This window comes from Paraburkholderia atlantica (assembly GCF_009362785.1).
Classification (GTDB): Bacteria; Pseudomonadota; Gammaproteobacteria; order Burkholderiales; family Burkholderiaceae; genus Paraburkholderia; species Paraburkholderia atlantica.
The window spans coordinates 229,051-439,711 of sequence record NZ_WHNQ01000003.1; the positions used below are offsets into that span (position 1 = coordinate 229,051).

Sequence of the window (210,661 nt, forward strand, 5' to 3'; positions counted from 1 at the left end):
GCCGTCAGCGGCAGGGGAGGAATGCCGAGCGCGGCGCGTGCGGCCACGTGAGCGCGAAAGTTTTCAAGCATGGGGGACCTGCTGGTATTTGCGTTTCAGGGAAAGGCTTTTTAGGCACTCCAAGCTGTGCCGGGCACTGCTTTGATCGCGATTTTAATTGCAATACCCCTCCACGGTCAAATGTCTTATGTCTTATATAAGAGTCGGTCTGCGGAAACCGGCGATGCGTGATGCGCTTCGGGCGCTGGGCGCACGCTTCCCCGCCATCGCAAAAGCACCGACTGTGTAAGCCGTTTCAATCATTCGCCGTCGCTCGAATGCTTTGCTTACTGCCCGCTTAACGCCTACAACAGAGGATGTCCGGCGATGTTCTTCCCGGCCGGATTCAACCGGCAGCGGAGGTGCAAATGAGCTATCAACTGATGGGCAGCATCCTCGAAGTGTGTGAATGCAAGGTGCTGTGTCCTTGCTGGATCGGAGAAGACCCCGATAACGGCTCGTGCCGCAGTGCGATGGCTTACCACTACGAGCGAGGCACGATCGACGGCGTCGATGTATCGGGCCTGACGATCGCCTTCGCGGCGTTCATTCCCGGCAATGTGCTCAAAGGCGGCTGGCGCGTCGCGATGTTCGTTGACGAGCGCGCGAGCGACGCTCAGTTCGACGCTCTGGTGAGCGTGCACCGTGGCGAGCGCGGCGGCCCCCTCGCGGATCTCGTGCAGTTGATCGGCGAAGTCGTGTCCGTGGAACGCGTGCCGATCGAATATACGGTCGTCGATGGCAAGGGCAGGATGAAAGTCGGCGAAGCTATCGATGCCGAGTTGGAGCCCTATCGCGGCCCGACCGGCGAGCCGACCAAACTGGTCGAAAGCATCTTTTCGACGATACCGGGCTCCCCTGCTTTCGTCGGCAAGGCGAACTCTTTCCGCCTGCGGCACGAAAAGCTCGATCTCGACCTCGCGTTGAGCGGACATAACGCCATTCAGGGATCGTTCAATTTCGCGTCGTGAAGATGCTCGCACGCTCGCGGCTGTTCGCGCCGCTCTTCGTCGCATTGACGAGCAGCGCGTGGCTGGCACTATGGGTGTGGGACGCGGGACCCTATGCGCGTTATCTGCGTCACGCGAGCTGGGCCGAACTGCCGCTCGTCGGCACGATATGCCGCGAGGTGCCGGGCGCGAGCCTCACGATCGCGGCGCTGCTGCACAGCGTCGCATGGCTGCTGATGATCGCGGCGATGATGCTGCCGAGCGCCTTCCCGCTGTTCGATACCTTCCGGCGGATGACCGTCGCGCGCGACAACCGGCGCACGCTGATGGCGCTTCTGATCGTCGGTTATGCGACGACATGGGCGCTGTTCGGCGTGGTCGCGCACGGTTTCGATGCGGCGCTCCATCTGGTCGCCGACAAAGTTCCGAGCTTGCTTGTGAACGGCTGGCTGATCGGTGCCGCGATCGTCGCGCTCGCGGGCCTCTATCAGTTCAGCAGCCTCAAACATCGATGTCTCGACAAATGCCGCTCGCCGCTGATGTTCATCGCCGAGCATTGGCGGGGCAAAAGCGCGCGCCGCGAGAGCTTCGTGCTCGGCATCAGTCACGGCGCGTTCTGCATCGGCTGCTGTTGGGCGCTGATGCTGCTGATGTTCGCGATCGGCACAGGCAGCGTCGGGTGGATGCTGGCGCTGGGCGCGATCATGTCGGCCGAGAAGAATTTCCGTTGGGGCAGGTCGATCGGCAAGCCGCTCGGCGTCGCGTTGCTTGCGTGGTCCGCGTGGATCGTCGTACAGCACGCCCGCATCGTCTGAGCCGTGCGCGGCAGCCTGCGCGCACCTGCCCCGTTACCCCCTTTCGCTTCCAAAGAACGCCGTGAGTTCTTCGGCGACCGCGCGCGGTTGTTCTTCTGGAATGAAATGCCCGCAGTGACTAATGGTGCGGCCTTGGACGTCGGCGAAAAAGGCTCGCAGCGGGGTCGCCATATCGGCGATGGACCCTTGATCGGAACCGAGCGTCAGCAGTGGCAAATCGAGCATGCCTCGTTGCTTCAATTCCGCGTTCTGCCGGGCGGACACGTGCGCGGCGCGGTAATACGCGAGGCCGGCGCGCAAGCCGCCGTCTTTCTTCAGAATCCGCAGGTATTCATCGATATCGGCGTCAGTGAACGTGTCGGGATTGGCCGTCTTTCGCCGCAAAAACCAGTCGAGGTATTCGCGTTCCTTGCCGGCTAGCAGCACTTCCGGCAGATCCGGTAGGACGTGAAACGCAAAATGCCAGGTACGCCATGCACGCTCGGGCGCGATCGGCAACGCATCGGGCAACGTCACGCCGGGGATCCCCGCATCCAGCAGCGCGACGCGACGGACCTCGTCGGCGAACATCACCGCGTAAGGAAAAGCCACCCACGCTCCAATGTCGTGTCCGGCGAGAAAGTACCGGCTCACTCCGAGTTGCTGGAGCAAACCGTGGACATGGCTCGCAAGGGTCTGTGTGTCGTAGCCGTCCATCGGACGATCCGAATCACCTTGTCCGGGAAGGTCCGGCGCGACGATTCGATAGGTCTTCGCAAGCAGCGCCATCACGTTGCGCCACGCGAACCAGCTCTGCGGAAAGCCCGCGAGCAACACGATCACGTCGCCCTGTGGGTTTCCCCCGGTGACGTAGTGCAGTCTTAATCCGTCTACGGTCGCGAACTTGTGCTCGAATCCTTCCAGCCCCCGAACGGGCCTTGATGCTGGCAGCGTGCTTACGATTTCGGAACTCACAGATGGCATGGGCGAGTTAAGTGCTTTCACGAACGAGACTCCTTAGGGTTGAGTGATTACATCGTTGAACCGCTGTTTCTCATCGGCGGGTCAGGTTGGGAAATGCTCATTTCCTAATTTGGCGAGCAGCACACGAAGGCGATGCGCTGTTATGTCGTGCTGTGCTTAGTCCAGCAGACGCATGGCCTGCTCCGCCGCCGCCATTATGTGTGCCCGGGGCCGCCCGACTTTGCCGACGACCCTCAAACCTTGCGTCAAACTCAGCAGGGCGCGGCCGGTAGCGTCCGCATCCACGGCGGACGCGATCGAACCGTCTGTCTGGCCCAGCCGGATCAGACGGCACAACAGACGCTCCGTTCGCTGCAAAGAAGCGGCGACATGACCGGCGACCTCATCATCAAAAGCGAGCAGATCGATTGCGCTTCCGACTACGAGACAGCCCCGCTTGCCCTCGTCGCCAACTGCGGACTCGGCATAAAACCGCAGAACGGCCCGCACCTTGTCGCGGCCGGTTTGCTCCGCGTCGAGCAGGCTTTGCAACTGGCCATTCCGTAGATGGATGTAGCGCTCCAGTGCGGCAAGGAACACCGCTCGCTTATCGGTGAACGCCTTGTAGATACTGCCGGCCGTGAGGCCCATCGCGGAACCGAGATCGCCAAGAGATGTCCCTTGATAGCCGCGTTCGCGAAAAATCTGGATTGCGCCGTCCAGCGCGACGTCCATGTCGAATTCGCGAGGACGGCCTGGAGCTCGAGGCTGTCTGGCAGGATGGTGGCGTGTGGTCATGGCGCGATTATAGGAAATGATCATTTCCTAATCAAGATGTCCCGGTGTGTACGGTTGTGAGAATCGCGAACTTTGGGTGCGTCGAGCCGAGCAAACCCTAGGGCAAGGCGCTGCCTACGGGCGAGTTTTGTACGGCATTCTTACTGCATGGCACGAGGTGAGACCTTATCGACCGCAGGCCGCAATGACTCCCATTGGCGGTCACTCCCCGGGCGACGCGCTTCGCGCTTCCGATACGCGTTGGCTGTCCCACACGCCTAGCTCAATCGCACGCTGCAGCATTCCGACTGTAATTGGCTCTTTATTTTTGTAGTCTTTCACGCCTCTGAGTTTTAGAAGATACCGGGTAAGAATCGAAAAGGGCCAAACGCTGAATCCTTCCATATTAAAATATCTAAGAAATTCGAAATCGCCGGGTTGAACGTTAAATGTTATTGCGAACGTGTTGATGAGCTTGCTCGCATCGTCGCCCGTGACGCCAAAATCGTCTTCTAAAGAACTGGATGGCCTTATTGCTATTTTTGGCGGAATTCCGATTTTCCCCCGCGAGAATTCCTCCAGCTCAGCCGAAACTTCCGGTGGTGGCATCATTTATACGATCCTCGTTTTTTACCAGTTTATTGTAGTGCATGACAGATGAGGCGGAGATCCTTATAACGTCATAAGCTGCTAATGTAATACCTAGCTGCGGAATCCAGCGCCCTACGAATGCACCTTGATTCTTCGGTTGCGATGCAAATGAAAAGTGTTTCGTTATCGACGGCCCTTCCGCCATAGATATATGTATTGATCTTCTTTGTTGAATCATTGCTTATGAGCTGCTCATACTCGTTCACCTGTTTGGTGCTCCGCTTGCGTTACGTGCATCGCCTGGTGGCGCGTTGCATCACATCGATTAATGTCGTTACCGCGCCATGAGAGTGATCGTTTTTACTCTGTGCGGCATATGATTCCCCTACTCTTTCGAAGGATTGGGGTAACGTGCTCCGGCGTCATTTCCAAAAATATTTTTGGGCCCGACTTCTGGGAGTTTCTTGAGTCTTGTCGACCAGAAATGCGGGCCGTTAGCCTGGCGGTTTCAACATGTCGGTCCATAGTTGCGCATACCGTTTTCCCCATTTACTTTGGGAACACTCGCTATTTGTCGTTGTGAGCTTGTATCGGGTCGACGTGCATCACCGTTTTAAGCACGACGAAAGTTGTGCAAAGAGGTGGCTAAGACGGTGGACAAGTTTTGCACGAATGCCTGCTTGCGCTGCTAACCCACCCCGTCTCCAGGAAACGTTGGGTGCGGAGCGGCCACGTGGGACGATCGGCTGCGACGCAGCCCAGCGAATCCGGTGTAGTCTGAAGGTATCGTGCTCATTTCGGAGGCGGCATGGAACGGGAGCTAAAGCTGCGCGTTGCGAACGAAGATCTCGGCAAGTTGCGTAACGCGTCGATACTTGCGCAATCGGAAGCCACAGCAGGAACGCCTCGCCTGCTGACGAGCACCTATTTCGATACGCCCGAGTTTTCGTTTCACTGGTGCGGGGCTTCGCTGCGCGTGCGCAGCATCGGCAAGGAGAAGATCCAGACGCTGAAGCTCGAAGGATCGGCCAAGGCGGGGCTGTTCGACAGGGACGAGTTCGAGATGCCCGTGAATAGCGACACCCCCGATCTGAAGCTGCTGTGCGACCCGATCCCCGACGACAGCGACTGCGGCAAGCTGATTCGCGACGAGACCGTTGCCGCCCAACTGAAGCCAGTGTTCGTCACGCGGATCAACCGCTCGGCGTTTGAGCTGCGCCAGCCGTCCGGAGACGAACTCGAGCTTGCGCTCGACGAAGGAACCATCGAGGCGGAGTCGGGTTCGGTGCAAATCGCCGCCGTGGAACTGGAATTGAAACAGGGCGATCCGGACATGCTGTACCGCGTCGCGCTGGAAATGCTCGAAACCGTGCCGCTGCGTATCGATCATCGCAGCAAGGCCGATATCGGGTATGCACTGCTGGTAGCCGAGCACAGCGAGGCAGTGAAAGCGCAACCGGTGCGACTGGACAAGCGCGATTCGATCGAGGATGCATTCTGCGTCATCGTGCGCAACTGTCTGGACCAGGTCCACGCGAACGAACTGGGCGTCGTGTCGGGCCATGATCCATCGAGCGTCCATCAGATGCGCGTGGGGCTTCGCCGCTTGCGTTCGGCACTCGATCTGTTTGCGAAGGTCATCCCCGCCGCGCCCGGTTTCGACGAGGAGTTGCGCTGGATTGCCTCGGAACTCGGCGCAGCGCGCGACTGGGAAGTGCTTGCGGGATCGACGCTCGAACATGCCGGCGCCAACGGCAATACGGACGAGATCCGCCCGGTCAGAGAAGCGTGCGAGCAGATTGCGGTCAACAACCGGCAGCGCGCGGCTGCCGCCGTCGAATCGGTTCGCTATACACGGCTCGCGCTCCAGTTGGCGCTCTGGTTGAGCCGCAAGGGTTGGCGAGATGAGATGTCCGACGAACAGCGCAACGCGATCGGCAGCCCAGTGAAGCCATTCGCCGCCGATGTTCTGCGCCGTCGGCACAAGAAGCTGATCAAACGGGGCAAGGATTTGGCCGATCTCGACGATCACAGCCGTCACCGCGCCCGCATCGCGGCGAAGAAGGTTCGATACGCCACCGAGTTCTTCGCGTCGCTATGCCCGCGGCGGGTCGTGCGCCACTATGTCGAGGCGCTCACCGCGCTTCAGGATGATCTCGGCTGGCGCAACGATGCCGTCGTCGCCGATCAGTTGCTGAAGTCGCTGCTGACGAAGGCGCCCGAGGCGGCCTCGGGCGCGGCCTTCGCACGTGGCTTCCTCGCGTCACGCGTCGCTGCCGATCATCAGACATTGAAGAAGCTGTGGAAGCGCTTCAAGCTGCTTTCGTCACCGCACTGATTGTCCGAACAAGCGGGACCATACCGCGCGCACGCGGCGCGCGCGATCCTCGAACAGATACGATGCAGCGAGCGCAAACAGGCCAGACATGACCCCCGTCGCGATGTGTTCGAGCGCATGAAAGCGGTAATGGCTCAAGTGAGAGTAAGCATCGCCGATCGCGGTCAGGCAACCGACGAGCAGTGCGTTGCTATAGCGGTTGCCGTACCACTTCGCCGCCGGCGTGAAGGTGAGCAGCAGCGCCAGAACACCGGTGAGCAGACCGGTCTTGAATGCGATCGCCCAGTGCGTGAGGCTCATGACGTTGCCCCAGCTCCCCGGCATACAGGTCATGCACGCGCTGGTTGGCTGCCAGAAACGCTGGACAAGCAGTTTGAAGCGGCGTTTCCATGCGCTTCCCATGATGTACTCCACGATGTCCGGTGCGAAATCACGCGGAAATGGTACATCGCGAGCGCGCCGTAGCGTACCTGAGCGCGGTGGCGCACGAGGGAACTTCGCTATGACGACCGATCTCGATTTCTCGCTCGCGTGGCGCCGGTAATCACCGCGATACCTAGCAGTATCACGGCCACGATGGCGATGATGTGCTGCGCGACGTGCAGCGCCATCAATCCCCACGCGACGCCGCCAATGAAAATGATCCATCCGACCAGATAGATGAGCAGGGTCATCGTTGTTCTCCATGATCCACGGGCCTATCTCCAAGCACATTGCGCGCCTGATGCCATCTCCATTGTGTCTGGCATAGTCTGTGCGCCCGACACCACCGTTTGCGCAGTCCTCCAGGCAGCGCCCTCAGCTATTACCGATCGCGATGGGCGCTCCCCCCACCCCGCTCCAACGCGCCGCCGTCCGGCGGTCGCACCGGCTTCGTATGCGGCCGCGTATCTGCGGCAACACCTCGTGGCTTGAGCTTGTCGACGATCCGGTGATTCACCGCAAACGCCGAACCCGTCCGCCGCCTTCCCGAAGATCGCGCCTACTGGCCCGGTTGCCAGCGCAGGATGGGATGCGTCGCGCCGGCAGGCATGACCCACGCGCCGGTTGGACTGAAATCCCACGATGCGTCGAAGCTCGCCGGGTTGCCCATTTGAGTGGTCGTGAGGCCATTCGACGTGGGCAGTTGTGCGCCGCTCCCGGCGCTGACGGTTTGATTCGTTGTCTGTGCATCCCAGTAGACGTTGGTTGCGATCGTCGCGGTGGCGGCCGAGTTATCGGCTGCGATGCCGCCGAAACTGATCGGAGTACCCGGAGGCGCGCAGCAAAAGCCTCGAACCAGCCCCGTCGCAAACGACTGCTCGATCACGCCGGAGTTGGCATATACGAGGCCGCCCGCGCTCAAGTCGCCAAGCGCCTCGCCCGTCGCATAGGATTGCGACACCGTACCGGAGTTAGCGCCAACAAGGCCCCCCGGAAAGATACGGACGCCCCCTTCGACATTTCCGGTCGCGAAAGACTGAACGATCCGTCCAGAGTTGATGCCGACGAGCCCACCCGCGATGCCGGCATCGCCCACAGAAACGCTGCTCCACGAACGCTCGATGAGCCCGTCGTTAGTGCCCACTAAACCGCCGACCGGAGCGCCGCCATAGTGCGGGGAGCCCCGCCCGCCGGTCGTGTACGCATAGGTGATCAATCCCAGGTTACGGCCGGCCAGTACGCCGTACGTGTAAGTAAGGGACCCATTGTCGATGACGTCGTCATTGAGCGCGAACAGTGCGCTGTTGGTCATACCGACGTTGCGCACCACGCCAGCGGTGCCGATCACGCCGAACAGGCCGAGCGACAACGTCCGCGACGGCGAGTACGTGTCATTCTCACCGAACCGGTCGATTACATGCCCCATGCCGTCGAACTGGCCGGAGAACGGTGTCGCCGCATTGCCCAGCGGAATGAAGTCGACCCCGCCCGACGAAGATGACGTGAGATTCGTCGCACTCGCGTCGATATCCTTGCCGAGCGCGTAATTGCCGGAAAGGTCGAGCGACACGTTCTGCAGATCGGTCAGCGAATTGACGAGCTTGTAGGCAGTCACTTGCGTCACGAGACCGCTGTAGGGCGCTGCCGTCCATGCGCTGTTCGCGACGATCGTCCCGGGGCTGTAGCTGCCGTTCATGTCGTAGAACGCACTCACCAAACCGGTACTGCCGGACCAGTCGATCTTGCCCTGGTTGGCCACGCTGCCGCTGTTGTCGATGCCCGCCCCATCGGCACGCAAGCTCAGGTTGCCGCTGCCGCTGTTCGACAGTGTCGCTCCTGACGCAATCGTCACGTTGTGAGCAGCCACGAGCGATAACGACGCCGGGCCTTTCCAGCGAAGATTCGACGCCACGTTCATATCGCCGGTTGCGCCATTCGTGCCGGTCGCGGTCGCATCGACGGATGTGCCGGCGTTCAGGCTGCGCATGAAAGCGTGGGCCGTGGCGCGATCGATGGTGAAGGCTGGCGTCGAGACGTTCCAGCGCCCCGCTTGAACCGCTGCGTCGTGCGCAAAGCTGAGCGTGTTGGCGAGCGTATCGACGGTGCCGCCGCTGCCATCGACATTCGTTGCGGCAATAGTCCCTCGTTGCGTCACGTGTCCCGTGTCGGCTACGAGCCAGACGTGGCCGTCGCGCATCGCCGTGCCCGTCGCGCGGACCCGCGAGCCACCACCTGCAAGCGCGTAGATATTTCCGTCGGCCGCTTCGAGATTGATCTGCGCGGCTTGCGTGGCACCGCGATCGATCACGGTGCCTTTGCTGCCTATCTGCACGAAAACCTGCCTGCTGCCGGACGAATCGAGCAACGCCACCTGCTGCCCCGTGACGAATTCCGCGGTGCCGTTCGGCGCGCTGACCGAGCCCGCATTGATCACGACATCGCGTGCGATCAGGAAAACATCGCCTCCGCTGGAACTGATCTTGCCGAGATTGAGCACGTTGCCGTTCGATGTACCCGCGAGCGTGAGCGTCCCGCCATTGATGAACGCGGTATTCGGCAGATCGAGTGTCGAAGCGACGAATCGTCCGCCAGTCGCGACAATCCCGCTGCGACCCACGACGATGCCTTGCGGGTTGATCAGATAAACACTGCCGGTTGCCTTCAGGCTGCCGAGAATCGCGGAAGGCGCGCCGGCCGTCACGCGATTGAGCGTTGCGCCCGAACCGTTGTCGAAGGTGACCGTGTTGCACTTGCCGATCGAGAAGCTGTTCCAGTCGATCACGCCGCGAGTCGAGTTGGGTTGCGTGACGGTGATCGCGTTGCCCTGACCGGCGATGGTTCCCGTGCCGGCCACATAGTGGCCGCCTTGCGGAAGCACGCCGCCGGCAGACACCACATGCGGCAATGACAATCCAGCAAGAAAGACAGCGATGAGGGATGAGATGTGTTGAGACGGATGTCGGCGATAGCGCGCACGCAGTGTCGGACGACTCAATGACAGAGGTGTCATATGTCCCCCTTCCGCGGAGGGTGAACGCCATCGGCCCGCAATCCGACCGGAGTCGCGTGAACCCTGGCTAGTCCGCACGCTGAATACTAGTCAGCTTGTTCGCGTAATGCCAATGAATCTCACCCGCCCCTTCGGGCGGCAGCACTGACCTCGCCCGACGGCAAGGAACGCACTGCACTCGCATGCATAAGCCAGATCAGTGTTCTATTCTTTCTCTGCAGCCCCGTCAGGTGGGAAGCATTGAGCGGGCAGCAAAACGCGCGACGCCTATGGACCTCTGACATGCCTCTATCCAGTCCAGCCCGGAATGGGTCGACCAGACCGCCCGCCCCTCGCCTGACGACGCTCAGCCACATACAGATCGCGTCGCTGTGGTTTGCGCTGTTTACCCAATGGATGACCGTCGTGCCGGTGCTGGTGCCGTCACAGGTCGCCGAGATGCTCGGACCCGATGCCGCGTTGAAGGAAGGGGTGGCCGGCTCCGTCATTGCGTCCGGCGCATTCGTTGCAATGATCGTGGCGCCACTGGCCGGCGCGCTGTCAGATCGCTCCTCCGCAAAACATGGACGTCGCCGATCGTTTCTCGTCACCGGCGTGTTCGGCACTGCGATTGCACTGGTATGGCTTGCTTCATTCACCAGAGGGGCGAGCCTCTGGCTGTATGCACTCGCGTTTCTGAATCTGCAGTTCTGGTGGAACTGGGCGGCGGGTCCGTATGCCGGGCTGGTGCCCGATGTCGTGCCAAAACGGGAAACCAACCGCGCGAGCGCGTGGCTCAACGTGATGTCCGTGCTCGGCACCATCAGTGGCAACGTGGTGCTCGTCGTGCTCTATTCGCCGGGCCGCCTGTATCCGACGGTGGCCACGTTCATTGCGATCATGCTGCTCTGCCTTTGGCTGACGATTCGCGGCTCGCGCGAGCCGACGCCTGTCAGATCCCATGAACGGTTCGAGTTCCGCGCGTTCATGCGCTCGTTCTATCTCGATCCGCGCCTGCACCAAAACTTTTACTGGGTGCTGGTAACCCGTCTGTTCGGCAACATGGGCATCTGGTCGATCTTCACCTTCATGCTGTACTACCTGCAGGACGTAATCGGCATTCGTCATCCGACCGGTGTGATGAACGGGCTTCTTGGTGTCGGCGTGGTGCTGGCGATCCCGGCGAGCCTGCTGGGCGCACGGCTCGCCGACCACCACGGCGCCGTCCCGGTCGTCCGCCTGACAAGCTGGATCATGGCCGGAGCCGCAATCGGCTTCGTCCTGCTGGCGTTGCATCCGAACCTGTTGCTGGTGATCGCAGTCGGACTCGTTTTTTGCGCCGCTTACGGGACCTATCAAGCCGTCGACTGGGCGCTCGCGCTGCAAGTGTTGCCGGACGATGCATCCAGCGGCAAGGACATGGGCATCTGGCAAGTGTCGATGGTGCTGCCGCAGATCCTCGGCCCTGCCGCGACCGGGTGGATGCTGTCGTGGGTCAAGGCGCTTGCCGGTGCGGGAGCCGCCTACGTCGTCGCGTTCGTCGTCGCAGCGGGGTGGTTCGTGCTCGCGGCGTGGTTCGTCTCGCACATCAGGCTTGCTTCGCAGCAACACGTATCCACCGGGCTCGCCGGGCGATCGTCATAGGGCGACCGCTCCCCCTGTTGCAGGTTAATCCGGCCGTAACGGAGGCAGAAATGGCTCTCGCAGACGTCGATGTCACGGAACAAAAACGCTTGAACGACGCGCATGCGGCACAGGTGCCGTGGAAGAAGTGGGGGCCGTACCTGAGCGAGCGGCAATGGGGAACCGTCCGCGAGGACTACAGCGAGGATGGCGACGCCTGGAACTATTTCACTCACGATCAGGCGCGCTCGCGCGCCTACAGGTGGGGAGAGGACGGGCTCGGCGGACTATGCGACGACCAGCAGCGACTCTGCTTCGCGCTCGCACTCTGGAACGGGCGCGACCCGATTCTGAAGGAACGCCTTTTCGGGCTCACCAATAGCGAGGGCAACCATGGCGAGGACGTGAAGGAATATTACTTCTATGTCGACAGCACGCCGACGCACTCGTACATGAAGTATCTGTACAAGTACCCGCAGCGGGAATATCCGTACCTCGATTTGATCGAGACGAACCGGAAGCGGTCGCGAGAGGAACTCGAGTACGAACTGCTCGATACCGGCGTATTCGATGACGACCGGTATTTCGATGTGTTCGTCGAATACGCGAAGCGCGATCCACAAGATATCTTCGTGCGCATTTCCGTGCACAACCGCGGGCGGGACGCGGCACAGCTTCGAATCCTGCCAACGCTATGGTTTCGCAATGCATGGTCGGAGAACCACGACGATCCCAGGCCGTCGCTGTGCGAAGAGGCTCCGGGCGTCATTCGAGCGAGCCATCATGAACTGGGCAACTACTGGCTCTATTGCGAAGGCGCGACCGAACTGCTGTTCACGGAAAACGAAAGCAATGCACGGCGTCTTTGGAATCGACCCAATGCTTCGCCCTATGTGAAGGATGCATTCCACGCGTACGTGATCAGCGGGCAACGCGAGGCGGTGAATCCCGCCAGAACGGGAACCAAGGCGGCGGCTCATTACGAATGCGACGTACCCGGCGGCGACAGCGTGACGATCCGGCTGCGCCTGAGCGCAGCGAGCCGCGACAACGCGTTCGACGGTTTCGAGAACACCTTCAACGAACGCATTGCCGATGCGGACGAGTTCTACGAGCGCATCGCACCGAAATCGCTGACCGAAGACCAGCGCCGGGTGCACCGTCAGGCGCTGGCGGGCATGTTGTGGGGCAAGCAGTACTACTACTTCGATCTCGAACTGTGGCTGCGCGAGCATGGCAGTCATCCGTTGCTCGACGGCGAGCGGCTCGATGTGCGGAACACCGGGTGGTTCCACATGCTGAACGCGGACGTGATCTCGATGCCGGACAAATGGGAGTATCCGTGGTACGCGGCCTGGGATCTGGCGTTCCACACGATCTCTCTGGCGCTCGTCGACTTCGATTTCGCGCAGGAGCAATTGCTGCTGATGTTGCGCACCCTGTATGTCCATCCGAGCGGCCAGATCCCGGCCTACGAGTGGAACTTCAGCGACGTCAATCCTCCCGTGCATGCCGCCGCCACGCTTTGGCTCTACCGGTACGGCAAAGAGCTGGGACGGGCCGACCCGCGCTTTCTCGAGCGCTCGTTTCAGGGGCTGATGCTCAATTTCAACTGGTGGGTGAATCGCAAGGACCCGTCGGGACGCAACGTGTTCGCCGGCGGCTTTCTGGGTCTGGATAACATCGGGGTGTTCGATCGCAGCGCGCAATTGCCGACCGGTGGATCGCTGGAACAGGCGGACGGAACCGCGTGGATGGCGTTTTATTGCCAGTGCATGCTGGAGATGGCGATCATCCTGACGGAATACGATCCGATGTACGAGGAGATCGCCTTCAGGTTCGTCCAGCACTTCATGTGGATCGCCTACGCGATGGATCGGCGCGGCGAACATCCGGACGACATGTGGGACGAGCATGACGGCTTCTTCTATGATCTGCTGCGGCTTCCCGACGGCCAGACCATGCGGCTGAAGATCAGGTCGATGGTGGGGCTACTGCCGCTGTGCGCGACCACGGTGTTCGAAGCCGATTCGGTGACGCGCTATCCGAAACTGATGGAACTGATCGCCCAATTCCGCAAACGCTACCCGGAGCTGCTCGCCCACGTGGCGCCGACAGATACGGGCTTCATCGGCCATCGGGAGCGCAGGCTCCTGTCGATCCTGAACAGGCGCAAGCTCGAACGCGTGCTCGGATACCTGCTCGACGAAAACGAGTTCCTCGGACCGCATGGCATCCGTTCGCTCTCTCGCTATCACCTCGAGCATCCGTATGTGCTGAACGTCGGCGGGACCGATTACAAAGTGGAGTACCTGCCGGCCGAATCGAATACGGGCATGTTCGGCGGGAATTCCAACTGGCGAGGTCCGGTATGGATGCCGGTGAACATGCTCGTAGTCAGGGCCCTGATGAATCTCTACAGCTTTTTCGGCGACGAGTTCAAGGTGCAATGCCCGACCGGGTCCGGGCAGTACATGACGCTGTTCGAGGTGACACAGGAAATCGTCCGGCGACTGACGGGTACGTTCTTGCGCGATGCTGATGGCAGACGTCCCGTCTACGGCGGGACCAGCAAGTTTCAGGACGATCCGCACTGGCGCGACCTGATCCTGTTCTACGAGTATTTCCACGGCGACAATGGTGCGGGACTCGGGGCCAGTCATCAGACAGGCTGGACGGGCCTCGTCGCACCTCTGTTGGACATGTTCGGGCGGATCGATGCTCGAACCGTACTCGAAAGCGACCGCTGGCGCGTGATGGCCGGCACTGCCGCGCAACAGTCGGGCAGCAGCGACAACGCTCTCAACGCGCGCCGTCCGTGACCATCGATCCGGCTGTCTTGAGGCCCGTGACTATGCTCAGGAGGCTCAAAAGCGTCACCAAAGCTGCCAGCATCGCCGCCCGATGCAGCCCTTCGGCAAGATGGCCGAACTCCGGCCGCACCAGCGAACCGAACAACCCCACGCCGAGCACGCCGCCAATCTGACGCGCGGTGTTTAAGACGCCCGATGCAATACCCATGTATGACGGTTCCACGTGCGCCAGCACCGCGGTGTTGATCGACGGCACCGCGAGCGCGACACCGACGCCAACACTGAGCAGCGGCAACGCGACTGCTAGCGCGCTGTTATCCACCCGCACGAACGCAAGCGCAACATAGCCGAGCGCCGCCACTGCCTGGCCGACAAGCATCGGCAGGCGATAACCGAAACGCGCGGTCAGCGAGCCCGACGCGACGTTTGCGACTGCGACCACCGCCGTCATCGGCAGGAACGCGAGGCCGGTTTCGAGCGGCGTGTCGTGACGCGCGTTCTGGAAAAACAGACTCATCGCGAACATCAGTCCGTAGTAGCCAAAATTCAGCGACAGCCCCGTTAGAGCGCTGACACTCACCGCGGCATGACGGAACAGCGCGAGCGGTAAAAGCGGTTGCGCCTGCCGCGCCTCGACGATGACGAACAGCCCGCCCGCAGCGGCCGCGACGGCAAGTCCCGTCAACACGGTCATGCTGGTCCAGCCCAGCCTGCCGCTTTCGACAACCGCATACGTCAGTCCGACCAACGCAACGACGGCAAGCGTCTGGCCGGCCAGGTCGACGCGACGCGCCGCGTGCCCCTTCGTCTTCGGCGCATGAGCGATGGTCAGCCAGATGCCGACGACGCCGATCGGCACGTTGATCAGAAAAATGGCCGGCCAGCCGAAGCGGTCGACGAGCACGCCGCCGACCAGCGGACCCGCCCCCAGCGCGAGCGCCGCCGTGCCAGCCCAGACACTGACCGCCCTGGCTCGCGCATGCGGCTCCGGAAACGCCGCGCCGAGCAGCGCCAGCGACGACGGCACGCACAGCGCCGCGCCGATGCCCTGCACCACTCGCGCCCCGACCAGCAGCGCCGCGCCATCCGACAGCCCGCACCCCACCGATGCGCAGGTAAACACCACGAACCCGGCGAGAAAAATGCGCCGCGCGCCGAACCGGTCGGCCAATGCGCCAGCGGACAGCAGCAGACTCGCGAACGCCAGCGTGTACGCGTTGACGACCCATTCCAGCGCCGTCGAATCGAGGCCGAGGCTATCGCGCATTCGTGCGAGCGCGACGTTCACCACCGTGACGTCGAGACAGATGATGACGAAGCCGAGGCTCGTCGCGAGCAGGGCAAGACGTGGTGACCGAGCCGGTGAGCTGAGCTGTTTGCGCATGATGTCCGTGCATGAAGTCGGGCGATGCGGAACCGGGATGGGCCGCAAGCCTCGTGTACGCGGACTGTATTCCCACAGCGAAGATTGATAAACGCGCGGCAAATGGTAACAGAACCAATTATTATTGCGGAATGGACCTCCTCAAAGCGATGACAGTGTTCGTGCGCGTAGTCGAAAGCGGCAGCCTGACGGCGGCGGCGGTGGCATGCGATCTGTCGCCGACGATGGTCGGCAACCACCTTCAGGCGCTGGAAACGCGGCTGGGCGCGACACTCATTCATCGCACCACGCGCAAGCAGCAGATCAGCGCGTTTGGGCAGGCCTACTATGAACGATGCATCGAGATCCTCGGGCTGGTCGACGATTCGGAACGACTCGCGCTCGATCATCTCGCAACGCCACGCGGACGCCTGCGGGTGACCGCGCCCGTCGTATTCAGCAACGAATGCCTGATGCCGGTGATCGCGGATTACTGCGAGCGCTACCCAGAGGTGAAGCTCGATATCGTCGCCACCGACGCGCTGTCGGACCTGCTCGACGACGGCTTCGAGGCGGCGGTTCGGATCGGCGCGCTGGGCAATCCGGATCTCGTCGCGCGACGTCTGCAGCCGTACCGTCTGGTGTTGTGCGCGTCACGCGCGTATCTGGCGACGCACGGCACGCCGTCATCGCCCGACGCGCTGCGCTCACACCAGTGCCTGACGTACGCGTATCCGCCGCGCTCGGAATGGCACGCGGCGCAGGCCGAATGGAGCTTGCAGGGTCCGGACGGCCGCGTGAGCGTACCGGTCGACGGCAGGCTGAGGATCGACAATTCGGAAGCGCTGCGACGGGCGGTGTTGCGCGGCCTTGGCATCGCGATGCTGCCCGAGGTCCTGGTGGCCGCGGACCTGCGAGCGAAGCGGCTGGTCGAAGTGCTGCCGGCATTTGCCGCGCCCGAGCGGCCGCTGAACCTGCTGTATCTGCGTGAGCGGCAGACGTCGCCGAAGCTTCGGAGCTTTATTGAATTTGTGGTCGAGCGCTTCGGCGCTGACGCGGCATCGCCCAACGGCGCTTGACCAACCCACTCTCAATGCGAATTCTGTTGCCGCCTGCGTAGGTTGTCCCGCACACGACGAGCGACCAGAACCGTCAGGTAGTCCGTGATTCGTGCGCCTTCGCTGTATTCAATCCACGTCTGCGCGTACATCTGCGTGACCGTTTCCTCAGGCGTGTTGGTAACGGCGGCAATCTGCTTGATGACTTCCTCGACGTTGCGCGTGACCATTGCTTGCTCCCAGCGTGCAGTGATGAAAGACAGTCACGCGCACGTTACCCGCCTCACTGCAGCCGTAACTTGATCTGAGTCAATTGATTTTGCCCATGACCGATCAAGAGGTGTTTGAGGCGGGTCGCAACGATGCCTTCACTGAAACACCGGTTTTCCCGACGCATCCTTGACCTTGGTCTTCCACTGCTCGCGGATTTCCGACACGACCGAATCCGGCAGCGAGATGTAGTCGAGATCGCTGGCAGCCTGCCCGCCGTTCTTGAACGCCCAGTCGAAGAACTTCAGCGTTGCCGCGCCCTGCGCCGGCTTGTCTTGCGTCGCGTGCAGCAGCACGAAGGTCGCGCCGACGACGGGCCATGCGTCCTTGCCGGGCTCGTTGGTCAGGATCTGGTAGAACGACGTCTTCCAGTCCGCGCCGGAGGCGGCCGCCTTGAAGGTTTCGGTCTTCGGTGCAACCACGGCACCGGCCGAGTTCTTCAGGCTGGTGTAGACCATGTTGTTTTGCTTCGCATACGCCCACTCTACATAGCCGATCGCGCCCGGCAGGCGTTGCACGAAGGCGGCAACGCCGTCATTGCCCTTGCCGCCCGTACCGGTCGGCCAGTTCACCGTCGTGCCTTCGCCGACCTTCGACTTCCACTCCGGGTTCACCTTCGACAAGAAATTCGTCCAGATGAAGCTCGTGCCCGAACCGTCGGCGCGACGCACCACGGCGATGTCCGTATCCGGCAGTTTCATGCCCGAATTCAGCGCGGCGATCGCCGGATCGTTCCATTTCTTGATCTTGTTCAGATAGATGTCGCCCAGCACCGCGCCCGACAAAACCAGCTGGCCCGGCTTCACGCCCGGCAGGTTGACGACCGGCACGACGCCGCCGACCACCGTCGGGAATTGAAACAGGCCAGTCTTCGCCAGTTCGTCGTCCTTCATCGGCGCGTCGGAACCCGCGAAGTCGACGGTCTTCGCGAGGATCTGCTTGATGCCGCCCGCTGAACCGATGCCCTGGTAGTTGACCTTGCCGCCCCCCGCCTTGTGGTAGGCGTCAGCCCACTTGTTATAGATCGGGGCTGCAAACGTGCTGCCCGCACCGGTGATGTCGACGGTTTGCGCTTGCGCGGCCGCAAGGGGTAGAGCAACGGCAAGAACGGCAATTCCTCGTTTGAACAGCATGGTTTGCCTCCACGAGATTGACTGACCGGATCAATGGTTGCAGCAAGCTTCGCTCCGCGACGCAATTCCTCAGCTACGCATCGCGCGGTGTTCTTGCGATGATGCATTTCAAACCGCTTCAGCACGTCCGTGTCTGTATTGAGCTTTTCCCGAAGGTTTCGCCCCTTGATCGGCTTCACGCACCCGGCACGGCTACTCATCGCTCGAACCTTCAAACTTAAGCACTTCAAGTTACATTCCGTTGACAGCCGCCGCGCTGCGTTCAGCGCGGCCGGAGCGCGGCACCGTTCCTGAAGCATTGTCCAGATGATCACGTTCGCGCATCTCGCCGAGTTTCGGGACATGATTTGTCGCAATCCTGTTCCAGGATTACCCCGACGCACCCGGCGTGCGTAAATATTTTTAAGTAAACCCTAAATGCGGCACCTTTGCGGTCGATAAACCGGAAACGATAAGTGTGCGGAGCCTCATCCGCAGCCGATGCGATCCGATCCGGCGGTCGAAGCCGTCGCCTAACGGGCAACACCGACAACAACGCCGCCGCTCAGGCCATGCGATGAATCAGCCTGAACCCGATCTGCGAACCTGGATAAAAACATGAATGAATCCCGCGATCGCGACGAGACTTCGGCCTTCGCCAAAAACTACGACAACGCGTTCGTGAGCCGCATTCGCTATCACATTGAATTCGCGCTGCCGGACTTCGAAGGACGCAAACGCCTCTGGCAACGCATGCTGGTGTCGCGTTCCGCTCGGCGAGCGCGCCGTGCGCTACTCGGCACCATCGGCGACGACGCGGCGAAGCGCATTGTCGTGGCGGGTTACGGAGAATCACGGCCACTTCCGGGTGTTGATGCTGCCGACCCAAAAAATCCGCGCGTCGAGGTGCAGTTCCTGGTCGATCAATAAGGCGCCGCACAACACTGAAACGCAGCGTGCCGACGCGTCGAGTCTGGCGCATCGGCACGCGGAACGCCCGGCAGTACCGTCCGCGACCATGGCACGAGGTAGATGCCGCGCTTGAAATGACGCAACAGACAGAGGTCTAGCTTGGCAGGCCGGTTAGCGAGCGGACGCTGAGCGGCGATGATCAGTCAGTCGACGCCCTTACCGGAATCGCCGACAATCTCGGCATTGCAACGGGAGTGACGGATGTGCAATACAACTACAATCGCGAAATCCCGCCGCACGTCCAGATTCTTAACGCACTCATCGCACAAGATATTTCGAGATGAAACTGATTCGGCAAATAACATCGGCTTATAAGTCGGGCGGTGCCCGAAACTTGCTAAGACGTGCCTTTAGTTACATTGATACACGCGCTCGCCTGAAGCTCTTCAGTGCAGCGCCACCGTTCCTCGGAAAACTAAAGAATGATTCAGCCGTAAAGATCCTTGCCAGGCAAGCAGGGGACGAACAATCAATCGAAATGTTGATGTGGCTTGTTCCAAATCTCAATTCGCTGAACCCGGATGATCGGTTGACCATTGCAGTTCCAAACTACTGGAAAAAGGTATTTGGAATGGTTCGTCCGTTGTTGTTGAACGGCAGGCTGGAACTGTGTCCTGTCGGAGAATATTCTCCGCAGGTGAGCTTGATGGTAGTCAACCGCGCGATGTTGAATCAACTTCCGCCACAGTACGCAGAGACGATAGCGCAGATGCAAGTTCCGTTTGCGAATAGCGCGTATATCGTTATTGCCGACAGGAGTCTCCGCCTCAGCACCGTGCCCAATCCCGAGTCAGCGAGGCAGCTCGCGGAGCAAGTGGCGAACAACAAGGCGCCGGGCGACGTAGTCATCGTCAGCAAGTACGGTTTTCAGTTTGCGGTACGAACCGGCACAATGGATGAGGGTATTGTCGATGAGGTGAGGTCCGAATATCTCGACCAACTGTCGGGAATCGACTTCCAAGGCACTACCGTACTCGATCTCGGTGGCCATATCGGTTCGTTTTCTGTCCAGATCAGTGCGCTGCTGAAACAGCCCATGCAGATAATCATTGTCGAGCCGGCACCTCGCAATGCTCAGTTGATTCGGAACAACATCGAGCTCAACCAGCTCCAATCTTCGATTGAGCTCAGGGAGATGGCGGTTTCCTCGGAGTCTGGCGTGGGGACGCTGTTTATTAGCTCCGACAACACCGGCGGAAATAAGCTGAACATGGTTGAGCATTCCTCCGCGGAGACAGTCGAGGTCCCCGTAACGGATTTTCCGACGCTACTGGGGGGCTTTTCGTCGGAAGTCCTGGATCTGTTGAAGATTGATGTCGAAGGCTCGGAGCATGCCATATTGTTTCCGCACGGCCGATTGTTGTCGCAGAGAGTTCGCGTGATCGTTGGCGAGGCAGGCGGGTCTGATAGGGGTAACGGTTTGGCATTTTTGCGGTTCCTCGAGCAAAATGGCTTTACTGTGAGTCATAAAGGCAACGAATCGCAGTTGGTTTTCCTGGCGGTTAATAAACATCTCAACTAGTGGTTGCCCCTGCGCACAGGCGTGATGGCGCTCTACTCCATCACGCTGCTCAGCAGTTGAACTGGCTTATATTTATCCAGCTACAAGGCAATGGCAATCGCCGTCGGATTCAACCGATTGATGCTTCTTAAGGCTATCCTCAGGTTCGAGAGGACAATAATATGCAAACTCCAGTGCGCCGAAGAACCATCTACCACACGATATGCAAAGGACTTACCCCTACAAAGGTTTCGAAATAACCGTTGAACTTGAGCCGGTGTGGGAGCCCTCAGGTCGTGCCGTGCCGTCACCTCCGAGGGGCTTCGTCGCAATCGTGTCTATTGGCGCGAAGGGATTGCCAACTTCGCTGGTATCTCCTACCCGCCTGATGAAAGACACCCAAAAACCGTTCGAAACGGAAGCGGCTGCACTCATGGCGGGGTGTAGCGCGGGTCAGCGGGTAATAGACGATACGCTCCTGCGACCCGTTACGTTCTGACATGACTAGAGAAGCGCTTCACACGTTCTTGACCGAATATTTCGATCTGGTCCTCGACCCCGCCGAACGGGGCAGTGCCCGTTCGTACTTTCTCGGGAAGGTGATGTGGCACCCATCGGCGACTACGCGAATCCTTCATGTCCAATACGGCGCCAACCATCAGGTCAGTCATATCAAGCTCTGTGTGTCGTCGGACAACAATAACAGCGTGTTTGTGCCGTTGCCAATGAACTGGTCAGAACTTGGCCAAGCCGTAGCCGATGAGATTTTGCTGCATACGCGGCAAAAGCCGGGGTACGGAATCGCCGACTGACCGCTTAGCGGAAACCGCCGGAAGCGGCTCGGTCAAAAAACTGGGCCGAATCATAGAGAACGATATGGACAATCGCTGTCCCGACGCGATCGCACACCACTGCGCGGATTCGGACAGGATTTGTCGCAACGGCGCGTCACACTCTCGATATCGCAATTGCCGGGAGTGCCCGATATCTATGACAAAGCCGACGAACACGATTCACGCAAACATCACACCGATTCAGCGCGCGGCTCACGATAGCGGGCAGTCACGATGCGTAGCATTGCGGCTTTGGGGATTCGATGAGTCGGAGGCTCGGTCGTGGATCAGCGAACTCGATCTCAACGGCACGATCGTCTGGAAAATCTCCCGGCTCAGGGGGGACACTGACGCGGACATCGTCGTGCATCTGGTGAAGCCCGCGCGCCGCGCGAACGATGCCTTTTGCTGGCACAGCATCCAAGCTAACCGCGCCGTGTTGGCATCGTATGCCGCCGGCCGCACTGAATTGGTCCTGTTCGCGGGAACCTGGGACCAGTTGCCGACCCGGCGCTCGGGTCATTGGGCGCTCACTGGCAGGCTGTCGCCTCTGGCAGCGCTTGCCCGGCTCGGACAGTTGATTGCCGCGTCATCGACTCAGCGCGGGACGATACAGGGCCCCGTGAGTCGCGAGTTGCTGCGCACGATCGCGCAGCAACTCGATATCGATTAGGCCCCTGCTGGAGGCCCTACGATAGTCGCCGGATCAGTTGCGCCTCGGCGCGTTCGGACATCACGACGATCAGCTTCATCGTCGCGCGAGTCGCGCCGACGAACAGCCGCCGGAACACCATGTCGTCGAACTGTTCGAGATCGACCTCAGTCCGTATCACACATGGCGCGCTTTGCCCTTTGAAGCGATAGATGGTTTCCGCCGTGATGTCGCCATCGCGATAGCGTGGCGACCCTTGCTCGTCATACGTACCGGTGAAACTGCGCAACCGATGACGGCCGAGTTGGTCGAGCATCGGCAACAACGACTTGTCGCGGCCGCTGAATGTCAGCAGCGCGATGTCGGATGGCGAAAAGCCAGCCTCCATCGCTTCGTCGAGTGCTTCGCGAGTGGCGTGCGTCGCGCTGCTGCCCGCGTAGGTGATCGTCCGGAGATCCGATCGTTTGAACGGTCCAGCCGCCTCAATGTTCATCGGTTCATCCAGGAGCATGTCGATAAACTGCACGACTTCATGCGAACACCGAGCGTTTCGATCTCGCGCTTCGCCGCGCCCCTCACGATGGTGTCACTCCGGCCAGCCGGAAAAATCTGCGCCATATCTCGCCACCTCCCGCAGCCGCTATTTGCTATAGATCTTTGCAAGCGCCGCCGCTTCCGCAACGAGTTCGGCACGCAGGCTCGCAGGTCCGAGAACCTCGACGTTCGGACCAAACGAGCGCAGCCACCAGCGCAGTCGCTGGCTCAGCATCACGGTGCCCTGCACATGCAACGCATCGTCCTTGCGATCGCTCTTCTGGTCCTTCGACATTGGCGCTTCAAGCAAATGGTCTCCCGCGCCGCCAGAGAACTTCAGCTTGAGCAACACTTCGTTCTCGACCATAAAGTCAAAGTTGCGCTGCTGTCGAACATACGTTTCGAGCTTGAACGACTCAGGATAGACAAACGACTCGAGCATCGCCTTCGCATCCCAAAGGCGATCGAGGCGATACATAGTCGGATTCGCCTTACCTTCCGTACCCGCTACCAGATAGACGAGGCCCCCCACTTCGACGAGACCGAACGGCAGCACGACTTTCGCCTGGTCGTTGTCCGCTTTGTGACGCGGACGATAGACGATCTCCAGCTTACGTTCCTCAAATAGCGCCCTCGAGACTTCAGCGAACTTGTCGGGCTTGATCACCGGATAGTGCAGCGCGAACCCGCCGCTCTCGACTGCCACTTTGCTGGCCCAGCGCGAATACTTGCGCTCAGTTTCGCTGTTGGTCCTCATCAGTCGCGTCTCCGCAATCTCGAACAGCGGTGTCAGCGACTCAGCCACCAGTTCCGGGATCTGCCGCGAAGAGAAGCGTCTGAGCGTTTGCAGCGCCAACGCCTCGTCGAAATTGATCATCGAGCCAGCCTTGGCTGCGAGGCCGCTCGCGCCAGCTTTCCTGCGCCATATCGAAGCCGTGCCCCGCTGGTCCATCTCGACGAGGCCCTCTTGTTCGAGCTTGACAAGATGCCGGTGAATCGTCTTCGTCGAGGGCATGTTCTGCACGGTACCCGACAACCGCTTATAGATGTCTGGCGTGCTCAAATACGTGCCTTGTGTAGCGGCGTCGGGAAGGACGCGCATGATGTCGCGGTCGATGTCGGACATTGAACGTTAGAGTCGCGTGAATGGATGATCCCGGGCTTATCGGCACTTTTTGCTGCCTTCTTTAGCCGGCGCTTTGACACGCGCCTCAGGCGAGCGCTGTGGCGATTTCCGACAGCACCGTGCAGCGCAGCGCCTGGTCAGAAGACTTCGGCCGGGATATCCGGCAAACCCTATTTGCCGATGCGCGAGTCGAGAGCCTGGTCGAGGGCAACCAGTGTCTCGAGCGCGCCGCCTTGAATGCCGATGCCGTTCGCCGGATCGATTTGCGGCTCACGCGGATTGATGCGAATCACTCGCGGCCGGTGACGCTCGCTGAAGCGACGGATGGTCGGCAACGCCGTGCCTGCACCGAGTTCCACCGTGACCATCCGGCCGACGGTCCCGATCCAACGCCGCAAGCGCTCCTCCTGTAAGTCGGTGCGACGCGACAGCCAGGCGGCATCGTAGAACATCAGCACATTGGGCCGTGCGAGTCCACCGCACTCCGGGCAGCGTGGCAGCGGCCCGAGCAGACGGCACGCCTTGTCGTCGACCTGCGGCTCGAAATCCGTTGCGGGCCAGATGCGCGAGCAGCATGGCAACGCGCACTGCATATGATGCAGGGAGCCATGGCACTCGGCTATCGTCTGTTCAGCGAACCCTGCGCGCTGAAATTGACCATCGACGTTACTGGTGCGGACAAACGCGCCGTTAGGCATGCGTTGCCCCCAGCGCCGCAAAATCGCGAACCCCTCGTGAGGCACGACCTCGCGATACAGTTTCAGGCGATGCCCGTAAAATCCCCACGCAAGCGCCGGGTCCTGCGAAAACGAAGCTGGATTGGCGATCGATTCGAAACCGATCCTCGCTGCGCCCAGCGCCGGATACGCGCTCCACAGACCTTCATTGCCGCGAAAATCAGGCAAGCCTGAATCGACACCGATGCCCGCCCCTGCCGTGACGAGCAAGCCGTCGGCTTCGCGCAGCCACACGACGGCCTGTTCCATAGCGAGTTGTTGTTCTTTCATACCGTACGACTCTCGTGGCTCTGTCTGTGGCTGTTGTGTTGCCTGCTCATGCTGCGCCAGACGCTGCATTCTGCGCGTCGCGCCGGACCTTTTCAATGTACTTGCCGAGCGCGACCGTCGAAAGGACGCCGGTGGCGAAGACGATTGCAAACGCCGCAAGGCTTTCGAGGGGGGAATTGTTGTTCAGCACGTTGAGTCCTCTCTCAGGTATGGACAGGGTGTACGTATTTCCAACGCCGCGATGCTCGCGTGGATTCACAAAGACAGTTTGCATCACGATTTGGACAAACGATGTCCCGAGGGCCTACACCTATTCAATCGCAACCCAAAAGGCGTTAGAGACGCGTAATGTCCCGATGGCGATCAAGGATCTCTTCTCCACGATTGCCGACCGGAATCAGATGCCAGCTCCAAGCAAGCAGAAAAAGACGCCCGCAGGACACAACACCACGAGGAGCGCCAGCCCGTACACGATCAAGAATCTCGACGCGGCCATCGCGCATCTTGAACACGCCATCCGCATAGACTGCACACAGTCCGTCTTCGGCAGGAATTATTGGCACGCGCGTGTGCGTCAGGCCAGCCTCACACCCACCATCACGCCCGCGCAGTTGCGCAGACTGGAGCTGCTGCTCGTTGCAACCTCGGTCGTGTGACCCACCGATTCAGCGGCCCGTGCTGACAATCACCGGCGTGCGCGCACAGGTCGTGCGAGGCGCTTACAGGGCGAGATCGCTTCGGCCCGAGAGGATACGCGCGACTGGCAGCCACAAGGTGAGCTTCGACAACGTGCGCGTGCCGCTCGACCACGCGGTCGATTTGCAAGCGCCGCAGCAAGCCACGGGCTCGACCCGCCGATAGACACTGACACCTGGATGAACGTGCCGCTGCCGTCGATTTACGACGGGTCGCGCGGGCCGCGTGCAAAGGTTACTGCGTATTTGTTGGCAGTGGAATGCCGGTGAGACTGTCCTTGATCGCAGCCAACACAGTGGTCATCACCGACTCACTGCCGCTCACAGCCCCTCCCAGCGCCTGCTGCACAGTGACGATCTTGTTTGCCTCATATCGACGGCCACTGCCCACTGCCTCTTCGAAGGCGTTGGCCCGCTGGTTCGCCTCATCCGGATCGGCGCTGACAAGCAATACGGCATGCGCGAGCACCAGATGGCCCTGCCCATCGCACGTCCGCATCGCGGCTGGCGCCCGTCGCCAATACTGCGCCGTGCCAGCAATCTTGCGGGCGTCCGTGCTAGCTCCCCAAGCCAAATTGAAGCGACCGTCGCAAAATGAACCATCCACTGCCTGGTGATGCGTCGTGACACCGATCACGCGCAGCGCGCTCCCAATAACTTCGCATAAGTGCAGATAGACCGCATCGCTCATTTTGCTCGGCTGCTGCGCGACGAAATAAGCCAGACTCAAATTTAGAATCCCGGGGCCCTGCGGTACGAGCCCGCCGCCCGACATGCGTAGCCAGACGGGGCATTCGCCGCGAAGGAAAGCGGAGCGTGCAGATTCGAACTCGGGGTAACGCAGATAGCTGCGCGGTACCACCAAAGACTTCGGCGCTTCCCACAATTGAGCAACGGTGCGGCCACGGGCTGCCAGGTCCAGCAGTGCGTGCTCTGCCTGTAGGGGGTCGAGGACGGTCGGATCGGGTTTGATGAATTCGAATGTCATGATCGAAACACGAAACAGAGCAACTCACAGGAACCGTTGCAAGACTGAATGTCCAAAGCCTCGTCGTTTGCAACGAGGAATGTGACATCAGTTTCAAAGTCAGTCAACGTTCACGTAGAACGGGCGCGATGCTTCGGTGCAATCCATTTGAATCAGAAAGCCGATTTGAATCATCTGACCATGTTCCGACTTTGAACGTCAGCAACAGTGACTTCTTCTCACGACGGGGAGAATCAAAATCGGCATTGACAGGTCGCGGTTGCCGTGTTCATATTTGTGCACTACATTCTGTTTTTCGCATCGAGTGCGTCGTTCCGGCATCCACGCAGTCGCACGCACAATGTCCACAGCCTGAACCCAATGTCTTCCACGAAACCACAACCTGAGCTCGGCCCGCTTCGCTATCGCCCGTTTCGAGCAATATGGATGGCAATGTTGGCGGCGAGCCTTGGCGCCTGGGTGCAGAACGTGGGGGCAGCATGGTTAATGACTTCGCTCACGACGTCCCCGGTGATGATTGCACTGACCCAGGCCGCGACCACGATACCGGCATTTCTGCTCGGGATGCCGGCGGGAGTGCTCGCCGATTCCATGGATAAACGCCGCCTGTTGCTAGCCGCGCATTGCTGGATGCTGGTCTCATCGATCCTCTTTTGTATTCTGCTGATGCTGGATGCAATCAATCCGGTCAGACTGCTGATCTTTACGCTTCTGCTCGGTTCAGGCAGTGCCGTATCAGTCCCGGCCTGGCAATCGTCAACCGCAGAAGCGGTGCCTCGGTCGGCGTTGCTCTCCGCGATCGCTCTCAATGGAGTCGCTTTCAATGGCGCGCGCGCAGTGGGCCCCGCGTTAGCAGGCGCAGTCCTCGCTGGGATAGGACTGTATGCAGTGTTCGCACTAACGACCGGGCTATTTGCCGTCGCGGTGACCATCTTTTTGCTTTGGTACAAGCCGAAAACAGAAGTCGTTTCAAAGCAGGAGCGTCTGGTAAGCGCGATGTGTGTGGGCGTGCGCTATGTGCTCAGTTGCGTCGTTTTGCGCGGACATCTGGTTCGCACCCTCACCTTTGTAGTTTGCGCAAGCGCGTTGTGGGCGCTATTGCCGATCGTAGCGAAAAATAATCCAGCTTTAGGCGACGGCGGGTACGGTACGATGCTCGCGAGCCTGGGAGCAGGCGCCGTGGTTGGTGGAATTGCACTCGGTCGGGTACGCCGCTATCTGGCGCTCAATACTCTGGTCTGGGGTGCGTCTGTGTTGTTCGGCATTGCAACGTTGATCGCCGCCTACGTGCAGTACATCGCACCGGTATGTCTGTCTCTGCTCGTCGGGGGCGCCGCGTGGATCACATTCAACTCCACCGTCTCCTCGGCCTTCCAGGCGAAGCTTCCCGCTTGGGTGCGAGCGCGGGCGTTAGCAGTTTTTTTGCTCACGTTTCAAGGCTCCATGGCATTGGGCGCATTGATATGGGGTGTTTGTGCAGATCAATTCGGTGTCGCGAAGACGCTAACTGCCGCGGCCTTGTTGATGCTCGCCGGTCCGCTACTCTTGCGGCGACACCCAGTACGCATGGAGGCTGAGTTGATGCCTCCTTCGACAATGATTGAATCCCAAGGTGGTAGTTGAAACGGCAGCAAAAATAGTAGCGACGGCTCCGCCCTGAGCCGCCGCATTTAGTTCAACCGTGCTGGAGTCTACGTTCCCCGAACATCGCCTTCAGTACTTATAGACACCCCACCCGGCTTTCCGCCCCAGCCGTCCCGCCGCAACCAACTCTCGCAATAGCGGGCATGCACGATACTTCGAATCGCCGAAGTCCTTCCGATAAACATCCATGACAGAAAGGCAAACATCCAGCCCCACCAGGTCAGCGAGCGCGAGTGGGCCGATCGGGTGATTCGCACCAAGCTTCATTCCGGCATCGATTTCTTCCGCGGTTGCGACACCTTCCGCTAACACGAAAAACGCCTCGTTGATCATTGGCACGAGGATACGGTTCACTACGAAGCCTGGCGAGTTGGTCACGCCTATCGGAGACTTGCCGAGCCGCTCAGTCAACTCGCGCACCGCATTGACAGTGGACTCGGTCGTTTGCAGGCCACGAATGACCTCCACGAGCGCCATCACAGGCACCGGATTGAAGAAATGCATGCCAATGAAACGTGTCGGATCATTAAGCACTGCACCCAGTGCGGTGATCGAAATCGACGACGTATTTGACGCAATGATTGCATCGGCACGCGCCACAGACTCAATTTGCTTCAGAATGCGGATCTTCAGATCAACATTCTCGGTTGCCGCTTCAATGATGATGTCTGCGGTCGAGAGGCGCTGATAGTCAGTGGAAGTTCCGATCCGGGTTAGCGCGGAATCACGCGACGCCGCGTCCAGCTTTCCCTTGTCGACGAGACGCCCGAGATTCGCTGTCAATGTTGACAGTCCCTTCGAGAGCGCCGTCTCATTGACATCAATCATGACCACGTTGAGACCCGCCACGGCGGCGACCTGAGCGATGCCATTGCCCATCGTTCCGGCACCGACTACCGCTAGCGATTTGAAAATCATATTGTTCTCTCCTTGCAAGATCGGGATCTTCTGAGCCGTTTGCAGATACCCATGCCGATGAAGCGCGCAATGACATCTCGGGGTTGCGCATTTCGGAACGGGCATAGATTCAAGTGTTACAGCACGAAACTTCAAACCCAGTTCTGCGTTGAAACACGATCGCGTGACCCGTTATCCTGTTCATTTTCATCGACGTATACCTGCTTCGGAGGTCAGCCCGTCGCGAGCCGGGAACAATGGGGGGCTCTCTATCAACCACGACGACAAGGCCTTTCGCACGATCTTTCCGGCAAGCAGTTTTTCGGCGCCTGCAGGAGGCGGAATGATCAAGCTGCGACGGAAGTACCCTGTCAGGCAAGCGTGAATGAAAGTTGCCTCGAACGCGCAGTCGAGATCGTCTGAAGCACCTGGGGGCTTAGCGACGCGTGCCAAGGTCGCCTCGATCGAGTACTGTGCAAGGAGCGCCGACTCCCTGAACATCGATGCCGACACAGTGCAATCGGCATCAATTTCCGCAGTGGACAGCGCGATCGAATACAGTCGGCGCTTCGTCCCTATCCGTAGCACATCGACCAACCGCCGCTCGAGCTCGACACGCAACGCATCGATGGTTCCGGTCGCGGCTTCCGCGCCCGACACAGTGAAGGCGTCCAGCGGAAGTTCGGAGCGTTCGAACAGTGCGCTTACGAGCGACCACTTGTTCGCGAAGTGACAGTAGATGGCACCACGAGTCATACCGCTCGCACGAGCAATGTCCTCGAGGGTCGTCGACGCGACGCCATGTGCGAAAAAAAGGCATTCCGCGCTATCGAGTAGCTTCTCGCGAGTAGCAAGTCCTTGCAATTTACGCTTCATTGCGCAGCGCGGCTTTTGGACATCGAGTCAATGAACATTACGTCACGGGGGCTCGACGCAAGGTGCTGACCTCCGTCGACAACCAAAGTGGTCCCCGTGACGCCATGGGCATTCGCAAGATACGCAGCCGCTTCAACGATATCCTCCGGTCGCGAACCCCGCAGAAGAGGCGTCATCTTATGAACAGTGTCGAATTGCGCCTGTGTTTGATCGCCCGACACTAACGTCAATCCCGGAGCCAGCCCCACGACTCTGATTTTCGGAGCAAGAGCCTGTGCGAGCGCGACGGTCGCGTTGGCCAGCGCGGCCTTGGTCGCCGTGTACGAAATGTAGTCGGGGTTCATGTTGAACAGCTTCTGGTCAAGCACGTTCACGACTACACCGCGCTTCGCTTCGTCCGATACCGCGCTGTCCGGCACCACTTCGAACAGTCCTTGTGCCAGCGCCAGCGGTGCGGCGACGTTGATCGCCATCAGTTCGAGCAACCGCGCATAACCAAATGTTTGCGCGGTATCTTCGTCGAACCGTGACGCACAGTTAAGAACGCAGTCGAGTCGACCGAAGGCCTCCACGCACGCTGGCACCAGTTGCTTGACCTGTTCCTCGATTGCCAGGTCAGCGCATAGGGCGACCGATCTGCGCCCCTGCGACTTGATGTGGTCGACAACCTCTCGGGCTTCCTGTGTCGACTCGTGATAGTGCACCGCGACATCCCATCCTCGCGCAGCGAAACCGAGCGCAAGCGCCCGACCGATCCGCCTCGCGGCGCCTGTTACGAGTACAGCGCGGCGGCAGGGCCCGCCGTGATCCGAGTCTGATTCGATCATGTCAAACGGCCGGATTGGGAAGGCGCGTGACTAGCCTTCGGGTTGGCACCCTGCCCTGCTGGTCCAGAAGCGCGGCGGCAAGGCTATGCATCGAAAACTCAAATTTCCAGGTTATCGATCAGTCGCGTATTGCCAATGCGCGCAGCGGCAACGACCACCAGCTTGCTATCGTCGACCTCCTGCGCTGTTGGCGATCGCAAATTGGCCTGCTTGCGCACCGAGATGTAATCCGGCTGCCAGCCCCGGTCGACCAACGTCGAGAACGCGCGTCGTTCGATACTCTGAAGATCTTTCTCTCCGCTCGAGACCTTGTCGCGGATCTGGTTCAGGAGCCGATACAACTGTGGTGCCTCTACCCGCTCCTCGGGCGTCAGGAAGCGATTGCGAGAGGACAACGCAAGACCGTCGCAATCACGGACGGTTTCGCCCGCTACGACGTCGGTCGGCATCGCGAACTGCTTGCACATCTCCCGCACGATCATCAATTGCTGGTAATCCTTTTTTCCGAATACGGCCACACGCGGCTGAGCGCACAGCATCAGCTTCATCACCACGGTGCACACGCCCTGGAAAAACCCCGGCCGGAATTCACCCTCCAGCATGTCGCCCATGCCGCCAGGCGGCTGCACTCGATACTCCTGCGGCTGTGGGTATAGATCCTCTTCCGTAGGAGCAAAGACGACATAGACGTTCTCTTTCTGGAGCTTCTCGATGTCCGCTTCCAGCGTTCGCGGATAACGCGCGAAATCTTCCGCCGGCCCGAACTGCAGCGGATTGACGAAGATGCTCGTGACGACCGGATCCCCATGCTGCCGGGCGAGCCGGATAAGCGACAAATGCCCTTCGTGCAAATTGCCCATAGTCGGCACGAATGCGGTACGGTTTTGCCCACGCAACTGCGCGCGGAGCTCGTCGATTGACCGAATCAGTTTCATTCTGAGACTTACCTCTGAGACCTGGCTGACATCTACTCACATGTTTGGATAATTCGGACCACCGCCGCCTTCCGGTGTCACCCATACGATGTTCTGGGTCGGGTCCTTGATGTCGCAAGTCTTGCAGTGCACGCAATTCTGCGCGTTGATCTGCAGGCGGTCCTCGTCCTGATCGTCCTTCACGTACTCGTAGACGCCTGCTGGACAGAAGCGGGATTCTGGGCCTGCATAGGTTCGCAGGTTGACGTTCACCGGCACACTCGCGTCCCTGAGCGTGAGGTGCGCCGGCTGATTTTCTTCATGATTGGTATTCGAAATGAAAACAGACGACAGACGATCGAACGTGAGTTTGCCGTCAGGCTTTGGATACTCGATCGGCTTGCACTGCGACGCGGGCTTGAGCATTTCGTGATCGCGATGCCGGTGATGCAGCGTCCAAGGCACATTGCCGCCCAGCACTTTCTGCTCGATGCCCACCATCAGCGTGCCGAGGTACAGGCCTTTGCTCATCCATTGCTTGAAATTGCGCGCCTTGTATAGCTCCGTGTAGAGCCACGACTGCTTGAACGCTTCCGGATAGGCCGCGAGTTCGTCGTGCTGGCGGCTAGCTTGCAACGCATCGAAGGCGGCATCCGCGGCCAGCATGCCGGTCTTGATCGCCGCGTGACTGCCTTTGATGCGCGAGGCATTCAGGAAGCCGGCATCGTCACCCACGAGCGCACCGCCCGGAAATACGAGCTTCGGCAGAGACATCAGGCCGCCGGCCGTGATTGCGCGCGCACCATACGACACGCGCTTGCCGCCCTCCAGGAACTTGCGGATTTCCGGGTGCGTCTTGTAGCGCTGAAACTCCTCGAATGGCGAAAGGTAGGGGTTCTGATACGCGAGACCGACGACAAAACCCACCATCACCTGGTTATTGTCGGTGTGGTACAAAAATGAGCCGCCATAAGTGTCCGACTCAAGCGGCCAGCCAGCCGTATGGACCACCACACCCGGCTGATGCTTCGAGGGGTCGATCTCCCACAGCTCCTTGATGCCGATGCCATAGACCTGTGGGTCGGCGTTCTTGCCGAGATTGAAATTCTCATTGAGCTGACGGCCAAGGTGACCGCGGCAGCCTTCGCAGAACAGCGTGTACTTCGCGTGCAACTCCATCCCGAGCTGGAAGTTCTCGGTGGGCTCGCCGTCTTTGCCAATGCCCATGTTGCCGGTGGCGACGCCCTTGACTGAGCGGTCCTCGTTGTAGAGGACCTCAGCGGCCGGAAAGCCCGGAAAGATCTCCACGCCCAGCGCCTCGGCCTGCTGCCCCAGCCAGCGCGTGACGTTCGCGAGACTGATCACGAAGTTGCCGTGGTTCTTGAAGTTGTCCGGCAATGCCCAGTTCGGGACCGACTTCGCACCGGTTTCCGAAAGGAAAAGGAACCTGTCTTCGGTCACGGAGACGTTCAGCGGCGCGCCCTGTTCCTTCCAGTCGGGTATCAGTTCATCGAGCGCACGCGGGTCCATGACCGCGCCGGAGAGGATATGGGCTCCGATCTCCGAGCCTTTCTCCAGCACACAGACGCCAATCTCGGCGTTCTTTTCGGCTGCCAACTGCTTCAGGCGGATCGCCGCGGAGAGGCCTGCCGGACCGCCGCCGACGATGACCACGTCGTATTCCATCGACTCGCGCGGCCCGTAGCCTTGCTGATTGTGTTCCGCCATCCCCACTGCCTCCTTGACGCCTCGAAACGTCCCGATACCTGTTGGACTGTCGCCCCGCGAGGGCGATGTCAACACGGAAATCGCGTTCTGCGTCTCCCGTAGTCGACAGCAAGGAGTATATATAAATGAATGGCGTATAACAATATGAACGCAAGGCGAGCGAGGCGCAAGGCCCCGCGTCGTCTCAGAGGGGCGATCCCCTCGACACGTCAAGGAATCCCGCGGTCTTCAACCTCTCGAAGATTGTCTCTACAGCCACCTCGGCAGAACTGGTCGTGGTATTGATGTGGATTTCAGGGCTCTCCGGCGCCTCGTAGGGCGAATCGATGCCGGTGAAGTTCTTCAACTCGCCGCGGCGCGCTTTCTTGTAGAGTCCTTTCGGATCGCGTTCCTCGGCCACTTCCAGTGGCGTGTCGATGAAGACCTCGATGAATTCACCCTCCTCCATCAGCTCGCGCGCCAGCGCGCGCTCTGCACGAAACGGCGAAATGAATGCGGTAATGACGATCACGCCGGCGTCGGCCATCAATTTCGCCACCTCGGCAATGCGCCGGATATTTTCGACACGGTCTTCGGCCGTGAAGCCGAGATCCTTGTTCAATCCGTGCCGAACATTGTCCCCATCGAGCAGATAGGTTCGCTTGCCCATCGCATGCAAGCGCTTTTCGAGCAGATTCGCAATTGTCGATTTGCCCGCGCCGGACAGTCCTGTCAGCCAGACAACGCCGCTTTGGTGCCCATTGAGCGTCCGCCGCGCATGTTTGTCCACTTCCAGCGCCTGCCAGCGGATATTGTTCGCACGGCGCAGTGCGAAGCGCAGCATACCCGCACCGACCGTGCTGTTGGTCATACGGTCGATGACGATGAAACCGCCAGTCTCGTGGTTTTGCTCGTATGGATCGAAAGCGATCGCACGGTCAAACTCCAGTTCGGCGACGCCGATTTCGTTCAACGCGAGAGTCTCCCCGGCCACGTGATCGAGCGTATCCACGTTGAGCTTGTATTTCAGCGGCAATATCGTTGCCGTGACGGTCCGGGTGCCAATCTTCAGCAGGTAGCTGCGTCCGCGGAGCATGGGTTGATCGCTCATCCATACGAGCGTTGCTTCGAACTGGTCGGCAACCTGCGCTGGCGAATCGGCCGCTGAAATCAGATCCCCACGAGAGACATCCACTTCGTCGGCGAGCAGCAGCGTCACCGACTGTTCCGCGAAGGCCTCGTCGAGATCGCCATCGGCGGTCACGATTCTTGCGACAGTGGTTTCCCGGCCTGATGGCTGTACTTGTACACGCTGCCCGACACGGGCGACACCGGACGCTATAGTGCCTGCAAATCCGCGGAAATCGAGGTTCGGGCGGTTGACCCACTGCACCGGGAAACGCATTGGCAGGGCCTGCAAACGGGATTCGTCGATCTCGACGGTCTCTAAGTGATGCATCAAGGATGGGCCGTCGTACCATGGCGTCCTTGTGCTCCTTTCAACAATGTTGTCGCCGGTTACGCCTGAAATCGGAATTGCAGTCACATCAGATATACCGATCTTATGTGCGAATTCGCAATAGTCACGTGAAATCTCGTCGAACCGTTCACGGGAATACTCGACCAGGTCCATCTTATTCACCGCAAGAACCACGTTACGAATGCCGATCAACGACACCAGATAGCTATGCCGTCGCGTTTGCTGCAACATGCCTTTGCGTGCATCGACCAGGATGATGGCCAGATCCGCCGTGGACGCTCCCGTTATCATGTTGCGGGTATATTGCTCATGCCCGGGCGTATCGGCCACGATGAACTTACGGCGGTCGGTCGAGAAAAACCGGTAGGCCACGTCGATCGTGATGCCCTGCTCGCGCTCGGCGGCAAGACCGTCGAGCAGCAGCGCGTAGTCTATTTCTCCGCCACGCGTGCCGACCTTCTTCGAATCGGCTTCGAGCGCGGCAAGCTGATCCTCGAATAGCATCCTGGATTCATAGAGCAAACGGCCAATCAATGTGCTTTTGCCGTCGTCCACGCTCCCGCATGTGATGAAACGCAGAAGGCTCTTCTTTTCGTGCTGCTTCAGGTACCGTTCGATATCGGTCCCGATCAGGTCAGAGACGTGTGCCATCAAAAGTACCCCTCCTGTTTCTTGCGCTCCATCGATGCGGCGCCGTCGTGATCGATCACGCGGCCCTGGCGCTCGGAGGTCGTCGTCAAGAGCATCTCCTGAATGATTTGCGGCAATGTCGTGGCGTTCGACTCGACCGCCCCGGTCAGCGGATAGCAACCCAGTGTGCGGAAGCGCACCATTCTCTCCTCTGCCTTCTCTTGCGGCTTCAGACGCATGCGGTCATCGTCCACCATCACCAGCGTGCCGTCCCGATTCACTACGGGTCGCCTCGCCGCGAAATATAACGGCACGATGGGGATATTTTCGAGGTAGATGTACTGCCAGATGTCCAGCTCGGTCCAGTTTGAGATGGGAAACACGCGGATCGACTCGCCGTGGTTCTTTCGCGCGTTATAAAGACGCCACAGTTCGGGTCGTTGACTCTTCGGGTCCCATTGATGGGTCGCCGTACGGAATGAAAAAATTCGCTCCTTCGCACGCGATTTCTCTTCGTCCCTGCGAGCCCCCCCGAAAGCGGCATCGAAGCCGTACTTATCGAGTGCCTGCTTCAGGCCCTGCGTCTTCCACATGTCGGTGTGAACCTGCGAACCATGATCGAACGGATTGATTTCAAGTTCCTTCGCTTCCGGATTCTGGTACACAATTAGCTCCATCCCCGCGTCGCGAGCCATCCGGTCGCGCATCGCGTACATGTCCCGAAACTTCCAGGTGGTATCGACATGCAGAAGCGGAAACGGGGGTCGCGCCGGGTAAAACGCTTTTTTTGCCAGATGGAGCATGCAGGCGCTGTCTTTACCGATTGAGTAAAGCATCACTGGGCGCTGTGCCTCCGCGACGACTTCTCGCATGATATGAATGCTCTCGGCTTCAAGCCGCCGCAGGTGAGTCAATGTGGGCATGGCCAATCCTTTTACAAAGGCGATTCACTGTGCGTCCGCGATAGCGGCCAACATCAATTCGGCGATCTCGCGTCGACATATGAGTAGATCGGGCATCGAGACGTCCAACCCGTTATAAATGCATGGGCTACCATCGATGCGGCTGGCATGAAGACCAGCCGCAAGCGCGACGCCTACCGGAGCGCACGAATCCCATTCATATTGACCGCCGGCATGTAGATATGCGTGCGCCCTGCCCTGCAACACTGCCATTGCCTTTGCGCCTGCCGAGCCCATCGGCACGAGCTCGGCATTCAAGCGCTGCGCAACCCGCAGTGCCAGTTCCGGGGCGCGGGACCGGCTCACGAGAATTTTTAGTCGCCCATTGGGCGCTGGCGGCAACTCAGGCGGCGATAATGTTCCGAACGTGACGCCACGAGCCGGAAGCGCGACAGCACAAGCACGAGGCTCGCCGTTAACCGTCAGTGCGACATGAACCGCCCAGTCGTCGCGCCGCTCGAGGCATTCGCCAAACTCGCGCGTGCCATCGAGCGGGTCGATGATCCATACACGATCGAGGGCTAGCCGCTGTGGGTCCGGTGCAGACTCTTCCGAGAGGAAGCCGTCTGCCGGCCGGGTGTGAGCGAGAATGCGCGTTATCAGCTCGTTTGCCGTGGCGTCGCCCACCGCTCCCAGCGGTTTGCCCGCAAGGACTGCCGACGCACGTATCGCGTTCAACGCGGCTCCGGCCGCCGTAGCAATGTGCACGGCTAGACGGTGATCGTCATCAACCGAAAGCACGGTGCTAACCGCGTTCATTGAACCGCTCCATTGCGAGGCAGCTGTTCCATCGCAGCGAGACCCGCTGGTGTGTACCAGATGTGCTCGATATAGTGACCCAGCGTTGCCCGGTGATCCGTGTAGAAGTACCGGGCGGCCCCGGGCGACTGGCCGTCGATCACGATGGGCACGCCCGCGGCAGCCATTTCCTTACGCTGCGTTTCGAACGCCGCTTCGCTATCGATCAACTGCGCAATGTGGTGATGGCGAATCGCGAACCCATCCCGAGGCAGGGCATCACGATACACGCGGTCGTCGCCGGCTAACGGCTCGATCAGTTCGAGCTGAACCGATCCGACGAATGCAAGCGCGATGTTCAGCGTGCAGCGACGTCCGGCGATCGACTCAATTTCGATGCCCGGCAGGCGCGCCCACGCCGGCACATTCTGCTGCCTGCAAAAGTGGTCAATTGCCTCGTCCACGTCCGTGGTGACATACGCAATCTGCAGAAAGCCGGAAAACGGCGAAAGCGAGAGCGTTTTCATCATTGCAGCCCATAGGTGGTCATGTAGCGGGAGAATCGCTCCCGGATCGCCGCGGGTGCAAGGCCGAATTCGGTTTCAGTGTATTTATGCACGCCATGAGCGCGCTCAGGGCTCTGCTTAACGCGTCGGCGCATTGCTTCCATCGTTTCCTCGGTCAGTTGGAAGCCGAAGTGACCGTAAATCCGCCGCATCGTGCCAAGCGGATCGGCGTGAAGGTCGGCCTGGTTGATATCGAGGAACTGCTTCTTTGGCAAGGACGCCCGCGCCGCCATTGCTGCTTCGCTGGCGCGCGCCCAATTATCGAGTTCGCGCCTGCCGATCTCGTGCCTGTCGACCTGTTCGCCCTCTGAAATACCACGCGCCATCGACAGCACGCTCGCGAGCGACGGCAGCGCCTCCACGGGATCTCGATGTGTCTGCACCACGCATGCGTCGGGAAAGACCTCGAATAGAGCGGGTAGCTGCATCAGGTGTCCGGGATTCTTCAGGAGCCACGTCTTTTCGCGGTCGCGGGCGCCGATCAGACTAATCGTCTTTGCAAAGTAGCGGTAGGCAGGCAATTCGCTCTGCTCGCGCCACCAGCGATCGTATTGAGGCACGCGGAAGGACGAGCCCCATAGATTGCTGCAAAAACCCTGTTTGAGTATTTCGAGGCATTCATCGACCTCGTCGGCGACGATGTTATGTGCAGCGCGCATGTCGGGCGCCGAGCTGAAAAAGGCCTCGAGTCCGGCCGCGGTCGCCTGAAACTGAACATGATCGGTCCAGGTGTCGCGCGGCGGCCGTGGCTGTGGAAAGACGGTCAGCCACTTTTCCAAACCCTGAAATTGCGGGTCGACCGAAAGCAGCTTGTGCAATGCGGTCGTGCCGGTCCGAGGTATGCCGGTGATGACGAGAGGACGCCGCGGGGTCTGCGACAAGACCTCGGCATGCTTGCGCAGGCCCTCCACTAGCGTCAGGCGCGAAACTAAAGCACCGACAACTGCATTCCATGCAAATTCCCGGCCCCCTGGCGCGAAGCGCGGGCCATCTTCGTCGAATGCGTTCAGAAGTTGCGTCAAGCCCGGCATGTACTCGGCGCTGGAGCCAAAATCGCTCAAGCCAGCGGCGGCACTCGCGATTGCATGAAGCTCGTCCTCCGCACCCGAAAATCGTTTTGATGGCGACATCTATCGTCTCCCGAAGATCCTTTATGGTGTTTACCAACGCCGCCTCAGCTGCGCACCTATGCGTCTGTCGCGCAAGATCCTCTCGCGCTCGGTTGCGTCTACGAAGCGAGTCCCTGCCGGCAGATGATTTCGTAACTCCGACAGCAGCACACGCTTGAGCGTCGGTACCGGCTCCGAGCTGCATCCATACCATCTGCCGATCGCGGTCCCCCGATTGACCCCGCCTGTATCCAGCCAGTTCACGACACCGGGATCCCGGTGCGCAATCACTGCGCGGAAATAGCCGTCTTCGTCGACGTGCGCCTGATGGCCATTGAGGCTGCTTTGGTGATCGATATAATCAAGCGCGTTGAACAGAGCGTCATTCAATTGCACGTTCCAGTACCGGCGCGTCTGCGGCAGCGCGGTTTCGAGAATGAGCGCTTCGTCGTCACCGAAATCGAAAATCGCTTGCCAGTACGCCTGTTTCGCGAGGCCTCCCCCGAAAGCGAAAAACTCGAACTCGTTCACGTTGATCCGCGTGCGCAGTTGCTGCATATGCGTGAGCCAGCGGCGTGACAGGCGCTCCGCATAGTCCATCAACTCGCCGGTACGCCTCGCGATCTCCTCGTGGCCCATTGGCGGTTTCGTCCGGGGAGCGTCGAGGCACTCGATAGCGATTCGTGCGTCACGCTCCGCTCCCCACGCGTAAGAGCGCTGGCGCAGCATTGCGAAATCAGCCTCAGGGTGCAACTCGATCCAGTTGCCTTCATAGCCGGCAGGACGCCGTGCACTCAACAGGATTTCAAAGCGACCGTCCTCGCCAATCTCGAGGTCGTCCAAGTCGAACTGACCGAGCGGAGGGTGGATTTTGTCGGTGGTACCCATGATGCCGCGGCCGATGTCGAGCGTCAGCAAATGCACGCTGCCGCGTTCTCCGACTAGCCGGTAGCGCAGGTCACCTCGCAACGGTGCGACGAAATAGGTGTCGTCGGGATTCGGCTGCAGCATGAAGACCGAGTTAAGAAACGGCAACCAGTCTGGATGAAGGGGATCGGATTGGAAGTAGATGAAGTAGCCAAGCGAGAGATTCATCTGAAACTGCCGATACAGCTCCGCGCGCGTTTGAGGATCGCCGGGTGTCTCAGTCAATTCGAGCAGACTCTCCGCGTTTGCCAATTGGGACAGATAGTCGCTCCAGGTTTTCAGCTGAGCCATGGATTCACCATTACCTTGCATTGCGTCGACCGGTCACGCAGTGCTTCGAACGTATCGGGTAACGCGTCAAGCGAGACGCGATCGGTAATCATCGCGCGCGGTTCGACGGCGCCCGCGTCGAACACGTTCGCGACATGAGTGAACTCTTGCATGCTGTAGGTGACAGCGAACTGAATTCGCACTTCCTTCCATACCGCTACTGCCGGAATGAATTGATCCGGCACCGTGCAGAAGCCCAGCACTACGACGTCGCCCTGCGGCTTAACGCACTGAATCGCCTTCGCAATCAGATCTTTCTGCCCTGCGCATTCAAACACGACGTCTGGTGGGCCCTTGAGAGCATCGGCAGCCAGCGTCGTCAGATCCTGCCCCTCCTGCGGAACCACAAACTCGTCTGCCCCCATGTGTCGCGCAAGAGCTTCGCGGCGCCGCGACGAAGCGGTCGTAACAATGCGTCCGGCACCGAGGCGGCGAGCCCAGAAAGTCGCGGCCAGCCCAACGGGACCCGCTCCGATCACGAGCACTTTTGCGCCCGGCGTGAGTTTTGCCAGCGCAACACCATGCAAGCCGACGGCCATCGGTTCAATCAGTGCGCCGTCCTCCATGCTCAGCGTCTTCGGGAGCCGGGTCGTTACGCGCTCGGCAACGACTGCATATTGAGCGAAGCCGGCGGCGGCACCCTTGAATTCCGCGCAGAAGTTCGGCTTCCCGGAGAGACAAGTCGCGCAATGTCCGCATCCAACAAACGGCAGCGCGGTTACAGCATCGCCAACTTTCAGCTTCTCAACGCCCTTTCCCACGGCAACCACTTCGCCGGCAAATTCGTGGCCTAGTGTCGAATTTTCCGGCAGCGTGAAATGCGGTGCGTGTCCATCCGTCATGTGTAGATCGGATCCGCAGATACCGCAGCGGTGAATTTTCAGCACAACCTCTCCGGATGCCGGAGTGGGATCGGCAACACTTCTAACTTCTAGCGGCAAACCTACTTTCGTGAAATATGCGGCCCTCATCGCTTGAGTCTCCGTTTGGCGTCAATGTGCTGCTCGTCAGCGAACATCTAAAATATACTTTACTGGGAAAGTATATTGAGTTATCCAGGTGTTTGTACCGAGACGGCACGGAAAGCGAACGCGCCAACGTGTGCCCTGAGCTTTCGCTCACGAACATAGCGTTATGCGGGACTTGCCGTATGCCACCGGATGCGTCGGGGGCAACGAGAAACGGGAGAGAAAGGCCTGCAGAGTGCGCAGGCCCAGGATAGGGTTCTGTGTCTTGCGCGCTGATTGCGAGCAATGATGGCGATGAGTCAGGTATTGCGGTCGAAGTGGTGATCACCGAAAGCTATGTCAACCGCGCTCGGCACTCCGATGTGCGGCCTCCGCGTCTGCAAAGAGTTGTAGTTCCCGCAGCAAGGTCGACAGTGCCGCTCTTCGCTCAGCCGCCATATGACTGGATGCCACCCAGTCGGTGCCGTATGCCTGCTGATGGAGAATATTCCTCAATACTTTGCGCGCCTGAGACTTCATTCGCACGAGAATTCCACGACCATCCGCCGGATCCGGCATGCGTTCCACCAAGCCCATCTGCTCAAGCCTGCCGACACACTTCGTGATGCCGCCGAGCGTCATCGCCAGAGGCTTCTGAAGTTGCGTCGGAGACTGCGTGTAAGGCGGCCCGGAAACCAGAAGCGCGTCCAATAGCAACAGTTCGGCTGCCAGCAGGCCCTGACTCGCGGCGGCTTCCTTCAGCGCCCGGTCGATGTGAGCAGATAGTCGTAGAAGTCGTTGCCCGATCAGATAGACGTTCGGGTCTTCCGCTGGCCACTCGCGCGCCCAAGCGGCAGCCTGTTCGTCCAACGCATCGCTAACCTCGGCGCTCGCGGGCTTCTGCAACGCCTCGCATTCCGCCTGGAATTGCGCTTCAGCCTGAGAGCGTTTCGAATAGAGCACCTCGCCGTCGTCATCGGAACCGACGTCGACCCAGCCGGCCTCGTCAAGCGCGTTCAGGTGCCCTATCACGCTCGCACGCGATATTTTCAGCTCGCCCGCCAATGCGGCTGCGCTTTGAGGACCCGCGTTCAGCAGAGTCAGCAGTTGTCGTCGGGAAGCATCCGCCAACGCGGCGAATAGCGAATCTGCGGTCTTGCGAGCACCCATGCGATTATCGATTGGTTCGGACCCTCGCTTGTCGGACCGCAAATACGCGTTGCCGAGCAAACAGGCGATCGGCATGGACCGCGACACAGTGGTCCATGCCAGCGCCCTACAGGTGCCGTTTCCTGTCACGCGGGTCAATTCAGCCACGCTAAGTTACCAGAAAACACGCCCCGTAAGCTCCGTGCAAATAGACGCTTCGCGTGGCGAGGCGCGCACCGGCCAGATCGACGGCTATTGTTGAACCAGGTCGTATGCCGCAAGTGCGGCGACCTCCGTCACGCCACCGTCTACGGGCAGGCATGTGCCGGTAATGAATCGCGATTCATCGCTGCACAGAAACAACGCGGCGGCCGCGACGTCCCATGCATCCCCTTCCAACGGAAGCGGCGCTATTTTGCGGCGGCGTTCGCGAGCCTTGTCGTTAAGCATGCTCTCGACCATCGGCGTAAAAATATGACCCGGAGCAATGGCGTTGGCGCGAACACGATCGCGGCCGTACATCACCGCGAGTTCGCGTGTAAAGCCGACCATGCCAGCTTTCGATGAGCCATATGCGGCTGACCCGTGGCTGCGGATGCCCGCGACCGAACTGATGTTGACGATTGCCCCGCCCCCACGCGCCACGATCTTCGGCACCGCACTTCGGCTCATCAAGAAGGCACTTTTCAGATTCACGTCGATCACGCGATCCCAGGACGCCTCGTCGACGTCCTGCAACCGCCCCGGCGCGCCCGAGATACCGACGTTGTTGACGAGAATGTCGAGGCCACCGTACCTCTCAACGGTCTCTTCGACAATGCGCGCACAAACGGTACCGTCGGTGACATTGCCGGTCGATACGAACGCGCTACCACCCGCTTCGGTGATCAGCGCGAGCGTTTCCGCCGCCCGCTCGTATTGCTGATCGACGAGACAGACGGACGCGCCCTCAGCAGCGAAAAGACAGGCAATTGCCTTGCCCGTGCCAAATCCCTGACCGAGCGATCCCGCGCCGGTCACGATCGCGATCTTGCCGTTTAAACGTTGATGAAAGACTTTCGGTGCGGGCATGCTGTAATCAGTTGATGTATATCGATCGTCGTCTGGAGGGTTCGACCGAGCCGGTACTCGCTACCGCTCGATCCGTCACTCGCCAGAACGCCACTGATGCTCGAGCTTAGTCTCGTCAGGCCAATAATGCAACACATAGTTGCATTATTGGCCTTCGATCAGATTAGTCAACCCACTTCGCCATGATCCACCAATGCCGCACCAAAGCGCGCCGCATACGCGGTGTTGACTGCCTCCGTCTGGAAGCGCGTTTCGTTGATCGCAAAAATGAAGTATCCGTATGCGAGATCGCGTCGATAGTCGCCCCACGCTTCGTCGAAATCTGGCGCCTGAACCCCGTTGATCGCCAGCTGGGAAAGATAGTGCTCTAGCAGCGACCGCTCCCACGAGCGCCGGTCCTCGATGTCGAGCGCACATCCTATGTGGTAGGCGACCTCGAGGCTCCAAGGCGCCCGGCTGACCTGAGCATCGAAAAAGCCCGGCGCTCCATCGGCTTCGACGTAGAGATTTCCGAGGTGCGTATCGCCGTGGATCAGACACACCGGTTTGCGCTTATGTTCGCGCGCAATGCGCCCGAGCGCTGCCACCATCCAGTCCCGATCGTGCAGATGCCGGCTTACTGCGGCCCCTCTCGGCAGCGATACGTAGTGCGCCCACACATCCGGCTCGAGGTAGCGGTTCTGATATTCCAACGACCAATCCGAGAAGCGCTCTCCGACCCAATCGAGCCGCCCGCCCGTGTCGAACTCCCGGCTATTCCATGTTTGCGCGTGATAGCGCGCCATTGCACTCAGACGCAAAGCCACCTGTTCATAGCCCTGCGGTTGCTGAGCACGGCAGAACTGAACGTTACGCTCGAGCAGATCTTCCATCACTACGACGGCCTGCCAGGCGTCAGGATCGGCGCCCGCATAAAAGCATTTCGGCGCGTTCATGTTTATGAACGGCAGTACGTCGCGGTAGAAGCGCATTTCGTTGCGATACATCTCCTTCATCGACGGACTGTGTTCCTCGAAACCGCCCTTCACGATCATGCGCGACGGTAGCGCCATCGCATGTCCTGCGTCGTTGTACTCCAGAGCCACGCGGATCTTGGTCGACGTGCCCGGCAGTACATCCACGTGTTGGCACGAGAGCACTTCGACGCCGCTGAAGCGGAATCCCAGCGCAGAAGTAAGCCACTCTGCCGTCACTTCCTCGACAGTGACAGGCAACCTCATGTCACTTACCACACCAGATTCAGACAAGATTCCTCCCGAATATTGCGGATGAAAGACGCGTGCGCATCGTCGCGCAGACAGCCTTTCAGTCGCAACATGGGGAAAACCACACCCCACTATGCGTTGCATATTTTGAATGTCGTGCATATAGTTGCTTGCAAACGCAAAAATTTTTTTAGCAGGTAACCGATGACGCTACTCGAATCCCCCGCACTTCACAGAGGCCCGGCTAGCACCGAGCTCGCACATACGCTTGCTCCGAACGAATACCGCACTGAAGAAAGCGTCGCGTTCAAGATGAACATGGTTCATCTTCTGCTTGGCGCGGAAATCGACCGGAAGCTCGCGGCGAGCAAGCTTTCTGCGATTCAGTGGGGAATTTTGAAAGCGCTGTTCGACGAGCGTGCCCGTACACCGACAGCCCTGTGCCGAATACTTCTCGCCGACGGCAGCATCATGACCCGCAAGCTTGATTCGCTCGAAAAAAGAGGATTGGTTGAACGGATTCGCAGTACTTCCGATAGACGTTCAGTCGAGCTCGCACTGACAGAGGATGGCCGTCAGTTATTGCGCGAAACGCTGCCGCTCATCGTCGAAACAAGCAATCGCCAACTTCACGGTTTCACGGTCGATGAAGTTGAAGCCGCCCGCAATCTGCTCGATCGGATGATCGCCAACTTGAGCTGAGCTGCGAGATCCTCCGATTCGATCCACGTCGGCGCTCAGGTCGACGCGTACCCGCTACTGAAAAGGAGTTGTTCATGGAGCATACCGAAACAACAGTAAGGCAAAGCGTGGACCCGGCGCAGGATGCCAGCCTCGCACCGCTGCTGGTTCCTCACGTATACCGCGGGCGCACCGTCACCGGAAGCGCGATCAGACACGTGTCGCGCGATCTGGGGCAAGGCTTTTGCACACCCAGAATCGAATTGGACGATCTGGTATGGCCACGCGCCGAGTCCGGCCCTGCCTTCGATATTCCTGGCGCGAAGATCATCGATTTTCTTGTCGAGCTAGGGCCGCGTTTGCACCTGGACGTCAATCCACTGATGCAGGCCGCGCTCGAATCGATGATCAAGGTAAGTCCGCTCGGGCGACGGATCCTCGAAAACTGCTATCGCGACATTCCCAACCTTTTCTTGCGTGAAGTGATCGAGGACGAACTGCGCGTGAGTCTTGGCGACGCGCGCCTCGTGGACGGCTGGGTGGAACGTACTCTGCGCGGGCGTCCGAGTCGTCTGCGCGCGTTCCCACCGCGCCTCGTACATATCCTCGCAGGCAACTCGCCGATGGTCGCAGCCATGACGGTCATGCGCGCAGCGCTGACGAAGGGCGTTCACCTGCTGAAGCTGCCTTCGAACGATCTTTTCACGGCCACTGCAATCCTGCGCACGATGGCCGAAATCGACCCGGATCATCCGGTCACCCAGTCGTTTTCGGCCGCGTACTGGCGCGGTGGCGACGAGAACGTCGAGTCTATTCTTTATCGTCCGCAGTACTTCGACAAAATCGTCGTGTGGGGCGGCGAAAGCGCGGTTCGCCATGTGATGCGCTATGCCGGCCCTGGGCTCGAACTGGTCGCGTTCGATCCGAAGGTATCGATCTCGCTGATCGGCCGTGAGGCCTTTGCGTCCGACGAAATACTGCGCGAGGTCGCGCGTGCGGGCGCAGCCGATGTGCTGTCGTTCAACCAGGACGCGTGCAATGCAAGCCGGTATCAATTCATCGAAGGCGACGAAGATGACGCCGACCGCTACTGCGAGCAACTGGCGCTCGCACTCGGCGAAGACTATCGGTACGGCGACGGCCAGGGCCCGCTCGTGCCCTCCGACATTCGCGAGGCCGTGGACGTGCTGCGCGAAATGGAACCGATCTATCGCGTGTTCGGTGGCTATGACGGCAAGGGACTCGTCATTCGTTCCGACGAGATGGTGGACTTCCACCCCATTTGCAAGACCGTCAACGTTGTTCCTGTGAAAAGCCTGCGCGATGGCGCGCGGCACGCGACAGTCGCCACGCAGACGGTGGGGATCTATCCGCCCCACCGGGTCACGGAGGTACGCGACGCGCTCGCCTGCGCCGGGGTCCAGCGCATGGTGGCACTGGGCGAATCGATCTCCGATGGAGTCGGCGGCTATCCGCACGACGGCATGTTCCCGATCCATCGATTCATGAAATGGGTATCGGAAGAATCCGGCCCGAATCAGCAGGAGATTCGATGATGCAAGCCCTTTCAACGCTACTGCCGCTCACGGACGTCGCCGATCCTTTCAGGAATGCGCCAGAAAACCTCCATGCGATGCAACTTCAGGCCGTGGGCGAGCGCTTCGCACAGCGACGGCAGCAGATCCGCATCCTCGACAAGCGGGCCGGCGAGGCCGGCGTCACGGAGGTAAAAAGCATGAGCGATGCCGTGCCATTGCTCTTTGCCGACGCCGTTTATAAAAGCTATCCGGATTCGTTCATCGAGCAGGGCAAATGGCGTCATCTCACTGCGTGGCTGCAAACGCTCACGACGCGCAGGATCGACGGACTCGAATATGACGCGATTCGCGATCTCGATGACTGGATCAACGAGTTGCGCCGCAACGGACACTACGTGATGAGTTCGAGCGGGACCTCGGGCAAGCAGTCCTTCATTTACCAAAGCGAGGCCGACCGTGAACTTGGATGGCGGCTGCTCGCCCAGGGTATTCGGTGGGCCGCGAGCGGTATGCGCGATCCGTCGCGGCGTTATCCGGTGTTCCTGTTGACGCCTTCTTCAGGCTCTTATACGGGCACGGAACGGATGGCGAAGTTCGCTGAATCGATTGCCGTGCCCGGCGACCTCCACTACATGTCCGATGTGCCGCAGAGTGCCGCTCACACGACGCGCATGGCACGCATGCGACGCGCGATCGCGGACGGTACCGCGCTGCCAAGTGAAATCGAGGCGTTCCAGAACGAAAGCCGGGAACGTAGCGAGCGAGTACAGGCCGATTTCCGGCTGTTCATCGATCAATTGCTCGACCGGCGCCGTGAGCCGATGTTCATCATGGGCATGCTGGGCATGCTGTACCAGATCGTGGCCACCGGTCGCGAACGCGGCATTGCCGACGGTGACTTTCATCCCGATACGATCATCAGTATCGGAGGTGGCAAAAAGGGCGCGAACTTGCCCGAAGACTTCCAGCAGCAATGCGAGCGCTTCTTCAATTTCAACTCGACCAATTTCAACGACGGCTACGGAATGGGCGAAGTGTCCGGCTTTTGCCCGTGGTTCCACGAAGCGAAGGCCTGGGCCGTACCGCCGTGGCTGGTCCCGCTGGTGCTCGACTCAAAAGGCGAAGAACTTCTGAATCCGCCCGATGGAAAAGGCGTTGTCGAAGGACGGCTCGCGATGATCGACCTGCTGGCGGATGGCCGCTGGGGCGGGGTCATCAGCGGCGACAAGGTCACTGTCGAGTTTGGTCACGGCATCGACGGCGTGCGCACGCCCATCATTCGCGACGTCGTTCGCTACAAGGACCTGCCCGGCGGTGACGACAAGCTGTCTTGCGCCGGAACGATCGACGCCTATGTCCGCGGAGAGGTCGCGGACATGACTGAGGCTCGCACTGCTGGATGAATGCATCTCCCGAGAAATCTACGGAACCTACTCAACGATGACACAACAAACGACAAGTCCAGCCGTGTGGTTTATCACCGGTGTTTCGTCCGGGTTCGGCCGCTCCCTTGCCGAGGCGGTCCTCGCACGCGGCGACAAAGTGGTCGGCACGGTACGCAATGACGCGCAAATCGCCCCCTTTGAAAATCTTGCGCCCGGCCGCGCTCACGGCGTGCTGCTCGACGTCACCGATGCGGCGGCGGTACTATGCGCCGTTGGGCAGGCACTCGAGCGCACAGGCGCTATCGACATACTCGTCAACAATGCCGGCTATGGCCTGTTTGGCGCACTCGAAGAGGTTTCCGACGCGGAGGCGCGGCAACTATTCGATACCAACGTCTTCGGCACGGTCAATGTGATACGCGCAGTGCTACCCCACTTTCGCGCGCGTAAGCGCGGCCATATCGTGAATTTTTCATCGGTCGCCGGCGTGATCGGCATCGCTGGCTGCAGCTTCTATTGCGCGTCGAAGCACGCGATCGAAGGGCTTTCAGAATCGTTGGCTCAGGAACTCCACCCGTTTGGCATCGGTGTGACCCTCGTCGAGCCGGGCGGCTTCCGCACGAACTTCGCCGGTGGCTCGTTGAAGTGGAGTGAGAACGAATTGCCCGACTACTCGGAGACCGTGGGGCAGATGCGCCGCTACATGAGCAGCTACCACGGCACCCAGGCAGGCGACCCCGCGAAGGCCGCGGAGGCCATCGTCCGCGCGGTGTCGGCGGACGCGCCGCCGCTACGCCTGCCGCTCGGTCCCGACGCCGTCGAGGTCGTCCGCAAAAAGCTCGCATCAGTGCAGGACAACCTCGAAACATGGCTTGAAGTCTCGAGCTCCACCAACTTCGATCAATAAAATCGCAGCAATTTCTTGCAGAGGAGACAACATGTCCGCTCTGGACCCGTTCTACGCAATGCTTCGTGGCGAAGGCGATCCTTTCCGCAATCACCCCGAGAATCTCCGTGAGCTTCAGCTCGCCGCCATGAAAGAGCGCTTCGCCGAGCGCCGCGAGCAGATCAAGCTGCTGCGCCGCAGAGCAGACGATGTCGGCATCGAAGACGTCAACCGTCACGCAGACATGGTGCCGCTTCTGTTCGCGCATCAAATCTACAAGAGCTATCCTGAGCAGTTCATCGACAACGGCCGCTGGAAGCATCTGTCCGTCTGGCTGCAAACACTATCGAGCAAACGCGTCGGTGACGTCGAGGTCAACGGCGTCAATAACGTCGACGCGTGGATGGATCGCTTGCGCGAGGCAGGTCATCACGTGTTCAGCTCGAGCGGCACGTCCGGCAAGTGCAGCTTCGTCAGCCAGACGCGAGCCGATCTCGACAATGTCACCGAGTCCTGCGTGAAGCTTGGCGTGTACGGCAACGCATTGATCCAAAGAGACTTCGGCAAACGCCCGGTATTCCTGATGATGCCGCCGGGCGGGGCGCATCGGCACATTGAGCCGGTACTGAACGCAGCCAAGCGGCTCGGCGCCGAAAGCACCCTGATGTTCGATGACCCGGTGCTCGCATCTGCAACGATCTCGATGGGCCGCATGCGTCGTGCAATGGCCGATGGCTCAGCCAAGCCCAGTGAAGTCGCGGCATTTCAGGAGCAGGCGGCGGCACGCCAGCGACACACAGGCGCGATGATCGACCGGTTTCTCGACAAGCTTACGGCGCGCCGGGAAGTCCCCGTGCTCGTGCAAGGCAACTGGTCGTTGCACTGGACGCTGGTGGAGCGCGCCCGCCAGCGCGGGATAGCGGATGGCATCTGCCACCCCGACACGGTGATCACGGCCGGAGGCGGATTGAAAGGCACCGCCGCGCCCGCCGACTACCGCGAACAGGTCATCCGCTTCTACGGTATCCGGCCGGAGAACGTTCAGAACAGCTATGGCATGACCGAAATGATCGGCACCGGTCCCTGGTCGGACGTTGCGCAGGGCTACGCTATCTGCCCGTGGATCGTTCCGTTCGTTCTCGACAAATCGGGCGAGCACCTGCTGAATCCTTCCGATGGTCAGGGTGTCGTCGAAGGGCGGTTCGCGTTCTTCGATCTGCTGGCCGAAGGATACTGGGGCGGTTTCATTACCGGCGACAAGGTCACGGTCGACTTTTCACCGACCGGCAACACCGACGGACTGCACGGTCCGCTAGTCAGGCAGGTCGGCCGGTATGCCGATCTCGAAGAAGGCGAAGACAAGCTTTCGTGCGCAGGTACGATGGAGTCGTATGTACGCGGCATGATCAACGTTTGAACCTCGGGCACTGCTCTTGAAACCGAGGGGCGCCGTCGGTGGCGCCCCCTGAGACACGTGAGTATACTGGCGAGCTGTGTCCGTCAAAAAACACTCACCGATGTTCAAACCTATGGCAGTTCTTGCTCCCGACGGAGCTTCGCGGCTCGCTGCGGCGGGCAAACAGCGAACGGCCGGCCGGCCCACCCACGACGATGCGCTCCAGATGCGTGAGAGCCTCCTCGATGCCGCCAAGTCGGTCTTCATGAGAGAAGGTTTCGGCGCCGCCAGAGTCGAAGAAATCGCGTCGATCGCGGGCGTCAGCAAGACGACGATCTACCGTCAATTCGGAACGAAGGAAGAGTTGTTTCGCGCCATCGTCTGGCGCGGGATGGCTGATTTGCGCGGCAAGATTTCACAGCATGTCGAGCCGGGCCGCGATTTTTCGACGAACCTGGCATCGCTTATCGACGCGCTCGTCGAGCACATGGCGACACCCGACAGCATGCACACTTCCCGACTGGTGATCGGCGAAGCGATGCGCTTTCCCGACATCGCGAAACAATTTCTGCAGTACACAGCTACGATGCTGGAGCCCCTCGCCAGCGCACTCGAATCCGCGGCGGCCAGCGGCATTATCGAGATCGATGACCCTGCGAATTCGGCGCGCGATGTCCTGACGTTGGTCACCGGCGCGCCCGAAGTCCACCTTGCGATACAAACCACGCGTGCAGAACGCAGACGCCGGGCCGAACGCATTCATCGGTTCGTATTGACGGCGTGGAAATATCGGGCGACTCTGGACAAGGTTCGGGGCAGGTCAATGCCGTAACGTGGGGCGCTACATTCCGTAGTTCCTCGAAGTACTAGTTGTCAAACGCCCCCATCACCTGAAACTGCCCCGACGCCTGGGCGATGCACTTTGCGTTCGCCCAGATTTGGCAATCCGAGAAAATCACTCGCCTTCCCGACCGCAAAACGTCGACACGAGCTTCAACCCAATCGCCGGGCTCAGCGTTGCCCATGAAGTTGACAGTCAAGCTCGTCGTCAACACCTTCACCGCCGGCTCACGCGAATGCTTGCTCGCCCATGTAATCGCCGTGTCAGCGAGCATGCAAACCGCGCCGCCGTGCATCATCTGACCGAGGTTGCGATGCGCCTCGCGGACATACATCCCTATGACCTGTCCGCGCTCGGTCTTACGAAAGTACGTTGGTCCGAACATCTGATGGAAGGGCCCAAACGACGGCATCAACGAAAATCCCTCTGGAATGGGCCCTTCGTCATCTGCTTGCCTGCAGAAGACGGCCAGTTCGTCCGTTTGCTCCAATGCAATTCTCCTCTTCGACGCCGGATGTAACACAGCGGCAGATTTTCTTTCGCTCTCGACAAAAAGATAGCGTATCATTATCCGCACGAAAGTCAATTATATGAACGCCCATGGATATCGGATCGCTCTTTACGCCCCTGACCGTACGGGGCGTCACGCTTGCCAACCGTATCGTCATGTCACCCATGACCCGCGGCTTTTCACCCAATGGACTGCCTGGCAGTGACGTCGCGTCCTACTACAAGCGCCGTGCCCAAGGCGAGACAGGTCTCATCATCACGGAAGGCGTTGGTGTCGATCATCCGGCAGCACTTGGCGAGGCGGGACTAGGCGAAAATTCGATCCCGGTGCTGGTCGACGAAGAATCCGTTACAGCCTGGCGCCGCGTGACGGACGAAGTTCATGCAAGTGGCGGCATCATCTTTCCTCAGTTGTGGCACATGGGTCCGATGAAGGAAGCGAATACGGGCCCCTTCCCGGCTGCGGAGCCGCTGCGCCCGTCCGGATTGTGGGGACCGGCGGGACGAACGACATCGCTGAATGCGGGCTACATGGAGCGGGTCATGACGCCAACTCGCCCGATGACCGACACCGAGATCGCGGACGTTATTGCGGCCTATGGTCGAAGCGCCCGCTATGCGAAGGCCGCGGGCTTCGATGGAATCGCGATTCACGGAGGTCACGGCTACCTGATCGACGCGTTTCTGTGGGCCGAAACCAATCAACGCACGGATCAATGGGGTAAAGATCTCGCAGCGCGCAGCCGCTTCGCCGCCGAAGTCGTTCGCACGATCCGCGAAGCGATCGGCGCCACGATGCCGATCACGTTCCGTTTCTCGCAGTGGAAACAGCAGGATTTCCGCGCGCGTCTCGCCAACGATCCGCACGAGCTCGAACAGATCCTCGCCCCGCTCGCGGACGCAGGCGTCGACATCTTCGAGGCGAGCACCCGGTACTTCAATCGGGCGGAATTCCCCGACTCAAAAATGAATCTCGCCGGTTGGGTGAAGAAGGTAACCGGCAGGCTTTCGATGGCTGTTGGTGGAATCGGCATTAACAAGGGTTACTACGATTCGATGGCCGGGGCCGAGACCTCGGCGCAGCCCGATCTCACCCCTCTGCTCGATCGCTTTTCGCGCGGCGAATTCGATCTTGTTGGCGTAGGACGCTCGCTTCTGCATGATCCGAACTGGGCACGGCGCGCGCGGCTTGGCGAGCCGTTCCTCGGATTCAGCAACGATTCCCTCGCACGACTAACCTGAAGTGCATCTTTCGCTCTGCCCCGAACTAGCGAGAAGCATCGATGAAGAGACTGGATGGAAAGATCGCGCTCGTGATGGGCGCATCACGAGCGGGCAACATGGGCCAGGCCATTACGCGTCGCTTTGTCGATGAAGGCGCGACAGTGGTGATCGCGGGAAGGAGCGCCGAGGGCCTGCAGTCGTTCGCTCGCGAAATCGGCGCACCAGTGAGCGCGAAGCTCTGCGATGTCGCCTCGAAATCTGCGGTCTCGCAATTCGTCGAGGATGTGGTCCATGCGCACGGCCGACTCGACATTGCAGTCAACGCCGCGGCAACCGGCCACTACGGAGCATTCGAAGAAACGAGCGAAGCCGAGATCGACGAGATGCTGTCGATCATATTCAAGGGCGGCTTCTTTTTCATGCAGAGCGCGGTCGGCGCCATGAAACACTCGGGCGGCGGTTCGATCATCAATATTTCTTCGGCTGTGGCCACGATCATGTTCGAGAACCACGCTGCCTATATGGGCGCCAAGGCGGGGCTCGAACACATCACGCGCTCGGTAGCCAATGAATTCGGCCGCTTCGGCATACGCGCGAACTGTATCGCGCCCGGCTTGACCGAGACGCCGATGCTGGGCGGTTTCGTTAGCCCGGGCATGACCGACGCCTTCATCAAGGAAATGCCGCTAGGCAGGCTCAATACCGTCGAGGACATCGCCAACGCCGCGGTGTTCGTCGCGTCGGACGAATGCTTCATGACGGGGCAGACCCTCCATGTCACCGGCGGACTCACGCTTCGGCGCAATCCCACGGCGGCCGAGATCGCCGCCTCCGTGCAAGCAGCGACACGATGAGGACATTCTCTGTGAGCGGGGGAAACTGACAATGGATCTGCAGCTCGAGGGCAAGCGCGCACTCGTTACAGGCAGCAACTCCGGAATTGGCGAAGGCATCGCAAAAGTCCTGGCTCGTGAGGGCGCCGTCGTGGTCGTGCACGGCCGCAATGAAGGACGTTGTCGGAACGTGGCGGACGCACTCGCGGCTGCCGGGTGCACGGTTTCTTACGTCGTGGGTGACTTATCCGATGAGGCGGCTTGCAACGGCGTCGCGGATCAGATCATCGAGCGGCTCGGCGGAATTGACATCCTGGTGAACAACGCCGGCGGCCGTGCCAGTTCGCATCGCGTGGACGGCAAAGGTGGTGCAATGAATCCAGCCTGGCTCGAGACGCCTTGGTCCGATTGGACCTGGACCTTCGAGCAGAATGTCGGCGCGGCCGTCAGGCTGATCCAGAAGCTGGTTCCAGGAATGAAGGAGCGTGGCTTCGGGCGCATCATCAATATCGGAAGCGCGGCCGCCACACAGGTGGAGCCCGATCTAGCCGAATACCAGGCCATCAAGGCAGCGATGGTCAACATGAGCGCATCGCTTGCCAAGACACTCGCCGCGACAGGGATCACGGTCAACACCGTGACGCCCGGCATCATCATGTCGCCGGCGGTCAAAAGTACGTTTACCGATCTCGCACTCAAGCAGGGTTGGGGAGTCGATGACTGGGCAGAGGTGGAGCGCCGCTTTACTTCCCAGATCTTCGTCAATTCGGCTGGCAAGTTCGGCGAGCCGGAGGATATCGGCCGCATGGTCGCCCTGCTGGCCAGTCCGCTATCCGGTTACATGACCGGTGCCAACTATCGCGTCGATGGCGGCCAAATCAGATCGATCAACTGAGTTTCAAGACCGGATGGAGCGATTGCAATGGAAACGACGTTCGAAACGATCCGGCGAAAAAGGCCGTCGCCAGCAGCGGACTAGTCAACGGTATGCTTGAACGGCATTTGGTGTGGCCTGTTTGATCATCCAGCGAGACAGGAAACGCTCGGGACATGTCGCCTGGCTGCCCGCTGGACCCTGGCTTGCGGTTTTTATGTGCGCCCGGTCACCGGAATCAACGCCCCGGTTACCCCCGACGCGGCACCCGACGCGAGAAAGAGAATCACGTTGGCGATCTCTTCAGCCCGCACCCAACGGGAAAAATCGGCGTCCGGCATATCCTTGCGGTTTTGCGGCGTATCGATGATGCCCGGCAAGATAGCGTTGACGGTAATGGAGCTGCCCTTGAGTTCTTCGGCCAGCGCCTCGGTCAAACGCATCACCCCCGACTTCGAGGCCGTATACGCTCCCATGCCCGCGCCCGCCTTCAGCGCAGCGCCCGCTCCGATATTGATGATGCGTCCGCCCTCCGCGCTGCCGGCAAGATGGTCGAGCGCCGCTTTCGACGCGGTCGCCGCGGTGCGCACGTTCATCTGGTACATCAAATCCCACGTGTCGAGACTGCCGTCCGCCAACGTCTCCCAGCGAAACCCCCCCGCTATATTGACGATCGCATCGAGCTTGCCAAGCTGCTCGACGATCTCCGAGATCGCCGAGCGCGCTGCATCGAGATCAGTTAGCTCGACGCCGCCTCGCCACCACGAAGCGTGCAGTTGCTCCGCGCTCGCGTTCTCCGGCGCAGGCGCCTTGTCGATCAGCGCAACCTTCCAGCCGTTCTCGGCAAACACACGACCAACCGTGCGCCCAAGCGCGCCGAATCCACCCGTTACCGCCACTACCCGTTGCATGTCAGATCTCCCTGCCCGCGCCCGCCGCCACCTACATCGCTAGCGCCGGACGCAGTAAAAAGCTCAACGTCCCTTGAACACCGGCTCGCGTTTCTCGCGAAACGCGTTGACCGCCTCTTGATGGTCTTCCGTCAGATTCGACAACGCCTCGTATGCAATCGACGCGTCGAGAATGGAATGCGCAAGTTGCTTCAGGCCGATGTTGATCGACGCCTTGGTCCACTGGATGGCGCGCGAAGCGCCGTTGGCGAGACGCTTCGCCATGGCGTCGACAACGGCATCCAGCTCGTCGGCCGGCACGGCATGATTGATGAGACCCAGTCGTGCTGCCTCTTCCGCGGTGACGAGATCGCCCGTCAACAGGTATTCCTTCGCCTTCGCATAGCCCACGAGCTGCGGCCAGATCACCGCGCCGCCATCGCCCGCCACGAAGCCGACTTTCACGTGCGGATCACCGATCTTGGCGTGATTGGCCGCATAGCTCAGATCCGAGAATAGCGCGATCGTCGCGCCGAGGCCAATTGCATGACCGTTGATCTTTGCGATGACCGGCTTCGGACAATCTAGCATCGAGAAAACAATTTTCTTCGCGCGCTGCATGCCTTCGAGAAACAGCGTCGGGTTGTCGATGACCTGCTGCATATGCTCGATATCGCCACCCGCGCTAAAAGCCCGCCCTGCGCCCGTCAGCACCACGACCCGGGTTTCATCATCCTCGGCGACATCGAGAAAAAGCCGCGACATCTCGATGTCCATTTGCTCGTCGAACGCGTTCAACGTTTCAGGGCGGTTGAGCGTGACGGTCAGGACGCCGCCATCGCGTTCGAGCAATAACGCCTTATAGTCCGAAATATTCATGGCTAACCTATTCACAATGAAGAAATCCGGCGGGACGGCAGGACAATCTGCCGCCGTCGACGGACGCTGCATTCGCGTTGCCGCGCGAATGCACGACGCCGTTCAGCGCACCTCCGGCGTCCAGCGCAAAACCGATTACACGTGCAGCGGAATGAACCGGCGACCGTTGTCGTACATGATCTTGCGCGTGTCCTCTTCGGACAGCGCATTGCAGGCTTCCGACGCAAAGTCCTTCGGTTCCGGCACCCCTTCCGCGTGCGGATAGTCGGAACCCATCAACAGGAAGTCCGACGAACCCGTTTGAGCGATGATCTGGGCGATGTCGTCCTCAGGATACGCGACCACGAAGACATTTTCCTTGAAGATCTGGCTCGGGCGCTTCTTCAGCTGACCGCACGGCCAGTAACCATTCTTCGCCATCCCCCGGCACTTGTCCATTTTGACGAGCATCGACGGCACCCATTCCGCGCCGTTTTCCGCGCTGCACAGCTTGACGCGCGGGAAACGTTCGAAGAAGTTATAGAAGATGAACGACGACAGCGTCTCCATCACGGGACGCTCGCCGTAGCCGTGCATCCAGACGAAGGCGGTCTGACGCTGGCGCGACTGCTGCACCGGCTCGCCCCAAACGGCCATGTGATCCTTCATGTAGATCGCTTCCGACACGTGGAAAGTCACGCGCACGCCAGCCTCGTTCAGAATCGACCAGAACGGATCGAAATACGGGTCCGCCGGCGCACGGCCATTGAACGGCCCCATCGGCATCAGAACCACGCGCACGCCGTTCGCAACCAGCCACCTGGCCTCTGCCACGGCCGCATCGAGATCATCCAGCGTGACGACCGGCGTCGTGTAGATGCGATCCTTGTAGTTGAAGCCCCAGTCTTCCAGCATCCAGCGGTTGTACGCGTGCAGAACCGCGTTGGCCGCGACCGGCTCGTTGAGATACGAAATGCACGCGACCATTTCGCCGATGTACATCGTGCAGGCCTCGACGCCGAATTGGTCCATCTTCTGCAGACGCGCGTCGCGGTTGAACATGTCCGGGGTCGGCGGCACGCGCATATCGACGTTATCTTTGCCTTCCTTCATCGCGCGCAGCCATTCATGCAGCTTGCCCGGCGGCGGCACGTGCCCCTCGGCCGAGGTGTAGCCCTCGCTGATTTCCACCTTGCGGTCGCCGACATACATACAGCGGTTGCCGTCTGCCGTCACGCGGCTGGTAAATGACCAGTCCTTCTTGAACTGCTCCGGCAAGTAGCGGCTGAATGCGTCTTCGACTTCATAGAAGTGCGTGTCCGCGTCGTAGATCTTCCCTTGATACGCCTGCATGTTCTATCTCCTGATTGTGGGGAGCGCTGCTGAACGAGCGCCCTCGAGAGAAGTATCGGGTCAAGCCATCGACTGAAAAACTCTCATATCGAACTCAGAAGCGTCGATATCGTATTGATATCGGGCAGCGTCCTCGCCACCCTTTGTGGTCTGTATCGATCATCCGGCACAAACATGAATGCGAACGGCGTTCGTATATCAGTATAATCGAACGATACATTCAACCGGAGACGTTTATGCAAGCCGAAGTACTCTCCCAGCAGGCACATCGAGCACAGCGCGTAGCCGAACCACCGCGCGGATTCACGATGGCGATCCTGCTTGCCGCAGTAGCAGCATCGTCTGGCATTACCGTCATCTATACCGTGCTGGTCACGCTCTACAAGGCCTTTCCCGAGTCGAACTCAGTGAGCTGGACCGTGACCGCATACTGGCTCGGCTCGGCGGTTTTTGCAGCGGTCAGCGGGCGACTCGGTGACCTGTTGGGCTACCGCCGAATCCTGCTGGCGGTGATGTCGGTCGCTGCGGCCGGCGCAGTCGTCGCTGCATGCGCGACCGATGTCGGCATCCTCGTCGCGGGTTGTGTGATGCAATCGATCGCGGCAGGCATTACGCCACTCTCCATCGGGTTGGTTCGCGAGAACTTGCCGCCGGCCAGGGTGCCAGCCGCGGTCGGATTGATCAGTGCGGCGGGAATGGTATCGGCGGGGCTGATTTATATCTGCGCGGGCGTGGTGGTGGATCACTATTCGTGGCAGGGCGGCTTCTGGTTCAAAGTCGCGCTTTGTGTCGTCGCCGTCGCCGCCGTACGCGTGTGGGCTCCGCCGTCTCCACCGAATCCCGGCGTGCGGATCGACTACATTCGAGGTCTCGCGTTTGCTCCGGCACTTTGTGCCATCCTCTTCGCCGTGCAGGAAATCCGCGTGTGGGGGCTCGGCGATGTGCGGCTATGGGCTTTGATCGTTGGCGGGATGATCGTGCTCGGACTCTGGGCGCGCCATCAACTCCGAGCCCGTCATCCGCTCATCAATGTACGTCTGCTGAAAATGCGCGAAGTCGTATTGGCGAATGCATGCATGGCATTCCTCGCGGCAGGCGCCATGCAGTTGGGACAAGTTTTCTCGCTGCTCGCCCAGCAACCTGCCGGCACGCGCGCCGGATTCGGGCTGAGCGCAACGGCGGCTGGACTACTAATGTTCAGCATCAACATCGTCGCGCTGGTCGCAAGCCCGTGGAGCGGCCGCGTTGCGGCCCGCTACAAGGCCCGCCCCGCTGCCATGATCGGCATGCTCATACTGGCCTTGGCCTGGACCTCACTGATCGTGCTTCATCGCAGCCTGCTGCTGTTCGTGCCAGGCGCGGTGCTGTGCTCGTTCGGCCTCGCCTTCACGAGCACGGCGCTGTACAACCAGATCGTGGAAACGACGCCTGCACATCAGACAGGCGAGGCAACGGGCATGCTCTACGTGTTCTTCTCGTGTTTCTTCGCGGTAGGCGCCCAGGCGGTCTTTTCACTGCTGCGCAGCGCGACGGCCGGACACAGCGGTGCATCGTTTCCCGCCGATAGCGGCTATGTTTCGGTATTCGTCTACATCGCATGCAGTTCGATTGCCGGACTTCTGATCGCTTCCCTGCTGCCGAAGCGTCGTACCCACTGATTGTCGTTTCGATCGATGCGTTGCACTTACGTGCAACGCATCTTCAACTGCGCCACGGCCGCGGTACAGTGAAGCACGCGCTTCGCTGTGCCGTCGTCGGCTTGCCGGTCACTCCTCTTCTGCTTGCCCCAACGCGGACGCCCGCTGCGCGACTCTGATCATGTTCTCTTCGAGTCGACTACGTTCGCGATCGAAGCGCTCGAGCGGCGCACCGATTGCCATTGCCGCGATCACATTGCCATTCGGCCCGAAGATCGGCGACGACACACCGGCGGAATCCGGCAGCAGTTCGCCGCGACTCACCGACAGACCGCTTTGCAGGATCTGGTCGAGTTCGTCACGCAGCGCCTTCTTCGTTGCTATCGTTTGCGGCGTGCGACGCTCGAACTTGACCGTCTTCATGTAATCGGTAACGAAAGCGTCCGGTGCATGGGCCAGCAGTACGCGCCCCGCAGCCGTGCAATAGAGCGGGCGGCGTAGACCGATGTGCATTGAATAGCGCACGGATTGCTCGCTTTCGATCACGTCGACATAGGTGATCTCTTTATGCTCGGCGTCAAGCACACCGATATACACGGTTTCATTGGTGCTCTTCGAGAGATCCACCAGGAACGGGCGCAGCATCTTCGAGAAGTTCCAGGCGGCCATCACACCTGCCGACAACCGGAAGATCGACGGCCCCAAACGATAGCGGCCTGCGTCGTGCATCAAAAACCCTTCCGCCACCAGAGGTCTCAGCAGATTGAGCAGGCTGCTCTTTGGCGACTCGAGGGCGACGTTCAGTTCTGCCAGCGACATACCGTCCGGAGACTTCGCCAGCACATCGAAAATTCCGAGGAGTCGGGTCAGCGAGCGCGGCCCGCTGACGTCCCGGTCCGCCGGCGCTGAGGTCTCTTTCAACATGATTTTCCCCATGAATTGACTGTATCGATTATACGGGAACTATTCACATAGTTTTACAACGATCGCAATGTGGCACAGTTTTGCGTCATCCGAATTCGGGAATACGCCAGGACGTCGCCACATGCCGATTGCGCTATATTTGAACGACGTTCAGAAAATTGGAATGCCGGGCATCGCTTTCCGGAACATCCTTGCGGTGCGCTTGCGCGTCGAACAACAGCATTCATCATCACTTCTGGTTCACACATGCACGCGAAAAAACTGACAGAAAAGGTCGCCATCGTGACCGGAGGCGGACAAGGCCTCGGACTCGGCATTGCTCGCGCGCTTGCCGCGGAGGGAGCGAGTCTGGTCCTGACTGGTCGAACGGAGGCCAAACTCACGCAGGCTGCCGAAGAATTGACCGCTCTTGGTTCGCAGGCGCTCGTGGTGCCCGGTGATACGCGCAATCGTGCCGACGCCGTTCGGACGGTCGAGCTTGCCGTCGAGCGATTCGGACGTGTAGACGCGCTTATCAACAATGCACAGAGCAGCAGCCCGGGTGTACCGCTTGAGTCTGTCACCGACGATGACTGGAGCAACACGCTCGAGTCGGGCTTGTACGGTACGCTGTATTTCATGCAAGCCGCATTGCCGCAGATGAAGTCACGGGGCCGCGGCGCCATCATCAACTTCGGTTCGCGCACCGGCATCGAAGGTCTCAAGGGGTTCGGCGCGTACGCCGCAACCAAGGAGGGCATTCGTGGTCTCTCGCGTGTGGCGGCGCGCGAATGGGGCGCCTATGGCATTACCGTCAACGTCATTTGCCCGGCAGCGCTCACGCCTGCTGCGGAAGCCTACCTCGAAGCCAATCCGCAGGAACGCACGCGCTATCTCTCTGAAATTGCAGTTGGGCGCTTCGGCGATCCCCAGCGCGATATTGGACGAACAGTTGCATTTCTGTGTAGTGACGACGCTAATTTCATAACAGGGCAGACTATCAGTGTGGACGGCGGGCAGTCAATGCTTTAGTGCGTCTTTTTGAACGCAGTGCAATATATGAAACGACCAGTTGCATTTTCAATAGATCAAGAAATGATCTAATTAAACAAATTGTTGCATTATCGCGAACTTCGATCCGAGCAATCATCTCGCGCCCGGCGCGTACCACGAAGATCGAAGAGTGATCAGGGATTTCTCCTCTCACACACTTCGCGAGAGCGTGTGGAGTTTGGCCTTGGCTGCGGGACACGAAGCCAAGGCGTTTTTTTCACCGTTGCTTCTGGATATATTCGTCGACGCAGGCGTTAGCACGTGCAGACACCAAGGCTCACCTTAGCCTGCAAAACAATCAACGGCTGGGTGGGGGGAAGACGTCGCGTTGGATGCGCATTGCGAGAGAGAGCGACGCGCGAAGAGACCGCGCTGCCGCCCCTCGAGGGCAACGCAGGGCCAGGGGCCCCGCATTGCACTAGAAGTAGAGGCCGATCGCGGAGAGTGCGGTTCCGATCCGTCTGTTAGGAAGGTTCTTAAAACCATTCTGACGTGAAGGACGGCAAGTGCACGTCCATCCAGTCGAATTCGCTGCGGCAGTTCCCCCAAGCCCACGGCGGTGACTTCCCGCCTCGTCCGGCAGCGTCCGAACCTTGATGCGGTCGCGAGATGTCCCGCCCGTCCCTGCCCGAGTCGATTTTTCCTACTGCTGACTGGTCTGTACTTACGATACGACTGCTGCCTCTGCCGGTCGTCATGATTCGCCCCTTAGCTGCAATTTTTTACCATCTCTTCGATTACCTTCTTCGCATCGCCGAACACCATCATTGTCTTGTCCATGTAGAAGAGTTCGTTGTCGAGGCCCGCATAACCGGCGGCCATCGAGCGCTTGTTCACGATGATGGTGCGCGCCTTGTATGCCTCGATGATCGGCATGCCCGCGATCGGCGACTTCGGATCGTTCTTCGCCGCCGGATTCACCACATCGTTCGCGCCGAGCACCAGCACTACGTCGGTCTGGCCGAATTCGTTGTTGATGTCCTCCATTTCGAACACGAGGTCGTAGGGCACCTCGGCTTCCGCGAGCAGCACGTTCATGTGACCGGGCATGCGGCCAGCCACTGGATGAATCGCATAGCGCACGTCCACGCCCTTTTCGACGAGCTTGTCAGTCAGTTCCTTCAGCGCATGCTGCGCGCGCGCCACCGCGAGACCGTAGCCCGGCACGATCACGACACTCTCGGCGTTACCTAGCATGAACGCCGCATCATCGGCGGAGCCCGCCTTCACCGGACGCTGCTCCTGCGCGCCACCCGCTGCCGCTGCGCCCGCCTCGCCGCCGAAGCCGCCCAGCAGCACGCTGAAGAACGAGCGGTTCATCGCGTGGCACATGATGTACGACAGAATCGCGCCGGAAGAGCCCACCAGCGAACCCGCGATGATCAGCATCGCGTTGTTCAGCGAAAAGCCGATACCCGCCGCCGCCCAGCCCGAGTAGGAGTTCAGCATCGACACGACAACCGGCATGTCCGCGCCGCCGATCGGGATGATGATCAGCACGCCGAGCACGAACGCGATGATCGTCATGATGATGAACGGCAGCCACGACTGCGTGAGGAAGAACAGCACGCCGAAGCCGAGCATCGCGAGCGCGAGCATCAGGTTGATCAGATGCTGGCCAGAGTAGACCACGGGCGCGCCCTGAAACAACCGGAACTTGTACTTGCCCGACAGCTTGCCGAAAGCGATCACCGACCCGCTGAACGTGATCGCCCCCACGAAAGTGCCGATGAAAAGTTCGATACGGTTGCCGTATGGCAGGAAGCCCGGATACGGCGCATCTTCTGCAACCAGCCCAAACGCGGCCGGATCGGAAACTACCGCGTACGCAATGCAGACAGCAGCAAGACCAATCAGCGAATGCATTGCCGCGACCAGCTCGGGCATCTTCGTCATTTCGACGCGCGCGGCGACATAGGCGCCGAGACCCCCGCCCACCACGAGCGCCGCGAACAGCAACGCAAGCCCAAGCCCGAGGTTCGAGCCGAACTGCGCGGACTCCTTCACGATCAGCGCAAGGGTGGTGAGAATGGCGATGGTCATGCCGACCATGCCGAACATGTTGCCGGCGCGCGCGCTCCTCGGGTTGGAAAGCCCCTTGAGCGCCTGAATGAAACAGACCGATGCCACCAGGTAAAGCAGCGTAACGACGTTCATGCTCATTTACGCACCCTCCTTGCCGGTGAGCTTCTTCGGCTCTTTCTTGCGAAACATCTCCAGCATGCGCCGCGTGACGAGAAACCCGCCGAACACGTTGACGGCCGCGAGCAGCACGGCGAACGTGCCGAAAAACTTGCCCGCGCCGCCCACGGTCAGTCCCGTGGCGAGCATTGCGCCGACGATGACGATCGCCGAAATCGCATTGGTCACCGCCATGAGCGGCGTATGCAGTGCAGGCGTGACGTTCCAGACCACGTGATAGCCGACGTAGACGGCTAGCACGAAGATGATCAGATTGATGACCGTGTGATTGATGACTTCCATTCCTGTTCTCCTTCTCGTCATGCCTTGCGCGTGACCTGGCCGTCACGGGCCAGCAGCGTAGCCGCGACGATGTCGTCGGCGAGATCGATGTTGAGAGTGCCCTCTTTCGTGACGATCAGCTTCAGGAAGTCGAGCAGATTGCGCGCATAGAGCGCGGAGGCATCGGCGGCGACCATCGAGGCGAGGTTCGTGTAGCCGCAGATCTGCACGCCATGGTGTGTCACGACTTGGTCGGCCTCCGTGAGAGGGCAATTGCCGCCGCGCCGGCCCGTGGCCTGCTCGGCGACCGGACCGCGTCCCGCCGCGAGGTCGATCACGACGGAGCCCGGCTTCATCGCCTGCACGGTTTCCGAAGGCAGCAGCGTCGGCGCGTCGCGGCCCGGAATCAACGCGGTCGAGATGACGATGTCGGCCTGTTTCGCGCGCTCGTGCACCAGCGCCGACTGGCGAGCGAGCCACGAAGCTGGCATGGGGCGAGCGTAGCCGCCCACGCCTTGGGCCGCCTCGCGTTCCTCATCGGTTTCGTACGGCACGTCGAGAAATTTTGCGCCGAGCGACTCGATCTGCTCCTTGACCGCGGGGCGCACATCGGAAGCTTCGATCACCGCGCCCAGGCGCCGCGCCGTGGCAATGGCCTGCAGGCCCGCCACACCCGCACCCAGAATCAGCACGCGCGCCGCCTTCACGGTGCCCGCGGCGGTCATCAGCATTGGCATGAAGCGCGGATAAAGGTTCGCGGCCAAAAGCACCGCCTTGTATCCCGCGATATTGGCCTGCGACGACAGCACATCGAGGCTCTGTGCACGCGTCGTCCGCGGTGCGGCTTCGAGCGCGAATGCAGTGACGCCAGCTGCGGCGAGTTTGGCCGCATTGTCGGCGTTGAAGGGATCCAGCATGCCGACGAGTACCGAACCGCGCTTCATGAACGGCAATTCGCTCTGCGTTGGCGACTGAACCTTGAGCACGAGGTCGGCGTCGAAGGCGGCGGCTGCATCGGCGAGTTGCGCGCCCACGGCGATGTACGCCTCGTCGGGATAGCTCGCACCGACGCCCGCCCCGGCCTGGATCGTCACCGTGTGCCCCTGGGCGACGTATTTCTTGACTGTTTCAGGCGTCGCGGCCACACGGCTTTCGCTCGCCCGCGTTTCCGCGGGTATTCCAATGCGCATCAAAGTGCTCCTAATTGCATAAGCGTGATACGAACGGCTGCGGGAGGCAGCAACCATTCAACCTTCGGTCGCAATACTCTCCTCAAGGAACTGACGGGCAATCCATAAAAAAGCGCACCCTGGGAGAATGCGCTTCGCAGGCTTTTCCGCGTTCTATAGAACTTTCTTTTCGCGCAGAGCATCGATATCGGACTGCGACATACCGAGCACGTCACGCAGCACATCGTCCGTATGTTGGCCGAGCGTCGGCGGCGCGCCATACGAATCGATAGGCGTGCCGGACATCTTGACCGGATTGGCCACCATACGAACTGCCTTATCTGTGAGCGGGTGCGCGACTTCCACGCACATCGCGCGTGCCTGCACATGCGGATCTGCGAACACCTGTTCCAGATTGTTGATCGGTCCGGCCGGCACGCCGGCGGCGTCGAGTGCCGCGAGCAGTTCATCGCTCTGCCATTCGACGATCAGCGGCTCGAACACTTCGCCAAGCGCACGACGATTCTTCACGCGCAGAGCGATCTCGCTGAATCGCGGATCAGTAGCAAGCTCGGGGTGCCCGAGAACATTGCACATCCGTGCGTATTGCTCGTTGTTGCCCGCTACGATCATGATGTCGCGATCGGCGCAACGGAACATGCGGGACGGCATGCCACCATTGCCCTCGGTACCGCGCCGGATCGGAATCTGGCCAGAAACGAGGTACTGGCTTGCATAGTGCGATGTGGCAGCAATCATCGCGTCCAGCAATGCGAGGTCGATGTACTGCCCTTCGCCAGTACCGCCGTGCGCAGCGTCGCGATGATAGAGCGCCGCGATGATCGCCGAAGCGGCGTACTGACCACAGAGGATGTCCGCAAGACTGGGCCCGGTTTTCATAGGACCGCCGCCCGGCACGTCGTCACCGTTTCCGGTAACGCTCATCAGGCCGCCCATCGCCTGGAAAATCGAGTCATAGCCCGGCCGTGGGCTATACGGCCCGGTTTGGCCGAACCCGGTGATCGAACAGTAGATCAGGCGCGGATTGACCACCTTGAGGCTTTCGTAGTCGAGCCCGTAACGCTTGAGGTCGCCCACCTTGTAGTTCTCGAGCAACACGTCGCATTGTGCTGCCAGCGAGCGGATCAGCGCCTGGCCTTCGGGCGTGGAGATATCGCACGTGATCGACTTCTTGCCGCGGTTCGCGCTGATAAAAAACGTCGACTCGCGCGTGACGTTGCCCTCCCGATCCAGCAGGAACGGTGGGCCGAATTGCCGCGAATCGTCGCCCTTTCCCGGACGCTCGACCTTGATGACCTCGGCGCCGAGATCCGCCAGCATTTGAGCCCCCCACGGCCCCGCGAGAATACGACTCAGGTCGAGTACGCGCACACCCGCCAACGCGCCTTTTGTCATAACAAACTGTCCCCTTGAATTCACACCGGCTGCGCCGGAAGCCATGCATCAGCGGCCGACGAACTTCGCCGCACGTTTTTCGATGAAGGACTGAACACCTTCCCTGGCATCTTCAGTGTTGTAGAGAAACTGCTGGGTCGACTGAATAGTCGCGTAAGCATCCTGCCAGCCTTGTCCCAGCGAAACGCGCGCGTTCTGCATCGTGGCCTGCACGGCTAGCGGTGCCTGCGCCGCAATTCGCTCTGCGATCGCGAGCGCCCGGTCGAACTCCTGCCCCGCGGGCACGACATCCTGTACGAAGTTCATGTGCCGCGCCTCTTCCGCGGTGAATTCGTCGCCAGTAAGTAGTACCTTCATCGCGTTGCCCCAGCCGGCACGCTGGACCATGCGGAACGTCGCACCACAACCTGCCATGATCCCCCGCTTGACTTCAAGCTGGGAGAGACGGCAGTTATCGGCCGCCACAGCCACTTCCGATGCGAGCATCAATTCGACCGCGACCGTGAAACAGATTCCCTTGAGGGCAATGACGACCGGCTTGGTGCGCAGCGGCGCACGCAGATTGAACGGATCGACCTCGCCTTCAGGAAGCAGGGGTTTCCCTTCCCGGCGCAGCGGCGCGATCTTCGGCATATCGAGCCCTGCCGTAAAGTGATCCCCTTCGGCGTAGACCAGCCCGCAAAAGATATCGCTGCTCTTTTCGAGCTGCGTGTAAGCCATGGCCAGTTCCCTGAACATCTTCGGGGTAAATCCGTTGCGCTTTTCCGGCCGGTCGATCCCCATCAAAAGCAGGTTCCCGCGCTGCTCAACGCGAATCTGTCCGTCCTCGTGACGAGTGGTCATCCAGTGTCTCCTCGCGGTGTTTTTCCGTTAGTGAATCTGACCTCGCGCTCAATTGACAAAGCCGGGCCTCACATTCAGAATCATAAACGTCGTTCAAATAATTGGCAACGTGCGGTACGCTTCGACGCAACCCGGAACGGCGCGCCGCAGCCCACGAACCACGGGCGAGCAGGCCCGGATGCGGGCTTGAGCGTTGCCCCTCATTCCCTCAAGGAAGAACCATGGCCTACGAGACGATCATCGTCGAAACGCACGGAAAAGCCGGCTTGATCAGGCTGAACCGTCCGCAAGCCTACAACGCGCTGAACAACCAGCTGATGGACGAGCTGACGGCAGCACTCGACGACTTTGAAGCCGATCCCGCCATCGGCGCGATCGTGCTGACTGGCAGCGAAAAGGCGTTCGCCGCCGGAGCCGACATCAAGATGATGAACGAATGGACGTACATGGACGTCTACAAGAATCAGTTCATCACGTCGAACTGGGAACGCACCTCGCGTTGCCGCAAGCCGGTCATCGCCGCAGTCGCGGGTCTTGCGTTGGGCGGAGGCTGCGAACTGGCCATGATGTGCGACTTCATTCTCGCCGCCGACAACGCCCGCTTCGCCCTGCCCGAGATCACGCTCGCAACCATTCCCGGCGCCGGCGGCACCCAGCGCCTCACGCGCGTGCTCGGCAAATCGAAGGCGATGGAGATGATCCTGACCGGCCGCAAGATGGACGCCGTCGAGGCCGAACGATGCGGTCTCGTGAGCCGCATCCTGCCGGTCGACACGCTGGTCGAAGAAGCACTGAAAACGGCCGATGAGATCGCGCGATATTCGCAACCCGTCGTGGCGATGGCGAAGGAATGTGTGAACCGCGCCTACGAATCCAGCCTCGCGGAAGGCATCCTGTTCGAGCGGCGCATGGCGTATTCGACCTTCGCCACCGCAGATCGAAAAGAAGGCATGGCGGCCTTCGCCGAAAAGCGCAAACCCCAGTTTCGCGATTGTTGAATCGCCAGGAACGCCACGCACATCGTGGCTAACCGAGCACGCCAGGTCACGCGCGTCAGGCGCATTTTCCCGGCACCCAAACTTCCTATCCACATTACAGGCGCGCGATGAAACCGTATGTGAACCGCATTTCTGAATTACTCGGCATTCAATATCCCATCATTCAGGGCGGCATGCGCTGGGTCGCGCGAGCCGAACTGGCGGCGGCCGTGGGCAACGCGGGAGGCCTCGGGTTCATCTCCGCGCACACCCATGCAAGCGCCGATGCACTCGCGCGCGAAATCGACAAGGTGCGGTCGCTCACGGACAAGCCCTTTGGTGTCAACCTGACCGTTCTCGGCGCGAATGCCGGCCTCGACTATGACGGGTATGTTCGCACGATCGTGTCCCAGGGCGTCCAGGTCGTTGAAACGGCTGGCAGCAACCCCGCGAAATACATCGCCGAGTTCAAGGCACATGGCGTCAAAGTCGTGCATAAGTGCGTCACAGTTCGCCACGCGGTGAAGGCGGAATCGCTGGGCGCAGACGTCGTCAGCATCAACGGGTTCGAATGCGCGGGGCACCCTGGCGAGGACGATATCCCCGGACTGATCCTGATTCCAGCCGCAGCCGAAAAGCTCAAGGTGCCGATTCTCGCGTCCGGGGGCTTCGCAGACGGGCGCGGCCTGATGGCGGCTCTCGCGCTCGGCGCGGATGGCATCAACATGGGTACGCGTTTCATGCTCACGCAAGAATCGCCGGTCCACCCAGCGATCAAGCAACGTCTGCTGGAAGCGACCGAGCGCGATACCGTCCTGTTGGGCCGCTCGATCGGGGACCCGAGCCGCGTGGTCAAGAATAGCGTGAGCCTCGCCGCGCTCGAACTTGAGCGCAGCAAAAACGTGACGCACTCGGACCTTTACGCACTGACCGGAGCACAGCGTTGGATGGATGCGTTCGCTACGGGAGAAGTCGAAGGCGGCGCCTTCCCCGCCGGTATCGTAACCGGCCTCATTCACGACCTGCCGACCTGCGCGGAATTGATCAGCCGCATCGTGAAGGAAGCCGCCGCGATTGCGCAACGCCAGCTCGGCTTCAGCGCTGCTCTGGCATGAAACTGACCGGCCTTCGCGTCGTGGACCTGTCGCAGTTCATGCCGGGTCCGTTCCTCGCTGCCAATCTCGCCGATCACGGCGCGCAAGTCATCAAGATCGAACCGGTCACCGGCGACCCGACACGCGGCGCAGCCGGCACGGACGGCGCTTTCTTCGCGGCGATCAACCGCGGCAAGCGCAGCATCGCGCTCGACCTGAAGCATCCGGACGGACGCGAGGTCGCGCTCAAGCTGATGAACGAGGCCGACGTCGTCATCGAATCGTCGAGGCCGGGCGTGGCTGCCCGCCTTGGCATCGACTACGACACGGTAAGGCGAACCAACCCGAAGGTCGTTTATTGCGCGATTACCGCATTCGGCCAGAGCGGCCCGCTCAGTCAATTGCCCGCACACGATCCGGTGGTTCAATCGTTTGCAGGTACGCTGCCGCGCGATGACCGGGGAACGCCAATTGCCACGGGACCATCGCTCGCCGCGCTGGCCGGTTCGCTGACCGCATTGTCCGCTGTGTTGATGGCGCTGCTGCGCGCCAGGGAAACGGGGCACGGCGACTACATCGACGTGTCGCTGTTCGATGCGGCGCTCACGGCGCAGCCGTACCTGAGCGGCCGTTTGCTCAACATGCCGGCCGGGCCATCCGCGGAAGCGACCGAGAGCGATAGCGGACTCGCGATGCTCAGCACCTATGAGACCGCCGATTCGAAATGGCTCTGCCTCGGCGGCCGGGAATACAGCTTTGCCAGCAACCTCCTTACGCCGCTCGGCCGGCCCGATCTTGTCGCCGACGCGACCGGGCCGGCCGGTGAAGGCCAGCTACGCGTTCGAGCATTCCTGACGCAAACATTCCTGACGCGCACGCTCGATGAATGGCTCGATTGGTTCAAAGACCGAAACATCAGCGTCGCGCCGGTGCTCTCGGCCTCCGAAGCGCTGAACCATCCGCACGCTCACCAGCGAAGCATGATCCAGACCGATCCGTCCGGACGCGCCCACCTCGCGAGCCCGATTCACTTCCGCATGGAGCCCGCGTCGCCGCTGCTCGCGGTTCCTGGACTGGGCGAACACGCGGAGCTCGTGCTACGCGGCATTGGCTACAGCGAAGACCGGATTGCGGAACTCGTCGCTTCGGGCGCCGTGCGAGGGCAGCACAGCGACGCCCACGCTATTGCGCAAGCCGCCATTTGAGGCGAACAACATCATGCCCTTCCTGCTAGAGGCCGACGCCATCGACTTTGCGTCCATCATCCGTCCCGGCGATACCGTCGCATGGGGCCAATCGAACGCAGAGCCGCTTCCGCTCACCCGAAAGCTGCTCGAGCAACGGCACGGTATCGGCGCGTTCCGGGTCTTTCTCGGCGCCAGCAGCTACGACACGTGTCGCCCCGAGCACGCCGACTGCATCGATTTCGTTTCCTACTGCGGCAGCGGCTCCAACCGCGCACTGGCCAAGGCCGGCGCGCTCGATATCCTTCCGTGCCACTATTCGCAGTTCCCGGAGATGATGGAGTCCGGTCAGCTTGCGATCGACGTCCTGCTGCTGCAATTGGCGCCACCCGATTCGCAAGGCCGCTATAGCCTGTCGGTCGCGCATGAGTATCTGATCCCCGCGCTCGAGCGCGCGCGCATCATCGTTGCGGAGGTCAACGAACAGGCACCGTGGACTTACGGCGAACGATGTCTTCGCGACGACGAGATCGACTTCATTCTCCCGACGTCACGCGCTCTGCCCGAGAGTTCGCCGAGCCCGGCCAGCGCGACGGACCTGGCGATTGCACAACACACGGCCGCTTTAATCGACGACGGCGCCACGATCCAACTCGGCCTCGGCGCGATTCCCGAAGCGATCCTCGCTTGCCTCGGCGATCGGCGCGACCTCGGCATTCATTCCGGCACGATCGGGGACAAGGTCGCCGATCTGATGGAAATCGGCGTGATCAACAATGCGCGCAAGACCATCGACGCGGGCAAGACGATTGCCGGCGTGATGATGGGCGGCCGTCGCATTCACGAGTTCGCGCATCGCAACGACGCCATCGAGTTCCGGTCGACCCGCTACACGCACGACGCGAACGTGCTCGCAAGCATCGAGCGCTTCGTCGCCATCAACTCGGCTGTTGAAGTCGACCTGAGCGGCCAGATCAACGCCGAAGTTGCCGGTGGCGTGTATGTGGGCGCGGTGGGCGGCGCACTGGATTTCCTGCGCGGCGCGCGGCGCTCGCGTGGCGGCGTTCCAGTCATCGCACTGCCGTCCACAGCGGGCAAAGGCGCCACGCGCATCGTCGCGTCGTTGAACGGACCGGTCAGCACGCCACGCAGCGACGCCGCCATCGTGGTGACCGAATACGGCGTGGCCGATCTGCGCGGACTGACGCTGCGGCAACGGCGCGAACGCATGCTGGCGATCGCCCATCCGGATCATCGCGGCGCGCTCGATCAGATGGCGAGCGCCCTGCCCCTTCATCGCACCGGAAGCGCGACGCTCGCTGCCTGATCGCAAGCGCACCCGCATCCGCAACTTCAAACCTTGCAAGGAAACGTCCCATGAAACGCGCGGCAATTGTCTCCCCTGTACGAACGCCCGTGGGCACTTTTGGCGGTAGCCTGCGCGGCGTTAGCGTCGAAGAGCTCGGTGCACTCGTCGCGAACGAAACGATCCGGCGTGCAGGGCTCGATCCTGCCCGCATCGACGACGTCGTCTTCGCACAATCGTATGCGAACAGCGAAACGCCATGTGTGGGCCGCTGGGTCGCGTTGCAGGCGGGCCTGCCCGTCGCAGTGCCGGGCATGCAGCTGGACCGCCGCTGCGGCGGCGGCCTGCAGGCGCTCGCCACCGCCGCGATGATGGTGCAGACCGGCGCCGCGGACGTCGTGTTGGCTGGCGGCGTGGAAAGCATGAGCAACATCGAGTACTACAGCACGGACATGCGCTGGGGCGCGCGCGCGGGCTCCGTGCAGTTTCACGACCGCCTCGCGCGCGGCCGCGAGCGCTCGCAGCCGGAATCACGCTTCGGCTATATCTCCGGCATGATCGAAACCGCCGAAAATCTCGCCATCGACTATGGCATCAGCCGCGAGGCCGCCGACGAGTTCGCGCTGCGCAGCCATCAGCGCGCCGCGGCGGCATGGCAGTCGGGCCATATGGCCGAAGAGGTCGTTGCGGTCAGCGTTCCGCAGAAAAAGGGCGAGCCGCTGCTGTTTTCCAAAGACGAGGGATTCCGCGCGGACGCCAGTATGGAAAGCCTCGGCAAGCTTCGCGCGTTGATGCCGGGCGGAACGGTCACCGCAGGTAACTCGAGCCAGCAGAACGATGCGGCCGCCGCATGCCTCGTTGTCGCGGAAGACCGCCTCGAAGAGCTCGGACTCGAACCCATGGCATGGCTGACCGGTTGGGCCGCGGCGGGCTGCGAGCCGTCACGGATGGGCATCGGCCCCGTGCCCGCAGTGCAGAAGCTGATGACGCGCCTCGGTCTCACGCTCGATCAGATGGATCTCGTCGAGGTGAACGAAGCGTTCGCCTGCCAGGTACTGGCAGTCCTCAAAGGCTGGAACTGGCATGACATCGACCGGCTCAACGTGAATGGCTCGGGTATATCGCTCGGACACCCGATCGGCGCAACGGGCGTGCGGATCATGACCACGCTGTTGCACGAGCTGACGCGCCGAAAGGGACGCTATGCGCTCGAGACCATGTGCATCGGCGGCGGCCAGGGTATTGCCGCCGTATTCGAGCGCGCCTGACCCGGGGCTATGAAGCGCACGGCTCGACGCCGTGCGCTTGTCCCAACGCTCAGGCCTCGACCTCGATCATCACGAAGTCGGACTTGGTCGCGCCGCATTCGGGGCATGCCCAGTCATCCGGGATGTCTTCCCAACGAGTGCCTGGCGCGATGCCCTCCGCCGGAAGTCCCGCTGCTTCGTCGTAGTAGAAACCGCAAAAGATACATTGCCACTTTTTCATGATCGTCGATGAGTCGTTGAGGGTGGGGATACTTCAGGGTGCTACGTCCCAGACGAGCGGCAGATAAAGCATGCCGTTGACGGAGCCCGAACCGCATCGCGGCTTGTCGCCCTCGCGAATACGAAAATCGGGAATGCGTTTGAGCCACTCCTGCAGGAAAACCTTGATCTCCGTACGCGCAAGGAACGACCCCGGGCAGCGATGCGGGCCGTTGCCGAACGCCGCGTGAAGCACCGGCTTGCGCGTCAGGTCGACGGCGAGCGGATCGCTGAACTTGCGGTCGTCGAGGCCAAAGAGCGAGTTCGGCAATTGAATCTGGTCACCCTTCTTGAACTGGATGCCCTTGTATTCCATGTCCTGCGTGATGAGCCGCGCGGTGTTCGCCACGCCAAAGCGACGAATCATCTCATCGACTGACGAAACCATCAGTTCGGGATTGTCGATGAGCTGGCGCCGGTGAGCCGGGTTCTCCGCGAGAAAACGGGCGATGAAACCCATCATCGATGCGACCGTATCGAGGCCGCCGAACAGCACGACGATAAACATGCCGAACATCCGCTCAGGGCTGATCGGTTTGCCGTCGATCTGCGCGTTCGCGATCAGGCTGACGAGATCGCCGCCCGCCTCTGCCTTGCGCTTTTCCACCCAGGTGGAGATATAGCCGATCAGCCGGTGCTGCGATTCGTTGCGCTGCTCGACGTTGCCGCGCACGGCCCATTCCGCCCATTCGAGCAAGTGTCCGCGATCGCTCAACGGGAGGTCGGCCAGCCTCAGGAAAATCACGATCGGCAGGATCTTCGAGAATTCCGACACGAACTCGCATTCGCCTCGTGGCGCGATTTTTTCGATCAGCTCGATTGCGAGGCTGCGCACGTCGCTTTCCAGCGACGCGATAGCTTGCGGCAGAAAAGCGGGCGTGACCAGGTTGCGGTACTTGGTATGTTCGGGCGGGTCGAGCTCGAGCGGCACGAGCTGAGTTTCATTGAGTGGCGGGATATTGACGCTGCGATGCGAAAAACGGGTATGGTCCTTCTGCATCGCCTCGATGTCTTCGCCACGCGTGGCGATCCAGTGGCCGCCATAATACGGCGACCAGACGATATCGGGACCCGCATGCAGCGTCTTCCACGCCCGATGGACGTCGTCTTCCGCGCCGGGCGGATTCATATAGTCGAAATCGACCACGAGTTCCCGCGGAACATGGTCCGGCACGGTCCAGCCTTTCATGTCGTTCATTGCGCGTCTCCTTTCATTTTGTCGTCTTCGAATGGATGAATCGCTACACACGCATCGCTAAAGCAATGTCGTTCATATTCTGCAACGGCGTTCAGTTTTTGTTATTATACGTGGGCGAGCTTTTCAACATCAACGCCTGTATCGAACGGAGACAAGAGTGAGCGATTTCGTCAAGGACAAGGTGGTAGTGGTAACGGGTGCGGGTGCCGGAATCGGGCGCGATTTCGCGCTGCAATTCGCGGCGAACGGCGCCAAGGTCGTCGTCAACGACCTCGGTCGCAACGCCGAAACCGGCGAATTCGCCGCACAGCGGGTCGTCGCGGAAATCAAGGAGGCCGGCGGGCAAGCGGTTGCTTCTACGGACAGCGTGGCCGAATGGGACTCCGCGCAGAAGATCGTGCAGGCCGCGCTGGACACGTTCGGCCGCATCGACTGTGTGGTCAACAACGCCGGCATCGTGCGTGACCGTATGTTTTTCAACATGAGCCTCGATGAGTGGAAAGCCGTCGTCGACGTTCATCTGAACGGGTCGTTTTTCGTGGCACGTGCGGCGGCTCCGCATTTCAAGGCGCAAAACAGCGGCAGCTTCGTTCATATGACCTCCACGTCGGGTCTGATCGGCAACCTCGGACAGGCCAATTACTCCGCCGCCAAGATGGGTGTCGTCGGTCTGTCGAAGTCGATTGCCCTCGACATGGCCAAATTCAACGTGCGCTCGAACTGCATCGCACCGTGGGCGTGGACGGCGATGACCGCCTCGATCCCTTCGGAAACGCCGGAGCAAAAGGCTCGCGTCGAAGTTCTCAAGCGCATGGAATCGCGCAAGATCGCGCCGCTCGCGGTCTACCTCGCTTCCGACCGGGCCGCAAAGGTGTCGGGGCAGATCTTCGGCGTGCGCGCCAACGAGATCTACTTCTTCAACCAGATCCGCATGATCCGCTCGCTGCATCGCGACGGCGGCTGGACGCCCGAAGCAATTGCCGAGCAGGTCATGCCGGCGTTCGAAGCTAGCTTCTTCCCGAACGTGCCTTCCATGGCGCTCACACCGTGGGACCCGGTGTAAGCCGAATCGCAACACGCCCGCGCCACATCTTGCAGTGGCGGCGCGGGCGATGCAGCGGTCACTTCGCCGCACTCCTTACCCTTCTACCGAATTGCGCAGCCTTTCGGCCGCGCTGACGATACGTCTTGCCTTGAGCAACACCGGCAAGTCCACCATCCGTCCATCGACGGACACAGCCCCGCCTTCCGCCCGCTCATACGCTTCGACGATCCGCCGCGCCTTGGCAATCTGATCCGCGCTCGGGCTGAAAGCGGCGTTGACCGCTTTGACCTGGCGCGGATGAATGCACAGCTTGCCGCCAAAACCCAGCGATCGCGCTTTCGACGAGTCCTCGGCGAGCTGCCGCTCGTCGTCGATCGCCACGGTGACGCCATCAACCGGGCTCTCAATTCCGGCAACCCGCGAAGCCAGCACGATCCGCGAACGCGCGTGCAGCAGCGCGTCCCATGAGCCGTCGCAATCAAGATCGAGCTCGAAGTCGACCGAGCCGAAGATCAGCCGCTCGACGCCGGGCATGCGCGCCACTTCCAACGCATTCCACACGCCCGCGGCGGATTCGATGATCGGCCAGATCGGCTTCGTGGTTGCCGCCGCTACGGCCGTCAGCGCAGCCGGATTCTCCGCCTTGGGAAATACCACGCCATCGATCCCATCGAACGCGGCAAGTGACAGGTCCTCGTCGAACCACGGTGTTCCAGCGCCATTGATGCGCAACAGCACGCAACTTGGCGAGGCCGAAAATGTTCGTACCGCATCGGCAACATGGGCACGCGCCGACGCTTTGTCCGCGTCCGCAACGGCGTCCTCGAGGTCCACGATCACCGCATCGGCACCTGCCGCGAGCGCCTTGGCGAATCTTTCGGGCTTGCTTCCCGGCACAAAAAGAAACGAACGCATAAGTCTCCAATTCAGCGCCCGGTCCGGCTACGGCGAACCCGCCGGCGGACCGGAGTCAGCGATCAGCTCAGAACAGCCGTGGCGTCCATGCGCAACGACCCGTCGCTACCAGCGATCCACAAGCTCACTTTGCCCGGGTCCGATTCGTCTCGCTTGCCGCAAACATAAAAAGGTGAAGTGTCCACCACCGGTTTGATTGCGCGGAACGAAAACGCTCCGACGCGCGCGCCCGGCAGTTCCGATCTCAGCGAGTCCATGAGTAGCGTGGCGAGCAGCGGGCCGTGCACGACGAGACCCTCGTAGCCCTCTTCGCCGCTAGCGTAAGGCCGATCGTAGTGAATGCGATGACCATTCAACGTCAGTGCCGAATAGCGGAACAGCAGCACGGGATCGGGATTGATCTCGCGGGCCCATTGGGCGCCCGCAGGCGCGGTCTGTGACGCAGCCGGCTTCTCGCTTGCCGCCGGATGATCGCGATACACGATATCCTGACGTTCGACCAGCGCAAGGCCATTCGCGTCGCCTACCTCGTGCTTGACCTTGACGAACACCAGATCGCCGGTACGCCCCTGCTTGTGCGCGACGCTCTCGATCGAAGAAAGCCGGGTGATCGCGCTGCCCGCTATCAGCGGCCGTAGAAACTCGAGTTGACTGCCCGCCCACATGCGGCGAGGCAAGTCGACCGGTGGCAGGAAACCGCCACGCTTCGGATGACCGTCGAGCCCGACCATCGACTGACGATGAACCGGCAGAAAATACAGCCAGTGCCACAACGGCGGCAACTCATCGCCAGCAGCCGCGGGCGGGTCGTCCCGGTCCAGTACGGCGCCGAGCGCTGTCATCGGCGTGAGGGTGACCTGGTCCTTCACTTCCTCCGTGCGCCCGGTCCATTGCTGCAAATAAGCGATATCCATGACCATCGTGACAGTCACTCCAGATCAAGCGCGTTGCGAATCGCCGCAGCGATCGGAAGCAGTGGGTCTTCTTCCGGCGTGGTCGGATTGAACAGCTTGTTATGGCAGATCGCGACGGCGAGCCCGGTGTCCGGGTCCGCCCAGCCGATCGAATTGCCCTGCCCCGGATGGCACAGCGCGCGCGGCGAACGCGCCGCCGTCACCGGCGGATGGTTGCCGCCGAACCAGAAGCCACCGATCGTGATCGGAAGCGGAAAACCGAACATCACCGGGTCGGGCTCTTCGCTATTGGCCCGTGGCGTATTCAGCGTGGCGACGAGCTCCTTCGACAGTATCCTCACGCCGTCCAATTCGCCGCCACATGCGAGCATCGCCCAGAAGCGCGCCTCGCTGCGCGCATTGAAGATCCCGCCAACGCCCGCCACTTCCGCGCGCCGCACGTCCGGGCGCTCGAACACTTGCGGCGTCAATGCGACCTGTTGCGGCATCGAGCGCAGGAATAGCGGCGGCAGGTACTCCGCGGGAACAGGCACCATCGCATCGGTGAGACGTGCGATGCGCGGTTCGGCTTCGTCAGGGATGCCAATCCATAGATCTTCGATGCCTAGCGGCATCGCAATCTCTTCCCGGACGAAACGGCCCAGCGAGCGCTTCTTCGGATCGGCGCGTCGCACCAGCTCGCCAACGATCCAGCCGAACGTCATCGACAGGTAAAGCGTCTTGGTGCCCGGCTCGGCAAGCGGCTCCAGGTTTGCGATCGCGCGGGTCATCCACTGCCAGTCGCACATCAGCTCCGGCGTGACGCCTTCGGGCATTTGCGGCACGCATGCGCGATGAGTCAGCACGTCGCGCACCGTCGTTTTCTGCTTGCCGTGCGCGCCGTACTCCGGCCAGTAGCGCGTCACCGGCGCGTCGTACTCGATCAGCCCGCGGTCGGCCAGGATGTGCAATGCGGTTGCCGCAACGGCCTTCGTTACCGAATAGACATTGAAGAGCGTGTCGCCATCGACAGGACGGCCGGTGGACGGATCGGCCACGCCGCTCCATGCGTCGATCACGAGTTCGCCGTTCAGATAAGCCGCCACCTGCACGCCGATCTCACCGCCTTCCCTCGTCGCGCGGTCGAGCGCCTGCTGAACGATCGCGCTGCGCTGCGTTGATGCTTGCACTGCCAATGTCATATCGTGTCTCCCATTTGTGAACATGTCGCGTCGACGGGCTACGTTCTACCGGACTGCGCGGCGATACCGGCAAGCCCTTCGAGCGCGAGCCCATAGCCCAGTTCGTCGACCATGCGACGCTTGAAAGGCTGCGTAAAGACCGCGCGCGTGTATCGCAACGTTTCTACCGGCTTCGCCGCGAGGTCGCGCGCCATTTGCCAGGCGCGTTCGAGCAACCAGTCGGGCGCGACGACTTCGCCGACGACACCAAGCTCCCACGCGCGTTGCGCGGTGATGCGCTCGCCGGTGAGCAGAAAGTGGCGGGCGCGGTTGTGGCCGATCAGCATCGGCCAGACGATCTGCACGCCGTCGGCGGGCACGACGCCGTGAATGAAGTGCGCCTGATCCGAGATTTCCGCGTGGCTGGAGGCGAGCACGATGTCGGACAGCGCCAGCAGCTCGGCATGAATATGCGCAGGCCCGTTGATCGCGCCGATAACCGGAACCGGAATGTCGAGCAGTTGCATCAGCAAGTCTTGCCCCTCGCGTTGCAAGCGCGGCCAGACTTGCGAAAGAGGCTCCGCCGGCAACTCGGCGTAATTCATCGCGTCGCAGAACGAATCGCCGGTTCCGGTGAGGATGACGACGCGATTGTCGAGGTCGCGGGCGATCTGATAGAACGCCTCGCCTAGCTGGCTGTGAATGCTGCGATCGAGTGCGCCCCACTTCAGCGGGCCGCCATCCGTATGCAGGCGGACTTGCAAAACACCGTCGCGTCGTTCGAATTCGATATTCGAAAAGCGCCCGCTATAGTCTTCGAGGCGGCTCATCGCGCGTCCTCCAGGATCAGCCCGGCCGCGCGCCATGCCATCGCCATCATCGGACCATTGGTGTTGCCGGAAATCATCGTGGGTGTGACGGACAGATCCATCACCCGCAAACCTTCGACACCGCGCACGCGCAGCCGCGAATCGAGCACGGCAAGCGCATCCGAGCCCATCTTGCAGGTGCCGCAAGCGTGATAGCCAGATTGGCCTTCGCGCCGGTAGAGGTCGAGAATCTCGTCATCGGTCTGGACGGCGAGGCCAGGGCGCGTCTCGCCTGCCAGCAGGCTCTTCAGCGGCTCGGCAGCCAGCACGTTGCGCATCAGCCGGAACGCATTGACGGCCATCTTCTGATCGTACGGATCGGCAAGATAGTTCGCGACGACTTCGGGTGGAACGCGGGGGTCCGTCGACTTGAGCCTGACGTGCCCCTCGCTGCGAGGACGCAGCGGATAGCTGAAGAGCTGCATGCCCGGGAACGACTCGAACGCGTAACCCGCCGCGCCGAAATCCATCGAGTACGGCGCCATCATCAATTGGACGTCGGGACGCGTCGCATCGGGCGCGGTCTTGACGAAGCCACCCACCTGGTACGAGCCGAGCGACATCACGCCACGGCGGAACAGAAAGTATTGCATCGCATTGCGCCATAGACGCAGCCCGCTGAACTGCCGGTTCTGCGAATCGCGCCAATGCTGAAGACGAGCCTGCACCATATACAGATAGTGCTCGCGCATGTTCCGTCCGACACCCGGACTCGCCGCGACGACAGGAATGCCGAGCGACTGCAGATGGACTGGATCGCCAATACCCGAAAGCTGCAAAAGTCGCGGCGACTCGATCGCGCCCGCCGACAGCACAACCTCGCGGCGCGCACGGTAAACGATCTGCTGCCCCGCGCTTTCGCACTGGACGCCGACCGCGCGCGTACCGTCGAACACGATTCGCGCGGCTTGCGTGCCGGTAACGACGGTCAGATTCTTGCGCGTCCTCGCAGGCTTCAGAAAAGCTTCGGCCGAGCTTTGGCGGCGGCCGTTGCGGATCGTATAGATCAGATAGGCCACGCCCTCGTGATCGAGCCTGTTGATATCTTCGACGCGCCTCACGCCGAGCGACCGGCACGCTTCGAGCACAGCGTCGCCGATACGATTGCGCTGCGCATACTGCGACACTTTCAGCGGTCCGCCCTCGCCGCGTAGCTCATCGGCGCCGAGCGCGTGATCCTCGATCCGCCGGAAGCAAGGCGCCAGGTTCTGCCAGCTCCATCCCTCGACACCCAGCTCGGCCCATCCGTCATAGTCCTCGGGATGACCTCGCATATACACCATGCCGTTGATGCTGCTGGAGCCGCCGAGCATCTTGCCGCGCAGCCAGATCTCGTTGCGGTGCCCGTTCCCGTCGTCGGGCTGCACCGGAATGAACCAGGCGTGAGCTGGATCGCCCAACAATTTTCCGAAGCCTTTAGGCATTCGGATCAACGGATGGCGATCTTCCGGACCGGCCTCGATCAGCAGCACCGAATGGCGCCCGCTTTCCGAAAGACGATTGGCCAGCACGCAACCTGCGGCACCGGCGCCAATCACGATAAAGTCAAACTCGACCATCTATGCGTTCTCCACCGTCCGTGCGTGCAGACCAGCGCCACCTACCTCGTGAGCTGGCCCGCGGCACGTGCCTAGTCGGCCAGCCTCGTCCACGACACGCGAGGCTGGCGCTGTTCTGGTTAGCCGAAGACGACGGGAATCGAATGCGGAACGCGCATCATGATTCCACTGATCTGTGGCGCTGCCGCGGCCGGATCGAGGCGAAGATTCGGCAGACGATCGAGAATCGCGTTGAGCGCGCGCGTCATTTCCACGCGCGCAAGGTGCTGGCCGATGCATACGTGCGGGCCATACGCGAATGCAAAGTGCCGGTGAGCAGGCTTTCGATAGATGTCGAACTTGTCCGGATCGGGGAAGCGGCTGGGGTCGCGATTGGCGCTGCCCGCCAACACGTCGAGAAATGCGCCCGCCGGAATCTCTACACCGCCGAGCGTGACGTCACGCGTCGCCATGCGCGATTGCATCAACACGGGGCCATCCCAGCGCAGAGCCTCTTCGATCGCCTGCGCGACCAGCGTGCGATCCTGGCGCACCGCTTCGAGCTGCGCGGGGTCGCGCAATAGCGCGAGCAGCAACACGCTGGTTGCGCGATAAGTGGTGTCGCCGCCCGCATTCACCAATTGGCGCAGGAACGAAATGACGACCTCGTCCGGCAGCAACTCGCCATCGACTTCCGCGGTGGCCAGCGAGCTGACGAGATCGTCGCCCGGATTGCTGCGGCGCTCCTCGATGAGTCCAGCGAAATAAGCGCCCAGCTTCGTCGACGCCTCGACACCGTGCGCGACATCGATCGAAACCAGCGTCTGTGCGATCGCCAGCTTGTGGAAGACTTTCACGTCTTCCGGCGGCAATGCCAATTGGCGATAGATGATATTGAACGGATAGTGAAGCGTGAACTCGTTGACGAGATCCGCATGTCCGCGATCTACGAACTTCGACATCAGTTCGCTCACGACCGGATCGACCAGCGTATCGCCCCATGCCGCCACCGTATGCGGCAAAAAGGCCTTCTGGAAGATGCGGCGGTAGCGCGGGTGCTCGGGTGCGTCCATCGTCGAGATGCTACGTCCGAAGCTGATGCCGATATTGCGCTCGTAAGACTTGTTCGAGAACGTGACCGGATCTCCCAGCACCTGCGATACCTCGTCGTATCCGAATACACAGTAATGCGCGACATCGGACATCGTCAGGTCGGCCGCTTCGCCCATCAGTACGCGGTAGTCACCTTCCTGCACCGAGCCTTTCTCGCGTAGCTCGGCAATGCGCGCATACGGATTGGAATCGGCCCCATAGGCGAGCGAATCCTCGAAAAAAGGGTTGAACCTGGGATCGTCGAAGTCCTCGAGTCGCAGCGCGCCGGCCATCTTTCCTGTCTCCATTAATCGTTCATTCGAAGGCACTCCTGCGTTGCAGCGACGTGCCGATAGTTGAACTATGTTCCATTTTGCACGAATGTGCAAGATCGTTTTATCATTCGCCGAAAGGGATCGCGCACTGACCGATTCGCGCCCGCCATGAAAGGGAAACCATGCCGTCCAGGACCACTCACGCCGCCAGCAACCCGGCGACTGCCATCAATGAGCCGCGCGCAACGGCGCGCAGCACGACGCCAGAGCGCATTCTCGATACGGCCGAGCGGCTGTTCGCCATGCACGGCTACTTCGGCACGTCGATTCGCGACATCATGCAGAGCTGTGGCATGGAGCTGAGCCTCGCGCGCTATCACTTCGGCAGCAAAGACGCGTTGTTTCAACAGGCGATCGGCCGTCGCGCGGCCGTGATCAGCCGGCAGGTCATCGAATCGCTCGAGGCCGAACTCGCGGCGCTGCGAGGCAAGCGTCCCGATGTCGAGACCATCGTGACCGCACTTTCCGCACCGGCTTTCGCGCATCTGACGAGCGGCGATCCGGGCTGGCGAAACTACCTGCGCCTGCTGACCCAGATCGGCTGCCTTCTGGAGCGTCCCGACCTCACGGCGCCGTTTTATGACCAGTACGCGCCTGCGGCCGCGCGCTACCGTGATGCCTTCGCCAAGGCGCTTCCTCATGCCACGCGGGAGATCGTCGAACTGGTGCAGCATTTCGTCGAGTCCGTGTTTCATCTCGTGCTCAACGAGCTTTACGCGCAGGAAGCGCGTTCCAAAACACGGGCACTCACGACGGCACATATCGAGCGCATGCGCACCTACCTCATCCGTTTCGCGGTTGGCGGCATCGAGGCGATGGTCAGCTCCACTGCGGCTCAGCGGGGTTCATGAGCATTGACAGTAGCAACGACGGTCGTTCACAATTTAGAACACTATTCGAAACTACTCTGGCCGCAGCGAGCTTGTGGCCGTATGAGATGGAGTTGGCCTCATGACAGCTGGAGACACAGAGAACACCGCACTGATCGTCGGGGCGGGTCACGCGGCGGGAGAATGCGCGACCGCGATCCGCGAACAGGGATGGACGGGGCGCATCGTGATGGTTGGAGAAGAACCTCATTTGCCGTACCAACGGCCGCCGCTCTCCAAGGCATTCCTGTCGGGCGAATCGACCGCCGAGCAGCTCTACCTGAAGCCGCTGTCGACGTACGACAAAGCGCGTGTCGAGTTCATTCCGAACGTGCGCGCGCAACGCATTGACCGTGACGCGAAGCGGGTCACGCTCTCCAACGGCAGCGAAATCGGCTATACGAAACTCGTTCTGGCTACCGGCGGGCGCGCGCGGCGCCTCGCGTTGCCCGGTATCGAAACTATCGAGAAGCTGCAGAATTTTCACTACCTTCGCACGCTCGATCACGTCGCGCGCATTCGGAACCAGTTTCATGCCGGTTCGCGCCTCGTGATCATCGGCGGTGGATATGTCGGACTGGAGGTGGCTGCGGTAGCCGTGAAGCTCGGCTTGCACGTCACCGTGCTCGAAGCATTGCCGCGCGTCCTCGCGCGCGTCACGGCTCCCGAGCTTTCCACGTTCTACGAGAAAGTGCACCGCGAGGCCGGCGTCGACATCCGCACGAACGCGATCGTCAGTGAGTTCGAATGCGACGCGTCCAGCGACGCCGTTGCCGCCGTGCGCTGCGCGGACGGCACACGCGTCGCCGCGGATCTCGTCATCGTCGGCGTGGGACTGGAACCTGCCACCGAACTTGCGGAAGCGGCCGGTCTTGCCGTCGACAACGGCATCGTGGTCGACGAATACACGCGCACGTCCGATCCGGATATTTTCGCGGTCGGGGATTGCACCAACCACCCCAACCCTTCGCTCGGCCGCCGCCTGCGTCTGGAGTCGGTGCCCAACGCGCTGGAGCAGGCCCGCACCGCGGCCGCCTCGTTGTGTGGCAAGGAGCGCGTCTACAACAGCGTGCCGTGGTTCTGGTCCGATCAATACGATCTGAAGCTCAAGATGGTCGGCTTGTCCCATGGCTACGACGAGTTCGTCCTGCGCGGCAATCCCGATACCCGCTCGTTCTCCGCGTTTTATCTGAAAGACGGCGTCATGCTCGCAGCCGATACGGTCAGTCGGGTGCCCGAATTCGTGCTGGCCAAGCGGTTCGTTGCCGAGAAGATTCCGGTCCGCGCGGCCGATCTCGCCGACGAATCGATTCCGTTGAAGAGTCTGCTTCCCCAGTCCAACTAATTTTTCAGAGGTCCAGAAGCCATGCCGCTCATTCGATTCATTCAGCCGGACGGCAGCGAAGCCGCCGTGAGCGCCACCGTTGGCGATTCAGTCATGCAAACGGCCGTCAACAACCAGATCCCGGGCATTCTCGGCGACTGTGGCGGCAGCTGCAGCTGCGCAACCTGTCATGCGTACGTCGACCAAGCCTGGAGCAGCCACATGCCGGCGGCCGAATCCTACGAAGTCGACATGCTCACCTGTGCGATGGACGTGCGTGAAAACAGCCGTCTGACGTGCCAGATCTTCGTGACGCCGGAGCTCGACGGATTGGTGGTGCATTTGCCCGGCGTGGCTGCGTAAGCGTGATAGACATGGCTGTTCCACGCACGACGCTGATCACCGGCGCCGCATCAGGCATGGGCGCGGCGCTGGCCCGGCATTTGACCGCGCTTGGCGAACGGGTGATCGGCGTCGATCTCCACGATGCGCAAGTTTGCGCGGACCTCACCGACCCGGCGCAGCGCGCAGCGCTGGTCGCGCGCGTACAGCAGATCGCACCGTCGATCGATGCGGTAGTCGCCTGCGCCGGCGTGTCGCCGCCGGTGCCCGGCGACACGCTGGTCGCGGTCAATTACTTCGGCGTTACTGATCTGTTGCCACGCCTGTTGCCGCTGCTGCATCGCGCAACGGAGCCACGCGCCGTGGTGATCTCATCGCTCGCGTCGCTTCATCCGGTCGATGCGCGCCTCGTCGAGTTATGCCTCGACGGCAACGAAGCCGCGGCACGCGAGCAAGCTGGAAAGATCGGCGCACAAAGCTATGCATCATCCAAGCGCGCGCTGACGCAGTGGATACGGCGCACGGCGGTGCTGCCCGGCTGGGCCGACAAGGGCGTGCTGCTGAATGGTGTCGCGCCGGGCATCGTGAAGACGCCGATGGTCGCGCCGTTGCTGGAAACGGCAGAAGGTCGCGAGGCGCTTGCCGCCGGCGTGCCCACCGTCGTGCCCGACTACGCCACCGCCGAGCAGATCGTGCCGCTCCTCGCCTTCCTCGCGAGTCCTGCCAACGGCTACATGGTGGGTCAAGTCCCGTTCGTCGACGGCGGTGCCGACGTGCTCTTGCGTGGAGAAGCGGCGCTGTAACGCGCAAGAGCCGCGGACACTGCCGCGCTTACGGCGCCTTCGTCAATGTGTCGATGGCGTGCTGTTCGCTCGCGCCCCAGAACGTCGCCCACGTCGGAAATCCTTGCGGAAGGCGCGGCTGATAGCGGTCGCCCTCGTACTTGCCGGGCCAGTTCTGGAAGCGCGGAGCACCGGGTCGCTCGAGCCAGTCAGTCGAATACCAGTGCTGTTCGTCGCGTCGCTCGAAGTACCATTGCCCGTCGCGTCGCACGTAGTGATCGAAGTAGCAGATCGCCATCACCACCCACGCGCCGTTGTCCTCATGCTCCGCGCGACAATAGACGCTTCCTGTCGCATGGTCGGGATCGATGATATCGACTGTGTGGCCGCAGATCTGGTGAATGCTGCGATAAAAGCCGCGCAAAATGTGCTCGGAGCCATAGAACGTCTTCAGCGCCGCACGGCCCGTGCCCCATCGGCCGCAGTTGACGTCTTCAGCGAACAGCTGCACCAGACTGTCCAGATCGCGCGAATCGACCGCGAGCGCGTATCGCACCGGCAACTGCTGTATAGCAAGCTGCGCCTCGATGCGCTCGATACGCGCAAGAAGACCGGAATCCGTCGTCATGCCTCCCCCTTGCTAACCTTAGTCGTGGCGGCCGAGCGCGCGCGAATTTCGTCGGCATAGTAAGGCTGGTGCGAAAGAAGTCCGCCATCGACGTTGAACACCTGGCCTGTGACGAACGCCGCCTCATCCGAAGCGAGATACACCACCGCATGCGCAATGTCCTCGGGCTGCCCGAGGCGCGGCGTCAGATGGTGGCTCAGCATCATCTCGCCGAGTTCCCCCGCGTAGTACGCCTGGGTCACCGGCGTGACGATCAGGCCAGGAGCAATCGCGTTGCAGCGTATTCCCTCCTTACCGTGCTGCGCGGCGATGTAGCGCGTCAGGTTCTCGATACCGGCCTTGCAGACACCATAGGCGCTATACCCCAGCGCACCCGCCTGAGCAGAGCCCGACGAGGTATTGATGATCGAACCGCCACCGCGTGCCCGCATCAGCGGTAGCGCACGCCGCGAGGCCAGCATGGTGCCCCGAAGATTGATGCGCATCGTGTCGTCCCAGACAGCGACGTCGACTGTCTCGACTGCCGCATCGACGGTACTGGAAAGCGACGTGGCCGCGGCGTTGTTGTGCAGGATATCGAGTCCGCCCCAGGACTCGAGCGTCAGTTCGAACAACGCGTCGATCGAACTTTCGTCGCCAATATCGACACGCGCCGCAACTGCCTGGCCGCCCGACTCCTTGATGCGACGAACCTGCTGCTGTGCGCCTTCGAGATTGAGGTCCGCCACGACGAGCAGCGCGCCCTCGTCCGCGAGTCTCGCAGCACAGGCGGCGCCGATGCCCGACGCGGCCCCGGTCACAATAGCTATCTTGTCCTTGACACGTTGCATCCTGATCCTCCTCGGTAAGTGATCGTTATTGAGCGGTCAGTGAAAGCTTGCCGGGGTTGAGGACCGGGCCCGCGGTGTGCTGACCACCATCACCGTAGATCACGGTGCCATTAACAAAATTGCATGCCTCGGAGGCCAGGAAAAGCACTGTCGCGCCGATATCCTCCACCGTATCGCCGAGGCGACACAGAGGTAACTGCCCAACCATCAGGTCGAGGAGTTTCGAACGTCGCTGATGGAAGACCCTGAATTCTGGAGTGTCAGCAAGAGGTAGCAGCAGGTTGGTGGCAATTTGATACTTGCCCCAATCCACGGCGGCCGTACGAGTCAGTCCCACCAGCCCCCACGCAGCCGCGTTGTAGGCAGCGATTCCGTCATTGACGTTTTCGCCGTAACGGTGGCCGACATTGATGATGCGTCCGCCGCCCGCCGCACGCATAGGTGGCAGCGCCGCCTGCATTGCCGCTGCTGCCGCATGAACACGTCCGAAAGTCGTTTCGAACGCCGTCGGAGGTTGCTCTTCCAGTGGGCCGATATGTGGCTGAGGCAAAACGTTGTTGACCAGTATGTCCAGCCCACCGAGTCGGTCGACGGCGTGCTCGATGGCTCCGCGCACTGCATCCCACGCAACGCCGGACGACACCGCTCGTCCACCGGCGCGGCGAATGTCCCGCGCGGTAGCCTCAGCCTCGTCAATATCAGCATCGATCAACGCGACGGCGACTCCCTCGCGCCCGAGGCGCAGAGCGATGCCACGACCGATCGCGTCGATGCCAAAAACGATTGCCCGCTTCTTGTCGAACTGGCTCATCTTGTCGGCCTTCACTGAAACACGGTGCCCACGGAATGCAGTTGCGGCAGTCCCAGGAGATTGGCCCCGCCATCTATGAAGAGGGATTGGCCAGTGATGAAGCGGCCGTGCTCGGACACAAGTCCCAGAACCGCTGCACCAATGTCTTCCTCGGCACGACCGTGGCGGCGCATCGGATTGAGACGGGCGACAGCTTCGGCCTTCTTTGCATCGCCACGATAGAAGGCCGCGTAAGACGGACTCCAGCCGGACGGCAAAACCGCGTTGACCGTGATGTTGTCGCGCCCCCATTCATTCGCAAGGGTTCGCGTGAGACCGCGAATCGCTTCCTTCGCGGCGTTATAGGCAAGACCATATTTGCTGCCATAGACGGCATTGATCGACCCGAAATTGACGATCCGGCCGCCTCCTGCTTGACGAAACCATGGCAGTGCCGCCTGACTGGCCCACAACGATCCGTAGAGGCCGGAACGAAGCGCCACTTCGAGGTTCGCGTCGTTGGCCGAGGATTCGACCTCGACCAGATCCGGTACGACCTGCGCATTGTTGACGAGAATGTCCAGCCGCCCGAAATGCCTGGCGCCGTCCTGCACCAGAGATTGGACCTGAGATTTGTCGGTCACGTCGGCTGGAATGAATAGCGCTTCCGCGCCGATCGCGAGAAGAGATTCAACGACTTTCCTTCCCTTTTCCGCCGAGCGGCCGTTTACGACGATCTTCGCGCCAGCACGCGCAAGTCGTAGAGCAATGCCTTCGCCCAAACCTTGGGTCGAACCGGTGACGACGGCGACCTTTCCATCGAGTTGTTTCGCGAAAGTGCTCATCGTCATGAAGCCCCGGAAGCCGCGGACGGTCCGCACCCGACGACAGCGTCCTGGTCTAGCTGCGGTGCGGCGCTTGCTTCGAACGGAAAGCCGGCAGTGTCGCCACCATAATCGTTCACGACGATGCGTGCGCCGCGAAGCGCAAGCTCCGTCGCAATCGCCCGGCCAATGGCTCCGGCAGCACCGGTCACTAGGGCGACTTGTCCATCGAACGAAAATTGCGGCATAACGACGACTCGATCAGCCGGCCGCTACGCGGTCGAGATGAAAGTCGATATCGCCGAACATCTTCTCCATCATCGCCATCTTGCGGAAGTAGTGCCCCACCGGATATTCCTCGGTGAGCCCCATGCCGCCGTGCAACTGGATGCCCTGCGCGCAAACGAATCGATTGGCGCGCGCCGCAACGGCCTTGGCCGCCGAGATTACGCGGCTGCGTTCGGCCGCCGTGCCGTTCAGGTGCGCGATCCCGCAGTACAGCATCGAGCGTGCCTCCTGCGTGGCGACGAACATCTCCGCCATGCGATGCTGCAGCGCCTGGAACTTGCCAATCGGCTGGCCGAACTGCGAGCGTCCCTTGATGTACTCCGAGGTGATCGCCATCACGGCTTCCATCATGCCGAGGCTCTCGGCCACGCTCGCGAGAATCGCGAGTTCCGTTGCTTGCGTGAGTACCTCCATCGCGCGATCCGGGCCGACGATCAGCGCATCCTCACCGAGCTCGACGTTGTGCAGGTCGATATCCGCGGCACGCGATCCATCGAGTAAGCGGTACGAACGGCACGTCACGCCCGCAGCGCGTCGATCGACGAGAAAAACGCCCACACCCTGCGACGCACCTTCGACTCGCGCGGTCACGAGCAACTGATCTGCCGACGCGCCTGCGATCACCAGCGTCTTCGCCCCGCTGATCAGATAACCCGAGGCTGTCTTGAGCGCGTGCGTTCGTGCGTGACAGCCCACTTTGTATCGGCTGCCCGCTTCGCTGTCCGCGAGCGAAAGCAGAAGCTTGCCTTCGATGACGGCGGGAAGCAGTGTCTCGCGCTGACCCTGCGCATCGCCTCGCTCGATGATCGTCGCGCAAAGCAGCGCCGTCTGTACGACCGGCTCGAGCGCCATGCCGCGACCCAGCGCCTCCATCAGGATCGCCGTTTCGACAAACGAACACCCGAGACCGCCGACGTCTTCCGGCATGGTCAAGCCGAGCCAACCGAGGTCCGCATACGCGCGCCAATGTTCGCGGCTGAAGCCCTCTTGCCCGGCCGCGATGCGCGTGCGCGCCTCGAATCCATACTCCTGCTGAACATAGCGCTCGGCGCCATCCTTCAGCATCAATTGTTCTTCGGAGAAATTGAAGTCCATGGCTACAGTCCAAACGCCAGCTTGGCGATGATGTTCTTCTGCACTTCGCGCGCGCCGCCATAGATGGTGGATGCGCGAGCGATCAGATAGCCCGACGTGCGGCCTCCGATGTATTCCGGCCAGTTTTCGTCGACTACCGGATCACCATGTGGCTCGCTGTGGTCGTCGAAACGCATCGCGCGAGGACCCAGTGCGTCCATTTGCAGCTGCGTCACACGCTGTTGCATCTCCGACCCGCTGATCTTCAGCGCAGAGACGACAGCGTCCAGATTGCGCTCGCTCTTCTCTTCAGAGAGGATGCGCAGCACGGACCATTCGAGCGCCATCAGGTCCGCTTCGACCTCCGCGACCTTGCGCGCGAACCCGGGGGTATCGATCAGGCGCACGCCGTCCACCATCTCCTGAGCGGCGATGTCTTTCGCGCGTTGCAGCTCGCGTTTGTTGAAGTACAGGAACGCGCTCGCCGTGCGCTCCTTTTCGAGCAGATACTTCGCATAGGTCCAGCCCATGCCAGCCTCGCCCACGAGATGCGTCTTCGGCACACGCACGTTCTCGAGGAACACTTCATTCAGCCCCTTGCCGCCCTCGATCGAGACGATCGGACGCACCGTGATGCCCGGTGTGTCCATCTTGACCAGCAGGAAGGAGATGCCGCGTTGCGGCTTGACCGTCGTATCGGTCTTGACGAGGAAGAAGCCCCAATCGGCAATCGTTGCGTCGCTGGTCCAGATCTTCTGGCCATTGATCACGTATTCATCACCGTCGAGCACGGCCGTGGTTTTCAGCCCGGCCAGATCCGAGCCCGCGTTCGGTTCCGAAAAGCCCTGGCACCAGAACTCGTCGCCACGCAGGATAGGCCCGAGGAAACGCTCCTTCTGCCAGTCCGACCCAAACGCGATGATGACGGGCGCCACCATCTGAGTGGACTGCCACCCGTAGTCCATCGCATCGGCGTTGTACAGCTCTTCCATGAAGATATGCTTGCGCAGCGCGCTCCAATCAGTGCCGCCATGTTCGGCCGGCCAATGGGGGGCGCCCCAGCCGCGCTCGTACAGAATGCGCTGCCATCTGCGGATATCATCGCGCGCGGGCGGATGCACGCCATCACGCCAGCGGCGCGAGATGTCGGCCGGTGCATGCTCGTTGAAAAACTTCCTGACTTCCTGACGAAATGATTCGTCTTCCTCGCTGTAGCCGAAATGCATGCTTGACTCCTGAATCTCTTTCGTCTTCGTTTGTCTGCTCTGCCGCGCCGCCGTGCTGCGCTCGTGCGGGGTCTGCGGCTAGCGGCCCCTGAAAGCGGGTGCGCGCTTTTCTCTGGCCGCGAGCCGTCCTTCCGCCGCATCCTCGGAGTTCACGGCGAGCGCCACCGCGTTGAGTTCCTGAGCCAGAAACTCTTCCATGCTGCCCGTGTTCAACCTGAACAACTGCTTGGTCAGCCCGAGGGAAAATGTCGGGCCGGCCGCAAGTTCGCCAGCCAGCTTTTCGGCAGCCGCGTCGAGTTCGCCGTCTTCGACAAGATGACTGGCAAGACCCATATCGAGCGCTTCCTTGCCGCTCAGCCGACGGTTCAGATACATGATTTCCTTCGCACGAAACTCGCCGCAATGACGCGCGAGCAGATGCACCATGCCACCTTCGGGCAAGGTGGCGCGCATCAGGAATGCGGGGATGAACTGCGCCGTATCCGAAACGACGAGCTGGTCGGCACATAGCGCAAAGCTCCATGCAATCCCGACCGCCACACCCCGTACCGCCGCGACCATTGGCTTGTTGAGGTTGTACAACCGCAGCGCGATCGTCTGATACACCGCCATCGATGCACGCGCGTGCGCCACACTCATCTGCGGCGGCGCGGCGCCGCTGCCCTTGATGTCGGCGCCGGCGCAAAAAGCGCGGCCTGCGCCGGTGAGGATCACCGCGCGAATCTCCGGGTCCTGTTCGATTCGATCGAGGTGACCGAGAATCAGCTGGAGCATCTCCGGCGTCAGCGCGTTGAGCTTCTCGGGGCGGTTCAGACACAGCGTCGCAACCGCGCCGTTCAATGTGAGTTCAACATCCATGATGTTCGGATCTTCGTTTGGGTTGGATTGGTCGCTTCGAACGACGGGTCAACTGCCGCGAGCGTGCAGCCGGATCATCCCGTCGCCGAACGGCTCGTCGCGGCGCTTGAGCGCTTCCTTGAGGCCAACCGCTTCCATGTCTGCCTTGAACTGCGCGCGCCGCGGCCCCTGGCTCTGATGAGCGCGAGCGTCGTTCTCCACCGCAATGCGTTGAAGCGTGCGCGAGCCGGCCAGCTCCAGGCCGAGGTTGACGATGCGCTTATTCGCAGCCAACAGATCGGCATCGACGAACGACAGACGGCGCGCCAGCTCGTTGACCTCCGCGTCGAGCTGCTCAACCGGCACCGCATCCATGACGAGGCCGATCTTCGCGGCGTCGCGGCCCGTCAGCGAGTCGCCGGAAAGCAGCAGACGCTTCGCCCACTGCGGGCCCACGTGATAGAACCACATATGCGCAGGCGGCGAGCCGTTCGCGCGCGTGGCGGGGAAACCGATCCTCGCATTGTCGGCGGCGATCACCATGTCGCACGCGAGCGCCAGATCCGTGCCGCCCGCAAGACAGTTGCCATGCACCTGCGCGATGATCGGCTTGTGGATTTCGGCCATCAGATTGACCGTCTCCGACTGCCGCTCCATCGACCAGCAGTCGTCGTCGAAGCTGCGAATCGTGCCGCGATAGTCACCCGGATCGACGGCGTCCGCGGCACGGTCCGAATACGTCGTCACGAGATCGTAGCCCGCGCAGAAATCGCGCCCCGCTCCCGACAGCACGATCACGTTCACCGATTTGAGGTCGTCGGCTTCGAGCAACGCCGCTTTGAGCTCCTGCAGAAGCGGATTGTTGATGGCATTGCGCTTGTCCGGACGATTCAGCGTGATACGGGCAACACGTTCGGCTACTTCAAACTTCACGCATTCCGAACTCTTTAGCCATTTGGCCATGATCGATTCTCTCCAAATCAGGCGACTGCCATTCACTGGGCAAACTGCTGGCGCAAACTCACCTTGCTGATCTTGCCGGTGGGCAGTCTCGGCAGCTCGTCGACGAAGGCGATGGCTTTCGGACATTTGTAGCTCGCGATCAGGCCGCGGCAGAACTCGATCAATTCGGCTTCGCCCGCATGCTCGCCCCGCCGCAACACAACGATCGCCTTCACGCACTCTCCCCACTTCTCGTGCGGCACGCCGATCACCGCCACGTCGACGACCGCCGGATGCTGCCCCAGCGCATCTTCGACTTCACGGCTATAGATGTTTTCGCCGCCGGAAATGATCATGTCCTTCTTGCGGTCGACGAGGAAAATGTAGCCGTCCTTGTCCTGGTAGCCCATGTCGCCCGAGCGGTACCAGCCGTCGCGCAGCGCTTCCACCGTCGCCACGCTGTTGTTCCAGTAGCCGCTCAACTGCGTCGCCGAGCGCAGCCAGACCTCGCCGGTCTGACCTTGCGGCAGATCGTTGCCCTGATCGTCGACGATGCGCAGGTCGATGCCGGGACACGGACGTCCCACCGATGCGAGGCGTCGTACCTGTTCCGGCGACCCTTGAGGCTTCACCTCGTGCGCAGGCAGCCAGCAGGCATTGCTCTCGGTCATGCCGTACTGCACCGAAAACACGGGGCCGAGCACCTGAATGCCACGCACAAGCAGTGGCGGCGGCACCGGTGCAGCCGCGGTGACGATGTTCTCGATGCTCGACACGTCATAGCTCGCCAGCTCCGGCACGTCGAGGACCGCCTGAAGCATCGCGGCAACCATGAACGTGAAGGTGATGCGTTCTTTCGCGATCGTCTCGAGCATTTGCTTCGGATCGAAGGCGCGATGTATGACCGTCGTGCCGCCCATCCACGCGACTGCATTGACGAAGCCGATCCCGCCGACATGGAACGCCGGCGTCGTCTGCAGCACACGCGTCTTGCCAGAAAACTCCGTCACGAGTGCGCAGCTTTCCGCGGTGACGCACATCGCATGATGCGTGCGCACGACCCCCTTGGGACGCCCCGTGGTGCCGCTCGTGTACATCAGGTACGCGTAATCCTCGGGATTCGAGCGGATCGGCGGCCCTTCCACCGGTCCGGCTAGCATCACCGCCTCGAACGAAACGGCCCAATCAGGCGCGTCGCCGATGCAGATGTACTGCTCGATTCCGGGCAGTTGCGAACGCAGTCCGTCCACGACATCGGCATACTGAGCCTCGAACACCAGCGCCTTGGGCGCCGCATCCTTCAGAATGTAGAGAATCTCCGCGGGCGCCAGCCGAAAGTTGACGGTCGCCAGAATAAAGCCGGCCCACTCGCATGCACGGTAGCTCTCGTAGTACTCCGCGCAGTTCATCGCGAGGATCGCCACCCGGTCCTGACGCCGCAGGCCACGCTGATACAGCGCGCCAGAAAAGCGTCGTGCACGCTCCGCCAACTGACTGTGCGTCAGACGCCGTTCCGCATACACGAGCGCCGTGTGGTCGGCATGCAAGCGAGCGTTTCGCTCGATCATCTCGCCAAGGGTTCTCATCTCAATCCCGTCGTTGTTGTGTCAGATCGTCTGTTAACCTGCGAGCGCCTGCGGATCGGCCAGCACGGTGCCGATGAATGCGGCGAAGCGCGCTGCGTCGGCTCCGTTGATCACGCGATGGTCATAGCTGAGCGAAAGCGGCAGCATCTTGCGCCAAATGACGCCGCCGTCATCCGCCGGCGCGGCCGCCAGCCGGGTTTTAGTCACGCCGAGAATCGCCACCTCCGGCGCATTGACGATCGGCGTAAAGCCGGTACCGCCGAAGCCGCCCAGCGAGCTGATCGAGAAGCAGCCACCCGACATCTCTGCCATCGATAGTCCCTTCTCGCGGGCCTTCTGCGAAATTGCTGCAAGTTCCACCGAGAGTTCTTCGACACTCTTCTTGTCGCAATCGCGCAGCACCGGCACGAGCAATCCAAAGCGCGTGTCCACGGCGACCCCGATGTGGAAGTACTTCTTCAGAACGATGTTTTTGCCGTCACCGTCGAGCGACGCATTGAATTGCGGAAACTCCTGCAAAGCCCGCACCACGGCTTTGATCAGGAAGACGAGCGGGGTCAGCTTGACCGCCGGATTCGCCTCGTTGCGCGCCTTGCGATAGCTTTCGAGCGACGTAATATCGGCGTCGTCATGATGGGTCACATGCGGAATCGTCAGCCAGTTGCGCGACAGGAAGGCTCCTGTGAGCTTCTGGATGCGCGACACCGGCTTGACCTCTACCTCGCCGAATTCGGCGAAATCGACCTGCGGCCAGGGCGGCAAATTCGCACCGAACGCTGGTGCTGCGGCCTCGACCGAACCAGTATTCACGCTGGCCTGCGCTCGGGTAGCTACGGATTCGACACTCATCGCGGATGCCCCTTCAAACGACTCTTGAATAGCGTGACCGGCCTGTGGCCGATCAGACGATTTCCGCCAGCACCGTGCCGACGGGATACACTTCGCCAACCTGGGCAACGATGCGCAGCGTGCCCGACGCCGGCGACTCGACTTCCTGAACCGATTTGTCGCTCTCGAGCGCGTAGAGAATCTGCCCTTCGCTGACGGTCGCGCCGTCTTCCGCCAGCCATTCGGCCAGCGTGCCTTCATTCATGGAAAAGCCCAGTTTGGGCAGCAGAACTTGTGTGGTCATGAGCTTGCTCTATTGATGATGGAAATTCTGGGGGGGCGCGCTCGTCATTTCAGCGTCGCGCGAACCGCCGCCTCGATGTCGGCCACGCCCGGTACGAACGCGTCTTCGAGCGGCTTGGAGAACGGCACGGGGCAGAATTGCGCGCCCACACGCTGCACCGGCGCCTTGAGTTCGCGAAAGAGTGCCTCGTAGATGCGCGATGCGATTTCAGCACCCACGCCGAACGGCTTGACGGCCTCGTGCACCACGACGGCGCGCCCTGTTTTGGCAACCGAAGTCAGGATGGTTTCGGTATCCAGAGGAGAGACCGTGCGCAAATCGATCACTTCACAGGCGATGCCGTCCTTGGCGAGCGCCTCCGCGGCGACCATGACCTCTTGAACGCGGCGGCTGTAACTGATCAACGTGACGTCCGTGCCCGCGCGCACGACATTGGCCTTGCCAAGTGGAATCGCCACGCCGCGCTCCGGCGCATTGCCCGGGTTCCAGTAGGTCGGCATGTTCTCGATGAACAGACAAGGGTCGTCATCGCGGATGCAGGACAGCATCAGGCCATACGCATCGGCAGGATTCGAAGGTGCGACGACCTTGATGCCTGCGACGTGCGCGAACCACGCTTCGAGGTAGTCCGCGTGTTGACCACCCGTGCCGAAGCCGGCACCGGTCATCGTGCGGACGACGATCGGCACGTTGGTCTGGCCGCCCGACATGAAGCGCAATTTCGCCGCATGATTCACGATCATGTCCATCGCGACGGTCGTGAAGTTCATCAGCATGATTTCCGCAACCGGACGCATGCCGACCATCGAAGCGCCGATTGCCGCACCGATGATGGCCTGCTCCGAGATCGGCGTCGAACGCACGCGCGACGTGCCGTATTTCGACGACAGTCCCTTCGTTACGCCGACAATGCCGCCTTCCTGACCGTCGGCAACATCTTCACCCAGCACGATCACGTTGACGTCAGCGGCCATCGCGTCGTCAAGCGCGAAGTTGACCGCCTGGATGGTGTTGATGTTGGTTGGCATCTGGCTCATGCAAGCACCTCGTCCTTGAAGATGTCGCGACGAAGCTCCGCGACATCGGGATATTCGCTCGACAACGTGAATTCGACCGCAGCGTCGATCTGCGCCTCGTGCCCGGCTTCCATCGCGGCCAGTTGCTCTTCGCTCGCATGCTTTGCATCGATGAGCCACTGGCGGAACAGCGGCACGGGGTCCCTGGCGACCCAGGCCGCCTTTTCGTGCTTGTCCATGTACGCGTCCGGATCGCCAAATACATGGCCCTGAAAGCGGAACGTGTTCGCTTCGATCAGCGTCGGGCCGCCACCGTCGCGCGCACGCTCGACCGCCTCGCGCGCCGCCTTGTGCATCGCGATCGGATCGTTGCCGTTCACTGTCACGCCGGGCATCTGGTACGCGACGGCGCGTTGCGCGATATTGGCCACGGAGGTGCCGTAAGCGTATTTGGTGTGCTCGGCGTAGCCGTTGTTCTGGCAGACGAAAATCACCGGCAGTTTCCAGACCGACGCCATGTTCAGCGACTCGTGGAACGCGCCGATGTTGGATGCGCCATCGCCGAAGTAAGCGACTGCCACGCGCCGTTCTCCGCGAATCTGCGCGGCAAGCGCCAGGCCGTTCGCAATTGGCATCGAACTGCCGACGATGCCGGTCGTGACCATCACACCGGACGCCGGATGGGTAACGTGCATCGGACCGCCCTTGCCCTTGCAGGTCCCGGTCACTCGTCCACCGAGTTCGGCCCAAAGTTCCTTGAGCGGCACACCTTTGGCAATCATGTCGTGAACGCCGCGGTAGATCGTGCAGATGTAGTCGTCATCGGTGAGACACACCGACATCGCCGACGGAATCACTTCCTGCCCGCGCGGCGAGTAGTACGGCATGACCAGCTTGCCGGCCTTGATCACGGCGCGAAAGCGCTCATCGTTCTGCTTGATGAGTGTCATGCGCCTGTAGATGTCGACCAGGACTTCACTGCTGGGCGGCTGATAGGCATTCATTCGTCACTCTCCTGTGTCACCAGATCTTTTGCGCGCCGCTCGAATGCAGCGCCGCGATGTAACCGAACACAAACGATGCGCCGATGCTGCTGCCGGCGCCCGGATAACACCGGCCAACCACGGATGCCGTGCAGTTGCCGGTGGCGTACAGCCCAGGGATTTGCGAACCGTCGTCTTTCAGCACACGCCCGAACTCGTCAGTCACGAGGCCACCAGCAGTGCCCACATCGCCCGGATACATGCGCACCGCGTAGAACGGGCCCTCCTCGATCGGCCCGAGATTCGGGTTCGGTTTGATGGTCGGGTCCCCATGGCAGCGATCGAATGCGCGCGAGCCGCGACCGTAGTCTTCGTCGACGCCCGTCGCGCAGAAACCATTGAAGCGCTCGACGGTCTTGAGCAGGCCAGCGCGATCGATGCCGCATTTCGCGGCCAGTTCTTCGAGCGTGTCAGCCTTGATCATGTATCCACTGTCGAGCCACTTCTGCGGAATCTGGCCCGGCATCGCGGTGCCCCACGGGTAATATTTGCGCTGGCGGCTGTCCATCACGACCCACGCGGGCACGGCCTTACCCGTCTGCTTGTGGCGCTGGTACATGCGCTGACCGATTTCCATATACGCTCCCGCCTCGTCGCAAAAGCGCTCGCCGTCCTGATCGACCATGATCGAAAACGGCAGCGACAGGTCGAGGTGATGCATGAACGGCAACGGCGAACCATCCGGCGCGCGCGCGCCTTCGGGCAGTTCTTCGTTGGGGCCGAGCGACGTCACGACCCACCACGCTTCCTCCATGCAATCCACCGCGCCGCCGAGCGCGATCGCAGCTTGCAGGATTTCGCCGGTATCGCCTGGATTCGCATTGGTCCAATCCGCGGAAGACGGCTGCGGCTGGTACTTGCGGCGCATTTCAGCGTTGTGTGAAAAGCCGCCGGTGTTGAGCAGCACGCCCTGGCGGGCACGTACGCGAAACTCGCGGCCGCTGCGCACTGCAACAATGCCGACCACTCGCCCGTCCTCGACGATGAACTCCCGCACCGGCGTGTCCGTCCAGATCGGCACGTTCGCGCGCAGCGCCATCTGAAGCATGCGCCCCTGAATCGCCGCGCCGTTGGCCACGAGTTCCTTGCCCGTGATCTTCTGGTAAAGCATGCGGCCGCCAAGTTGCATCGCCTTGCGCTTGCCGCCCCACGTCCGCTTCATCAGGAACAGGGTCGGGTACTCGTCCGAGTTGGCTGGCATCGACGGTCCTTTATAGCGCGACAAACGCGGCGCCCATTCGCCCAGTTCCTTCACGTCGAACAGCTTCGCCAACAGGGAGCGGCCACGCGGCTCCCCGCCAGGCAGCGTGTCGTAGTAATCGGACCAGCCGTCCGCGTACACGAACTGCATCCCCTGCTGCTCGAGAAACTCTGCCATCTTCGGCCCGGTGCGCAAGTAAGCCTCGCGTCGCGCCTCCGAGGTGCCCGGACCTTGATACGTGACCGCGGCGTCGAAGTATTGGCGTGCGCGCTCATACGAATCGCTCACGCCGTGGCGCTTCATCACGTGATTGTTCGGCAGCCACCAGACGCCGCCCGAATATCCGGTCGAGCCACCGACCTTCGCCTGCTTCTCGATGATCAGTGCTTCCTTGCCCACCGACTTGCAGGCAAGCGCCGCACACATCGAACCACCGCCGCTGCCGACCACCACGAAGTCGTACGTTGCGTCCCAGCTCGTCGACATCACTCCTCCCGCGCGATGAATTCGCGCAGCGCGCGATGGAAGTTCGAAACCGACGTTTCCTGCAGCGGATTCGTGCGCGAACCCTTGAAGCCGCGCGACTTCATCCCCTGCTGCACGTTGGTCATGTTCTGGAAGTCCTGCCACAGGATCAGGCCGAAGTTCTCCTGAGCGTTCTCTCTCCAGTCGTCGACACCGTAGTAGAACTCGCGCTTGAGCGGCGGCTCCGCGCCCGGCGCGTAGCGCTGCAGCGACCAGATGTCGTAGATGCACGAATCGGGGTTATCGCCGTCCGGGCGTGCGCGGTAAAACAGCGCGCCGTCGGGGTACGGAAGAAATACGAGGTTCGGGAAGACGTGCCAGTCCGCTCCCGCGCGACCGAGTTGCTCGAAAGTGATCTCCGGCCAGCCCGCGCCCTCGGCGATCGCCGCTTCGCGTTGGAAATCCATCGCCTTGGCGAGGACTTCGAACTGGTTGCCCGATGGCGACATTTCCGTCATCAGCCGCTTCGCCGCTTCGTAGTCGCGCGCGGTGTTGATCGCCTTCAGGGTCTCTTCCATCACACGGAAGAAGTTCACAAGACCCTGACGTACGTCCTCCGGCATCGGCTTGCCGGTTCTCGGTGACGGCGCGCCGATCATGCGCGTGGCCGTCGAGTAGCCAAACATGCCGTGGCGGCCATAGGCGAAGCTTCGCGTTACGTCATCTCCGGCGACGTCCAGCAACTGAGGATGTGTTGCCGCGACGTGATAACCCTCGTTGAACGCTTCGAGTGCGACCTTCCAGTTGCACGGAAGACGAATCGACTTGTACCAGCGGTAGCGCATCTTCTCGAACTCGAAGCAGTTCGTGATCTCCGGTACCGGATCGAGGAATTTAGCGAGCGGTTCGGCGTTCGGGTCCATGTTGATGAACACGAAGCCGCCCCACGTGTCCACCAGTACATCGGTGAGACGCAGATCACCGTCAGTCATATCCTCGCAGCCGGCCCAGTCGTCACGATCGAGCACGCGCGCGACGCTGCCATCCAGATTCCACTGCCATCCGTGATAGGCACAGTGGAATTTCGAGGCCTTGCCGCTGCCGTTGGTCAAGCGACGGCCGCGATGCTGGCAGACGTTGAAAAAGGCCTTGATCTGATCAGCCGCCGTTCGCACCACGATGATCGACTCGCCGGCCACGTCGAAGGTGACGTAGTCGCCGGCGTTGGGGATCTCTTCCAGCCGACACGCAACCTGCCATACGCGCGGCCACAGGCGCTCGTTCTCCCGCTCGAGAAATTGCTTCGACAGGTAACTGTCCTTCGGCACAAAATCGAGACGGACCGTGTGTTCACCCGAATCGGGACCTCTGTTACCCATTGCTATCTCCTTCGTGATGTGGCCGGCGTAGGCGCCGGTTTCGACTCTTTATGTAGTGGTCGAGTGTTTCGCAATCGATATGCAACGACCGGTGCAATTGTTGTGAACGGCGTTCAGATGCTAGGCTGACGCCCGGATTGCTGTCAATCCGGGCGAACGTCAATCGAGCGCGGCAGTCAGCGCCGGAACAGCTTCGAAGAGGTCCGCGCTGAGACCGTAGTCGGCCACCTGAAAGATCGGTGCCTCTGCGTCTTTATTGATCGCGACGATGACCTTCGAATCCTTCATGCCGGCGAGGTGCTGAATCGCTCCCGAGATGCCCACCGCGATATACAACTGAGGCGCGACGATCTTGCCCGTCTGACCGACCTGATAGTCGTTCGGCACGAAGCCGGCGTCGACCGCCGCACGCGACGCGCCGACGGCCGCGCCAAGCTTGTCCGCAAGCGCGTCGAGCAGCTTGAAGTTGTCGCCGTTCTGCATGCCGCGGCCGCCCGACACCACGATGTTTGCCGCCGCAAGCTCCGGCCGGCTCGATTTCGTGAGTTCCTGCCCGACAAAACGGGCCTTATCGAAAGCCGGCGCTGATGCAACAGCGCGCGACGGCGCGGTGGTCGAACCGGGGGCTGCTGCATCGAACGCGGTCGGCCGAATGGTGATGACCTTGATCGGGTCGGACGATTGCACCGTTGCGAGTGCATTGCCGGCGTAGATCGGGCGCACGAAAACATCGGAAGCCTTGAACGCAACGACATCCGAAATCTGCGCGCTGTCGAGCAGCGCAGCCACACGGGGCATGAAGTTTTTGCCCACCGCCGTGGACGCTGCGATCACATGGGTATAAGCGCGGGCCAGCGAGACGACGAGTGCGGCGAGGTTTTCCGGCAATCCGTGCGCGTATTCGGGTGCTTCCGCGACGAGGACTTCGGCGACGCCGGCGACGTTCGCAGCTTGCGCTATGACGGCCGACGCGCCGTGGCCCGCCACCAGCACATGAATGTCGCCACCCACTGCGCCCGCTGCCGTGATGGCGTTGAGCGTGGCGCGCTTGAGGGTTACGTTGTCGTGCTCGGCGATAACGAGAATAGTCATGATCAGATCACCTTTGCTTCGTTTCGAAGCTTTTCAATCAGCGCAGCAACATCAGGAACCATCACGCCGCCCTTGCGCGCTGGCGGCTCGGTCACTTCGAGAACCTTCAGACGCGGTGCGACATCAACGCCCAGCGCATCAGGATTCAGCGTATCCAGAGGCTTCTTCTTCGCTTTCATGATGTTGGGTAGCGTCACGTAGCGGGGACTGTTCAGGCGCAGATCCGTCGTGATCACTGCGGGCAGATCGAGCGCGACGCGTTCGAGGCCGCCGTCGATCTCACGCGTAACGAGCAGTTGCTGACCATCCACTTCCGTCTTGAACGCAAACGTTGCTTGCGGCCAGCCGAGCAATGCGGCGAGTTTCTGCCCGGTTTGGCCAGCGTCGTTGTCGATGGCCTGTTTGCCGAGCAAGACCAGTTGCGGGTTTTCCCGCGCGGCGACGGCGGCCAGCAGCTTTGCGACCGCGAGGGGCTGCAGATCCGCATCGCTCTCCACTAGCACCGCGCGATCCGCCCCCATCGCGAGTGCCGTACGCAATACCTCCTGGGATTGCGCTGTGCCCGCCGATACCACGACGACTTCACTCGCAACGCCTGCTTCCTTGAGGCGCACCGCCTCCTCCACCGCGATCTCGTCGAATGGGTTCATGGCCATTTTTACGTTGGCCAGATCGACGCCCGAGCCGTCGGACTTGACCCGAGGTTTCACGTTGTAGTCGATCACGCGCTTCACCGCGACCAGTATCTTCAATTTGACGCTCCGAACGCTTTGTTGAACAATGTTCTATATTCTGAACCGTTCTTTTTGTAGCTGTCAACGAGAAGAATGAGGAAAGCGTCACTTGTCGATCATTTCGACGCCCTCGTTCAACACCAAGGAGACGACAAATGAAGCTCTATCGATGCGAGCGTTTCGAAGGCATTGCGGGACTGGCGTTATGCGAGGAACCCGATCCGGCACCACCCGGCGCTCATCAGGTATTGGTCCAGGTCAAGGCGAGTTCGCTGAATTTCCGCGAGTTGATGCTGATGAACGGAGCGTTTCGCGACTGGATGGCGCCGAACTTCATTCCGGCTTCAGACGGCGCGGGCGTCGTGCTCGCGGTCGGCCCTGGCGTGCGGCGCTTCAAAGCCGGCGACCGGGTGATGGCCAATTTCGCGGAGTACTGGCACGGCGGAGCGCGCCCCCAACACGCAGACACTCTTGGCCGCGGCGCTATCGTCGAAGGGATGCTTCGCGACAAAGTCGTACTCAGTCAGGAAGAACTGATCGGTGTCCCCGAGCACCTTTCCGACGAAGAAGCCGCAACGCTGCCTTGCGCCGCGGTCACCGCATGGAACGCACTGTGTCAGCATGCGCCCCTGCTGCCGGGCCAAACCGTCCTCGTGCAAGGTTCCGGCGGCGTATCGATCTTCGCTTTGCAGTTGGCGCGTCTTTTCGGCGCCCGCGTGATCGCCACTTCGTCGAGCGAATCGAAACTCAAACGCCTTGCCGAACTTGGCGCAGACGCGACGATCAACTACCGCGACACGCTCAATTGGGAAGACGCCGTGCTACACCTGACCGATGGCCGTGGGGTCGATCTCGTCGTCGAGGTGGGCGGGGCTCAAACGTTCGGCAAGTCGGTTGCCTGCACACGGGACGGAGGCCGAATCAGCGTCGTCGGGCTGCTGACGGGTGCCCCTTCTCCCGGCGAGGGATTCTTCACGCGCGGACTGTCGATCGCACCGATCCGCGTCGGCTCCCGCCAGGATTTCGAATCGATGAACCGCGCAATCGCATTGCACGAGCTGCGGCCGGTGATCGACTCGGTTTATGACTTTACGCATGTACCGGATGCGCTTCGGCACCTCGAAAGCCAGAAGCATTTCGGCAAGATCGTCATTCGCCACCAGTAATCGGCGTTCGCATCATCCACGGAGTCAGACAATGAAACTCTTTTCGCTGGAAGGACAAATCGCGCTCGTCACTGGCGCATCGCGCGGTCTCGGCTTTGCCATGGCGTCGGCGTTGGCGTCGGCTGGTGCGACCGTCATCCTCTGCGCGCGTTCGCGTACGAGCCTCGAAGCCGCCGCGGAATCGATTCGCAAAACAGGCGGCGACGTCGATATCGAACCGTTCGACCTCACCGATCAGAACGCCATCCGGAACGGCGTTCGCAACGTCCTCGCGCGCCATGGCCGCATCGACGTACTGCTCAACAACGCGGGCATTTGCGAGTGGAGCGATTTTCTCCAGTCGACCGTCGACATGTGGCAAAGAACGATGGATACCAACGTCACGGCCGCATACCTGCTCGCGCAGGAAGTGGCGCGCCCGATGATCGAACGCGGACACGGACGCATCATCAACGTCGGGTCTATGTGTCGGTGCTCGGCCGTGAGAAGCTCCAAGCGTACGTGGCCAGCAAGCACGCTGTTGCCGGACTCACGAAATCGCTCGGTGCAGAGCTGGGTCGGCACGGCATTCGCTGCAACGGCATCTGCCCCGGCTACTTCCTCACGGATATGGCCGAGCCCGTCACGTCGAATCCGCAAATGAAGGAGATCGTGCGCTCGCATATCTCCGTTGGCCGCTGGGGGAACCCCGAGGAACTTGGCGGCGTCGCCGTGTTTCTCGCGTCCGAGGCGAGCTCCTACATGAACGGGCAAATGCTGATGGTCGATGGCGGGGTCTCGGAGATCCTGAGCTTTTCGATGTCGGTGGTGTAGGGCCGAGCGGCCATAGCGCAACTAAAGCGACAAGCGCTCAACGTAACGCGCCGATTGACTCGAAGACAAAATGGCCCGCAATCGCCGGAGATAGCGGGCCAACCTTTTTGCACCGCGAGGCGGTGCCGCGCGCGGCGCGCGGCACCGCCACATACTCGCTAGCGCAGCGTCACCTCGCCGCTACAAGCTTCGACGTTCGCCGAACCAGCCGCCACGCCCTTCGCCACCGCCTTGCGCGAAATACCTTGCAGCAGGAAATGCGACAGCGCCGGGATCAGGATCAGCGCACCGATCATGTTCCACAGGAACATGAACGTCAGCAGGATGCCCATGTCTGCCTGGAACTTGATCGGTGAGAACGCCCACGTCACAACGCCGGCAGCCAGCGTCACACCGACCAGCGCCACGACCTTGCCCGTGAACTGCACCGCATGACGATAAGCCACGCGTAGCGGCTGCCCCGCGCGCTGATACGCGAGCTGCACGCTCAGCAGATAGAGCGCATAGTCGACGCCAATCCCCACGCCCAGCGCGATCACCGGCAGCGTCGCCACCTTCACGCCGATGCCGAGCTTGACCATCAGCGCCTCGCATAGCACCGAAGTGATTCCGAGCGGCACGACGGCCACCACGACCGCGCGCCAGCTGCGGAACGTGATGAAGCACAGCAGGATCACCGCCGCATACACCATGAACAGCATGGTGCGGTTTGCTTTTGCGACCACCACGTTCGTCACTGCATCGATACCGGCCGAGCCTGCAACCATCAGGAACTGGTGGTCCGCGTCGCTATGTTCTTTCGCGAATGCCTCCGCCGCCTCCATGACACGCGAGAGCGTCGCCGCTTTGTGATCGGTCAGATACGCGATGACGGGCGCCGTGCCGCAAGTTTGGCTCAGTAGATCCGGATGATCGAGCAGGATCTGCCACACCGTCTTGTTAACGATCGAAGGCACGCGGTCGATCGTGTACCACTTCGGGTAGCCCTCGTAGAAACCCGCCGTCATCCAGCGCGCGAGGCCGCCAACCGAAGTCGTCGTCTGCACGCCCGGCACGTTGCGCAGTGTGGCTTCGAGCCGGTCAGCCTCCAGAACGAGCGGGAAATTGTTGGCGTCGCAAGTGCCGTGCGACGACTTGCCAACCACGACGAAAAGATCGCTCGACAGGCCGAAATGCGCATTGACGAAAGCGTTGTCGAGGTTGTAGCGCGAGTCCGGACGAAGCTCCGGCGCGCCCGAATCGAGGTCGCCGATCTGCAGATGCTGACTGATCGACCAGCCGAACGCCGTCAGTGCCGCCGCGCAAACGATCGCACCCACGGCCCAGCGGCGTTCGGTGAAGCGGTCGAGCAGATTCCACAGCGCGCCTGCCGACGAGGTGCCACGCGCGTCGTTCTGTTCGCCGCGCACGCTGCGTCGTGCCGCCGACGGACTCACGCCAATGTATGAGAGCAGTACCGGCAGCAGCAGCAGATTGGTGAACACGAGCACGCCCACACCGACGCTCGCCGTGAGCGCCAGATCCTTAATCACCGGAATGTCGATGACCATCAGCACCGCGAAGCCAACCACGTCCGCGAGCAACGCCGTGAGACCGGCGAGGAAGAGCCGCCGGAACGTGTAGCGTGCCGCCACGTAGCGATGTGTGCCACGCCCGATGTCCTGCGTGATCCCGTTCATCTTCTGTGCGCCATGCGATACGCCGATGGCGAAAACGAGGAACGGCACCAGCACCGAATAGGGATCGAGCACGTAGCCGAGCGAGCGAATGATGCCGAGTTGCCACACCACCGCAATCAACGAGCACGCCACCACCAGCAGCGTGCTGCGATAGCAGCGCGTGTACAGAAAGATAACGCCGAGCGCGATCGCCGCGGCCACACCGAAGTACATCGCCACCAGCTTGAGACCGTCGATCAGGTCGCCGATCAACTTCGCGAAGCCCACCACGTGCACACGCACCTCGCCGTGGCCCTCGTTCTTGATGACCTCGTCGATCTGATGCGAGAGCTTCGCGTAGTCGAGCGCCTTGCCGGTATCGGCATAGTGATCGAGCAGGGGCAACTGGATCATGCTCGAATGCTGATCATTCGACACGATGCTGCCGACGATGTTTGCGCGCGCTATGTTCGTGCGCAGCTGTGCGATGGCCTGCGCGGACGCGTCGAAGCCGTCCGGCATCACCGGGCCGCCCGCGAAGCCACTCTCCGTAACCACGTTCCAGCGTACGATCGGCATCCAGATTGACTTCACGCCAGGGCGGTCGACGCCCGGAATCAGGAACAGCGCATCATTGACGCGTCGCAGCGCGGCAAGATACTTCGGATCGTAAATGTCGCCCGAGGGATTCTCGACGACGATCCGCAGCGAATTGCCGAGCCCTTTAAGGTCCGCCTTGTTGGCGAGATAGTTCTTGATGTACGGATGCGACAGCGGAATCATCTTCTCGAAGCTCGCATTCACGTCGAGACGCAGCGCCTGAAACCCCAGCACCGCCGTGATGATCGCGCAGATGAAGATGAGCCAGGGACGGCGGTTGAAGATCAACCGTTCAAGCGCGTTGCCTGAACGTGAATCGAACTGGGCAAGATCCGCCACAACGGGCATCTTGTCGAATTGGGCATTGTTGCGGCCAGCCATGTCTGCTCCCTTTTAGTTCGACTTCGACAATGTGATCCGCGACAGGCCGGCCGCGCCAGCCAGCACCGCGGTGTCGCCGCGCAGCGTCATCGCGAAGATGCCGCCCGGCTGGCTCGCGCCACGTTTATGAAACGTTGCCCCCTGGTCGGCGCTCTCGAGCAGTTCCCCCGCCTGGGTCGCGAGAAGAAGGTGACCGTTAGCCAGTTCGGCCGAAGCCAGGATGCTCGCGCCGGTGGGCAGCGTGACTTTGTCCCAGCTCGCGCCGCTGTCGATGGAGCGATAAGCGTTGCCGAGCAGACCGTAGACGATCATCGCGTTGCCCGTGGAAGCGAGACCGAAGAGGCTACCCTTCGAGGGCGTAGGCACCGCGACGAAACGCTGCTTGTCCGAATCGAGCTTGAGCAACAGCCCCTGTTCGCCCACGATATAAAGCGTCCCGTTGATACGGCGCATCGCATGCAGGTTCAACGCGTTGGGATTGTCGACGCGATCGAACCAGGGCACCCAGCTCTTGCCGCCGTCGTCGGTGTGAAAAATGATGTTGAACGAGCCGATGACCCAGCCCGAACGCTCATCATCAAACCAGACGTCGAGGAAAGGACGTCCCCCCTGGTCTGCTTCGAAGCGCTCTGCCTCCTCGCGCGACGCCTTCAAATCGGGTGAATCGCCCTGCTGCTTCGCGTAGTAGGCGCTCATCAGCTTCGCCGCCTGCTGGCCGTCGAGCTGCCGCGTCCAGGTATTGCCGCCGTCGGTGGTGTGGAGCACCTCGCCGTCGTGTCCGACCGCCCAGCCGAGCGCGGCCGACTTGAACGTGACAGCGACCAGGTCCGAACTCACCGGCACCTGGACCTGGCGCCAGTGCATGGCCATGTCGTCCGAAACCAGAATCGCACCGCGCGGGCCTACCGCGACCAGACGCTGCCCGGCCTGGGCCAACGCGATCAGCGGTTCATGCACGGCCTGCGGGTTGATCACGGCCGGCGAACGCATCGGATCGGCGAATTCGGCATGGACCGGCGCGCTGACGGCGCATGCCGCCGCGACGAGTGCCAGCCAACGAAACAGGGTATTGCGCATCGTGTCTCCTTCACAGTAACTGGCGATTGGTCACGCGAACAGTCCTGGATTTTTATGAAACTTCTCTGTGCGCCATGCGATCCCCGGCATGGCGCACGTACTGCGCTCTTCCTTGCACCTGTATCGGCTATCGAATGCCGGTCGACTGCATATGCTCAGGCGTAAAGAAGTCCTTCGTGAAGCTCGTGTTGAACATGATCCCCGGCGACTCCGCCGGATGGCTGCCAAAGATATAGATGCCGCTGTTGAAGTCGTAGAACCAGTTGCCCAGCGAATACGGCACCTTGTAGTCGTAGGCAGGCGCCGTGGTCTCGAAGCCACCGCGATACAGCTTGCCCGACTGGTCATAGGCATCCATCATTCCGCCGCCACCATCCTCGTCGAAATAGAGCGTCTTTTTGCCATACACGTGACGCGAGCCCTGCTTCAGCGTCAACTCGACGACCCACACGCGGTGCAGTTCCCAGCGCACGTGATCCGGGCTGACGAAATGCGGCGTGAGGATCTTGCTCGCCGGTGTTTCGTACTGTTGCCTGTAATCGTTGTACGGGATGTACATCTCTTTCTTGCCGACGAGCTTCGCGTCCCAGCGATCGATGCGTCCGTAGAACAACTGGATGTCGTCCATCGTGATCGCGCCGGAATAGCCGGGGTTCGGCGTGTCGTAGGCAAGGTCAGGCGCCACGCGCACGCGGCGCTGACCGGGGCTGTATTCCCACGATTGCTGGTTGTGATCGGCGGTGTCGGTGAAGAACCAGTAGAGCGTGGTGTCACCGATCATTCGCGCCGGCGCAACGAAATCGTTGTTGATGTATTGCCAGATGGCGAGACCGCCCTTCTTCCTGAATTCGCCTTCCTGTTTGAGATCGAAATACGGGTAGTACAGTGAGCTCTTGAATTGCGCGGCGAGGATCGGCGTGCCTCTCGAATCAACCAGCCACGTCTTCACGTTATTGCGCTGGGCCGTACCCACGTAGCGCAGTTCCCAGTTCCACAACGCTTCCTGACCGTTCTTCGGCACCGGGAACGGCTTGCCGCCGAACGCCCCGGAAACGAACAGGCCATTCTTTTCGAGCTTCGCGTTCTGCGCGTTCTTTTCCGAATTCTCGAGATACCAGTCCGGATACGACACCGAGCGATGCGTCGGATAGATGTCCATCCGATAGGTCGGATAACGCTTGAAAAGCTCGATCGAACTCGCGCTCAGCTTGTCCGCGTATTGCTGATAGTTCTGGCTAGTGATTTGCAGCACTGCCTTCTCACCCGGGAACGGGTCTTCCCATTTGCCAGAATCCGCCTTGAATCCCGTCGGAAACTGTGTGATGCCCCCTGTGTAGGCGGGGATCGTCCCATCCTTGTTCCCGGCAATTTCCGCCCCGAAAGGCGTGATCCCGTTTTCGATCGCATTCGACATCGGCGCGGCGCAGATTGCTGCAGCAAGCGCGAACGCGTTAATCAACAGCCGGTGCTTCTTCAAAACTGTCTCCATCACTTTCCAGATTGATCCAATACCAAAAGCAACAACACAACTTTCGATGCGCGCGACTCGATCCAGCCACTGCTGGTGAGACGTCCCGCCAGGCAAGCCGGGCGGGACGCATCACTCAATACCTTATCTTCAGCTCGGCGCGCAATTAGCGCACACCCGCAGATTGCATACGCTCCGGCGTGAAGTAGTCGCTCGGGAAGTTCACGTTGAACATGATCCCCGGCGACTCCGCCGGATGGCTGCCAAAAATATAGATGCCGCTGTTGAAGTCGTAGAACCAGTTGCCCATCGCATACGGCACCTTGTAGTCATACGCGGGGACCGTGGTCTGGAAACCGGCGCGATAGAGCTTGCCCGACTGGTCATACGCGTCCATCATTCCGCCGCCGCCGTCCTCGTCGAAATACAGCGTCTTCTTGCTGTAGATATGACGCGCACCCTGCTTGAGCGTCAGATCCACGACCCACACGCGGTGCAGTTCCCAGCGCACATGATCCGGATTCACGAAATTCGGCGTGAGGATCTTGCTTGCAGGCGTCTCGTACTGCTGCTTGTAGTCGTTGTACGGAATGTACATTTCCTTCTTTCCGACCAGCTTCGCGTCCCAGCGGTCGATCTTCCCGTAGAACAGCTGGATATCGTCCATCGTGATCGCGCCGGAATAGCCGGGGTTCGGCGTGTCGTAGGCGAGATCGGGCGCCACGCGCACGCGGCGTTGGCCCGGGTTGTATGCCCAGGATTGCTGATCGTGGTCGGCCGAATCCGTGAAGTACCAGAAGAGCGTCGTCTCGCCGATCAGACGGGACGGTGCCGCGTAGTCGTTATAGACCTGATACCAGATTGCAAGGGGACCCTTCTTGCGAAACTCCGCTTCGTACTTAGGCTCGAAATACGGATAGAGCAGCGAACTCTTGAACTGTGCAGCAAGAATCGGCGTGCCTCTCGAATCGACGAGCCACGTCTTCACGTTGTTTTTCTGGGCCGTGCCGACATAATGCATCTCCCAGTTCCACAACGCTTCCTGACCGTTCTTCGGGACCGGGAACGGCTTACCGCCGAACGCGCCCGAAATATAAAGGCCGTTCTTTTCGAGCTTGGCGCTTTGCGCGTTCTTTTCCGAGTTCTCGAGGTACCAATCCGGATACGCAACGGAGCGGTGCGTCGGGTAGATGTCCATCCGGTAAGTCGGATAGCGCTTGAACAGTTCGATCGAAGCGGCGCTCAGCTTGTCGGCGTATTGCTGATAGTTCTGAGCCGTGATTTGCAGAACGGGTTTTTCATTGGCAAACGGGTCCGCCCATTTCCCGGAGTCGGCCTTGAAGCCGGCCGGGAAGTCCTTGATGCCGCCCGTGTACGCGGGAATCGTGCCGTCCTTGTTGCCGGCAATTTCCGCTCCGAACGGGGTAATCCCGCTCTCGATTGCCAGCGTATAGGGTGAAGCCCAAACTGCGGCGAGTATCGCCAGCGCCTTAAGAAGCTTTGGGAGTCTTTTCACAGGTGCCTCCATCATCAAAACGTTGTCTGATAGGTGATGCCGATCCACGACTTGTCGCTATACGGTGCGCCGAGTGCCGTCGCGGCTCCCGCCGTTGAGTACCCCTTCTTGTTCATGTAATACGTGTAGGTCACGTTCACCTGGTGCTTGTTGTAAATGGTGAAATCAAGCCCGACCACGAACGTGTTCTGCCCTTGTGCTTCGGCCGCCGGCGTGATGACGGACGAGTAACCCTTCAGATTCAGATTGACGAACAGTGGCATCGTCAGATCGACCCCCGGGAACACCTGATACCACTGCGGGCTCGCGCCAATGCCGATTCCGGCCCAGAAGCGCGTCGAGCAGTTGTTGAAGGCATTGTTCCCCGACGCCGAGCATTGGCCGGTAGTGTCGTAGCTGGAATTGGCAAAGTTCCCCGCGTTATGTTGCACGCTGAGCAGCTGGTTGAACGCGAATTCAGCCTGCAGGAACATGTTGTCCCACAACGGCGTCTTGCCGATCGACTGCGTGACGTTCAGCAGACCGTGCAGCGTGCGACCCGTCGGCGCGTCGTTGACCGTCGTCGTGTTGACGGCGGTAAGCGGCATGTTCCAACGATACGACAGCTCGCCCGCCACTGCCGCGTTACCGATCGCGCTGTTGAAGCCAGCGCCGATCAGGTTCACGTTGTTGCCGTACTTCGCCGTAACACCGGGCAGGTTGAAGCCAGGGAAAAGTTGCGGCCCGGCACCCGGGAGCAGCACCGCCGCCCATGGCATCTTCATGGCGAAGTGGCGGTACGTGAATTCATAGGTCGTTGCGAGCGAATCGACGCGCCACTTGCCGTTCAGGCCGATGTCGCCCATCTGACCTTTGGTCGGCGCGATGCGCGGAATCCCGAACGTGCCTAGCCCCGGAATGGTTTCGTAGCTGGCGATCGGCGGTCCGTAGAGAATCGGGTCTGCACCCCCGAAATATGTGCCGCCTTCAGGCAGCCGGTCGTGATTCCATTCGAACGTGTACTGTGCCCCGAGAGAAATCGTGTCGGTAATGTTCGCCGTCACGGCTGCCTGAGCCGTCGGCAACACGATTTCCTTCAGCGATGCGCTCGGGCTCTGCGTCAGCTTCATCAGGTCGAGCGGCTGTTGACCGATCGCCACCGAGTTCGCACCACCCAGCGTAGCGAACGCCGACTGCCCCCAGGTAATCGCCGTCCGGCCGAGCTTGACGTTTACAGAGTGACCACCGAGGTCAAACGTGTTGAACACGAACGCATCACGCAGTTCCGCGCTCGGCCCCTGGTAGAACTTCTTGATGTAGCTCGTGTACTCGTTGTTCGGATAGTTCGGCGGGAACGCGGGGTTGCTCGTATTGTGGTTCTTGAACGTCGGGTCGTACCACGCGTCCATGCTGATGCGGAAGCCGGATGTTTCCTTGTATTTGAAATCGAACTCGCTGTAGAGGTTCAGCATCGCCTGGATCGTACTGAACTTCGGCGTCGACAGATTGCCTTCATCGTACGTCGGACTGCTGGTGTAGAACTGGTCCGGGTTCTGCAGCCGGATGCCGTAGTCCGCGCGCAACGTGTTGTCCCATTGCATGTCGATGTCCGGGTTCGGCACATCGAAGTGAAATGCATTGGCGTTCGCGCTCCACAACCCGCATGCCGCAGCGATACAGGCGGCGTGTACGCCAAGGCTGATCGCCCTTGGCTTAAGACTCTTCTGTTTCATGCGTCTCCTCTTGTCTTTGTCGAACTGCCGCAGAAAAGGCCAAGGCCGTTGGATGGCCGCAGACTTAGCAATGAAGCGAAACCGGCCTCCCCCACCTCATCAGCATCGCGTTTCAGATCCCTCCTACCACGTCACCAGAATACGAATGCTGTTCGCAAAGATAAACGCTCGAAACTCGACTGTCAACGCTCGCCCACCCCTACGCGATGCATTTTTTCGAACGCCGTTCGAAATTCGGGGTAAACGTGGGCTTGAGATCGGTGATGAATTTGAAGCGATGCGCGCCTGACTGAGGCACGCATCGGTGCTGAATGCGTGTCGAGCGCGTCGCGCAAACGAGATGCCGGCGACGCTTGCATTGACAAGGCATCCGCCTCGCCTGCGAGGAATGGCGATGCAAACCATGGTGGCTTCCTGGCAACCCGCGAGAGCGGATCATCAATCGATCTACAGCCGCACGCAGCCGAGATGTTCGGCTCGAGCCCGGTACGCGGCGCAGATCAGGGACGAGCTAGTCTTTCGTCTGTCACTTCGAACGCGAAAGGAAGACGAATCGCTGAAGCAGCCGAAAACACGTGTGCGATTGGGTCGGTTTCCCTGGCAGTGCATCCATATATCCTGGCCATGGATCGCGACAAGACAAACTCCTTATCCAGCCCCTGGGCAGGAGTGCATTTCTGGTTTTCGGGGAGGAGGTGGGAACACTCGCCAGGCGCCGTCGTCGTGCCGAAAGAAGAATATCGCGAGTGAGCTGTCCGAGGCAGACGACCGCGCGAGCACACACCTCGTCTGACTCGAATTTGCGAAAGTACATCGGGTTACATGCACCGGGGTGGTCGCAGTGGGCGCGAGCCACTTTTCGATGAGCGAACGCAAAGAACTTTCTCCAAGCTTCATGTCCTGCTCCTTCAACCGCCCCGTGTGCGCCGCTGGCAAATCACAGCCACGAACGCAAAAATTGGCGACCTTAACCGGCCCGGCCTGACACCTGCGCATCTCCGCTCCGGGTTCCGACGCTGCGAGAAAAATCTGTTTCTGCCGTAATGTGTCGTTTGACTAAATACTAGTGGTCAGCCGACCCATTATCAAGCCCAGTGGCACCAGGGGAAATGCTGGTATGGACAAGACCACGCTTCAGTGGAGTACGATATGTGACGCTGCAATTAAAAGGATGAGACGCCATCTGAAGTAATTAGTCGACGGACGAATTTTTATTGGTCATCTGACTATCATCAGATCAAAGAGTCGCGCTAGCCGACCAGGATCGAGCGATGCTCGTGGTGGGGAATGGTCTGCAGTTTTGCACATCCGGGACTGACAACGCGCGCGACAGGCAGCAGACGCCAAGGAGAGCACAACAGATGAAAGACCTGACTATCTCATCGGCAGATCTCGACAAGACGGCGGAAGACGGGCCCAGACGGCGAGGCAATAGAACCACCCGTGTGCCCGCCATCATCGAAGCGGCGATCGAGGTCTTTGCATCTGAGGGTAACGCTGGGTTCACTCAACGCCGCATTGCCAGCGACGCAGGAATCCGGCTGAGGACCTTGCAGCACTATTTCAGCACTCGCGAAGAACTGTTGCGGGCCACAATCGAGGCATTTACAAGTCGTTATTTCGAACACTATCGGACGATCGCAGAAGACAAACGGCGGCCACCGGAGGCCCGGCTGGAAGTCATCGTCGACGAGGCGTTCTCTGTACTGACGGCGGCCGGCGGCAAGCGCGTTAGCGCCTTTGTTCTGGAATCCTGGAGCCTGGCGGAACACGAGTCCGGTTTGCATGCCTTGATGGCGAAAACCACTGCCGATTTTCAGGCTCTGCTGGCGGAACTGATTGCACAGATAAACCCAACCTTGGCGGCGCGAGAATGTACGCTGCGCGGTGCCCTACTCCTTTCACATCTACAGGGCCTCGTCGTCTATCTTCGCCGGGCCGACACGAACACACTCGATGCCGACTCGTTCCGTCACGCCATGAAGGTTGTCTGGCGCGCGTTGAGTAAGGCGTCTCCATAGAACAAGGCGCGCGCAATACGACGGGCGCACCGGGCCGCAGATAGCCTTCCACAGACGCACATGGTCACAATGGCCTTCTCAGGCCATCGCGACCGATCTTCAGCGGGCCACGTCCCAGACAAGAGGCAAGTGGTACAGCGTGCCGTTCACACCTCCGTGGACACCCGCCTTCTCGCCAGGCTTGATCTGGAAATCGGGAATCCGCTTCAGCCATTCCTGAAGGAAAACCTTCAACTCCACGCGTGCAAGAAACGAGCCGGGACAACGATGCGCGCCATTGCCGAACGTCGAATGAATCGGCGTGGGCCGCGTGAAATCGACATTCAGCGGATCGTCGAACTTTCGCTCGTCCAGACCGTGCAGCGTGGTCGGCATGATGATCATGTCGCCCGCCTTCATCTGCACGCCCTTGTATTCGAAATCGTGTGTGATCCGCCGGCCTTGATTGACCACCGGGAAGCGCCGCAGAAGCTCGTCCACCGCCTTCTGCGTCAGTTCGGGGTTGTCGATCAGCTGCTTGCGGTGGGCCGGGCTGCCGGCGAGGAATCGCGCGATAAAACCCATTGCCGATGCTACCGTGTCGAGGCCGCCAATCAGCACGAGACCGCAAAGCCCGCGCACTTCTTCGTCGGTGAGCGCGCGCCCGTCGATCTTCGAATGGACGATCTTGCTGATGAGATCGTCGCCCGGATTCGCGCGGCGTTCCGCAATCTTCACGCCGAGGTATTGAAAAATCGCACCGAGCGCCTTGAGCTTCTCGTTGGCATCGACCGGGCGGACCATCTTGTCGGCGAGGCCGAGCAAGTACTCGCGATCCTCGGCTGGCAGCGCCACCATGTTCATGAAGATGCCGATCGGCAGGTGCTGCGCAAACCCCGATACGAATTCCACCTCGCCCTTCGGATAAAAGCCGTCGATCAGTTCGATCGCCATTTCGCGCGCCTTCTCCTCGAGCTTGCCGATTGCCTGCGGCATGAACGCAGGCGCGATCAGCGCGCGATAGGCGGTGTGCTGCGGAGGATCGAAGAAGATCGGCGGCAACGGTTGATGCTCGACGAGCGGCACGGTCAGCTGCTTCGACGAGAAATTCTCATAGTCCTTGAGGATGTGATAGATGTCATCGCCACGCGTCGCGATCCAGTGTCCGCCGTTTCGCGGCGTCCACAGAATGTCGGGAATGCCTTCGGCGTGCAACTGCTTGAGCGACAGATGGTAATCGTCTTCGGCACCCGGCGGATTGTAGATATCGATGTCGAACACACGTTCAGGCAATACGTGCGCGGGAATCGGAGCGAGCTCCGGAGCCGCGCCATGAGCAGCTACTGACATCTGTTGTCTCCTTTGTTCGAATCGACCGGTATCGGCGGTCGGGATCATTCTGCTCGTCGGGCAAACTGCGATTACAGGAACGCGCCGTACAGTTCGAGATGGTGTTCGGTGTTTCCCCAGGTCATATCGATGCAGGTGAGCCGCTTCACGTACCACCCCACCGCCAGCTCGTCCGTCATGCCCATCCCGCCGTGCAGTTGTACCGCTTGCTGTGCCACGAAGCGCGCACTACGCCCGATCAGCGCCTTGGCGGCTGTAACGGCACGATGGGCTTCGAGATCGTCGTCCTCGCCGAGTCTGGCGGCGGCAAAGTAAACGATCGATTTCGCCTGCTCTACCGCGGTCAAAATATCGGCGGCGCGATGCTGCAGCGCCTGGAATTTGCCGATCGGCGAACCGAACTGCTTTCTCGTGCGCAGGTATTCAAAGGTCAGCTCGCTCAGACGCGACATCGCGCCGACCGCTTCCGCGCACAGCGCAAAAATGCCTTGATCGACCGCCCACTCGAGCAGCGGGTAGCCCTGATCGACCGCGCCGATGACAGCCATTGCATCGACGCGCACGTCGTCGAGCACCACCTCGGCGACACGCTGGCCATCGAGTGCCGGAAATCCTTTGACGCTCACGCCTGGCGCGCGCGCATCGACGGCGAACAGTGTGATGCCGTGCTGATCGGTCTGCTCGCCCGCGGTACGCGCCGAAACCAGCAGAATGTCCGCGCTGTCGCCGTGCAATACCACGCCCTTCCGTCCATTCAGGATGAACCCGTCACGCGTTGGCTCGGCCCTCATTGCAACGTTCCACAAATCGAAACGCGCACCGGGTTCGAGCGTCGCCAGCGCGGTCTTCAGGCTGCCGTCGGTGATGCCGGTCAGCAACTCGGCCTTGCGCGCCTCATGTCCCGCACGCCCGATCAGCTTCGCGCCGATCACGGCGGTCGAAACAAACGGCTCCAGTACGAGCCCACGGCCGAAGGCCTCCATCACGAGCATCGTCTCGACCGGCCCGGCGCCAAGGCCGCCATGGTCCTGTGGCACGTTCAGTGCCAGTACGCCCATTTCGGCCAGCGTAGTCCAGTGCGCAGCCGACCAGCCCTCGGGCGTAGCGGCGAGACAGCGTCGCGCCTCGAAGTCGTATTCCTTTGCGACGAAACGGCCGACCACGTCGGCCAGCATCTGTTCCTCTTCAACCAGCGTGAAGTCCATGGCGTGTCCTCAGATGCCGAGCGCCTGCTTGGCGATGATGTTTTTCTGCACTTCGGTCGAACCGCCGTAGATCGAAATCTTGCGCCAGTCCAGGTAGTGCGCGGCCAGCGCGTTGAGCAGCTCGCCGTTCGCGGTTTCACCGCGCCAGTCCGCCTCCAGCGCCTCGCTTACAAAGGGCACCGCATAGGGGCCTGCGCATTCCATGATCAGTTCCGTAAGCTCCTGCTGAATCTCCGAACCGCGGATTTTCAGCACCGAAGCCTCCGGTCCGATAGGACGTCCAGCGGTTTCGGCCGAGACGACGCGCAGTAGCGACCATTCGTGCGCGATCAAATCGATTTCCACCTTGGCGATGCGATCGCGAAAGCGGACGTCCTCGATGAGCGGCTTGCCGTGCTTGCGCTCGGTGCTGGCAATCTCCTTCAGACGACGCATGAAACGCTTGCAGTTGCCGAGGCCGGCAATGTTGGTCCGCTCATGGCCGAGCAGGTACTTGGCGATCGACCAGCCGCGATGCTCGTCACCGACGAGATTGCTCACCGGCACTTCGACGTTGTCGAAGAACACTTCGTTGACGTCGTGGCCGCCGTCGAGCGTGCGGATGGGTCTGACCGTGATGCCGGGCGTCGACATATCGATCAGCAGGAACGAGATGCCTTCCTGCGGGCGGCCGCTGCCGTCCGTGCGAACCAGGCAGAAAATCCAGTTAGCCCATTGGGCGAACGAGGTCCAGATCTTCTGGCCGTTGACCACGTAGAACGATTGACCGTCGCGCTGGACGCGGTCCGCACGCGTCTTCAGCGACGCCAGATCGGAACCCGCGCCCGGCTCGGAGTAGCCCTGACACCACCAGTCCTCCATCGAGACGATGCGCGGCAGGAACCGTTCGCGCTGCGCGTCGGTGCCGAACTTCTGAATCACCGGTCCGACCATCGAAAGGCCGAACGGCATCTGGCGCGGCGCGCCGGCGGTAAAGCATTCCTCGTCGAAAATGTTGCGCTGCGCGGCATTCCAGGCGGCGCCGCCGAATTGTGCGGGCCATGCAGGTGCGCCCCATCCCTTCTCGGCAAGAATGCGTTGCCAGCGCACGTAGTCTTCGCGCGGCACATGGCGGAAGTTCAGCACCCGTTCGCGAATGTCGTCGGGCAAATGCGTCGCTACGAATTCGCGCACCGTGGCGCGAAATTCCTTGTCGGCGGGGCTCTCTTTCAGGTCCATTTCAGCCTCCCGCCGGGCCGCCCCAAGGGAGGCTGAAGCCTCCCCGGGGGGCCGCGAACAACAGTGAGCATGGGGGTCGTTTCATTTCAGGCTCCAGTCGCGGCCCGGCAAGCACATCGGCGCTGCCAGGCGCGGTTTCAGGCAATTTCCACGATTCCGTTGTTCAGCACCACCGCGTCGCGTGCGTCGACGCGCGCCCGCAAATGCAGGCGCGTGTCACTGTCCCGCCAGAACTGGAAGCGCACTTCTTCGCCCGGATATACCGGCGAAGTCAGGCGCAACGCGAGTCGCTTCAAACGCGATGCGTCGTTGCCCGCGAACGTGCGAATCGCCGCGTAACCCGCGATACCGTAGGTCGCGAGGCCGTGAAGAATGGGCCGGCTGAAGCCGGCCTTCGACGCGACCTCCGGGTCCGCGTGCAGCGGGTTGGCATCACCCGAAAGGCGGTAGATCAACGCGGCATGGGCACCGGTCGAGAACACATATTCCGCATCCGGCGCACGCTCGGGCACCGCCGGAAGCGCTTCGGGCGGCGAGTCGCTCGCGCCCGACCCGGCGCTGAATCCGCCGTCGCCACGCAGAAACGACACCTGCCGGACTTCGGCAAGCTGTTCGCCCGTCGAGGCGTCGATGATGTCGCGCTTGAGTTCGACGATCGCGCCTTTGCCCGCGCCCTTGTCCGAGATACGGCTCACCCGCGTCTTGCTGACGATGGTCGCCGCCACCGGCATCGGGCGCACGAAACGCACGTCCTGCTCACCATGCACCAGCTTCAGATAGTCGATGCCCGTGCGCGGGTCGCGCATCCACGATTTCGGCCATGCGAACGCGGCTGCGCAGGTCGGCATCGCTTGCAGGTCCTTTTCATACACGTAGCGCAACTGTTCGGTGTCCAGCGGGTCTCCGCCGAGGCCGAGACCCAGCGAATACAGCATCACATCGCGCTCGCTGTACGTCTGCGTAACATCTTCGATCGGCCAGTTCTTGACGACTTCGTAGTTCAGCATGAGGTGGTAGTCCTATGTGTGCTCAGTGGTCCGTGAAGTTGGGCTTGCGCTTTTCGAGGAAGCTAGCCATGCCTTCCTTGTAGTCATCGCACTGGTTGGCGATCGGCATGTCCAGTCCCGCGTACATCACCGCCTCGTGGGGCGTCTGAAACGGCACCTCCCAGACCTGCTCCTTCATGATGCGCATCGAGCGCGGCGAGCAGTACTCGGCCATTTCGCGCGCGTAGGCATAGGTCTCCTCGACGAGCTTGTCGGCCGGGATTGCCCGATTCACGAGTCCCATCCGTTCGGCCTCACGCCCCTTGATCTTGCGTCCCGACATCAGCAGGTCGAGCGCGTGCGCCTGGCCGACGTGACGCGCGAGTATCCAGGCCATGCCGTATTCCGCGGTCAGGCCACGGCGCGCGAATGCCGTCGTGATGGTGGCGTCTTCCGACGCAAAGCGGATGTCGCAAAAGAGCGCGTGAATCAGGCCGATGCCGACGGTCGCACCGTTGAGCATCGCGATCACCGGCTTCGGGATGGCCGGATAGTACGAGCAGCGCGTCTGCCAGTCGGCGCGCTTGCGCATGTCGAACGGGCGCGGCAGCTTCGTCATCAGCGCGGCCGGGTCGCCGCCGAAGCTGTGGATATCGCCGCCTGCGCAAAACGCCTTGCCCGCGCCGGTGAAAACGATGACCCGCACGCCCTGATCCGAGCCCGCCGCCTGCATCGCCTCGTACACCTCGGTCGCCACCTGATCGTTCCAGGTGTTCATATGTTCAGGACGGTTCAGCGTGATCGTCGCGATACGGTCCTTGACGTCGTACAGAATGGTCTCGAAGCGCATGAGATCCCTCCAATGCTCAGAATGAACGCGGCAGGTCGAGCACGTGCTCGGCGACATAGGACAGAATCAGGTTCGTCGAAATCGGCGCCACCTGATAGAGCCGCGTTTCGCGGAACTTGCGTTCGACGTCGTATTCGCACGCGAACCCGAAACCGCCATGGGTCTGCAGACAGGCATTGGCGGCTTTCCACGAAGCCGTGGCCGCGAGATGCTTCGCCATGTTCGCTTCCGCGCCGCACGGCTGATGGTTGTCGAACAGTTCGCAGGCCTTGTAGCGCATCAGGTCGGCCGCGCGCACGTCGATGTATGACTCGGCAATCGGAAACTGGATGCCCTGATTCATGCCGATCGGTCGGTCGAACACGATGCGCTCGCTCGCGTACTTCGATGCGCGATCGACGAACCAGTAGCCGTCGCCGATACACTCGGCGGCGATCAGTGCGCGCTCGGCGTTGAGTCCGTCGAGGATGTACCTGAAACCCCTGCCTTCCTCGCCGATCAGGTTCTCTTCCGGGATTTCCAGATTGTCGAAGAACAGTTCGTTCGTTTCGTGGTTGACCATGTTCGGAATCGGTCGCACGGTCAGGCCATTGCCGATCGCCTGATGCAGGTCCACGAGGAAACACGACAGCCCATCCGACTTCTTCTTCACGTCCGACAACGGCGTGGTACGTGCAAGCAGGATCATCATGTCCGAGTGCTGCACGCGTGAGATCCACACCTTCTGGCCGTTGACCACATAGCGGCCGTCTTTTTTTACAGCGTTGGTCTTCAGCTTTGTCGTGTCCGTTCCGGTGGTCGGCTCGGTCACGGCCATCGATTGCAGACGCAATTCTCCGCTCGCGATCTTCGGCAGGTATTTGCGCTTTTGCGCTTCCGAGCCATTACGCAGCAGCGTATTCATGTTGTACATCTGGCCATGGCAGAACCCGGAGTTGCCGCCGTTGCGGTTGATTTCCTCCATGATCACGGACGCCTCGGTCAGCCCGAGGCCGGAACCGCCATACTCCTGCGGAATCAGCGCGGCCATCCAGCCGGCCTTCGTCAGTGCGTCGACGAAGGCCTCCGGATAGACGCGCTCATGATCGATACGGCGCCAGTACTCGTCCGGGTACTCCTTCGAGAGGTCACGCAAGGCGTCGCGCAGTTCCTGATATTGATCGGGTGTGGAAATTCGGCTCATGAATGGATTCCGTTTACTTGGCTGGACGCGCGGCTCACGCTGCTGCATCGATCAGCCCGCCGGCATTGGCGAGCTGGGTCAGATGATGTTCGGTCGAACCGAACTGGATATCGATCACGCTCAGGCGTCTCAGGTAGTGGCCGATCTTGCACTCTTCGGTCATGCCGATGCCGCCGTGAAGTTGCACGCCTTGCTGACCGACGAAACGGCCCGAGCGTCCGATCTGCACTTTCGCCGCGGACATACTGCGATCGCGTTCGGCCGCATCCGGCTCCTCGCTCATCATGGTCGCGAAGAGCGCCATGCTGCGCGCCTGTTCCACCATGACGAGCATGTCGACGGCGCGATGCTGGAGTGCCTGAAACGATCCGATAGGCACGCCAAACTGCTTGCGGACCTTCAGATACTCGACTGTTTCTTCGTGCGCGGCGGCCATTGCGCCCACGGCTTCCGCGCTCACCGCCGCGATGGCGTGCGCAACGACTGTTTCGATCAGCGGCAACGCGGCGCCCGCCACGCCCAGCACGTCGCTATCTGCAACGCGCACGCCGGACAATTCGATGTCCGCCGCACGCAACCGGTCTTGCGTCGGATACGAGTGGCGCGTCACGCCCGCCGCGTCGCCCCTGACCATGAACAGACCGATGCCGTCGCGCTCGCGTCTGCCGCCCGACACGCGCGCCGACACCACCAGAAGATCGGCGCTGCCGCCGTGCAGCACGACGCGCTTCGCGCCGTCGAGCACCCAGCCGTCGCCGTCGCGCCGTGCGGTGGTCGCAACATCCGCGAGCTCGTAGCGCGACTGCGCCTCGCTGTGGGCGAACGCCATCTGCAGCTCACCCTGCGCGATCCGCGGCAGAATCGCCTCGCGTTGCGCCGCGTTGCCGCCGAGGCGCACGAAGCCGCCGCCCAGCACGACCGTCGCAAGATACGGTTCGACTGCGAGCCCACGGCCCAATGCCTCCATCACGATCATCGTTTCGACCGGGCCGCAGTTACTGCCGCCGTATTCCTCGTCGAACGAAAGGCCGAGCAGACCCATGTCGGCATAACGCGCCCACAGCTCACGGCTGAAACCGTCCGGCTCAGCGACATACTTCGCTCGCTGCTCGAAGCCGTACTCGTCCTTGACGAGCCGCTCGACGCTGTCCTTGAGCATTCTTTGCTCATCGGTGAAATCAAAGTCCATATCTGATGCTTCTCCGCAGTTCGCCGGTCGCTCAAAGTCCGAGTACGGATTTGGCGAGAATGTTCTTCTGAATCTCGTTGGAGCCGCCCACGATCGAGACGTGGCGCGCGAAGTAGTGATTCGGCGCGATCGTGAGCCCCCATTCGGGTTCACGAACCGGATCGCCAAGCCCGCGCAGGAAGTCGAGATCGAGCGGCAAGGCGTCCGGCCCTGCGACCTCGAGGAGCAATTCAGCCGCGAGTTGCTGCAGCTCCGAACCCTTGATCTTCAGGATCGAAGTCTTCGGGTCGGGCACGTGGCTGTCCTGCGCGCTGCTTTCGGCAATCACGCGCATCTGCGTCATTTCCAGGGCCTTCAGCTCCACCTCGACCGCCGCGACACGTTCGCGAAAACGCGGATCGTCCCACAGCACGCCGTCGCCGCAAGGCACGCGCTTCGCCAGATCCTTCGCGTGACGCACGCGCATCTTCGAAACGCCCACGCGCGCAATGCCGCTGCGCTCGTTGCCCAGCAGATATTTCGCGTAATCCCAGCCCTTGTTTTCCTCGCCGATCCGGTTCGCAACCGGCACGCGCACGTTGTCGAAGAACACCTCGTTGGTTTCGTGGTGGCCGTCGATCGTGATGATCGGCCGCACGGTCAGACCCGATGTCTTCATGTCGATCAGCAGGTACGTGATGCCCTGCTGCTTCTTGCCGCTCGAATCGGTGCGCACGAGACAGAACATCCAGTCGGCGTGATGCGCGGTCGAAGTCCACAGCTTCTGGCCGTTGATCACGTAGTGATCGCCGTCGCGGACCGCCTGGGTTCGCAGCGCGGCCAGGTCCGAACCGGCGCCGGGCTCGGAAAACCCCTGGCAGAACCAGTATTCGAGGCTCGCGATGCGAGGAAGGAAATGGCGCTTCTGCTCTTCGCTGCCGAACGCGATCAATACCGGACCGATCATGTTCACGTTGAACGACAGCGACTCGGGCGCCGGCGCCATGTGCAGCTCTTCCTTGAAGATGTACTGCTGCACCGCGCTCCAGCCCGTGCCGCCCCACGTCTTATCCCACGCGGGAGTCGCCCAGCCGCGCTCGTACAGAATGCGCTGCCAGCGGCGCAGGTCGGCCGCCGAATAACGCTGGCCCAAGGTCGCCTTGCGACGGATGTCGGCGGGCAGCGCTTCCTTGAAGAAGGCTCTCACCTCGTTGCGGAACGCCAGCTCTTTGTCGGTATATCGCAGATCCATGAGTGTCTCGTTTCGTCTTGATGGGTCGCCTGACGGGTGCCGATCAGGCCAGCGTTCCCGCTTCTTTCAACTCGCCAATGCGGCCCGGGTCGAGCCATGCGGCCAGCGCGGCGTCGACCGTGGACGCGTCGGGCGCCTCGGGCGCTGTCGGCTTCGCGGGCACGGTGGCGGAGAAGCGTGGCGCCGGCGCGGGCTGCACGATGCCGTCGACTTCGATGAACGTACCGCGCGCCTTCAGATGCGCATGCGCGGGCGCCTCGGTCCACGAGAGCACGGGGGCAAAGCACGCGTCCGTATGCTCGAGCAGACTCGACCACTGCTCGCGCGTGCGGCCCTTGAACTTCAGCGCGAACAGCGCGCGTGCCGCGGGCCAGTTGCTGGCGTCGAGTTGCGTCCCCAGCGTTTGCGGATCGATGTCGAGCAGGCGAAGCAGTTCCACATAGAACTTGTCCTCGATGGGACCGACCGTAATCCACTTGCCATCCGCGCATTCATACACGTCGTAGAAGTGCGATCCGGAGTCGGTGATATTCGTCCCGCGCCCGTCACGCCAGATGCCGGCGGCCTGCATGCCGAAGAACGTGGTGGCAAGGTTGGCGGTGCCATCGACGATTGCGGCGTCCACGACCTGACCCGCGCCGCCGTTACGCGCATGCAGAATCGCCGAGAGCAGCCCCATTGCCAGGTACAGCGACCCGCCCGCATAGTCGCCGATCAGATTCAGCGGTATCGACGGTGGCTGGTCGCAGCGGCCGATTGCGTTGAGTACGCCGGTGATCGCGATGTAGTTCAGGTCATGCCCGGCGTACTGCGCGAGCGGCCCTTCCTGACCCCACCCCGTGATGCGTCCGTAAGCGAGCTTCGGATTACGTTCGAGGCAGACCTGCGGCCCCAGCCCGAGTCGCTCGGTCACGCCGGGCCGGAAACCTTCGATCAGTGCATCGGCGCGCTCCACCAGACTGAGCACGAGTTCGACGGCCTCCGGGTCCTTCAGGTCGAGCGCAATCGTCTTTCGGTTGCGCAGCAACAGGTTGTAGCGCAGCGGACGCTCGATACCGAGCTTGACCGGCTGGCGACGCTCGATGCGCAACACCGTCGCGCCCAGATCGGCGAGCAGCATCGCCGCCATGGGCCCCGGCCCGATGCCGGCCAGCTCGACGATTCGAACTCCTGCAAGCGGACCCATCGTTCACCCCTTGCGAGCGTGGGCGCGCATCGCGTCCCATTGCTCGTCGGTCCAGTCCTGCATCGCGCGGAAGGTCGGACCGCCGACGCCCTGCATCCAGCGGCCGCCGTCGATCACGATCATGTCGCCGGTGATGTAGCCGGAGCCATCCGACGCCAGATAAGCGTAGAGATCGGCGAGTTCCGTGTGATCGCCGAAGCGCCGCAGCGGCACCGAGCGCTCCTGCGGCTCGACCTGCGAGCCCGGCGGATACAACTGCTCCCATGCGCCCGGCGTCGGGAAGAGTCCGGGCGCCACCGCGTTCAGGCGAATGCCCTTCGGGCCCCACTCGACCGCGAGGCTGCGGGTCATCGCCAGAACACCCGCCTTCGCCGCGGCGGACGGCACCGTAAAGGCCGAGCCCGTCATCGTGGGCGTCGATACCGTGCTGATCACGTTGCCCCGGTGACCGGCGTCGATCCAGCGCTTGCCCGCCGCGATCGTGCAATAGAAGCTGCCGTGCAGCACGATGTCGAGCACCGCATCCACCGCGCGCGCCGACAGGCTTTCCGTGCGCGCGATGAAGTTGGCCGCCGCGTTGTTCAGCAACACGTCGAGCGGACCGTCGCGCCAGATCGTGTCCATCATCGACTCGACGGACTCCGCGCTGCGCACGTCCGCCTGCACCGTCGCGACTCGCGCGCCAGGCACCACGCCGCGAAACTCGTCGGCCGTCGCGTCCAGCACTTCCTTGCGACGACCACAGATGACGAGCTCGGCGCCCAGTTCGAGGTAGCGTCGGCCGATGCTCTTGCCAAGGCCCGTTCCACCCCCGGTGATGAGAATTCGTTTGTTCTTCAGCAGGTCAGGCGTAAACATATGCGTTGAACTTCCAGTAGAAACAGCGACGGAGAATGGCGGCGTCAGGCACCCGTGAAAACCGGCTTGCGTTTTTCCATGAAGGCTTTTACCGCCTCGGTGTGGTCGCTCGTTTGACGGGTCAGCGGATTGAGGTCGGTTTCGAGGCGGCATGCGTCTTCGATCGAATTGCCCGCGTTGACGAGGCTCGCCTTCAGCAGCGCCAGCGTCACTGGCGGATAGCTCGCGAAGCGCGCCGCGGTCTCGATCGCCGCATCGAGCACGCGGCCGCTCGCGGCCACCTCGCTGACGAGGCCGAGGCGGCGCGCCTCGGCTGCGTCGATCGCATTGCCCCTGAGCATCAGCTCACGCGCCTTGCCGCCGCCGATCTTTTGCGGCAGCGTCCACAGAATGCCGGTGTCCGGCAACAGCCCGACCTTGCTAAAGGCACACGAATATTTCGCTGTATCGGCGCTAACCACGACGTCGCATGCAGCAGCCAGCGACACCCCCGCCCCGTAGCACGTGCCCTCCACCGCCGCAACGACTGGTTTCGTGCCCGTATAGATCAGCTTGAAAAGACGCACGCCCACCGCGATGCGCTCACGAAGCGCCAGCAACGGTGGCGTGGCTGCGTGCATTTCGGACAGGTCGCCGCCCGCGCAAAAATGGCCGCCTGCGCCCGTCAGCACGATCGCGCGGGTATCCGGGTCATCGTGCATCAGCCGCTGGAACACCTCGGTCAGCGCGAGACGCATCTTCATGGAGAACGCGTTGCGGCGCTCGGGATAGTTCATCGTGACGATGGTCACGTCGCCTTCGCAGCGCACCTGCACGATCTCGTCCGCGCCCACAGCGGTTTCCTTCTGCTCGACACTCATCGCATTGCTCCCCGCGCTCACTCACCCGTGAAGACCGGTGTGGTCTTTTCCATAAACGCCTTGCAGGCAGCCTGATGGTCTTTCGACTGACGCAGGATGGGCTGAAAGTCGATCTCGGCTCTCAGCGCGCCTTCCATGGTCGTCGCGGCGTTGGTCAGCGCGTCCTTCAGCAGCGCCACACCGAGCGGCGGCAGCTCGGCGAGACCGCGCGCCACTTCGATCGCCTTCGCGCGCGCAGTACCCGGCTCGACGACTTCGTTCGCAAGGTGGATCTTTTCCGCCTTGTTGCCGTCGATCTCGGTGGCGAGCGAGAGCATCTCTCGCGCGCGAGCCATGCCGATGCGTTTCGGCAGCGTCCACAGAATGCCGGTATCCGGGATCAGACCTACACGCAGAAACGCCGCGCAGAACCGCGCAGTCGAAGCCGCGACGACGTAGTCAGTCGCCACCGCGAGCGACAGCCCGGCGCCGAAGGCCACGCCTTCCACCGCAGCCACGACCGGCTTCGGTCCAGCCTGCATTTCCCGCACCACGACGCACGACTCCGCCAGGATCTCGCGGCTTTGCAGGATCGTGCGCTTCGTCATCTCGGAGATGTCCGCTCCCGCGCAAAAGTGCTCGCCCGCACCCGTGAGAACGATCGCCCGCGAATCCGCATCGTCGACCATCAGCCGATGCATGGTGTCGCGCAGCAATTGACGCATCTGGCGTCCCATCGCGTTACGGCGCCTGGGATTGTTCAGCGTCACGATCGCGACGGGTCCCTCGCGGGTCACCTCGATCAGCGAGGTCACTTCGTTTTCTGCCGTTTGTTTTTCGCTCATATCGCCTTCCTTCAGTCGGCCACGAATACCGGCTTGCGCTTTTCCATGAAGGCGCTCACCGCCTCCTGGTGTTCGCGGCTGCGGCGCAGGATGGGCTGCAGGTTGACTTCGGCTTCGATCGCGTCGTCGAGCGTACGGATGCCCGTCGCGAGCGCGGCCTTCAGATGCGCGGTGGCCACCGACGGCAATTCCGCGTACTGTTGCGCCACCTTCAATGCGGCGTTCAGCGCCTCGCCGGGTTCGACGACCTGATTCGCAAAACCGGTCTCGCCTGCTTCGACGCCGTTGAACTCGCGCGCACTCAGCATCAGTTCGCGTGCGAGGCCGCCGCCCACGCGCTGCGACAGCGACCAATAGAGCCCCGTGTCGGGCAGCAGCCCCACCTTGACGAACGCGCTCGCATATCGCGCGGTCGACGACGTGACGACATAGTCGCAAGCAGCGGCGAGCGAGAGCCCGGCGCCGAACGCAAACCCTTCGACGGCGGCGACGACCGCTTTCGTTCCTTCGACGATCAGTCTGAAAATATCGAGCGGCAACTCATTGCGCTGGCGGTATTCGAGTACCTTGCGCGCCTGCATCTCCGAGATGTCTCCGCCTGCGCAAAACGTATTGCCTGCCCCCGTCAATACGATCGCCCGGCAAGTTTCCTCGTGATGCATCAGGCGATACAGCTGCGCGTACAAGGTCTCACGCATCTTCAGCGAAAACGCGTTGCGCCGTTGCGGATAGTTCAATGTGACGATCGCGATCGCACCGTCTTGCCGGACCTGTACGATCTCTGCCGCATCGTTGCTGGTCTGTTCGCTCATCTGTCCGTCTCCTGTCGATCAGAGTAAGCGCTACAGCGCTTACTCTGATCCCATGCAAAGCTGTTGACAGTGACCCTGGCGGGCGGCGTGTCTTACAGCGTTTCCTGTGTCCCGAGAATCACCGTAGCCTGGCTCGACAGCACGCCGCCGTTGCCGTGCGCGATCGCCAGCTTCGCGCCGGGAATCTGGCGCTCGCCGGCGCGGCCCGTCAATTGCCGCATCGATTCTTCCATCAGAAAGAGCCCATACATGCCGGGGTGAACGCAGGACAGACCGCCGCCGTTGGTATTCACCGCGAGCCGGCCGCCCGGCGCGATGCCGCCGTCCGTCACGAAGTGGCCGCCTTCGCCTTTAGCGCAAAAGCCGAGGTCTTCGAGAAACAGAATGGTGTTGATCGTGAAGGCATCGTAGAGCATCGCGACGTCGATATCGCCTGGTTTCACGCCCGCCATTTCGTACGCACGCCGGCCTGATTCCGCTGCGGCGGTCACCGTGAGGTCCGGCATGTTCGCAATTTCGCGGTGCGAGGTGGCCGAAGCTGCACCGAGCAGATAGACCGGCTTGTCGGTAAGATCACGCGCCCGATCGGCGCGCACCATGACGACCGCCGCCGCGCCATCGGTCACGAGGCAGCAGTCACGCACGGAAAGCGGGTCGGACACGAGGCGTGCGCCCATCACATCTTCGATCGACAACGGCGTACGCATGTACGCTTCGGGATTGAGCTGCGCCCACTTGCGCGCGGCTACCGCCACTTCGGCGAGATGCTCGCGCTTCGTGCCGTACTGATGCATATGCCGCGCCGCCGCAAGCGCATAGGACGAAACCGGATTCATCGGCTTGTACGGGCTCTCCCACGGCGAGGGCCGTGACGATTGCACCAGCTTGCCCGCCGCGCTGCGCTGATTGCTTCCATATGCGATCAACGCAACGTCGATCTGTCCCGTACACAACGCCATGGCCGCCGTGTGCGCGTAAATTTCGAACGCCGAGCCGCCGCTTCGATTGTTGTCGGTGAACCTCGGGTTAATACCGAGGTATTCGGCAAACGTGAGGCCCGAGAGCATGTCGTCCGGCGTACACACGAAAAGCCCGTCGACATCGCCAGGCGTCAGCCCGACCTGAGCCAGCGCGTCAACGGAGGCACGCGCGGCAAGATCCAGCGACGACAGGCCAGGTGCTTCCCCAATGCCATAGGTGGCGCCTGCCACCAGTGCGGTACGCCCGCGCAAGTTGAATTCCATTCGATCTACCTTTCATCGGTGCGACCGGCTCTTGACGGCCGGTTGCGGTTAGCGGGCGTCAGGCTGGTTCGAAAACAAGCAGTGCCGCATCCCCCCGGTACACGATCTTCGCCTGCACGGGCATACCAATGCGCACCGCCTCGGGCTCGATGCCCTCTACACAACTGAGCATGCGCACACCTTCTTCCAGATCGATCACGGCGACGTTGTAGCTTGGCGTGGGCGATTTCTGGCGCACCACGGTGGTGGAATAAACCGTGCCCTTCCCGCAGGCTTCGACCCACTCGAGGTCGCGCATCCCGGTAACCGGCTCAGCTACGCGCGGGTAGAACACATAGCGGCCGCTGCTGCGGCTACGCTGGATCATCAAGCGGCCCTCGGCCAGAAACTTCTGATAATCGACTTCAGGACAAAGAGACTCCATTCCCCGCTCCTCCAAATCGTTTTGCCATGGGCTCGCGCCGAATCGAGCCGCGCTGTCGGGTCAAAATGGAACACATAACCGAACACTGTTCCAAATCTTAAACGCATCTGAAGGATGCTGTCAACGCCGGGAAAGCCCTGCCACGCCCCGCCGCACAAGGCTGCAACTACATCTCGATCAAATTCCTGGCGCACCTCGGAGAAACCCGCGGCCGCAGGTTTCAGCGCTTGACGACCTGCAAGCGATTCGTTTAATTTATCGAACATTGTTCAATTACGTGAAGAGACCGGCGTGATTCGGAAGAGGTCGGCGGGGGCGACGTGTCCCCTCTCCGGAGACGAATCCGGGCCGGCCCCAGAAAAACCGCTAGCAAGAGAGCTCGAAGTGACATACGAACTAACAGACGACCAGGTTCAGATCCGCGACCTCATCCGCCGCGTCGCGAGGGAGCGCGTGGCGATGCGCGCCGACGAGATCGACCGTACGGCCGAGTATCCGCACGACATGTACGCTCTGCTCAAGGAACTGGGCCTCTTCACGCTGCCGTTTCCCGAAGCGTATGGCGGCGCCGGCAGCTTGATGTCGGCCTGTATCGCCGTCGAGGAATTCGGGCGGGTTTGCTACAACACGGGCTATCTGCTCGTGGTGCAATGGACGCCGTTCGGAGCGATTCTCGAAGGCGGCACCGAAGAGCAGAAGGCCCGCCTTCTGCCCGGACTCGCCTCCGGTGACTTGCGCGGTGCTCTGTCGATTACCGAAGCGCAAAGCGGCTCCGACGTCTCGGGCATTCGCACCACGGCGCGCCGTAAGAACGGCGGATATGTGCTCAACGGCTCGAAGATCTGGTGCACGAATTCGCATATCGCCGACTTCATTCTGGTCGCCGCCAAGACGCTCGATGAAGAAGGACAGCCGCTCGGCATCAATCTATTCATCGTCGATCGCAACACGCCGGGTCTGACGATCGGCAACGAGGAAGACAAGATGGGCGCGCGTGGCGTCCCGTCGTGCCCTCTCTATTTCGACGACGCTTTCATCCGCACGGAAGATCGTCTCGGGCCCGAAGGCGGCCAGGGGTTCAAGGTAGCAATGGAGACGCTCAACACGAGCCGCCCCATCGTGGCCGCGCGCGCGGTCGGCATCGCGCAGGGCGCAATCGATCACACCGTCAAATTCATTCAGGACCGCGTCGCATTCGGTCAGAGCATCAGCAATTTTCAGGGCGTGCGCTGGATGATCGCTGACATGGTCACCCAGACCGAGGCCGCGCGCCAGCTCGTCTATCGCACTGCGTCGCTCGTCGACGCGGGCGTTAGAGGCCGCGAACTCGCTCCCATGGCCGCGATGGCGAAGATGTTCGCATCCGATGTCGCGATGAAGGTCGCGACCGACGCCGTACAGCTTTTCGGCGCCGCGGGCATCTCCAACGAGTACCCGATCAATCGATATTTCCGCGATGCGAAGGTGGTGCAGATCATCGAGGGCACCAACCAGATTCAGCGCAACATCGTCGCGGACAACGTGCTGGGCCGCATCAAGAAGAACTGACAACGACAGCTGATCTAACAATCGAGCGACAACAACAGAGGACAGGCAATGGTAGAAATCGAAACGGTTGGTCTGGGGATTCACTGGGAAGATCTGCCCGTTGGACGCAAGTTCAAGACCGTAGGCCGGACGGTCACGGAAACGGATGTCGTGAATTTTGTTTCGGTGACCGGCATGCTGGAAGTCCTGTTCACCAACACCGAGTTTTTGCGCGAGCAGTCGGCCATCAAGGGCCGCGTCGCGCCGGGAGCGCTGGTGTTTACGCTCATGGAAGGACTACTCACGCAGGCCACCATGCAGGGCGTCGGCTTTGCGTTCCTGAACATGGAGCTCGACATCAAAGGTCCGACCTACGTGGGCGACACGATCCATGTCGAATGCGAAGTGATCGAATGCCGGCCTAGCAAGGGCCGCCCCGGCCTCGGGCTCGTGCGCACCCGCAACCGCGTGATCAAGCAGGACGGCACCGAAGTGATGGTGTACACGCCGCTCAGGCTCGTTAAGGGCAAGGAGTACAAGGCCTGAGCATGGAAAATCCACAACAACCCCTCGAACAGGCGACCGGCCCGTTAGCCGGTGTCCGCGTGATCGATCTGACCATCAACGTGCTCGGTCCGGTCGCCACGCAGTTGCTCGGCGACATGGGCGCGGACGTCATCAAGATCGAACCGCCCGAAGGCGACCAGAACCGCAAGAACGGTCCCGGCCGCAATCCCGACATGGCCGTGTTCTATACGATCATGAACCGCAACAAGCGGAGCGTGATCCTGAACCTCAAGCAGGCCGAATGCCGCGAAGCGCTGCTCAAGCTCGTCGAGACCGCCGACGTGATCGTGCACAGCATGCGCCCGAGCGCCGCTGAGCGCCTCGGCATCGACTATGAGACCGTGCGGGCGCGCAATCCGCGCATCGTCTACGCGTCGGGCGCCGGCTATCGAATCGACGGTCCCTACAAGGACCGCCCCGCTTTCGATGACGTGATCCAGGGCGAGAGCGGCATCGCCGCGATGAACCGCGACACGGACGGCTCGCCGCGCTACTTCCCCACCGTGATCGTCGACAAGTTCTGCGGCTACGTGCTGGCGTCTTCGATCGGCATGGCGCTCTATCACCGTGAGCGGACCGGTGTCGGCCAACTCGTGCATGTGCCGATGTTCGAGACGATGCTGCAATTCAATCTGTTCGAGCATCTTTGGGAAGGTGCGCTGGGCTCCAATGACGGAACCGGTCTCGGCTATCCGCGCATGTTCTCGCCGCACCGTCGGCCCTACGCGACAAAAGACGGGCATATCTGCCTGCTCGCCGTGAACAACGAGCAATGGCGCCGCGTGCTGTGCGCAATCGATGCCGCGCATCTGCTCGATGACCCACGCTTCTGTCACATGACCGAGCGCATGCGCAATATCAACGAACTGTACCGCATCGTCGGCGACGCCATTCGCAACAAGACGACCGCGGAATGGAACGCGATCTTCGCGTCCGCCGACGTTCCGCACGGCCCGGTACGCGACCTGAAAGACCTGATGCACGACGCGTACATCAAGGAGACCGGCTTCTTCCAGCGCTTCGAGCACCCAACCGAAGGCGACATGGTCATGACTTCGATACCGGTGCACTTTTCCGAGTCGCCCGGCAACGTTCGATATCTGCCGCCGAATCTCGGCGAGCACAGCATTCAGGTTCTGGTCGAAGCGGGTTACAGCGAAGAGGAAGCCAGCGCGCTGTTCGCCCGGGCCACGGGAAAAGCCGACGAAGTTTCTGAAGCGCTCAGCAAGGATTAACTGGCGCGAAGGCGCCTCGCATATTACGGAGGGAATCAATGAAGGGGCTCAAAGAGAAGGTCGTCATCGTCACCGGCGCCGCAGGTGGGATCGGAACAGCCATCAGCAAGCGCTTCGGCGAGGAAGGCTCGACCGTCGCGCTGTTCGATCTGAACGAAGAAGGCGCGGCGCGTGTCGCGGCGCAAATCGAAGCAGCGGGCGGCAAGGCGCGCGCGTACCGTGTCGACATCACGGATCACGAAGGCGTGCATGCCGCGGTGGCGAGAGTCGAGGAAGAACTGGGACCGATCGAGGTTCTCGTCAACAACGCCGGCTGGGACATGGGCGCATTCTTCCTGCAAACCGAGAAGCCATTCTGGGACAAGGTGGTCGCGATCAATCTGTACGGGCCGCTGAACATGCACCATGCCGTGCTGCGACGGATGTCCGAGCGCGGCCGTGGCCGCGTCGTCAATATCTCGTCGGACGCGGGACGCGTGGGCTCCTCGATGGAGGCGGTGTACTCGTTCTGCAAGGGCGGCCTGATTGCATTCACGAAGACGATGGCGCGCGAAATGGCTCGCCAGATGATTCCCGTCAACGTCGTTTGCCCGGGTCCCACCGCGACCCCTCTTCTCGACAACCTTGCGCAAGGCGAGAAAGGCGAGCGCATCAAGGCGGCTCTCGTGAAGGCCGTACCGTTCGGCCGCATGGGTGAACCTGGCGACATCCCGGGCGTGGTTGCCTTCCTCGCGAGTGACGACGCGGCTTTCATCAGCGGCCAGGTCATCAGCGTGTCTGGCGGTTTGACGATGGCCGGCTAAAAGGCACCGCTACCGCAAACAACCAACAACATTGGAATACGACATGGAATTCAAGGACATCGGCTATCAGGAGGCGGATGGGGTCGCGACGATCACCATCAATCGCCCGAAGGTCTACAACGCATTCAGCGCCAACACCGTCGAAGAGCTCATCAAGGCCTTCGGCCTCGCGGGATGGAACAAGGATATCGGCGTCGTGGTGCTCACCGGTGCCGGCGACAAGGCATTCTGCACGGGCGGCGACCAGTCCGGCGACGGCTACAACGGGCGTGGCACCGTCGGCCTGCCGATCGAGGAACTGCAAAGCATCATCCGCGACATTCCGAAGCCAGTGATTGCCCGCGTGAACGGCTACGCAATCGGCGGCGGCAACGTGCTCGTGACGATCTGCGATCTCGCCATCGCTTCCGAGACCGCGATCTTCGGCCAGGTCGGCCCGAAGGTCGGGTCGGTCGATCCGGGTTTCGGCACCGCATACCTCGCGCGCATCGTCGGCGAGAAGCGCGCGCGGGAAATCTGGTATCTGTGCCGCAAATACAGCGCGAAACAGGCACTCGACTGGGGTCTCATCAATGCCGTCGTGCCGCCCGATCAGCTCGACGCCGAAACGAAGAAGATGTGTGACGAGATCCTGCAGATGAGTCCCACCGCTATTGCGCTGGCGAAGCGTTCGTTCAATATCGACACCGAGAATATCCGCGGTATCGGCGCATTCGCAATGCAGGCGCTCGCGATGTACTACGACACGGACGAATCGAAGGAAGGCGGCAATGCATTCCGCGAAAAACGTAAGCCGGAGTTCCGCAAGTACGTGAAATAACAGAAAGAAGAAGCGTGGGCGACGGCGTGCGAACCGCCGCCCGCCCACCTCATTTCAAATTCCGCATGATTGCATCGATCGTGAGGCGCCCGGAAGCGCTTGTAGTTCCATGCCTGGTTGATCCGCCCTCGTTCGGCAACCTCTCCCCGAACTAACCAACGTCGGGCTCTCTTTTGTCACCCAGACGGCGCCATCGACCTTCATTCTGTGGCGTGAACGCCGTCGTCGCGCCCGCGCCCGACATATCCCGCATACGACGAATCAGTCAGCCGCGGGCAGCAGCTTCAGCGAATCCATGTCGATCACAAACCGATAACGCACATCGCTTTTGAGCAAACGCTCGTATGCACGATTGATATCTTGCATCCTGATCATTTCCACATCGCAATTGATATTGTGTGCCGCGCAGAAGTCCAGCATTTCCTGCATCTGCTCCACGCCCCCAATCGCGGAACCCGCTATGGATCTCCGCCCCGTCACCAGCAGACCGCTGTGAACAGGCGGCGCAATGGGGCCGATCAAGCCAACGAGAACAAGCGTGCCGTTCAACCGTAACGTGGAAAGGTAGGGATTCAGGTCATGCGGGGTCGGGATGGTATCGACAATCAGATCGAATTGCCCCGTGGCAAGTCCGATCTGTGCCGCGTCGCTGAATATGAGCACGTGGTCGGCACCGAGACGCCGGGCCTCCTGCTCTTTGCCAGCATTACGCGTAATCAGCGTAACTTCAGCGCCCATCGCCTTGGCGAATTTCAGTGCCATATGGCCTAGCCCTCCAAGACCGACAACAGCAACCTTGTCGCTTGGGCCGACATTCCAGTGGCGCAACGGTGAATAGCTCGTGATTCCCGCGCATAACAACGGCGCAGCGGCTTTGGGGTCCAGGCCGTCCGGAATTCGCAAAACGAACTTCTCGGAGACAACGATCCGCTCGGAGTAGCCGCCGTACGTCGGCGACCCATCGTGTCGATCGACACCGTTGTAGGTCGGCGTAGGCCTATTTAAACAATATTGCTCTTCGCCTTCGCAGCACGGTGAACAGTCGCCACAGGAATCGGCGAGGCAGCCAACACCAACGATATCACCCGCCTTGAATCGGCTCACCGACGCACCGACATCGATAACCCGACCGATGATTTCATGTCCAGGAACAACCGGATAGCGGGTATTGCCCCAGTCGTTATGCGCTTGATGAAGATCAGAGTGGCACACACCGCAGTACTGGATATCGATGACTACGTCGTCGATCCGAGCATGACGCCGGGGGAATCGAAAAGGAGCGAGAGCGGCCCCGGGAGCGGTGGCCGCGTAGCCATTAATAATATCTGCCATGGAATCCCTCATCAGGAATCTCCTTTGCTTTGCTGGCCAACACATTCGTCCCCTTCGATGAACAGATCTGCCAAACGGCGCTCCCTATTTAGCGCCGCTGGCCGCGCGATTGAGGTGGTTTCAATATTTGCGGAAGTTCACGCCAACTCGCGTACCCAAATCCGGTAGCCGGTTGACCGGCCGGTCGCCGTGCTCGGGTGCCGCCTCTCCCCACGCGAACCAAACGTCGGGTTCGCGTGTATCGCCAACGCGGCGCCAGCGGCCGTCCACCTGGGGGTTCTTCAATGTCCCGAGACCGACCAGGCGCCCTTTCGGGTCCGGAATGAACTCCCACTCATCACCGAATGCGGAGTATCGGATGCCTTCCTGCCAATAGCCGTTCGCGCCGAAGTCGACCTTGCCTGTGACGTCGTAGGTGTAGCGCACCTCTCCCTTCTCATTGCCGAGAATCGCAAATCCGAACATGTCATTGCCGAGCGTGAAGTGCCCGAAGTCGATACTTCCATCCTTGTAGCGCGTCGCCCATGTGTACCAAATCAGTTCCAGCTTTTCCTGCACGAGGGCGTCTTTCGTCTTGTAGATCTCACCGCCTTCGTACATATAGATCGGGTCGAAGCCGATCATGCCGCGCACCTTTTTGCCGAGAATCGTCCCTTCCATCTCGAAGATATTGGCGACGTAGTACATGCCGGCGTCGCGTCCCGGCAGATACCAGTGCATGCCGGGCTTGACGAGCCTGCCCTCGATATCCATGCCGTTTTCTTCGTACCAGCTACATTCGTCCGGCGTCCAGGTCACGTGGAAGCGGTTGCCTGGCGCCTGCGGATGGCTTCGCCAGTGGATGCGCTCACCTTCCAGCGTTTTCGAACAGCCGTCGTTCGGCACGGAGTTCTTTCCGACCGGATGCATGTGCATGCCGTCTTGATGTCCGAGCGTCGTACAAAGATAGAAGCGCCGCCGGGTGTCCTTCGCGTCCGTCTGCAGACCAGCTGGGACCCGGCGCATGGGGCAGTAAATTTCGCCATCTTCATCGCGGAAAGTGCCCCACAGATAGAGCGCCTCGGGCGGCATCCCGAAGTAGGCGCGGTTGGACATCATGTCCTCGATGGTCGGCTCGAAGGCACTGACGAGAGGCTGCCAGCCGAAGTCGCCGCGGCGCGGCATGGTGGGTTTCGTGTCGCTCATGGTCGATTTCCCGGTCGCGATGATGGAATGGTTGGAGAGGCTCACTTTAAGTGTCGAGCCTCTCCAGGAAAAACCGGTTGATCCGATCTCTTCGCCATCCACACGCGCGACGCGAAGCGGGTGCTCCGGATTCTGGCTAACACGTTGATTTACATGCTTTCACTCGAGCCGGAAAGAACAAACCGCCTATCCAGCCTTAAACTTCGTTACTTGTAACGATATGTGCGATATATTGAACACGATTCGTATATTTGTTGAGATGGATCGAGATATGGCAAAGTCGTCAGCGGAACGTGTCGCCGACTATCGCGCCCGCAAAAAGGCCGAGGGGATGGTGAGCCTGACGCTGGTCGTGCCGACAGCCGATGTCGCGCTCTTCAACCAGTTCGCCGCGCAACGGCGCGAAAAGCTGCGCGAGGGGAAGCACCCTGCCGACACCCCACGCCAGCAATGGCTTTCGATGCTGTCCGCGATGACGCCTGCGTCAGCCCCGCCCGCCGCGCCGCGACGCAAACGCAATGCGCTCGGCGCGCCTGTCACGCGCGCGCAGACGCTCTTCGTATCGATGCTGAAGCACATCATCGATCTGGGATGGCCCGCGGGACTGCCTCTCGGCTCCGAGCAGGAGTTAATGAAAGTTCATGGCGCAAGTCGCGCCGCGTTGCGCGGAGCGATCCGACTGCTCGAACACCACTCGATCGTGAGAATGCAACGCGGCATCGGCGGCGGTTTGATCGTCGCCCAACCGGACCTGAGCGCGACGATGCAGGCAGTCAGCGTCTATCTGGAGTATGCCGGCATTGCGCCGCGCGATATTCTCGCCACGCGTCGCACGCTCGAACTCGCCGCGCTGGATCTCGTCATAGAACGTCTCGACCGCGAAGGCGAGCATCGCCTGTGGGAACTAGTTGCGGCCGAGGCGCAACTCGACGGCCGCGCCGGCGCCGACGAGCTGCTGCGATTTCATTTTCTGCTGGCCGAACTTTCCGGCGATCCAGCCCTGCGCCTCTTCAACGGCATCGTCCTGCAATTAGCCGATGCGCATTCCACCTTTCACCGGCGAAGCCGCCCTGACCGCGACCGCGTCGTGGCGAGAATCAAGGAATACCATCGGGAGATCGCACGGGCAATCATCGCCCGCGACAGGAAACAGGCTCGCGGGCAGATTGCCGAGTACATCGCGGGCATCCGGACCTGGCTCGAGTAGTGAGTGGCCACGCTGGCCGCTTCAACGATCGCCGATCTCGATCCATCGTCCGCTGCGGCCGGACTCGATCACCGCCTCCACCACCCGGTGCGCGTGGGCAGCCTCTTCGAAGCTCGGCGATGGGGTGCGCTCGTGCTTGATGGCCTCGAGCATGTCGTGAAACATCCAGCCCATCGACACCATGTAGGAAGGCGCATTCTGTTTCGAGAACCCCGTTCCCGGCACTGCGAAATAGTGCTCTGGCGTTTCGAGCCACTCACCTGCCGCCGTGCCGAACTCGAACGGCTCCGGCTTGCTTGCATAGAGACGTGACGAAATGCCGTCGCCGAACGTAGGATCGACATAGAGCAGGCGTCCTTTCGTTCCCCACAATTCGGCACGAATGCCCGGGCCGTCGGCGACTGCCCAGCTTGTCTGGATCGTTCCCAACGCGCCGTTTTCCATGCGCAGCACGCCGCAGCCGAGATCGGCCGTTTCTGGCGCGTACGTGCTACCGTCCGGCAATCGCCATTGCTTGATGCCCGTTGTGTCCGCCCCGGTCGCCGCCTTCACACGCCCGAGCAATGGCATCAGAAACAGGACCATGTGGCTGCCGAAATTGCGCCATGCGCTGCCGCCGCTTGCGGATTCGGCTAACCACTTGTAGGGCGACACGCCGCCGCCAGGATAGGAGGCGTGGGGATAAATGAAACCATCGTGGTTACGCAATGGCTGAAGAAGCTGGAAGTTGAAACCGAGCGGCTCGCCAAGGAAGCCCTCTGAAACAAGCTTCAGCATGTGCATTGCCGCGGGTACCCAGCGGAACTGCGCGTCGACGACACCGACCAGTCCTTTTTTCGCAGCCAGTTCGCTCTGCGCGAGCGCATGTTCCGTATCGACTGCGAACGGCAGCGCGTCATAGACGTGCTTGCCCGCGTTGAGCGCGGCCATCACCATGTCATAGCGATACGAAGGCCGGCTGCCGACATCGATGATGTCCAGAGTGGGATCGGCGACGAGATCCGCGACGTCCCAATAGGCGCGCGGCACACCGAAGGCTTGCGCCGCTGCTTCGGCGGTCTCGCGGTGCGCGGTGCAGACTGCCGCCACCTCCACATCCGGCAATAGCCGCCAGGCGCTGCCGTGCACTTTCAGGCTCCAGTTGGCGCCGATGATGCCGATTCTGCGTGTCACGATCGTTTCTCCATGTCTCGTTGCTCCCTGTCGTTGGTCAAAGGCCTGTCGGGTCCAGTCGCCGTTTTGCCTCGGCGCGATAGCCGCTGATGATCGATTCGAACTCGCCCCATACGCTTCTCGGCTGGTCGAAGCGCGTCGTGTCGTCGATTTCGGCCAGATGTCGCTCGATGTCTTCCGGCGTGGGGGGATTGTCGTGCTGGCTCAGCCACCCATCGGCCTCTCCGACGAAAACGCGTGCGAACCGTCCGCCCGTTGCCGTGTAGAGCGCGCGATTCGCCTCGCACCGTTCACTCGCCAGCCATATCGCCATCGGCACGACGAATTCGTTGCGGATGCCCGGCGCAACCAGCGCGAAATCTTCTGGCATACCGTCGTGGAAATCGGCGGGCCATTCGTCGCTGCCCTGACCGAGCCGGCTGGCTCCGCACGGAAGCAATCCGTTGACATGAATGCCGTACTTCTCGCCTTCCGCGCCGATGCTGTTCATCAGCCCCACCAAGCCGGCTTTTGCGGCACCGTAGTTGGCTTGCCAAACGGAACCGAACATCGCGGACGCGGAACTGGTCAGGACGATTCGCCCATATTTCGCGGCCTGCATCACGCGCCACGCTGGCTGGCCAACGTAGAACGCGGCCATCAGGTGAACGTCCATGATCGAGCGAATCTGCTCGTCGGAGAGTTCCTCAAATGGCGCGTTGCGTAGAAATCCGGCGTTGTGAATGAGGACATCGACCCTGCCGAATGCCTTCAGCGCGGCGTCCACGATTGCAGTTCCACCCGCTCTCGTCGCGCAGCTTTCATGGCAGGCGATCGCTTTACCACCCGCAGTTTCGATTTCATCGACGACACCCAGAGCCGCGCTACGGGCACCCATGTCCGACAGCACATTGCCGCGTGGATCGGTTCCCAGATCGTTCACGACGACAGCGGCGCCACGCGCCGCCAACGCCTTCGCATAGTCGCGGCCCAATCCGCTTCCCGCGCCAGTCACGATCGCAACACGGCCGTCGAAGCGAATTGTCGATTCCGCATCCAGCACGTCTTGCACGTTCATGCCGGCGCTCCGACATCGACGCGCAGTCGCTCCAGCTTCATGCTCTTGATGTGCCACTGGCCGTCGATCTTCTCGTAGCTCTCGACATAGTGGCCGTAGCCGTGGAGCGTGCGATTCGGATATGTCGACTCCGCTGCCCAGCGCAACATGTCTTCCATCGCCCAAATGCCGCTCGCCGTCGTTTCGGACGTGACCTCGATTTCCGGACAATGGCCGTGATGAACACTCACACATTCCGCAAGGGGAACACTGACTGCCTGCCCGATTTTTTCCCTGCCGACCAGAATGCATCCGGGCACGTCATCGCTGATATCGAACCGGGCATCAGGCGCGAACACGGATTTGAATCCGTCCCAGTTCTTTGTGTCGATGCAACGGAAATAGCGCGCTTTGAGCTGCCTGATCTCCTCCATTGCAAGGAGCTTTTCGATGTCGGTCACTCAGATTCCTCCATTGATCGACGCCGCTGCGCCGGAGTGTTTATCGAAACCCGCTATCGCGCGTTCCGTTGATCGAGTTGAGATCCTTGATCAACAATAGCACCGCCAGTACCATTATTCAACACATGAGATTCCGACACGCTTCGGTCGTTTACATCACCAAAAGAAAGGACAAGGCCAATGGGAATTCTGGATCGCAGAGGCGCACTTGAAGGCCGCAGAGCAGTGCTGATTGGCGGCGCAGCAGGCATTGGAAGAGCGGTCGCCCTGGCACTAGGCGAGGCCGGTGTCGACATCGCTTTGTGCGACATCGATGACGAAGGCATTGCGGACACATCGGCGCAATTGCGAGCGCTCGGCCGACGCGTGCTCGGCATGCACGTGGATGCGACACGGCCCGACCAACTCGCGCAGTTCTATGAGGCGACTGCGGGCTTCTTCGATGCGATCGATCTACTCGTGAACGTGGTTGGCGGCACTCGCATGCAGCCGTTCATGGAACGCACGCAACGCGATTGTGCGGACGACATTCAGCGCAATTTTGGCTATGTGATCGAATCCATGCGCCATGCAGTGCCGCTGCTACAGCGCAGCGGCCGTGGCGGCTCGATCGTGAACTTCACGACCATCGAAGCGCATCGCGGCGCCGGCGGCTTCGCAGTCTATGCGGGCGCGAAGGCCGCTACGACCAACTTCTCGAAGGCAATGGCTTGGGAACTCGGGCCGCTCGGAATCCGCGTGAACCTGATTGCGCCCGACACGACGCCGAGCGCGGGCAACGCCGCGGCTATTCCTGAACCTTGGCGATCGCTCAACGCCGATGTCCCGCATGAGTGGTGGGCGAAAGCATTCCAGATGTACGTCCCGCTGCAGGCTCCTCCCAGTGCCGACGATCTGGCGAATGCCGTGTTGTTCCTCGCGTCCGACCTCGCGAAATCGATCACGGGGCAGGTGCTGCACGTGGATGGAGGCGCCGCGGCCGCTCTCGGCATGTTGCGCTGGCCCTACGACGATGGCGCAACGCTCCCCGTTCCGATGGGCGGCACCTTGCGCAAACTGTTTGGCTAGTGCCGGCATGAAAATCGCGGTTATTTCCGAACCGTTGCGCGCGGAAGTATGCCGTCGAGGAACAGCGTAAGTGCAAGCTCTAGCGCGGCATGCCGCTCTTTATCGCGAAGCGGCTCGCCAAGGAAGCTGGCGAGACCGCCACTCGTCAGCGCGCCGAAGCACGCAGCCGCCGCGCGCGGATCGGCGACCACGATTTTTCCGTTGAGCGCCAACGTAGCGAGATAGTCAGCGATCGGAGCCAACGCCCTGTCTTGCTGATCGACGACGTCTTCGAGCATCTCTTTCAGTTCTTCTCGCGCCTCGCTTACCGCCCTCCACATCGCGCGGATGCTCGGATCGGCATGGTAGGACTGAATGATTTCCCCATAGTCGCGCAGCACGGAGCGCGGCGAGCGACGCGCGTCGGTGGACACGTGCGTGAGCGGATCGAGCAGCAGCGGAACGCCGCGCTCCATCGCCGCGCGCAGCAGGCCCGCCTTGCTTCCATAGCGCCTGTAGATCGTAGACTTGCTAGCGCCAAACGACGCCGCAATGCCGTCCATCGTCGCGGCTCGATAGCCGACGGCCATGAACTGTTCCAGCGTGTGGTCGAGCAGTTCGTCCTGGCGCCTCTCTGCCTCCGCCTTGAATGGGCGACCCCGTTTTGCGCGTGGTAAAGCCTCCCCCTTACGCGCGGCTCGCGACCGTTTCTCTGCGCTCATGACTTGTCGATAGATGATGCGTATGGTTCGCCGATAGTGGGACCACTTCGCGTCAGATTGTAGCCTGGGGGTCGCAACCGCCGGAGCCTCGTGACCCGCTGCTGCTTGCTCTATCGTCGCCGTGCTAGCCGTCTACGCCATCAGTCTTTTCAACCGGCTCGACGCTGCCACCGCGTCGTCGATGATGTCGTCGAAGATTGCCTCGACCTTCCTGACCGCGTCAGCGAAGACCGCGGCGTGCCCGTAGTCGATCATGCCTTTGCGGGTGTCGCCAGTCACGTAAGCCTCGTGCGCAAGCGCGCCCATCACGTGCGGACGGAACCGCTCGAACTCGCTCACCTGCGCACGATCCAGTTCCATGACCGCCTCGGCGCTCTCGTTGCGCAGCACGCGGTGGTGATCGCGAATCGCCGACTTGACCACGACGCTTTCGCTGCCGTCGCCCGCCACCACCTTCGCTTTGACCTCGGGATGAATCCATAGCTCCTCGGCGACCATCATGCGCGTACCCATCAGGACCGCGTCAGCGCCCATCGCTAGCACGCCTGCTAGCTGCCGTCCGCTGCCGATGCCGCCGCCGATCACGACCGGCAAGCCGATTTCCCGCGGCGCCTGCGCGGCCTGCACGATGCTGCCGATCTGGTAGATGCCTGGATGGCCGCCGCATTCATTACCAACGACGATCACGCCGTCGACGCCCATCCGCGCCGCCGTATGTGCATAGCGCACGGCGGGCACCTTGTGCAAAACCTTGATGCCCGCCTCCTTGAGCAGCGGCACGACCGCTTCCGGGCTCGCACCGGCCGTCTCCACGCAGGCAACCTTCTCTTCGATCAGAATGCGGATCTGTTGCTTGACCCGCTCCACGCCGCCCGCTTGCCGCGATATGTAAAGATTGACGCCGAAGTTCCTGGCGCCGGTGAGCTCACGACAGGTGCGCAACTCGTTACGGAATTCGTCGGAATCGGGAAAGCCCGCGCCGACAATGAAACCCATCCCGCCTGCGTTGACCACGGCCGCGACATACCGTGCGTCGGACACGCGCGGCCCGAGACCGCCGCAAAGAATCGGGTGGCGAATCCCGAGCAGATCGGTGATTCGCGTGCTGAACGTCTGGGGGCGCACGATGCCGTTCCCTCCCGCACGTCAGCGAAATGAGATCGTGTGGCCGCCATCCACCGCGATCGTCTGGCCGTTGATATAACCGCCCGAAGGCGAAGCGAGCATCACGGCGAGCCCGGCGATCTCCTCGACCTCGCCGAAGCGCTGCGATGGATTGCGGCCACGGTACCATTCGACCATCGCCTCATCCTCCCATTGCGATCGCGCCATGTCGGTCTTGAAAGTGCCGGGCGCGATGCAATTGGCGGTGACGCCCTTTGCTGCGAATTCCATCGCGAGGTTCCTCACGAGTTGCATGTCGGCGGCTTTGGTGAGCCCGTAGGTTCCCGTCACCGCATCGCCGAACAGTCCGACCACGGATGCCACCGAAATGAAGCGCCCATAGCCACGCTCGATCATGCCGGGCATGGTCAATTGCGCGAGCCAGATATTGCTTTGAACGTTGACCTGCATGAACTTGTTGAACGTTTCGTCTTGCAGATCAAGGGTAGATCCTATCCACGGATGAATCGCCGCATTGGCCATCACGATATCGACTCTGCCCCACTCGCGGTTCGCCGCGGCCACCAGGCCTTGCAGTTCCGCTTTACGGCCGATATTGCAGGCGAACGACATGGCCACGCGGCTGCCGATCTTGTCGTTGATGGCTTGCGCGGCAGTTTCGCAGGCGTCGGCGTTCCGGCCGGAAATGACGACTTTCGCGCCGTGCTCCGCCATGCCGAGGGCACTGGCGTAACCGATGCCGCGACTCGATCCGGTAACGACCGCGACCTTGTCCGTGAGATCGAAAAGTGATGAGCGCATGGGTACTCCACGAATTAAGCGGACCGATGAACGCGAGGTTCAACGGGCATGATTAGCCTTGCTTGCGTTTTTGCTGGGCGATGAAGGCCGACGCGATCTGATGATGCTCGTTGCTGAGCGTCGCCGCCAGTTGCCGCGCCAGCGTCGTGTCGAGCATCTGCGCCGCGCTGCGATGGAGATGCAGATTCATCAGTTTCTTGGTTTCGCGCAACGCGTTGCGCGGTTGCTTGAGCAGCTTTTCAGCAAGTGCCAAGGCCTCGTCCATCAGCTTTTCAGGCTCGACGACGCGATTGGCGAGACCGAACTCAACCGCTTGCCGCGGTGTGATGCGCTCCCCGGTGAAGATCAGTTCTTTCGCTCGCAGCAGACTGGTGTAGAGCGGCCACGCCACCGAGATCCCATCACCGACGACCAGACCGATGTTGATGTGCGGTTCCGCGAGAAACGACTTCTCCGACATCAGAACGATGTCGCACAGCGTAGCCATCGTCGCGCCCCAGCCCACGGCAGGCCCGTTGACCGCGGCGATAAGCGGAATCGGCACGTCGATGAAGCCGTGTATCGTTCGACGCGCGTTCTCCTGGACCTGCGCGGCGAACTCGGGATCGTCGAGCGTCTTGACGAAGTGATTCATGTTTCCGCCAGCACTGAACGCTCGTCCCGCGCCGGTGAGAATGCCGACACGCGCGTCTGGGTCCGAGGCTAGCGCAGCAAAAAGCTTGGGGTAGCTGAACAGCATCTCCGTGGTCGACGCGTTCAGATCGTCTGGCCGATTGAGCGTAATGATGCGCAGGCCGCCGTCGGCTGTCACCTGAATATCGTCTGGAAGATCGTAGAGATTAGCCATGCGAGTGCATACGTCCCCTGAGTTAAACGCTTTGGTCGGGCAACCGGCTATTTCCCCACCTGCCACGCCATGCCGCCATTTTTCTTTCTTTGCGCCAATGCAGCCTTCTCGATTCGCAAAGCTTCTTCCAGCGAAGTTAGCGCCCCCTGATCGATCACACGCTTGACCGTCGCGACGAGTTCGGGTCGGCGGCTCGCGATCGTCTTCGCCAGTGAGGCTGCCCGCGCCATCAGTTGATCGTGGCCGACCACCTCGTTGACGAGGCCAATGCGCAACGCCGTGGCCGCGTCGATCGGGTCACTGGTAAAGCTGATCTGCTTCGCCCACCTCGGACCCACGATATAGGGCAACCTCGCGGTCATGCCGCCTCCGGCGAGCGCGCCGATTTTCGTGTGGGTGTCGGCGAAGCGCGCGCGTTCCGACGCAATGATGAAGTCGCACCCCATGGCAAGTTCCAGACCGCCGGTAACGGCAGCGCCGTTGACCGCCGCGATCACCGGCTTGGTGATGCGCGGCCACATGTCGATCATTTCCGCGACCCACGAGCGCGGCGCATCGGGTGCCGAGAAGTCGTTCAGATCGAGCCCCCCACAGAAGGCCGGATCGGCGCCGGTCACGATCAGCACGCGCAGGCTTTCGTCCGCTTCGAAGCGGTTCAGCGCGCCGACGAGCGCTTCGGTCAATGCAAGGTTCAGCGCGTTGCGGGCCTCTGGCCGGTTCAATGTCAGCGTAAGAACAGCGTCTTCGCGAGTCACGCCGAGCAAATCGGTTCCTTTCGCATCCATCGCAATGCCTCGATAGGGTTCACGCCACTGCAGCCAATGCCTCGCACTGAATCTGGCACGCGTAACGATTCAGGTGGTAATCCATGTTGCCGAACAATGCGTCGAGTACCAGATGACGGCGATAGTGATGCCCCACCTTGTATTCGTTCGTGATGCCGTAACCGCCGTGCAACTGGATGCCTTGTTGCGTCACGAACTTCGCGCTGCGAGTGGTCTGCGCCTTGCAGCCCGAAACCTCCACGCTTCTATTTGGCCCGTTCTCGGTGAGCGCGAGCAATGCACGGTGTAGTGTTGCTCGCGCCTGCATTGCATCGATCGCCATGTCGGCCATCCGGTGTTGCAGCGCCTGGAAACTGCCGATCGCAACGCCGAACTGCTTGCGCGTCTTCAGATACTCCGAAGCGAGTTCGATGGCGTCCTCCATGTCACCCACGAGTTCAGCACAGATCGAAACGATGGTTTCGTCGACGGCGGCCTGCAGCCCATCGAAAGCATTGCCCGCTTCCCCTAAGACATCGGATTGCGCGACGATGACACCTTCGAGCAGCAAGTCGGCCGATGGCGTGCCGTCGAGCAACGCGCAGGTCTTGAGCGTCACGCCTGTCTGCTTCGGATCGACGACGAAAATCCCGATGCCATCCTTATCGGTCGCCGCGCCCGACGTGCGCGCGACGACGAGAAGGCGATCGGCAACGGGCGCGCCCACCACGAGCGTCTTGTAGCCATCCAGCCGCCAGGTCCCGTCGGCGGTCTTCCTGGCGGTGGCCGTCACGTAGTGCACCTGGCCTCGCGCCTCGCGTTCGCTGTGTGCGACCGCATAGACCGCCTCGCCCGAAACGATCTCGGCAAGCAGCGTCTCGCGCTGCCCTTCGCGCCCACAGCGAGTAACCAACGACGCGGGAAACACACCGCACATCGCATACGGTTCCAACACCAGCGCGCGGCCGATCTGCTCGGCCACGATGGCGCTTTCGACAGGAGAGAAACCGAGCCCCCCCATCTCCTCCGGCACGGCGATACCGAGCCAGCCCATTTCGCCGAGCGTGCGCCACGTGTCGCGCGAAAAGCCCCCCGCTTCCGAGGCCAGATTGCGGCGATGTTCGAACGTATAGCTCTTTTGCACGAAGCGCTGCGCGCTTTCCTGCAGCATCCGCTGTTCGTCGCTCAACTCAAAATCCATGCTGCACCCTCTTTCTGCCGGCAATTGATGCGATTCCCCCCAACGGGAATCGACGGATGTTCGCGGATCGACTCGAGCTCACAGGTCGAACATCGCCTTGGCGATGATGTTTCGCTGAATTTCGGCCGTCCCGCCATAGATCGTGCAAGCACGTCGATAGAAAACCTCTGCCGCGAGGCCCGGCGCGTACTCGGGCCCGATAAACGACGCGTCGCGCAGCGCGCGCTCTTCGTTCGGATCGGGATAGAACACGGCGCCGTAGTCGCCGATCACCTCGAGCAGCATCTCGGTCAGCTTCTGATGGAGCTCCGAGCCTCGCACCTTGAGCATGGAGCCGATTGCCATTCCGCCGCTGCGCTCGTCGATTCCTTGATGCAGGATTTTCTGCACCGCCATGTCGATGGCGCGAACCTCCAGTTCATACTGCGCAAGACGCGCCGCAAACGTCGGGTCCTGGATCAACGGCTTGCCGGCCGCGTGCTCGCGCGACGCGTAATGCCGGATCTTGCGGAGATAGCGCTTGAGCGCCGGGGCCTCGGCGCCGAGAAACGCACGCTCGTTGAAGAGCAGAAATTTCGTATACCCCCAGCCTTTGTTCACTTCGCCGATCAGGTTTTCGGCGGGCACGCGCACGTTGTCGTAGAACACTTCGGCGAGGTGGTTGCAGCCGTCGAGCGAGCCGATGGGGCGCACGGTAACACCGGGCGACGTCATGTCGAGCAGCAAAAAGGAAATGCCCTTTTGCGGCTTCGCGTCGGTATCCGTGCGCACCAGCACGAAATTCCATTGGCCAGAGGTGCCGAAGCTGGTCCAGATCTTCTGCCCGTTGACGATGTAATGGTCCCCATCGCGAACCGCCGTCGTACGCAGCGACGCGAGATCGGAGCCAGAGCCCGGCTCCGAAAAACCCTGCACCCAGAACACTTCCCCGCGTTGAATCGGCGGCAGAAAGCGGCGCTTCTGCTCTTCGTTGCCGAACTCGCAAATCACCGGGCCAACCAGCGACACACCCGCCTGATTCTGCGCCGGTGCACCCGCCAGATAGCACTCTTCCTCGAATATGTAGCGCTGCATCGCACTCCAGCCTGTGCCGCCGTCGGCAACGGGCCAATGCGGTACCGACCATCCGCGCGTCTCATGCAGAATGCGGGTCCAGCGCTGCGAATCGTCGTCGCCTGCGAGAAAGCCCTGCTGCCCTCGAAAGGCCATATCCGCCGGCAAATGCTGCTTGAGAAAGGCCCGAACTTCTTCACGGAACGCCATGTCCGCGGGGTCTACGCGAAAATCCATTGTTTAGCTTCCAGCGTTTTCAGTACGTTGAACTCGATCTGCATCCGCTGCAGCGGCAGTGTTACCGACCAGGGTGCGCGGCGTAGGCGGCACGCAATAGAGCTCGTCCACGACACTACGCCGCCGCTCGAGCACGTTGCGTTGACTGATTGCGCTCTTCGCGCTCAATTCGCCGTTATCGAGCGTTGGCTGCTCGCTTTCGAGCACGATGCGCACAATCCGGGCCGAGCTACCGCCAGCGCGCGCGGCGAGCTTATCGAGACCCGCCTGGAAGAAGGCGCGTACGCCGCGGCTGTTGATGATCTGGTCGACGTTCGGCATCGGATCGTGAAGATCGTCGCAAAGCGCACGGCATGCTTCGATGTCAGGGAAGACAAGCGCGCTCAGGTATTCGCGGTCGTGCCCGGCGATCACGATGTCGCGCGCATACGCGCCAAACACGTTCAGCGCGTACAGGCGCAACTCCGCGACGTTGACCCATGTGCCCGTGGACAGCTTGAAGTTCTCCGCGATGCGTCCGTCGAAACGCAGTCCAAGTTCGAGACGCCGCGGGTCGATGAAGGTTGCGGCGTCCCCTGAGCGGAAATAGCCCTCATCGTCGAACGAGGCGGCGGTGCGCTCGGGATCTTTCCAGTAGCCGGGCGTAACACAGTCGCCGAAAAAGCGGATTTCCAGCTTCTCGTCCACCGGAGCCACTTTTACTTTGACGCCGGGCACGGGCAAGCCCGCAATCGCCTCGCGTCGCGGATCCCAAGCTGCCGACATCGGCGTGGGGCCCGCTTCCGTGCCGCCGATGCCCGACATGATCAGAACACGCTGGCCGATGGTGCGCACCGCGAGCTCGTCGAGTTGCGCCCAGATGTGCTTCGGCAGGCTTGCACCACCGTAGTAGATGAGCGCGAGCTTGCTGAAGAATTTTTTGCGCATCGCCTCGTCCGCCTTCAGATGCGGAATCAGCGCGGCTAGCCCTTGGGGCGTATTGAGGTAGACGACCGGGGCGATTTCGCGCAACGCTTGCACCGTCGGTCCGATTTCCTCCGGCGTCGGCTTGCCTGGGTCCAGGTAGTACGTACCCCCGCCGTACAACACCATGCCGAAGTTGTGCGTGCCGCCGAAGGTGTGATGCCACGGCAACCAGTCGACGAGATCCGGTGGCCCGTCCTGAAGAAACGCGAACACCTGTGCGACTTGCTGTCGATTGCTGCACAACATGCGCTGCGGGTAGATCACGCCTTTCGGTGCGCCTGTCGTTCCAGACGTAAACATGATCTTGCCCACCGTATCCGGACCGACCGCGTTGAACGCTTTTTCGACGTCGGCCGTAACGGGCGTCTTCAGCCAGTCGGCGACACGCGAACCGGCACGTCCCTCCGGCAACGGCCCGACGACGACACATTCCACGTCGCCGAACACCTCGCGCAATGCACGGCCATATTGCGCGCCGTCGTCCGCGAAGACGAGGCCGGGTGTGCATACGGCCGCGAGTTGCTTGAGCTTCGAAAAGTCCTGCGATAACAGCGAATACGCGGGCGTCACCGGAATATAGGGAACCCCGACGTGCAATGCGGCGAGCGCGAACAGCGCATGTTCGAAGCTCCGATCCGAAAGAATCATCAACGGACGGGACGGCGACAAACCTCGATCGAGCAACGCCTGCCCTAGCGCACGCGCACCGTCGAACGCCTGCCGATAGGTCAGAGACTCCCATGACTTGCCGTCCGGCGTCCGACGCGCGAGCAACGCACGCTCGGGCGTGACGCGCGCCCAGTGTTCGAGCCGCTCCGTCAAGCGGGCGGGATACGGTTCGAGCGGTTCCTTCAGTTCATACACCACGCTGCCGTCGGGCCTTCGCTCGACGATCGCATCCATGCTGCCGAGGCGGATCGGGCGAAACGGCACATCCATCAGGGCATCGTGCGAAGCCGTACCTGCATCCATCTGAGTCGTCCTGTTGTTATCTGGCAAGTCATGTCCCGCGCGCGCTCGCATTGCCATCCGATACCCGGAAATCTCGCGGATCAAAGACAAACCAATAATTGAACGTTGATCATCATGTTGAACCAGCATAGCGCGAAATCGAACCCGCGTCTATCCGTTCTGACCCACGAGTAAGTCCGGATATCGAACGCGCTGTCCGACGCGAATGAAGCACGAAATGCGCAGCACGATCTGATCCTTGCGCACCGCACAATTGCGTGGACATGACGCCGAAAATGCGCTACTTTTCGAACATCATTCATATTTCTAAACATGAAACCGGATCGAAACCGATCCCGGGACCAAGGAGCCATCATGCCGGATGAGGTCGTCGTCACCGCTGCCGTTCGCACCGCTATTGGAGATTTCGGTGGCGCGCTATCGAGCGTTCCGCCCACGACGCTAGGCGCAACAGTCGTGCGCGCGCTGCTCGAGCGTACCAATCTGCCGGGTGAAGATGTGGGTCACGTGGTGTTCGGCAACGTGATCCATACCGAGCCTCGCGACATGTATCTCGCGCGCGTCGCCGCGATGGAAGGCGGCGTCAGCGCCGAAGCACCGGCGCTGACGCTCAACAGGCTGTGCGGCTCCGGCCTCCAGGCGATCGTCTCCGCCGCCCAAGCCATCGCGCACGGCGACACCGACATTGCGATCGGCGCCGGTGCGGAAAGCATGTCGCGCGCAGCCTACGTGGCGACCGGCGCGCGTTGGGGTTCGCGCATGGGCGACATCCGTCTGATCGACATGATGGTCGGCGCGTTGACTGATCCGTTCAGTGCTTGCCATATGGGCGTCACCGCAGAAAACGTCGCGAAGAAGTACGGCATCACGCGCGACGACCAGGACTCGCTCGCCGTCGAATCGCACCGGCGCGCCGCCCAAGCCATTCATGACGGCAACTTCCGCGAGCAGATCGTGCCGGTAGCATTGCGTACGAAAAAAGGCGAGATCGCTTTCGATACCGACGAGCATGTGCGGTCGGGCACGACCCTCGCCGATCTCGCCAAATTGCGCCCGGCGTTCCAGAAAGACGGTACGGTCACGGCCGGCAATGCGTCGGGGCTCAACGACGGCGCCGCAGCTGTTCTGTTGATGGCCCGCCGCACAGCCGAGCAACGCGGCCTTCGTCAGCTCGCGCGACTCGTCTCCTGGGCTCACGCGGGCGTCGACCCGCAATTCATGGGCATTGGTCCGGTGCCTGCAACACGGAAGGCGTTGCAGCGCGCGGGCTTGACCGTCGCCGATCTCGATGTGATCGAAGCGAACGAGGCCTTCGCCGCGCAAGCTTGCGCGGTGGCGAAGGAACTGGAATTCGACGGCGCCAAGGTCAACCCGAACGGATCGGGCATTTCGCTCGGCCATCCGATTGGCGCAACCGGCGCTGTCATCGCGGTCAAAGCCATTCACGAGTTGCATCGTTGCGGCGGGCGCTATGCGCTCGTGACGATGTGTATCGGCGGGGGGCAAGGCATCGCAGCCATCTTCGAGCGCATTTAAGGCTTCCCGCAGCGTTATCCGTTCAACCAGAGGGAGAGACGTGGTACGTCCCGAACAACTGCTTCACCCGCAACGACAGCCGGTGGCGCCACGCCCCGCCGCGACGATGCTGCTGGTCCGCGACGCGCAGTACGAAGGTTCGCCCACCATCGAAGTGCTGATGACGCGACGTTCGGCGCAGGCGAGCTTCGCGCCGGGCGCGTTCGTCTTTCCTGGCGGCGCGATCGACTCCTCCGATGCAAGAATCGCCGGCGGCGCACGACGGCGCGCCACGCAAGACGACACTCAAGCGGTTCAGGCTGTAGCCGCTATTCGGGAAACATTCGAAGAACTCGGCGTGCTGCTGGCATGGCGACACGACGGTGTGCTCGTCGACGACCACGATATTGCGAGGCTCGAACGGGCAACGCCGATCGAGGACCATTGCTCGCGGCATGGGCTCACGCTCGCCGCGGATTGCGTTTATCCGTTTGCCCATTGGATCACCGACCGCGATCTGCCGCGGCGCTTTGATGTCCAGTTTTTCGTGGCGCGCATGCCCGTCGATCAAACCGCGGTCGCGGACGGCGCCGAGCAATTCGAACCCCTGTGGGTCCGTCCCGACGATGCGCTCGCACGTCATGCGGCTGGCGACTTCGCGATGATCTTCCCGACCGTGCGCACGCTTGAGCGCCTTCGCTCGTTCGACTCGGTCGATGCACTGCTCGCCGCGTGTAGGGCGGAAAAGTCACTCTGGAGCAGTTGTCCGCGTGGTGGAATGAAAGCGGGCAGTGTCATGCGGTGCATGGAAGGCGATACCCCATACGGCGAACTGCGCCTCGTTTGCCCCGATGGCCAGGTGCTGCACTGTCTCGATTGGCGATTCACAGAAGCGATCCCACTGCTGCGAAACGTGATGCGGTTGACGGCAACGAACGGCGGCTTGATGACGGGTCCAGGCACGAATAGCTACATCGTAGGCACGGCGGCGACGGGCTTCATCGTCGTCGATCCGGGGCCAGGCGACCGGGCGCATCTTCAACGCATCTTCTCGGCAACGGGCGGCGACATTCGAATGATCGTCTGCACGCACTCCCACGTGGACCATGCACCGGGGGCGAGGCCGCTGCAGTCTATGTGCTCGCACAAGCCACCTATCCTCGGCGTGGCGTCTGGACCTGCCGCCAAGGCAAGCAATCACTTCGTTCCCGATCGTGAATTGCTCGACGGCGAGGTGCTCTCGCTTGCGCATGACGGACAGACGCATCGATTGCTCGTGATCTCGACTCCGGGACACGCAAGCAACCACGTGTGCCTGGCGCTTCTGGAGGACGGACTGCTATTCAGCGGCGATCACATTCTGAATGGCAGCACGACCATCATCGATCCTCCGGACGGCAATATGACCGCGTACCTTGCGTCACTAGACCGACTCGACGCGATCTGTACCGAACGTGAGATCGAGTTTATTCTCCCCGCACACGGGTACGTACTCGACCGCGCGCGTGATCAGATCGCGCGCCTCAAGGCACACCGACTTGCCCGGGAAGCAAAGATCGCGGAGGCTGTGAAGACACTGCCGAGCGGTTCGATCGACGAATGGCTGCGGCTTGCTTACACCGATGTTCCCGAGAGACTGTGGCCAGCCGCGTCCCGGTCGCTGCTGGCTCATCTCGAACGGCTCGAGGAACACCGTCATCTGAGCTCGCACGCCTGACAGCGCTCTTAATGACTGTATCGGCTGTCCACGCCCGCTGAATCCGAAGCGGGGACAGCCCTATTCGATTGCCGTCTTGTTTCGACCTCAGCTCTCATCCACGAGCGCGGTCAGCCGGCCGTGAACGAGTGCGCGCGCCTCAGCAATCATCCGATTCACAAGTTCGGCGCAGGTGGGAATATCTTCGATAAGCCCGATTGCGAGACCGGCCGGGAACGTGCCGTCTTCGGTATCGCCCGTCTCGTACATACGCTTGCCGCGCTCCCCGCTGACCAGCGGCTTGAGATCCGCAAACGTCGCACCCTCTTTATGCTCGAGTTCCAGCACTCGCTCCGCTACCGAATTCCTGAAGATACGCGACGTGTTGTTCAGCGTGCGAAAGATCAACGCCGTATTGCGCTCATCATGCTCTACGAGCTTGCGCTTGACGTTCTCGTGAATCGGCGCCTCCCGCGTTGCCATGAAACGCGTCCCCATGTTGATGCCGTCCGCGCCGAGCGCGAGTGCGGCGACCATGCCGCGCGCATCCGCAATGCCACCCGAGGCAATCATCGGGATGCGCAGCTTGGCGGCCGCGGCCGGCAACAGGATCAGGTTCGGCACGTCGTCCTCACCGGGATGGCCGGCGCATTCGAATCCATCCACGCTGACGGCGTCGCACCCCAACGCCTCGGCTTTCAGCGCGTGACGCACCGACGTGCACTTGTGAATCACCTTGATTCCCGCGGCCTTGAATGACGGCATATACGGCTCGGGATTGCGTCCTGCCGTCTCGACGATCTTCACACCGCTCTCCACGACCGCCTGCACGTACTCGTCGTACGGCACCGGCTTGATCGTCGGCAGGATTGTCAGGTTCACGGCGAACGGCTGATCCGTCATCGAGCGAACGCGACCTATCTCGTTGCACAACGCCTCTGGGGTGGGCTGCGTGAGCGCGGTGATGGTGCCGAGCGCACCGGCGTTCGAGACGGCAGCGGCCAATTCCGCGCGGCCCACCCACATCATGCCCCCTTGAACAATCGGGTATCGAATCCCAAGCAACTCTGTAATGCGCGTTTTCATCTGCTGATTCCTGTGTAAGTGCATCCTGATTCGTCACGGTGCAGCGGTCGAGCGTCGCGTGTGAAATGCGCCAATCGTTTATATTTACGAACATCGTGCAATTATATACACTTTTCTCCGTTGCCGATGCTCATGTGCTGCACGCGCGAGCGCGGATGTGACTGCATGAGGCATGAACGATCAGGAGAGTTGATGAACAAGCGAGACAACGAGATTAGCGCTGAGCAAGCGTCGGGTCGCCCGACGCAGGATCAGGCGGAAGAAGCGGTACGTACGCTCATCCGGTGGGCAGGCGACAACCCCGAAAGGGAAGGCCTCGTTCAAACACCTGCGCGCGTCGCGCGCGCGTACCGGGAGTTCTTTTCGGGCTATGAATCCGATCCGATGCAGATTCTCGCAACCACGTTTTCCGAAGTGGATGGCTATGACGAGATGGTGGTGCTAAAAGACATCCGCTTCGAAAGCTACTGCGAACATCATATGGTGCCCATCATCGGACGCGCGCACGTTGCCTACTTGCCCGAGCATCGCGTGGTCGGCATTTCCAAACTCGCGCGCCTCGTCGATGTCTATGCCAAGCGTCTGCAGATTCAGGAGAAGATGACCGTTCAGATCGCCGACGCGTTGAACACCGTGCTGCAACCCAAGGGGGTCGCCGTCATTCTCGAAGCCGCACATCAGTGCATGAGCACGCGAGGCGTGCATAAGCCGGGCGCGTCGCTGGTGACGAGTCGAATGCTGGGCGCATTCCGTGACGACCCTTCCACGCGCCGCGAGTTTCTCTCGATTGTCGGTCACGGCGCGAATACTCCTTTACCCAATAGCTAAAAGCCAACGTCGGCTTCGAGCCGACGTTGGCTTTCTGGAACAATCGATTCGCGTAGCCGCAGCAAGCGTCGTCAGAGGCTTGCGTACCGCTTCAAACCTCGGCGGGTTGACGCGTCATCAGAGGCCGTTCATAAGAAACGTCCTCACGATTTCTTGAACTAACGCCGTTGCTCATCAGGATTTCGCGCCATGCCGCAGGTACTTCTGCAGGCGTCAGTTCATTGATAGCTTCAGAGATGCAGACGCGAGCGGCGATCGCCCACACGCCATCCCGCTTCTCGAAGCGGTCGATATAGCGCCCCACCGCCAGCGTATCCGGCTTGACGCGATTTTCACCGAAGAAAAGCCAGTACGTTTCCGCGTGCGCCTCGTTGCCCTGCAATTCGACGCTGTGATTGAACACCATATGGTGGTGCGACAACTGATGCTCGGTATGGTATGCAAAGGCCCAGTCGACGAATTCCTCTGCATTTCCAACGAATGCGCCGTGATCGTCGATTGCGTCCGGATGGTATGCAGACAGCGTCAACTCACGGTCCATGCGGTCGACCCCGCGGCAATAACGGTGCACGCATTCGAGTATGTCCTGCTTGTCCAACAGCGCTTCAACGCGTGCGTTCAACTCTTCATTCATCGTTTTTACCGTTAGATAGTCATGGCGACAAAAAAGACGACCGCGCCGATCACGGCGCCAACGAAGCAATAGCCTTCGCCTGTCGACAAGTCAGTTTCCTGCGCTCGCGCACGGCTCGCGATCGCACATCCGATGATGCCCGCAAGTGCCGTCAAGCCGAGCACGGCAAAGGTCATCACGACGCCGAAAAGCGCGGACCGACCTAGTTCTTCGATGTGCAGGTCACGTTGCAGCAGCCAGACCGCTGCTGCTGAAATCGACAGAAGAATGAGCGGCAGCCACACTCTGCGCGCTTCTCGTGCGCTCTCGCGGGTAAGCGTTTTCATCGCGTCCGCCCTTCCGTGCGCAGTCTGTCGAGAGTACGAGGCGCCATCGCACCCAGTGCACGCGCCACCCAATTCGGCTGTTTTGCGCGAGCCGATTCGTCCGACGAGGCAGCGCCTTTTTCAGCGCGCTGACGACGATAGTCGAACGTATAGTCCGCAAGAGGACCACGTAAATCGCTGTCGAGAAAGTACATCGCATGTCTCCGATCAGACTTATGCCTGGCGGGCGCTTGCATGGCGCCTCTAGATAGACATCGTAGGTCACGGAAAACCGTTATGCAACAAGTCGTTCAATTAATGACGTCGGTGTTTTCACTAGCCGTCAAGGGATAGACCGAGTCGCATGCGCGAGCGCCCGTTGCACACATGGCCATGTGTGCAACGGGCCGGCAATGAGATGCGGACGGAGCGATCAGGAGACCTGGAAGCCGCCGTCGACAGCGAGAAGCTGCCCGGTGACATAGTCCGATGCCGGCGATGCGAAGAACAGCACTGCCCTCGCGATATCGGAGGCGACACCGATGCGGCCGAGCGGCATGCGGCCAGGCTGCGTGATCGGCCCGTGGGCCTGATGAACCTTCGTCGATGCGGCCGCGCCCTCGGTTGCCACGCCGCCGGGCAGCACCGCGTTCACGCGAATTCCGTGTGGTGCGAATTCGAGAGCCGCCACCTTGGTGAGGTTGTTGACACCCGCCTTCGACGCGCCGTAGTCACCGTTGTCGAAAATCACCGGTTGCAGCGAAGCCACCGACGAAATATTGATAATCGAGCCGCCGTTTTTGGCACCCTGCATCCGCTTGATCGCTTCGCGCATGCACAGGAAGGTGCCGCGCAGGTTGACGCCGAGCACCTTGTCCCACTTCTCGGCCGACGTCTCGACGAATTGCGTCTTTGGATAGATACCGGCGTTGTTGACGAGAATATCGAGGCGCCCGAGCTTCGCCTGCACGGTTTCGTACATCGCGAGAATCGACGCTTCATTGCCGATGTCCACCTTGACCGCGATAGCCTTGCCAGATGCGCTTTCGATTTGCTTGACCGTCTGCTGCGCCGCTTCCTCGTTCAGATCCGCCGCAACCACCGCCGCGCCGGCCGACGCCAGCAGCAGAGCCGTCTCACGTCCGATGCCCGAACCTGCCCCTGTCACTACCGCTACTTTCTGATCGAGATTAAAAAGACTCGCCACATTCGTGCTCACTGCTCCTCCTTTGGCTCGCGTCGCGAGCAAGTTATTTTCTGAACGTCATTCGGAAAAATAAACGCACCACTTGATGGTGTCAAGATAAACGAGGATCCGAATGATGGAAGGAGCAGCGACTGCGCGTATCACGTAGCCGTCGACGACGCGATGTCACGGATGATGTCGAGCATCGAACGATGGTAGGGCTTGTGAGGCCTATCCGCCCACACCAGCGACACTTCGGTCTCGCCTGAAGCTGGAACATCCTCGATGTCGATGTAGGCGACACCCTCCACGGGCAAGTAACGCGCCGAGTCCAGCATCAGGCCGACACCCAGTTCGTGAGCCACGAGATTGAGCATCGTATAAGGATGGCGGGCTTGCTGGGTCACGCGCGGCGACAGCCCCGCCTCGCGGCGCGCTGCCTCGAACGCGGCGAAGAGCGGCTGCGACATCTGCTGAGGGAACATGATGAGCGGATATCGCGCGAGATCCGCGATGCGAATCGAACGCTGCGTCGCCACGGGCCACTTCGCGGGAACCGCGGCGACCACGCGCAGACGCTCGATGACCACGCTTTCCAAACCCGAGACGTCCGCGGCGCTGGTGACTACCACGCCCATGTCGATGCTGCCGTTTTTCACGCTGGCAACGGTCAAAGCACTGCCGCGCTCGATCAGCCGGACGTCGACACCCGGCCACTGCTTGCGGAGCCCCTGAATGGCTAGCGGCATGATTCGCACCGCGCACATCGGCACGAACGCAACGCTCAAACTCGCCAGTTCGTCGGCGGCTTGCCGCACGCGCCGCTCGGCCAGCTCCGCTTGCGCGATCAGTGGCTTCGCTTCCGCGAGCAACGCGGCTCCGGCGGGTGTGAGCGAAACGCCTCGCGGTGTGCGTTCCAGCAGTTTGATACCGAGCTGCTCCTCCAGCCGCATGATCGACTGGCTGAGCGGTGGCTGTGCCATGCCCAGGCGCGCGGCCGCACGGCCAAAGTGCTGGGTCTCCGCAACCGCAACGAAATGTCTGAGATGCCGCAATTCCATGAGCTGATATGACTTTGATATCGGGTGCCACCAGCATATCTCCTTTGTCCCGTTGCGGGGCACCGCGGACGAACCCTGGTCACATTGTTGAACGCGGCTTGGTGCACGCGGACCCAACGTCATATCGGGTGCTTCCCAGCTTGACGTCAAGCAGCGATACACATACATTTTCGAATGCCGTTCTACAATACGAATAATAACCAAAGACAGCTCAAGTGAGCTTGGACAGATATGGGGCAACAGGACAATACGAATCGCGAATACGAGCTGCAGGACCATGAGCTGATGGTCTGCTGCGTAGGCGCGCAATCTCAGGTGGTCTATTCGAACCCGGTTTATCAACGCGTCACGGGCTTTTCGCTGCAGGAACTTCAGGCTACGCAGGGAGCGGACCGTATACGCGACGTTCCCCAGCCGGTACTGGCCGACCTCGGAGCGGCTGTCAGGCAGGGCAAGCCCTGGAGTGGACTTATCAAGCTCGCCTGCAAGCGTGGCACACTCGTATGGTGCCGTTTGAACATGGCGCCACTCGTTTCGCACGGACGATACATCGGCTCCCTGATGGTTCTCAGCAAGCCGGTTGATGGTGAGATCGAGCAGACCGAAGCACTGTATCGACGTTTTCGTTCTGACCATGACGGCAAGCTCGGGTGGGAACAAGGGCGCATCGTGCGCCGCGGCATCTTTGGCAAGGCCGCCGGCCGAATTCGTTCGGTTGGTCTTAAGCGCTACATCTGGGGCGCCCTCTGCGCACTCACCCTGGTGGACATACTCGGACTGGCGAGCTGCGCCGACGGTCTTTCCTCTTTCTCATTCTGGAGCGAACTCGTCGCCCTGATTCTGCTGACTTCCGCTGCAGGCGTGTTCCTGTCTCGCGTCATCGCCGCCCCGTTGCAGGAAGCCGCGCGAACAGCGATGAAGATTGCCGCGGGCGATCTGAGCGCCACTTGCCACAGTGTTCGAAGCGATGAAATCGGCGATGTGCTCCGAACCCTGAATCAGGTCAGTATCAACATGCGTGCCACCGTGCTCGACGTCCGCAATGGCGTAAAGACCATGCAACAGGCAACGAACGATATTGCCGCGGGCACGTTCGAGCTTTCCGGACGAACGGAAACCCAGGCCAGCAGTCTCGAAGAGACGGCTGCTTCGATGGAGCAGATCAATTCGACGGTGGGTCACAATGCCGACGCGGCCAGACAGGCGAGTAGTCTGGCAGCCCGCGCGAGCCAAGCAGCCGAAGATGGAGGACGAGTAGTAGATCAGGTCATCTCGACGATGGAGAAAATCACGCAGTCGAGCAGCAAGATATCGGACATCATCTCCGTTATCGATGCCATTGCTTTCCAGACCAACATTCTGGCCCTGAACGCCGCGGTCGAAGCCGCGAGAGCCGGCGAAGACGGACGCGGGTTCGCCGTCGTAGCGGGCGAGGTCCGGAACCTCGCTCAACGCAGCGCGCAGGCCGCAAAAGAAATCAAGGCGTTGATCACGCAAAGCGTCGAAACGGTCGAAGGAGGATCGAAGCTGGTCGATTCGGCGGGCAAGACGATTGCCGACATCGTTGCGCAAGTTCGTGGCGTAACCAATCTGGTCAGCCAGATCGCCGAGGCATCGCGAGAGCAGTCAGCCGGAGTCAGTCAGGTAAGCGTTGCGGTAGAACAGTTGGACCGCATGACGCAGGTGAACTCGACGCTCGTTCAGCAGCACACGGCCGCAGCCGATAGCATGAAGCAGCAGACTGAGCGCCTCGCCGAAATGCTGTGTGTTTTCACGCTCTCGCGTGACGAACGGAACGTGCTGCTGAGCCGAACTGGCGCGTAAGACCGCCGCATGCGAACACCACTTCAGGCGAGCTGACGCGAAGATCAACCCGCGACAATCATCTCCGCCGCCTTCTCAGCCACGGCGATCGTCGCGGCGTTCGTGTTGCCCGAAATGATGCTCGGCATGACGGAAGCGTCGACCACGCGTAGCCGCTCGATACCGCGAACACGCAACCGGGTGTCGACTACGGCCATGTCGTCGGCTCCCATCCGGCAACTGCCTATCGGGTGGTAGCCGATGCCCACGCGTTGGCGCACGTAGGCCTCCCATGCACTATCGCTTTCGGGCAACGACGCAGGTTCATGATCTCCGATCACGTGTCTCGCCAGCGGGGTTGCGGCAAACACCTCGCTCACGAGACGGCTGCCCTTGATGGTCAACGCAAGATCGCGTGGATCACCAAGCAACGCGTGCTCGATCAGCGGCTTCGAGCGCGGATCGAGATCCTTCAGGCGGACCCGTCCGCGGCCATGGGGTCTCAGTACCTGCGAGCCGATCGTGACGCCTGCCTGCTTCGCCAGCGCGGGATGTCCGCCGACGAAACCTATCGCCAGCGGCAAGAAGCTCATGGCGATGTCCGGCTCGGCCAATTCGGGTGCGCTGCGCGCGTAGGCCATCGCGTGGACGGCTATCGAGGTCAGAATCCCTCTCTTTACCGTTGCATACTTCAGCAGATGTCCCGCGAGACGCAGCGGGCCCACCATCGTGTTGTACGTCGGCACGTCGGTCAGTCGGCTCTGTGAAACTCCGCAATGTTCCTGCACATTGCGGCCAACGCCGGGCAGATCGGCGACGATTTCAACACCCATCGCGGACAGATCGGCACCAGCGCCGATGCCGGATCGCAGCAACACGCTCGGCGAAGCGATCGTTCCCGCACTCAGCACGACTTCGCGGCGAGCGGTAAATGTCCGACTCTCGCCTGCGACGATCACCTTCACACCAATCGCCCTCCGTTCTTCGAAGAGCACATGGTCGACGACCGCGTCAGTCGTGACAGTGAGGTTCGGTCGATCTAGCGCAGGTTCGAGGTAGGCCTTGCGCGCGCTGCAGCGTTTGCCCTTGCGCGTGGTGCCGTAGACGATGAATGATCCATGCACGTCGCCTGCGCAATACTCGGAACGCGCTGGCATGCCGCAATGCCCCGCAGCCTCGAGAAAGGTATGTGCCAATGGATGCAATACGCGCGGCGGCGACACCGTCAGCGGACCATCCGAGCCGTGCGCCGAGGATGCGGGGCCGGTGAAGTTCTCGGACTTGCGGAAATACGGAAGTAGATCGTCGAATCCCCAGCCCGGGCAGCCGCTGTCCCGCCACGCGTCGTAATCTCCACGCTGGCCACGGATATAAACCATCCCATTGATGCTGCTGCTTCCACCTAGCGCCTTTCCAGCTGCCCATGTCGTCACGCGCCCAGCGGCGGACGGGTCCGGCGCGGTCGGATAGATCCAGTCTGCCTTGGGATTGCCCATCAGCGCGAAACTGCCCGCTGGCATGTCGAACAGAAATCCCTTTCCCTCCTTGCCCGCCTCCAGCAGCAATACGCGTGTCGAAGGATTCTCGCTCAATCTCGCCGCAATTACGCAACCAGCCGAACCGCCGCCGATCACGATATAGTCGAAAACGCTTTCGCTCATCGCTTGCCTTCTCTGCGTGCAACGAAAACATTCTTGAGTTGCAGATACTCTTCCATACCGGCCCAGCCACCCACTCTGCCGAAGCCGCTTTGACGGTATCCGCCGAACGGCGCACACGGTGCCATCGAGGCGAAGCCATTGATGTTCACGTAGCCCGCATCGAGGCGCTCGGCGAATGCGTGCGCCCGGTCCAGATCATTGGTGTGCAGATACGCACCGAGCCCATAACGCGTACCGTTGGCGATCGCCAATGCCTCCGCGTCATCGGCAAATGGAGTGATCGACAACACGGGACCGAACACCTCGTTCTGTTCGAGGGCACTCCCGGGCTGCACATCGGCAAACACGGTCGGCTGGATGAAGAAACCGTTGGCCAGTTCACCCCCCAATCGCTCGCCGCCCGCAACCAGCTTCGCGTCGCGTCGCGCTTGCGCGATGATGCCAAGGATACGATCGCAAGCCGACTGGCATATCACCGGTCCGGCGACAGTGGCGGAATCGAAGGGATCGCCTACCTTCATGCTGGCAGCCACCGCCGCGACGCGCGCCACCATTTCGTCGTAGCGGGATCGGTGCACGAGTAACCGCGTCGGGTTCACGCAACCCTGCCCGCTCAGCCCCAACGCGCCATACACCGCCTGGATCGCCGCGGCGTCGAGATCGGCGTCTTCGAAGACGAGATTGGCGGACTTGCCGCCTAGTTCCAACGCGACCGGCTTCAAACATGCCGCGGCCGTCGCCATCACACGCCGCGCGACGCCTTCGCCGCCCGTGAACGTGACCTTGGCGACGTCGGGATGAGCCACGAGCGCCTCGCCAGCCTCGGCCTCGCCGGGCACGACGTTGAACAGCCCCGCTGGCAAGCCGGCCTGGTGAGCGAGTTCAGCGATTCGCAGCGCGACGAAAGGCGCAAGCGCTGGCGGCTTCAGAACGACGCCATTGCCGGCTGCGATTGCCGGCAGCGCCATCATGCAGGTCGCCATCAGCGGACCGTTCCAGGGAATGATGACACCCACCACACCATAAGGCTCTCGCCGGGTGTAGTTGAAGCCCGGCGCCGGATAAGACTCGCCGTACGAACCCTCGATCTTGTCGATCCAGCCCAAATAGTGATCGACCCAGCCCAGCGCCATGTCCATCAGCGGCAGTCCCACTGGAATGCCGGACTCCCGGGCACCGAGAAATGCCAACTGCTGCTGGTTCGCTTCGAGCAGCTCGCCGAGGCGCCTGAAGGATCGTGTCCTCGCGCGTGGCCCCATCTCCATCCATACGCGTTGCGCCGCCTTGGCCGTCTTGACGGCGTAGTCGATGTCGCTCGCGCTACCTAGGCGCACAGTGGCCTGAGAACGACCCGTCGAAGGGTTGACATGCTCGACGCTGGCGACGCCGTCACCTTCGACAAACGCGCCGCCGATAAAGAGTCGGCCGGGGACGTCGAGCGGGTGTTGGTGCGATGGGGAAAGTGACATGTGCTGTTCCATTGAGCGTTTGACTTCTGGACGCAGAAGACGCGTGCAGGAACGGACGCCGGGCGCGCCGTCGCGGTCGGTGGTGTCGTCTCCTGAACGTTCTGCTGGCCGGCTGACGCGCGACGCGAGCCGGCTCTGATAAATTCGATTCTAGCGACGGCTCATGCTTTACACTGCTTACCGGCCGGAACATCTAGAGTGATTTTTTTTCATTAATTGACGATGCCCGAAATCCGAAACCTGCAGCCTTTCGTTCAGGCAGTCCGTTGCGGCAGCTTCATCGCAGCGGCAACCCGGCTCCAGGTCACACCGCCTGCCGTCAGCAAGAGCATTGCCGCACTGGAGCGTGAACTGGGCGTGCGCCTCTTCAACCGGACCACCCGCAAGCTCAGTCTCACGAGTGAAGGGCGGCAGTTCTTTCAACGCGTAGCGCCGTTGTTGAGTCAACTCGACGAAGCCGTCGCGGATGTGCGCCGTAGCCCTGAGCATCCAGAAGGTGTGGTCAAGGTTTCGGTGACGCCCACGTTCGGGAGGCATTGCCTGACTCCGGTGATCGCGGAGTTTCTGCAACGCTACCCGCTCGTCGAAATCGACATCAGCTACGACGAGGTTGCGCCAAGTCTGGTCAATGACGGTGTCGACGTGAGCATTCAGCATGCGCGCGGGCGAGGAACCAACCATGTGTCCCGTCCGCTGTGTGACTACCCAATCGTACTGGTCGCGAGTCAGGACTACCTCGAACGCAAGGGCGTGCCGCAATCGCCGGATCAACTAGCCGAACATGACTTCATCGGCATCCGGATGCCTTTTGGGCTCGCTGCGCTACATCTCGAACGCTTGCCCGGCGGTACGCGAAAACGAGCCAACCGCGGGGAAAAAGCGTTCATCCATCATCCCCGCGGCCGCCTCACCGTCGCGGGTCAGCCGGATACCAGCCTGATCGCCGCGCTCAGCGGCGCCGGCATCACGCCGTCCTCGGTGCCTGTGGTGCTGCCGTATCTGCACTCCGGGGCGCTCAAGATCGTGCTTCCCGACTACAGGGTGCGCGGAGACGAGGCGGAGGGTGTAGGGCCACGCATCTACGTGCACTATCCCCACCGCCAGTATCTGCCCGCGAAAGTCAGGGTTTTCGTGGACTACCTGCTCGAACGCTTTCGGACGACCGATTTCGGCAAAGCGGAACTCGACAAATACTCGGCCTGAGCGCAGGCCGCCTTCATTCGCGGTCGGTGCCACGCCGCCGATACGCGGAAGGACTCGTCGAAACGTGCTTGCGAAAGATGTTGCGAAATGCGCGCACGTCCGAATAGCCGACCATAACGGCGATCTGCTCGATGGAAATCTGCGTGTTGCGCAGCATCCTCTTGGCAGACTCGATGCGCAGTGAACTCGCATAGGCACGCGGCGTCACGCCCAAGCTACGGGTAAAGCGACGCAGCAACGTGGCATGACTGACGGCGAGAAGATCCGCCAGCTCGCTGATCTTGAAATCCTGAGCGAAACGCTGCGCGAGCCAGAATTGCGCGCTGCTTACGAGCGGATCGTCGCTCGTCAGGCGGCCTTCCTCGCGCTCGCCGTCGGTGCCGGTCGTCGATGCGAGCCATTGGGCGGTATGCGGCGATATCGCACGATCGACGAGGCGGGCCACGAGTTGCCACTCGCTTGCCGGCACGCTGCAAGTGTGCACGCCGTCATGCTCGGCGATCGTGGAGCTGGGGTCCACGCGCACCTTTGGAAAGCGCGACCGGAACAGGCTTCTGAGCACCCGCGGGACCGCTGCCGGGCCACCGTCGAGCAACCCCGCCTGCGCGAGGAGCGCGCCTGCCGTGCCGCTGGCTGCCAATACTGCTCCCCGCGCTCGCTGCCAGCGCAACCAGTCCGTCACGGGCTCTGCGTGGTCGAGGAGCGTAACGAGTGCCTCTTCACTGGCGACCGCAAAAGCCGGGACATAGACGATGCGGTACTCGGTATCGCCGAGCAGGTTCCCGTCACTCTCCATCCTCCGCCCGCCAGCGAACTCCAGGCTGTTTCCATTGGCGCCCAGAAGGCGCACCTGCGTCTTCATCGTGTGCCGGTAGGGAGGAGCGAATTGACCAGATATGTGTCGTGCGATCAGCGCGAATCCGTCTACGAGCGCGCCAACGCTCGACAGATAACTGCCTGGCAGCACGAGCGCGGCAACGTCTTTGACCGGTTCAGTCGGAGCGGCGGGCTTGCGAATTTCGATCCCCCAATATGCAGATTTTGATCCTCTTTCGCGGCGATCTTAGCACGCATCATCGTCGGTATCGCCGGCTATAAAAACGGCGGGGAACGCGGAATCGCATCCGCTGCCAATAGCCGCGCCGCCGCGGTTAAACAGGAGACAGAAGTGAAGAACCTCGAAGAAAAGCTTGCCTACGGTTTGAAGGTATTCGGCGAAATCATGGGTGAAGACAAGGCAGCCGGCTTGCGTGCCGCAAGCGAGTCCACCGGTTTCGGCTCCGACATTTCGCGCCTTGCCATCAACTACGCGTTCGCGGATGTATGGGGCGACGACAAACTCGAGCGCAAGCAGCGCAGCCTCGTCACGCTGGGCATCCTGATCGCCAACCGGCAGACGCTCGAACTGAAGAACCATGTGCGCATTGCTGTGCGCAACGGTCTGAGCGCACGCGAACTCGAAGGTGTACTGATGCAGGCGCTGCCGTACGTAGGCTTTCCTGCCGTCGCCTCCGCGACCACGGCAGTTCTCGAGACGCTACGGGAACTGGGCATCGACACCACCACCCGCACCTCGGAAGAACGCGGATTGCTGTAAGGCGCCATCAGAGCGCACCGCGACATAAGGAGACAATTTATGAGCACACCAATCGTGGATATCGTGCCGGCAATGCGCGAATTCAACGTTTCCAACGACCTGCTCGGCGATCACGCCGCGCTGCAGGCACGATGGAACGAGGACGGCTACCTGTTTTTCCGCGACGTTCTGGACCATGAACCGCTGGAGCGCATGCGCGGTCTGCTAGTTGACCACCTCGACAGCCATGGCTTCGTGGACCGCAACGATCGAGACGTGCGATGGACCGGCAAAGAACGCGAAAACTTCAGCTTCTTTCCTGTAAAGGCAATGAATGAGCAGCGGGCCGCGCGCACCGTGATGGAAGACCCAGCGATTCGTGCGTTCTTTCAGCGTCTGTTCGGCGTACCGCTTTACTGGGTGCCGTTCACCGAATACCGCACGTCGCCGCCCGCTATCGACAAAAGCCGCACGCGCTTCGACTTCATTCATGAAGATGCAATTTACAGCGACCGGCTCGATTTCATCATCTGCTGGATTCCGCTCAGCGATATCGATGCGCAAGTTGGCGGGCTGGCCGTAGCGGAAGGACTGCACAAGCTTCCGTGCCTGCACCGGAAAGACGGCGACAAAATCATCCCGATCGATCTCGCTAGCGTGCCCGCAGACGCATGGCGCCGCACGAATTACCGCTTGGGCGACGTCCTGTTGATGAGTCGACGCACGCCTCACTCTGGTCTGAGCAATCATTCGGACCGTTTTCGTCTTTCTCTCGACACGCGCATTCTGCCGCACGGCGGAAGTTTCCCGTTCGAGCCGCGCCTGCCGTATGTGGGGACGCTGACGTCGATCGCATCGGACCGGATCGTCGTGCGCGATGCGCATGGCGAACACGTGCTGCGACTCGACGAGACGAGCTATCTGCGCGGTCTCCAGGGCAACCGTCTGCGCGAAGACGAAATCGCCGACGTTTATCAGCCGGGCTGCGAAGTGATCGTTGCACATGAAGGCGGCCTCGTTCAAACGCTTCGGCCGCAGCACTGATCGTCGTGTCAGGCGCGAAGACGAAGCTACGTCTTCGCGTCTCCTCGCGCCTTGCGTTTCTGAAGCATCGACTCATGCGCCGTTCGCATATTAGTTGAACATCGTGCTAATATCAGAACGCGTGCTTCGAAGCACGAGGCCGCGCGTCTGCAATCACTGTCACCGGGATCAGCGGCATCGTGCGCAAGCCGTCCAGGCATGACACGCCTGACCTGCGTATCGTTCGACCACGGGACAAGTCATGATCGATTCATCCGACGCGGTACTCGTCATCGGCGCCACTGGTATGCAAGGCGGCGCCACGGCGCGGCGCCTCCTTGCTGCGGGGCGCAAGGTGCGCTTCCTGACGCGAAATCCAGACTCGCCGGCTGCGCAGGCACTCGTCGAAATGAATGCGCAGGCGCTGCACGGAGATCTGGACGATCGCGAGTCCCTCGAAAAAGCGCTGCAGGGCGTCGGTTCCGTCTTCTCCGTTCTCCTTCCTGATTTTGATCGCAGCGATAGCGAACGCCGCCAGGGTATTGCACTGATCAACGCGGCGCGCAACGCGGGGATCGCGCAGTTCGTTCACACCTCGGTGGCGCAAGCGGGCAATCACGAGACGTTTCCCGGCTGGAACGACAAGCGTTGGAACCGAAAATACTGGACGGACAAATGGGACGTCGAACAGGCAGTTCGCTCAGCGGGTTTCGAATCGTGGACGGTCTTGCAACCCGCATTCATGATGGACAATCTGGCTGAGCCGAAAGCAGCCGCGATGTTTCCGCACCTGCGCGAAGGCCTGCTGCTCAGCGCGTTGCTACCCGAAGCACGACTCGACTGGATTGCCGCCGACGACGTGGGCGCGCTCGCAACCAGCGCGCTAAACGATCCGCAACGCTGGCACGGTCAGACCGTGCCGCTGGCGTCGGAGAAGCTGACGATGTCTGAAGTCGCGCAGCGCCTCGCCAACGTACTGGGTGCACAGATCGGCGTTTCGCACGTCTCTCCGGATGAAGCCAGAGCAAAGGGACTCTCACCGGGATGGGTGAATGCACAGGAATGGATCAACGCGGTCGGGTATCGCGTTGATATCGATGCGCTATCCGAGCTCGGTGTCCAGCTCACTCCGATGGTGGACTGGATCGATGCGAATCGACAGCGCATCCCACTCGCATAGCGGTCGATGCGAAGCAATCGAACTGTCGCACCTGCGAAGCGTCCTTCGTATGTCGTTTCGTTCCGCACCGTCCGTCTGTGACGCGGTGTGGGCCAGCCTCATGTAATGGAAAATCCACAATGAATGACCGTGCACCCTCATGGTTCGATGGCGCGATGACGCAGCCGCGTCGATCTCACTTCACCGAAGGCAGCGGGGTTACCGTGCACTATGTGTCGTGGAATGCCGCAGACACAGGTAAGCCGCCCCTCGTCTTCGCGCACGGCTTTCTCGGGCACGCGCACTGGTGGGACTTCATTGCGCCGTTCTTCACCGATCGCTTTCGCGTTTTCGCTCTGGATTTCAGCGGCATGGGCGACAGTGCCTACAGGCAGGAATACAGCGCCGAGCTTTTCGTGCGCGACCTCGTCGCCGTCGTGGATGCAATCGGCTCCGGGCCGTGTGTCGTGGTGGGCCACAGTTTCGGCGGATCGCGTCTGCTTCAGGCGTGCGCAACCTTTCCCGATCGTCTCGCGCATGCAATCGTGCTCGATTCGTATTTCATGCTACGCGGCGACAACTTGCCTGCCGTGGAAAGACGCCCGCCTCCACGCCCCTATCCGGACTGGCATACCGCACTCGGGCGCTTTCGACTCATCCCTGAACAAGATTGCGAGCCGTGGCTCCTCGAGCATCTCGCGCAAACATCGCTTCGTCAAACCGCCGACGGCTGGGTATGGCGCTTCGACCCGAAGCTGCGGGTTCTCCAGCCGGTCGAAGGCGAGGAAGACCTGCTGAACCGCATCACGGTGCCCGTCAGCTACGTTCACGCCGAGTGCAGCAGCGTGGTCAGCGCCGATCGCGCTCGCCGCATCGTGGATGCGATTCCCGGCGCGAAGGGCCCCATCACGATGCCACGCGCAGGGCATCACATGATGCTTGATCAGCCGCTCGCGTTGGTGAGCCTGCTACGAGCACTGCTGGCATGAATCCCGACATGAGCGACCCGATGACAACGCCGTGGTCGACCGAGCTGCCTCTCACGGCCCTGATTGCGCACGCCGTCGACAAGCACGGCGCTACCCCGCTTCATTTTCATACTCAGAGCGGAGCTTTCACTTGCACTACCCGGTCCCTGCTGCACGACGCGAAAGAGATAAGCAAGGGGCTGAGAGGCATCGGTCTGCGTCGAGGCGATGTGATCGCGATACAACTTCCTACCCAGCGTGAGACCGCGCTTCTGTATCTGGCTGCACTCGAGATCGGTGCGGTGCTCGTGCCCATCGTCCACATTTATGGTCCCGCCGAAGTCGGCTTCATCGTTCGACAATCGCGTGCCCGATTTCTTTGCGTGCCCGACTTCTGGTCCGGTACCGACTACCTGGAGCATGTCGCCGCGCTCGGAGCCACGCCCGACCTCGAGCGCGTTATCGTCGTTGGCGAGCGGGCACCTTCGAACGGCATCACGTTCGGCGCGCTGCAACGACTCGCCGCGACAACACATGATCAGCGACCTGGCGACCCGCCATCGTCGGAAGACATCTGCCTGCTGCTGTACACGTCGGGGACGACAGCTTCGCCAAAAGGCGTGCAGCACTCTCATCGCACCGTCGGCGCAGAGTGGCAGATTCCGTTCATCGACGGGCCAGGGCCGTATATGACGCCCTTTCCTGCTGGTCATATTGCAGGCTTCAATTTCCTGTTGCGTCCGTTCATAACCGGCACTGAGATGGTGTTTATGGATCGATGGGACGCCTCACTTGCCGCGCGACTGATCGAGGAGTATGGCGTGCGCCTTTCGGGTGGCACCCCGTTCCATCTCCAGGCACTTCTAGAAGCCGCTCGTCGCGATGGGCGCAGTTTGGCGTCCCTCGTGTCTTACAGTCTGGGCGGCACGGGCGTGACGCCGGAGCACGTCGCCATCGCCGATCGCGCTGGATTCGCGGGAACCCGCGCGTACGGGCTGACCGAGCATTCGACAGTCAGCGTCGGCTGGGCCGATTCTCCCTTCGACGTCCGGGCTTGCACGGACGGCCGCATTCAGCCCGGCTCGCAGGTGCGCGTCGTCGACGAGTTGGACAGCGACCTCCCTACAGGACACGACGGCGAGCTTCTGATCAAGGGACCGGAGTTGTTTGTCGGCTACACCGATCCGGCTCTCAATGCGGCCGCATTCACGGGCGATGGTTGGTTCCGGACCGGTGACATCGGCCATCTCGACGAAAACGGCTGCCTGACCATCACGGATCGAAAGAAAGATATCGTCATTCGCGGAGGAGAAAATATCTCGTCGCTCGAAGTAGAGCGAGTGCTTGCCACGCACCCGGCCGTACGCGATGTCGCTGTCGTGGCTCAGCCGGACGCACGATACGGCGAAAGAGTTTGTGCGGTCGTCGTCTTGCAAGAACACACATCGCTCGATCTGAGCGCAGTCCAGACCCACTTTGCCGCTGCGGGTGTGGCAAAGCAAAAGACGCCTGAGCACCTTTGCGTGGTTTCAGAGCTGCCGCGCACGCCTTCGGGAAAAGTGAAAAAAGGCGACTTGCGCAAGCAGCTTTCGGCGCAATAGCGGGTCGGTCGATGCTTATCCAGCGGCGCCGTCGTGGCGAGACTCAAAAAACCGATCTCGCTGCTTTGACACATGATGGGACGAAATGAGCCGATCGTAGATCGCACGCGCCGCAGCCATGCCGGCATCGAAATCGGCCGACTCGGCTGCGGCGGCGATGGCATTCAGACACTCGCCTTTTATCGCCTCGCTACAGCTGAGGCGTGAGCGCGCCTCGGCCACCACGGAAACCGGATCGCAATCGGGCAATGGCAGCCGGCGAATCAACGGCAACGACGTGCTCCCTCTCTTCTCACGCGCCAGATCTATCGCAACGCGCAACAAGTGCTCCTCATCGCCCTCGACGATCCGGTCGAATAACGCAGTGCCCGCGAATGCTCGTGCGCGCACGATCTGAGCACCAAGAATGAATTCGATCGACTTTGCGAGGCCCAGCACACGCGGCAAACGCTGCGTGCCGGATAAAGGGATCACGCCGAGCTTGCATTCGGGCAGACCGATCTGCGCACTGTCAGCGACCACACGGTAGTGGCATACCAGCGCGGTTTCCAGGCCGCCACCAATTGCGAACCCATGGATGGCAGCTACAACCGGCTTGTCGCTCGCCTCGATCACCGGATGAACATGCATCGACAACGCCGGCGCAGCTGTTGCGGCGGAAGTGCCGAATTCGCGAATGTCGCCTCCCGCCGAAAAGCCGCGTCCACTGCCGGTAAGCACGATTGCGCGCGCCCGCGCATCGTGTCGGGCTGCGTCGAACGCAGCGACGAGTCCACGGCGGACCCCCAGCCCTAGACCGTTGACCGGTGGATGGTTCATTGAGACGATAGCGACGTCGTCTTCGACACGATACGTTACGTCGGCGAAGCGCTGCGGCTTGCAATGCGTCATCTGTGATGTGCTGTGGGGTTGGACGAGGCCGACAATGTGCGGCTAGCGGCTGTTCGCAAGCCAGCTCGGCATATCTGCGGGCCACGGATCGGCGTACACCGTGTGCACACCCATCGCGGTCGTGTAGACCAGGTTCAGTACGTTGCAAAACGCGATGAAAGCCAGCACCCGAAGCGCCGTGCGGACCGCTGGATGACAGTCGATACGATCGACACCTCGCTCGATGGCCGTATATCCGTTCTTGTCGACGCTCAACAGAAGAAAGGCCGACGCCACGAAAGCCGACGGAAACAGCACGAACTCATAGACCGGAAACTGGTAATAGTGACCACCCCAGAAGGAAGCGCTCTGGAACGCACCCGGCCACGCGTCGAACCCCATGAAGCGGCTGGCCGCGATGTCGAGCAAGCCCATAGTCATCCAGATCGCGGCGAAACCCGCGAGCGCGAGTCGTAGGTTGCCGGCGCGAGGCCAACGCCTGCGGGTCGCACGCATCGCCCACAATGCCACTACGGCGGTGCCCGTGAAGGTATAGAAGTAGCTTGGCGCGTCGATCAGGATCGGCTCGGCGATGCGAGCATGCGGCGATTGCCAGAACGGAATGAAACGGCACCAGCAGCCGAAGTTCAGCGCATAGGCGTTATAGGTGAACATCGGTCGAAGAAAGTCCAGCCACGGATCAAGCCAATATGCTGAGAGCCAGCCGATCATCATCAAACGCACCGCGTCAATGCGGCGACTCTTGACGATTCCGCAGACATACCAGATCACTACTGGAATCAGGATCAGCACGCTGACCCACTGGTAATGGTCGATCGTCGCCTTCACGGACTCTGGAATCGGGTCCGCGCCCACTTCCACGGGTCTGAAGTCCTCTGAGCGAATCCACGCCACGTAGGCGCGGATTTGCGCAAAAGCGAAAAGTGCACCGAGCGCTGCCCATGCATACACCCTGTGCCAGGTTGTGCTGCGCGGGGCGACCATTTCCGACATGGGTTGCCTCCTCCATCACGCCGTCATTCACATTTATGAATGTTGATCGCAAAAATGTACTCCTGCCGACGTGGCTACGTCAAGCGCGAGACGCAGCTTATCGACCCATGAGGTCGTGAATCTCATGATCGAGCGCGGCCATCGCGAACCGAGGTGCAACTGCGCAATTGTTGACTTCCGCCTGCCATTCCACCGGATTGACGAGCCAGAAGAACAACCCATAGACGATGTGGCGCCGGTACGCATCCAGTGCGCTTTCAAATGACGGCGGGTTGTCGACGCCGTGAAAAGCGAGCCGCTCGAGATAGTATTCGAGCAACTCACGCTCCCATCGCGGCCGATCCGCGATATCGAGTGCCGATATCAGGAAGTACGTGACGTCATGGGCCCACGGTCCGCGTCGATATGACTGCCAGTCAAGAAAGCCGGGCGTGCCGTCGCGGTCGAAATACAGGTTTCCGAGGTGTACGTCGCCGTGAAGAAAGGTCATCGGCCCGATCCGGTCGAAGGCACGCAGATCGAGGAGCGCCTGCTCCATCCAGTCACGATCATGAAACCGCTTAGGCAATGCAGCGCCGCGCGGCAATTGTGTATAGCTGGCGAACACATCCGGTTTCAGCTGGCCCCAGTGATACGTGCCGGACTCGCCGTCGGGCAACGGGTCCTGCGCCGCAAGCCAGGCCAGTTCGCCACCGTTTTCGAGCGCAGGCGATTGCCAGAACTGCGCATGCCACCTCGCCTGGGCATCCAGATTTGCCGCGGCCTGCGCAAACGTCAGCGGCCGCTGCACGCGACAGAATTCCACTTGCCGTGAACGTAGATCCTCGAGGATCACGATTGACTGCCCGCTTCGACTATCCGTCTGTGCGTAGAAGCAGGCAGGCACATTCGCACGCAGGCACGGATGGACTTCCTTGAAGAACCTCGCCTCGTATTCGTATATGTAGGCGTTCAGATTGCGATACTCGGGAACGAAGCCGCCTTTGACGATCAGAGACTCCCGCAGGCCAAGCTCGCGTCCTCTTGCGTTGTAAGCAAGACGCACTCTGACTTTGGTAGCCGTGCCGTACATGACGTCTTCTAGAGCCAGCGATTCGATCGCTACACCCTCATGGCTCTGAGCGAGTGCCGAGGTCAGCCATGAGGGTGTGATTTCCTCGACCTGTAATGGAAGACTGCCGGTATCTGGCTGCGGTCCGCATGGTTCCACCAGGGCGAGGCTGTTCTTCGCAACACTCATGTTGACGCGCTCCCGTAAGTTGCATGTGCGTTCGTGCTCGACGTCGTCCACGCGCATGTTGCGCGGCACGTCTGAGGGCTCGCAACGAGGGAAATCCCGGCTGGCGTTTTCGTTTCTTTTTTAGAACGACGTACGTGTTCCTGAGCAGCACCTTCAACGCGTCTGCTAACACCGCGCCGAGCCGGCTTTGTTCCCGCAGTTCGCAAAAGCGCGGAATTAGTGAAATTCGTTCACTCTAATCGTTCCATCCGGTAACTATTGTCTGTCGGGTGTTGTGGCTAGAATTCATAAAAATTCCTAGACCGGGCCCCACAGGAGACAACTCGGTGACCACGACCGTGCTTGAACGGCTATTCGGCATCAGCGGAAAAATCGCTGTCGTTACCGACAAGGGACGTAATTCCAGCATCGATATTGCGCCTGTGCTGGCCGAGGCCGGCGCACGGGTCGTAGTCGCGGATCACAGTGCGGCGCATATGCAACCGGTCGTCGACAAGATCCTTTCGGCGGGCGGCGAGGCAATCGCCATCGAGACGGACGTGGAACGCGAAGCCTCGGTGATTGCCCTATTCGATCAGGTCAAGGCCGCGTGGGGCAGCCCGGACATCGTGGTCAATTGCGCGGCGATGACCAATAACGGACCGCTTACGGAGTTCTCCGAAGCCGCGTGGGACGAGGTCATGGCGATCGACCTGAAGTCCGTGTTCTTTTGCATGCGAGAAGCGATCAAGCACATGCTCGTCGCAGGCCGGGGCGGACGCATCGTCAACGTCACCACGATGGGTGCCACGCACGCCGTGCTTAACGGCAATGGAGCGTATGGCGCCGCACGCGCCGGCGTCGCGGGGTTGGTGCGGTCCGCAGCGCTGGATTACGCCCGCGACCGGATTCTCGTCAATTGCGTGCTTCCCGGCGCGGTGCCCGGCAAGGTTCAGTTTCATCCGGATATGCAGGCTCGCCTGAAGACAGGACAGCTCGCGGGACCCGGCACGGATGCGGAGCGACGTCTGCCGCTCGGATGGGGCGACCCCGCCGATATCGCCGCCGCGGTGCTGTACCTCGCGGGGCCATCGGGCCGCTATATGACGGGTCAATCGATTACGCTCGACGGCGGATTTCTGATTAGCTGAAGGCATCGGCGACTACAGCGAATCATGGGTCGGCAGTTCACCGTGGCACTACGACGACTGAAGCGAACCGAACAGCCCGATTTTCATCGACCAATCAAACCGGAGCATTGCATGTTTAGTGAAACCCAGATCGGCGCGCGCCTCGCGCAGATTTTCAATCTCACGGGCAAAACCGCCGTTATTACCGGTTCTGCGCAAGGTCTCGGCCGCGAGACCGGGCGACTGCTTGCCGAGGCCGGCGCCAATGTCGTGATCGCCGATCTGAACCCGGATGCCGCATCCGCTACGGCGGCAGAGATCGAAGCCAACGGCGGCATTGCGATTCCATGCAAAGTCGACGTTGCCGACGAAACGTCCGTCAAGGCACTATTCGCCGCCGTCGACGCAAAGTTCGGCGGTGTGGACATCCTGATCAATAACGCCGCGCACCGTTCGAAAGCCGAATTCTTCGAAATGTCGGTCGAACAATGGGATCAGATGCAGGACGTCACACTGCGGGGCACGTTCCTGTGTTGCCGCGAGGCTATCACGCGTATGAAGGCGAAGGGCGGCGGTGGCTCGATCGTCAACATTTCCTCCGTAGGCGCACTTCGACCCACGCTGTGGGGCGTCAATGCCCATTACGACGCTGCGAAGGCAGGCGTTGACAGCATCACGCGATCACTGGCCAGCGAGTTTGCAGCCGACGGAATCCGTGTCAATTCGATCCTGCCAGGCGGCATGGCCAGCGAAGGCGGCAAGAACATCAGCGCGACCTTCAAGATTCGAGGGCCAATCGTGGGTGCAGGCCGGGTTCCGATGGGACGAATGGCCGCCCCGATCGAGGTCGCCCAAAGTGTGTTCTTCCTCGCAAGCCCTGCCGCGAGCTATGTCACTGGTCAGATCATCGCCGCGGACGGCGGCTTCACGGTCAGCTAGGTAACCGCCACTGCGTGGCTCGCAGGACTGCAAAACCTCAGGACGCTCAAATGCCAAAGATTACCTTCATCGAGCACGACAACACCGAGCATATCGTCGACGCCATTGCCGGACAGTCGTTAATGCAAGCAGCAATCGACAATTCCGTGCCCGGAATCCTCGCGGACTGCGGGGGCTATTGCAATTGCGCGACTTGCCATTGCTACGTCGACGATATGTGGACCGCAAAGATTCCGCCTGCAAAACGTGCGGAACTCGACATGCTGAGCGGCGCCATCGATACCAACAACAACAGCCGGCTCGGTTGTCAGATTCAATTGACCAATGATCTCGATGGGTTAGTCGTCCGGCTACCCGTTTCGCAAATCTGACGAAGCCCACGGCGAAAAACCTGTTCGCGGAGAACACACATGTCTCATAGCGCGGTCCCTCTCGTTCCAGTTCCCGACCATGTTCCTCACGAACTCGTGGTGGATTGGGATTTCAGCAAACCTCCCGGCGGCGAAGCCGACATCATCGGCGCGTGGAAACGTCTGCACGATGGTCCGGAGATCATCTGGACGCCGTACAACGGCGGTCACTGGATCCTCACGCGAGCGGAAGACATCGAATTCGCGCAGCGCAATCATGATCCGTTCTCCATGCGCGAAATCACGCTGCCCGCGAGCACGACGATGCAGATCTTGCCGCTCTCGGCCGATCCACCTGAGCATGCCGACTATCGCGCACTGATCAACCGCTTCTTCGCGCCGAAAGTGATACGCGACATGGAAGGCGAGATCCGTGAACTGGCTGTCTCGCTGATCGAAAGCTTCCGGGAAAAAGGCCGATGTGAATTCATGGCGGACTTCGCGATGAAGTTTCCGATCACCATCTTCATGCGGCTCGTGAACCTGCCGCTCACCGATCTCGACGATCTGCTTGCGTGGACTGAGGCGAGCGTTCGCGCCAACGATCCCGAGCGTCGCGAATGGTCGCAGCGCATGCTGTTCGGCTACCTCGAGAGCATCATTCGCGAGCGCCAGAAGGAGTCGGGTACGGATTTGATCAGCGCGATAGTGAATGGAACCGTATTCGACCGGCCCCTCACAGAACAAGAGATCCGCGGCATGATGGTCAACGTCATCTTTGGTGGACTCGACACTGTCGCGTCCACCATGGGTTTTGCCGTGCTCTATCTGGCTCGCAATCCTGCGCATCGTCGTCAGCTGGCGGAACACCCCGAACTGGCGGGCAACGCGGTGGAGGAATTGTTGCGCATGTTCGCGCCTTCGAGCACCGGTCGGGTAATGACGCGCGACTTCGAATACAAGGGCGTGCGCTTCAAAGCGGGCGACCGCGTGTACGTCCGTCCGCTGCTACACGGCATGGACGAGCGCAAGTTCAAGTGCCCGATGCATGCAGACTTCGCGCGCGCCAATGCTTCGCAACATGCGGCCTTCGGCAACGGTCCGCATCGCTGCGCCGGTGCGCTCCTTGCGCGCAGTGAGATTCGTGTGTTCCTCGAGGAATGGTTTAAGCGCATTCCCGACTTCTCGTTGGACCCGGATGGCGAAATCAGCTTCGAAGGGGGAATGGTGAATTGCGTGACGCGTGTATCGCTGGTGTGGGATTCCGACGCTAAGCGCGCAATCAACTGATGCAAGATCAAGGAGCGTCGTAGTACCGGCGCCGAGGTTGAACACCATCGGCGCCGGGCCGCCTGCTCCATGACGCCAGGTTAGCGCTCGTCGTCTGGCCGCTTAGGCTTCTTGCAGACATGCAATGCTTTCCTGATTGAATCTCTCTGGCTGTTCATACTGTGCCCAGTGGTCATAGCCCTTGATTTCCACGAGCCGCGCGTTCGGTGCGGTCCTGGCGATTGCATGGGCGTTGCTGAGAAACATATTGGGCTTCATGCGCGGGTCGCGGTAGATCTCGAGGCGCACGCCAACCAGTTCATCGGATAGTGCCTCCGGATCCAGAAGCAGCGCTTTCAGGGCAGCGGAAACAGTCTCCCAGCTCGGTTCGGCCGCGGCGGAAGAACGACTCTTGCGCACAGCCTCGGCAAAGCGCCGCTCCTCTTCCGCATCGACGATGATGTTGAGGCGGGCTTCTGCTACGCCGCAGAGTTGCCATGCTGTGAAGCTCGCCTCGAAGGCAAAGTCACTGAACCAACCGGGGCATCATGATCGTCCCATAGTTGGGGCCGATGCCGTCCATCTGGCTGTTTTTGCAGTAGTTGGGATTGTTGCCCATCTGCACGGTAATCACTGCGTTGGAACCGCTGCCTGTCTCGTTCAGGATGTGCAGGCACCCGAATGCGACGATCGGCGGAGTAGTCCCTTGTCCCCCCGTGACGTTGCTCACCACGGCTACCGTCACCCAGGCACAACTACCCGCCGAACCCGCCGGAATCTGACTACACGTTCCAACATTGTGGAACGCATTGCTATTCAGGCCCGTTTCGACATAGATCGGTTGGCCGATAGACATCGGACTCGCGTTTCCGCTCGTCATCAACCCGACTATGGCGTCGGAACCAAGCTGGCTGTTGGCAGAAGAGAGGGACGTCCATTGCCCTGCGTTGCAATTGGCCGCCTGGTACGACGCTCTGATCCCGAAGATGTACGGTTGACCGATCGTCTGCGGAATAGGCGTGCCGTTGTTGGCTGCTTGGGGGTCGGTTGTACTGGTAGCAAGAAGGGGGGAGTTGGTCGCCGAATTCCAGTAGGAGTTGTACAGGCATTGCGACATCACGATCGGGAACAGTGCCCCGGTTTCAGCGGTTCCAGGACTAGCCACGACCGCAGTCGCCGTCGCACTCGTCTTCAGCGACGCGACGTTCAGCACTTGCACCAGATACACCGGGACGCTCCCGTTGGAGTCGGTCCCGTCCTTATGGACCGTCACCTGGACCGCGGGCACGATTTTTCCGCTTGCTACCGGCACGGTTGTCTGGGATACGCCGGCCGCAACATTGGTCACATTCACATAGCCGGTCGTGACATCCGATGAATGCAGTTGCACGGCCGCTCCCTGGACGTTGTTCTTCGGTCCGAACGAAACAGCCACGGTCTGCGAGTCGTTCCAATCCGGATTGGCGGCGGTCGCGTTGTTGCAGCTAGCGTTGCTGGCTTGTGCATACAGGCACTGTGCCCCTGCAAGCGCCGCGGCGTCGGCGGCAGTCTGTGCCTGAGTGCGGGCCACCATCAGGTTGCCAATGTCGATCGCGAGCGCCGCGAAGCTTAGGAGCATCAGCAGCAGCAGGGCGACCATGATGGCCACCGCGCCCTTCTGCTTGTTCATCGATTTGGCGCGGCGCTGTGTACGCATGGTATGGACGGTACGCATGATGTTCTTCTTATTCGTTGTTCATCGTGGCCGTGGAGCTCAACGTGATCGGCCCAGTCAGCGGGTTCATCAGGGGGCCGAGCAGCAACCCGGTGAACGTGTACGAGACCTTGACCGCCAACGCGGTACCGAACGACCCGCCTGCGTTGGTCACCGAGACCGACGGCGTAGGGTTTTTCGTCGCAAACGAAATCAGGTATGAGGACGTATAGCCGGTCACGACGCTCGTGATGTCCGTCGTCGTGGGCCTGGGACTCGTCAGTACGATACCCGCCCGCGCGCCCTCCCTGGCGGCGTTGGTGATGACGGCCTGGTCGTACAGGGCCAGGCCGAACTCGACGATGCCGAACACGATCAGCAGCAGAAGCGGAAGCACGAGCGCGGTTTCAACGGCCACCACGCCGTTTTGCTTTTTTTTCAGGTTCATCATTTGACTCCGTAGGCGGTCACGCAATATTCACCGACAGCACCTTGCCGCTAAAGCTTGCGCTCTGCTCGGGACGCTGATTCGGCGGACGCGATCTTGAATTTCGCAAAGGCGCGGCTAGCGCCAGGGAATCGAAGTTGTGGTGACTGAACGGTATCGAGCCGGCGCACATCGACGTAACACCGATGACGCGGCACGTTTGATATATGATCGAATCGCGACGGTGCTCTTCGCTTGATTTCTCATGATGTCCCCCGACGATGAGTGCCACGCTCCGCATGTGATTACTGAATGCGAAGGGCCTCGGGAAGCCATCTGGTTGTCATTTTGGCTTCCGTTTATAGCTCCAAAGCATACGAGCCCAATTGGGGAAATCTGCGCGCTTCCGCACAATTCTTCTGCAATAGCGGCAAAGCGGCGAACGACGACAACACCTTGGAATTGTTCACCTTCCCTATGAGCAACAGGATCGCGCAGCTTTTCCGGCATCTGACGTCAGGTGTGTATGTGATCGGCGTAGCGGACGGCGAGCGCCGCAATGCGTTCACCGCAAGCTCGGTGATGCAGGTTTCGTTTGCACCATTGCTCGTCGCGCTCGGCATCAGTCCCGAGCATCAGTCGTACGAACTGCTGCGCAGCGGCGCGGTGTTTGCGATCAGCGTGTTGCGCGCGGATCAACAGAAGCTCGCCGAACACTTCGGCACGCAGTCGGGCCGCGCCGTCGACAAGCTCGCGACGACTCGCTGGCGTACCGGCGTGACCGGCGCGCCGCTATTGGTCGATGCGCTCGCGCATTTCGAATGCCAGGTGGTCAATGACATCGCGGCGGGAGATCATCGGCTGGTAGTCGGGCGTGTCGTCGATGGCGCGCTAGCCGGCGCGGGCGGAAAACCGCTGATCTATGCGCAGACCGGCAATCTCGACATGAGCGAGGACCTTTATCCCAGCACGTTTTCATGATTGGTGGCGTGCTGGCTGCTCAATGCCAGTGCCCGCCATGTCCGCCGTGCCAGTGGCCGTAGTAGCCGCCATGATGATAGCCACCGCCCCAGTAGCCTCCGATCACCACTGACGGTCCCCACCATCCGTAGTAGCCAGCCCATGGATAACCGTATGGGTAGCCGTAGGGATAACCGTAATAGCCCGGATAACCGTAATACCCGGGATAGCCGTAATAAGCAGGTGCAGGAACCGCGACATAGGTGCAATCCTGTCCCGACAACGGCAGGTCGTTTGGCGCCGCATTCGCGCCGGCCGTCCCGCTTGCCGGCGTAGGCGCGTTGCCGGTCGCTGATTCCGTGGTGGCGGTGGCCGTACCGCTGGTGCAGGCGTAATAGCCACCCGCTCCCGGATAGTACGAATAGGGACCGTAATAGACGCAGCCACACAGCGCAAATACGCCCGCCACGCCAGTGCATAGACCCACGATTCCACAACGCATGATCGCTCCCCTATCCGGGTGCAGCGCGGCCGTCTCGACACGGCATGGTTTTATTTTAGGCGTCGAATCTTGCATCGGGTACGCGTCTTGCGCACCACAGGTATTCCGTGGAAATCAGGAGTTTCGACATGGACCCGCTCGATCCCCTCGACCCGAACGCCTCCGTGACTCCCGCACAGACGGCCACCGGCGCACGCATCGCCGGCGGCGGCGTCGGCGATGGTCCTGGACCCGAGGTAATGGCCGCCGCCACCCTCGACGGCAACAAGGTAATGTCTTCCGATGGCCAGGACCTCGGCAAGATTTCCGACATCATGCTCGACGTGCGCAGCGGTCGCATCGCGTATGCGGTGCTGACGGAGGGCGCTATTCTCGGCCTCGGCGGCACCTTGCACGCGATTCCCTGGCGCGCGCTGACGCTCGACACGGACCGCAAGTGCTTCCAGCTGGACGCCACGGCCGAGCAGCTGAAAAGCTCGCCGGGCTTCGACAAGGACCATTGGCCGGCGATGGCCGATCGCGCATGGGGCACGTCGGTCCACCAGTTCTATCATCGCGAACCGTACTGGGAAGCCACGCGCGCTGTCGTCGAAAGCGATCCCGCGGCACGTATCGATCCGACGACCGGGATCTGAAGGCCCCCATCCCGGCGCTCCGGCACCGCTATCTCACGCACGCCACCCGTGTTGCGACGAGCACACGAGGCGCGGCGTGCGGCAAAGGAGAAACGACGATGATCCGACGCGCACTAATCAATCGAAAGAACATTTCCTTCGTGGCGTGGGTGGCAATCGGCACGGGTTCGGTGTTTCTCAGCCTTGCGCTTCCGCTGCCCGCGCTGGGCGCATTCGTGGTCGGCGCTTGTTGCGCGTATGCGGGGCGTACCGGGCGGTGGCAGGGCGTGAACCCGGTCGCCGGCCTGCTGGAGCACAAGCAACCAGGGGTCGTCGACGACGTGGATCAGCAACCACCGGCAATGCATTCGACGCACGAGGCGAGCGAGACGCAAGACGAAGCGGCGACGCGTTGAAGTGCCGCATTCGCACGCTCCTGGCCGGGCGGCCACTCACACACATCAAAGCCGATAAACCCGCTCGGCGTTCTTCGTAATGGCCTTGAACGCGTTGAAGACCGCGTCGTAACTGCTGAACGGCTTGTCGAACGGGAAGTCGCTCGCGAACGTGCAACGCTCGACGCCGAACGCCGACGCCGGTGCGAAATTGGGGCGAAGGCGCACGAATCAAACAGGCAAAAGGCGGCGAAGGAAAAAACGGATAATGCATGGCGGTCCGTCTCGTGGGCAGTGGTGCACTGCGCCATATCGGTAGCGGTGCGGCTTACGGACAGAATGGCAGTGTGCATCACTCGCGAACAAGACGGTTTCATCCAACTGCAACTGCAACTGCAACTGCAACTGAAAGAAATTTCACCATGCGCATCCCACCGCTGAAGGCGATCATCGCGTTCGAAAGCGTTGCCCGCACGAAAAGCGTGAATCGCGCGGCCGACGAACTTGGCCTGACCGCGTCGGCGGTGAGCCATCAGCTGAGCAACCTCGAATCGATCATTGGGCAAGCGCTGTTCCAGCGCTCCGGCCGCGGCCTCGTGCTGACGCCGACCGGCGAGCGTTATCTGGCCGACGTGACGGGCTCGCTCGCCGACTTGAGCCGCGCGACCGAACGCGCGTCGAGCCGTACCGACGTCGAGATCCTGCGCGTGCATTCGAGCCCGAGCTTCGGCCTGATGTGGCTGCTGCCGCGACTGTCGTCGTTCCAGGAAGCGAACGACGACATCCAGCTGAACGTCGCCTGCTCATACGAAAACGTGTCGTTCTCGAACGGCTTCTACGACATCGACGTGCGCCACGGCTACGGCAACTGGACCAATGTGGAAGTCAAAACGGTGCGCGGCGAGTTCATCGCGCCGCTCGCGTCGCCGAAGTACCTCGCGCAACATCCTCTGAAGACGCCGGAAGACCTGCTGTCGCATCGGCTGATTTATTCGGAGTCGCCGCTGGTGCAGTGGAAACAGTGGTTCGGCAGGACCGGTGTCTCCGCCGCGCACAAGACCTTCGACTTCTCGTTCGACCGCTCGTACATGTCACTCGAAACCGCGGCACTCGGGCTCGGCATCGCGCTCGAAAGCCTGATGCTCGCATCGGTGAAGATACGCGAAGGCCTGCTCGTGCCCGTGTTCGACGCCAGCTTCGCGGTCGAAGTCGGTGCCCATCATCTCGTCTATCCGGCGCAGAACGCGGACCTGCCGCGCGTCGAGCGCTTCCTTGCGTGGATCGAGCGCGAAGCGGCCGCCGACTTGCGGGGCTGAATCCGGGGTTTCGTTTGCGTCCGGTTGCACGCCTGGCATAGCGGGGGGCGTGCGCTGCATCCGTCATCTGAAATTTTCTCAGCTATTGCTGAGCGTTTCCGCGTTGATGCGGGCGCCTCGCGAGCCGACACTCTGGGCACCAGTCAACACACAGGAGACAAACCATGTTGCTCGAGAACCGGACCATCATCGTGACGGGTGCGGCGTCGCCGCGAGGCATCGGCAAGGCCACGGCCCGCACGCTGGCCGCGCAAGGCGCACGCGTCGTGATTCTCGATCTGCGCCGCGAAGATGCGCAAAGCGCGGCCGCCGATCTCGGCGCGAAGCATCTCGGTCTGGCATGCGACGTAACCGACAAGGACGCCTGCATCGCGGCCGCACGCGAGACGCTGCAGCGCTTTGGACGCATTGACGGTCTCGTCAACAACGCGGGGATCACGCAGCCGGTGCGCACGCTCGAGATCGGCGGCAAGGACTTCGACGCGATCGTCGACGTCAATCTGCGCGGCACGCTGTACATGTCGCAAGCGGTGCTTCCGGCGATGAAGGAGCAGAACGGCGGCAGCATCGTCTGCATGTCCTCGGTCTCGGCGCAGCGCGGCGGCGGCATCTTCGGCGGCCCGCACTACAGCGCCGCGAAAGCGGGTGTGCTCGGTCTCGCCAAGGCGATGGCGCGTGAGTTCGGCGCAAACCATATCCGTGTGAACTCGATCACGCCGGGCCTCATCCATACGGATATCACCGGCGACAAACTAACGCCCGCGATGCGCGAGGACATCATCAAAGGCATTCCGCTCGCCCGGCTCGGTGACGCCGCGGACGTCGCGAACGCGTGCCTGTTTCTGCTGAGCGACCTGTCGAGCTACCTTACGGGCATCACGCTCGACGTCAACGGCGGCATGCTGATTCACTGACACACTGCGCGCCGCCACACGGCGCAAGCAACGCACCCGGAACACTATCCGGGGCACATGGTACGTGGCCACGGGGACGCGCAGCAGCGCCTGCCGTGGTCCATCCAGGAGACATCGATGAAAGCGAAATACACCGCGACCGTCGCAGGCGACGTGATACCGCGAAACGGCAAGCTCACGTTCGAAGCGCGGACCTATGCGAAAGTCGCCCGGCGGCTGATTCCATTCCTGATGCTGTGCTACCTCGGCGCGTACCTGGATCGCGTGAACGTCGGCTTCGCGAAGCTGCAGATGCTCAACGATCTGCAATTCAGCGAAACGGTGTATGGGATGGGCGCCGGCATCTTCTTTCTCGGCTACTTTCTTTTCGAGGTGCCGAGCAACGTGATCCTCCACCGCGTCGGTGCGCGCCGCTGGCTCGCGCGGATCATGCTGACGTGGGCCGTCATCTCCGCGAGCTTCGTGTTCGTCAGAACACCTACGGCGTTCTATGTGCTGAGGTTTCTGCTCGGCGTGGCCGAAGCGGGCTTTGCGCCCGGCGTGATCCTTTACCTGACCTACTGGTTCCCGGCGGAGCGTCGCGCCAAAGCGTTGTCGCTGTTCTTCATGGCGATTCCGCTCGCGGGCATCATCGGTGGACCGCTGTCCGGCGCGATCATGCATTCGCTGCACGGCGCGTTGTCGATGTCGGGCTGGAAATGGCTGTTCCTGCTCGAGGCGCTGCCATCGCTCGTGCTCGGCATCGCGATTCTGCTGTATCTCGATGACGGCATCGCCAAAGCGAAGTGGTTGAACGATGCAGAGAAAACGCTGCTCACACGCAACGTCGCGAACGATGCGCAACAGACGGTCACGCACGTGTCGATCCGCGAATTCATCGGCGACCGTCGCCTGTGGCTGATGGCGGCGATCTACTTCTGCGTGGTGCTGGGCCAGTACGGCCTGACGTTCTGGCTGCCCACGATCATCCGCAAGACCGGCGTCGCCGATCCATTGTGGGTCGGCCTGTTCACCGCGATTCCGTATCTGTGCGCGATCGTCGCGTTGCCGCTGATCGGCATGAGCGCGGACCGTCGCCGCGAGCGCCGCTTTCACCTGGCGATTCCGATGCTGGTCGCCGCCGCTGGCTTCGCGACGTTGCCGCTGCTTGGCAGCGTCGGCGCGTCGATCGTGTGCCTGAGCGTTGCGTCGGCAGGCATTCTCGCTTCGTCGTCGCAGTTCTGGTCGCTGCCGACCGCGCTGCTCGGTGGCATGTCCGCGGCGGCCGGTATCGCCGCGGTGAACTGCTTCGCGAATCTGGCGGGCTTCTTCTCTCCGGCGATCGTCGGCTGGCTCAACGATCTGACCGGCAAGTCCACCGCCGGGCTGGTCTTCATTTCCGCCGCGGTGACGCTGGGCGCCTTGCTGGTCTTTCTGGTGCCCGCGCGATCCGTGAACCGATGAACCTCTCTCTCGACCTGCTACAGGAGTTACCGATGGACACTGAGACCATCACCGAGTCGGTCACGCTCGCCGAGCGTGCATACCGCATCCGCCGCAACGCGTTGCTGATGGGCGAAGTACAGGGCCAGGGCTATATCGGCCAGGCGCTCGACATCGCCGACGTGCTGGCCGTCGCCTACTTCGGCGCGATGCGTTACCGCGCCGAAGACCCCCAATGGGAAGGCCGCGACCGCTTCCTGCTGTCGAATGGCCACTATGCGATTGCTTTATACGCAGCGCTGTTCGAAGCCGGCATCCTGCCCGCCGATGAACTCGAAACCTACGGCAGCGACGACAGCCGTCTGCCGATGTCCGGCATGGCGAGCTACACGCCGGGCATGGAGATGTCGGGCGGCTCGCTCGGCCAGGGGCTGACGATCGCCGTGGGCCGCTGCCTCGGATTGAAGCGCAAAGCGTCGGACTCCTTCGTCTACACGCTGTTCTCTGACGGCGAACTCGACGAAGGCGCGGTCTGGGAAGGCCTGATGTCGGCCGCGCACTGGAAGCTCGACAACCTGATCGCGATCGTCGACGTGAACAACCAGCAGGCCGATGGTCCTTCGACGCAGATCATGGCGTTCGAGCCGCTCGTCGACAAGCTCGAAGCGTTTGGCTGGTACACGCAACGCGTGGACGGCAACGACATCGACGCGGTGAAGCGCGCCTTCGATAACGCGCGGCGTCACGACAAGCCGCAACCGCGCATCATCGTCTGCGATACGAAGATGGGCTGCGGCGTGCCGTTCCTCGAAGCGCGCGAGAAGAATCACTTCATCCGCGTCGATGCACACGAATGGCAACTCGCGCTCGAAGCGCTCGAAGCCGGGAGACAAGCATGAGTACCGTTGCAAATAAGCCGCGCCTTAAAACCTCGGCGATGATCGCGTCGATTGCCGCCGAAGGACAGGTCACGCGTTCGGCGCCGTTCGGTCACGCGCTGGTCGAACTGGCGCGCACCAAGGCGAGCGTGATCGGCATGACAGCCGACCTCGGCAAGTACACCGACCTGCATATCTTCGCGAAGGAATTTCCGGACCGCTACTACCAGATGGGCATGGCCGAGCAACTGCTGATGGGCGCGGCCGCCGGCTTCGCGCACGAAGGCGCGCAGCCGTTCGTCACGACCTACGCGGTGTTCGGAACGCGCCGCGCGTACGACTTCATTCATCAAACGATCGCCGAAGACAATCTCGACGTGAAGATAGTCTGTGCGTTGCCGGGCCTGACGACCGGCTACGGCCCGAGTCACCAGGCGGCCGAAGATCTCGCGCTGATGCGCGCGATGCCGAACATGACGGTGATCGATCCGTGCGATGCGCTCGATATCGAGCAGATGGTGCCGGCCATTGCCGCACACAAAGGGCCGGTCTATGCGCGCCTGTTGCGCGGCAACGTGCCCGCCGTGCTCGACGAATACGGCTATCGCTTCGAACTGGGCAAGGCGAAGCTGCTGCGCGACGGCAACGACGTGCTGCTGATCTCGTCGGGGATCATGACGATGCGCTCGCTCGAAGTCGCGAAGACTCTGGAGGCAGACAACGTCGGCGTGGCGGTGCTGCACGTGCCGACCATCAAGCCGCTCGACACCGCGACGATCCTGCGTGAAGCGAAGCGCACGGGCCGCATGGTGATCGTCGCGGAGAACCATACGGTGATCGGCGGTCTCGGCGAAGCCGTAGCGCGCACGCTGCTCAGCGCTGGAATTACGCCGCCGTTCCGGCAAATCGCGTTGCCCGACGAGTTCCTCGCTGCCGGTGCACTGCCGACGCTGCACGATCGCTATGGCATCTCGGCTAACGCGATGGCTACGTCGATCAAAACGTGGCTCGGTTGACGACGCACGTTGTCATGACACTGCGCGGGCCTCGTCGGCGTCACACCCCGATGGTCCGCGTCGTCTTCAACGCGATCCATGTCATGCCTTCGCGCAGCCCTTCGAGTACCGCCTCTCTTTCCACGGCGAACACCTGCGATTGCTGAAAGGTGCGTTCGAAATCGCCTTCGGGCGACACATGTTTGACATGGATCGTCGCCCGAAAGCCGCCCTCTTGCGTCTCCTCCGTGTGGACACTCACGGACCAGGTTCCTTGCTGCGCGTTTGCTGATATGGCCATTGGATGCTCCTCGGGTTGTCGCGAGCGGCTGCCACCATCAGCGTAAGGCCGTGCAACACCTGTCTCGTTGATCCAGGTCAAGCGTCGACGCGAACCGTGAGTCACGCTCGACGTCAATCGCTCGCCGATGCCTTCAGCTTCGCTTCAGATTCGCACGATCGCGTGAAAACCCTGCCGGGAAAACGCGCAACGACCCGTGCATGCGACATGCTACAAGCGCCGCGATGCACCGCGCGCGCATCGATTTCGCGCCCCTCGCGCCGAGGTTTCGCGGTAAGCTTTTGCGACGTACCCGCGTCACGAGTTCGTGCCGGTGCGGCAACGCTGCCCTCATGATCGACGAACGCCGGGGTTCATCATGTGGTACGCCTTTATCGATGCACAACAACGCCTCGCTCGCGCGATGGTCGGGGGAGTTCTAACCGAATCGGCGTCGATGCCGAGCGCACAAACGGGCTGGCTCAGCCCGAATCATGCGACCGACGCGTTCAGCCACTGGCTGCTGAGGTCGACCTGCGCATTCGAGCGCACGCCGCCATTCGCGATCCACTCGGTTGCCGTCGACGGCGGCCGCGTGAGCGTCGACGAAAGCGTCGTGGCCTCGTTGCCGCTCGGCGCGCTGCTCAGGTTCAAGCGCAACCTGCCCACGCCACCTACCGAAACAAAACCGCCAGTGCTGTTGTGCGCGCCGCTCGCCGGACATCACTCGGTGATGCTGCGCGAGACCGTCGAGACGCTGCTCCAAGAACGTGACGTATTCGTGACCGATTGGGCCGATGCGCGCGACGTACCGCTCGAAGCGGGCCCGCTATCGCTCGACGACTACGTGCAGGCGCTCGATAGCTTCATCGGCAACGCCCGTGCGTTCGGCTCGCCGGTTCATGTGGTCGCGATCTGTCAGGCGAGCGTGCCCGCGCTCGGCGCCGCGGCGCTGCTCGCCATGGACGAGGCCGCGCCGATCGCGAGCATCTCGTTGCTGGGCGGCCCGATCGATACCCGTTTGAACCCGACCGTTACAGACCGCTTCGCGAGTTCGCATACGCTCGAGTGGTTTCATGATCACGCGATCGACATCGTTCCACCGCCTTATCGCGGCGCGGGACGTCTCGTGTATCCGGGATTCATCCAGCAAGCCGCGATTTTTGCCGCGCATCCGGAGCGGCAGTTGCGACTCGAAGCGGATTACTGGTCCCGATGGCTCGCCGGCGACATGCCCGGTGCGCAGCGGGCGCTGCGCTCGGCGAACGAGTATGCGGCGGTCCTCGATATGACGGAGTGCTACTTCCTCGACATGCTTCGCGTGGTGTTTCACGAGCATCTGTTGCCGCGCGATCTGTGGTCGGTCGCCGGGCGCCGGGTGCGGATCGCCGCGCTGCGCGATACCCCGCTGTGCACGATCGAGGGCGACAGCGACGAGATCACCGGCGCGGGGCAAACGCATTGCGCGCATGCGCTGTGCGATACATCGCCGATGCGACCCGCGCGGCAGCTCACCATCGAGCAGTGCAATCACTATGACCTGTTCATCGGGCCGCGATGGCGCGATGCGGTTCATCCGGGGCTCCGCGAATTCTGGCGTGATGTCGAACACGCCGCGTCGGAGGTTTGCCAGCCGCGCCGCGCGGCCAGTGGTTCTGCAAACCGCAGATCGGCGTGAGGTGGCCGCGAAAACGTCGGCAGTCCGCGCGTCACGTCACGACGCAACCTGGCTCAGTGCCCGCGCTCCATGCCGATTGCGGCTTCGAGGGCCAGTTCCGCCACGTCGAACGCGCGGCGGATCGCCGCTTTGGCGTCGTCGTCAGCGCAGTGCGCGATGGGCTTGAGTTCGCGCGCGGGCGTGACGAGATCGAGCCGCACGTCATACAGCGGACGCGACGACCCCGGACGCAACGCCTCGATGGCGAGATGGCAGTGCGACACGAGCGCGCTAAACCGCGCGAGACGCACCAGTTGCGCGCCAGCTTCCGCTTCGAGCGGAGCGGCACCCGCGAAGCCAAGGTAGACGATCTGCATGTCAATGCCCATGTTCGCCTCCCGTTGCCAGTGTCGAACGGACCTGTTCCACGCAGATGCAAGTCCAGGCGCTCGCTATGGGCTTATCTTGTTCCTGTCGGAGTGGCGGTCATTGACGTGGGTCAAGCGCAGTGAAGGCAGTGTGACAATCAACTAGTGATAGTCGCTTGACTGCCATACCGGAGCGGACTAATATGGACTTAGTCCACTAGGAGCAGTTATGCAGACAGTCAATATACATGAAGCAAAGACCCAGTTTTCGCGTCTCGTCGATGCTGCGGCCAGCGGCGAGGAGATCGTGATCGCAAAGGCCGGCAAGCCGGCAGCGCGGCTCGTACCGATGGAACAGGCCAGGGCCGTTCGGCGGTTTGGTGGACTGAAGGGGAAAGTTCGCATTGCGGACGACTTTGACGCAGCCTTGCCCGATGACGTTATCGCGGCATTCGAAGGCCGTTGATGCGACTCCTTCTCGATACGCACGTTTTCCTCTGGGCAGTCACGGACGATCGCAAGCTAACCAAAGCTGCCCGTAAGCTGATTCTCGATGCAAGCGAGGTTTTCGTCAGCAGCGCGAGTATTTGGGAGGCCTCGATCAAAGCCGGTCTTGGAAAGCTCGAGGTGGACGTCAATCTCCTCGTTTCCGAGATCGAAGCGAGCGGCTTTCTGGAATTGCCGGTGCGGGCAGTGCATGCCGCTCTGGTTCGAGATTTGCCCGATATTCACAAGGACCCATTTGATCGGCTTCTGGTCGCACAAGCTCTTTCGGAGCCGTTGCGCTTGCTGAGTTCAGACGGCCACCTGTCGAAATACACAGACCTGGTTATCGCCGTCTAGGACACTCCTCAATGCATATGCATCCCCCCATTGATCGCAATATCGGCTCCGGTGATAAACGCCGCCTCCTCGGAGCATAGAAACGCGATCAGCGCCGCCACCTCGTCGGGACGTCCCAGCCGGCCGACCGGGATCTGCGGCAGGATCTTCGTGTCGAGAATCTCGCGCGGCACCGCTTCGACCATCGCGGTCGCGAGGTAACCGGGCGACACCGTGTTCACCGTAACGCCGTGCTTCGCGGTTTCGAGCGCAAGCGCCTTCGTGAAACCGTGCACGCCCGCTTTGGCCGACGAATAGTTGGTTTGCCCGTAGGCGCCGCGCGAACCGTTGACCGACCCCACGTTGACGATACGGCCGTGGCGCCGCTCGAGCATGCCGGGCAACAGCGGCTTGGTCATGTTGAACAGGCCATCGAGATCGGTGCGCAGCACGGCGTCCCAGTGCTCCTTGCTCATCTTCGCGAAGCTCGTGTCTTGCGTGATGCCGGCGTTGTTGATCAGCACGTCGACCGCGCCCAGCTCGGTCAGCACGCGTTGCGCGCAGCGCGCGCAGGAATCGAAGTCGGCGATGTCGGCTTCGTATGCGTGAAAGTCGCGCCCCGTGTCGCGCTCGTGCTGCAGCCAGGTCGGCACGTGATCGTTGTGCGTCGAGTGCGTCACCGCGACCGTCATACCCGCGTCATGAAGCGCCCGGCTGACCGCCGCGCCCAAACCGCCCATCCCGCCTGTGACCAATGCCACGCGATCCGTTCCCATCTGAACTCCTCCTTGCCATGTCTGCCATTGACGGTGCGCGCGCCGGCTTTGCCGGCTCACGCGGCTAAACGACGCCCGCGAACGGCAGCGCGTTCTGCGAGCCCCACGACCACGCGCTCAGGCCGCCCGCGAGCGGCGCGACGCCCGGCGCGATGCCGTACGCCGCCTGCCACCACGCATACCACGCGGCGCAAGCGCGGTTGGCCTCGTCGAACCAGTCCGCCTCGCGCTGTACGGCGAAGGCGACCGACCTGCTCCAGTCGGCGAAGCTCCGCTCCGCGTACTCGCGCGCGGCGCCCTGCGCGGTCTGATACGCCGACGCGTAATCGAACCAGCCTTCGGGTTGTCCGGATACCGTCGAGGTCCATGGTGAAACGAAGCGCCCGAGCGGCGCATCGGATTCGGAAGCCATCATCGCTGCCCTCCAGAGCACAGCATAGGATTGCCAGGCGCGGTTGCAAACCGTCGAGCGCGTCTGCCACCGTATCGAGCGCGCGACGGCCCGCGCTTGATCTGCATCAACAGCCTCGCCCGCCGGGCCAATAGACTCCATTTGACGGCGGGCGCGAGCCCGCCTGCGCCCGTTTCCCCACGTTCTGTCACGGAGCTTTGGCGATGAGCTACAAAAGCATTCTCGTTCACCTCGATACGAGCGTTCGTGCACATCCGCGCCTCGAGGTCGCATTGCAGCTCGCGCACCGCTTTCACGCGACGCTGACCGGCCTGTTTTCGACGTACGTGCCACCGCGTCACGCGTTCTTCGTGATGGCCGGCACCGCCGACTACTACGCCGAGCACGAGCGCCTGCGGCACGAGCGTGCCAGCGCGCTGGAGCGGCTGTTTCGCGCGGAACTCGCGCGCGCGAACGTCGACGGCCAATGGATCGCCGCGAACGGTTACGCGAACGACGTCGTGCCGCCCTATGCGCGTGTCGCCGATCTGATCGTGCTCGGACAGACCGACCCGACCGACCCCGAGGCGTTCGTCGCCGAACAGTTCGTCGAGCACATCGTACTGTCGGCCGGGCGGCCGGTGTTGCTGGTGCCGTCGAGCGGCACCTTCGCGGCACCGGGCCGCCACGCGCTGATCGCGTGGGACGGCAGCCGCGAGGCGACCCGCGCGATCCACGACGCGCTGCCGTTCCTCGCGCACGCGGCCAAAGTGACGCTGCTGACGATTCATTCGTCGGCCGATCGCCCGCCGCAGGGCACGGCCGCGGGCGACGACATCGCACTCACCGTCGCGCGTCACGGCGTCAAGATCGATGTGCGCGAGCTGAGCGTCGCTGACGGCACGCCGGTCGGCGACGCGCTGCTGTCGCAGGCGGCCGACCTCGGCTGCGACCTGATCGTGATGGGGGCCTATGCGCATTCGCGTCTGCACGAAGTCGTGCTGGGCGGAGCGACACGGACGATGCTCGAGTCGATGACCGTACCGGTGCTGTTGTCGCACTGAAGTGCGCGCTTAAGGAGTCCGCCATGTTTCACCGCCTACTCGTCGCGCTCGACGGCAGCGACACCGCCTCGCGTGCGTTCGACGCCGCGCTGACCCTCGCCGCCGAAGCGGGCGCCGAGCTGATGCCGCTGTACGTGATCGACGTGCCCGTCATCGCCTACGACGCGCCCGGCTTCGACCCTTCCACGATCGAGGACGCGTTCATCGAGGAGGGCAAGCGGATCGCGGCCGACGCCCAGAGCCGGATGACCGCGCGGGGGGTCAAGGGCACGGCTCACACCGTCGAAGCCGCGATCGCCGGCGAAGACGTCGCGCATCGCATCGTCGAGACGGCGCGCGAATGGCACGCCGACGCGATCGTGATGGGCACGCACGGCCGCCGTGGGTTTCAACGGCTGATGCTCGGCAGCGTCGCCGAGCGCGTGCTGCGCCGCGCCAGCTGCCCGGTGCTGATGATTCCCGCGCAGGCGAGCGGCGCGGCGCGCGTCCAGCCGGCCCCGGCCCGCGCCGACAGCGAACTCACCTGAGCCGCAAGACACCGGCCGCTGCGCCGCGCGGTGCTTCAGGGCCTCGGGTGGCCTTGTTCGTCATGCCGCACGATCAGCACCGGTATGTCGGTTGACCGCACCAGCGACTCCGCGACGCTGCCGAGCAGAAAGCGCTGCACGCCGTGGCGGCCGTGCGTGCCCATCACGATCAGATCGGCTTCGATTTCGTCCGCGACGCGCGCGAGTACCGCCGACACGTTTTCGGCGTAAGCGTCGATCACCCGCACGCCGCCGGGCACCTGCGCCTCGCGCAACAGCTCGCGGGGGCCATCGAGCGCGCGGCTGGCGAAAGCTTGCGCCGCGCCCGCCGGTTCCGGCTCGAAAGCCACGTCGGCATTGTCCGACCACTTGCCGTGCCCCACCACACAGCAGGCTTCGAGCGTGGCGCCCGTCAGCTTCGCGAGCTTTAGCGCCTCGGCGAAGGCGCGCTGCGCGCTGGGACTGTCGTCGAGTGCAACCAGAATTCGTGCATACATGTCGGACTCCCTCTGAAAGCGCTGGCATGACCCGAAGTGGTGCCGTCGCGCGTGTGCACCGACAGTGTGAAGCGCGCGCCGCCGCGCGGCTTGACGCAGGTCAATGGGCCGCCGCTCGACGAAACCCACATCGCCAGCAACACACTAGGAATATTCCTACAACCACTACCTGAACTCCTAGCGCCGCTTAAAGCGCCGCCGATTTATTTCCAGGATCGGGTCACCAATACTGGTCGGTATGGACACCGCCCCGTCAGCCACCTTATCGAGAGTTTTTCTCGTCGACGATGCGACCGAGGTCCGGCGCCGGCTTGCTTGCCTGATCGCGCTGATCCCCGGCATCGAAATCGCCGGCGAGTCCGCGGGCGTCGAGCACGCGTTCGACGACATCGTCGCGAGCCGCGCCGATGTCGCGGTGCTGGACCCGTGCTTCTCCGGCAAGACCAACCTCCTGCTGCTCGCTGCGCTATCGCGGGTGCGGCCGTCCATCGTCAGCATCGTGCTGACCAATCATGACGCGACGGCGTTTCGCCGCGCGTGCGAAGCGGCGGGCGCCGACTTCTTCTTCGACAAGACCTCGGAGTTCGAGCTCGCCTGCCGCGCCATCGAAGCGATAGCCTATGCGCGTCGTGCGCATCGGGTCTGACCGCCAGGAGCCGATCATGCAAGTTGCCGCAGTCCGTGAACCCCGCCACGACGCGCCTCGCACCTCGCACGTCGTACCGATCGACGTCGCGCCGAGCACCGCGGCGGCACGCCACGCCGTGACGCGTTGCTCCACCTGCGCGATGCGCGCGATCTGCATGCCGCCCGAGCTGACACCGGACGAACTGAGCCGGCTCGACGCGTTGATCTGCTCGACGCGCTCGATCAAACGCGGCGATGCGCTGTACCGCGCGGGCGACGAGTTTCAAAGCATCTACGCGATACGCGCCGGCTCATTCAAGACCGTCGTCATGCATCGCGACGGCCGCGAGCACGTGACCGGCTTCCAGATTGCCGGCGACTCGCTCGGCCTCGACGGCATCGGCGAGGGCAAGCAGAATTGCGATGCGATCGCGCTCGAAGATAGCGTCGTGTGCATCATTCCGTTCGCGCAGCTCGAGGCGATCTGTCGCGAGATCAAGCCGATGCAGCATCACATCTATCAGATGATGAGCGGCGAGATCGTGCGCGAATCGAGCCAGATGATGCTGCTCGGCACGATGACCGCCGAACAGCGCGTCGCAACGTTTCTGTTAAACCTGTCGAAGCGCTTCAAGGCGCGCGGCTTTTCCGCGGCGGAGTTTCATCTGCGCATGACCCGCGAGGAGATCGGCTGCTTTCTGGGCATGAAGCTCGAAACGGTGAGCCGGATGTTCTCGAAGTTTCAGCGCGAGCACCTCGTCATGGCGAACGGCAAAACGATCCGCATCGAAGACCCGGAAAGACTGGCTCGGGTTTGAGCGCCGGCGCGACGCTCGCCTCGCCTTCGTTCGCGGGACATGCCGGGTAGAACAAGCGCTTCTGAACTGATATAACTCAGTGCGTTGCGGTACGCGACCTTGCGTGACCGCCCGGAGGAGCGATGGGTCTGTCGAGCGGCGAGTCTTCCTGCTTCACCGGTGCCGCGTCCGAGTCGGACGTGTCCGTCGAGGATCGCTATTTCATGTTGGTCGAAGCAGTGCAGGACTACGCGATCTTCATGCTCGACCCCGCCGGCCGCGTAACCAGCTGGAATCCCGGCGCACAGCGCATCAAGGGCTACACGCCCGAAGAAATCATCGGCCAGCATTTCTCGAAGTTCTATACCCCGGAAGACATCGCGGCCGGCAAGCCCGCGCGCGAACTGGAAACCGCCGCAGCCGTAGGCCGCGCCGAGGACGAAGGATGGCGTGTGCGTCGCGACGGCTCGCGTTTCTGGGCCAACGTGGTCGTTTCCGCCGTGCACGACGCGTCGGGTGCGCTGCTCGGCTTCGCCAAGGTCACCCGCGACATGACCGAGCGCATGCGTCTCGCGGAACTCGAACGCGCGAGTCAGGTATCCACGCACGTGCAGATCGCCCGTGAAAACGAGCAGAAACGGATTGCGCGCGAACTGCACGACGATCTCGGCCAACGGCTGACCGCGCTGAAAATGAGCGTCGCGCTACTCGAAGCGAAGCTGAATAAGCAAGCCGATACGGAGCCGCTCGCCGCGCACACGCAGGAATTGCAAAAGCAGATCGACTGGATGGCCGCTTCGCTGCGGCGCATCGCCGCCGATCTGCGGCCCCCGCTGCTCGACGACCTCGGACTCGCCGCCGCGCTCGACTGGCTGGCCGAGGACTTCACGAAGCGCTACAACGTGCGTTCGAGCGTGCATCTCGAACCGGCCGAGCCGGTATGCGGCGAATTCGCGGCGACGGCGCTGTTTCGCATCGTTCAGGAGGCGTTGACGAACGTCGCGCGGCACGCGAAGGCGAGGCGCGTACGCATCGACATGACTTGCGCGGGCCCGATCGTATCGCTCGATATCGAGGATGACGGCGTGGGTGTCGCGCTGGATCAGCTGCAGGGGACATCTTCATTTGGGCTGCTTGGCATTCGCGAACGGGTGCGGCAGTTGCGCGGCAACGTGTCGTTCACCAGCTCGCCGGGCCAGGGTTTCAGGATCTCGATCCAGATACCGGCCGACGCGCTGGTGTAGTGCTCACACGCTGCCGCGCCCCACTGTACGGATTACTCCGCAGACTCTTCCTCGGTGCTTTGCTCGCGCATCAGCAGCACCGGACAGGTCGAGAAACGCAGCACCCGCTCCGCCACGCTGCCGATCACGAGGCGCCTCACGCCGCGCCGCCCATGCGTGCCCAGCACGAGCAGATCGGCGTGGACCTGCTCGCCGTGGCGCAGCACGATCGTGGCGACGTCGTCGGACAGGCTCTCCGACTCGATCATCGCGGGCCGGCAACGCACATCGGCGGCGGCGCAGGCCTGTTCGGCCTCCTCCAGCACCGAGTGGCCGTCCTGGCGCAATGCTTCGACTAGCGCGAGCGGGTCGTAATAGCCGGCATAGGAAAAGATCGGCGTCTTGTCGACTACATAAACCGGATGCACGACGGCCTTCGTCAACGCGGCCAGATTCACCGCTTCTTTCAGCGCGCGTTTCGAGAAGCTACTGCCGTCTAGCGCGACGAGGATATGTTGGTACATGCCGATTCTCCACTGAGGTTGGATTTGTCAACGCGCGTGGCGCGCCCCTGCTACAGATAAAAAGGCCCGCCCGCACTGCCTAGATACGGCTCCCGCCACTCGCCGCGCAGCACCGCGTCCGCCCGCAACGGCGACGGATCGCGCGGACACACGAGCACGGGACAAGCCGCGTCACGCAGCGTGCGCGACGTCACGTGCCCCGGCAACGGATGCGGCGTGCCGCGCATGCCGTGCGAACCCATTACGATCAGGTCCGCGTGCCAGCGTTGCGCTTCGTCGAGAATCGCGGTCGACGCATCGCCGGAATCGTCGTCGAACTCGAGCAGCGCGGTTTCGGTCGGGCGCCGGCTCTGTTCGAGCATCGCGGCACCGCGCCGCAACACATCGATTCGATGCTGCGACACGACTTCGAACGGCAGCCATTCGCACCACGCGAACCGGTCGTCGGCCGCGTAGACGACCTTGATGCACGCGTCGGGCGGCGCGATCGCGAGCGCGCTGCGCAGCGCGTCGAGCGCGGTGTCGCTGCCATCGACCGCGACCAGCACGCGGTTCACCGCCGCGGCAACGCTCGCGTCGGTCGCGTCGGTCGCGTCGGTCGCGTCGGTTGACCTCGCCGGCATATACAGCACCGGACGCCCGATTGACGCGACCAGTTCCTCCGGATCGATACGGCCGCCCCAGCGATGTTCGCGCGGATGCGCGGCCACCGCGACCAGATCCGCGTCCCATTGCGCCGCCGTGTGAGCGAGCGCTGCGGCCGCGCCCTGATGCAGCGCGGTCAGATCGACGATCTCGGCGTCGGTCGCCGCGACGATGCCGTGCAACTCGATCACCGCGTCGCGCAGCGCGGCCTGCGCGCCGTGCAGCATCGCGCGATGCGCCTCGCACCAGTCCGGATAGCTGAGCATCAGCGTCGGATAAAGCGCGGCCGGATTGCAAACGATATCGACGAGACGAAAGCGCGCATCCTCGGCGACGAACTGCTGCGCGACGCGCGTGGCGAGCGCCAGTCCGGCGCCGCCCGCGGACGCGATCATCACGCGGTGGAAGATGTTGCGCTCGGCAGCATTGTTCATCGGTTTTCCTCGCATCGTCACGCCTCGCCCGGGCCCGTGACGGGGGCCCCAACGGTGCGCGCTTACATGATGAACGCGGGCGCGGCGGGCGGCTTGATCTGTATCAAGCGCCAACGGCTCGCAAGCGGATCATCAGCGGATCGCGAGCACGGCCGCGCCGGTCAGCTTGCCGTTGCGCAGATCGTCGAGCGCGCGGTTCGCGTCGCGCAACGGGTAGGTGGTCGTCTCGATCGCGAGCCGGGTCTCCGCTGCGTTGCGCATGAATGACAGCCCATCGTCGCGGGTCAGATTGGCGACCGATACGACGCGCCGCTCGCCCCACAGAAACGCGTACGGGAACGACGGAATGTCGCTCATATGAATGCCGCCGCACACCACCACGCCGCCTTTCGCGACCGCCTGCAGCGCCAGCGGCACCAGTGCGCCGACCGGCGCGAACAGCAGCGCGGCGTCGAGTTCGCTGGGCGGGGTCTCATCGCTGCCGCCCGCCCATGCCGCGCCGAGGCGCAGCGCGAGTTGCTGGGCCGCGTGATCGCCGGGACGCGTGAACGCATAGACGGTCCGCTGCTGGTGACGCGCGACCTGCGCGACGAGATGCGCGGCCGCGCCGAAACCGTAGATGCCGATCCGTTCGGCGTCGCCCGCCATGCTCAACGTGCGATAGCCGATCAGACCCGCGCACAGCAGCGGCGCGGCCTCGATATCGCTGTAGTGCGGCGGCAGATGGAAGCAGTAGCGGCTATCGGCGACCGTGCGCTCGGCATAGCCGCCGTCGATCGTGTAGCCGGTGAAACCAGCGTCTTCACAGAGATTTTCGCGGGCGGACAGACAGTAGCGGCAGTGCCCGCAGGTGCGCCCGACCCAAGGCACGCCGACCCGCTCGCCCACCTCGAAACCGCTGACGCCCCCGCCCAGTTCGGCCACCACGCCGACGATTTCGTGGCCTGGAATCACCGGCCGCTTCGGATGCTCGAGCTCGCGGTCGACCAGATGCAAGTCCGTGCGGCATACGCCGCAAGCATGAACGTCGATCAGGATCTCGCCGGCACCGGGCCGCGGGTCCGGCACTTCCCGCTCGGTCAACGTCGCCGGGCTGCCGTCGAACACCATCGCTCGCATCGGGTTTCTCCTTCAAACGTTTCGGCGGCGACACCGCTCTCATCAGCATAGGCGCGCCATTGTGTCGCGCGATCGGCCGCTGCCCTGCACCGTTTGATCGAGGTCAATAAGGGCCGTTTCGCCGCCCGTACACTGATCTTATTCCTGATCGGGGAGCCCGTGCCGTGATTGCGCGAATCCGAAATTGTCTGCTCGTGGGCGCGGCGTTCGCGCTGACGGCCGGCCTCGCCTACGGCGAACCAGAGCCGAGCGCGCTCGTCGATCAGCAGCACTGCATGTTTTGCCATACGCGCGATGCGCCGTTTCTGGCGCCGTCGTTCCAGCAGATCGCCGAGCACTATCGCAACGTGCCGAACGCGCAGCCGATGCTCGAGCACAAGCTGCGGCTCGGCGGCAAGGCGCACTGGGGCGATACGCCGATGCCGCCGCCGGCTGAGCGCGGCGGGCCGTTGTCGGCGCAGGACGCGCACACGCTCGTGCAATGGGTACTCAGCCAATAAGGCCTCGATGCGCACGCATCGGGCCCGCCGCCGACGCGCCATCGCGGCGGCAATGCGAATCAGTCGTTTATATTGCGGAGACTTGTCATGCGTTTGACCGTTCATCTCGACACGTTCGATCGTGTCAACCCGATGGCCTTCGCCATTCTCTGGCTCGACAAGGACACGCGGCAATGGTCGCGCGAAGGTCATTTCGGGCTCGAGTTGCCCGAATGGGGCGCGTTGCATGTGGATTACGGCAATACGCTCGTGTGCGCGCCGCATAGCATGGTGCCGGTCTGCGTGCTCGAGGGGCTCGATCTGAACCAGCCCGACGGGCCGTTCGAAGGCGAGGTCGGTCGCGTGCAGTGGTGCGCGGAACGCGGCCGCAATCTGATGTGCGGCCACTGGCGCGTGCAATGCATCGACGTCGAACAGACCGAACCCGAAAACAGCGTATTCGCAACGGACGAAGGCGTCTGAATCGGGGCGTCGTAACCCGGGCGGCGATTGCGATGGCTGAGTCAGGCTGTCGCCAATGGCAGCGTCACACGTGCCTCCAGACCGCCAGAGCAGCGATTTTCGAGTTCGAGTTCGCCGTGCATGGCAAGCGTCAGGCGTCGTGCGATGGCGAGCCCGAGGCCGGAGCCGTGCGTCGCAGCCGCCGTTTCTGGCGCGCGGTACCACGGAGAGAACACTGTCTCGAGACGGGCTGGAGCGATGCCGGGTCCTGAATCGACGACGGCAAGCACGAGGCTCTGCGCGTGCACTGTCACTTTAAGACGCACATCCGCGCCATAGCGCAATGCGTTGTCGATGAGGTTCGCGAGCACGCGGCGCAGCGCATGAGGACACGTCATCACCGGACGCCCTACGCGCCCCTCGAGTTCGACGGTGCGTCCCGCGTCGCGATAGTCGGCGATCAGCACGCCAAGCAGGCCGTCCGCATCGACGGTACGCATGGGCTCCAGTGCGCTGCATTGCATGCGCGCGCAGGCAAGACTGCCCTCTACCAATTCCGCCATCTCGGCCAGATCACGAGCCAGCGCGTCTCTGACCGCACGGTCCTCCACGAGTTCGGAGCGCATGCACATGCGCGTGAGCGGGGTGCGCAGATCGTGTGCATAGGCGGCGAGCACATGAAGCAATTCGGCCTGCCGCCGGGCGCGATGGCGCGTACATACGTTGAACGCGCGAGCGAGACGCGCGATGGCCGGCGGTCCCATCCCTTCGGGCAAGACGGACTCCGTTGCGTCGCCAGGATTGCGCGCGATGACCGCCGTCATGCGCTGAAGGTACACGCGCAGCTCCACGACTTTCAGGGCCGCAATGGCCACTGCGAGAACGGCCGGCAGCATCAGCGGCGGACCGACGCGCGCGAGCATGTCCCAGCTGGCTTCATGCGCAGCATACGGAGCGTAAGCGCAGGCGGCCGCGAACAGCAGCCACAGCGCCCGCGACGACGCGGCAAAGGACAACCTCGCGGACCTGCTCATGCATACGCCGAGTGTGTTGGGTGGGTCGATTGCGGGCGCGCTCAAATCCGTTCTCCTGTACTGGCGGCTTCGTACCACAGCCGAACGCGCCATCGACAGACAGCCAGCACCATGCCTCGATGAACATGACGGAATTCGCCACGGTGACCCGCTGTCCAGCTGCGTCGCGGTACGCCTCGCTCGGCATCGTCAGAATAGGGCCCGTCAAGGGTGTCCACCAGTATATGAACGTATGAGTTCCACCTCCATACGTTCACGCGCGCTTCCGGCAAGTCGCTCGTCTCACGAACCTATACCGACGTATATGAGAACCTATCCTTAAACATCTCCCAACTCAGTCATGAATGGAATGGTTCGATCGCTTCCTTCTAGTTAATCTGCTCGCAGCGGTATTTAAAACGCATCTGCACGCGCTTATCACAGGCCATGGAAAAACCCGATCACATATTGGTTGTCGACGACGACCGCGGCATACGCGAGCTGGTTGCCGGTTATCTGGAGCGAAACGGCATGCGCGTTTCGGCCGCGGCAAATGGACGGGAAATGCATGAGCTTCTGGGAAAGCATGCCCCCGATCTGATTCTGCTCGATCTGATTCTGCCTGGAGAAGACGGTCTCGCGCTCTATCGCACGTTGCGTGACAACCGCCATCGAGCGGTGCCCGTTCTGATGCTGACCGCGAATAGCGACGTCACCGACCGCATTATCGGGCTCGAAATGGGCGCGGACGACTATATGTCAAAGCCGTTCCAGGCCCGCGAGCTTCTCGCCCGCATACGGGCGGTATTGCGCCGCACGCGCATGCTGCCGCCGGACGTGCAGCCAGTGGACGACACGCCCGTTCTCGGCTTCGGGGAGTGGCGCCTCGACACCAGCGCGCGTCATCTGCTCGAATCCAACCACACGGTCGTGACGCTGAGCGGCGCCGAATACCGCTTGCTGCGTGTGTTTCTCGATCATGCGCAACGCGTGCTGACGCGCGACCAGTTGCTCAACCTGACGCAGCGTCGCAACGCCGATCCCTTCGACCGCTCGATCGATCTGCTGGTGAGCCGGCTCCGGCAAAAATTGAATGACACCGCACGCGCCGCCCGCTACATCAAGACGCTGCGCAACGAGGGCTACATCTTTTTGGCGCCGGTCACGATTCATCATGAATCTCGCGAAGCCTTGCAGTGCGCACATGCGCACGTCAAGAGCGAAGCGAATCGATTGAAGCGAAGTTTCTTCGGTGTCGCGCGATTTTTGTAGGGCAGATACGTGCGAGGTTTTTAGCGACTCCACGCAACGGCGATTCACCCGGGCGGCAAACTAACTCGGTAGCGCTGCGTCGCATGAACATAGGGCAAGCCGACGTCTGCGGATGAGGCGCACCGTTGCTGTCGCCTTCGAGCGTGATGGAGATCGTTCAAATCGCTTTTGCGGCCCGTTCTATTACTTGCGCTTGCGATTTTGCTGCGGCTCAGCGATCACGCTGAGCTATTTCACTTTGAGGCCGCACCCTTGAGCGTGGCGAGAAGCACAGTATCGCTGAAGGGCTTGAACAGACAATCGTACGCGCCTTGCGCTATCAGGTGATTGCGAAAGGCTCCGTCCTTGTGAGCGGTAATGTAGACCACAGGCACGCCTTTTCCGAGTCGTTTCAGCTCGCGAAAGAGCGCCGGCCCGCCCATACCCGGCATGCTGACGTCGAGAAGCAGACAATCAGTTTGATCGACGACTCCAGACGCAAGAAAGGATTCTGCCGATGAGAACACGCTCACAGCATATCCAAATGCCCGCACCAGATTGGAAAGCGACTCCCGCACTGCTTCGTCATCATCCACCAACGTTACCCGCATGATTACCCGCCATCAAAATTCGTTGAGACCGCTACGCCGCTATCAAAGGATGCACGAAGGCGGCCGGCAGATCTACGATACCTTGGTATCTTTCGTACAGGAAAACGCCTGCAAGCAGGATTGACGCGGGTCGCGCACCGCGTCAGAACGCTTGCGGCACGACTTGTCACACGAAGACATCGCCGGAATATTGCTTGCAAAAGCAGCGTGGATGGCGCTAATCGCAGGCACGTTCATGCACCGCAGATGTGCCGCCCGGTTACTCTCGTTTCTCGATCAACTCATTAGCGCATTCGAGAATTCGAAGGCTATGCGAAACAGAGACGGCGCGATAAGTTTGATGCGTAGCTGTCGACATCACCAATAGCGTCGCAACGAAGAAAGTGTATGCTTGCCGCAACAAATTTGGTTTGCAGCGGCGATGGATAGAAAAACAAATATCTTGTGGGACGATGGCGAGCGAGTTTTCTGGAGAGGACCGTCCTCCGCGCTAGCCGGTCAGAACGAACTGTTCGCGCGGCTTGCCGCTGAACAGCCCGCGCCCGCCAGTCTCGATCGTCTTGCCCACGAGTTCGCTCTGAAGGACGAGCTTGACAGTGCGTGGGCGGTGCGCCCGCTGAGACTGGTGCGTGAGGACGGACAGGTCTCGTTGGCATTCGAGGACCCTGGTGGTGAATCGCTCGCGCGTCTGCTCGGCATGCCATTGCAGATCGGGTACTTCCTCGAAATCGCTAGTGGTATTTCGGCCGCGCTCGGCAAGCTTCATCAGCGCGGGCTGATCCATAAGGATCTGAAGCCTGCGCATATCCTCGTGCATTGCGCCGATGGACAGCCGCGCCTCACCGGCTTCGGCCTGGCCTCGCGTCTGCCACGTGAGCGGCAGGCGCCCGAACCGCCCGAAACCATCGCCGGAACGCTCGCCTATATGGCCCCCGAGCAGACCGGCCGGATGAATCGTTCGATCGATTCGCGCAGCGATCTGTATGCGCTCGGCGTCACGTTCTACCAGATGTTGACGGGTGTGCTGCCGTTTAGCGCTACCGACGCGATGGAATGGGTGCACTGCCATATCGCCAGAACGCCATTGGCACCCAACGCGCGGGCGGAAGCCATCCCCGCCGTCATCTCCCGCATCGTCATGAAGCTGCTCGCCAAGACAGCCGAGGAGCGTTACCAGACTGCCGCCGGTGTCGAGCATGATCTGCGGCGGTGCCTCGCGGACTGGCAGCGTCAGCGCCATATCGACGACTTTACGCTGGACGAGCACGGCACCCCCGACCGGCTGATGATCCCCGAGAAGCTTTACGGACGTGAGCGCGAAGTCGAGACCCTGGTCAGCACCTTCACCCGTATTGTCGAGACGGGCGTGCCCGAGCTCGTGCTGGTGTCCGGTTATTCGGGCATCGGCAAGTCATCGGTGGTCAATGAACTGCACAAGATCCTCGTGCCGCCACGTGGACTGTTTGCATCCGGCAAGTTCGACCAGTACAAGCGCGACATCCCCTATGCGACGCTGATCCAGGCATTTCAAAGCCTGGTGCGCATGCTGCTGGGCAAATCCGACACGGAACTGGCAGGCTGGCGCGTCGCATTGCTGGACGCGCTCTCGCCCAATGCGGCGCTCATCAGCGACCTGATCCCCGAACTGAAGCTGATCATCGGCGAGCCGCCCCCGGTCCCGGAGCTCGAACCACAACAGGCGAAACAGCGCTTCCTGCAGGTGTTCCAGCGCTTCATCGGCGTGTTCGCGCAGGCCGAGCATCCGCTGGCACTGTTTCTCGACGACCTGCAGTGGCTTGATGCCGCGACGCTGGACCTGCTCGCAGATCTGCTGATCCAGCCGGACCTGCGCTACCTGATGGTCATCGGCGCCTATCGCGACAACGAGGTGGATGCCACCCATCCGCTGACCGCCCGGCTTGAAGCGATCCGCAGCGCGGGCGCGAAGATCGGGGAAATCCGGCTCGCGCCGCTGACCGGTGTGCACGTCGGGAGTCTGATCGCGGACGCGCTGCACTGTGCGCCTGAAAAAATTGCGCCCCTGGCGCGCCTCGTGCATGACAGGACGGGAGGCAATCCCTTCTTCGTGATCCAGTTCCTGCTGGCTCTCGCCGAAGGCGATCTGCTGGCGTTCGATCACGATGCACGGCAGTGGCGCTGGGATACCGAACGCATCCATGCCAGCAGTTACACCGACAACGTCGTGGACCTGATGGCCGGCAAGCTGACGCGGCTGCCGCCCGCGACACAGCACGCGCTGCAGCAGCTTGCCTGTCTCGGGAACGTCGCGAACGTCGCAACCCTGTCAGCCGTGCTCGGCATGCAGGAGATGCGGGTTCACGGCGTGCTGTGGGAGGCGGTTCGCCAGGAACTGGCCGTGCGGCTGGAGGGCGCTTACGCGTTCGTTCATGACAGGATTCACGAAGCCGCCTATTCACTGATTCCTGAATCTTCGCGCGCCGCTGCTCATCTGCGCATCGGCCGGCTGCTCGTCGCGCAGACCCCTGCGGAAAAACGCGAGGAAACGATCTTCGAGATCGTCGGGCAGCTCAATCGCGGTGCCGCGCTGATCATCGAGCCGGACGAACGCGAGCAACTGGCCGAACTCAATCTGCTCGCTGGCCAGCGCGCCAAGGCGTCGATGGCCCACACTTCGGCGCTCGCCTATTTCACCACTGGCGCGGGGCTATTGAGTGACGATTGCTGGCAGCGTCGGCATCAGTTGACCTTTGCACTGGAGCAGAACCGGGCCGAATGCGAATTCCTGACGGGAAAACTGCTGGCTGCCGAAACGCGACTGGGGACGCTGTCGAAGCGTGCCGCGACCACGCTCGAACGCGCCCAGGTCACATGCTGGCAGATGGATGTCTACCTGATTCTCGACCAGAGTGAAAACGCGATCGCCGTTGGCCTCGCCTTCCTTCGGCATGTGGGCATCGAGTGGTCACCCCATCCGGATGACGCGACGGTGCGCCGCGAATACGAGCGCATCTGGTTACTGCTTGGCGACCGGAGCATCGACGAACTCATCGATTTGCCGCCGATGGGGAATCCCATCGCGCTGGCAACCGTCGAGGTTTTGACCAAGCTTTTCGGGCCGGCCTTGTTCACCGATGGGAACCTCAATTGCCTGACGATCTGCAAGGCAATCAGTCTCAGTCTCGAGCAAGGCAATGCCGATGCTTCGTGCGTGGCCTATGCCCAATTCCCCTGGTTCGCCGGACGGCTTTTCGGCGACTACCAGCCCGGATTCGAATTCGGCCGGCTCGGCTGCAAGCTCGTCGAACGACGCGGCCTCGTACGCTTCGAAGCCCGCACGCATCTTGCGTTCTCCGTTTATGTCGCCCGCTGGGTGCAGCCTGCGCGGCAGACTTGCGGCGAGCACTTCCGCCGCATTTTCGACGCATTGAACCGGACCGGCGACCTGTCGTTCGGCGCGTTCGCGTGGTTCCATCTGGTCTCGAACCTGCTTTTCATCGGCGAGCCACTCGCCGAGGTGCAACGACAGGGTGAAACCGGCCTGGCGTACGCCAATAAATTGCAATTCGGCCTGGCCATTCACTTTATCGAAGACCAGCTTGCGGTCATCCGGACGCTCCGCGGCCTGGCGCCGGTGTTCGGCTGCCTCGACGACGCGCAGTTCAACGAAGCTGACACCGAACAGCACTATCTGGATCTGGACAAACCGTCCCTGTCGGCCGCCGCATGCTGGTACTGGATCCGCAAACTCCAGGCGCGCTATCTCGCCGGCGACCACGAGGCGGCGATGGCCGCTGCGTCAGAGGCGCAACGGCTTCTGTGGACCTCGCACTCGTTCCTCGACGAGGCGGAATATCACTTCTATGCCGCGCTGGCGACGGCTGGACGGCGTGATTCCATCGCCGCTGGCGAGTGGCCGCAGCACCAGCAAGCACTGACTGCCCACCACAACCAGTTGCGCGTCTGGGCCGATCTCTGCGCGGAGAACTTCGCAAGTCATACCGCACTGGTCGGCGCCGAGATCGCGCGCATCGAAGGTCACGTGGCAGAGGCAGAAACGCTCTACGAGCAGGCTATCGATTTGGCGCAGGAAAGCGGCTTCGCGCATATCGAGGCACTCGCGAGCGAACTCGCGTCGCGTTTTTATGCGGGCCGCGGTCGTCGGAGAATTGCGCGCATGTTTATGCAGGACGCCCGCTATGGCTATCTGCGTTGGGGCGCCATCGGCAAGGCGCGCCAACTCGAGGAACAGTACCCGTATCTGAGGACCGAAGAGACGGTGCCCGGACCGACCAATACGATGGCGGCGCCCATCCAGCACCTGGAACTGGCGACCGTGATCAAGGTGTCGCAGGCGGCGTCAGGCGAAATCCACCGGGAAAAGCTGATCGGGATGATCATGCGCACGGCCATCGAACAGGCAGGCGCCGAACGGGGTCTGCTGATCCTCTCAGACGGGAGCGAGCACCGGATTGCAGCGGAAGCCACCACCGCCGGCGACGCGGTCCACGTGCAGCTATCCGACGCGCCGCTCGACGGGGCGATGTTGCCGGAGTCGATCCTCAACCAGGTCTTGCGTACGCGCGAGAACATTTTCCTCGACGATGCCGCATCGGACCCGATGGCCGACTCGGACCCCTACGTCCGTCAGCATCGTGCTCGTTCCGTTCTGTGCCTGCCGCTGATGAATGGCGCCAAACTGATGGGCGTGCTCTACCTCGAAAACAATCTCGCCGCCCGCGTGTTCAGCCCCGCGCGGATCGCCGTGCTAAAGCTGGTGGCTTCGCAGGCTGCAATTTCGCTCGAAAATGCCCGTCTGTATCGCGACGTCGCGCAACGCGAGGCAAAGATCCGCCGCCTCGTCGACGCCAATCTCATTGGGATCGTGATCTGGGGCCTGGACGGACGACTTATCGACGCCAACGATTCATTTCTCCACATGCTCCAGTACGACCGTGAGGATTTGCAGAAAGGGCTGCGATGGTACGACATGACGCCGCCCGAATGGCAACAACGCGTGCCGCGCGAGTTCGAAGAGCTCGCGGCGACCGGTGCCATGCAACCCTGCGAAAAGGAGTTCTACAGGAAAGACGGCAGCCGGGTACCCGTGCTCATTGGCGGCGCGGCATTCGAAGATGAGCCGAACCAGGGCGTCGCTTACATTCTCGATCTGAGCGCGCAGAAGCAGGCGGAAAAGAAAATCCGTGAGAGCGAAGAGCGCTATCGCGACGTGCAGGCCGAACTGGCGCACGCGAACCGCGTCGCGACGATGGGGCAGCTCGCCGCCTCGATCGCTCATGAACTCAGTCAGCCCGTTACCGCGACGGTGGCCAACGCGGAGGCCGCATTGCGATGGCTGGCCCGCGAGCCCGCCGACCTCGGCGAAGCGAGGCGTGCGCTCGACCGTATCGTCAGGGACACCAATCGCGCCGGAGACATGCTTGGCCGGATCCGGCAACTGGTCAGAAAGGCACCGCGGAAAAAGGAGCCGGTGGACATCAACGAGGCGATCCGCGAGATCACCGAACTGGTCCAGGGAGAAGCAAGTCAGTATGACTCCCTGTGAGGCGAGGCTAGCCGCCGTGCGGATGTAAGCGCGGGTTAGCATGGCTGCCAGAGCCGCATTGAGTGGGGACGGATCCGCCGCTCAACGGTCTGTTTCCGGCACGGAGGCTAGCATGCACGACGATAGCACGTTGTACGTAGGGCTCGACGTTCACAAGGATTCAATCATGGTTGCCTACTCGGTCGATATGGGCGACGTAGAGTTGCTGGGCAAGATCGGTACGACACAGATCGAAGTTGATCGCCTATGCAAACGGCTGCGATGCAAAGCACGACA

The 210,661-nt window shown here is 61.6% G+C and carries 203 protein-coding genes and 2 pseudogenes (1 of these 205 cut by a window edge); 79 read left to right on the plus strand and 126 right to left on the minus strand.

The genetic code is table 11. The annotated features are described in order from the left end of the window. A protein-coding gene (gene acnB / locus GCT19_RS05565) for a bifunctional aconitate hydratase 2/2-methylisocitrate dehydratase (RefSeq protein WP_152851266.1) crosses the window boundary here: on the minus strand, window positions 1–71 show its start. Its footprint begins 2,515 nt before the window's first position; 71 of the gene's 2,586 nt are visible here — the first part of the coding sequence; it begins with the start codon at window positions 69–71; its stop codon lies beyond the left edge, outside the window. 336 nt (window positions 72–407) lie between these two features. Here acnB and GCT19_RS05570 point away from each other — a divergent pair, with 336 nt between their 5' ends. Both GCT19_RS05570 and GCT19_RS05575 read left to right on the plus strand, forming a co-directional pair. Next, window positions 408–1,010 (plus strand): DUF1326 domain-containing protein, encoded by a 603-nt coding sequence (locus tag GCT19_RS05570; RefSeq protein ID WP_018436175.1) that lies wholly within the window; start codon window positions 408–410, stop codon window positions 1,008–1,010. A gap of 2 nt (window positions 1,011–1,012) precedes the next feature. After that, on the plus strand, window positions 1,013–1,804 hold the full coding sequence (locus GCT19_RS05575; protein WP_152851403.1) for a DUF2182 domain-containing protein: 792 nt from the start codon (window positions 1,013–1,015) through the stop codon (window positions 1,802–1,804). Between the two features lie 33 nt (window positions 1,805–1,837). Here the strand turns inward: GCT19_RS05575 and GCT19_RS05580 are convergent, their stop codons facing one another. From GCT19_RS05580 to GCT19_RS05590, 3 genes are all read right to left on the minus strand, one after another. Next, window positions 1,838–2,788 (minus strand): alpha/beta fold hydrolase, encoded by a 951-nt coding sequence (locus tag GCT19_RS05580; RefSeq protein ID WP_321576759.1) that lies wholly within the window; start codon window positions 2,786–2,788, stop codon window positions 1,838–1,840. Window positions 2,789–2,923: 135 nt separating this feature from the next. After that, window positions 2,924–3,481 carry a TetR/AcrR family transcriptional regulator gene (locus GCT19_RS05585; protein WP_152851267.1) on the minus strand — a complete coding sequence of 186 codons (558 nt, stop codon included), beginning with the start codon at window positions 3,479–3,481 and terminating at the stop codon, window positions 2,924–2,926. Between the two features lie 264 nt (window positions 3,482–3,745). Further along, window positions 3,746–4,135: a DUF1493 family protein gene (locus GCT19_RS05590; protein ID WP_152851268.1), complete on the minus strand. Its 390-nt coding sequence runs from the start codon at window positions 4,133–4,135 to the stop codon at window positions 3,746–3,748. Window positions 4,136–4,922: 787 nt separating this feature from the next. Between GCT19_RS05590 and GCT19_RS05595 the strand changes: the two genes are divergently transcribed. After that, window positions 4,923–6,452, plus strand: coding sequence for a CYTH and CHAD domain-containing protein (locus GCT19_RS05595; RefSeq protein WP_152851269.1), 1,530 nt, complete (start codon window positions 4,923–4,925; stop codon window positions 6,450–6,452). On the opposite strand, the gene GCT19_RS05600 is transcribed toward GCT19_RS05595, so the two are convergent. From GCT19_RS05600 to GCT19_RS05605, 3 genes are all read right to left on the minus strand, one after another. Continuing rightward, window positions 6,441–6,854, minus strand: coding sequence for a hypothetical protein (locus GCT19_RS05600; RefSeq protein WP_013093752.1), 414 nt, complete (start codon window positions 6,852–6,854; stop codon window positions 6,441–6,443). The genes GCT19_RS05595 and GCT19_RS05600 overlap by 12 nt on opposite strands. Window positions 6,855–6,952: 98 nt before the next feature. After that, window positions 6,953–7,126: a hypothetical protein gene (locus GCT19_RS42630; RefSeq protein WP_013093753.1), complete on the minus strand. Its 174-nt coding sequence runs from the start codon at window positions 7,124–7,126 to the stop codon at window positions 6,953–6,955. A 308-nt stretch (window positions 7,127–7,434) separates the two neighbouring features. Continuing rightward, window positions 7,435–9,885 (minus strand): two-partner secretion domain-containing protein, encoded by a 2,451-nt coding sequence (locus GCT19_RS05605; RefSeq protein ID WP_408582370.1) that lies wholly within the window; start codon window positions 9,883–9,885, stop codon window positions 7,435–7,437. A 282-nt stretch (window positions 9,886–10,167) separates the two neighbouring features. Here GCT19_RS05605 and GCT19_RS05610 point away from each other — a divergent pair, with 282 nt between their 5' ends. Beyond that, window positions 10,168–11,508, plus strand: coding sequence for an MFS transporter (locus tag GCT19_RS05610; protein WP_152851271.1), 1,341 nt, complete (start codon window positions 10,168–10,170; stop codon window positions 11,506–11,508). A gap of 50 nt (window positions 11,509–11,558) precedes the next feature. After that, a complete protein-coding gene (locus tag GCT19_RS05615; protein WP_152851272.1) occupies window positions 11,559–14,309 on the plus strand; it encodes an MGH1-like glycoside hydrolase domain-containing protein in 2,751 nt (916 codons plus the stop codon). On the opposite strand, the gene GCT19_RS05620 is transcribed toward GCT19_RS05615, so the two are convergent. After that, a complete protein-coding gene (locus tag GCT19_RS05620; protein WP_152851273.1) occupies window positions 14,290–15,684 on the minus strand; it encodes an MFS transporter in 1,395 nt (464 codons plus the stop codon). The genes GCT19_RS05615 and GCT19_RS05620 overlap by 20 nt on opposite strands. Window positions 15,685–15,815: 131 nt before the next feature. On the opposite strand from GCT19_RS05620, the gene GCT19_RS05625 reads away from it, so the two are divergent. Further along, window positions 15,816–16,742, plus strand: coding sequence for a LysR family transcriptional regulator (locus GCT19_RS05625; RefSeq protein WP_152851274.1), 927 nt, complete (start codon window positions 15,816–15,818; stop codon window positions 16,740–16,742). A gap of 11 nt (window positions 16,743–16,753) precedes the next feature. Here GCT19_RS05625 and GCT19_RS05630 read toward each other — a convergent pair whose 3' ends face one another. Together GCT19_RS05630 and pstS are read right to left on the minus strand one after the other, a co-directional pair. After that, entirely contained in the window at window positions 16,754–16,951 is a 198-nt protein-coding gene (locus GCT19_RS05630) for a DUF3562 domain-containing protein (RefSeq protein ID WP_152851275.1), read from the minus strand. A gap of 138 nt (window positions 16,952–17,089) precedes the next feature. Beyond that, the gene (gene pstS, locus GCT19_RS05635; protein ID WP_018436163.1) at window positions 17,090–18,124 is read right to left on the minus strand and encodes a phosphate ABC transporter substrate-binding protein PstS; all 1,035 of its coding nucleotides are present in this window, start codon (window positions 18,122–18,124) and stop codon (window positions 17,090–17,092) included. Window positions 18,125–18,721: 597 nt separating this feature from the next. Here pstS and GCT19_RS43250 point away from each other — a divergent pair. From GCT19_RS43250 to GCT19_RS43255, 4 genes are all read left to right on the plus strand, one after another. Further along, window positions 18,722–19,033 carry a hypothetical protein gene (locus tag GCT19_RS43250; protein WP_227749187.1) on the plus strand — a complete coding sequence of 104 codons (312 nt, stop codon included), beginning with the start codon at window positions 18,722–18,724 and terminating at the stop codon, window positions 19,031–19,033. Window positions 19,034–19,355: 322 nt separating this feature from the next. Further along, window positions 19,356–20,597, plus strand: a complete 1,242-nt coding sequence (locus GCT19_RS05650; protein ID WP_227749188.1) for an FkbM family methyltransferase — start codon at window positions 19,356–19,358, stop codon at window positions 20,595–20,597. A gap of 506 nt (window positions 20,598–21,103) precedes the next feature. Further along, window positions 21,104–21,388 (plus strand): hypothetical protein, encoded by a 285-nt coding sequence (locus GCT19_RS05660; protein WP_227749189.1) that lies wholly within the window; start codon window positions 21,104–21,106, stop codon window positions 21,386–21,388. A 385-nt stretch (window positions 21,389–21,773) separates the two neighbouring features. Next, window positions 21,774–22,082 carry a hypothetical protein gene (locus GCT19_RS43255; protein ID WP_227749190.1) on the plus strand — a complete coding sequence of 103 codons (309 nt, stop codon included), beginning with the start codon at window positions 21,774–21,776 and terminating at the stop codon, window positions 22,080–22,082. A 16-nt stretch (window positions 22,083–22,098) separates the two neighbouring features. Here the strand turns inward: GCT19_RS43255 and GCT19_RS05670 are convergent, their stop codons facing one another. The 4 genes from GCT19_RS05670 to GCT19_RS42635 form a co-directional block, all read right to left on the minus strand. Beyond that, window positions 22,099–22,554 carry an ATP-binding domain-containing protein gene (locus GCT19_RS05670; protein ID WP_408582371.1) on the minus strand — a complete coding sequence of 152 codons (456 nt, stop codon included), beginning with the start codon at window positions 22,552–22,554 and terminating at the stop codon, window positions 22,099–22,101. A 147-nt stretch (window positions 22,555–22,701) separates the two neighbouring features. Beyond that, window positions 22,702–23,721, minus strand: coding sequence for a helix-turn-helix transcriptional regulator (locus tag GCT19_RS05675; protein WP_018436157.1), 1,020 nt, complete (start codon window positions 23,719–23,721; stop codon window positions 22,702–22,704). 170 nt (window positions 23,722–23,891) lie between these two features. After that, complete coding sequence (locus GCT19_RS05680) at window positions 23,892–24,728, minus strand: SIR2 family NAD-dependent protein deacylase (protein WP_227749191.1); 837 nt, start codon at window positions 24,726–24,728, stop codon at window positions 23,892–23,894. A gap of 46 nt (window positions 24,729–24,774) precedes the next feature. Next, complete coding sequence (locus GCT19_RS42635; protein WP_018436155.1) at window positions 24,775–24,918, minus strand: hypothetical protein; 144 nt, start codon at window positions 24,916–24,918, stop codon at window positions 24,775–24,777. A 166-nt stretch (window positions 24,919–25,084) separates the two neighbouring features. Between GCT19_RS42635 and GCT19_RS05690 the strand changes: the two genes are divergently transcribed. Beyond that, window positions 25,085–25,384, plus strand: coding sequence for a hypothetical protein (locus tag GCT19_RS05690; protein WP_018436154.1), 300 nt, complete (start codon window positions 25,085–25,087; stop codon window positions 25,382–25,384). Between the two features lie 274 nt (window positions 25,385–25,658). On the opposite strand, the gene GCT19_RS05700 is transcribed toward GCT19_RS05690, so the two are convergent. Next, a complete protein-coding gene (locus tag GCT19_RS05700) occupies window positions 25,659–26,411 on the minus strand; it encodes a lipoyl protein ligase domain-containing protein (RefSeq protein ID WP_152851277.1) in 753 nt (250 codons plus the stop codon). Between the two features lie 360 nt (window positions 26,412–26,771). Between GCT19_RS05700 and GCT19_RS05705 the strand changes: the two genes are divergently transcribed. After that, window positions 26,772–28,034: an MFS transporter gene (locus GCT19_RS05705; protein ID WP_152851278.1), complete on the plus strand. Its 1,263-nt coding sequence runs from the start codon at window positions 26,772–26,774 to the stop codon at window positions 28,032–28,034. A 90-nt stretch (window positions 28,035–28,124) separates the two neighbouring features. On the opposite strand, the gene GCT19_RS05710 is transcribed toward GCT19_RS05705, so the two are convergent. From GCT19_RS05710 to GCT19_RS05780, 15 genes are all read right to left on the minus strand, one after another. After that, complete coding sequence (locus GCT19_RS05710; protein WP_152851279.1) at window positions 28,125–28,973, minus strand: 3-hydroxybutyryl-CoA dehydrogenase; 849 nt, start codon at window positions 28,971–28,973, stop codon at window positions 28,125–28,127. Between the two features lie 186 nt (window positions 28,974–29,159). Next, a complete protein-coding gene (locus GCT19_RS05715; RefSeq protein ID WP_152851280.1) occupies window positions 29,160–29,828 on the minus strand; it encodes a TetR family transcriptional regulator in 669 nt (222 codons plus the stop codon). Further along, window positions 29,825–30,655, minus strand: a complete 831-nt coding sequence (locus tag GCT19_RS05720; RefSeq protein WP_152851281.1) for an SDR family oxidoreductase — start codon at window positions 30,653–30,655, stop codon at window positions 29,825–29,827. Before GCT19_RS05720 ends, GCT19_RS05715 begins: the two co-directional genes overlap by 4 nt. Window positions 30,656–30,753: 98 nt before the next feature. Further along, entirely contained in the window at window positions 30,754–31,590 is an 837-nt protein-coding gene (gene panC / locus GCT19_RS05725) for a pantoate--beta-alanine ligase (protein ID WP_152851282.1), read from the minus strand. Window positions 31,591–31,626: 36 nt separating this feature from the next. Beyond that, a complete protein-coding gene (locus tag GCT19_RS05730) occupies window positions 31,627–33,297 on the minus strand; it encodes an electron transfer flavoprotein-ubiquinone oxidoreductase (protein ID WP_152851283.1) in 1,671 nt (556 codons plus the stop codon). Between the two features lie 184 nt (window positions 33,298–33,481). After that, window positions 33,482–35,407, minus strand: a complete 1,926-nt coding sequence (cysN, locus tag GCT19_RS05735) for a sulfate adenylyltransferase subunit CysN (protein ID WP_152851284.1) — start codon at window positions 35,405–35,407, stop codon at window positions 33,482–33,484. After that, window positions 35,407–36,309 (minus strand): sulfate adenylyltransferase subunit CysD, encoded by a 903-nt coding sequence (cysD, locus tag GCT19_RS05740; RefSeq protein ID WP_018436145.1) that lies wholly within the window; start codon window positions 36,307–36,309, stop codon window positions 35,407–35,409. Before cysD ends, cysN begins: the two co-directional genes overlap by 1 nt. Before the next feature lie 24 nt (window positions 36,310–36,333). Further along, window positions 36,334–37,107: a 3'(2'),5'-bisphosphate nucleotidase CysQ gene (locus GCT19_RS05745; RefSeq protein WP_018436144.1), complete on the minus strand. Its 774-nt coding sequence runs from the start codon at window positions 37,105–37,107 to the stop codon at window positions 36,334–36,336. Further along, the gene (locus tag GCT19_RS05750; protein ID WP_018436143.1) at window positions 37,104–37,616 is read right to left on the minus strand and encodes a VOC family protein; all 513 of its coding nucleotides are present in this window, start codon (window positions 37,614–37,616) and stop codon (window positions 37,104–37,106) included. The genes GCT19_RS05745 and GCT19_RS05750 overlap by 4 nt, the downstream gene beginning before the upstream one ends. Next, complete coding sequence (locus tag GCT19_RS05755) at window positions 37,613–38,782, minus strand: sulfotransferase family protein (RefSeq protein ID WP_152851285.1); 1,170 nt, start codon at window positions 38,780–38,782, stop codon at window positions 37,613–37,615. The genes GCT19_RS05750 and GCT19_RS05755 overlap by 4 nt, the downstream gene beginning before the upstream one ends. Window positions 38,783–38,812: 30 nt before the next feature. Then, entirely contained in the window at window positions 38,813–40,000 is a 1,188-nt protein-coding gene (locus tag GCT19_RS05760; protein ID WP_227749192.1) for a DUF1214 domain-containing protein, read from the minus strand. Next, window positions 39,967–40,905, minus strand: coding sequence for an alcohol dehydrogenase catalytic domain-containing protein (locus GCT19_RS05765; RefSeq protein WP_321576760.1), 939 nt, complete (start codon window positions 40,903–40,905; stop codon window positions 39,967–39,969). The genes GCT19_RS05760 and GCT19_RS05765 overlap by 34 nt, the downstream gene beginning before the upstream one ends. Window positions 40,906–41,325: 420 nt before the next feature. Beyond that, window positions 41,326–42,282: a MarR family transcriptional regulator gene (locus GCT19_RS05770; protein ID WP_321576761.1), complete on the minus strand. Its 957-nt coding sequence runs from the start codon at window positions 42,280–42,282 to the stop codon at window positions 41,326–41,328. A gap of 84 nt (window positions 42,283–42,366) precedes the next feature. After that, window positions 42,367–43,185: an SDR family NAD(P)-dependent oxidoreductase gene (locus GCT19_RS05775; RefSeq protein WP_018436138.1), complete on the minus strand. Its 819-nt coding sequence runs from the start codon at window positions 43,183–43,185 to the stop codon at window positions 42,367–42,369. Window positions 43,186–43,352: 167 nt separating this feature from the next. Further along, entirely contained in the window at window positions 43,353–44,552 is a 1,200-nt protein-coding gene (locus GCT19_RS05780; RefSeq protein WP_227749193.1) for an ecdysteroid 22-kinase family protein, read from the minus strand. A gap of 42 nt (window positions 44,553–44,594) precedes the next feature. Between GCT19_RS05780 and GCT19_RS05785 the strand changes: the two genes are divergently transcribed. The 6 genes from GCT19_RS05785 to GCT19_RS05810 all read left to right on the plus strand — a co-directional run bounded on the left by GCT19_RS05785 (window position 44,595) and on the right by GCT19_RS05810 (window position 51,108). Next, window positions 44,595–45,092, plus strand: coding sequence for a MarR family winged helix-turn-helix transcriptional regulator (locus tag GCT19_RS05785; protein ID WP_018436136.1), 498 nt, complete (start codon window positions 44,595–44,597; stop codon window positions 45,090–45,092). Between the two features lie 74 nt (window positions 45,093–45,166). Continuing rightward, window positions 45,167–46,627, plus strand: coding sequence for an acyl-CoA reductase (locus GCT19_RS05790; protein ID WP_193727376.1), 1,461 nt, complete (start codon window positions 45,167–45,169; stop codon window positions 46,625–46,627). Next, complete coding sequence (locus GCT19_RS05795) at window positions 46,624–48,012, plus strand: hypothetical protein (RefSeq protein ID WP_227749194.1); 1,389 nt, start codon at window positions 46,624–46,626, stop codon at window positions 48,010–48,012. The genes GCT19_RS05790 and GCT19_RS05795 overlap by 4 nt, the downstream gene beginning before the upstream one ends. Window positions 48,013–48,049: 37 nt before the next feature. Further along, on the plus strand, window positions 48,050–48,901 hold the full coding sequence (locus GCT19_RS05800) for an oxidoreductase (protein WP_152851287.1): 852 nt from the start codon (window positions 48,050–48,052) through the stop codon (window positions 48,899–48,901). Window positions 48,902–48,932: 31 nt separating this feature from the next. Continuing rightward, on the plus strand, window positions 48,933–50,297 hold the full coding sequence (locus GCT19_RS05805; protein ID WP_152851288.1) for a hypothetical protein: 1,365 nt from the start codon (window positions 48,933–48,935) through the stop codon (window positions 50,295–50,297). Between the two features lie 112 nt (window positions 50,298–50,409). Then, the gene (locus tag GCT19_RS05810) at window positions 50,410–51,108 is read left to right on the plus strand and encodes a TetR/AcrR family transcriptional regulator (protein WP_018436131.1); all 699 of its coding nucleotides are present in this window, start codon (window positions 50,410–50,412) and stop codon (window positions 51,106–51,108) included. A gap of 34 nt (window positions 51,109–51,142) precedes the next feature. Here GCT19_RS05810 and GCT19_RS05815 read toward each other — a convergent pair whose 3' ends face one another. Beyond that, window positions 51,143–51,607, minus strand: coding sequence for a PaaI family thioesterase (locus GCT19_RS05815; RefSeq protein ID WP_152851289.1), 465 nt, complete (start codon window positions 51,605–51,607; stop codon window positions 51,143–51,145). Between the two features lie 110 nt (window positions 51,608–51,717). Between GCT19_RS05815 and GCT19_RS05820 the strand changes: the two genes are divergently transcribed. From GCT19_RS05820 to GCT19_RS05830, 3 genes are read left to right on the plus strand one after another with little or no spacing between them, the layout of a single operon-like run. Beyond that, window positions 51,718–52,869, plus strand: a complete 1,152-nt coding sequence (locus GCT19_RS05820; RefSeq protein ID WP_152851290.1) for an NADH:flavin oxidoreductase — start codon at window positions 51,718–51,720, stop codon at window positions 52,867–52,869. 41 nt (window positions 52,870–52,910) lie between these two features. Beyond that, a complete protein-coding gene (locus tag GCT19_RS05825; RefSeq protein WP_152851291.1) occupies window positions 52,911–53,705 on the plus strand; it encodes an SDR family NAD(P)-dependent oxidoreductase in 795 nt (264 codons plus the stop codon). Window positions 53,706–53,736: 31 nt separating this feature from the next. Then, on the plus strand, window positions 53,737–54,579 hold the full coding sequence (locus GCT19_RS05830; RefSeq protein ID WP_152851292.1) for an SDR family NAD(P)-dependent oxidoreductase: 843 nt from the start codon (window positions 53,737–53,739) through the stop codon (window positions 54,577–54,579). 194 nt (window positions 54,580–54,773) lie between these two features. Here GCT19_RS05830 and GCT19_RS05835 read toward each other — a convergent pair whose 3' ends face one another. The 3 genes from GCT19_RS05835 to GCT19_RS05845 form a co-directional block, all read right to left on the minus strand. Continuing rightward, window positions 54,774–55,469, minus strand: a complete 696-nt coding sequence (locus GCT19_RS05835; protein WP_018436126.1) for an SDR family NAD(P)-dependent oxidoreductase — start codon at window positions 55,467–55,469, stop codon at window positions 54,774–54,776. A gap of 63 nt (window positions 55,470–55,532) precedes the next feature. Further along, entirely contained in the window at window positions 55,533–56,327 is a 795-nt protein-coding gene (locus GCT19_RS05840) for an enoyl-CoA hydratase/isomerase family protein (RefSeq protein ID WP_152851293.1), read from the minus strand. Window positions 56,328–56,462: 135 nt separating this feature from the next. Next, the gene (locus GCT19_RS05845) at window positions 56,463–57,659 is read right to left on the minus strand and encodes an amidohydrolase family protein (RefSeq protein WP_152851294.1); all 1,197 of its coding nucleotides are present in this window, start codon (window positions 57,657–57,659) and stop codon (window positions 56,463–56,465) included. Between the two features lie 14 nt (window positions 57,660–57,673). Here GCT19_RS05845 and GCT19_RS05850 point away from each other — a divergent pair, with 14 nt between their 5' ends. Continuing rightward, window positions 57,674–59,317, plus strand: a complete 1,644-nt coding sequence (locus GCT19_RS05850) for an MFS transporter (protein ID WP_227749195.1) — start codon at window positions 57,674–57,676, stop codon at window positions 59,315–59,317. A 108-nt stretch (window positions 59,318–59,425) separates the two neighbouring features. On the opposite strand, the gene GCT19_RS05855 is transcribed toward GCT19_RS05850, so the two are convergent. Further along, window positions 59,426–60,220, minus strand: a complete 795-nt coding sequence (locus tag GCT19_RS05855; protein WP_026228818.1) for an IclR family transcriptional regulator — start codon at window positions 60,218–60,220, stop codon at window positions 59,426–59,428. A 246-nt stretch (window positions 60,221–60,466) separates the two neighbouring features. On the opposite strand from GCT19_RS05855, the gene GCT19_RS05860 reads away from it, so the two are divergent. Further along, on the plus strand, window positions 60,467–61,231 hold the full coding sequence (locus GCT19_RS05860; protein WP_152851295.1) for an SDR family NAD(P)-dependent oxidoreductase: 765 nt from the start codon (window positions 60,467–60,469) through the stop codon (window positions 61,229–61,231). 729 nt (window positions 61,232–61,960) lie between these two features. On the opposite strand, the gene GCT19_RS05865 is transcribed toward GCT19_RS05860, so the two are convergent. From GCT19_RS05865 to GCT19_RS05885, 5 genes are all read right to left on the minus strand, one after another. Then, a complete protein-coding gene (locus GCT19_RS05865) occupies window positions 61,961–63,415 on the minus strand; it encodes an NAD(P)(+) transhydrogenase (Re/Si-specific) subunit beta (RefSeq protein ID WP_018436119.1) in 1,455 nt (484 codons plus the stop codon). Beyond that, a complete protein-coding gene (locus GCT19_RS05870) occupies window positions 63,416–63,736 on the minus strand; it encodes an NAD(P) transhydrogenase subunit alpha (RefSeq protein ID WP_018436118.1) in 321 nt (106 codons plus the stop codon). A 17-nt stretch (window positions 63,737–63,753) separates the two neighbouring features. Further along, window positions 63,754–64,905 (minus strand): Re/Si-specific NAD(P)(+) transhydrogenase subunit alpha, encoded by a 1,152-nt coding sequence (locus tag GCT19_RS05875; protein WP_152851296.1) that lies wholly within the window; start codon window positions 64,903–64,905, stop codon window positions 63,754–63,756. Window positions 64,906–65,058: 153 nt separating this feature from the next. Then, entirely contained in the window at window positions 65,059–66,300 is a 1,242-nt protein-coding gene (locus GCT19_RS05880) for a CaiB/BaiF CoA transferase family protein (protein WP_152851297.1), read from the minus strand. 48 nt (window positions 66,301–66,348) lie between these two features. Continuing rightward, window positions 66,349–67,143, minus strand: a complete 795-nt coding sequence (locus GCT19_RS05885; RefSeq protein WP_152851298.1) for a crotonase/enoyl-CoA hydratase family protein — start codon at window positions 67,141–67,143, stop codon at window positions 66,349–66,351. Between the two features lie 221 nt (window positions 67,144–67,364). Between GCT19_RS05885 and GCT19_RS05890 the strand changes: the two genes are divergently transcribed. The 5 genes from GCT19_RS05890 (at window position 67,365) to GCT19_RS05910 (ending at window position 72,972) form a co-directional block, all read left to right on the plus strand. Then, window positions 67,365–68,141, plus strand: coding sequence for an enoyl-CoA hydratase (locus tag GCT19_RS05890; RefSeq protein WP_152851299.1), 777 nt, complete (start codon window positions 67,365–67,367; stop codon window positions 68,139–68,141). 107 nt (window positions 68,142–68,248) lie between these two features. Next, window positions 68,249–69,235, plus strand: coding sequence for an NAD(P)H-dependent flavin oxidoreductase (locus tag GCT19_RS05895; protein WP_018436113.1), 987 nt, complete (start codon window positions 68,249–68,251; stop codon window positions 69,233–69,235). Then, on the plus strand, window positions 69,232–70,419 hold the full coding sequence (locus GCT19_RS05900; RefSeq protein ID WP_152851300.1) for a CaiB/BaiF CoA transferase family protein: 1,188 nt from the start codon (window positions 69,232–69,234) through the stop codon (window positions 70,417–70,419). The genes GCT19_RS05895 and GCT19_RS05900 overlap by 4 nt, the downstream gene beginning before the upstream one ends. Window positions 70,420–70,432: 13 nt before the next feature. After that, window positions 70,433–71,725 (plus strand): acetyl-CoA hydrolase/transferase family protein, encoded by a 1,293-nt coding sequence (locus tag GCT19_RS05905; RefSeq protein ID WP_152851301.1) that lies wholly within the window; start codon window positions 70,433–70,435, stop codon window positions 71,723–71,725. A 50-nt stretch (window positions 71,726–71,775) separates the two neighbouring features. Further along, entirely contained in the window at window positions 71,776–72,972 is a 1,197-nt protein-coding gene (locus GCT19_RS05910) for an acetyl-CoA C-acetyltransferase (RefSeq protein WP_026228816.1), read from the plus strand. Window positions 72,973–73,021: 49 nt separating this feature from the next. Here the strand turns inward: GCT19_RS05910 and GCT19_RS05915 are convergent, their stop codons facing one another. Continuing rightward, window positions 73,022–73,192: a rubredoxin gene (locus tag GCT19_RS05915; protein ID WP_152851302.1), complete on the minus strand. Its 171-nt coding sequence runs from the start codon at window positions 73,190–73,192 to the stop codon at window positions 73,022–73,024. A gap of 33 nt (window positions 73,193–73,225) precedes the next feature. Continuing rightward, complete coding sequence (locus tag GCT19_RS05920) at window positions 73,226–74,428, minus strand: cytochrome P450 (protein WP_152851303.1); 1,203 nt, start codon at window positions 74,426–74,428, stop codon at window positions 73,226–73,228. 157 nt (window positions 74,429–74,585) lie between these two features. Here GCT19_RS05920 and GCT19_RS05925 point away from each other — a divergent pair, with 157 nt between their 5' ends. Next, the gene (locus tag GCT19_RS05925) at window positions 74,586–75,491 is read left to right on the plus strand and encodes an SDR family NAD(P)-dependent oxidoreductase (protein ID WP_321576762.1); all 906 of its coding nucleotides are present in this window, start codon (window positions 74,586–74,588) and stop codon (window positions 75,489–75,491) included. Between the two features lie 75 nt (window positions 75,492–75,566). On the opposite strand, the gene GCT19_RS05930 is transcribed toward GCT19_RS05925, so the two are convergent. The 6 genes from GCT19_RS05930 to GCT19_RS05955 form a co-directional block, all read right to left on the minus strand. Next, window positions 75,567–76,388 (minus strand): HpcH/HpaI aldolase/citrate lyase family protein, encoded by an 822-nt coding sequence (locus GCT19_RS05930; protein ID WP_152851305.1) that lies wholly within the window; start codon window positions 76,386–76,388, stop codon window positions 75,567–75,569. A gap of 62 nt (window positions 76,389–76,450) precedes the next feature. Further along, window positions 76,451–77,308, minus strand: a complete 858-nt coding sequence (locus GCT19_RS05935) for an FAS1-like dehydratase domain-containing protein (protein WP_026228815.1) — start codon at window positions 77,306–77,308, stop codon at window positions 76,451–76,453. Between the two features lie 8 nt (window positions 77,309–77,316). Continuing rightward, the gene (locus GCT19_RS05940; RefSeq protein WP_311548460.1) at window positions 77,317–78,471 is read right to left on the minus strand and encodes a serine hydrolase domain-containing protein; all 1,155 of its coding nucleotides are present in this window, start codon (window positions 78,469–78,471) and stop codon (window positions 77,317–77,319) included. Window positions 78,472–78,521: 50 nt separating this feature from the next. Beyond that, a complete protein-coding gene (locus GCT19_RS05945; RefSeq protein ID WP_152851307.1) occupies window positions 78,522–79,292 on the minus strand; it encodes an enoyl-CoA hydratase/isomerase family protein in 771 nt (256 codons plus the stop codon). Next, window positions 79,289–80,890: a GMC family oxidoreductase gene (locus GCT19_RS05950; RefSeq protein WP_152851308.1), complete on the minus strand. Its 1,602-nt coding sequence runs from the start codon at window positions 80,888–80,890 to the stop codon at window positions 79,289–79,291. The genes GCT19_RS05945 and GCT19_RS05950 overlap by 4 nt, the downstream gene beginning before the upstream one ends. A gap of 119 nt (window positions 80,891–81,009) precedes the next feature. Next, complete coding sequence (locus GCT19_RS05955; RefSeq protein WP_152851410.1) at window positions 81,010–82,254, minus strand: cytochrome P450; 1,245 nt, start codon at window positions 82,252–82,254, stop codon at window positions 81,010–81,012. 164 nt (window positions 82,255–82,418) lie between these two features. Between GCT19_RS05955 and GCT19_RS05960 the strand changes: the two genes are divergently transcribed. From GCT19_RS05960 to GCT19_RS05975, 4 genes are all read left to right on the plus strand, one after another. Beyond that, window positions 82,419–83,147, plus strand: a complete 729-nt coding sequence (locus GCT19_RS05960; RefSeq protein ID WP_018436099.1) for a TetR/AcrR family transcriptional regulator — start codon at window positions 82,419–82,421, stop codon at window positions 83,145–83,147. A 100-nt stretch (window positions 83,148–83,247) separates the two neighbouring features. After that, the gene (locus tag GCT19_RS05965) at window positions 83,248–84,510 is read left to right on the plus strand and encodes an NAD(P)/FAD-dependent oxidoreductase (RefSeq protein WP_152851309.1); all 1,263 of its coding nucleotides are present in this window, start codon (window positions 83,248–83,250) and stop codon (window positions 84,508–84,510) included. 21 nt (window positions 84,511–84,531) lie between these two features. Then, on the plus strand, window positions 84,532–84,852 hold the full coding sequence (locus GCT19_RS05970) for a 2Fe-2S iron-sulfur cluster-binding protein (protein WP_152851310.1): 321 nt from the start codon (window positions 84,532–84,534) through the stop codon (window positions 84,850–84,852). 11 nt (window positions 84,853–84,863) lie between these two features. Continuing rightward, complete coding sequence (locus GCT19_RS05975; protein ID WP_152851311.1) at window positions 84,864–85,634, plus strand: SDR family oxidoreductase; 771 nt, start codon at window positions 84,864–84,866, stop codon at window positions 85,632–85,634. A gap of 28 nt (window positions 85,635–85,662) precedes the next feature. On the opposite strand, the gene GCT19_RS05980 is transcribed toward GCT19_RS05975, so the two are convergent. The 18 genes from GCT19_RS05980 to GCT19_RS06065 form a co-directional block, all read right to left on the minus strand. After that, window positions 85,663–86,241, minus strand: a complete 579-nt coding sequence (locus tag GCT19_RS05980) for a nuclear transport factor 2 family protein (RefSeq protein WP_152851312.1) — start codon at window positions 86,239–86,241, stop codon at window positions 85,663–85,665. Beyond that, window positions 86,238–87,071, minus strand: a complete 834-nt coding sequence (locus tag GCT19_RS05985; protein ID WP_018436094.1) for an SDR family oxidoreductase — start codon at window positions 87,069–87,071, stop codon at window positions 86,238–86,240. The genes GCT19_RS05980 and GCT19_RS05985 overlap by 4 nt, the downstream gene beginning before the upstream one ends. Before the next feature lie 25 nt (window positions 87,072–87,096). Further along, window positions 87,097–87,882 (minus strand): SDR family NAD(P)-dependent oxidoreductase, encoded by a 786-nt coding sequence (locus GCT19_RS05990; protein WP_152851313.1) that lies wholly within the window; start codon window positions 87,880–87,882, stop codon window positions 87,097–87,099. 11 nt (window positions 87,883–87,893) lie between these two features. Then, window positions 87,894–88,712, minus strand: coding sequence for an SDR family NAD(P)-dependent oxidoreductase (locus GCT19_RS05995; protein ID WP_152851314.1), 819 nt, complete (start codon window positions 88,710–88,712; stop codon window positions 87,894–87,896). Then, window positions 88,709–88,933 (minus strand): SDR family NAD(P)-dependent oxidoreductase, encoded by a 225-nt coding sequence (locus GCT19_RS44335; RefSeq protein WP_152851315.1) that lies wholly within the window; start codon window positions 88,931–88,933, stop codon window positions 88,709–88,711. Before GCT19_RS44335 ends, GCT19_RS05995 begins: the two co-directional genes overlap by 4 nt. A gap of 13 nt (window positions 88,934–88,946) precedes the next feature. Continuing rightward, window positions 88,947–90,068 carry an acyl-CoA dehydrogenase family protein gene (locus tag GCT19_RS06005; protein ID WP_152851316.1) on the minus strand — a complete coding sequence of 374 codons (1,122 nt, stop codon included), beginning with the start codon at window positions 90,066–90,068 and terminating at the stop codon, window positions 88,947–88,949. Window positions 90,069–90,070: 2 nt separating this feature from the next. Beyond that, window positions 90,071–91,273 carry an acyl-CoA dehydrogenase family protein gene (locus tag GCT19_RS06010; protein WP_018436089.1) on the minus strand — a complete coding sequence of 401 codons (1,203 nt, stop codon included), beginning with the start codon at window positions 91,271–91,273 and terminating at the stop codon, window positions 90,071–90,073. Between the two features lie 78 nt (window positions 91,274–91,351). Beyond that, entirely contained in the window at window positions 91,352–92,131 is a 780-nt protein-coding gene (locus tag GCT19_RS06015; protein ID WP_018436088.1) for an enoyl-CoA hydratase/isomerase family protein, read from the minus strand. A gap of 48 nt (window positions 92,132–92,179) precedes the next feature. Continuing rightward, a complete protein-coding gene (locus GCT19_RS06020) occupies window positions 92,180–93,073 on the minus strand; it encodes a crotonase/enoyl-CoA hydratase family protein (RefSeq protein WP_018436087.1) in 894 nt (297 codons plus the stop codon). Window positions 93,074–93,105: 32 nt separating this feature from the next. After that, complete coding sequence (locus GCT19_RS06025; RefSeq protein ID WP_026228813.1) at window positions 93,106–94,638, minus strand: class I adenylate-forming enzyme family protein; 1,533 nt, start codon at window positions 94,636–94,638, stop codon at window positions 93,106–93,108. 33 nt (window positions 94,639–94,671) lie between these two features. Next, entirely contained in the window at window positions 94,672–95,487 is an 816-nt protein-coding gene (locus GCT19_RS06030; RefSeq protein ID WP_152851411.1) for a 2-oxo acid dehydrogenase subunit E2, read from the minus strand. A 52-nt stretch (window positions 95,488–95,539) separates the two neighbouring features. Then, window positions 95,540–95,770: a biotin/lipoyl-containing protein gene (locus tag GCT19_RS06035; protein ID WP_152851317.1), complete on the minus strand. Its 231-nt coding sequence runs from the start codon at window positions 95,768–95,770 to the stop codon at window positions 95,540–95,542. Between the two features lie 44 nt (window positions 95,771–95,814). Continuing rightward, a complete protein-coding gene (locus tag GCT19_RS06040) occupies window positions 95,815–96,807 on the minus strand; it encodes an alpha-ketoacid dehydrogenase subunit beta (protein ID WP_152851318.1) in 993 nt (330 codons plus the stop codon). After that, window positions 96,804–97,790, minus strand: a complete 987-nt coding sequence (locus GCT19_RS06045; RefSeq protein ID WP_152851319.1) for a thiamine pyrophosphate-dependent dehydrogenase E1 component subunit alpha — start codon at window positions 97,788–97,790, stop codon at window positions 96,804–96,806. The genes GCT19_RS06040 and GCT19_RS06045 overlap by 4 nt, the downstream gene beginning before the upstream one ends. 16 nt (window positions 97,791–97,806) lie before the next feature. Beyond that, complete coding sequence (locus GCT19_RS06050; RefSeq protein ID WP_152851320.1) at window positions 97,807–99,516, minus strand: FAD-binding protein; 1,710 nt, start codon at window positions 99,514–99,516, stop codon at window positions 97,807–97,809. Continuing rightward, entirely contained in the window at window positions 99,516–100,874 is a 1,359-nt protein-coding gene (locus tag GCT19_RS06055) for an aromatic ring-hydroxylating oxygenase subunit alpha (protein ID WP_152851321.1), read from the minus strand. The genes GCT19_RS06050 and GCT19_RS06055 overlap by 1 nt, the downstream gene beginning before the upstream one ends. A gap of 159 nt (window positions 100,875–101,033) precedes the next feature. Further along, window positions 101,034–101,966 carry an electron transfer flavoprotein subunit alpha/FixB family protein gene (locus GCT19_RS06060; RefSeq protein ID WP_152851322.1) on the minus strand — a complete coding sequence of 311 codons (933 nt, stop codon included), beginning with the start codon at window positions 101,964–101,966 and terminating at the stop codon, window positions 101,034–101,036. Between the two features lie 2 nt (window positions 101,967–101,968). Next, complete coding sequence (locus tag GCT19_RS06065) at window positions 101,969–102,718, minus strand: electron transfer flavoprotein subunit beta/FixA family protein (protein WP_152851323.1); 750 nt, start codon at window positions 102,716–102,718, stop codon at window positions 101,969–101,971. 137 nt (window positions 102,719–102,855) lie between these two features. On the opposite strand from GCT19_RS06065, the gene GCT19_RS06070 reads away from it, so the two are divergent. The 3 genes and pseudogenes from GCT19_RS06070 to GCT19_RS44610 all read left to right on the plus strand — a co-directional run bounded on the left by GCT19_RS06070 (window position 102,856) and on the right by GCT19_RS44610 (window position 104,679). Then, window positions 102,856–103,866, plus strand: coding sequence for a zinc-dependent alcohol dehydrogenase family protein (locus GCT19_RS06070; RefSeq protein WP_152851324.1), 1,011 nt, complete (start codon window positions 102,856–102,858; stop codon window positions 103,864–103,866). Window positions 103,867–103,966: 100 nt separating this feature from the next. After that, window positions 103,967–104,278, plus strand: a pseudogene (locus GCT19_RS44340) (SDR family NAD(P)-dependent oxidoreductase); the annotation flags it as partial. A gap of 89 nt (window positions 104,279–104,367) precedes the next feature. Continuing rightward, window positions 104,368–104,679 (plus strand): SDR family oxidoreductase, encoded by a 312-nt coding sequence (locus GCT19_RS44610; protein WP_321576763.1) that lies wholly within the window; start codon window positions 104,368–104,370, stop codon window positions 104,677–104,679. A 158-nt stretch (window positions 104,680–104,837) separates the two neighbouring features. Here GCT19_RS44610 and GCT19_RS06080 read toward each other — a convergent pair whose 3' ends face one another. The 5 genes from GCT19_RS06080 to GCT19_RS06100 all read right to left on the minus strand — a co-directional run bounded on the left by GCT19_RS06080 (window position 104,838) and on the right by GCT19_RS06100 (window position 113,091). Then, on the minus strand, window positions 104,838–107,318 hold the full coding sequence (locus tag GCT19_RS06080; RefSeq protein ID WP_152851325.1) for an efflux RND transporter permease subunit: 2,481 nt from the start codon (window positions 107,316–107,318) through the stop codon (window positions 104,838–104,840). 12 nt (window positions 107,319–107,330) lie between these two features. Then, window positions 107,331–108,395, minus strand: coding sequence for a WD40/YVTN/BNR-like repeat-containing protein (locus GCT19_RS06085; RefSeq protein ID WP_152851326.1), 1,065 nt, complete (start codon window positions 108,393–108,395; stop codon window positions 107,331–107,333). Between the two features lie 127 nt (window positions 108,396–108,522). Next, window positions 108,523–109,884, minus strand: coding sequence for a DUF1329 domain-containing protein (locus tag GCT19_RS06090; protein ID WP_184246544.1), 1,362 nt, complete (start codon window positions 109,882–109,884; stop codon window positions 108,523–108,525). A gap of 145 nt (window positions 109,885–110,029) precedes the next feature. Beyond that, window positions 110,030–111,379, minus strand: coding sequence for a DUF1329 domain-containing protein (locus GCT19_RS06095; protein WP_321576764.1), 1,350 nt, complete (start codon window positions 111,377–111,379; stop codon window positions 110,030–110,032). Window positions 111,380–111,393: 14 nt separating this feature from the next. After that, window positions 111,394–113,091 carry a DUF1302 domain-containing protein gene (locus tag GCT19_RS06100; RefSeq protein WP_227717716.1) on the minus strand — a complete coding sequence of 566 codons (1,698 nt, stop codon included), beginning with the start codon at window positions 113,089–113,091 and terminating at the stop codon, window positions 111,394–111,396. A gap of 1,361 nt (window positions 113,092–114,452) precedes the next feature. Here GCT19_RS06100 and GCT19_RS06110 point away from each other — a divergent pair. Then, a complete protein-coding gene (locus GCT19_RS06110) occupies window positions 114,453–115,112 on the plus strand; it encodes a TetR/AcrR family transcriptional regulator (RefSeq protein ID WP_152851328.1) in 660 nt (219 codons plus the stop codon). Between the two features lie 99 nt (window positions 115,113–115,211). On the opposite strand, the gene GCT19_RS06115 is transcribed toward GCT19_RS06110, so the two are convergent. The 15 genes from GCT19_RS06115 to GCT19_RS06185 all read right to left on the minus strand — a co-directional run bounded on the left by GCT19_RS06115 (window position 115,212) and on the right by GCT19_RS06185 (window position 130,511). Continuing rightward, window positions 115,212–116,441 (minus strand): cytochrome P450, encoded by a 1,230-nt coding sequence (locus GCT19_RS06115; protein ID WP_018436069.1) that lies wholly within the window; start codon window positions 116,439–116,441, stop codon window positions 115,212–115,214. A 71-nt stretch (window positions 116,442–116,512) separates the two neighbouring features. After that, on the minus strand, window positions 116,513–117,646 hold the full coding sequence (locus tag GCT19_RS06120; protein ID WP_152851329.1) for an acyl-CoA dehydrogenase family protein: 1,134 nt from the start codon (window positions 117,644–117,646) through the stop codon (window positions 116,513–116,515). A 9-nt stretch (window positions 117,647–117,655) separates the two neighbouring features. Beyond that, window positions 117,656–118,864 (minus strand): acyl-CoA dehydrogenase family protein, encoded by a 1,209-nt coding sequence (locus GCT19_RS06125; protein ID WP_152851330.1) that lies wholly within the window; start codon window positions 118,862–118,864, stop codon window positions 117,656–117,658. A gap of 137 nt (window positions 118,865–119,001) precedes the next feature. Further along, the gene (locus GCT19_RS06130; protein WP_018436066.1) at window positions 119,002–119,871 is read right to left on the minus strand and encodes a MaoC/PaaZ C-terminal domain-containing protein; all 870 of its coding nucleotides are present in this window, start codon (window positions 119,869–119,871) and stop codon (window positions 119,002–119,004) included. A gap of 22 nt (window positions 119,872–119,893) precedes the next feature. Next, the gene (locus GCT19_RS06135; protein ID WP_018436065.1) at window positions 119,894–120,700 is read right to left on the minus strand and encodes an enoyl-CoA hydratase; all 807 of its coding nucleotides are present in this window, start codon (window positions 120,698–120,700) and stop codon (window positions 119,894–119,896) included. Between the two features lie 16 nt (window positions 120,701–120,716). After that, window positions 120,717–121,883: an acyl-CoA dehydrogenase family protein gene (locus GCT19_RS06140; RefSeq protein WP_018436064.1), complete on the minus strand. Its 1,167-nt coding sequence runs from the start codon at window positions 121,881–121,883 to the stop codon at window positions 120,717–120,719. 34 nt (window positions 121,884–121,917) lie between these two features. Beyond that, window positions 121,918–123,072, minus strand: coding sequence for an acyl-CoA dehydrogenase family protein (locus GCT19_RS06145; protein ID WP_152851331.1), 1,155 nt, complete (start codon window positions 123,070–123,072; stop codon window positions 121,918–121,920). Window positions 123,073–123,103: 31 nt separating this feature from the next. Continuing rightward, a complete protein-coding gene (locus GCT19_RS06150; RefSeq protein ID WP_152851332.1) occupies window positions 123,104–124,303 on the minus strand; it encodes an acyl-CoA dehydrogenase family protein in 1,200 nt (399 codons plus the stop codon). 43 nt (window positions 124,304–124,346) lie between these two features. Next, window positions 124,347–125,489, minus strand: coding sequence for a CaiB/BaiF CoA transferase family protein (locus GCT19_RS06155; RefSeq protein WP_152851333.1), 1,143 nt, complete (start codon window positions 125,487–125,489; stop codon window positions 124,347–124,349). Window positions 125,490–125,492: 3 nt separating this feature from the next. Next, on the minus strand, window positions 125,493–126,347 hold the full coding sequence (locus GCT19_RS06160) for an SDR family oxidoreductase (protein ID WP_152851334.1): 855 nt from the start codon (window positions 126,345–126,347) through the stop codon (window positions 125,493–125,495). Between the two features lie 44 nt (window positions 126,348–126,391). Next, entirely contained in the window at window positions 126,392–127,207 is an 816-nt protein-coding gene (locus tag GCT19_RS06165; RefSeq protein ID WP_152851335.1) for an enoyl-CoA hydratase/isomerase family protein, read from the minus strand. A 17-nt stretch (window positions 127,208–127,224) separates the two neighbouring features. Beyond that, window positions 127,225–128,031: an enoyl-CoA hydratase/isomerase family protein gene (locus GCT19_RS06170; protein WP_018436058.1), complete on the minus strand. Its 807-nt coding sequence runs from the start codon at window positions 128,029–128,031 to the stop codon at window positions 127,225–127,227. An 11-nt stretch (window positions 128,032–128,042) separates the two neighbouring features. After that, the gene (locus GCT19_RS06175) at window positions 128,043–128,843 is read right to left on the minus strand and encodes an enoyl-CoA hydratase/isomerase family protein (RefSeq protein ID WP_152851336.1); all 801 of its coding nucleotides are present in this window, start codon (window positions 128,841–128,843) and stop codon (window positions 128,043–128,045) included. A 92-nt stretch (window positions 128,844–128,935) separates the two neighbouring features. After that, entirely contained in the window at window positions 128,936–130,087 is a 1,152-nt protein-coding gene (locus GCT19_RS06180; protein ID WP_152851337.1) for a thiolase, read from the minus strand. 58 nt (window positions 130,088–130,145) lie between these two features. Next, entirely contained in the window at window positions 130,146–130,511 is a 366-nt protein-coding gene (locus tag GCT19_RS06185) for a Zn-ribbon domain-containing OB-fold protein (protein ID WP_018436055.1), read from the minus strand. A 384-nt stretch (window positions 130,512–130,895) separates the two neighbouring features. Between GCT19_RS06185 and GCT19_RS06190 the strand changes: the two genes are divergently transcribed. Genes GCT19_RS06190 through GCT19_RS06210 form a run of 5 tightly spaced genes read left to right on the plus strand, consistent with a single transcriptional unit; the run spans window position 130,896 to window position 135,463 of the window. Beyond that, entirely contained in the window at window positions 130,896–132,059 is a 1,164-nt protein-coding gene (locus GCT19_RS06190; RefSeq protein WP_176134833.1) for an acyl-CoA dehydrogenase family protein, read from the plus strand. 48 nt (window positions 132,060–132,107) lie between these two features. Then, window positions 132,108–132,584, plus strand: a complete 477-nt coding sequence (locus GCT19_RS06195; RefSeq protein ID WP_008917693.1) for a MaoC family dehydratase — start codon at window positions 132,108–132,110, stop codon at window positions 132,582–132,584. Window positions 132,585–132,586: 2 nt separating this feature from the next. Next, a complete protein-coding gene (locus GCT19_RS06200; RefSeq protein ID WP_018436053.1) occupies window positions 132,587–133,840 on the plus strand; it encodes a CaiB/BaiF CoA transferase family protein in 1,254 nt (417 codons plus the stop codon). 38 nt (window positions 133,841–133,878) lie between these two features. Beyond that, a complete protein-coding gene (locus GCT19_RS06205) occupies window positions 133,879–134,643 on the plus strand; it encodes a glucose 1-dehydrogenase (protein WP_018436052.1) in 765 nt (254 codons plus the stop codon). Between the two features lie 43 nt (window positions 134,644–134,686). Then, window positions 134,687–135,463 carry an enoyl-CoA hydratase-related protein gene (locus GCT19_RS06210; RefSeq protein WP_018436051.1) on the plus strand — a complete coding sequence of 259 codons (777 nt, stop codon included), beginning with the start codon at window positions 134,687–134,689 and terminating at the stop codon, window positions 135,461–135,463. 261 nt (window positions 135,464–135,724) lie between these two features. Here the strand turns inward: GCT19_RS06210 and GCT19_RS06215 are convergent, their stop codons facing one another. Next, window positions 135,725–136,807: an NAD(P)-dependent alcohol dehydrogenase gene (locus GCT19_RS06215; protein ID WP_321576765.1), complete on the minus strand. Its 1,083-nt coding sequence runs from the start codon at window positions 136,805–136,807 to the stop codon at window positions 135,725–135,727. Between the two features lie 108 nt (window positions 136,808–136,915). Next, window positions 136,916–138,082, minus strand: a complete 1,167-nt coding sequence (locus GCT19_RS06220; RefSeq protein WP_321576766.1) for a hypothetical protein — start codon at window positions 138,080–138,082, stop codon at window positions 136,916–136,918. A gap of 169 nt (window positions 138,083–138,251) precedes the next feature. Here GCT19_RS06220 and GCT19_RS06225 point away from each other — a divergent pair, with 169 nt between their 5' ends. Then, entirely contained in the window at window positions 138,252–139,187 is a 936-nt protein-coding gene (locus GCT19_RS06225; RefSeq protein WP_152851338.1) for a FadR/GntR family transcriptional regulator, read from the plus strand. A 21-nt stretch (window positions 139,188–139,208) separates the two neighbouring features. Here GCT19_RS06225 and GCT19_RS06230 read toward each other — a convergent pair whose 3' ends face one another. Genes GCT19_RS06230 through GCT19_RS06240 form a run of 3 tightly spaced genes read right to left on the minus strand, consistent with a single transcriptional unit; the run spans window position 139,209 to window position 141,857 of the window. Next, window positions 139,209–140,360, minus strand: a complete 1,152-nt coding sequence (locus tag GCT19_RS06230; RefSeq protein ID WP_321576767.1) for a Gfo/Idh/MocA family protein — start codon at window positions 140,358–140,360, stop codon at window positions 139,209–139,211. A gap of 37 nt (window positions 140,361–140,397) precedes the next feature. Then, entirely contained in the window at window positions 140,398–141,417 is a 1,020-nt protein-coding gene (locus GCT19_RS06235; RefSeq protein WP_152851339.1) for an SDR family NAD(P)-dependent oxidoreductase, read from the minus strand. Beyond that, window positions 141,414–141,857 (minus strand): nuclear transport factor 2 family protein, encoded by a 444-nt coding sequence (locus GCT19_RS06240; protein WP_176134827.1) that lies wholly within the window; start codon window positions 141,855–141,857, stop codon window positions 141,414–141,416. Before GCT19_RS06240 ends, GCT19_RS06235 begins: the two co-directional genes overlap by 4 nt. A gap of 180 nt (window positions 141,858–142,037) precedes the next feature. Here GCT19_RS06240 and GCT19_RS06245 point away from each other — a divergent pair, with 180 nt between their 5' ends. Continuing rightward, window positions 142,038–142,925, plus strand: coding sequence for an SDR family NAD(P)-dependent oxidoreductase (locus GCT19_RS06245; protein ID WP_152851340.1), 888 nt, complete (start codon window positions 142,038–142,040; stop codon window positions 142,923–142,925). Window positions 142,926–142,945: 20 nt separating this feature from the next. Here GCT19_RS06245 and GCT19_RS06250 read toward each other — a convergent pair whose 3' ends face one another. The 8 genes from GCT19_RS06250 to GCT19_RS06285 form a co-directional block, all read right to left on the minus strand. Further along, entirely contained in the window at window positions 142,946–143,626 is a 681-nt protein-coding gene (locus GCT19_RS06250) for a TetR/AcrR family transcriptional regulator (protein WP_152851341.1), read from the minus strand. Between the two features lie 132 nt (window positions 143,627–143,758). Next, window positions 143,759–144,751 carry an NAD(P)H-dependent flavin oxidoreductase gene (locus GCT19_RS06255; protein WP_018436042.1) on the minus strand — a complete coding sequence of 331 codons (993 nt, stop codon included), beginning with the start codon at window positions 144,749–144,751 and terminating at the stop codon, window positions 143,759–143,761. A 21-nt stretch (window positions 144,752–144,772) separates the two neighbouring features. Continuing rightward, a complete protein-coding gene (locus tag GCT19_RS06260) occupies window positions 144,773–145,552 on the minus strand; it encodes an SDR family NAD(P)-dependent oxidoreductase (RefSeq protein WP_152851342.1) in 780 nt (259 codons plus the stop codon). A 52-nt stretch (window positions 145,553–145,604) separates the two neighbouring features. Further along, complete coding sequence (locus GCT19_RS06265) at window positions 145,605–146,399, minus strand: enoyl-CoA hydratase/isomerase family protein (protein ID WP_018436040.1); 795 nt, start codon at window positions 146,397–146,399, stop codon at window positions 145,605–145,607. Between the two features lie 47 nt (window positions 146,400–146,446). Beyond that, the gene (locus GCT19_RS06270) at window positions 146,447–147,184 is read right to left on the minus strand and encodes an enoyl-CoA hydratase (protein WP_152851343.1); all 738 of its coding nucleotides are present in this window, start codon (window positions 147,182–147,184) and stop codon (window positions 146,447–146,449) included. A 19-nt stretch (window positions 147,185–147,203) separates the two neighbouring features. Beyond that, window positions 147,204–148,364 carry an acyl-CoA dehydrogenase family protein gene (locus GCT19_RS06275; RefSeq protein WP_152851344.1) on the minus strand — a complete coding sequence of 387 codons (1,161 nt, stop codon included), beginning with the start codon at window positions 148,362–148,364 and terminating at the stop codon, window positions 147,204–147,206. A gap of 78 nt (window positions 148,365–148,442) precedes the next feature. Beyond that, window positions 148,443–149,654 carry an acyl-CoA dehydrogenase family protein gene (locus GCT19_RS06280; protein WP_152851345.1) on the minus strand — a complete coding sequence of 404 codons (1,212 nt, stop codon included), beginning with the start codon at window positions 149,652–149,654 and terminating at the stop codon, window positions 148,443–148,445. Window positions 149,655–149,657: 3 nt separating this feature from the next. After that, window positions 149,658–151,592, minus strand: a complete 1,935-nt coding sequence (locus GCT19_RS06285; protein WP_152851346.1) for an AMP-binding protein — start codon at window positions 151,590–151,592, stop codon at window positions 149,658–149,660. Window positions 151,593–151,946: 354 nt separating this feature from the next. Here GCT19_RS06285 and bktB point away from each other — a divergent pair, with 354 nt between their 5' ends. Together bktB and GCT19_RS06295 are read left to right on the plus strand one after the other, a co-directional pair. Beyond that, the gene (gene bktB, locus GCT19_RS06290) at window positions 151,947–153,128 is read left to right on the plus strand and encodes a beta-ketothiolase BktB (RefSeq protein WP_152851347.1); all 1,182 of its coding nucleotides are present in this window, start codon (window positions 151,947–151,949) and stop codon (window positions 153,126–153,128) included. Window positions 153,129–153,168: 40 nt separating this feature from the next. Next, complete coding sequence (locus GCT19_RS06295) at window positions 153,169–154,824, plus strand: MBL fold metallo-hydrolase (protein ID WP_321576768.1); 1,656 nt, start codon at window positions 153,169–153,171, stop codon at window positions 154,822–154,824. An 87-nt stretch (window positions 154,825–154,911) separates the two neighbouring features. On the opposite strand, the gene GCT19_RS06300 is transcribed toward GCT19_RS06295, so the two are convergent. Next, on the minus strand, window positions 154,912–155,889 hold the full coding sequence (locus tag GCT19_RS06300) for an NAD(P)H-dependent flavin oxidoreductase (RefSeq protein ID WP_026228804.1): 978 nt from the start codon (window positions 155,887–155,889) through the stop codon (window positions 154,912–154,914). A 192-nt stretch (window positions 155,890–156,081) separates the two neighbouring features. Here GCT19_RS06300 and folE point away from each other — a divergent pair, with 192 nt between their 5' ends. Then, window positions 156,082–156,717, plus strand: a complete 636-nt coding sequence (gene folE / locus GCT19_RS06305; RefSeq protein ID WP_152851348.1) for a GTP cyclohydrolase I FolE — start codon at window positions 156,082–156,084, stop codon at window positions 156,715–156,717. Between the two features lie 91 nt (window positions 156,718–156,808). Here folE and GCT19_RS06310 read toward each other — a convergent pair whose 3' ends face one another. The 5 genes from GCT19_RS06310 to GCT19_RS06330 all read right to left on the minus strand — a co-directional run bounded on the left by GCT19_RS06310 (window position 156,809) and on the right by GCT19_RS06330 (window position 160,182). Continuing rightward, window positions 156,809–157,351, minus strand: coding sequence for a nuclear transport factor 2 family protein (locus GCT19_RS06310; RefSeq protein WP_152851349.1), 543 nt, complete (start codon window positions 157,349–157,351; stop codon window positions 156,809–156,811). 11 nt (window positions 157,352–157,362) lie between these two features. Beyond that, on the minus strand, window positions 157,363–157,635 hold the full coding sequence (locus GCT19_RS06315) for a hypothetical protein (protein ID WP_018436030.1): 273 nt from the start codon (window positions 157,633–157,635) through the stop codon (window positions 157,363–157,365). A 38-nt stretch (window positions 157,636–157,673) separates the two neighbouring features. Further along, complete coding sequence (locus GCT19_RS06320; RefSeq protein ID WP_084598383.1) at window positions 157,674–157,871, minus strand: hypothetical protein; 198 nt, start codon at window positions 157,869–157,871, stop codon at window positions 157,674–157,676. A 218-nt stretch (window positions 157,872–158,089) separates the two neighbouring features. Continuing rightward, window positions 158,090–158,875, minus strand: coding sequence for an SDR family NAD(P)-dependent oxidoreductase (locus GCT19_RS06325; protein ID WP_018436029.1), 786 nt, complete (start codon window positions 158,873–158,875; stop codon window positions 158,090–158,092). Window positions 158,876–159,003: 128 nt separating this feature from the next. After that, the gene (locus GCT19_RS06330; RefSeq protein WP_227749199.1) at window positions 159,004–160,182 is read right to left on the minus strand and encodes a LysR family transcriptional regulator; all 1,179 of its coding nucleotides are present in this window, start codon (window positions 160,180–160,182) and stop codon (window positions 159,004–159,006) included. Here GCT19_RS06330 and GCT19_RS06335 point away from each other — a divergent pair. After that, window positions 160,135–161,727, plus strand: a complete 1,593-nt coding sequence (locus GCT19_RS06335; protein ID WP_152851351.1) for a methyl-accepting chemotaxis protein — start codon at window positions 160,135–160,137, stop codon at window positions 161,725–161,727. The genes GCT19_RS06330 and GCT19_RS06335 overlap by 48 nt on opposite strands. Window positions 161,728–161,771: 44 nt before the next feature. Here the strand turns inward: GCT19_RS06335 and GCT19_RS06340 are convergent, their stop codons facing one another. Next, entirely contained in the window at window positions 161,772–163,367 is a 1,596-nt protein-coding gene (locus GCT19_RS06340) for a GMC family oxidoreductase (RefSeq protein WP_152851352.1), read from the minus strand. Beyond that, window positions 163,364–164,836: an aldehyde dehydrogenase family protein gene (locus GCT19_RS06345; protein ID WP_152851353.1), complete on the minus strand. Its 1,473-nt coding sequence runs from the start codon at window positions 164,834–164,836 to the stop codon at window positions 163,364–163,366. The genes GCT19_RS06340 and GCT19_RS06345 overlap by 4 nt, the downstream gene beginning before the upstream one ends. A gap of 222 nt (window positions 164,837–165,058) precedes the next feature. On the opposite strand from GCT19_RS06345, the gene GCT19_RS06350 reads away from it, so the two are divergent. Continuing rightward, window positions 165,059–166,039, plus strand: a complete 981-nt coding sequence (locus tag GCT19_RS06350; RefSeq protein ID WP_152851354.1) for a LysR family transcriptional regulator — start codon at window positions 165,059–165,061, stop codon at window positions 166,037–166,039. A 13-nt stretch (window positions 166,040–166,052) separates the two neighbouring features. Here the strand turns inward: GCT19_RS06350 and GCT19_RS06355 are convergent, their stop codons facing one another. Beyond that, the gene (locus tag GCT19_RS06355) at window positions 166,053–166,901 is read right to left on the minus strand and encodes a GlxA family transcriptional regulator (RefSeq protein WP_227749200.1); all 849 of its coding nucleotides are present in this window, start codon (window positions 166,899–166,901) and stop codon (window positions 166,053–166,055) included. Window positions 166,902–167,207: 306 nt separating this feature from the next. Here GCT19_RS06355 and GCT19_RS06360 point away from each other — a divergent pair, with 306 nt between their 5' ends. The 5 genes from GCT19_RS06360 to GCT19_RS06380 all read left to right on the plus strand — a co-directional run bounded on the left by GCT19_RS06360 (window position 167,208) and on the right by GCT19_RS06380 (window position 172,366). Then, window positions 167,208–167,636, plus strand: coding sequence for a carboxymuconolactone decarboxylase family protein (locus GCT19_RS06360; protein ID WP_018436022.1), 429 nt, complete (start codon window positions 167,208–167,210; stop codon window positions 167,634–167,636). 39 nt (window positions 167,637–167,675) lie between these two features. Beyond that, complete coding sequence (locus tag GCT19_RS06365; protein WP_152851355.1) at window positions 167,676–168,659, plus strand: phytanoyl-CoA dioxygenase family protein; 984 nt, start codon at window positions 167,676–167,678, stop codon at window positions 168,657–168,659. Window positions 168,660–168,900: 241 nt separating this feature from the next. Beyond that, window positions 168,901–169,818 carry an NmrA/HSCARG family protein gene (locus GCT19_RS06370; RefSeq protein ID WP_018436020.1) on the plus strand — a complete coding sequence of 306 codons (918 nt, stop codon included), beginning with the start codon at window positions 168,901–168,903 and terminating at the stop codon, window positions 169,816–169,818. A gap of 119 nt (window positions 169,819–169,937) precedes the next feature. Continuing rightward, entirely contained in the window at window positions 169,938–170,786 is an 849-nt protein-coding gene (locus tag GCT19_RS06375; protein ID WP_152851356.1) for an alpha/beta fold hydrolase, read from the plus strand. Next, window positions 170,783–172,366: an AMP-binding protein gene (locus GCT19_RS06380; protein WP_152851357.1), complete on the plus strand. Its 1,584-nt coding sequence runs from the start codon at window positions 170,783–170,785 to the stop codon at window positions 172,364–172,366. The genes GCT19_RS06375 and GCT19_RS06380 overlap by 4 nt, the downstream gene beginning before the upstream one ends. 15 nt (window positions 172,367–172,381) lie before the next feature. Here the strand turns inward: GCT19_RS06380 and GCT19_RS06385 are convergent, their stop codons facing one another. From GCT19_RS06385 to GCT19_RS06395, 3 genes are all read right to left on the minus strand, one after another. Then, window positions 172,382–173,257 (minus strand): enoyl-CoA hydratase/isomerase family protein, encoded by an 876-nt coding sequence (locus tag GCT19_RS06385; RefSeq protein ID WP_152851358.1) that lies wholly within the window; start codon window positions 173,255–173,257, stop codon window positions 172,382–172,384. A 42-nt stretch (window positions 173,258–173,299) separates the two neighbouring features. Further along, window positions 173,300–174,250, minus strand: coding sequence for a spirocyclase AveC family protein (locus tag GCT19_RS06390; RefSeq protein ID WP_152851359.1), 951 nt, complete (start codon window positions 174,248–174,250; stop codon window positions 173,300–173,302). 97 nt (window positions 174,251–174,347) lie between these two features. Continuing rightward, window positions 174,348–175,541 (minus strand): phosphotransferase, encoded by a 1,194-nt coding sequence (locus tag GCT19_RS06395; RefSeq protein ID WP_321576769.1) that lies wholly within the window; start codon window positions 175,539–175,541, stop codon window positions 174,348–174,350. A 275-nt stretch (window positions 175,542–175,816) separates the two neighbouring features. On the opposite strand from GCT19_RS06395, the gene GCT19_RS06400 reads away from it, so the two are divergent. From GCT19_RS06400 to GCT19_RS06415, 4 genes are all read left to right on the plus strand, one after another. Further along, window positions 175,817–176,620 (plus strand): SDR family NAD(P)-dependent oxidoreductase, encoded by an 804-nt coding sequence (locus GCT19_RS06400; RefSeq protein ID WP_321576770.1) that lies wholly within the window; start codon window positions 175,817–175,819, stop codon window positions 176,618–176,620. Between the two features lie 111 nt (window positions 176,621–176,731). After that, window positions 176,732–177,538 carry an SDR family NAD(P)-dependent oxidoreductase gene (locus GCT19_RS06405; RefSeq protein WP_152851360.1) on the plus strand — a complete coding sequence of 269 codons (807 nt, stop codon included), beginning with the start codon at window positions 176,732–176,734 and terminating at the stop codon, window positions 177,536–177,538. 50 nt (window positions 177,539–177,588) lie between these two features. Continuing rightward, on the plus strand, window positions 177,589–177,909 hold the full coding sequence (locus GCT19_RS06410) for a 2Fe-2S iron-sulfur cluster-binding protein (RefSeq protein ID WP_152851361.1): 321 nt from the start codon (window positions 177,589–177,591) through the stop codon (window positions 177,907–177,909). A gap of 270 nt (window positions 177,910–178,179) precedes the next feature. Beyond that, window positions 178,180–179,178 (plus strand): cytochrome P450, encoded by a 999-nt coding sequence (locus GCT19_RS06415; protein ID WP_227749201.1) that lies wholly within the window; start codon window positions 178,180–178,182, stop codon window positions 179,176–179,178. Window positions 179,179–179,280: 102 nt separating this feature from the next. Here GCT19_RS06415 and GCT19_RS06420 read toward each other — a convergent pair whose 3' ends face one another. The 3 genes from GCT19_RS06420 to GCT19_RS06430 all read right to left on the minus strand — a co-directional run bounded on the left by GCT19_RS06420 (window position 179,281) and on the right by GCT19_RS06430 (window position 181,301). Beyond that, window positions 179,281–179,577, minus strand: a complete 297-nt coding sequence (locus GCT19_RS06420; RefSeq protein WP_193727377.1) for an alpha/beta fold hydrolase — start codon at window positions 179,575–179,577, stop codon at window positions 179,281–179,283. Window positions 179,578–179,683: 106 nt separating this feature from the next. Beyond that, a complete protein-coding gene (locus tag GCT19_RS06425) occupies window positions 179,684–180,871 on the minus strand; it encodes a pilus assembly protein TadG-related protein (protein ID WP_152851363.1) in 1,188 nt (395 codons plus the stop codon). A gap of 10 nt (window positions 180,872–180,881) precedes the next feature. Beyond that, the gene (locus GCT19_RS06430; RefSeq protein ID WP_018436008.1) at window positions 180,882–181,301 is read right to left on the minus strand and encodes a TadE/TadG family type IV pilus assembly protein; all 420 of its coding nucleotides are present in this window, start codon (window positions 181,299–181,301) and stop codon (window positions 180,882–180,884) included. A 453-nt stretch (window positions 181,302–181,754) separates the two neighbouring features. Here GCT19_RS06430 and GCT19_RS06435 point away from each other — a divergent pair, with 453 nt between their 5' ends. Further along, entirely contained in the window at window positions 181,755–182,258 is a 504-nt protein-coding gene (locus GCT19_RS06435; RefSeq protein ID WP_152851364.1) for a flavin reductase family protein, read from the plus strand. Between the two features lie 19 nt (window positions 182,259–182,277). On the opposite strand, the gene GCT19_RS06440 is transcribed toward GCT19_RS06435, so the two are convergent. Further along, a complete protein-coding gene (locus tag GCT19_RS06440; RefSeq protein WP_026228798.1) occupies window positions 182,278–182,739 on the minus strand; it encodes a hypothetical protein in 462 nt (153 codons plus the stop codon). A gap of 128 nt (window positions 182,740–182,867) precedes the next feature. Here GCT19_RS06440 and GCT19_RS06445 point away from each other — a divergent pair, with 128 nt between their 5' ends. Next, a complete protein-coding gene (locus GCT19_RS06445; RefSeq protein WP_152851365.1) occupies window positions 182,868–183,374 on the plus strand; it encodes a PRC-barrel domain-containing protein in 507 nt (168 codons plus the stop codon). A gap of 98 nt (window positions 183,375–183,472) precedes the next feature. Continuing rightward, a complete protein-coding gene (locus GCT19_RS06450; protein ID WP_152851366.1) occupies window positions 183,473–183,769 on the plus strand; it encodes a hypothetical protein in 297 nt (98 codons plus the stop codon). A 45-nt stretch (window positions 183,770–183,814) separates the two neighbouring features. On the opposite strand, the gene GCT19_RS42640 is transcribed toward GCT19_RS06450, so the two are convergent. Then, window positions 183,815–183,976, minus strand: a complete 162-nt coding sequence (locus GCT19_RS42640; RefSeq protein ID WP_193727378.1) for a hypothetical protein — start codon at window positions 183,974–183,976, stop codon at window positions 183,815–183,817. A 194-nt stretch (window positions 183,977–184,170) separates the two neighbouring features. On the opposite strand from GCT19_RS42640, the gene GCT19_RS06455 reads away from it, so the two are divergent. The 5 genes from GCT19_RS06455 (at window position 184,171) to GCT19_RS06475 (ending at window position 189,294) form a co-directional block, all read left to right on the plus strand. Then, window positions 184,171–185,064, plus strand: coding sequence for a LysR substrate-binding domain-containing protein (locus tag GCT19_RS06455; RefSeq protein WP_152851367.1), 894 nt, complete (start codon window positions 184,171–184,173; stop codon window positions 185,062–185,064). A gap of 164 nt (window positions 185,065–185,228) precedes the next feature. Beyond that, window positions 185,229–185,978 (plus strand): SDR family NAD(P)-dependent oxidoreductase, encoded by a 750-nt coding sequence (locus tag GCT19_RS06460; RefSeq protein WP_152851368.1) that lies wholly within the window; start codon window positions 185,229–185,231, stop codon window positions 185,976–185,978. A 117-nt stretch (window positions 185,979–186,095) separates the two neighbouring features. Then, the gene (locus GCT19_RS06465; RefSeq protein ID WP_152851369.1) at window positions 186,096–187,421 is read left to right on the plus strand and encodes an MFS transporter; all 1,326 of its coding nucleotides are present in this window, start codon (window positions 186,096–186,098) and stop codon (window positions 187,419–187,421) included. Window positions 187,422–187,453: 32 nt separating this feature from the next. Continuing rightward, window positions 187,454–188,299, plus strand: a complete 846-nt coding sequence (locus GCT19_RS06470; RefSeq protein ID WP_152851370.1) for a transketolase — start codon at window positions 187,454–187,456, stop codon at window positions 188,297–188,299. After that, window positions 188,296–189,294, plus strand: a complete 999-nt coding sequence (locus tag GCT19_RS06475) for a transketolase family protein (protein WP_152851371.1) — start codon at window positions 188,296–188,298, stop codon at window positions 189,292–189,294. The genes GCT19_RS06470 and GCT19_RS06475 overlap by 4 nt, the downstream gene beginning before the upstream one ends. A gap of 40 nt (window positions 189,295–189,334) precedes the next feature. On the opposite strand, the gene GCT19_RS06480 is transcribed toward GCT19_RS06475, so the two are convergent. Next, window positions 189,335–189,655, minus strand: a complete 321-nt coding sequence (locus GCT19_RS06480; RefSeq protein WP_408582372.1) for a hypothetical protein — start codon at window positions 189,653–189,655, stop codon at window positions 189,335–189,337. A 277-nt stretch (window positions 189,656–189,932) separates the two neighbouring features. Here GCT19_RS06480 and phaZ point away from each other — a divergent pair, with 277 nt between their 5' ends. Next, the gene (gene phaZ / locus GCT19_RS06485; RefSeq protein ID WP_152851372.1) at window positions 189,933–191,231 is read left to right on the plus strand and encodes a polyhydroxyalkanoate depolymerase; all 1,299 of its coding nucleotides are present in this window, start codon (window positions 189,933–189,935) and stop codon (window positions 191,229–191,231) included. A gap of 53 nt (window positions 191,232–191,284) precedes the next feature. On the opposite strand, the gene GCT19_RS06490 is transcribed toward phaZ, so the two are convergent. Further along, window positions 191,285–191,599, minus strand: a complete 315-nt coding sequence (locus GCT19_RS06490; RefSeq protein ID WP_152851373.1) for a hypothetical protein — start codon at window positions 191,597–191,599, stop codon at window positions 191,285–191,287. A 208-nt stretch (window positions 191,600–191,807) separates the two neighbouring features. On the opposite strand from GCT19_RS06490, the gene GCT19_RS06495 reads away from it, so the two are divergent. Next, window positions 191,808–192,044, plus strand: a complete 237-nt coding sequence (locus GCT19_RS06495; protein WP_152851374.1) for a type II toxin-antitoxin system Phd/YefM family antitoxin — start codon at window positions 191,808–191,810, stop codon at window positions 192,042–192,044. After that, window positions 192,044–192,421 carry a type II toxin-antitoxin system VapC family toxin gene (locus GCT19_RS06500; protein ID WP_013093781.1) on the plus strand — a complete coding sequence of 126 codons (378 nt, stop codon included), beginning with the start codon at window positions 192,044–192,046 and terminating at the stop codon, window positions 192,419–192,421. Before GCT19_RS06495 ends, GCT19_RS06500 begins: the two co-directional genes overlap by 1 nt. Window positions 192,422–192,429: 8 nt before the next feature. On the opposite strand, the gene phbB is transcribed toward GCT19_RS06500, so the two are convergent. Both phbB and GCT19_RS06510 read right to left on the minus strand, forming a co-directional pair. Then, window positions 192,430–193,176 carry an acetoacetyl-CoA reductase gene (gene phbB / locus GCT19_RS06505; protein WP_018435992.1) on the minus strand — a complete coding sequence of 249 codons (747 nt, stop codon included), beginning with the start codon at window positions 193,174–193,176 and terminating at the stop codon, window positions 192,430–192,432. Between the two features lie 64 nt (window positions 193,177–193,240). Further along, a complete protein-coding gene (locus tag GCT19_RS06510; RefSeq protein WP_018435991.1) occupies window positions 193,241–193,591 on the minus strand; it encodes a hypothetical protein in 351 nt (116 codons plus the stop codon). A 200-nt stretch (window positions 193,592–193,791) separates the two neighbouring features. Between GCT19_RS06510 and GCT19_RS06515 the strand changes: the two genes are divergently transcribed. Together GCT19_RS06515 and GCT19_RS06520 are read left to right on the plus strand one after the other, a co-directional pair. Beyond that, the gene (locus GCT19_RS06515) at window positions 193,792–194,631 is read left to right on the plus strand and encodes a universal stress protein (RefSeq protein WP_152851375.1); all 840 of its coding nucleotides are present in this window, start codon (window positions 193,792–193,794) and stop codon (window positions 194,629–194,631) included. 23 nt (window positions 194,632–194,654) lie between these two features. After that, a complete protein-coding gene (locus tag GCT19_RS06520) occupies window positions 194,655–195,158 on the plus strand; it encodes a universal stress protein (protein ID WP_152851376.1) in 504 nt (167 codons plus the stop codon). Between the two features lie 35 nt (window positions 195,159–195,193). Here the strand turns inward: GCT19_RS06520 and GCT19_RS06525 are convergent, their stop codons facing one another. Continuing rightward, window positions 195,194–195,655, minus strand: coding sequence for a universal stress protein (locus GCT19_RS06525; protein WP_018435988.1), 462 nt, complete (start codon window positions 195,653–195,655; stop codon window positions 195,194–195,196). A gap of 238 nt (window positions 195,656–195,893) precedes the next feature. Between GCT19_RS06525 and GCT19_RS06530 the strand changes: the two genes are divergently transcribed. The 3 genes from GCT19_RS06530 (at window position 195,894) to GCT19_RS06540 (ending at window position 198,323) form a co-directional block, all read left to right on the plus strand. Further along, window positions 195,894–196,301: a response regulator gene (locus GCT19_RS06530; protein ID WP_018435987.1), complete on the plus strand. Its 408-nt coding sequence runs from the start codon at window positions 195,894–195,896 to the stop codon at window positions 196,299–196,301. 16 nt (window positions 196,302–196,317) lie between these two features. Next, on the plus strand, window positions 196,318–197,100 hold the full coding sequence (fnr, locus tag GCT19_RS06535; protein ID WP_026228794.1) for a fumarate/nitrate reduction transcriptional regulator Fnr: 783 nt from the start codon (window positions 196,318–196,320) through the stop codon (window positions 197,098–197,100). A gap of 122 nt (window positions 197,101–197,222) precedes the next feature. Beyond that, the gene (locus GCT19_RS06540; RefSeq protein ID WP_152851377.1) at window positions 197,223–198,323 is read left to right on the plus strand and encodes a PAS domain-containing sensor histidine kinase; all 1,101 of its coding nucleotides are present in this window, start codon (window positions 197,223–197,225) and stop codon (window positions 198,321–198,323) included. 32 nt (window positions 198,324–198,355) lie between these two features. On the opposite strand, the gene GCT19_RS06545 is transcribed toward GCT19_RS06540, so the two are convergent. The 3 genes from GCT19_RS06545 to GCT19_RS06555 form a co-directional block, all read right to left on the minus strand. Next, window positions 198,356–198,826 carry a universal stress protein gene (locus GCT19_RS06545; RefSeq protein WP_018435984.1) on the minus strand — a complete coding sequence of 157 codons (471 nt, stop codon included), beginning with the start codon at window positions 198,824–198,826 and terminating at the stop codon, window positions 198,356–198,358. A 50-nt stretch (window positions 198,827–198,876) separates the two neighbouring features. Continuing rightward, window positions 198,877–199,905, minus strand: coding sequence for a universal stress protein (locus GCT19_RS06550; RefSeq protein ID WP_152851378.1), 1,029 nt, complete (start codon window positions 199,903–199,905; stop codon window positions 198,877–198,879). Between the two features lie 132 nt (window positions 199,906–200,037). Further along, window positions 200,038–201,024, minus strand: coding sequence for a zinc-dependent alcohol dehydrogenase family protein (locus tag GCT19_RS06555; protein WP_152851379.1), 987 nt, complete (start codon window positions 201,022–201,024; stop codon window positions 200,038–200,040). A 164-nt stretch (window positions 201,025–201,188) separates the two neighbouring features. Between GCT19_RS06555 and GCT19_RS06560 the strand changes: the two genes are divergently transcribed. Both GCT19_RS06560 and GCT19_RS06565 read left to right on the plus strand, forming a co-directional pair. Beyond that, window positions 201,189–201,524 carry a c-type cytochrome gene (locus tag GCT19_RS06560; protein WP_176134792.1) on the plus strand — a complete coding sequence of 112 codons (336 nt, stop codon included), beginning with the start codon at window positions 201,189–201,191 and terminating at the stop codon, window positions 201,522–201,524. Window positions 201,525–201,611: 87 nt separating this feature from the next. Beyond that, window positions 201,612–201,986: a DUF3564 domain-containing protein gene (locus GCT19_RS06565; protein WP_152851380.1), complete on the plus strand. Its 375-nt coding sequence runs from the start codon at window positions 201,612–201,614 to the stop codon at window positions 201,984–201,986. A 41-nt stretch (window positions 201,987–202,027) separates the two neighbouring features. On the opposite strand, the gene GCT19_RS06570 is transcribed toward GCT19_RS06565, so the two are convergent. Next, complete coding sequence (locus GCT19_RS06570) at window positions 202,028–202,999, minus strand: sensor histidine kinase (RefSeq protein ID WP_152851424.1); 972 nt, start codon at window positions 202,997–202,999, stop codon at window positions 202,028–202,030. A 426-nt stretch (window positions 203,000–203,425) separates the two neighbouring features. On the opposite strand from GCT19_RS06570, the gene GCT19_RS06575 reads away from it, so the two are divergent. Next, window positions 203,426–204,250 carry a response regulator gene (locus GCT19_RS06575; protein ID WP_152851381.1) on the plus strand — a complete coding sequence of 275 codons (825 nt, stop codon included), beginning with the start codon at window positions 203,426–203,428 and terminating at the stop codon, window positions 204,248–204,250. 233 nt (window positions 204,251–204,483) lie between these two features. Here the strand turns inward: GCT19_RS06575 and GCT19_RS06580 are convergent, their stop codons facing one another. Continuing rightward, window positions 204,484–204,840, minus strand: a complete 357-nt coding sequence (locus GCT19_RS06580; RefSeq protein ID WP_152851382.1) for a response regulator transcription factor — start codon at window positions 204,838–204,840, stop codon at window positions 204,484–204,486. Window positions 204,841–205,261: 421 nt separating this feature from the next. Between GCT19_RS06580 and GCT19_RS06585 the strand changes: the two genes are divergently transcribed. After that, a complete protein-coding gene (locus tag GCT19_RS06585; RefSeq protein ID WP_227749203.1) occupies window positions 205,262–210,385 on the plus strand; it encodes a trifunctional serine/threonine-protein kinase/ATP-binding protein/sensor histidine kinase in 5,124 nt (1,707 codons plus the stop codon). A gap of 112 nt (window positions 210,386–210,497) precedes the next feature. Continuing rightward, window positions 210,498–210,661, plus strand: a pseudogene (locus GCT19_RS43265) (IS110 family transposase); the annotation flags it as partial.

Excerpts from the sequence above, each read along its gene's own strand:
- GCT19_RS05570 (WP_018436175.1), top strand. The coding sequence starts at position 408 with ATGAGCTATCAACTGATGGGCAGCATCCTCGAAGTGTGTGAATGCAAG.
- GCT19_RS05575 (WP_152851403.1), top strand. The coding sequence starts at position 1,013 with ATGCTCGCACGCTCGCGGCTGTTCGCGCCGCTCTTCGTCGCATTGACG.
- GCT19_RS05585 (WP_152851267.1), bottom strand. The coding sequence starts at position 3,481 with ATGGACGTCGCGCTGGACGGCGCAATCCAGATTTTTCGCGAACGCGGC.
- GCT19_RS05590 (WP_152851268.1), bottom strand. The coding sequence starts at position 4,135 with ATGATGCCACCACCGGAAGTTTCGGCTGAGCTGGAGGAATTCTCGCGG.
- GCT19_RS05595 (WP_152851269.1), top strand. The coding sequence starts at position 4,923 with ATGGAACGGGAGCTAAAGCTGCGCGTTGCGAACGAAGATCTCGGCAAG.
- GCT19_RS05600 (WP_013093752.1), bottom strand. The coding sequence starts at position 6,854 with ATGGGAAGCGCATGGAAACGCCGCTTCAAACTGCTTGTCCAGCGTTTC.
- GCT19_RS42630 (WP_013093753.1), bottom strand. The coding sequence starts at position 7,126 with ATGACCCTGCTCATCTATCTGGTCGGATGGATCATTTTCATTGGCGGC.
- GCT19_RS05605 (WP_408582370.1), bottom strand. The coding sequence starts at position 9,885 with ATGACACCTCTGTCATTGAGTCGTCCGACACTGCGTGCGCGCTATCGC.
- GCT19_RS05610 (WP_152851271.1), top strand. The coding sequence starts at position 10,168 with ATGCCTCTATCCAGTCCAGCCCGGAATGGGTCGACCAGACCGCCCGCC.
- GCT19_RS05615 (WP_152851272.1), top strand. The coding sequence starts at position 11,559 with ATGGCTCTCGCAGACGTCGATGTCACGGAACAAAAACGCTTGAACGAC.
- GCT19_RS05620 (WP_152851273.1), bottom strand. The coding sequence starts at position 15,684 with ATGCGCAAACAGCTCAGCTCACCGGCTCGGTCACCACGTCTTGCCCTG.
- GCT19_RS05625 (WP_152851274.1), top strand. The coding sequence starts at position 15,816 with ATGGACCTCCTCAAAGCGATGACAGTGTTCGTGCGCGTAGTCGAAAGC.
- GCT19_RS05630 (WP_152851275.1), bottom strand. The coding sequence starts at position 16,951 with ATGGTCACGCGCAACGTCGAGGAAGTCATCAAGCAGATTGCCGCCGTT.
- pstS (WP_018436163.1), bottom strand. The coding sequence starts at position 18,124 with ATGCTGTTCAAACGAGGAATTGCCGTTCTTGCCGTTGCTCTACCCCTT.
- GCT19_RS43250 (WP_227749187.1), top strand. The coding sequence starts at position 18,722 with ATGAATGAATCCCGCGATCGCGACGAGACTTCGGCCTTCGCCAAAAAC.
- GCT19_RS05650 (WP_227749188.1), top strand. The coding sequence starts at position 19,356 with ATGAAACTGATTCGGCAAATAACATCGGCTTATAAGTCGGGCGGTGCC.
- GCT19_RS05670 (WP_408582371.1), bottom strand. The coding sequence starts at position 22,554 with ATGAACATTGAGGCGGCTGGACCGTTCAAACGATCGGATCTCCGGACG.
- GCT19_RS05675 (WP_018436157.1), bottom strand. The coding sequence starts at position 23,721 with ATGTCCGACATCGACCGCGACATCATGCGCGTCCTTCCCGACGCCGCT.
- GCT19_RS05680 (WP_227749191.1), bottom strand. The coding sequence starts at position 24,728 with ATGAAAGAACAACAACTCGCTATGGAACAGGCCGTCGTGTGGCTGCGC.
- GCT19_RS05690 (WP_018436154.1), top strand. The coding sequence starts at position 25,085 with ATGGCGATCAAGGATCTCTTCTCCACGATTGCCGACCGGAATCAGATG.
- GCT19_RS05700 (WP_152851277.1), bottom strand. The coding sequence starts at position 26,411 with ATGACATTCGAATTCATCAAACCCGATCCGACCGTCCTCGACCCCCTA.
- GCT19_RS05705 (WP_152851278.1), top strand. The coding sequence starts at position 26,772 with ATGTCTTCCACGAAACCACAACCTGAGCTCGGCCCGCTTCGCTATCGC.
- GCT19_RS05710 (WP_152851279.1), bottom strand. The coding sequence starts at position 28,973 with ATGATTTTCAAATCGCTAGCGGTAGTCGGTGCCGGAACGATGGGCAAT.
- GCT19_RS05715 (WP_152851280.1), bottom strand. The coding sequence starts at position 29,828 with ATGAAGCGTAAATTGCAAGGACTTGCTACTCGCGAGAAGCTACTCGAT.
- GCT19_RS05720 (WP_152851281.1), bottom strand. The coding sequence starts at position 30,655 with ATGATCGAATCAGACTCGGATCACGGCGGGCCCTGCCGCCGCGCTGTA.
- panC (WP_152851282.1), bottom strand. The coding sequence starts at position 31,590 with ATGAAACTGATTCGGTCAATCGACGAGCTCCGCGCGCAGTTGCGTGGG.
- GCT19_RS05730 (WP_152851283.1), bottom strand. The coding sequence starts at position 33,297 with ATGGCGGAACACAATCAGCAAGGCTACGGGCCGCGCGAGTCGATGGAA.
- cysN (WP_152851284.1), bottom strand. The coding sequence starts at position 35,407 with ATGGCACACGTCTCTGACCTGATCGGGACCGATATCGAACGGTACCTG.
- cysD (WP_018436145.1), bottom strand. The coding sequence starts at position 36,309 with ATGCCCACATTGACTCACCTGCGGCGGCTTGAAGCCGAGAGCATTCAT.
- GCT19_RS05745 (WP_018436144.1), bottom strand. The coding sequence starts at position 37,107 with ATGAACGCGGTTAGCACCGTGCTTTCGGTTGATGACGATCACCGTCTA.
- GCT19_RS05750 (WP_018436143.1), bottom strand. The coding sequence starts at position 37,616 with ATGATGAAAACGCTCTCGCTTTCGCCGTTTTCCGGCTTTCTGCAGATT.
- GCT19_RS05755 (WP_152851285.1), bottom strand. The coding sequence starts at position 38,782 with ATGTCGCCATCAAAACGATTTTCGGGTGCGGAGGACGAGCTTCATGCA.
- GCT19_RS05760 (WP_227749192.1), bottom strand. The coding sequence starts at position 40,000 with ATGCAAGGTAATGGTGAATCCATGGCTCAGCTGAAAACCTGGAGCGAC.
- GCT19_RS05775 (WP_018436138.1), bottom strand. The coding sequence starts at position 43,185 with ATGCCCGCACCGAAAGTCTTTCATCAACGTTTAAACGGCAAGATCGCG.
- GCT19_RS05780 (WP_227749193.1), bottom strand. The coding sequence starts at position 44,552 with ATGCACGACATTCAAAATATGCAACGCATAGTGGGGTGTGGTTTTCCC.
- GCT19_RS05785 (WP_018436136.1), top strand. The coding sequence starts at position 44,595 with ATGACGCTACTCGAATCCCCCGCACTTCACAGAGGCCCGGCTAGCACC.
- GCT19_RS05790 (WP_193727376.1), top strand. The coding sequence starts at position 45,167 with ATGGAGCATACCGAAACAACAGTAAGGCAAAGCGTGGACCCGGCGCAG.
- GCT19_RS05795 (WP_227749194.1), top strand. The coding sequence starts at position 46,624 with ATGATGCAAGCCCTTTCAACGCTACTGCCGCTCACGGACGTCGCCGAT.
- GCT19_RS05800 (WP_152851287.1), top strand. The coding sequence starts at position 48,050 with ATGACACAACAAACGACAAGTCCAGCCGTGTGGTTTATCACCGGTGTT.
- GCT19_RS05805 (WP_152851288.1), top strand. The coding sequence starts at position 48,933 with ATGTCCGCTCTGGACCCGTTCTACGCAATGCTTCGTGGCGAAGGCGAT.
- GCT19_RS05810 (WP_018436131.1), top strand. The coding sequence starts at position 50,410 with ATGGCAGTTCTTGCTCCCGACGGAGCTTCGCGGCTCGCTGCGGCGGGC.
- GCT19_RS05820 (WP_152851290.1), top strand. The coding sequence starts at position 51,718 with ATGGATATCGGATCGCTCTTTACGCCCCTGACCGTACGGGGCGTCACG.
- GCT19_RS05825 (WP_152851291.1), top strand. The coding sequence starts at position 52,911 with ATGAAGAGACTGGATGGAAAGATCGCGCTCGTGATGGGCGCATCACGA.
- GCT19_RS05830 (WP_152851292.1), top strand. The coding sequence starts at position 53,737 with ATGGATCTGCAGCTCGAGGGCAAGCGCGCACTCGTTACAGGCAGCAAC.
- GCT19_RS05835 (WP_018436126.1), bottom strand. The coding sequence starts at position 55,469 with ATGCAACGGGTAGTGGCGGTAACGGGTGGATTCGGCGCGCTTGGGCGC.
- GCT19_RS05840 (WP_152851293.1), bottom strand. The coding sequence starts at position 56,327 with ATGAATATTTCGGACTATAAGGCGTTATTGCTCGAACGCGATGGCGGC.
- GCT19_RS05845 (WP_152851294.1), bottom strand. The coding sequence starts at position 57,659 with ATGCAGGCGTATCAAGGGAAGATCTACGACGCGGACACGCACTTCTAT.
- GCT19_RS05855 (WP_026228818.1), bottom strand. The coding sequence starts at position 60,220 with ATGTTGAAAGAGACCTCAGCGCCGGCGGACCGGGACGTCAGCGGGCCG.
- GCT19_RS05860 (WP_152851295.1), top strand. The coding sequence starts at position 60,467 with ATGCACGCGAAAAAACTGACAGAAAAGGTCGCCATCGTGACCGGAGGC.
- GCT19_RS05865 (WP_018436119.1), bottom strand. The coding sequence starts at position 63,415 with ATGAGCATGAACGTCGTTACGCTGCTTTACCTGGTGGCATCGGTCTGT.
- GCT19_RS05870 (WP_018436118.1), bottom strand. The coding sequence starts at position 63,736 with ATGGAAGTCATCAATCACACGGTCATCAATCTGATCATCTTCGTGCTA.
- GCT19_RS05875 (WP_152851296.1), bottom strand. The coding sequence starts at position 64,905 with ATGCGCATTGGAATACCCGCGGAAACGCGGGCGAGCGAAAGCCGTGTG.
- GCT19_RS05880 (WP_152851297.1), bottom strand. The coding sequence starts at position 66,300 with ATGACAAAAGGCGCGTTGGCGGGTGTGCGCGTACTCGACCTGAGTCGT.
- GCT19_RS05885 (WP_152851298.1), bottom strand. The coding sequence starts at position 67,143 with ATGACCACTCGTCACGAGGACGGACAGATTCGCGTTGAGCAGCGCGGG.
- GCT19_RS05890 (WP_152851299.1), top strand. The coding sequence starts at position 67,365 with ATGGCCTACGAGACGATCATCGTCGAAACGCACGGAAAAGCCGGCTTG.
- GCT19_RS05895 (WP_018436113.1), top strand. The coding sequence starts at position 68,249 with ATGAAACCGTATGTGAACCGCATTTCTGAATTACTCGGCATTCAATAT.
- GCT19_RS05900 (WP_152851300.1), top strand. The coding sequence starts at position 69,232 with ATGAAACTGACCGGCCTTCGCGTCGTGGACCTGTCGCAGTTCATGCCG.
- GCT19_RS05905 (WP_152851301.1), top strand. The coding sequence starts at position 70,433 with ATGCCCTTCCTGCTAGAGGCCGACGCCATCGACTTTGCGTCCATCATC.
- GCT19_RS05910 (WP_026228816.1), top strand. The coding sequence starts at position 71,776 with ATGAAACGCGCGGCAATTGTCTCCCCTGTACGAACGCCCGTGGGCACT.
- GCT19_RS05915 (WP_152851302.1), bottom strand. The coding sequence starts at position 73,192 with ATGAAAAAGTGGCAATGTATCTTTTGCGGTTTCTACTACGACGAAGCA.
- GCT19_RS05920 (WP_152851303.1), bottom strand. The coding sequence starts at position 74,428 with ATGAACGACATGAAAGGCTGGACCGTGCCGGACCATGTTCCGCGGGAA.
- GCT19_RS05930 (WP_152851305.1), bottom strand. The coding sequence starts at position 76,388 with ATGCGTTCGTTTCTTTTTGTGCCGGGAAGCAAGCCCGAAAGATTCGCC.
- GCT19_RS05935 (WP_026228815.1), bottom strand. The coding sequence starts at position 77,308 with ATGGTCATGGATATCGCTTATTTGCAGCAATGGACCGGGCGCACGGAG.
- GCT19_RS05945 (WP_152851307.1), bottom strand. The coding sequence starts at position 79,292 with ATGAGCCGCCTCGAAGACTATAGCGGGCGCTTTTCGAATATCGAATTC.
- GCT19_RS05950 (WP_152851308.1), bottom strand. The coding sequence starts at position 80,890 with ATGGTCGAGTTTGACTTTATCGTGATTGGCGCCGGTGCCGCAGGTTGC.
- GCT19_RS05955 (WP_152851410.1), bottom strand. The coding sequence starts at position 82,254 with ATGGCCGGCGCGCTGCGACTCGAGGACTTCGACGATCCCAGGTTCAAC.
- GCT19_RS05960 (WP_018436099.1), top strand. The coding sequence starts at position 82,419 with ATGCCGTCCAGGACCACTCACGCCGCCAGCAACCCGGCGACTGCCATC.
- GCT19_RS05965 (WP_152851309.1), top strand. The coding sequence starts at position 83,248 with ATGACAGCTGGAGACACAGAGAACACCGCACTGATCGTCGGGGCGGGT.
- GCT19_RS05970 (WP_152851310.1), top strand. The coding sequence starts at position 84,532 with ATGCCGCTCATTCGATTCATTCAGCCGGACGGCAGCGAAGCCGCCGTG.
- GCT19_RS05975 (WP_152851311.1), top strand. The coding sequence starts at position 84,864 with ATGGCTGTTCCACGCACGACGCTGATCACCGGCGCCGCATCAGGCATG.
- GCT19_RS05980 (WP_152851312.1), bottom strand. The coding sequence starts at position 86,241 with ATGACGACGGATTCCGGTCTTCTTGCGCGTATCGAGCGCATCGAGGCG.
- GCT19_RS05985 (WP_018436094.1), bottom strand. The coding sequence starts at position 87,071 with ATGCAACGTGTCAAGGACAAGATAGCTATTGTGACCGGGGCCGCGTCG.
- GCT19_RS05990 (WP_152851313.1), bottom strand. The coding sequence starts at position 87,882 with ATGAGCCAGTTCGACAAGAAGCGGGCAATCGTTTTTGGCATCGACGCG.
- GCT19_RS05995 (WP_152851314.1), bottom strand. The coding sequence starts at position 88,712 with ATGACGATGAGCACTTTCGCGAAACAACTCGATGGAAAGGTCGCCGTC.
- GCT19_RS44335 (WP_152851315.1), bottom strand. The coding sequence starts at position 88,933 with ATGCCGCAATTTTCGTTCGATGGACAAGTCGCCCTAGTGACCGGTGCT.
- GCT19_RS06005 (WP_152851316.1), bottom strand. The coding sequence starts at position 90,068 with ATGGACTTCAATTTCTCCGAAGAACAATTGATGCTGAAGGATGGCGCC.
- GCT19_RS06010 (WP_018436089.1), bottom strand. The coding sequence starts at position 91,273 with ATGCATTTCGGCTACAGCGAGGAAGACGAATCATTTCGTCAGGAAGTC.
- GCT19_RS06015 (WP_018436088.1), bottom strand. The coding sequence starts at position 92,131 with ATGGATGTTGAACTCACATTGAACGGCGCGGTTGCGACGCTGTGTCTG.
- GCT19_RS06020 (WP_018436087.1), bottom strand. The coding sequence starts at position 93,073 with ATGGCCAAATGGCTAAAGAGTTCGGAATGCGTGAAGTTTGAAGTAGCC.
- GCT19_RS06025 (WP_026228813.1), bottom strand. The coding sequence starts at position 94,638 with ATGAGAACCCTTGGCGAGATGATCGAGCGAAACGCTCGCTTGCATGCC.
- GCT19_RS06030 (WP_152851411.1), bottom strand. The coding sequence starts at position 95,487 with ATGAGTGTCGAATCCGTAGCTACCCGAGCGCAGGCCAGCGTGAATACT.
- GCT19_RS06035 (WP_152851317.1), bottom strand. The coding sequence starts at position 95,770 with ATGACCACACAAGTTCTGCTGCCCAAACTGGGCTTTTCCATGAATGAA.
- GCT19_RS06040 (WP_152851318.1), bottom strand. The coding sequence starts at position 96,807 with ATGAGCCAGATGCCAACCAACATCAACACCATCCAGGCGGTCAACTTC.
- GCT19_RS06045 (WP_152851319.1), bottom strand. The coding sequence starts at position 97,790 with ATGAATGCCTATCAGCCGCCCAGCAGTGAAGTCCTGGTCGACATCTAC.
- GCT19_RS06050 (WP_152851320.1), bottom strand. The coding sequence starts at position 99,516 with ATGTCGACGAGCTGGGACGCAACGTACGACTTCGTGGTGGTCGGCAGC.
- GCT19_RS06055 (WP_152851321.1), bottom strand. The coding sequence starts at position 100,874 with ATGGGTAACAGAGGTCCCGATTCGGGTGAACACACGGTCCGTCTCGAT.
- GCT19_RS06060 (WP_152851322.1), bottom strand. The coding sequence starts at position 101,966 with ATGACTATTCTCGTTATCGCCGAGCACGACAACGTAACCCTCAAGCGC.
- GCT19_RS06070 (WP_152851324.1), top strand. The coding sequence starts at position 102,856 with ATGAAGCTCTATCGATGCGAGCGTTTCGAAGGCATTGCGGGACTGGCG.
- GCT19_RS06080 (WP_152851325.1), bottom strand. The coding sequence starts at position 107,318 with ATGGCTGGCCGCAACAATGCCCAATTCGACAAGATGCCCGTTGTGGCG.
- GCT19_RS06085 (WP_152851326.1), bottom strand. The coding sequence starts at position 108,395 with ATGCGCAATACCCTGTTTCGTTGGCTGGCACTCGTCGCGGCGGCATGC.
- GCT19_RS06090 (WP_184246544.1), bottom strand. The coding sequence starts at position 109,884 with ATGGAGACAGTTTTGAAGAAGCACCGGCTGTTGATTAACGCGTTCGCG.
- GCT19_RS06100 (WP_227717716.1), bottom strand. The coding sequence starts at position 113,091 with ATGAAACAGAAGAGTCTTAAGCCAAGGGCGATCAGCCTTGGCGTACAC.
- GCT19_RS06110 (WP_152851328.1), top strand. The coding sequence starts at position 114,453 with ATGAAAGACCTGACTATCTCATCGGCAGATCTCGACAAGACGGCGGAA.
- GCT19_RS06115 (WP_018436069.1), bottom strand. The coding sequence starts at position 116,441 with ATGTCAGTAGCTGCTCATGGCGCGGCTCCGGAGCTCGCTCCGATTCCC.
- GCT19_RS06120 (WP_152851329.1), bottom strand. The coding sequence starts at position 117,646 with ATGGACTTCACGCTGGTTGAAGAGGAACAGATGCTGGCCGACGTGGTC.
- GCT19_RS06125 (WP_152851330.1), bottom strand. The coding sequence starts at position 118,864 with ATGGACCTGAAAGAGAGCCCCGCCGACAAGGAATTTCGCGCCACGGTG.
- GCT19_RS06130 (WP_018436066.1), bottom strand. The coding sequence starts at position 119,871 with ATGCTGAACTACGAAGTCGTCAAGAACTGGCCGATCGAAGATGTTACG.
- GCT19_RS06135 (WP_018436065.1), bottom strand. The coding sequence starts at position 120,700 with ATGCGCTTCGAGACCATTCTGTACGACGTCAAGGACCGTATCGCGACG.
- GCT19_RS06140 (WP_018436064.1), bottom strand. The coding sequence starts at position 121,883 with ATGAGCCGAATTTCCACACCCGATCAATATCAGGAACTGCGCGACGCC.
- GCT19_RS06145 (WP_152851331.1), bottom strand. The coding sequence starts at position 123,072 with ATGGACTTTGATTTCACCGATGAGCAAAGAATGCTCAAGGACAGCGTC.
- GCT19_RS06150 (WP_152851332.1), bottom strand. The coding sequence starts at position 124,303 with ATGGATCTGCGATATACCGACAAAGAGCTGGCGTTCCGCAACGAGGTG.
- GCT19_RS06155 (WP_152851333.1), bottom strand. The coding sequence starts at position 125,489 with ATGGGTCCGCTTGCAGGAGTTCGAATCGTCGAGCTGGCCGGCATCGGG.
- GCT19_RS06160 (WP_152851334.1), bottom strand. The coding sequence starts at position 126,347 with ATGTTTACGCCTGACCTGCTGAAGAACAAACGAATTCTCATCACCGGG.
- GCT19_RS06165 (WP_152851335.1), bottom strand. The coding sequence starts at position 127,207 with ATGAGTGTCGAGCAGAAGGAAACCGCTGTGGGCGCGGACGAGATCGTG.
- GCT19_RS06170 (WP_018436058.1), bottom strand. The coding sequence starts at position 128,031 with ATGAGCGAAAAACAAACGGCAGAAAACGAAGTGACCTCGCTGATCGAG.
- GCT19_RS06175 (WP_152851336.1), bottom strand. The coding sequence starts at position 128,843 with ATGAGCGAACAGACCAGCAACGATGCGGCAGAGATCGTACAGGTCCGG.
- GCT19_RS06180 (WP_152851337.1), bottom strand. The coding sequence starts at position 130,087 with ATGGAATTCAACTTGCGCGGGCGTACCGCACTGGTGGCAGGCGCCACC.
- GCT19_RS06185 (WP_018436055.1), bottom strand. The coding sequence starts at position 130,511 with ATGGAGTCTCTTTGTCCTGAAGTCGATTATCAGAAGTTTCTGGCCGAG.
- GCT19_RS06195 (WP_008917693.1), top strand. The coding sequence starts at position 132,108 with ATGGTAGAAATCGAAACGGTTGGTCTGGGGATTCACTGGGAAGATCTG.
- GCT19_RS06200 (WP_018436053.1), top strand. The coding sequence starts at position 132,587 with ATGGAAAATCCACAACAACCCCTCGAACAGGCGACCGGCCCGTTAGCC.
- GCT19_RS06205 (WP_018436052.1), top strand. The coding sequence starts at position 133,879 with ATGAAGGGGCTCAAAGAGAAGGTCGTCATCGTCACCGGCGCCGCAGGT.
- GCT19_RS06210 (WP_018436051.1), top strand. The coding sequence starts at position 134,687 with ATGGAATTCAAGGACATCGGCTATCAGGAGGCGGATGGGGTCGCGACG.
- GCT19_RS06215 (WP_321576765.1), bottom strand. The coding sequence starts at position 136,807 with ATGAGGGATTCCATGGCAGATATTATTAATGGCTACGCGGCCACCGCT.
- GCT19_RS06225 (WP_152851338.1), top strand. The coding sequence starts at position 138,252 with ATGGCAAAGTCGTCAGCGGAACGTGTCGCCGACTATCGCGCCCGCAAA.
- GCT19_RS06235 (WP_152851339.1), bottom strand. The coding sequence starts at position 141,417 with ATGAACGTGCAAGACGTGCTGGATGCGGAATCGACAATTCGCTTCGAC.
- GCT19_RS06245 (WP_152851340.1), top strand. The coding sequence starts at position 142,038 with ATGGGAATTCTGGATCGCAGAGGCGCACTTGAAGGCCGCAGAGCAGTG.
- GCT19_RS06250 (WP_152851341.1), bottom strand. The coding sequence starts at position 143,626 with ATGAGCGCAGAGAAACGGTCGCGAGCCGCGCGTAAGGGGGAGGCTTTA.
- GCT19_RS06260 (WP_152851342.1), bottom strand. The coding sequence starts at position 145,552 with ATGCGCTCATCACTTTTCGATCTCACGGACAAGGTCGCGGTCGTTACC.
- GCT19_RS06265 (WP_018436040.1), bottom strand. The coding sequence starts at position 146,399 with ATGGCTAATCTCTACGATCTTCCAGACGATATTCAGGTGACAGCCGAC.
- GCT19_RS06270 (WP_152851343.1), bottom strand. The coding sequence starts at position 147,184 with ATGGATGCGAAAGGAACCGATTTGCTCGGCGTGACTCGCGAAGACGCT.
- GCT19_RS06275 (WP_152851344.1), bottom strand. The coding sequence starts at position 148,364 with ATGGATTTTGAGTTGAGCGACGAACAGCGGATGCTGCAGGAAAGCGCG.
- GCT19_RS06280 (WP_152851345.1), bottom strand. The coding sequence starts at position 149,654 with ATGGATTTTCGCGTAGACCCCGCGGACATGGCGTTCCGTGAAGAAGTT.
- GCT19_RS06285 (WP_152851346.1), bottom strand. The coding sequence starts at position 151,592 with ATGGATGCAGGTACGGCTTCGCACGATGCCCTGATGGATGTGCCGTTT.
- bktB (WP_152851347.1), top strand. The coding sequence starts at position 151,947 with ATGCCGGATGAGGTCGTCGTCACCGCTGCCGTTCGCACCGCTATTGGA.
- GCT19_RS06300 (WP_026228804.1), bottom strand. The coding sequence starts at position 155,889 with ATGAAAACGCGCATTACAGAGTTGCTTGGGATTCGATACCCGATTGTT.
- folE (WP_152851348.1), top strand. The coding sequence starts at position 156,082 with ATGAACAAGCGAGACAACGAGATTAGCGCTGAGCAAGCGTCGGGTCGC.
- GCT19_RS06310 (WP_152851349.1), bottom strand. The coding sequence starts at position 157,351 with ATGAATGAAGAGTTGAACGCACGCGTTGAAGCGCTGTTGGACAAGCAG.
- GCT19_RS06320 (WP_084598383.1), bottom strand. The coding sequence starts at position 157,871 with ATGTACTTTCTCGACAGCGATTTACGTGGTCCTCTTGCGGACTATACG.
- GCT19_RS06335 (WP_152851351.1), top strand. The coding sequence starts at position 160,135 with ATGGGGCAACAGGACAATACGAATCGCGAATACGAGCTGCAGGACCAT.
- GCT19_RS06330 (WP_227749199.1), bottom strand. The coding sequence starts at position 160,182 with ATGGTCCTGCAGCTCGTATTCGCGATTCGTATTGTCCTGTTGCCCCAT.
- GCT19_RS06340 (WP_152851352.1), bottom strand. The coding sequence starts at position 163,367 with ATGAGCGAAAGCGTTTTCGACTATATCGTGATCGGCGGCGGTTCGGCT.
- GCT19_RS06345 (WP_152851353.1), bottom strand. The coding sequence starts at position 164,836 with ATGTCACTTTCCCCATCGCACCAACACCCGCTCGACGTCCCCGGCCGA.
- GCT19_RS06350 (WP_152851354.1), top strand. The coding sequence starts at position 165,059 with ATGCCCGAAATCCGAAACCTGCAGCCTTTCGTTCAGGCAGTCCGTTGC.
- GCT19_RS06355 (WP_227749200.1), bottom strand. The coding sequence starts at position 166,901 with ATGAAGACGCAGGTGCGCCTTCTGGGCGCCAATGGAAACAGCCTGGAG.
- GCT19_RS06365 (WP_152851355.1), top strand. The coding sequence starts at position 167,676 with ATGAGCACACCAATCGTGGATATCGTGCCGGCAATGCGCGAATTCAAC.
- GCT19_RS06370 (WP_018436020.1), top strand. The coding sequence starts at position 168,901 with ATGATCGATTCATCCGACGCGGTACTCGTCATCGGCGCCACTGGTATG.
- GCT19_RS06375 (WP_152851356.1), top strand. The coding sequence starts at position 169,938 with ATGAATGACCGTGCACCCTCATGGTTCGATGGCGCGATGACGCAGCCG.
- GCT19_RS06380 (WP_152851357.1), top strand. The coding sequence starts at position 170,783 with ATGAATCCCGACATGAGCGACCCGATGACAACGCCGTGGTCGACCGAG.
- GCT19_RS06385 (WP_152851358.1), bottom strand. The coding sequence starts at position 173,257 with ATGACGCATTGCAAGCCGCAGCGCTTCGCCGACGTAACGTATCGTGTC.
- GCT19_RS06390 (WP_152851359.1), bottom strand. The coding sequence starts at position 174,250 with ATGTCGGAAATGGTCGCCCCGCGCAGCACAACCTGGCACAGGGTGTAT.
- GCT19_RS06405 (WP_152851360.1), top strand. The coding sequence starts at position 176,732 with ATGTTTAGTGAAACCCAGATCGGCGCGCGCCTCGCGCAGATTTTCAAT.
- GCT19_RS06410 (WP_152851361.1), top strand. The coding sequence starts at position 177,589 with ATGCCAAAGATTACCTTCATCGAGCACGACAACACCGAGCATATCGTC.
- GCT19_RS06415 (WP_227749201.1), top strand. The coding sequence starts at position 178,180 with ATGCGCGAAATCACGCTGCCCGCGAGCACGACGATGCAGATCTTGCCG.
- GCT19_RS06425 (WP_152851363.1), bottom strand. The coding sequence starts at position 180,871 with ATGCGTACCGTCCATACCATGCGTACACAGCGCCGCGCCAAATCGATG.
- GCT19_RS06430 (WP_018436008.1), bottom strand. The coding sequence starts at position 181,301 with ATGATGAACCTGAAAAAAAAGCAAAACGGCGTGGTGGCCGTTGAAACC.
- GCT19_RS06435 (WP_152851364.1), top strand. The coding sequence starts at position 181,755 with ATGAGCAACAGGATCGCGCAGCTTTTCCGGCATCTGACGTCAGGTGTG.
- GCT19_RS06440 (WP_026228798.1), bottom strand. The coding sequence starts at position 182,739 with ATGCGTTGTGGAATCGTGGGTCTATGCACTGGCGTGGCGGGCGTATTT.
- GCT19_RS06445 (WP_152851365.1), top strand. The coding sequence starts at position 182,868 with ATGGACCCGCTCGATCCCCTCGACCCGAACGCCTCCGTGACTCCCGCA.
- GCT19_RS06450 (WP_152851366.1), top strand. The coding sequence starts at position 183,473 with ATGATCCGACGCGCACTAATCAATCGAAAGAACATTTCCTTCGTGGCG.
- GCT19_RS06455 (WP_152851367.1), top strand. The coding sequence starts at position 184,171 with ATGCGCATCCCACCGCTGAAGGCGATCATCGCGTTCGAAAGCGTTGCC.
- GCT19_RS06460 (WP_152851368.1), top strand. The coding sequence starts at position 185,229 with ATGTTGCTCGAGAACCGGACCATCATCGTGACGGGTGCGGCGTCGCCG.
- GCT19_RS06465 (WP_152851369.1), top strand. The coding sequence starts at position 186,096 with ATGAAAGCGAAATACACCGCGACCGTCGCAGGCGACGTGATACCGCGA.
- GCT19_RS06470 (WP_152851370.1), top strand. The coding sequence starts at position 187,454 with ATGGACACTGAGACCATCACCGAGTCGGTCACGCTCGCCGAGCGTGCA.
- GCT19_RS06475 (WP_152851371.1), top strand. The coding sequence starts at position 188,296 with ATGAGTACCGTTGCAAATAAGCCGCGCCTTAAAACCTCGGCGATGATC.
- phaZ (WP_152851372.1), top strand. The coding sequence starts at position 189,933 with ATGTGGTACGCCTTTATCGATGCACAACAACGCCTCGCTCGCGCGATG.
- GCT19_RS06490 (WP_152851373.1), bottom strand. The coding sequence starts at position 191,599 with ATGGGCATTGACATGCAGATCGTCTACCTTGGCTTCGCGGGTGCCGCT.
- GCT19_RS06495 (WP_152851374.1), top strand. The coding sequence starts at position 191,808 with ATGCAGACAGTCAATATACATGAAGCAAAGACCCAGTTTTCGCGTCTC.
- GCT19_RS06500 (WP_013093781.1), top strand. The coding sequence starts at position 192,044 with ATGCGACTCCTTCTCGATACGCACGTTTTCCTCTGGGCAGTCACGGAC.
- phbB (WP_018435992.1), bottom strand. The coding sequence starts at position 193,176 with ATGGGAACGGATCGCGTGGCATTGGTCACAGGCGGGATGGGCGGTTTG.
- GCT19_RS06510 (WP_018435991.1), bottom strand. The coding sequence starts at position 193,591 with ATGATGGCTTCCGAATCCGATGCGCCGCTCGGGCGCTTCGTTTCACCA.
- GCT19_RS06515 (WP_152851375.1), top strand. The coding sequence starts at position 193,792 with ATGAGCTACAAAAGCATTCTCGTTCACCTCGATACGAGCGTTCGTGCA.
- GCT19_RS06520 (WP_152851376.1), top strand. The coding sequence starts at position 194,655 with ATGTTTCACCGCCTACTCGTCGCGCTCGACGGCAGCGACACCGCCTCG.
- GCT19_RS06525 (WP_018435988.1), bottom strand. The coding sequence starts at position 195,655 with ATGTATGCACGAATTCTGGTTGCACTCGACGACAGTCCCAGCGCGCAG.
- GCT19_RS06530 (WP_018435987.1), top strand. The coding sequence starts at position 195,894 with ATGGACACCGCCCCGTCAGCCACCTTATCGAGAGTTTTTCTCGTCGAC.
- fnr (WP_026228794.1), top strand. The coding sequence starts at position 196,318 with ATGCAAGTTGCCGCAGTCCGTGAACCCCGCCACGACGCGCCTCGCACC.
- GCT19_RS06540 (WP_152851377.1), top strand. The coding sequence starts at position 197,223 with ATGGGTCTGTCGAGCGGCGAGTCTTCCTGCTTCACCGGTGCCGCGTCC.
- GCT19_RS06545 (WP_018435984.1), bottom strand. The coding sequence starts at position 198,826 with ATGTACCAACATATCCTCGTCGCGCTAGACGGCAGTAGCTTCTCGAAA.
- GCT19_RS06550 (WP_152851378.1), bottom strand. The coding sequence starts at position 199,905 with ATGAACAATGCTGCCGAGCGCAACATCTTCCACCGCGTGATGATCGCG.
- GCT19_RS06555 (WP_152851379.1), bottom strand. The coding sequence starts at position 201,024 with ATGCGAGCGATGGTGTTCGACGGCAGCCCGGCGACGTTGACCGAGCGG.
- GCT19_RS06565 (WP_152851380.1), top strand. The coding sequence starts at position 201,612 with ATGCGTTTGACCGTTCATCTCGACACGTTCGATCGTGTCAACCCGATG.
- GCT19_RS06570 (WP_152851424.1), bottom strand. The coding sequence starts at position 202,999 with ATGAGCAGGTCCGCGAGGTTGTCCTTTGCCGCGTCGTCGCGGGCGCTG.
- GCT19_RS06575 (WP_152851381.1), top strand. The coding sequence starts at position 203,426 with ATGGAAAAACCCGATCACATATTGGTTGTCGACGACGACCGCGGCATA.
- GCT19_RS06580 (WP_152851382.1), bottom strand. The coding sequence starts at position 204,840 with ATGCGGGTAACGTTGGTGGATGATGACGAAGCAGTGCGGGAGTCGCTT.
- GCT19_RS06585 (WP_227749203.1), top strand. The coding sequence starts at position 205,262 with ATGGATAGAAAAACAAATATCTTGTGGGACGATGGCGAGCGAGTTTTC.